183 protein-coding genes, 2 tRNA genes, 4 pseudogenes and 1 riboswitch (2 of these 190 cut by a window edge) are annotated in these 204,427 nt (G+C 68.3%); of the genes and pseudogenes, 93 read left to right on the forward strand and 96 right to left on the reverse strand.

The window, feature by feature from the left end; translation table 11 throughout:
- Both ULB03_RS03085 and ULB03_RS03090 read right to left on the reverse strand, forming a co-directional pair.
- Positions 1-92, reverse strand: partial view of an SCO family protein gene (locus ULB03_RS03085; RefSeq protein WP_322481833.1) — the 5' end (the start) only. It extends 580 nt beyond the left edge of the window; only the first 92 of its 672 coding nucleotides appear in the window; it begins with the start codon at positions 90-92; the stop codon falls past the left edge of the window.
- Between the two features lie 129 nt (positions 93-221).
- Entirely contained in the window at positions 222-1,001 is a 780-nt protein-coding gene (locus ULB03_RS03090) for a PhoH family protein (RefSeq protein ID WP_416211008.1), read from the reverse strand.
- A gap of 983 nt (positions 1,002-1,984) precedes the next feature.
- Between ULB03_RS03090 and minC the strand changes: the two genes are divergently transcribed.
- From minC to minE, 3 genes are read left to right on the forward strand one after another with little or no spacing between them, the layout of a single operon-like run.
- Positions 1,985-2,749 carry a septum site-determining protein MinC gene (minC, locus tag ULB03_RS03095; RefSeq protein WP_322481834.1) on the forward strand — a complete coding sequence of 255 codons (765 nt, stop codon included), beginning with the start codon at positions 1,985-1,987 and terminating at the stop codon, positions 2,747-2,749.
- A 47-nt stretch (positions 2,750-2,796) separates the two neighbouring features.
- Complete coding sequence (minD, locus tag ULB03_RS03100) at positions 2,797-3,612, forward strand: septum site-determining protein MinD (protein WP_322481835.1); 816 nt, start codon at positions 2,797-2,799, stop codon at positions 3,610-3,612.
- The gene (minE, locus tag ULB03_RS03105) at positions 3,609-3,917 is read left to right on the forward strand and encodes a cell division topological specificity factor MinE (protein ID WP_322481836.1); all 309 of its coding nucleotides are present in this window, start codon (positions 3,609-3,611) and stop codon (positions 3,915-3,917) included. Before minD ends, minE begins: the two co-directional genes overlap by 4 nt.
- A 174-nt stretch (positions 3,918-4,091) precedes the next feature.
- Here minE and ULB03_RS03110 read toward each other — a convergent pair whose 3' ends face one another.
- Complete coding sequence (locus ULB03_RS03110) at positions 4,092-4,808, reverse strand: HEAT repeat domain-containing protein (RefSeq protein ID WP_322481837.1); 717 nt, start codon at positions 4,806-4,808, stop codon at positions 4,092-4,094.
- A 245-nt stretch (positions 4,809-5,053) separates the two neighbouring features.
- Positions 5,054-5,883 (reverse strand): annotated as a pseudogene (gene panB / locus ULB03_RS03115) (3-methyl-2-oxobutanoate hydroxymethyltransferase).
- A gap of 185 nt (positions 5,884-6,068) precedes the next feature.
- Between panB and ULB03_RS03120 the strand changes: the two are divergent.
- On the forward strand, positions 6,069-7,382 hold the full coding sequence (locus ULB03_RS03120; RefSeq protein ID WP_322481838.1) for an Nramp family divalent metal transporter: 1,314 nt from the start codon (positions 6,069-6,071) through the stop codon (positions 7,380-7,382).
- 20 nt (positions 7,383-7,402) lie between these two features.
- Here the strand turns inward: ULB03_RS03120 and ULB03_RS03125 are convergent, their stop codons facing one another.
- From ULB03_RS03125 to ULB03_RS03140, 4 genes are all read right to left on the reverse strand, one after another.
- Positions 7,403-9,568 carry a tetratricopeptide repeat protein gene (locus ULB03_RS03125; RefSeq protein WP_322481839.1) on the reverse strand — a complete coding sequence of 722 codons (2,166 nt, stop codon included), beginning with the start codon at positions 9,566-9,568 and terminating at the stop codon, positions 7,403-7,405.
- A 110-nt stretch (positions 9,569-9,678) separates the two neighbouring features.
- On the reverse strand, positions 9,679-10,644 hold the full coding sequence (locus ULB03_RS03130) for a ribonucleotide-diphosphate reductase subunit beta (protein ID WP_145735985.1): 966 nt from the start codon (positions 10,642-10,644) through the stop codon (positions 9,679-9,681).
- Between the two features lie 39 nt (positions 10,645-10,683).
- Positions 10,684-11,337 carry an EF-hand domain-containing protein gene (locus ULB03_RS03135; RefSeq protein WP_322481840.1) on the reverse strand — a complete coding sequence of 218 codons (654 nt, stop codon included), beginning with the start codon at positions 11,335-11,337 and terminating at the stop codon, positions 10,684-10,686.
- 71 nt (positions 11,338-11,408) lie between these two features.
- Entirely contained in the window at positions 11,409-13,250 is a 1,842-nt protein-coding gene (locus ULB03_RS03140) for a ribonucleoside-diphosphate reductase subunit alpha (protein ID WP_322481841.1), read from the reverse strand.
- A gap of 368 nt (positions 13,251-13,618) precedes the next feature.
- Here ULB03_RS03140 and ULB03_RS03145 point away from each other — a divergent pair, with 368 nt between their 5' ends.
- Positions 13,619-14,950 carry a CRTAC1 family protein gene (locus tag ULB03_RS03145; protein WP_322481842.1) on the forward strand — a complete coding sequence of 444 codons (1,332 nt, stop codon included), beginning with the start codon at positions 13,619-13,621 and terminating at the stop codon, positions 14,948-14,950.
- A 21-nt stretch (positions 14,951-14,971) separates the two neighbouring features.
- Here the strand turns inward: ULB03_RS03145 and ULB03_RS03150 are convergent, their stop codons facing one another.
- Complete coding sequence (locus ULB03_RS03150) at positions 14,972-15,787, reverse strand: hypothetical protein (protein ID WP_322481843.1); 816 nt, start codon at positions 15,785-15,787, stop codon at positions 14,972-14,974.
- A gap of 132 nt (positions 15,788-15,919) precedes the next feature.
- Here ULB03_RS03150 and dgcA point away from each other — a divergent pair, with 132 nt between their 5' ends.
- Together dgcA and ULB03_RS03160 are read left to right on the forward strand one after the other, a co-directional pair.
- Positions 15,920-16,921: an N-acetyl-D-Glu racemase DgcA gene (dgcA, locus tag ULB03_RS03155; protein ID WP_322481844.1), complete on the forward strand. Its 1,002-nt coding sequence runs from the start codon at positions 15,920-15,922 to the stop codon at positions 16,919-16,921.
- A 161-nt stretch (positions 16,922-17,082) separates the two neighbouring features.
- On the forward strand, positions 17,083-18,984 hold the full coding sequence (locus tag ULB03_RS03160) for an ATP-binding protein (RefSeq protein ID WP_322481845.1): 1,902 nt from the start codon (positions 17,083-17,085) through the stop codon (positions 18,982-18,984).
- Here ULB03_RS03160 and ULB03_RS03165 read toward each other — a convergent pair.
- The gene (locus ULB03_RS03165; protein ID WP_145735970.1) at positions 18,941-19,426 is read right to left on the reverse strand and encodes a YajQ family cyclic di-GMP-binding protein; all 486 of its coding nucleotides are present in this window, start codon (positions 19,424-19,426) and stop codon (positions 18,941-18,943) included. The genes ULB03_RS03160 and ULB03_RS03165 overlap by 44 nt on opposite strands.
- Before the next feature lie 347 nt (positions 19,427-19,773).
- On the opposite strand from ULB03_RS03165, the gene ULB03_RS03170 reads away from it, so the two are divergent.
- The 3 genes from ULB03_RS03170 to ULB03_RS03180 are packed head-to-tail and all read left to right on the forward strand — an operon-like array spanning position 19,774 to position 22,666.
- Positions 19,774-20,592, forward strand: coding sequence for an N-acetylmuramoyl-L-alanine amidase family protein (locus tag ULB03_RS03170; RefSeq protein WP_322481846.1), 819 nt, complete (start codon positions 19,774-19,776; stop codon positions 20,590-20,592).
- Between the two features lie 57 nt (positions 20,593-20,649).
- On the forward strand, positions 20,650-21,252 hold the full coding sequence (locus ULB03_RS03175) for a BON domain-containing protein (RefSeq protein WP_322481847.1): 603 nt from the start codon (positions 20,650-20,652) through the stop codon (positions 21,250-21,252).
- A 10-nt stretch (positions 21,253-21,262) separates the two neighbouring features.
- Complete coding sequence (locus ULB03_RS03180; RefSeq protein WP_322481848.1) at positions 21,263-22,666, forward strand: tetratricopeptide repeat protein; 1,404 nt, start codon at positions 21,263-21,265, stop codon at positions 22,664-22,666.
- A gap of 205 nt (positions 22,667-22,871) precedes the next feature.
- Here the strand turns inward: ULB03_RS03180 and panE are convergent, their stop codons facing one another.
- Positions 22,872-23,795: a 2-dehydropantoate 2-reductase gene (gene panE / locus ULB03_RS03185; protein ID WP_322481849.1), complete on the reverse strand. Its 924-nt coding sequence runs from the start codon at positions 23,793-23,795 to the stop codon at positions 22,872-22,874.
- Between the two features lie 39 nt (positions 23,796-23,834).
- On the reverse strand, positions 23,835-24,767 hold the full coding sequence (locus ULB03_RS03190) for a LytTR family DNA-binding domain-containing protein (protein WP_322481850.1): 933 nt from the start codon (positions 24,765-24,767) through the stop codon (positions 23,835-23,837).
- A gap of 159 nt (positions 24,768-24,926) precedes the next feature.
- Here ULB03_RS03190 and ULB03_RS03195 point away from each other — a divergent pair, with 159 nt between their 5' ends.
- Positions 24,927-25,436, forward strand: a complete 510-nt coding sequence (locus ULB03_RS03195) for a DUF6622 family protein (RefSeq protein WP_322481851.1) — start codon at positions 24,927-24,929, stop codon at positions 25,434-25,436.
- Between the two features lie 39 nt (positions 25,437-25,475).
- Here ULB03_RS03195 and ULB03_RS03200 read toward each other — a convergent pair whose 3' ends face one another.
- Entirely contained in the window at positions 25,476-26,612 is a 1,137-nt protein-coding gene (locus tag ULB03_RS03200) for a CobW family GTP-binding protein (protein ID WP_322481852.1), read from the reverse strand.
- Positions 26,613-26,687: 75 nt separating this feature from the next.
- Positions 26,688-27,230, reverse strand: a complete 543-nt coding sequence (locus ULB03_RS03205) for a Fur family transcriptional regulator (protein ID WP_322481853.1) — start codon at positions 27,228-27,230, stop codon at positions 26,688-26,690.
- A 221-nt stretch (positions 27,231-27,451) separates the two neighbouring features.
- Between ULB03_RS03205 and ULB03_RS03210 the strand changes: the two genes are divergently transcribed.
- The 3 genes from ULB03_RS03210 to ULB03_RS03220 all read left to right on the forward strand — a co-directional run bounded on the left by ULB03_RS03210 (position 27,452) and on the right by ULB03_RS03220 (position 29,838).
- The gene (locus ULB03_RS03210) at positions 27,452-28,306 is read left to right on the forward strand and encodes a DUF6134 family protein (RefSeq protein WP_322481854.1); all 855 of its coding nucleotides are present in this window, start codon (positions 27,452-27,454) and stop codon (positions 28,304-28,306) included.
- An 81-nt stretch (positions 28,307-28,387) separates the two neighbouring features.
- Positions 28,388-29,278 (forward strand): pantoate--beta-alanine ligase, encoded by an 891-nt coding sequence (gene panC / locus ULB03_RS03215; RefSeq protein ID WP_322481855.1) that lies wholly within the window; start codon positions 28,388-28,390, stop codon positions 29,276-29,278.
- Positions 29,279-29,310: 32 nt separating this feature from the next.
- Positions 29,311-29,838, forward strand: coding sequence for a P-loop NTPase family protein (locus ULB03_RS03220; protein WP_322481856.1), 528 nt, complete (start codon positions 29,311-29,313; stop codon positions 29,836-29,838).
- Positions 29,839-30,380: 542 nt separating this feature from the next.
- Here the strand turns inward: ULB03_RS03220 and ULB03_RS03225 are convergent.
- From ULB03_RS03225 to pdxH, 5 genes are all read right to left on the reverse strand, one after another.
- The gene (locus ULB03_RS03225; RefSeq protein ID WP_322481857.1) at positions 30,381-30,725 is read right to left on the reverse strand and encodes a hypothetical protein; all 345 of its coding nucleotides are present in this window, start codon (positions 30,723-30,725) and stop codon (positions 30,381-30,383) included.
- A gap of 10 nt (positions 30,726-30,735) precedes the next feature.
- Positions 30,736-31,989: an ArsB/NhaD family transporter gene (locus ULB03_RS03230; RefSeq protein ID WP_322481858.1), complete on the reverse strand. Its 1,254-nt coding sequence runs from the start codon at positions 31,987-31,989 to the stop codon at positions 30,736-30,738.
- A gap of 72 nt (positions 31,990-32,061) precedes the next feature.
- The gene (locus tag ULB03_RS03235; protein WP_322481859.1) at positions 32,062-32,949 is read right to left on the reverse strand and encodes an MBL fold metallo-hydrolase; all 888 of its coding nucleotides are present in this window, start codon (positions 32,947-32,949) and stop codon (positions 32,062-32,064) included.
- Between the two features lie 220 nt (positions 32,950-33,169).
- Positions 33,170-34,156: a cation diffusion facilitator family transporter gene (locus ULB03_RS03240; protein ID WP_322481860.1), complete on the reverse strand. Its 987-nt coding sequence runs from the start codon at positions 34,154-34,156 to the stop codon at positions 33,170-33,172.
- Positions 34,153-34,749: a pyridoxamine 5'-phosphate oxidase gene (gene pdxH, locus ULB03_RS03245; protein WP_322481861.1), complete on the reverse strand. Its 597-nt coding sequence runs from the start codon at positions 34,747-34,749 to the stop codon at positions 34,153-34,155. Before pdxH ends, ULB03_RS03240 begins: the two co-directional genes overlap by 4 nt.
- 253 nt (positions 34,750-35,002) lie before the next feature.
- Between pdxH and ULB03_RS03250 the strand changes: the two genes are divergently transcribed.
- Together ULB03_RS03250 and ULB03_RS03255 are read left to right on the forward strand one after the other, a co-directional pair.
- A complete protein-coding gene (locus ULB03_RS03250) occupies positions 35,003-35,473 on the forward strand; it encodes an RT0821/Lpp0805 family surface protein (RefSeq protein ID WP_322481862.1) in 471 nt (156 codons plus the stop codon).
- 156 nt (positions 35,474-35,629) lie between these two features.
- Positions 35,630-36,520 (forward strand): DnaJ C-terminal domain-containing protein, encoded by an 891-nt coding sequence (locus ULB03_RS03255; RefSeq protein WP_322481863.1) that lies wholly within the window; start codon positions 35,630-35,632, stop codon positions 36,518-36,520.
- A gap of 155 nt (positions 36,521-36,675) precedes the next feature.
- On the opposite strand, the gene ULB03_RS03260 is transcribed toward ULB03_RS03255, so the two are convergent.
- The 3 genes from ULB03_RS03260 to ULB03_RS03270 are packed head-to-tail and all read right to left on the reverse strand — an operon-like array spanning position 36,676 to position 39,835.
- The gene (locus ULB03_RS03260) at positions 36,676-37,686 is read right to left on the reverse strand and encodes an aldo/keto reductase (protein ID WP_322481864.1); all 1,011 of its coding nucleotides are present in this window, start codon (positions 37,684-37,686) and stop codon (positions 36,676-36,678) included.
- Between the two features lie 38 nt (positions 37,687-37,724).
- Positions 37,725-38,399 carry a dienelactone hydrolase family protein gene (locus ULB03_RS03265; RefSeq protein ID WP_322481865.1) on the reverse strand — a complete coding sequence of 225 codons (675 nt, stop codon included), beginning with the start codon at positions 38,397-38,399 and terminating at the stop codon, positions 37,725-37,727.
- 44 nt (positions 38,400-38,443) lie between these two features.
- Entirely contained in the window at positions 38,444-39,835 is a 1,392-nt protein-coding gene (locus ULB03_RS03270) for a YihY family inner membrane protein (RefSeq protein WP_322481866.1), read from the reverse strand.
- A gap of 125 nt (positions 39,836-39,960) precedes the next feature.
- Between ULB03_RS03270 and fabI the strand changes: the two genes are divergently transcribed.
- A complete protein-coding gene (gene fabI / locus ULB03_RS03275) occupies positions 39,961-40,833 on the forward strand; it encodes an enoyl-ACP reductase FabI (RefSeq protein ID WP_322481867.1) in 873 nt (290 codons plus the stop codon).
- Between the two features lie 6 nt (positions 40,834-40,839).
- On the forward strand, positions 40,840-41,919 hold the full coding sequence (aroC, locus tag ULB03_RS03280; protein ID WP_322481868.1) for a chorismate synthase: 1,080 nt from the start codon (positions 40,840-40,842) through the stop codon (positions 41,917-41,919).
- A 102-nt stretch (positions 41,920-42,021) separates the two neighbouring features.
- Here aroC and ULB03_RS03285 read toward each other — a convergent pair whose 3' ends face one another.
- The 3 genes from ULB03_RS03285 to pabB all read right to left on the reverse strand — a co-directional run bounded on the left by ULB03_RS03285 (position 42,022) and on the right by pabB (position 45,099).
- The gene (locus ULB03_RS03285) at positions 42,022-42,498 is read right to left on the reverse strand and encodes a spore coat protein U domain-containing protein (protein ID WP_322481869.1); all 477 of its coding nucleotides are present in this window, start codon (positions 42,496-42,498) and stop codon (positions 42,022-42,024) included.
- A 268-nt stretch (positions 42,499-42,766) separates the two neighbouring features.
- Positions 42,767-43,570: an aminotransferase class IV gene (locus tag ULB03_RS03290; protein WP_322481870.1), complete on the reverse strand. Its 804-nt coding sequence runs from the start codon at positions 43,568-43,570 to the stop codon at positions 42,767-42,769.
- Positions 43,567-45,099, reverse strand: coding sequence for an aminodeoxychorismate synthase component I (gene pabB / locus ULB03_RS03295; protein ID WP_322481871.1), 1,533 nt, complete (start codon positions 45,097-45,099; stop codon positions 43,567-43,569). Before pabB ends, ULB03_RS03290 begins: the two co-directional genes overlap by 4 nt.
- Positions 45,100-45,285: 186 nt before the next feature.
- Between pabB and sppA the strand changes: the two genes are divergently transcribed.
- Entirely contained in the window at positions 45,286-47,088 is a 1,803-nt protein-coding gene (sppA, locus tag ULB03_RS03300) for a signal peptide peptidase SppA (RefSeq protein ID WP_322481872.1), read from the forward strand.
- A 133-nt stretch (positions 47,089-47,221) separates the two neighbouring features.
- On the forward strand, positions 47,222-48,328 hold the full coding sequence (locus ULB03_RS03305; RefSeq protein ID WP_322481873.1) for a TerC family protein: 1,107 nt from the start codon (positions 47,222-47,224) through the stop codon (positions 48,326-48,328).
- A 131-nt stretch (positions 48,329-48,459) separates the two neighbouring features.
- Here the strand turns inward: ULB03_RS03305 and ULB03_RS03310 are convergent, their stop codons facing one another.
- The 8 genes from ULB03_RS03310 to wrbA form a co-directional block, all read right to left on the reverse strand.
- Positions 48,460-49,230: a TlyA family RNA methyltransferase gene (locus tag ULB03_RS03310; protein WP_322481874.1), complete on the reverse strand. Its 771-nt coding sequence runs from the start codon at positions 49,228-49,230 to the stop codon at positions 48,460-48,462.
- Positions 49,230-51,146, reverse strand: coding sequence for a 1-deoxy-D-xylulose-5-phosphate synthase (dxs, locus tag ULB03_RS03315; protein WP_322481875.1), 1,917 nt, complete (start codon positions 51,144-51,146; stop codon positions 49,230-49,232). Before dxs ends, ULB03_RS03310 begins: the two co-directional genes overlap by 1 nt.
- A 26-nt stretch (positions 51,147-51,172) precedes the next feature.
- On the reverse strand, positions 51,173-52,072 hold the full coding sequence (locus tag ULB03_RS03320) for a polyprenyl synthetase family protein (protein ID WP_322481876.1): 900 nt from the start codon (positions 52,070-52,072) through the stop codon (positions 51,173-51,175).
- Positions 52,073-52,103: 31 nt separating this feature from the next.
- Positions 52,104-52,355 carry an exodeoxyribonuclease VII small subunit gene (locus ULB03_RS03325; RefSeq protein WP_145613231.1) on the reverse strand — a complete coding sequence of 84 codons (252 nt, stop codon included), beginning with the start codon at positions 52,353-52,355 and terminating at the stop codon, positions 52,104-52,106.
- A gap of 202 nt (positions 52,356-52,557) precedes the next feature.
- Positions 52,558-53,487 (reverse strand): histone deacetylase family protein, encoded by a 930-nt coding sequence (locus ULB03_RS03330; protein ID WP_322481877.1) that lies wholly within the window; start codon positions 53,485-53,487, stop codon positions 52,558-52,560.
- Positions 53,488-53,603: 116 nt separating this feature from the next.
- Complete coding sequence (locus tag ULB03_RS03335; protein WP_322481878.1) at positions 53,604-53,831, reverse strand: sulfurtransferase TusA family protein; 228 nt, start codon at positions 53,829-53,831, stop codon at positions 53,604-53,606.
- Positions 53,828-54,229, reverse strand: coding sequence for a DUF423 domain-containing protein (locus ULB03_RS03340; protein ID WP_322481879.1), 402 nt, complete (start codon positions 54,227-54,229; stop codon positions 53,828-53,830). Before ULB03_RS03340 ends, ULB03_RS03335 begins: the two co-directional genes overlap by 4 nt.
- Before the next feature lie 301 nt (positions 54,230-54,530).
- Complete coding sequence (wrbA, locus tag ULB03_RS03345) at positions 54,531-55,133, reverse strand: NAD(P)H:quinone oxidoreductase (protein ID WP_322481880.1); 603 nt, start codon at positions 55,131-55,133, stop codon at positions 54,531-54,533.
- A 166-nt stretch (positions 55,134-55,299) separates the two neighbouring features.
- On the opposite strand from wrbA, the gene ULB03_RS03350 reads away from it, so the two are divergent.
- The 11 genes from ULB03_RS03350 (at position 55,300) to ULB03_RS03400 (ending at position 67,726) form a co-directional block, all read left to right on the forward strand.
- Entirely contained in the window at positions 55,300-56,262 is a 963-nt protein-coding gene (locus tag ULB03_RS03350; protein WP_322481881.1) for a LysR family transcriptional regulator, read from the forward strand.
- A gap of 667 nt (positions 56,263-56,929) precedes the next feature.
- A complete protein-coding gene (locus ULB03_RS03355) occupies positions 56,930-57,397 on the forward strand; it encodes an SUF system Fe-S cluster assembly regulator (protein ID WP_322481882.1) in 468 nt (155 codons plus the stop codon).
- Between the two features lie 20 nt (positions 57,398-57,417).
- Positions 57,418-58,902 carry a Fe-S cluster assembly protein SufB gene (gene sufB, locus ULB03_RS03360; protein ID WP_322481883.1) on the forward strand — a complete coding sequence of 495 codons (1,485 nt, stop codon included), beginning with the start codon at positions 57,418-57,420 and terminating at the stop codon, positions 58,900-58,902.
- A gap of 62 nt (positions 58,903-58,964) precedes the next feature.
- Positions 58,965-59,717 (forward strand): Fe-S cluster assembly ATPase SufC, encoded by a 753-nt coding sequence (sufC, locus tag ULB03_RS03365; RefSeq protein ID WP_322481884.1) that lies wholly within the window; start codon positions 58,965-58,967, stop codon positions 59,715-59,717.
- A gap of 12 nt (positions 59,718-59,729) precedes the next feature.
- Entirely contained in the window at positions 59,730-61,121 is a 1,392-nt protein-coding gene (sufD, locus tag ULB03_RS03370; protein WP_322481885.1) for a Fe-S cluster assembly protein SufD, read from the forward strand.
- Between the two features lie 4 nt (positions 61,122-61,125).
- The gene (locus ULB03_RS03375; RefSeq protein ID WP_322481886.1) at positions 61,126-62,391 is read left to right on the forward strand and encodes a cysteine desulfurase; all 1,266 of its coding nucleotides are present in this window, start codon (positions 61,126-61,128) and stop codon (positions 62,389-62,391) included.
- Positions 62,391-62,861 carry a Fe-S cluster assembly sulfur transfer protein SufU gene (gene sufU / locus ULB03_RS03380; protein WP_322481887.1) on the forward strand — a complete coding sequence of 157 codons (471 nt, stop codon included), beginning with the start codon at positions 62,391-62,393 and terminating at the stop codon, positions 62,859-62,861. The genes ULB03_RS03375 and sufU overlap by 1 nt, the downstream gene beginning before the upstream one ends.
- 5 nt (positions 62,862-62,866) lie before the next feature.
- On the forward strand, positions 62,867-63,256 hold the full coding sequence (locus tag ULB03_RS03385) for an SUF system Fe-S cluster assembly protein (protein WP_322481888.1): 390 nt from the start codon (positions 62,867-62,869) through the stop codon (positions 63,254-63,256).
- A gap of 15 nt (positions 63,257-63,271) precedes the next feature.
- The gene (locus ULB03_RS03390) at positions 63,272-63,619 is read left to right on the forward strand and encodes a HesB/IscA family protein (RefSeq protein WP_145735712.1); all 348 of its coding nucleotides are present in this window, start codon (positions 63,272-63,274) and stop codon (positions 63,617-63,619) included.
- A 388-nt stretch (positions 63,620-64,007) separates the two neighbouring features.
- Positions 64,008-65,705 (forward strand): methyl-accepting chemotaxis protein, encoded by a 1,698-nt coding sequence (locus ULB03_RS03395; protein WP_322481889.1) that lies wholly within the window; start codon positions 64,008-64,010, stop codon positions 65,703-65,705.
- Between the two features lie 329 nt (positions 65,706-66,034).
- Entirely contained in the window at positions 66,035-67,726 is a 1,692-nt protein-coding gene (locus tag ULB03_RS03400) for a methyl-accepting chemotaxis protein (RefSeq protein WP_322481890.1), read from the forward strand.
- Positions 67,727-67,875: 149 nt separating this feature from the next.
- Here ULB03_RS03400 and ULB03_RS03405 read toward each other — a convergent pair whose 3' ends face one another.
- The 5 genes from ULB03_RS03405 to ULB03_RS03425 all read right to left on the reverse strand — a co-directional run bounded on the left by ULB03_RS03405 (position 67,876) and on the right by ULB03_RS03425 (position 71,937).
- A complete protein-coding gene (locus ULB03_RS03405) occupies positions 67,876-68,451 on the reverse strand; it encodes a hypothetical protein (protein ID WP_322481891.1) in 576 nt (191 codons plus the stop codon).
- A 25-nt stretch (positions 68,452-68,476) separates the two neighbouring features.
- Entirely contained in the window at positions 68,477-69,064 is a 588-nt protein-coding gene (locus ULB03_RS03410) for a hypothetical protein (RefSeq protein WP_322481892.1), read from the reverse strand.
- Between the two features lie 146 nt (positions 69,065-69,210).
- Positions 69,211-70,302, reverse strand: a complete 1,092-nt coding sequence (locus tag ULB03_RS03415) for a threonine aldolase family protein (protein WP_322481893.1) — start codon at positions 70,300-70,302, stop codon at positions 69,211-69,213.
- 56 nt (positions 70,303-70,358) lie between these two features.
- A riboswitch (SAM-I-IV-variant riboswitch) is annotated at positions 70,359-70,466 on the reverse strand.
- 80 nt (positions 70,467-70,546) lie between these two features.
- Positions 70,547-71,317, reverse strand: a complete 771-nt coding sequence (locus ULB03_RS03420) for a hypothetical protein (protein ID WP_322481894.1) — start codon at positions 71,315-71,317, stop codon at positions 70,547-70,549.
- Positions 71,317-71,937 carry a hypothetical protein gene (locus ULB03_RS03425; protein WP_322481895.1) on the reverse strand — a complete coding sequence of 207 codons (621 nt, stop codon included), beginning with the start codon at positions 71,935-71,937 and terminating at the stop codon, positions 71,317-71,319. Before ULB03_RS03425 ends, ULB03_RS03420 begins: the two co-directional genes overlap by 1 nt.
- A gap of 224 nt (positions 71,938-72,161) precedes the next feature.
- Here ULB03_RS03425 and pepN point away from each other — a divergent pair.
- The 3 genes and pseudogenes from pepN to ULB03_RS03440 form a co-directional block, all read left to right on the forward strand.
- A pseudogene (pepN, locus tag ULB03_RS03430) lies at positions 72,162-73,922 on the forward strand (aminopeptidase N); the annotation flags it as partial.
- Positions 73,916-74,839, forward strand: a complete 924-nt coding sequence (locus ULB03_RS03435) for an aminopeptidase N C-terminal domain-containing protein (RefSeq protein WP_322481896.1) — start codon at positions 73,916-73,918, stop codon at positions 74,837-74,839. The pseudogene pepN and the gene ULB03_RS03435, both read left to right, overlap by 7 nt.
- Before the next feature lie 197 nt (positions 74,840-75,036).
- Positions 75,037-75,489, forward strand: coding sequence for a hypothetical protein (locus ULB03_RS03440; RefSeq protein WP_322481897.1), 453 nt, complete (start codon positions 75,037-75,039; stop codon positions 75,487-75,489).
- Between the two features lie 59 nt (positions 75,490-75,548).
- On the opposite strand, the gene ULB03_RS03445 is transcribed toward ULB03_RS03440, so the two are convergent.
- The 3 genes from ULB03_RS03445 to ULB03_RS03455 form a co-directional block, all read right to left on the reverse strand.
- On the reverse strand, positions 75,549-76,169 hold the full coding sequence (locus tag ULB03_RS03445; protein ID WP_322481898.1) for a YajG family lipoprotein: 621 nt from the start codon (positions 76,167-76,169) through the stop codon (positions 75,549-75,551).
- Between the two features lie 254 nt (positions 76,170-76,423).
- The gene (locus tag ULB03_RS03450; protein WP_322481899.1) at positions 76,424-77,314 is read right to left on the reverse strand and encodes a universal stress protein; all 891 of its coding nucleotides are present in this window, start codon (positions 77,312-77,314) and stop codon (positions 76,424-76,426) included.
- 146 nt (positions 77,315-77,460) lie between these two features.
- A complete protein-coding gene (locus ULB03_RS03455; RefSeq protein WP_322483767.1) occupies positions 77,461-79,044 on the reverse strand; it encodes a bifunctional aminoglycoside phosphotransferase/ATP-binding protein in 1,584 nt (527 codons plus the stop codon).
- 423 nt (positions 79,045-79,467) lie between these two features.
- Here ULB03_RS03455 and ULB03_RS03460 point away from each other — a divergent pair, with 423 nt between their 5' ends.
- Positions 79,468-80,004, forward strand: coding sequence for an acyloxyacyl hydrolase (locus ULB03_RS03460; RefSeq protein ID WP_322481900.1), 537 nt, complete (start codon positions 79,468-79,470; stop codon positions 80,002-80,004).
- Positions 80,005-80,191: 187 nt separating this feature from the next.
- On the opposite strand, the gene ULB03_RS03465 is transcribed toward ULB03_RS03460, so the two are convergent.
- From ULB03_RS03465 to miaA, 12 genes are all read right to left on the reverse strand, one after another.
- Positions 80,192-80,267, reverse strand: a tRNA-Lys gene (locus tag ULB03_RS03465).
- Between the two features lie 269 nt (positions 80,268-80,536).
- Positions 80,537-80,612: transfer RNA gene (locus ULB03_RS03470), tRNA-Lys, on the reverse strand.
- A 141-nt stretch (positions 80,613-80,753) separates the two neighbouring features.
- Positions 80,754-81,908 (reverse strand): rod shape-determining protein RodA, encoded by a 1,155-nt coding sequence (rodA, locus tag ULB03_RS03475; protein WP_322481901.1) that lies wholly within the window; start codon positions 81,906-81,908, stop codon positions 80,754-80,756.
- Positions 81,905-83,878, reverse strand: a complete 1,974-nt coding sequence (gene mrdA / locus ULB03_RS03480; RefSeq protein ID WP_322481902.1) for a penicillin-binding protein 2 — start codon at positions 83,876-83,878, stop codon at positions 81,905-81,907. Before mrdA ends, rodA begins: the two co-directional genes overlap by 4 nt.
- 158 nt (positions 83,879-84,036) lie before the next feature.
- On the reverse strand, positions 84,037-84,546 hold the full coding sequence (gene mreD / locus ULB03_RS03485; protein WP_322481903.1) for a rod shape-determining protein MreD: 510 nt from the start codon (positions 84,544-84,546) through the stop codon (positions 84,037-84,039).
- A gap of 8 nt (positions 84,547-84,554) precedes the next feature.
- The gene (gene mreC / locus ULB03_RS03490; protein ID WP_322481904.1) at positions 84,555-85,472 is read right to left on the reverse strand and encodes a rod shape-determining protein MreC; all 918 of its coding nucleotides are present in this window, start codon (positions 85,470-85,472) and stop codon (positions 84,555-84,557) included.
- A gap of 75 nt (positions 85,473-85,547) precedes the next feature.
- Positions 85,548-86,612, reverse strand: coding sequence for a rod shape-determining protein (locus tag ULB03_RS03495; RefSeq protein WP_416211135.1), 1,065 nt, complete (start codon positions 86,610-86,612; stop codon positions 85,548-85,550).
- A gap of 316 nt (positions 86,613-86,928) precedes the next feature.
- Positions 86,929-88,485 carry a 2-isopropylmalate synthase gene (locus tag ULB03_RS03500; RefSeq protein ID WP_322481906.1) on the reverse strand — a complete coding sequence of 519 codons (1,557 nt, stop codon included), beginning with the start codon at positions 88,483-88,485 and terminating at the stop codon, positions 86,929-86,931.
- Between the two features lie 281 nt (positions 88,486-88,766).
- Positions 88,767-89,786, reverse strand: a complete 1,020-nt coding sequence (ilvC, locus tag ULB03_RS03505; RefSeq protein WP_145735680.1) for a ketol-acid reductoisomerase — start codon at positions 89,784-89,786, stop codon at positions 88,767-88,769.
- A 97-nt stretch (positions 89,787-89,883) separates the two neighbouring features.
- Positions 89,884-90,414 (reverse strand): acetolactate synthase small subunit, encoded by a 531-nt coding sequence (ilvN, locus tag ULB03_RS03510; protein WP_322481907.1) that lies wholly within the window; start codon positions 90,412-90,414, stop codon positions 89,884-89,886.
- Between the two features lie 55 nt (positions 90,415-90,469).
- Positions 90,470-92,245, reverse strand: coding sequence for an acetolactate synthase 3 large subunit (locus ULB03_RS03515; protein WP_322481908.1), 1,776 nt, complete (start codon positions 92,243-92,245; stop codon positions 90,470-90,472).
- Positions 92,246-92,375: 130 nt separating this feature from the next.
- On the reverse strand, positions 92,376-93,311 hold the full coding sequence (gene miaA / locus ULB03_RS03520) for a tRNA (adenosine(37)-N6)-dimethylallyltransferase MiaA (protein ID WP_322481909.1): 936 nt from the start codon (positions 93,309-93,311) through the stop codon (positions 92,376-92,378).
- Between the two features lie 153 nt (positions 93,312-93,464).
- Between miaA and serB the strand changes: the two genes are divergently transcribed.
- Positions 93,465-94,385: a phosphoserine phosphatase SerB gene (gene serB / locus ULB03_RS03525; RefSeq protein ID WP_322481910.1), complete on the forward strand. Its 921-nt coding sequence runs from the start codon at positions 93,465-93,467 to the stop codon at positions 94,383-94,385.
- Positions 94,386-94,427: 42 nt separating this feature from the next.
- On the opposite strand, the gene ULB03_RS03530 is transcribed toward serB, so the two are convergent.
- Positions 94,428-94,796, reverse strand: a complete 369-nt coding sequence (locus ULB03_RS03530) for a darcynin family protein (protein ID WP_322481911.1) — start codon at positions 94,794-94,796, stop codon at positions 94,428-94,430.
- A 75-nt stretch (positions 94,797-94,871) separates the two neighbouring features.
- Here ULB03_RS03530 and ULB03_RS03535 point away from each other — a divergent pair, with 75 nt between their 5' ends.
- Positions 94,872-95,474 carry a TetR/AcrR family transcriptional regulator gene (locus ULB03_RS03535; protein WP_322481912.1) on the forward strand — a complete coding sequence of 201 codons (603 nt, stop codon included), beginning with the start codon at positions 94,872-94,874 and terminating at the stop codon, positions 95,472-95,474.
- 11 nt (positions 95,475-95,485) lie between these two features.
- On the opposite strand, the pseudogene ULB03_RS03540 reads toward ULB03_RS03535, so the two are convergent.
- A pseudogene (locus ULB03_RS03540) lies at positions 95,486-96,712 on the reverse strand (Do family serine endopeptidase); the annotation flags it as partial.
- A gap of 72 nt (positions 96,713-96,784) precedes the next feature.
- Between ULB03_RS03540 and ULB03_RS03545 the strand changes: the two are divergent.
- Positions 96,785-97,138: a hypothetical protein gene (locus tag ULB03_RS03545; RefSeq protein ID WP_322483827.1), complete on the forward strand. Its 354-nt coding sequence runs from the start codon at positions 96,785-96,787 to the stop codon at positions 97,136-97,138.
- A 101-nt stretch (positions 97,139-97,239) separates the two neighbouring features.
- Here ULB03_RS03545 and ULB03_RS03550 read toward each other — a convergent pair whose 3' ends face one another.
- The 3 genes from ULB03_RS03550 to hflK are packed head-to-tail and all read right to left on the reverse strand — an operon-like array spanning position 97,240 to position 99,499.
- Complete coding sequence (locus ULB03_RS03550) at positions 97,240-97,425, reverse strand: DUF2065 domain-containing protein (protein WP_322481913.1); 186 nt, start codon at positions 97,423-97,425, stop codon at positions 97,240-97,242.
- A gap of 31 nt (positions 97,426-97,456) precedes the next feature.
- Positions 97,457-98,347 (reverse strand): protease modulator HflC, encoded by an 891-nt coding sequence (gene hflC, locus ULB03_RS03555; RefSeq protein WP_322481914.1) that lies wholly within the window; start codon positions 98,345-98,347, stop codon positions 97,457-97,459.
- 15 nt (positions 98,348-98,362) lie between these two features.
- A complete protein-coding gene (gene hflK, locus ULB03_RS03560; protein ID WP_322481915.1) occupies positions 98,363-99,499 on the reverse strand; it encodes an FtsH protease activity modulator HflK in 1,137 nt (378 codons plus the stop codon).
- Positions 99,500-99,972: 473 nt separating this feature from the next.
- Between hflK and apbC the strand changes: the two genes are divergently transcribed.
- Together apbC and ULB03_RS03570 are read left to right on the forward strand one after the other, a co-directional pair.
- A complete protein-coding gene (apbC, locus tag ULB03_RS03565) occupies positions 99,973-101,091 on the forward strand; it encodes an iron-sulfur cluster carrier protein ApbC (RefSeq protein WP_322483768.1) in 1,119 nt (372 codons plus the stop codon).
- Between the two features lie 167 nt (positions 101,092-101,258).
- A complete protein-coding gene (locus ULB03_RS03570; protein ID WP_322481916.1) occupies positions 101,259-101,561 on the forward strand; it encodes a hypothetical protein in 303 nt (100 codons plus the stop codon).
- Positions 101,562-101,764: 203 nt separating this feature from the next.
- On the opposite strand, the gene ULB03_RS03575 is transcribed toward ULB03_RS03570, so the two are convergent.
- The 3 genes from ULB03_RS03575 to pgi form a co-directional block, all read right to left on the reverse strand.
- On the reverse strand, positions 101,765-102,430 hold the full coding sequence (locus tag ULB03_RS03575) for a glutathione S-transferase family protein (protein ID WP_322481917.1): 666 nt from the start codon (positions 102,428-102,430) through the stop codon (positions 101,765-101,767).
- Positions 102,431-102,557: 127 nt separating this feature from the next.
- The gene (mutL, locus tag ULB03_RS03580) at positions 102,558-104,528 is read right to left on the reverse strand and encodes a DNA mismatch repair endonuclease MutL (protein ID WP_322481918.1); all 1,971 of its coding nucleotides are present in this window, start codon (positions 104,526-104,528) and stop codon (positions 102,558-102,560) included.
- Between the two features lie 95 nt (positions 104,529-104,623).
- A complete protein-coding gene (gene pgi / locus ULB03_RS03585; protein WP_322481919.1) occupies positions 104,624-106,291 on the reverse strand; it encodes a glucose-6-phosphate isomerase in 1,668 nt (555 codons plus the stop codon).
- Between the two features lie 306 nt (positions 106,292-106,597).
- Between pgi and ULB03_RS03590 the strand changes: the two genes are divergently transcribed.
- Positions 106,598-107,629, forward strand: coding sequence for a GIN domain-containing protein (locus ULB03_RS03590; protein WP_322481920.1), 1,032 nt, complete (start codon positions 106,598-106,600; stop codon positions 107,627-107,629).
- 14 nt (positions 107,630-107,643) lie between these two features.
- Here the strand turns inward: ULB03_RS03590 and ULB03_RS03595 are convergent, their stop codons facing one another.
- The 6 genes from ULB03_RS03595 to ULB03_RS03620 all read right to left on the reverse strand — a co-directional run bounded on the left by ULB03_RS03595 (position 107,644) and on the right by ULB03_RS03620 (position 115,082).
- Positions 107,644-108,240 carry a hypothetical protein gene (locus ULB03_RS03595; protein WP_322481921.1) on the reverse strand — a complete coding sequence of 199 codons (597 nt, stop codon included), beginning with the start codon at positions 108,238-108,240 and terminating at the stop codon, positions 107,644-107,646.
- Positions 108,241-108,492: 252 nt separating this feature from the next.
- Positions 108,493-108,996 carry a DUF3035 domain-containing protein gene (locus ULB03_RS03600; RefSeq protein WP_322481922.1) on the reverse strand — a complete coding sequence of 168 codons (504 nt, stop codon included), beginning with the start codon at positions 108,994-108,996 and terminating at the stop codon, positions 108,493-108,495.
- Positions 108,997-109,165: 169 nt separating this feature from the next.
- Positions 109,166-109,663 (reverse strand): signal peptidase II, encoded by a 498-nt coding sequence (gene lspA, locus ULB03_RS03605; protein ID WP_322481923.1) that lies wholly within the window; start codon positions 109,661-109,663, stop codon positions 109,166-109,168.
- Positions 109,660-112,539 (reverse strand): isoleucine--tRNA ligase, encoded by a 2,880-nt coding sequence (gene ileS, locus ULB03_RS03610; protein WP_322481924.1) that lies wholly within the window; start codon positions 112,537-112,539, stop codon positions 109,660-109,662. The genes lspA and ileS overlap by 4 nt, the downstream gene beginning before the upstream one ends.
- Positions 112,540-112,812: 273 nt before the next feature.
- Positions 112,813-113,763 (reverse strand): bifunctional riboflavin kinase/FAD synthetase, encoded by a 951-nt coding sequence (locus ULB03_RS03615; RefSeq protein ID WP_322481925.1) that lies wholly within the window; start codon positions 113,761-113,763, stop codon positions 112,813-112,815.
- Positions 113,764-113,879: 116 nt separating this feature from the next.
- Positions 113,880-115,082, reverse strand: a complete 1,203-nt coding sequence (locus ULB03_RS03620) for an MFS transporter (RefSeq protein WP_322481926.1) — start codon at positions 115,080-115,082, stop codon at positions 113,880-113,882.
- 290 nt (positions 115,083-115,372) lie between these two features.
- Here ULB03_RS03620 and ULB03_RS03625 point away from each other — a divergent pair, with 290 nt between their 5' ends.
- Positions 115,373-116,314 carry an alpha/beta hydrolase gene (locus ULB03_RS03625; RefSeq protein ID WP_322481927.1) on the forward strand — a complete coding sequence of 314 codons (942 nt, stop codon included), beginning with the start codon at positions 115,373-115,375 and terminating at the stop codon, positions 116,312-116,314.
- A 159-nt stretch (positions 116,315-116,473) separates the two neighbouring features.
- On the opposite strand, the gene ULB03_RS03630 is transcribed toward ULB03_RS03625, so the two are convergent.
- Positions 116,474-119,671: a transglycosylase domain-containing protein gene (locus ULB03_RS03630; RefSeq protein WP_322481928.1), complete on the reverse strand. Its 3,198-nt coding sequence runs from the start codon at positions 119,669-119,671 to the stop codon at positions 116,474-116,476.
- A 229-nt stretch (positions 119,672-119,900) separates the two neighbouring features.
- The gene (hisS, locus tag ULB03_RS03635; RefSeq protein ID WP_322481929.1) at positions 119,901-121,274 is read right to left on the reverse strand and encodes a histidine--tRNA ligase; all 1,374 of its coding nucleotides are present in this window, start codon (positions 121,272-121,274) and stop codon (positions 119,901-119,903) included.
- 191 nt (positions 121,275-121,465) lie between these two features.
- On the opposite strand from hisS, the gene pyrC reads away from it, so the two are divergent.
- Positions 121,466-122,542 (forward strand): dihydroorotase, encoded by a 1,077-nt coding sequence (gene pyrC, locus ULB03_RS03640; RefSeq protein ID WP_322481930.1) that lies wholly within the window; start codon positions 121,466-121,468, stop codon positions 122,540-122,542.
- 38 nt (positions 122,543-122,580) lie between these two features.
- On the forward strand, positions 122,581-123,255 hold the full coding sequence (locus ULB03_RS03645; protein ID WP_322481931.1) for an orotate phosphoribosyltransferase: 675 nt from the start codon (positions 122,581-122,583) through the stop codon (positions 123,253-123,255).
- A 60-nt stretch (positions 123,256-123,315) separates the two neighbouring features.
- Here ULB03_RS03645 and ULB03_RS03650 read toward each other — a convergent pair whose 3' ends face one another.
- Positions 123,316-124,209 (reverse strand): helix-turn-helix domain-containing protein, encoded by an 894-nt coding sequence (locus tag ULB03_RS03650; protein WP_322481932.1) that lies wholly within the window; start codon positions 124,207-124,209, stop codon positions 123,316-123,318.
- 104 nt (positions 124,210-124,313) lie between these two features.
- On the opposite strand from ULB03_RS03650, the gene ULB03_RS03655 reads away from it, so the two are divergent.
- Positions 124,314-125,303 (forward strand): alpha/beta fold hydrolase, encoded by a 990-nt coding sequence (locus ULB03_RS03655; RefSeq protein ID WP_322481933.1) that lies wholly within the window; start codon positions 124,314-124,316, stop codon positions 125,301-125,303.
- 79 nt (positions 125,304-125,382) lie between these two features.
- On the opposite strand, the gene ULB03_RS03660 is transcribed toward ULB03_RS03655, so the two are convergent.
- Positions 125,383-127,047 (reverse strand): methyl-accepting chemotaxis protein, encoded by a 1,665-nt coding sequence (locus tag ULB03_RS03660; RefSeq protein WP_322481934.1) that lies wholly within the window; start codon positions 127,045-127,047, stop codon positions 125,383-125,385.
- 602 nt (positions 127,048-127,649) lie between these two features.
- Between ULB03_RS03660 and ULB03_RS03665 the strand changes: the two genes are divergently transcribed.
- The gene (locus ULB03_RS03665) at positions 127,650-127,961 is read left to right on the forward strand and encodes a hypothetical protein (RefSeq protein WP_322481935.1); all 312 of its coding nucleotides are present in this window, start codon (positions 127,650-127,652) and stop codon (positions 127,959-127,961) included.
- A 208-nt stretch (positions 127,962-128,169) separates the two neighbouring features.
- Here the strand turns inward: ULB03_RS03665 and ULB03_RS03670 are convergent, their stop codons facing one another.
- Together ULB03_RS03670 and ULB03_RS03675 are read right to left on the reverse strand one after the other, a co-directional pair.
- Entirely contained in the window at positions 128,170-129,543 is a 1,374-nt protein-coding gene (locus tag ULB03_RS03670; RefSeq protein WP_322481936.1) for a serine hydrolase domain-containing protein, read from the reverse strand.
- A 200-nt stretch (positions 129,544-129,743) separates the two neighbouring features.
- Entirely contained in the window at positions 129,744-130,166 is a 423-nt protein-coding gene (locus tag ULB03_RS03675; protein WP_322481937.1) for an RT0821/Lpp0805 family surface protein, read from the reverse strand.
- A gap of 245 nt (positions 130,167-130,411) precedes the next feature.
- On the opposite strand from ULB03_RS03675, the gene ULB03_RS03680 reads away from it, so the two are divergent.
- From ULB03_RS03680 to ULB03_RS03690, 3 genes are all read left to right on the forward strand, one after another.
- Positions 130,412-130,924: a MarR family winged helix-turn-helix transcriptional regulator gene (locus ULB03_RS03680; RefSeq protein ID WP_322481938.1), complete on the forward strand. Its 513-nt coding sequence runs from the start codon at positions 130,412-130,414 to the stop codon at positions 130,922-130,924.
- A gap of 77 nt (positions 130,925-131,001) precedes the next feature.
- Positions 131,002-131,721 (forward strand): response regulator, encoded by a 720-nt coding sequence (locus tag ULB03_RS03685; RefSeq protein ID WP_145735618.1) that lies wholly within the window; start codon positions 131,002-131,004, stop codon positions 131,719-131,721.
- 180 nt (positions 131,722-131,901) lie between these two features.
- Positions 131,902-133,200 (forward strand): ATP-binding protein, encoded by a 1,299-nt coding sequence (locus tag ULB03_RS03690; protein WP_322483769.1) that lies wholly within the window; start codon positions 131,902-131,904, stop codon positions 133,198-133,200.
- Positions 133,201-133,354: 154 nt separating this feature from the next.
- Here the strand turns inward: ULB03_RS03690 and ULB03_RS03695 are convergent, their stop codons facing one another.
- The 5 genes from ULB03_RS03695 to ULB03_RS03715 form a co-directional block, all read right to left on the reverse strand.
- Complete coding sequence (locus ULB03_RS03695; RefSeq protein WP_322481939.1) at positions 133,355-133,837, reverse strand: phasin family protein; 483 nt, start codon at positions 133,835-133,837, stop codon at positions 133,355-133,357.
- Positions 133,838-134,024: 187 nt separating this feature from the next.
- A complete protein-coding gene (locus ULB03_RS03700; protein ID WP_322481940.1) occupies positions 134,025-134,519 on the reverse strand; it encodes a YbaK/EbsC family protein in 495 nt (164 codons plus the stop codon).
- Positions 134,520-134,523: 4 nt separating this feature from the next.
- Positions 134,524-135,327 (reverse strand): pyrroline-5-carboxylate reductase, encoded by an 804-nt coding sequence (gene proC, locus ULB03_RS03705; protein WP_322481941.1) that lies wholly within the window; start codon positions 135,325-135,327, stop codon positions 134,524-134,526.
- A 53-nt stretch (positions 135,328-135,380) separates the two neighbouring features.
- On the reverse strand, positions 135,381-135,884 hold the full coding sequence (locus ULB03_RS03710) for a type III secretion system chaperone family protein (protein ID WP_322481942.1): 504 nt from the start codon (positions 135,882-135,884) through the stop codon (positions 135,381-135,383).
- A gap of 271 nt (positions 135,885-136,155) precedes the next feature.
- Entirely contained in the window at positions 136,156-136,485 is a 330-nt protein-coding gene (locus tag ULB03_RS03715) for an accessory factor UbiK family protein (RefSeq protein ID WP_322481943.1), read from the reverse strand.
- Positions 136,486-136,843: 358 nt separating this feature from the next.
- Here ULB03_RS03715 and lgt point away from each other — a divergent pair, with 358 nt between their 5' ends.
- From lgt to ULB03_RS03760, 9 genes are all read left to right on the forward strand, one after another.
- A complete protein-coding gene (gene lgt / locus ULB03_RS03720; RefSeq protein ID WP_322481944.1) occupies positions 136,844-137,647 on the forward strand; it encodes a prolipoprotein diacylglyceryl transferase in 804 nt (267 codons plus the stop codon).
- Positions 137,647-138,795 (forward strand): class I SAM-dependent methyltransferase, encoded by a 1,149-nt coding sequence (locus ULB03_RS03725; protein ID WP_322481945.1) that lies wholly within the window; start codon positions 137,647-137,649, stop codon positions 138,793-138,795. The genes lgt and ULB03_RS03725 overlap by 1 nt, the downstream gene beginning before the upstream one ends.
- A 2-nt stretch (positions 138,796-138,797) precedes the next feature.
- Positions 138,798-139,613: a peptidoglycan editing factor PgeF gene (pgeF, locus tag ULB03_RS03730; protein WP_322481946.1), complete on the forward strand. Its 816-nt coding sequence runs from the start codon at positions 138,798-138,800 to the stop codon at positions 139,611-139,613.
- A gap of 170 nt (positions 139,614-139,783) precedes the next feature.
- Entirely contained in the window at positions 139,784-140,716 is a 933-nt protein-coding gene (locus ULB03_RS03735) for a ribose-phosphate pyrophosphokinase (protein ID WP_322481947.1), read from the forward strand.
- 165 nt (positions 140,717-140,881) lie between these two features.
- A complete protein-coding gene (locus ULB03_RS03740) occupies positions 140,882-141,490 on the forward strand; it encodes a 50S ribosomal protein L25/general stress protein Ctc (RefSeq protein ID WP_322481948.1) in 609 nt (202 codons plus the stop codon).
- 6 nt (positions 141,491-141,496) lie between these two features.
- Positions 141,497-142,129 carry an aminoacyl-tRNA hydrolase gene (gene pth / locus ULB03_RS03745; protein WP_322481949.1) on the forward strand — a complete coding sequence of 211 codons (633 nt, stop codon included), beginning with the start codon at positions 141,497-141,499 and terminating at the stop codon, positions 142,127-142,129.
- A gap of 126 nt (positions 142,130-142,255) precedes the next feature.
- Complete coding sequence (locus ULB03_RS03750; protein ID WP_322481950.1) at positions 142,256-142,693, forward strand: DUF2946 family protein; 438 nt, start codon at positions 142,256-142,258, stop codon at positions 142,691-142,693.
- A gap of 198 nt (positions 142,694-142,891) precedes the next feature.
- Positions 142,892-145,156 carry a TonB-dependent receptor gene (locus tag ULB03_RS03755; RefSeq protein ID WP_322481951.1) on the forward strand — a complete coding sequence of 755 codons (2,265 nt, stop codon included), beginning with the start codon at positions 142,892-142,894 and terminating at the stop codon, positions 145,154-145,156.
- Positions 145,157-145,170: 14 nt separating this feature from the next.
- On the forward strand, positions 145,171-145,896 hold the full coding sequence (locus ULB03_RS03760; RefSeq protein WP_322481952.1) for an energy transducer TonB: 726 nt from the start codon (positions 145,171-145,173) through the stop codon (positions 145,894-145,896).
- A 37-nt stretch (positions 145,897-145,933) separates the two neighbouring features.
- On the opposite strand, the gene ULB03_RS03765 is transcribed toward ULB03_RS03760, so the two are convergent.
- Positions 145,934-146,164, reverse strand: coding sequence for a hypothetical protein (locus ULB03_RS03765; protein ID WP_088870874.1), 231 nt, complete (start codon positions 146,162-146,164; stop codon positions 145,934-145,936).
- A 48-nt stretch (positions 146,165-146,212) separates the two neighbouring features.
- Positions 146,213-146,731: a hypothetical protein gene (locus tag ULB03_RS03770; protein WP_322481953.1), complete on the reverse strand. Its 519-nt coding sequence runs from the start codon at positions 146,729-146,731 to the stop codon at positions 146,213-146,215.
- A 394-nt stretch (positions 146,732-147,125) separates the two neighbouring features.
- Here ULB03_RS03770 and ULB03_RS03775 point away from each other — a divergent pair, with 394 nt between their 5' ends.
- Complete coding sequence (locus tag ULB03_RS03775) at positions 147,126-147,857, forward strand: hypothetical protein (RefSeq protein ID WP_322481954.1); 732 nt, start codon at positions 147,126-147,128, stop codon at positions 147,855-147,857.
- A 155-nt stretch (positions 147,858-148,012) separates the two neighbouring features.
- Complete coding sequence (locus ULB03_RS03780) at positions 148,013-148,837, forward strand: DUF2987 domain-containing protein (RefSeq protein ID WP_322481955.1); 825 nt, start codon at positions 148,013-148,015, stop codon at positions 148,835-148,837.
- Positions 148,838-148,900: 63 nt separating this feature from the next.
- Here the strand turns inward: ULB03_RS03780 and ULB03_RS03785 are convergent, their stop codons facing one another.
- Both ULB03_RS03785 and ULB03_RS03790 read right to left on the reverse strand, forming a co-directional pair.
- Positions 148,901-150,604 (reverse strand): methyl-accepting chemotaxis protein, encoded by a 1,704-nt coding sequence (locus tag ULB03_RS03785; RefSeq protein ID WP_322481956.1) that lies wholly within the window; start codon positions 150,602-150,604, stop codon positions 148,901-148,903.
- Positions 150,605-150,838: 234 nt separating this feature from the next.
- Positions 150,839-152,293 carry a GH1 family beta-glucosidase gene (locus tag ULB03_RS03790; RefSeq protein WP_322481957.1) on the reverse strand — a complete coding sequence of 485 codons (1,455 nt, stop codon included), beginning with the start codon at positions 152,291-152,293 and terminating at the stop codon, positions 150,839-150,841.
- A gap of 527 nt (positions 152,294-152,820) precedes the next feature.
- Between ULB03_RS03790 and cysT the strand changes: the two genes are divergently transcribed.
- The 10 genes from cysT (at position 152,821) to ULB03_RS03840 (ending at position 161,451) form a co-directional block, all read left to right on the forward strand.
- Positions 152,821-153,687 (forward strand): sulfate ABC transporter permease subunit CysT, encoded by an 867-nt coding sequence (cysT, locus tag ULB03_RS03795; protein WP_322483770.1) that lies wholly within the window; start codon positions 152,821-152,823, stop codon positions 153,685-153,687.
- Complete coding sequence (gene cysW, locus ULB03_RS03800) at positions 153,677-154,534, forward strand: sulfate ABC transporter permease subunit CysW (RefSeq protein ID WP_322481958.1); 858 nt, start codon at positions 153,677-153,679, stop codon at positions 154,532-154,534. The genes cysT and cysW overlap by 11 nt, the downstream gene beginning before the upstream one ends.
- A gap of 56 nt (positions 154,535-154,590) precedes the next feature.
- Positions 154,591-155,655: a sulfate/molybdate ABC transporter ATP-binding protein gene (locus tag ULB03_RS03805; protein WP_322481959.1), complete on the forward strand. Its 1,065-nt coding sequence runs from the start codon at positions 154,591-154,593 to the stop codon at positions 155,653-155,655.
- Between the two features lie 61 nt (positions 155,656-155,716).
- Positions 155,717-156,988, forward strand: coding sequence for a glutamate-5-semialdehyde dehydrogenase (locus ULB03_RS03810; RefSeq protein ID WP_322483771.1), 1,272 nt, complete (start codon positions 155,717-155,719; stop codon positions 156,986-156,988).
- Positions 156,989-157,010: 22 nt separating this feature from the next.
- Positions 157,011-157,655, forward strand: a complete 645-nt coding sequence (locus tag ULB03_RS03815) for a nicotinate-nucleotide adenylyltransferase (protein ID WP_322481960.1) — start codon at positions 157,011-157,013, stop codon at positions 157,653-157,655.
- Between the two features lie 205 nt (positions 157,656-157,860).
- Positions 157,861-158,250 carry a ribosome silencing factor gene (gene rsfS / locus ULB03_RS03820; protein ID WP_322481961.1) on the forward strand — a complete coding sequence of 130 codons (390 nt, stop codon included), beginning with the start codon at positions 157,861-157,863 and terminating at the stop codon, positions 158,248-158,250.
- Between the two features lie 30 nt (positions 158,251-158,280).
- The gene (rlmH, locus tag ULB03_RS03825; protein WP_322481962.1) at positions 158,281-158,739 is read left to right on the forward strand and encodes a 23S rRNA (pseudouridine(1915)-N(3))-methyltransferase RlmH; all 459 of its coding nucleotides are present in this window, start codon (positions 158,281-158,283) and stop codon (positions 158,737-158,739) included.
- Between the two features lie 100 nt (positions 158,740-158,839).
- Positions 158,840-159,358, forward strand: coding sequence for a flavodoxin family protein (locus ULB03_RS03830; RefSeq protein WP_322481963.1), 519 nt, complete (start codon positions 158,840-158,842; stop codon positions 159,356-159,358).
- 49 nt (positions 159,359-159,407) lie between these two features.
- Positions 159,408-160,673, forward strand: a complete 1,266-nt coding sequence (locus ULB03_RS03835; protein WP_322481964.1) for an MgtC/SapB family protein — start codon at positions 159,408-159,410, stop codon at positions 160,671-160,673.
- Positions 160,674-160,785: 112 nt separating this feature from the next.
- A complete protein-coding gene (locus tag ULB03_RS03840; protein ID WP_322481965.1) occupies positions 160,786-161,451 on the forward strand; it encodes a hypothetical protein in 666 nt (221 codons plus the stop codon).
- A 199-nt stretch (positions 161,452-161,650) separates the two neighbouring features.
- On the opposite strand, the gene ULB03_RS03845 is transcribed toward ULB03_RS03840, so the two are convergent.
- The 3 genes from ULB03_RS03845 to rocD all read right to left on the reverse strand — a co-directional run bounded on the left by ULB03_RS03845 (position 161,651) and on the right by rocD (position 164,530).
- Complete coding sequence (locus ULB03_RS03845) at positions 161,651-162,139, reverse strand: Lrp/AsnC family transcriptional regulator (protein ID WP_322481966.1); 489 nt, start codon at positions 162,137-162,139, stop codon at positions 161,651-161,653.
- 209 nt (positions 162,140-162,348) lie between these two features.
- Positions 162,349-163,254 carry a dimethylarginine dimethylaminohydrolase family protein gene (locus ULB03_RS03850; RefSeq protein ID WP_322481967.1) on the reverse strand — a complete coding sequence of 302 codons (906 nt, stop codon included), beginning with the start codon at positions 163,252-163,254 and terminating at the stop codon, positions 162,349-162,351.
- 37 nt (positions 163,255-163,291) lie between these two features.
- Entirely contained in the window at positions 163,292-164,530 is a 1,239-nt protein-coding gene (gene rocD, locus ULB03_RS03855) for an ornithine--oxo-acid transaminase (protein WP_322481968.1), read from the reverse strand.
- Between the two features lie 318 nt (positions 164,531-164,848).
- Here rocD and gpmI point away from each other — a divergent pair, with 318 nt between their 5' ends.
- The 4 genes from gpmI (at position 164,849) to ULB03_RS03875 (ending at position 170,625) form a co-directional block, all read left to right on the forward strand.
- Complete coding sequence (gene gpmI, locus ULB03_RS03860) at positions 164,849-166,426, forward strand: 2,3-bisphosphoglycerate-independent phosphoglycerate mutase (RefSeq protein WP_322481969.1); 1,578 nt, start codon at positions 164,849-164,851, stop codon at positions 166,424-166,426.
- Positions 166,427-166,638: 212 nt separating this feature from the next.
- Positions 166,639-167,778, forward strand: a complete 1,140-nt coding sequence (locus ULB03_RS03865; protein ID WP_322481970.1) for a murein hydrolase activator EnvC family protein — start codon at positions 166,639-166,641, stop codon at positions 167,776-167,778.
- 1 nt (position 167,779) lies between these two features.
- Positions 167,780-169,258, forward strand: a complete 1,479-nt coding sequence (locus ULB03_RS03870; protein WP_322481971.1) for a S41 family peptidase — start codon at positions 167,780-167,782, stop codon at positions 169,256-169,258.
- Positions 169,259-169,293: 35 nt separating this feature from the next.
- A complete protein-coding gene (locus ULB03_RS03875) occupies positions 169,294-170,625 on the forward strand; it encodes a divergent polysaccharide deacetylase family protein (protein WP_322481972.1) in 1,332 nt (443 codons plus the stop codon).
- Here the strand turns inward: ULB03_RS03875 and ULB03_RS03880 are convergent.
- Both ULB03_RS03880 and ULB03_RS03885 read right to left on the reverse strand, forming a co-directional pair.
- Complete coding sequence (locus tag ULB03_RS03880) at positions 170,603-170,929, reverse strand: type II toxin-antitoxin system RelE/ParE family toxin (protein WP_322481973.1); 327 nt, start codon at positions 170,927-170,929, stop codon at positions 170,603-170,605. The genes ULB03_RS03875 and ULB03_RS03880 overlap by 23 nt on opposite strands.
- A complete protein-coding gene (locus tag ULB03_RS03885; RefSeq protein WP_322481974.1) occupies positions 170,926-171,201 on the reverse strand; it encodes a ribbon-helix-helix domain-containing protein in 276 nt (91 codons plus the stop codon). Before ULB03_RS03885 ends, ULB03_RS03880 begins: the two co-directional genes overlap by 4 nt.
- A gap of 212 nt (positions 171,202-171,413) precedes the next feature.
- Between ULB03_RS03885 and ULB03_RS03890 the strand changes: the two genes are divergently transcribed.
- A complete protein-coding gene (locus tag ULB03_RS03890; protein ID WP_322481975.1) occupies positions 171,414-171,995 on the forward strand; it encodes a DJ-1/PfpI family protein in 582 nt (193 codons plus the stop codon).
- Between the two features lie 241 nt (positions 171,996-172,236).
- Here the strand turns inward: ULB03_RS03890 and ULB03_RS03895 are convergent, their stop codons facing one another.
- Together ULB03_RS03895 and phaR are read right to left on the reverse strand one after the other, a co-directional pair.
- Positions 172,237-173,259 (reverse strand): NADP-dependent oxidoreductase, encoded by a 1,023-nt coding sequence (locus ULB03_RS03895; protein ID WP_322481976.1) that lies wholly within the window; start codon positions 173,257-173,259, stop codon positions 172,237-172,239.
- Positions 173,260-173,663: 404 nt separating this feature from the next.
- Entirely contained in the window at positions 173,664-174,278 is a 615-nt protein-coding gene (phaR, locus tag ULB03_RS03900; RefSeq protein WP_322481977.1) for a polyhydroxyalkanoate synthesis repressor PhaR, read from the reverse strand.
- Positions 174,279-174,861: 583 nt separating this feature from the next.
- Here phaR and ULB03_RS03905 point away from each other — a divergent pair.
- Positions 174,862-176,037, forward strand: a complete 1,176-nt coding sequence (locus ULB03_RS03905; RefSeq protein WP_322481978.1) for an alpha/beta fold hydrolase — start codon at positions 174,862-174,864, stop codon at positions 176,035-176,037.
- On the opposite strand, the gene ULB03_RS03910 is transcribed toward ULB03_RS03905, so the two are convergent.
- Positions 176,019-176,657, reverse strand: a complete 639-nt coding sequence (locus ULB03_RS03910) for a glutathione S-transferase family protein (RefSeq protein WP_322481979.1) — start codon at positions 176,655-176,657, stop codon at positions 176,019-176,021. The two genes, ULB03_RS03905 and ULB03_RS03910, sit on opposite strands and share 19 nt — an antisense overlap.
- 51 nt (positions 176,658-176,708) lie before the next feature.
- Positions 176,709-177,128 carry an HIT domain-containing protein gene (locus ULB03_RS03915; protein ID WP_322481980.1) on the reverse strand — a complete coding sequence of 140 codons (420 nt, stop codon included), beginning with the start codon at positions 177,126-177,128 and terminating at the stop codon, positions 176,709-176,711.
- 423 nt (positions 177,129-177,551) lie between these two features.
- On the opposite strand from ULB03_RS03915, the gene ULB03_RS03920 reads away from it, so the two are divergent.
- From ULB03_RS03920 to ULB03_RS03930, 3 genes are all read left to right on the forward strand, one after another.
- Complete coding sequence (locus ULB03_RS03920; RefSeq protein ID WP_322481981.1) at positions 177,552-180,143, forward strand: glycosyltransferase; 2,592 nt, start codon at positions 177,552-177,554, stop codon at positions 180,141-180,143.
- Positions 180,144-180,366: 223 nt separating this feature from the next.
- Positions 180,367-180,867 carry a nuclear transport factor 2 family protein gene (locus ULB03_RS03925; RefSeq protein WP_322481982.1) on the forward strand — a complete coding sequence of 167 codons (501 nt, stop codon included), beginning with the start codon at positions 180,367-180,369 and terminating at the stop codon, positions 180,865-180,867.
- A gap of 234 nt (positions 180,868-181,101) precedes the next feature.
- Positions 181,102-182,490, forward strand: a complete 1,389-nt coding sequence (locus tag ULB03_RS03930; protein WP_322481983.1) for a glycoside hydrolase family 27 protein — start codon at positions 181,102-181,104, stop codon at positions 182,488-182,490.
- 27 nt (positions 182,491-182,517) lie between these two features.
- On the opposite strand, the gene ULB03_RS03935 is transcribed toward ULB03_RS03930, so the two are convergent.
- The gene (locus ULB03_RS03935) at positions 182,518-183,303 is read right to left on the reverse strand and encodes a protein tyrosine phosphatase family protein (RefSeq protein ID WP_322481984.1); all 786 of its coding nucleotides are present in this window, start codon (positions 183,301-183,303) and stop codon (positions 182,518-182,520) included.
- A 185-nt stretch (positions 183,304-183,488) separates the two neighbouring features.
- Complete coding sequence (locus ULB03_RS03940; protein ID WP_322481985.1) at positions 183,489-183,947, reverse strand: hypothetical protein; 459 nt, start codon at positions 183,945-183,947, stop codon at positions 183,489-183,491.
- 309 nt (positions 183,948-184,256) lie between these two features.
- On the opposite strand from ULB03_RS03940, the gene ULB03_RS03945 reads away from it, so the two are divergent.
- Positions 184,257-185,597: a hypothetical protein gene (locus ULB03_RS03945; protein WP_322481986.1), complete on the forward strand. Its 1,341-nt coding sequence runs from the start codon at positions 184,257-184,259 to the stop codon at positions 185,595-185,597.
- A gap of 176 nt (positions 185,598-185,773) precedes the next feature.
- Here ULB03_RS03945 and ULB03_RS03950 read toward each other — a convergent pair whose 3' ends face one another.
- A complete protein-coding gene (locus ULB03_RS03950) occupies positions 185,774-186,508 on the reverse strand; it encodes a DUF1194 domain-containing protein (RefSeq protein ID WP_322481987.1) in 735 nt (244 codons plus the stop codon).
- Between the two features lie 55 nt (positions 186,509-186,563).
- Positions 186,564-187,673 (reverse strand): A/G-specific adenine glycosylase, encoded by a 1,110-nt coding sequence (gene mutY, locus ULB03_RS03955; protein ID WP_322481988.1) that lies wholly within the window; start codon positions 187,671-187,673, stop codon positions 186,564-186,566.
- 129 nt (positions 187,674-187,802) lie between these two features.
- Here mutY and ULB03_RS03960 point away from each other — a divergent pair, with 129 nt between their 5' ends.
- The 13 genes and pseudogenes from ULB03_RS03960 (at position 187,803) to ULB03_RS04020 (ending at position 203,845) form a co-directional block, all read left to right on the forward strand.
- Positions 187,803-188,294, forward strand: a complete 492-nt coding sequence (locus tag ULB03_RS03960; protein WP_322481989.1) for a DUF721 domain-containing protein — start codon at positions 187,803-187,805, stop codon at positions 188,292-188,294.
- A 73-nt stretch (positions 188,295-188,367) separates the two neighbouring features.
- A complete protein-coding gene (locus ULB03_RS03965) occupies positions 188,368-189,243 on the forward strand; it encodes a thioredoxin domain-containing protein (RefSeq protein ID WP_322481990.1) in 876 nt (291 codons plus the stop codon).
- A 131-nt stretch (positions 189,244-189,374) separates the two neighbouring features.
- Positions 189,375-190,046: a thioredoxin domain-containing protein gene (locus ULB03_RS03970; RefSeq protein ID WP_322481991.1), complete on the forward strand. Its 672-nt coding sequence runs from the start codon at positions 189,375-189,377 to the stop codon at positions 190,044-190,046.
- 6 nt (positions 190,047-190,052) lie between these two features.
- A complete protein-coding gene (gene smc, locus ULB03_RS03975) occupies positions 190,053-193,592 on the forward strand; it encodes a chromosome segregation protein SMC (protein WP_322481992.1) in 3,540 nt (1,179 codons plus the stop codon).
- 177 nt (positions 193,593-193,769) lie between these two features.
- Complete coding sequence (locus ULB03_RS03980) at positions 193,770-194,267, forward strand: hypothetical protein (RefSeq protein WP_322481993.1); 498 nt, start codon at positions 193,770-193,772, stop codon at positions 194,265-194,267.
- 360 nt (positions 194,268-194,627) lie between these two features.
- Positions 194,628-195,065: a CBS domain-containing protein gene (locus ULB03_RS03985; protein WP_145736818.1), complete on the forward strand. Its 438-nt coding sequence runs from the start codon at positions 194,628-194,630 to the stop codon at positions 195,063-195,065.
- 173 nt (positions 195,066-195,238) lie between these two features.
- On the forward strand, positions 195,239-195,976 hold the full coding sequence (locus tag ULB03_RS03990; protein WP_322481994.1) for a glutathione binding-like protein: 738 nt from the start codon (positions 195,239-195,241) through the stop codon (positions 195,974-195,976).
- A 229-nt stretch (positions 195,977-196,205) separates the two neighbouring features.
- Entirely contained in the window at positions 196,206-197,051 is an 846-nt protein-coding gene (locus tag ULB03_RS03995) for a DUF3034 family protein (RefSeq protein WP_322481995.1), read from the forward strand.
- Between the two features lie 3 nt (positions 197,052-197,054).
- Entirely contained in the window at positions 197,055-197,606 is a 552-nt protein-coding gene (locus ULB03_RS04000; protein ID WP_322481996.1) for a group I truncated hemoglobin, read from the forward strand.
- Positions 197,607-198,344: 738 nt separating this feature from the next.
- Positions 198,345-200,291 carry a PrkA family serine protein kinase gene (locus tag ULB03_RS04005; RefSeq protein WP_322481997.1) on the forward strand — a complete coding sequence of 649 codons (1,947 nt, stop codon included), beginning with the start codon at positions 198,345-198,347 and terminating at the stop codon, positions 200,289-200,291.
- A 203-nt stretch (positions 200,292-200,494) separates the two neighbouring features.
- Positions 200,495-201,820, forward strand: coding sequence for a YeaH/YhbH family protein (locus tag ULB03_RS04010; RefSeq protein WP_322483772.1), 1,326 nt, complete (start codon positions 200,495-200,497; stop codon positions 201,818-201,820).
- An 80-nt stretch (positions 201,821-201,900) separates the two neighbouring features.
- Positions 201,901-203,417: pseudogene (locus tag ULB03_RS04015) on the forward strand (SpoVR family protein).
- 233 nt (positions 203,418-203,650) lie between these two features.
- Complete coding sequence (locus ULB03_RS04020) at positions 203,651-203,845, forward strand: hypothetical protein (RefSeq protein ID WP_145736833.1); 195 nt, start codon at positions 203,651-203,653, stop codon at positions 203,843-203,845.
- A gap of 58 nt (positions 203,846-203,903) precedes the next feature.
- Here ULB03_RS04020 and ULB03_RS04025 read toward each other — a convergent pair whose 3' ends face one another.
- Positions 203,904-204,427: the 3' portion of a glycosyltransferase family 9 protein gene (locus ULB03_RS04025; RefSeq protein WP_322481998.1), read on the reverse strand. Its footprint extends 55 nt past the window's final position; only the last 524 of its 579 coding nucleotides appear in the window; the start codon falls outside the window, past its right edge; its stop codon occupies positions 203,904-203,906.

Genomic DNA, 204,427 nt, shown 5'->3' on the forward strand with positions numbered 1-204,427 from the left:
GGCGGCGCCCCCAGCCACCAGGCGACCAGGGCCGCGAAGGCGAGGGCCGGCACCAGGGTGACCAGCAGGCGGATCAGACGTTTCTTGGCCATGGGAAATGCAGCGCCCGCGCGACGGGAGGGAATTCACTCTGGTAACTTAGCGCGCCCTGGCCCTGAAAACAAAGGCGGGCGGCACCCGCCGGCGCCGCCCGCCCGTCTCTCATGACTGTGCCAACCGCTTTACAGCACGGTCAGCATGCTGGCCACCAGCGGGTGACGAACGATGTCGCGGTCGTTCAGGCGGACCACGGCGATGCCCTCCACCGCCTCCAGCCGGCGGGCGATGTCGGCCAAACCGGACAAGCCGTTCAGCAGATCCGACTGGTCCGGATCGCCGGTCAGCACCATGGTGGAATGCCAGCCCAGGCGGGTCAGCAGCATCTTGATCTGGCCATAGGTGCAGTTCTGCGCCTCGTCGATCACCACGAAGGAGTTGTTGAGGGTGCGGCCGCGCATGAAGCCCACCGGCGCGATCTCGATGGTGCCTTCCGCCATCAGGGTGCGCAGGCGCTTGCCGCCCAGGCGGTCGTTCAACGCGTCATACAGCGGGCGCAGGAAGGGGGCCATCTTCTCGCCCATGTCGCCGGGCAGGTAGCCGATGCTCTCTCCCGCCTCGATGGCCGGGCGGGACAGGATGATGCGGTCGACACGGCCGGCCTCCAGCGCTTCCACCGCGCTGGAAATGGCGAGGTAGGTCTTGCCCGTGCCCGCCGGGCCCAGGGCCAGCGCCAGGTTGTGGGTGGCGATGGCCTCCATCAGCACCTTCTGATTGGGGCTCTGCGGCTTGACCTTGCGCACATAGCTCTGATCCCGCCGCTCCTCCACCGGGTCCCAGCCGGCGCTGGCGGGCCCCCCAGCCGAGCCATTGGCCGACCGGCCGGGCATGGCATCGGGGAAAAGCGGGCGCACCTTGTCGGAGCTGGAGCCGCCGGGGGGCACCTTCACTGGACGCTTGGCCATGTCTGTCTCCTCAGTCACACCGGATTGCGCCGCGGGAACCCCCGCGGCCTGGTTACTAGGCAGGCAGTAAACCGCGTGCCGGGCGACCCCGGGGGTTGGGACCCCGGGCGCCGGAGACCGGGCACGAAAAAACCGCATCCCCAAATCAACGGGGCATGCGGTTTGATGAGGCCCATCGCGGGGCGCCGGGCGGGCCGTCCGCATCCAAGTGCGGAAGGCCGGCGTGCGGGTCCGGGGGGCGATGGGGGCCGATCCTGGATCGATGGTTCGAGGGGCGACGGCGGCGGGGGCATCAGGGGAAGGCCCCTCCCCCGGCGTGCATGTCGTGACAAAGGCAGCGGCGCACAGTTTGGCAACACACCGTTCCGTCATTCTCGAGTGACGACCCTGGTATGCACTCTACCGCAGGTGCGAGCGTCTGTCAGCAATCCATGGGGCATACATGAAAGATTCACACCCCATATGTAGTGCCTCGTCCGGAGTGGGGGTTAGACCGAGTTGGTGGAGGGGACCAGGGTGACGGGACCCGAGTCGCCATTCCTCGTGCCCCGCGCGGCAATGCAAGGGGTGGCCTCTTTCCAGCCGGATTGCCGCGTTGCGGCGGAAACGGCCCCGTGATTCAAGACGCTGGCCCGCCGCCCTCCCCGCCCCCAGGGGGATGGGCCCCCCGAAGGTGCACTAAGACTCAATAAATATTGTGTGGGCTGGCGCTTTCCGCTCAAAATGTGGATCTGAGGATTCCCTTGACGCCCGCGCCCATCTGGTCTTGAAACGCGCCTTCGATGGGAACGGCCTGGGGTGACGTCCTGCCCGCCCCGGATCACCCGGGGCCGATGGACGTGCCACCGCATTTCGAGGACCCTCTGCCCCCTGCGGGCGATCGGTGCGCTGAGTTCGGCTTTGCCGGGGTCCTTGCCGCATTTTCGGTCGGCGTGGGCGGGTGATGGTCAGGAAGCCAAGGGATTGAAGGGGTCAGGGGCGAGATGAGCAACCAAGTGGCATTCCGGGACGCGCCGTTCCAACTGCGCGGCAGCAACTTCACCATGATGGTGCTGAAGGTATCCGACCCGCATGCCCAGAATTTCTTCTTCGCCCTGTCGGACAAGGTGCGCCAGGCGCCCAATTTTTTCCGCAATGCGCCGGTAGTGCTGGATCTGGACGATCTTCCGCCGGGACAGGGCTTTGATTTCGAGAATTTCTGCGACCTGCTGCGCACCTTGGGCCTGATCGCCGTGGGCCTGCAGGGTGGCACCCGTGAACAGCAGGAGGCGGCGCTGGCCGTCGGCCTGGCCGTGTTCCCGCAGGGGCGCGCGGCGGCGGACGCCGCGCCAGCGGCCCCCCGTCCCGTCGCCGTGGCCGACGCCCCGGCCGCCACGGCGCCCGCCGCCGCCCCGGCGCACGACCTGCCCTACCAAAAGGCCACCCTGCTGGTCAGGGAGAATGTGCGCTCCGGCCGGCAGTTGTACGCCCAGGGCGGCGACCTGGTGGTCATCGGGTCGGTATCCCCGGGGGCCGAGCTGGTGGCCGACGGCAATATCCACGTCTATGGCGCGCTGCGCGGCCGCGCGCTGGCAGGCATGGCGGGCGACCGCAACGCCCGCATCTTCTGCCAAAGCCTGGAGGCGGAGATGGTCTCCATCGCCGGGCTGTACCGGGTGAGCGAGGATCTGGAGAAATCCGTCCTGCGCCGCCAGGTCCAGATTTACCTGGACCAGGGTTTCCTCCACATCGATCCGGTCACCGTCTGACGCACGGCCGGTTTTCCCAGTAACCTTCTTTTCCAAGGGAGACGTTCTTGGCCAAGATCATCGTCATGACATCGGGCAAGGGCGGCGTCGGCAAGACCACCTCATCCGCCGCCTTCGGCACCGGCCTGGCCTTGCGGGGGTTCAAAACCTGCATCATCGATTTCGATGTGGGCCTGCGCAACCTGGACCTGATCATGGGGTGCGAGCGCCGCGTGGTGTTCGACTTCATCAACGTCATCAATGGCGAGGCGCGCCTCAGCCAGGCGTTGATCAAGGACAAGCGGGTGGAGAACCTGTACATCCTCCCCACCTCGCAGACCCGTGACAAGGACGCCCTGACTGAGCAGGGGGTCGAGAAGATCCTGGAAGAGCTCAAGAAAGAGTTCGACTACATCATCTGCGACAGCCCGGCCGGCATCGAGCGCGGCGCCCTGATGGCGCTGTACTTCGCCGACCATGCCATCATCGTGACCAACCCCGAGGTTTCCTCGGTGCGGGACAGCGACCGCATCCTGGGCGTCATCCAGGCCAAGTCGCGCCGTGCCGAAAAGGGCGAAGCCCCGGTGCAGGAACACCTGCTGGTCACCCGCTATGACCCGGAGCGGGTCGAGAAGGGCGAGATGCTGAAGGTCGAGGACGTGCTGGAGATTCTGGCCATCCCGCTGCTGGGCATCATCCCGGAAAGCCCCGCCGTGCTGCGCGCCAGCAACGTCGGCATGCCCGTGGTGCTGGACGACAAGTCCAACGCCGGCCAGGCTTACTCCGACGCCGTCGGCCGCTTCCTGGGCGAGACGATCGAGCACCGCTTCGTCAAAGTGGAGAAGAAGGGCTTCTTCGACCGGCTGCTGCGGAGGACCGCATGAGCATTTTCGATTTCTTCCGCACGCCCAAGAAAGCGTCCGCGGCCGACCAGGCCAAGGAACGCTTGCAGATCGTCCTGGCCCACGAGCGGGCCGGCCGCGATAGCCCCGACTTCCTGCCCCAGCTGCAGAAAGAGCTGCTGGACGTCATCAAGAAGTACGTCTCCATCGACGACGACAAGGTGGCGGTGAAGCTGGATCGGGCCAGTGGCTATTCCACGCTGGAGGTCAACGTGGAACTTCCCGCACCCGCCAAGGGCGCGGCCCGCGCGGCGGCCGGCAAGGTCGCGGCGACCGGGAACGCTTGATCGTTTCCCCTCAGGCGCCGGGCGGCCGCATCCGCAGCCTTGGCTATCCTCGTTCCGCCCTGCGGTGCTCACTCCGGGGCCAGCGGCCGCTGGCCTGGGGAGAGCGGGTGGATATGAACTCGGCAGAGGCCGGTCCGTTTGGGCCGGCCTCTGTCGTTTTCAGGAGGCGTCGTTTCAGGCGGCGTCCGCCCGGCTTTCCTGCTGATGGACCACCTGCTGGCGCAGCTTGACCGCCAGGGCCGTGGCCTGGGCGTCATCGAAGCCGTCCAGCGCCTCCAGCACCGCCTCGCGCAACTCGGGATGACGGGCGGCGCGGCGCAGGGCCACCAGGCTGTCGGCGTCCACGCCGACATGGTCCATGACCGAAACCAAGGCCGCCACCGTCTCCCGCGTCGGTGCCGCTGTCACCAGTTGCGCCAGGTCGGCGCGCACGGTGGGGCGGCCCAGCCGGCCCAGGGCGCAGACGGCGCCGGTGGCCACCATCCGGTCGGGATCGGCGCGCAACCGTTCCAGGGCATCGATGACGGGAAACTCCGCCTGGCGCACGCAGCGGCAGGCGGCCGCCCGCGCCGCCGCGTCGGCATTGCCCAACAGGCGCAGCAGCACCTTGCGATCCAAGGCCACCTCCAGCCGAACGGCGGCCCCCAGCGCCGCCACCTCCACCGACCCCGCCAGACCGGCGCCCCCCAGCAGGCCGGCGACGATGGCGGTGGCCTGCGGCCCGCCGATGGCGGCAAGCGCGTCCAGCACTACCACCGGTTCCCGTCCGCTGAGACCGTAGCCGGCCAGACGCTTGAGACGCTGCCCCAGCAGAGGCACGGCGGCCGTCAGCCGGCGGCGACCAGCCTCCGCGATCAGGGGCAAAGCCTTGCTGAGCGGGGCGTCGGGCAACCGCGCCAGCAGGGCCGCATCATCAAGCTCGGCCGGGGCCGGCTCGGCGGGGGGCGGGGCCGCAAGGGCGTGGGCGGGTTAATGGCCGCAGGGAGCGGCGCGCCGAACAGGTCCATCTGGGCCTGAGGGGAGGCGTCGCCCGCTTTAGCCTTGCGTGTCCTGTTCACCATGGTTCCCTCTTACCCCAGAACGGAACATGATGAGAACATAAGTGGGCATAATTGGCAACACTGTCCCTGGCGGCGTCACGCCTTCGCCGGTCTCTCGGCGAAGGTGTATTCGGGGCCGGGGAAGCGGCGGGCGCGGACGTCCTCGGCATAGGCCTGGGCGGCCGCGCCGACCTGGGCCGCCAGATCGGCGTAGCGCTTCACGAACTTGGGCGTGAAGTCGGCGAACAGGCCCAGCATGTCATCCGACACCAGCACCTGGCCATCACACGCGGCGCTGGCGCCGATGCCGATGGTGACCACGGGCACCAGCTCCGTCACCTGGCGGGCCAGCGGTTCCACCACGCCCTCGATCACCAGGGAGAAGGCGCCGGCCTCGGCCACGGCCCGCGCGTCGCCCAGAATCTTGGCCTGCTCCGCTTCCCCCCGGCCACGGGCGCGATAGCCGCCCAGCGCGTTCACCGCCTGCGGCGTCAGGCCGACATGGCCCATGACGGGGATGCCCCGACGCACCAGAAAGTCGATGGTGGCGGCCATCTCCTCCCCCCTTCCAGCTTCACGGCGGCGGCACCCGTCTCGGCCAGGATGCGGGCGGCGGTGCGGAAGGCCTGCTCCGGACTTGCCTGATAGCTGCCGAAGGGCAAGTCCACCACCACGGCGGCATGGGCGGAGCCGCGCACCACGGCGGCGCCATGGGCCACCATCATGTCAACGGTGACGCCCAGGGTGCTGGGCAGGCCGTACAGGACCATGCCCACGCTGTCGCCCACCAGCAGCAGGTCGCAATGCGGATCCAGCAGGCCCGCCATGGGGGCGGTGTAGGCCGTCAGGCAAACCACGGGCGTGCCCCCCTTGCGGGCGGCGATGTCAGGCACGCTAAGGCGTTTCACGGCGGCGGTGGCGCTCATCCCGGTACCGATCCTTCAAGGACGTTTCGGGCCGCATCCCTACACCAAAGCATGGGCGGGCGCCAATGAATGGCGACAGCGTCGCACCCGGCGCAGCACACCCACCCTCGTGACGCGCCGGGAACTTCGCTATGGTCATCCTTCTTCCTCATCGCTTTCCCCGATTCAGCACGAAAAGGCGCCGCATGCAGTCCGCGGTCGACGCGAGCAAAGACAAGTGGCCAGAGCCCTCGACCGGGTCCATGGCCAGCGTGCCGGTCGCCGGCGGGTTCTGGCGCAAGCTGCTGGCCTTCTCCGGTCCCGGCTACCTGGTGGCCGTGGGCTATATGGACCCCGGCAACTGGGCGACCGACATCGCTGGCGGGTCGCGGTTCGGCTACACCCTGCTGTCTGTCATCCTGCTGTCCAGCCTGATGGCCATGCTGCTCCAGGCGTTGTCGGTGCGCCTGGGCATCGCCAGCGGCCGCGACCTGGCGCAGCTGTGCCGGGAGCGCTATGGCCCCCGCACCGCCGTCGTGCTGTGGGTGCTGTGTGAGATCGCCATCGTCGCCTGCGACATCGCGGAGGTCATCGGCTCCGCCATCGCGCTGAAGCTGCTGTTTGGCCTGCCCCTGATCGTGGGCGCCATCATCACCGCCTTCGACAGCCTGTTGATCCTGGCCCTGCAGAATCGGGGCGTGCGCCGGCTGGAGGCTTTCATCCTGGGCCTGATCACCCTGATCGGCCTGTGCTTCCTGGCGGAGGTGGCGTTGAGCCGGCCGGCCCTGGGCGCCGTGCTGGCCGGCTTCGTGCCCACGGCCGACCTGCTGAGCGATCCGGCCAAGCTGTACGTGGCGGTGGGCATCCTGGGCGCCACCGTCATGCCCCACAACCTCTACCTCCATTCCGCCGTGGTGCGCACCCGCGCCTTCATCCAGGACGAGGCGGGCCGGCGCGAGGCCATCCGCTTCGCCACGCTGGACAGCACGGTGGCCCTGTCCATCGCCTTTTTCATCAACGCCGGCATCCTGATCCTGGCGGCGGCGGCCTTCCACGGCCAGGCGCTGGTGGATGACATCGAGGAAGCCTATCGCCTGCTGTCCCCCATGCTGGGGGCGCCGCTGGCCAGCCTGCTGTTCGCGGTGGCCCTGCTGGCGGCCGGCCAGAACTCCACCGTCACGGCCACGTTGGCGGGCCAGGTGGTGATGGAGGGCTTCGTGGCACTGCGGCTGAAGCCGGTGTGGCGGCGGTTGGTGACCCGCCTGCTGGCCCTGGTGCCCACGGTGCTGGTGCTGGCCGTGGCGGGCGAATCGGCCGCCACGGCCCTGCTGATCTTCACCCAGGTGGTGTTGAGCCTGCAGTTGCCCTTCGCCGTCATCCCCCTGGTCCGGTTCTGCGGCGACCGGCGCATCATGGGCGGCCTGGCGGCGTCCCGCGCCACGCTGGCCGCCGCCTGGGCGGTGGCTGGCATCATCGTCCTGCTGAACGGGGTGCTGATCGTCCAGACGGTCACGGGCTGAGCGGCCGCGCCAGCGGAGGGCTACAGCCCGAACGGACGGCGGAAGATGTCCTGATGAGGGACCGGAAAGCCTTGCCGGGCGGCCTGCTCGCGCAAGGCGGCGGCGATGCCCGCCATGGGGCCGGACCAGTCGTTCATCCGCGTCTGCCGGAAAAGCCGGGCCGTGGGATACCAGGGGCTGTCCATCCGGTCGCGCATCCAGCGCCAATCGGGGCGGTTGGAAATCAGCAGCCAGACGGGCTTGCCCATGGCGCCGGCCAGATGGGCGACCGAAGTATCGACGGTGATCACGATGTCCAGGTGCGCGATGACGGCGGCCGTATCGCCATAGTCTTCCAGCAGGCCGCTCAAATCCACGACCTGGCCGGGGGGCAGCTTTTCCACATCGGCGGCGCGGGGACCGACCTGCAGGCTGTACCAGCGCACACCGGGCACCGCCCAGAGGGGCGCCAATGCCCCCAGGTCCTGAATGGACCGGTGGCGGTCGCCCTTATGGCCGGGGTTGCCGGCCCAGACCAGGCCGACCCGAAGCGGGGGCACACCGGCACCGCCCAGGCCTGCCTCCCCTTCCGCCGCGAACCAGCCGCGCCAGCGGTCCATGGCCGCGGCTGGCGGCCTGATGTAGGGGATCGCGGCCGGTATGGTTTCCAGGGTGGTGCCCAGCAGGTGAGGCAGGCTGAGCAAGGGGGCGTGAACGTCGCAGCTGTCCGGCAGCTCGTCGTCCACGAGCAGGGCATCCACCCCCGCCACGGTGGCCATCACGCCGGCCAGCGCGCGCGGCACGCGCAGCACGATCTGGGACGGCGGACCAGAACGGCCGGGGCCGCCCCACCAGCGGCGGTCGGCGTAGCGGCTGAACTGGATGAGATCGCCGATGCCTTGCTCGCAATGCAGGGTCAAGACGCGCCCGGTGATGTCCTCCCCCGCGCGCCAGGCCCGTTCGGGCATCACATCCCACAGCCGGATTTCATGCCCGTCTCTCAGGCGCCACTCATATTCCGCCCAGCCCTTCTCAAACTCGCCCATCTGGAGGCAGGCCATGCCCAGGTTCATGTGAGCGGTGGCGAAATCGGGCTTGCAGGCGATGGCACGACGCAGCGATGCCTGGGCCTCCGCCATGCGGCCGGCATCCATCAGCACGATGCCCAGGGTGTTGTGCAGGTCGGCATTGCGGGGGGCGAGCGCCACGCCCTGCATCGCCACGGCGATGGCCTCGGCCTGGTGGTCCAGCCCATGCAGGGCCGCGGCGGCCACATTCAGCGCCAGTTCGTTATCCGGCTGCATGGCCAGCCCCCGGCGGGCATAGTCCAGCGCCTCCTCCAGCCGATTCTGGCCCTGGAGGGCGACGGCCAGGCAAACCAGGGCATCAAGGGATCGGGGGTCCCGAAGCAAGGCACGGCGCCCCAACGCCTCCACCTCGTCCCAGCAGCGACGCTCCATGAGGCAGCCCGACAGGGCGTGGATGGCGTCCGTCAGGCCCCCGTCCAGGTCCAGGGCCCGCTGGAAGGCCTGGATGGCGCCGTCCAAATCCTTCAGATCGCGCAGCGCGATCCCCAGGCAGGCGTGGGCCAAGGCCATGTCGGGCCGAAGCTCCAGGGCGCGGCGCGCGGCGGCGGCGGCCTCCACCAGGACGCCGGTGGCCTGCAGCGCCATGCTGAGGTTGCACCAGTGGCCGGCTTCATCGGGGGCCAGGACGACGGCCCGCCGGTAGGCGGCCACGGCCTCGTCCATCCGTCCCAGGGCCCGTAGGGCATTGCCCAGATTGCCTTGCGCATCGGCATAATCAGGCCACAGGGCGAGCGCCTGGGCATAGGCATCCGCCGCCGGCTGCCAGCGCCCCGCCGCGAAGTGGTCATTGCCGGCGACGTTCAAGGCCGCCGCCGCGTCGCGCCCGGCCGGCTGTGCCGCCAATGGCTGTTCGGCACAGGGTGCTGCGACCGGCACGGCCCCCGCCTGGGCCTGGGCCAAATTCAGGTTGGCGCGGGCGGCCGCGAAATCCGCCTGCGCGGCCAGGGCGCGGCTGAAGGCATCGATCGCGGCCTCGCCGTAACCCATGCGCATCAGCGCGACGCCCAGATTGTTCCAGGCGGAGGCGTCATGGGGCGCGGCGGTCACGACCGCGTGGAAATGGGCCGCCGCCTTTTCCCATTGGCTGTTCACCAGCAAATTGTGCCCGTCGTCGCCCACGACCGCCCCTTTCCACCGCCTGTCGGTCGCCAACACTGTAATGCAACAGGGGCGCCGATGATAACACCGACGCCCCGTCCATTAGCATTTCCGCGATACCGCGAAAAAGGTCAATCAAACGCCTCGTCCCAGCTGCCGCCGGTGGCGGCCTTGCTGTATTCGGTGGCGCGGTTCTCGAAGAAATTGGCGTGTTCCACGCCGTTCAGCATGACGTCCATCCACGGCAGCGGATTCTTCTCCACGCGATAGATGGGCTGCAACTCCAGCTGCACCAGGCGACGGTCGGCGATCCAGCGGATGTACTGCTTCACGTCCTCGGCCGTCAGGCCCTGAACCCCGCCCATCTCGAACGCCAGGTCGATGAAGGCGTCCTCGTGCGCCACGATGGTGGAGCAGGCGACGTAGAGTTCCTTCTGGAACGCCTCCGTCCAAATCTCCTGGTTCTCCGCGACGAAGGTGCGGAACAGGCGGATGGCGGATTGGGTGTGCAGCGTCTCGTCGCGCACCGACCAGGTCACGATCTGCCCCATGCCCTTCATCTTGTTGAAGCGCGGGAAGTTCATGAGGATGGCGAAGGAGGCGAACAGCTGCAGGCCTTCGGTGAAGGCGCCGAACACCGCCAGGGTCTTGGCGATGTTGGCGGGGTTGTCCACCGTGAATTCCTGCATGTAGTCGTACTTGTCCTTCATCTCCTTGTAGTGGAGGAAGGCGGAGTACTCCACCTCGGGCATGCCGATGGTGTCCAGCAGATGGCTATAAGCCGCGATGTGGATGGTTTCGATGTTGGAGAAGGCCGAGAGCATCATCTGCACCTCGGTCGGCTGGAACACCGCCGCGTACTTCTTCATGTAGCAGTTGTTCACCTCGACGTCAGCCTGGGTGAAGAACCGGAAGATCTGGGTCAGCAGGTTGCGCTCGCCGTCCGACAGCTTCTGCCGCCAGTCCTTCACGTCATCGGCCAGCGGCACCTCCTCCGGCATCCAGTGCAGGCGCTGCTGCGTCAGCCAGGCCTCATAGGCCCAGGGATAGCGGAAGGGCTTGTAGACGGGGTTCGGGGTCAGAAGCTGGCTGGGCACGGGCGAAATCCGTTCGTCTAAACATCGTTGGTAAAAGAATCAGAACCAGCCTGACGACTTGGTCAGCGCCTCGAACGGCGCCATCATCGCGGCCAGGAACTCATCGGCGGTCACTTTGCCGTCATGGTCGGTGTCCCACTGGTCGAACTTGCGCAGCGACTGGGCGCGCAGTTCCTCCCGCGTCACCCGGAAATCGCTGTCGGTGTCGGCCGACATCACGGGGTCCAACCCCACCTGCAGCCGCACCCGGGACCCCTGATACCGCTGCCCTTCCGGCGCCGCTTCCACGGAGTCCGGCTGGACGGTGCGGGCCTGGGCCCCGAGAAGGGAGGTCACCGGATGGGGCTGCGGCCGGAAAGGCTGGGACAGGCGGTACTTTTCCAGTTCGGCCGAGGTGATGCTGCCGTCATGGTCCAGGTCGAACAGGTCGAAGCTGCGGTCCGCATCGGCCAGGACCTCGTCCCGGGTCAGGACGCCGTCGTGGTTGGCGTCCGTCTTGTGGAACCAGAGCAACAACACCGTCTTGTACTGCAACTGGCTGCCCGAGGGCGGCCCCAGGATTTGCCCGGACGGGCTGACCGGCACCAATTGAAGGTAGGGGTTGACGGGCATGTCATGCCCGCCGCATCCCACCAGACCGACGCCCATGGCACCCACCAGGGCGGCACCGGCCAGTACCCTCAAAACCCGCATGCGACATCCCCGCCAGCATCGATGGACCGATCGAACGACCGGCCCGTTGCGTCGACCGGCCAACCGGTCGGTCACTGGCAGGCCAGGCATTCCTCGTAATTATTCGTTTCCACGGCCGCCGGGGCGCTGGCTTTCGCATCCGTCTTCTTGGCCACCACGGCGCCGATGTCGGCTTCCGCCCGCTGGATGGACATGGAGCGGAGATAATAGAGGCTCTTCACCCCCTTCTTCCAGGCCTGGAAATGGATCTGGTGCAGATCGCGCTTATGCACGTCGGCCGGCAGGAAGATGTTCAGGCTCTGCGACTGGCAGATGAAGGGGGTACGGTCGGCCGCATGCTCGATCAGCCAGCGCTGGTCCAGCTCGAACGCCGTCTTGAAGATGTCGCGCTCCATGTCCGACAGGAAGTCCAGGTGCTGGACGGAACCGCCGTTCAGCGTGATGGACGACCAGGTGTCCTCGTCATTGCGGCCATAGGTGGCCAGGGTCTGCTCCAGGTACTTGTTCCGCACCGAGAACGACCCCGACAGGGTCTTGTGGTTGAAGGCGTTGGCCGCCAGGGGCTCGATGCCCGGGGAGGCGCCGCCGCAGATGATGGAGATGCTGGCGGTGGGCGCGATGGCGATCTTGTTGGAGAAGCGCTCCTCCGAGCCATAATCGGCGGCGTCGGGGCACGGCCCGCGTTCGCGACCCAGCTTCAGCGACGCCTCGTCGGCCTGCCGCTTGATGTGGGCGAACATGCGCTTGTTCCACACCTTGGCCATCACGCCCTCGAGCGGCAGGCCCTGGCTTTGCAGGAAGCTGTGGTAGCCCATGACACCCAGGCCCACCGAGCGCTCGCGCATGGCGGAATAGCGGGCGCGCTCCATATCGTCCGGCGCCTTCTCGATGAAGTCGGTCATGACGTTGTCGAGGAAGCGCAGCGTGTCCTCGATGAAGGTCGGGTGGTCCTGCCACTCCAGGAAGTATTCCAGGTTCAGGGACGACAGGCAGCAGACCGCCGTCCGCTCATTGCCCAGTTGGTCCAGCCCGGTGGGCAGCGTGATCTCGCTGCACAGGTTGGACATCTTCACCGACAAGCCGGCCAGCTTGTGGTGTTCGGGCATGGCGCGGTTCACATGGTCGATGAACAGCAGGTAGGGCTCACCCGTCTCGATGCGGGCGGTCAGGATGCGAATCCACAAGGACCGGGCGGAGATGCGGCGGATGACCGAGCCATCCTTGGGGCTGGTCAGCGCCCACTCCCCATCCGCCTCGACCGCGCGCATGAAGGCGTCGGGGATGACCACGCCGTGGTGCAGGTTCAGCGCCTTGCGGTTCGGATCGCCACCGGTGGGGCGGCGCATCTCGATGAATTCCTCGATCTCGGGGTGCGAAACCGGCAGGTAGGTGGCGGCCGAGCCACGGCGCAGGCTGCCCTGGCTGATGGCCAGGGTCAGGCTGTCCATGACGCGGATGAAGGGCACCACGCCGGAGGTCTTGCCGTTGCCGCCGACCTTCTCACCGATGGAGCGCAGGTTGCCCCAGTAGCTGCCGATGCCGCCGCCGCGCGAGGCCAGCCAGACATTCTCATTCCAGAGGTCGACGATGCCCTTCAGGCTGTCGTTGCACTCATTGAGGAAGCAGCTGATGGGCAGGCCGCGCGAGGTGCCGCCGTTGGACAGCACCGGGGTGGCCGGCATGAACCACAGCTTGGAAATGTAATCGTACAGGCGCTGGGCATGGGCCGCGTCGTCGGCGTAGTAGCTGGCGACGCGCGCGAACAGGTCCTGGAAGCTTTCGCCCGGCAGCAGGTAGCGGTCGGTCAAGGTGGCCTTGCCGAACGCCGTCAAAAGATCGTCACGGGAATGATCCACAACGACCGCCGGACGGTTAGCAACTTGAATCCTGCCGAAAACGTCTCCGTCCCGCATGACTTATCCCCAGGCTGTGTATGAATTGCGCTGTGGATAACCGAGGACCGGACACCACATCTAGCGGCAACGAGCGCTGATCCTACCAAATCGTGACAGTCCGCCAACTGAATTTAAGGAATAGGACTCAAAAAAAATTCTTGCACGCCGCCGCTGTTGCCGTTCAGCCGCGAAACAGCCCGTTGCGTCGGAATTTCCCAGGCAAACCGCGGCCCGCATGCACTATCCTAGGGTGGGCCATGGTTAACGACGGCGCGGCCTTCCCGCGGGGCGGGCGGGTCACCCTGTACCCTGGAGATAGCCTGATGTTCATCGCGTGCTCGAATCTCATCGTCCCCAACCCCCCTATATCTTGTGCGGGAATCGCGGTGGGGGACATAGATGGTGATGGCCGGTTCGATTTCGTGGTGATTTGCGCCGACGCGCCCAACCGGGTGCTGAGCTGGGACGGCGGCGCCCTGGTGGAGCATCCGGCCGGCCCCCTGGCCGACGCCAAGGCCTGCGCCCGGGCGGCGCTGTTCGCCGACATGGACGGCGACGGGCGCGAGGAGCTCTACATATTGAACGACCCGACGGCGCCGGGGGCCGCCGGCGCCCTGCCCACCCCGGACCGGCTGTTCGCCTGCTTCGGCAACCGCTGGGTCGACCTAGCCGCCTTGCCGGAGAACTTCGCCGCCGCCAACCGGGCGCCCGGCACCACGCTCGCCTGCCTGGACCGCCTGGGCAGTGGCCGCTATGGCATCGTCGTCGGCGGCCAGGGCACGCCCCTGCAATTGTTCGAACTGGACCGCCGCGGACGACTGCGTGAAATGGCCGAGGAGGCCGGCCTGGATATCGAGGCCGATGCCCGTTTGCTGCTGGGCTCCTGCCTCACCGGCTCATTGCCGGACCTGTTCGTCGGCTGCGCCAATAGCCCCAACCTGTTGTTCCGCAATCTGGGCGGCGGCCAGTATGAGGAGATCGCGGAGGAGCTGGGACTGGATGCCCCCGCAGGAACGGCCAGCGCCGCCACCATCCTGGATGCCGATGGCGACGGCCTGGTGGACCTGGTCCTGGGCACCGTCGATGGGGCGCAGCGCCTGTTCCAGCACCGCGCCGGCGGCGGATTCGTCGACGTCACGCCGCCGGAAATGGCACAGCCGGGCCCCGTGCGCGCCATCATCGCCGCCGACTTCGACAACGACGGCTATGAGGAGCTGTTCTTCAACCTTCATGGCCAGCCCAACCGGCTGTTCGCCTGGCGGGAAGACCGCTGGGTGTCCATCGATGTGGGCGACGCGGCGGAGCCGGACGGCCTGGGCACCGCCGCCGTCGTGGCCGACATCGATGGCGATGGCCAGTTGGAACTGCTGCTGGGCCACGGCGATGGCGAGGCGCAGCCCCTGTCGCTGTTCCTGGCATCCCCCACCGGCAACAACTGGCTGCGCGTCCTGCCCCTGACCGCCGGCGGGGCGCCGGCCCGCGGCGCCACCGTCTGCCTGACGGCGGGCGGGCGGCGCCAGTTGCGCAGCATCACCAGCGGCTCAGGCGGGCCCTACCAGCGCGAGCCGGTGGCCCACTTCGGGCTGGGCGACCTCACCCAGGTGGACCTGCTGGAGGTCACCTGGCCCGATGGCGCCACGCTGAAGCTGGAGCAGCCGGACCTGTGCCGGCTGATGGTGGTGCATCATCCCAGCCTGGGCCAGCAGCCGACCTGCTGACCCCCGGCAGGAGACCTGCCGTCAGGACGGCGCCACCACCGGCGCCGACCGGCGGGTTCGGCCCAGGGTCAGCCCATAGAACCGGGCCACCATGACGGCATAGGCGCCCCAGGCGACGCCATAGAGGCCGACGCTGACGGCATAGCTGGCCGCGATCTCGACGGGATCGGTCAGGCGGCTGAAGATCAAGGTGATCAGGGACGGCAGCACGGTCAGCAGGCTGAGCGCCGTCAGCCGCAGGGACACGCCCCGGGTGGCGACCCAGCCCTGGCGGAAGGAGGCGACGCCACCGACCGCCAGGGGCACCACCCCCACCATCAGGCGGCCGTAGATGCCCGCCATGATCAGGACAGGCGGCAGCGCGGCCAGCACGGCCAGGCCGTTCATGACCGCCGTCGGCATCTCCATCCCCAGCGCCACCAGGGCGCTCTGGATCAGGCTCAGCAGCGGCAGCAGAAAGACCAGCACCGGCAAGGTGGTCACGGCCGCCGCCAACGACCAGACGAAATAGGCCAGCTCCCGACGCCCCAGGCTGGGGCTGAGAAAGGCCACGCCGTCATCGGCCAGGAGCACCCAACGCGCCCACCAGACCTGCATGCGGATGAAAAACCAGGCGTTGAAGAAGGTGGGGATGAGATAGAGGGGCAGGACCTCGTTTTCCCACGCGTCCTCCAGCGCCGGGTTGGCCGGCCGCGGATAGGTCAGCGCCAGGATGACGTACAACGCCATCATCACCAGGGCCGGCATGCCGGCGAAACGCGCGGTACGCCCGGGGTCGGACAAGACCTCCCGGAACGCGGCCGCCGCCTCATGCCAGACCGCCGGCTTGCGCCGCATATCCTCCATAACCACCCAACCCTCGACTACCGTCCCGCCGCCCGGGAGAATGCCGGATCGCGCCGGCCGTGGCGAAGCGTTATGTTGCCGCGCCCCGCCGGCGGCGGCATCTTTCGCCAAGGTTCTATCCCGATGCGCCACCCTGTTCTCGTCATCCGTGCCGAAACCTTTCCCATCCGCGGCACCTTCCGCATCTCCCGCGGCGCCAAGACGGAAGCCCAGGTGGTGGTGGCGGAGGTGACCGCCGAGGGACCGCGCGGCCCCGTCACCGGCCGGGGCGAATGCGTGCCCTATGCCCGCTATGGCGAGACGGTGGCGGGGGTGATGGCGGCGCTGGACGCCCAGGGCGCCGCCGTGGCCGCCGGGTTGACCCGCGCGGAATTGCAGACGCGCCTGCCGCCGGGCGCCGCCCGCAACGCCCTGGACTGCGCCCTGTGGGATTTGGAGGCCAAGCTGGCGGGCACGCCGGTGTGGCGCCTGGCCGGCCTGACGGCGGCGCCGGGCCCCGTGTCGACCGCCTTCACCCTGTCGGTGGACACGCCGGAGAATATGGGCCGGGCGGCAGCGGCAGCCCGCCACTGCCCCTTGCTCAAACTGAAACTGACGGGTGAGGGCGATCTGGAGCGGGTGGCGGCGGTGCGGGAAAACGCGCCCCTGTCCCGGCTGATGGTGGATGCCAACGAAGGCTGGAGCCTGGACCAGCTCGACCACTACGCCCCGCGCCTGGCGGCCTTGGGCGTGGAACTGCTGGAGCAGCCGCTATCGGCGGGACGCGACGCGGAGCTGACCGACTACAGGTGCCCTATCCCGTTGGGCGCCGACGAGTCCGTGCATGGGCTAGACAGCCTGGAGGCCCTGGTGGGCCGCTACCAGGTGGCCAACATCAAGCTGGACAAGACCGGTGGCCTGACCGAGGCGCTGGCCCTGAAGGCGGCATGCGAGGCGGCGGGCTTGCGGGTCATGGTGGGGTGCATGGTGGCCACCTCCCTCTCCATGGCGCCGGCGCACCTCCTGGCACAGGGTGCCGCCTTCGTCGACCTGGACGGTCCCTTGCTGCTGGCCCGGGACCGGACGCCGGGCATCTTCTATGACGGCACCACGGCGGCACCACCGCCGCCGGATCTGTGGGGATAAGCGCGGCGCCGGTCTGCAGGCGGCCGGCGATCCCCCGCGACCCTTTCCCGCACCCCCGCCAAATGGCATCCCCCTGCGGGCCTACGCCCAAGGGCGCACTTCGCTTTTGGCCTAAAAGAGGATTAACTCCCAGCCTGGCAAGTAAAACGTCTGGTAGGGTTATGTTAAATCGCATTCTGGGCCGGGAGCAGGGAGAGCAGCGGGAAGAATTGGCCCGTCTGCGCGCCGAAAACGCCGCCCTCAAGGCTGAAAACGCCTTACTGAACCGTCTGTCCGTCCCGGCGCCCTTGCTGGCGTTCGTGCAGGATGGCGACTTGCGTTATGTTTGGGCCAAGGGTCCGGTGGCCGCTTTCGGTCCCGGCGTGCTGGGCCTGACCGACCTGGACATCCGCAACGGCCGCGGAAAAAGCGCCGAGGGGTTCACCACCCTGCATGCCATCAAGGGCCGCATCCTGGAAACCGGCCGGGGCGAGCGGCACATGTTCCGCCTGGAAATCCCCGGCGAGACGGAAAGCCGCCTGTACGACCTGGTGCTGGAACCCCATCGCGAGGCCGATGGCCGCGTCGTCGGCATCGTCGGCCTGGGCCTGGACATCACGGTGGAAGCCGCGCGCCGCGGCGCCGTGGCCCTGGCGGAGGCCCAGGCGGTGAAGGCGGAGGCGGAGCGGGCCAACCGGGCCAAGTCCCGCTTCCTGGCCGCCGCCAGCCATGACCTGCGCCAACCCTTCCAGGCCATGCGCCTGTTCCTGCACCTGCTGGAGGCCCGCCTGACCGAGGACGCCCAGCGCGACCTGGCGGCCAAACTGACGGAGTCGCTGGACGCCACCGAGGACTTGCTGAACGCCCTGGTCCAGATCTCGGCGCTGGAGGCCGCGACCGTCACGCCCGCGCCGACGCGTTTCGCCCTGTCCACGGTGATGGAGCGATTGGCGGGTGAGTTCCGGCCCCTGGCCGCAGCCAATGGCGTCCGCCTGCGCTGCGTCGCCACCAGCGCCCAGGTCGACAGCGACCCGGTGCTGATCGACCGCATGGTGCGCAACCTGATCGTCAACGCCGTGCGCCACACCCGCGAGGGCGGCATCCTCATCGGCTGCCGCCGCCAAGGGGGTAGCGTGCAGTTGCAGGTGTGGGACACCGGCTGCGGCATCCCGGCGGACCAGGTGCCCTTCATCTTCGACGAATTCTATCGGGGCGAGACGGTCGCCTGCGCTTCTGGCGGCCCCTCCGGTGGAACCGCGAAGGGCGCCCAGAACAAGCGGGACGCCCAGCATGGGCTGGGCCTGGGCTTGGCCATCGTCAAGAAAACGGCGACCCTGCTGGGGCTGACCGTGACGGTCGTCTCCACCCCCAATCGGGGTTCCGGCTTCACCATCACCTTGCCCCTGGCGGAGCCGGCGCGTGCCGCCCCGCCCCGCCCCGTCATGGCGGGCCCGGTCCTGGTCGGCGAAGCGCCGCCCACGGCCGCCACGCCGGTCAAGGAACCCCCGTCCGCCCCGCCCCCCGTGCGGGAGCCCGCCGCCGAACCGCCGGTGACGGAGCCGCCGGCCAAGGAAAAGGAAACGCCGCCCGATCCGACCGGGCAGCAGGCTCCGGGCGGCGCGCTGGTGGCCTTGCTGGAGGACGACCCGCTCCAATTGGCGGCGCTGGAGGCCATGGTGGAGGATTGGGGCTGCGTGCCCCTGGCCGCCCCGACGCCCGAGGCGCTGTTCGAGGGATTGGCCAAGGCCGGGGCGGCGCCGCGCCTGGTGATTTCCGACAATCGCCTGCCGGGAAACCGGCGTGGCATGGACATCATCGCCGACATCCGCGCCCGCTACGGCGCCGAGGTGGGTGGCATGCTGGTCACGGGGGACACCGACCCCCAGTTGATGGAGCAGGCCGCCGCCGTAGGCGTGGTCGTGGCCCACAAACCCATCGCCCCGCCCCGCCTGCAGCGCATGGTGGCGGACGCGCTGGAACGCGGGACCGGACAAACTGCCACGGGCGGCGGCCGGGGAGCCGCCGCGCCCGGCCCAGGCGTCAGTCCCGGAAGTTCTCGTATTGCAGGGGCTGTTCGATCTTAAGGCCCTTCACCAGGCGGATGGCGTCCTGAAGGTCGTCGATCTTCTTGCCGGTGACGCGCAACTCCTCGCCCTGGATCGCGGCCTGGACCTTCATCTTGCTGTCCTTGATGGCCTTGACGATGGTCTTGGCCAGTTCCTTGTCGATGCCTTGCCTGACCTTGACTTCCTGACGGCGGGCGTCGCCGGCGGCCCGCTCATCGGTGCCCCAGTCCAGGCAGCCCACGTCCAGCTTGCGCCGGGTCAGGTGCACCTTCAGCATTTCCTGCATCTGCGACAGCTTGGGCGCGTCATCGGCCACGATGGTGATGACGTTGTCCTTGTGCTCGATGGTGCACTTCGCGCCCTTGAAGTCGAAGCGCTGGCCCAGTTCACGCACCACGCCGGCCACGGCGTTGTCCACCTCGGCTTTGTCGGTCTTGGAAACGATATCGAAGGACGGCATGGCAATCAGGCTCCCACATAAACGGTGATCAACGGCGCCGCAGCGATGGCGCACCTGCCCCGGTTTTAGCACGCCCCCACGGCCCGGCGCATCCCCGGGCGGGCACGAGATCCGCGCAAAGGTGGGGCGCGTCGTCGGGGCGCAACACCTGCCCGTGTTTCTGTGGCGGGGGCCCAAGATTTTGTTGCGATACGCCAGGGGGCGGGTCAAACATACCGCATGCGGAAAGGTCCGGCCTTTCCAGGCGCCGCCGCGCGCGGAACGCGGTTGCGCTGCGAAACGGCGATGCACGCGCAAGCAGAGTCCACGGCACAGAGTTCACACAGTTTTTGGGCGGATTTAGTCTCATGGATCGCAGGGCCATACTCCGGCTTGCCGTCGGAATACCGTTCCTGGGCGTCGGCGGCATCGTCCGCCCAGGACAGGCCGAGCATCTGGTGAAGCCGGTCGCGGCCGCCGTCCGTCCGCCGGCGGCCCTGCGCACGCCCCGGCTGGTGATGATCGACCCCGGCCATGGCGGCAAGGACCCGGGCGCTATCGGCCACGCCGGCACCTATGAAAAGGACGTGACGCTGGACCTGGCCAAGGAGCTGGCCCTGCAACTGCGCAAGACCCAAGGCCTGAGCGCCGGCCTGACGCGGGAGGACGACCACTTCCTGGAGCTGGGGGAGCGGGTGGACGTGGCGCGGGAGGCGAAGGCCGACCTGTTCCTGTCCATCCATGCCGACAGCGCGCCCAACGCCAACGCGCGGGGCCTGTCCGCCTACACCCTGTCGGAAAAGGCGTCGGACGCCTTCTCCCAGGCCCTGGCGGACAAGGAAAACTACGCCGACCGCCTGGGCCTGGACCTGAAGCACACCAAGCCGGTGGTGGCGGACATCCTGATGGACCTGGCCACCCGGCGCACCAAGGCGGCCTCGCTGGTCGCCCGCCAGGGTATCGTGCGCGGCGCCGGCCATGACCTGCACCTGCTGGACAACCCCATGCGCTCCGCCAACTTCGTCGTGCTGAGGGCGCCGGACATCCCCTCCGTCCTGGTGGAGACGGGTTTCCTGTCCAACCGCCAGGATGAGGCGCTGCTGCGCGACCCGGCCCAGCGCAAGCGTATCGCCGGCATCCTGGCGCGGGAGTTGGCGACCCTGCTCGCCTCCCCTACTTTCGCCTGATTTCCTTTTTAGCCTGTCGACGCGCATTTCCAAAAAACAGGGACCAAGGCACCGCTGATGATCTCCGCCCGCACCCCCCGCCAGCGCCGCCCCGTGACGGGCACCGTCCTTCTGTTGCTGGCGGGCATGGGCGCGCTGCTATTGGCGGGATGTCAATCGCCGGGCCGCGAGTTGCCGGAACTGGCGCGCCAGCGGGCGGAAGCGGCGGCTGAGGCGCCGGCCGTGCCCGACGGGCAGATCGATGAGCAAATTCATCGGCTGTGGAAGGAAAAAAGCCCGGAGATGAACAGCCGGCTGAACGTCACCGTTGATCGGGGCGAGGTGCTGCTGACCGGCAACGCCCGCGACCCTGATATGCGGGTGGACGCGGTGCGCCTAGCCTGGCAGGCCGACGGCGTGCGCAAAGTTCTGAATGAAATCAAGATCGCGGACGAGAGCAGCCTGTCCGACAGCGCCACCGACGCCTGGATCAACACCAAGCTGTGGGCGGCCCTGCTGCTGGACGGGCAGGTTAAATCCAGCAACTACAGCATCGAAACCGTCAACCAGGTGGTCTACATCATGGGCGTCGCCCGTAGTGGGGTGGAACTTGAGGCCGTGCTGCAGCACGCCCGTGAGTTGCCCCGCGTCCGCCAGGTTGTGAATTATGTCCGTCGTTGAGCGTGTTGCCGTGGGTTCTTCTCATTTCCGGGGTCGTTTCCCGGGTCTTTCGGTCCTCGCGGCCCCTCTCCTGGCCCTGACGCTGGCCCTGGCGCCCGTGGCACCGGCGGCGGCCCAGCCGATTCCCGGACTGGCTGGCAACCAGACCCTGCCCGACGCCCAGGCCATGGCCAACCGCCAGTTCGTGCAAGCGATGGAGGCCATCCGCAAGGCCGACCAGAGCTATGACCTGCAGGAACAGACCAGGCTTCTGCTGCAGGCGGACAAGCTCTTGTCCAACATCCTGGTGCAAAGTCCGGAAAGCCCGCTGGCGGTGCAGTTGTCCACCAACCAGTTCGTGGGCGATTTCGACTATAACGACTTCAAGTCGCGCATCCGCAGCCTGGCCTGCAACGATGCCCAGTCCACCGGCTGCTTCCTGTACCGGATCGAGGGGCTGATCCAGCCCGTGGACTATCCCATCACCGCCCCGCGCTGGGACTGGCTGTCGCTGGCCGTCGCCCACTACCATCTGGGCGACAAGGACCGCACCAAGCAGATCATCGCCCCCTTCATCGCCGCCTTCCGCCGCGCCCCGCCGGTGACGGACACCGGCCGCGACCTGTTCCTGGGTCGCGCCCTGTCGCTGACGGGCGAGGTGGACATGGCGCTGGACATCACCCGGCGCATCAACGACTGCTCCACCCGCATCTACAACCTGACCGACATCAGCCAGGCGCTGATCTGGAAGGGTGACAAGACCCAGGCCAACAAGCTGGTGGAAGAGGCGGCCGATTACGCCCAGGCCAACAACTGCGCCTGGGAGCTGGGCCTGGTGGCCGAAGGCTTCTACAAGGCCGGCAACGTGGCCCGCGCCCACACCATGTTCCTCAACACGGTGGAGGAGCAGTTCAGCCGTTTCAAGGACCGCAAGGGCAATTGCTGCGCGCCGGAGCTGGCCGTGGCCGCCGGCGATTTGGGCGACCCCAACCTGGCGCTGGGCCTGCTGCGCACGGTGCAGCAGGAAAGCCCCTGGACCATTCCCGCCGTGCTGGGCCGCCTGGGCGCCCGGGGCGAAATGCAACTGGCCACCACCTATGCCGAGCAGGTGCAGGACACGGACATCAAGGCGGAAACCTTCGTCCAACTGATGGCCGACGCGCTGAAGACCGGCGACCGCAAGCAGGCGGAGGCCCTGTCCGGCCGCATCGACAAGCTGCTGTCCACGGGCACCGATCCCAAGCCCCTGATCCTGGCCCAGCGCGCCCGCGCCGACAAACTGCTGTTCAAGGATCAGCGCTGGCGCACCACCTATCTCGCCGGTCTGTCGGCGGCCGAACGCAGCAACAGCGGCGACACCCAGCGCAAGGATTTGGCCGTGCCCATGTTGGCGGCCCTGGTGGAAATCGAAACCGGCACACCGATGCTGCAGTGATGAAAAAGCCCCGGATGTCCTCCGGGGCTTTTTTGTTGTTCCTTCAGGCGCCGGGCGCCGGCATCCGCCGGCTTGGCCTAGAGCGAGATGCGATCATGTCTGATCGCATCTCGCTCTTAACCTGTTCATGATAGAGCGGATTTACACGATCAGGTGACTACACCTGATCGCGTTCCGCTCTAGTCGCTCCGCTCCGATGAGGTGGTTACGAGGCCGTGCGCCGCGCCTCGTAGGCCCGCAGGTGGGTGGCGGCCAGGGTCAGCAGGGGCAGGTCCAGGCCCAGGTCGCGCCCCCGGCGCAGCATGTCGCCCACGATGTGCTCCCCCTCCGTCGGGCCGCCCCGTTCGATGTCGCGCATCATGGAAGCGGACAGGCTGCTGTCCTCCTTGGTCAGGTGATAGCGGGATTCGGCGTCGCGCTCGGCGCTGGGCGGGTGGCCGGCGGCGGTGGCGACCCGGGTGCATTCATCCAACAGGCCGGTGATGAAGGCCAGTCCGTCCGGCGCCTTCAGGATGGCGCCGATGGGGGCCCGCATCAGGGTGGTGGCTCCCGCCAGGGTGGCCAGGAAATAGAACTTCTCCCACATCTCATGGACGATGTCGGGACTGTTGACCACGGTGATGGGACACTTGGCGTAAGCCTCCGCCAGCGCCGCCGCCAGGGACACCTGGACGGGGTCGCGGGCGCCGAAGGTCAGGCGGTTGAAGGCGTGCAGGTGGCGGATGGTGCCATCCGGGTCCATGGTGATGGTCAGATGGCACAGGCCGCCCATCACCCGCTCCGCACCGAAGGCGGCGTCCAGCCGGTCCAGGTGGCTGAGGCCGTTCAGCACCGGCAGGATGCGCGTCTCCGGGCCCACGGCCGGGCGGATGGCCTCGATGGCGGCATCCAGGTCGTAGGCCTTGCACGACAGCAGCACCAGGTCGAAGGGCTTGGCGACGCGGGTCACGGCCTGCGCCGGCAGGACGATGTTGCCCACGGGACTGACGACCACCAGGCCGTTTTCCATGAGCTGGGCATGGCGCTTAGGCCGCACCAGGAAGGTGACGTTCTCCCCCGCCATCATGAGATGGCCGCCGTAGAAGCCGCCGGTGGCGCCGGCGCCCAGGACCAGGACACGCATGGTCATCGCATCATTCCCTTTCTCCATCGCGGGCCTCTGGCCCGCTCACTCCTTGGCGGCCGTCAGCCAACCGGCTGCCCGCAAGCGCGGCAGGGCCGTACGGCTGACCGGCACCACCGTGCCATCGCTCAGGCGCAATTGCCCCACCTGGCCCCGCACCGTCACCGCCACCACCGCGTCACGCGCCACCCAGAAGGAGCGGTGGACCTGCATCCCCAGCCCCTCCCCCAGATCGGCGATGGCATCGCGCAGGCGCATCAGCACCAGGTCGGACCCGCGATCGGTATGGATCCGCAGATAATGGTCCTCCGCCTCCAGCGCCAGAAGCCCTGCGCCTGAAAGTCGCGGGCAGGCGCTGGCGAGAAAGGCCCCAGCCAAGTCGGGAGCTGGCAAATCGGGAGCCGCCAAATCCGGGGCTGGCAAATCCGGGGCCGGTTCCGGCACGACAATAACCGGCGAATCCCGGCGTCCCAGGATGACGGCGAAGACAATGCTGGTCACGATCACCTGCGGCCAGATGCGCCAGAAGTGCACAATGCCGCCCTGGCCGCCCCCCTGGGCGCCCCCCTGGGCGCCCAGCGAAACCTGGGCGCACAGGCTGAACAGCAGGATGATCCACAGCGTGGCGGGCAAGGACGCGATCAGGGCCGACACCCCGCGCCGCTGCCAGGCGGGCCAGGCGGCGGCGATGGGCCAGCGGCGCAAGGCCGCATGGACCGCGCGCGTCATGGCCGCGATACCCAGGGCCGATGCGCACCAGAAGACGACGCGTGACAGGCTGTCCATGGACAGGTAGGTGCCGTAGGGCCCGAACATGGCCAGCACCAGGGACAGCGCCACGACGCCCCCCCAACTGCGCACCCAGTCGGGCAGGTCGAGGGCGACGATGCCGGCAAGGCTGCCCGGCGGCCGCTTTTCAGCGCCCCCCGCGTCGGCCTCCTGCTGCACCCCGCGTTCCGCCGTCAAGACCGGCCTCATCCGTTCGCGCTTCGTGAACGGCCTTTACCAGCCACTCACGAAATCCGTCAAGCGGGCCGCGAAGGGCGCGTTGCCCGCGACCAACCGCCTGAGTGAAGGCTTGGCCCATCAACCACTTGGCCACGCCGCCCGGCGCAACATCCTGGAGCCCGCCCCATCATGGAAATCCTCTCCCGCATCATCAGCCACACCCCCGTCTGGATCTTCGTGCTGTTCGCCTACCTGGTGTTCATGGGGGCGCGGCGCCTGCGGACCACGGTGCAGCAGACGGGCCGAGTCTGGCTGATCCCCGGGGTCTTCATCATTTGGGGCCTGTACGGCCTGGTCACCCGTCCCGGCCCCCTGGGCCCCGTGCTGCTGGAATGGGCGGTGGGCGCCGTCGTCGGGCTGGGCCTGGCCAGCCTGACGACCGTCCGGGTCGAGGTGGACCGCGAGCGCGGCCTGGTGCGGCAACCGGGCAGTTGGGTGCCCCTGGTCCGCAACCTCTTCCTGTTCGGCTCCCACTACGTCCTGAACGTCATGGCCGCCACACACCCCGACCTGCACGACACCGCCATCGCCCTGGACATCGGCGTGTCGGGCTTCAGCGTCGGCTACTTCGCCGGCTGGTCCTGGAGCTTCATCCAAAGCTACCGCCGCGCGCCGGGGGTGGCGCTGGCCACCGCCTGAGCCGGGGCCCGCCGGCGTTTGAGGCGTACTAAAAAGCCCTCAGCCCACGCTCTTCCCGGTGCAACTGGCGTACAGCGTCTCCACCACCTGGCGGCTGACGTTGCGGGTGATGAAGACGATGCGGCTGCGCCGGTCGTCGCTGGGCCAGGCGTCCAGTTGCACCGGCGGGTGGAACAGGTGCTGCACGCCGTGGATGACGATGGGCTGGTCGCTTTCCTGGACGTTCAGCACCCCCTTCACCCGCAGCACGTCGGGCCCGCGCAGGCGGGCCAGCGTTTCCAGGAAGCCCACCAACTCGTCCCACACCAGCGGCTCGGTGAAGGTCAGGCAGAAGGCGCCGATGGCCTCGTCATGGCGGTTGGCGTCATGATCATGGTCCTCGTGCTCGCAATGGCCGTGCTCATGGTCGCAATCGGCATGGTCATGCCCGTCATCGTGGCCATGGTCGTGGTCATGATCATGATGATCGTGGTGATGGTGGTGGCCATGGTCGTCATAGGCCTCCGCCCGCAACCAGCGCTGCACGTCCAGGCTCTTGGTCTCGGGATTGTAAAGGCCGGCGTCGAACAGCAGCACGGGCAGCGCGTCGTCGGTCTGGGCGTCCACCACCAAGGCGGCGGGGTTGAGCTGCTTCAGCCGTTCCTTCAGATACTCCACCGCCTCGGGCGTCGCGATATCGGTCTTGGTCAGCACCAGGCGGTCGGCCACGGCCGCCTGCTTCAGGCTTTCCTCCTGCGCGTCCAGTTGGCCCATGCCGTGGACGGCGTCAACGGTCGTCACCACCCCGTCCAGGCGGAAGCGCGCGGCCACCAGCGGGTCGGTCATCAGGGTGTGCAGGATGGGGGCGGGATCGGCCAGGCCGGTGGTTTCGATGACCACGCGGTCAAACTCCGGCACCTCGTCGCGCAGGCGGCGCATGTAGAGGTCGCGCAGGGTGTCGGCCAGGTCGCTGCGGATAGTGCAGCAGATGCAGCCCGAATCCATCAGCACCGTGTTCTCATCCGCCTTGGCCACCAGCAGGTGGTCCAGCCCGACCTCGCCGAACTCATTGATGATGACGGCGGTGCGGGCCATGCGCGGGTCGCGGATGATGCGGGACAGCAGCGTGGTCTTGCCGCTGCCCAGGAAGCCGGTCAGGACGGAGATGGGCAGGCGGGCGGAGGAGACAGCGGTCACGGAAGGCGTTCCTTGATCAATCGCGGACAATGGGGTGGGCGGTCTGGGCGGTGGTGACTTCTGGGCGGTGGTAACTCAGGCCGCGGACTGGCAGGTGGGGCATAGGCCCAGCACTTCCACCGTCTGGCGCAGGACGCGGAACCCGCGGGCGGCGGCGCCGTTGGTGATGGCGTTGGTCACGGCGGGTTCGTTCAGTTCGGTGGCGTCGCCGCAGCGTTCGCAGACCAGGAACTGCCCGGCATGGGCCTGTCCTGGTTCCGGACAGCCGACATAGGCGTTCAGCGACTCGATCCGGTGGACCAGGCCCTGCTCCACCAGGAAATCCAGGGCGCGATAGACAGTCAGCGGCGCCACGCGCTTGCCGTCCACCGCCATCTCTTCCAGGATGGCGTAGGCACCCCGCGGCCGGTGGCTGGACCAGACCAATTCCAGCACCCGTTCGCGCAAGGTGGTCAGGCGGGCGCCCCGCGCCTCGCACAGGGTGTGCGCCCGGGCCAGGGCGTCACCCACACAGGCCTTATGGTCGTGCCCGCCATGGGCATGGGACGGGCCGGCATGGGAGGCGCCGTGGGGCCCGGCATGGACATGCGGGCTAGGGCTTTGGGGGGCGACCGGCATTGACGCAAGCCTTTCTCGAACTGCCATTAAGGCGGACCATAGCACGGAAGGAAGGGTGTGCTGTTCGTCCACGTAAACCAAATCATGTTACCGTTCGTATCGGCATCCGGGAATATGGCACCCTGAGGGCCGAACCGGGGGGCACCACCGCATCGAAGGGACGCGCGATGCCACATGACATCTTTGCTCCGATCCTTCCGAACCGCATGAGGCCGAACCGCATGAGGCCGAACCACGCTTGGCCGAACCGCCTCTGGCGCGCCGGCGTGGCGCTCATCCTCGGCACCGCCTTGATATGGGGTGGTTGGGCCGCACCCGCCAGTGCCGCGACGCGGTCCTCCGAGCGGGCCACGGAACGGGGTGAGGCCACGGCCGCGCCGATGCCCGGCACGCCCGGCACCACCGTGGAGCGGTCGCTGGACTTCGCCGCGCATTACGGCCGCGACACGCCCCTGGGCCACCACCGCGTCACGGTGGCCAAGGCGGCCAACGGCGACACGGTCGTGGATGTCGACATCCAGTTCGAGGCCAAACTGCTGATGATTACGGCCTACCACTATCATCATGTCAGCCACGAGGTCTGGCATGACGGGCGCCTGGTGTCGCTGGACAGCACCACCGACGACGATGGCGAAAAGGATTGGGTGAAGGGCCATGCGGTGGCGGACGGCTTCGCGGTCGAAAGCTCACACGGGTCGGTCACCGCACCGGCCGACATCATCCCCACCAGCTACTGGAACCCCGCCATCCTGACGGCACCGCGCCTGCTGGACACCATCCGCGGCGTGGTCATGGACGTGAAGGTGGAACGCGAGGGGCAGGAGATGATCCACGCCGGCGACGCCACTGTGGCCGCCACGCACTACACGCTGGGCTTCGTCACCAATCCGCCGCCCGCCACCAACAAGGTGGACTTCTGGTACGACAATTCCGGCCGGTGGCTGAAGCTGGCCTTCCATGCCCGGGGGCATGATGTCGCCTATGCCCTGCAGGCCAACCCGGCGGCCACCGGCACCATGGTCGCCTCCCCCAGCGGGACGGAGACCGGCTTGCCGGCGCCCGAACGGCGGGATTGAACGGCGGCATCGCGGGAAAGCGCTTGCCCGGTCACGAGCCCCGTCGCTAAATGCCGGGCCATGAGCACGGACACTGCCGCCATGGCCCCGCCTTCCGCCCAGTCTTTGGCCCCATCGCCTCTGGATATCGCCCGGACCCCGGACGCGTTGCGCGCCCGCGTGGCCGCTTGGCGCAATGAAGGACTGCGCGTTGGTCTCGTCCCCACCATGGGCGCCCTGCACGAGGGTCACCTGACCCTGGTCAAGCGCGCGCGCGAACTGGCAGACCGCGTGGTAGCCAGCGTGTTCGTGAACCCCACTCAATTCGGCCCCAACGAGGATTTCAGCCGCTATCCGCGGGATGAGGCCGGTGACGCCCGCCTGCTGGCCGGTGCCGGCTGCGACCTGCTGTACGCGCCCGGGGTGGAGGCGATCTACCCCCCAGGCTTCACCACCACGGTCGACGTGGGGCCCGTGGCCGTGCCGCTGGAAGGACATTTCCGCCCCGGCCATTTCCAGGGTGTGGCCACGGTGGTGACCAAGCTGCTGTTGCAGGCCCTGCCCGACGTCGCCTGCTTCGGGCAGAAAGATTACCAGCAGTTGGCCGTCATCCGCCGCCTGACGGCCGACCTGGACATCCCCGTCCGTATCGAGGGCGTGCCGACGGTGCGGGAACCCGACGGCTTGGCCCTCTCGTCCCGCAACCGCTATCTGTCGGCGGAGGAGCGGCGCCAGGCCGTAACCATCAGCCGGGTCCTGCACCAGTTGCGCGACACCCTGGGCGACGGCAGCCAGCCCGTGGCCCCGGCCATATCCCAGGCGGCGGAAACGCTGACCGCCGCCGGCTTCACCCGCATCGACTATGTCGCCGTGGTCGACGCCGACACGCTGGCGCCGCTGGAACGGGTGGACCGCCCCGCCCGCGCCCTGGTCGCCGCCTTCCTGGGCCGCACGCGCCTGATCGATAATCTGGCGCTGGGGCCGGGGGCATAAGGTCCGGGATCGGCCGCGTGGAGGTTATGGTCATGTCGCTTGACGAGCTGGGGCCCCGCATCTGCATACTGGGGCCGTCGAACAGCGGGAAATCGACCTTGGCCGTCGCCATTGGGCGCGCCCGCCTCCTCCCGCCAGTCCATCTGGATCAACTGCGCCACAAGCCGTTCACCGACTGGGAACCGCGGCCCGCTGAAGAGTTCGTAGCCCTGCATGATGAGGCGATCAAGGGTGATCGCTGGGTCATGGACGGCAACTATTCCTGGCTGTTGTCCCAGCGGTTGGAGCGGGCGACAGGGGTTATCCTTCTCGATACCTCCACCACCATCAGCCTTTTCCGCTATTTGCGCCGGTCGTGGTTCGAGCGTCAGCGGCCCGGCGCCCTGGATGGCGCCTTGGACAGCGTCAAATGGGAGATGATTCATTACATCACCATCGCCACCCCCGGTAACCGCAGGCGATACCAAACACTGTTCGACAGTATCGAGCGGCCGAAGATCAGGTTGTCGACACCCCGCCAATTAGCGGATTTCTACCGTGCAGAAGGGCTGCGACGTTAGCCGGGCTTCTTGGGCGAGGGATATCGCTGTTCGGGAGACGGAGGGCTGGTCGAGGCGGCCTTGCCCTTGTCCCTTAGAGCGAGATGCGATCATGTCTGATCGCGTTCCGCTCTAAGGGGCCAGCACCTGGTCAGGCACCAGAACCCAACCCCGTGACCGCATGCATGTCACCACCGCACCGTGGCGGTTGTTGTCAATGAACCAGCCGGAGACGGGATATCCCTTGCCGTCGTCAAGCGCGGGCAAGCGCCCGGGGTCGTTGGTGCCGACACAGGTCCGAAGGGCGGCGAAGGCTTCGCCCTTCCGTTCCTCAATGTCCCGCGAGGGCACTGGAGATCCCAGATGAGAGGGCTGAATCTCCCGAACCCAATGGCGCCCCGTGGTGTAGGTACAGCCAGCCAAGGGAAGGCAGGCGGCCAAGTGGACCAACCGCATCCAAACGGTGGTTTTTTTTCATTCCATCACTCCCGAATGCGATCGTCCAACCCGCTCCCAGGTCGGGGGATAGCACCCCCTGGATGGCAAAACGGCGGCGATCCCCGCTACGGCGACAGGCGGCTGGTGGAGGTGGCGACCCAGCCCTGGTCGCGCATGCAGGCCATCACGGCATCGTGGGCGCGACCCACATGCCAGTCGGAAATGGGATAGCCCCGGCCCGCGTCCAGGTCGGGCAGGCGGTCGGGATCGTGGGCGGCCACGCAGGCGCGCAAGGTTTCGGGGAAGTGCCGCTCCTTCTCGCGCACCAGGTCCTGCTGCGCCGCCAACGACGGGTTGCCCCGGGTCAGCAGGGCCATGTCCACGTTCCAGCGCCGGTCGCCCGTGTAGGCGCAGGCGGCCAGCGCCAGGCACATTCCTGGAATCACCAGGCCCATCGTCACAAGCCGCATCGCCATCCCCTCACACCACCGCGATAAAGCCCATCGCCACCAGCCACACCGCAGCCAACAGCAGGGATAGCACGGTCATGGGCACGCCGCAGCGGGCGTGCTCACGGAAGCGCAGAATGACACCGGCGGCGGCGGCCCGCTCCACGGTGATGATGTTGGCCAGGCTGCCCGGCAGGAGCAGGTTGCCGGCCAGGGTTGAGAACAGCGCCAGGGCATAGAGCGCCCCTTCCGGCGGATGCGCCCACACCTTCATCAGCAGCACCACCGCCGGCACGTTGCCGATGCTGTTGCTGGCCAGGACGGAGAAGCCCCCCAGGAAGGGCAAGCGGTCCAGCGGCAGGCCGGACGCCGCCAACTGGTCCACCAGGCGACCCGGCAGGCCGGTATCGGCCAGGGCGCCGGTCAGGATGAACAGGCCAGCGAACAGGGCCAGCAGGTGCCAGTCGACCAGGCCCAGCATGTCGCGGCTGGCGAAGCGGCGGCTGACAAGCATGCAGCCGGCGATGCCCAGCACGGCGACGTCGCGGGGAAAGGGCGTGGTGAAGGCCACCAGCAGGACGACCACCCCGATCAGGCCCTTGGATAACTGCCAGGTCCCCGGTGGACCGGGGGGCTGTCCATCGCCGTTCAACCGGGTCGGCCCCGGGGGTGCGTTGGCGTCCACCAGGCGCCCGCGCCATACCCGCGCCACCACCCAGTAGACGATGACCAGCGACAGGAAGGCCGGCACGCCGCAGGCGAACAGGAAGCGCCAGAATCCCAGATGGCCCATCTGGCCGATCAGGATGTTCTGCGGATTGCCGATGACGGTGGCGGCGGAGCCGGCGTTGGCGGCCCCCGCCAAGGCGATGAGATAGGGCCGCACGTCCAGGCCCCGCGCCCGCAGGCCGGCGCACAGCAGCGGGGTCATGGCGAACACGACCACGTCGTTGGCCAGCAGGGCGGACAGGCCGCCCGCGACCGCCACCACCGCGGCCAGCAGCGCCTCCGGCTGCCAGGGCACGTTGGCCAGGCGCCAGGCGCACCAGTCATAGAAGCCGGACAGCGCGAACTGCGCCGACAGGATCATCAGGCCCAGCAGGATGAACAGGGTGGGGAAGTCGATGGCCTTGATGGCCGCCCCTTCGGTCACCGCGCCCGCCACCAGCAGGACGATGGCGCCCAGCATGGCGATGCCGGTGCGATCCACCCTCAGCCGCGGCAAGTGGCCGATGGCCATGCCCAGATAGACGATGGCGAAGGTGATGAGGATCAGCAATGTCATGGGCGTCAGCGCTACAGGGCGCGCGCCCGGCCGGCAAGCGTGAAATAGGCCTAGGGAGTCAGGCGGAAACGGTTAGGCCGCGACCCCAGCGCCCTTGCGGCCCTTCTCGTCCGCGGCGGAACCCCGCTCGCGCTGCGCCATCATGTCCACCTGCAGGCCTTCCCGCGCGGCGAAGCAATGGCTCCATTCCTGCTGCGCCTCCGCCTCGATGGCCTGCATGCGCGCATCGTCATGGTCGGGGTCATGGTGGAACAGGCATAGGCGGCCCACCCCCGCAGCGCGGGCCAGGCGCAACCCTTCCCGCCAGGTGGAATGTCCCCAGCCCCGGCGGCCGGCGAATTCCTCATCGGTGTAGGAACTGTCGTACGCCACCAGGTCGGCACCCTGGATCAGGCCCAGCACGTTGGTGTCCATGCGGTCCGGATCATGCTCCGTATCCGTGACGTAGCAGAAGCTGCGTCCGTCATAGTCGATGCGATACCCCGTGCCACCGCCCGGATGGTTCAGGGGGGCGGTACGCACCGTGATGCCGTCGCCCAGGTCCAGCGTGGCGCCGGGACGGAAATCCTCAAACACCAAGGAAGCGCGCAGCTTCTGCAGCGGCACCGGGAACAGGCAGGAATCCATGGGTTTTTCCATGACGGACTGGATGCAGTGGGCACCCTGGCAATGGCCCGCCATCACCCGCATGGAAAAGTCGGGGCAGTAACACGGCTCGAAAAACGGAAAACCGTTGATGTGGTCGATGTGGGTATGGGTCAGCAGCAGGGTGACGTCGCAGACGCCCCGCGCCCGCAGGCTTTTACCCAAGGACCGCAGGCCGGTGCCGGCATCCAGCACAAGCGTGCGGTCGCCGGCCGTCACCTCGATGCAGCTGGTGTTGCCACCATACTCAAGATGACTGGCCATCGGACAGGGGACAGTCCCGCGGACACCCCAGAAGGTAACGGTGAAACCCATAAACCAAGCCCCGAATTCCATCGCGGCCAAGCTAACCCCACCTTGTGCGAAGGTCTGTGACGTGTCGCACAGGACCAGGGGCGCTTGCGCACAACTGAACAGCGCTTGTCAAGTGATGTTCGCTAAGCGAACGCGCAATTACCCCTTAAGGGCCGCCCCGTCCCCCGGGAACACCCCCTTGAAATCGGTCTCGGCAACTCCCCCGCGGCTCCCCCCGCACTTAACGATGGCGCGGACGCAGCCGATGGTCCAGCCGCTCATCATCCAGGCCGGCGGGTTCCTGGTGGATCGTGATTTCGGCATTGGGAAAAGCGGCGCGCAACGATGATTCGATCTCATCGGTGATGTCGTGCGCCTGCGTCAGGGTCAGGTGGCTGTCCAGCTCCAGGTGGAACTCGATATGCTGGCCCATGCCCGTGGAGCGGGTGCGCAAATCATGCAGGCCGCGCGACGCCGGGTGGGCGTTCACCAAGTCCACCACCCGGGTCCGTTCGTCGTCGGGCAGCTCACGATCCATCAGGACGTCCAGGGCGGTGCGGGAAATGCCTACGGCGCCCCAGGCCAGGAAGGCGGCGATGCCCAGGCCGAACAGCGGGTCCCAGAAGGCCTGGCCCGTCCAGCGGCCGAGCAGCAGGGAGACGATGACGGCGGCGTTCAGCAGCATGTCGCCGCTGTAATGCAGGCTGTCAGCGCCGATGGCCAGCGACGCCGTGCGCCGGATGACCCAGCGCTGGAACAGCACCAGCACGAAGGTGAGGGCGATGGCGACGGCCATGACCCACAGGCCAATGCCGATGTCCCCCACCGGCCGCGGCTCGAACAGGCGGCCCAGCGATTCGTAGCCCAGGAACAGGGCGGAGCCGACGATGAAGGCGGACTGGATCAGGGCCGCCAGCGGCTCCGCCTTGCCATGGCCGAAGCGGAAGGCGAAGTCAGGCGGCTTCAGGGCCCGGGCCACGCTGATGAGCGTGACCACCGACGCCAGCGCGTCCACGCTGCTGTCGATCAGGGAGGACAGGATGCTGACGGAATTGGTGGCCAGGTAGGCGCCGAACTTGCCGGCGATGAGGATGGCGGCCACGGTGACGCTGGCGTAGGTGGCGCCCCGGCGCCACCGGCCATCCGGATCCCCGATGGACTCGCCGTCCCCCGGCCCCAATCCGGGTGCGGGGGAGGAATCCGGGTCCACCTTGGCCGACATCGTCATGGGTAGAGGCGTTCCGTGGTCCAGAATTGGGCGTCACCCTGCCGAGTATAGACCAAGCGGTCATGCAGACGAAACTCCCGATCCTGCCAAAACTCCATGCGCAGGGGGGTGACGCGGTAGCCCGACCAGTGCGGGGGGCGCGGAATGTCGCCCTCGCCGAAGCGGGCCGTCTCCTCCGCCACGCGGCGTTCCAGGGTGGCGCGGCTGTCCAGCGGCTGCGACTGCTGCGACGCCCAGGCGCCGATCTGGCTGCCGCGCGGGCGGACACGGTAGTAATCGTCCGCCTCCTGCGCCGTGACCGGGGCGACATGGCCGTCCACCCGCACCTGGCGGCGCAGGGTCTTCCAGTGGAAGCACAGGCCCGCCACCGGGTTGGCCGCCAGCTCGCGGCCCTTGCGGCTGAGGGTGTTGGTGTAGAAGACGAAACCGCCGCCATCCACGCCCTTCAGCAGCACGATGCGGACCGTGGGGATGCCGTCGGCGCCGATGGTGGCCAGCGACATGGCGTTGGGGTCGTTGGGTTCGGTGCGTGACGCCTCCTCCAGCCAGGACTGAAAAAGCGCATAAGGGTCGGGTGCGACAACAAAATCCATGGTGGTAATCCGTGTCATAGATATGCCGGAATTGCCGCCTACCATACGCCACACTACATCCTTGTCCACGCAGGACGCCGCATGGACGACCCGCACGGTGCCGGATGATTTCGGGAAGGTTTGTTGCCCCAGATCATTGGCGGCAACCCCGAGAGGGGTGGATGCGGGACAGTGTCGGGGATGCGAGACCGGATTGCGCTAGGCCATGCCGCGGGAAAATGCGGCGCAGGAGAGGAAAGAAGGACTAAGAATCATGAAGAAAGTCATCATCGCGTTGATGGCGTCCAGCGTCCTGTTGAGCGCGTGTGACACCACCGGGGGCAAGAACCAGACCGTGGGCATGCTGGGCGGTGCGGCCGCCGGCGGCCTGATCGGCTCCCAGTTCGGCCACGGCGGCGGCAAGCTGGCCATGACCGGCCTGGGCGTCCTGCTGGGCGGCTTGGCGGGCAGCTCCATCGGCAAGCGCATGGACGACGCCGACCGCGCCGCCATGGAACGCAACACGCAGATGGCCTACACCGCCCCGGTCGGCCAGCCCATCGTGTGGAACAACCCCAACAACGACCACCAGGTCATCGTGACGCCGGTGCGCGACGGCACCCGCGGCGACGGCGCCTACTGCCGCGAATTCCAGCAGACCATCGTGGTCGGCGGCGAACGCCAGCAGGGCTACGGCACCGCCTGCCGCCAGCCCGACGGCAGCTGGAAGATCGTGAACGACTGATCCCGGTTACCGAATTAAAGCCCCCTGGCCGGTCAAGGCTGTGCCAGGGGGCTTTTTCGGCTGGGCCGGTCCCCGAAATAGCCAGGGTCCGCATGCTTGAAGCGGCGGGCGCGTTGCGCATATTGTGGGGACAGACCGGCAATAGATAGTGCGACCATGCGCGATCCCTACCAAATCCTTGGCGTCGGCCGCAGCGCCAGCGCTGAGGACATTAAGCAGGCGTATCGCCGCCTTGCCAAGCAGTACCACCCCGACCTGAACCCCGGGCGGGCCGATATCGAGTTGAAGTTCAAGGAAGCCAACGGCGCCTACAGCCTGTTGTCGGACCCGGACAAGCGCGCCCGCTATGACCGGGGCGAGATCGACGCCAGCGGTGCCGAACGTCCGGACCGCTCTTTCCGCCGCGCCTATGCCGGGGCCGGCCGCTCGGGCGATTTCGATTACGAGGACGATCCCTTCGCCGACATCTTCGGCGCCGCCCGCAAGCGCACCAGCGGCGTGAAGGCGCGGGGCAGCGACGTCGCCTATTCCGTGACGGTCAGCTTCACCGAGGCCTGCCTGGGCGCCAAGCGGCGCCTGAACCTGTCCACGGGCAAGAGCATCGACATCACCATCCCCCCCGGTACGCAGGACCAGCAGAAGCTGCGCCTGAAGGGCCAGGGCCTGCCCGGCCTGGGCGGGGCGGGGGCCGGCGACGCCATCGTCGAGGTGCATGTCAGCCCCCACACCCATTTCGTGCGGCGGGAGGACGACATCCACCTGGATGTCCCGGTCACCCTGCAGGAGGCGCTGCTGGGCGCCACCATCAAGGTGCCCACCCTGGACGGCGCGGTCCAGGTGAAGGTGCCCAAGGCCGCCAACTCCGGCACCACCCTGCGCCTGAAGGGCAAAGGGGTCGCCAATCCCGAACGCGGGACGCAGGGCGACCAGTATGTGAAGCTGACCGTCGTCCTGCCCGACCGGCCGGATGCGGAGTTGCAGGCCTTCATCGAGAAGTGGGCCAAAACCCACGACTACGACGTCCGCCGCAAGGCGGGGTTGGGTTAAGCCCCCTCAACCGCCGGGCGCGGCCACTTGGCCGCTTGGCTTCCTCAGTTTCCAGTCCACTGCGTTCCTTGGAAACCTGCGGCGGCCGCAGTCCGGGCCTACGGCGGCATGAGCCCAATCTCATGCCGCCAATATAACGCCCTATTCCGGGCCGTTCACCGATCCACCATGGCCATGGCCCGGTCGCCGTAGCGGGGGCCGGCGACCTGGTAGGTCTCCAGCGCCCCGTCCAGGCGGGCAACGTCCACGGGCGATAGTTTCAGCGCGTCGGCCGCCAAGTTCTCCTCCAGGTATTTGCGGCGCTTGGTCCCGGGGATGGGCACGATGTCCGGCCGCTTTTGCAGCAGCCAGGCCAGCGCCACCTGGCCCGCCGTGGCGCCATAGCCTTGGGCGACCTCGCGCACGAACGCTGCCAGGCTCAGGTTGGCGTCGAAGTTGGCACCCTGCAGGCGCGGGTCGTTCTTGGAACGATAGTCGCTGTCCGGGTACTCCTCCGCCCGCTTGGCGATGCCGGTGAGGAAGCCGCGCCCCAGGGGGCTGAATGGCACCATGCCGATGCCCAGCTCCGTCAACAGCGGCAGCACGTCCTGCTCCAGGTTCCGTTCCCACAGGGAATATTCGCTTTGCAGCGCCGTCACCGGCTGCACCGCGTGCGCCCGGCGGATGGTGTCACACCCGGCCTCCGACAGGCCGAAATACAGCACCTTGCCTTCCTGGATCAGGTCCTTGACCGTGCCCGCCACATCCTCGATGGGCACCAGGGGATCGACACGGTGCTGGTACAGCAGGTCGATGCGGTCGGTGCGCAGCCGCGTCAGCGAGGCCTCGACCACGGCGCGGATGTGCGCGGGCCGGCTGTCCGTGCCGCCCAGGGGTGTCGCGCCCTCCCCGATGACGAAGCCGAACTTGGTGGCGATCTGCACCTGGTCGCGCCGCCCCTCCAGGGCGCGGCCCAGCAATTCCTCATTGGTGTAGGGTCCATAGACCTCCGCCGTGTCGAGGAAGGTGCAGCCCAGCTCGATGGCGCGATGCAGGGTGGCGATCGATTCCGCATCGTCGGGGCTGCCATAGGCATGGGTCATGCCCATGCAGCCCAGGCCCAAGGCCGAAACCTCCAGGCCCTGACGGCCCAGTTTGCGGCGCCCCAGTTTGTGTCCTGTCAGCATGTCCAACTCCCGTTTCTTATCCTGCCCGGCCGGGGCCGTTACGCGTTGGCGCGGAACAGGTCGGCCGTGCGCTTGCGCGCCAACTGCGCGTCTTCGCGGTTGGAGTCCGGGCGGCCGTCGTTGTTGAAGCCGTGCCCCGACTGCTCATAGATATAGACCGGCACGTCGGGATGGGCTTTTTGCAGGGTTTCCGCCACCTGGTCGGCCGGGATGTGGGCATCCTTGCGGCCGAAATGGCAGATGACCGGGCAGGCGGGGACCAGATCGGCCAGGCCGGCCACGCCGCTGCCGTAATAGCTGGACACCGCCGCCAGCCCTGGCACCTGGGCGGCGGCCCGCCAGGCCACCGTGCCGCCATAGCAATAGCCCACCAGGAAGACGGGCCCCTTGTCCTTCAGCGCGTCGACACAGGCCTGCACGTCGGCCACCGGGTTCTCCACCCCATTGGCCCGGGCGTAGGCGAGCCCGGTGGCGTAGCCCTGTTCGTCATGGCCGGCGATAAAGCCCTTCTGCTGCCGGTCGAACATGGACGGGGCGATGACCTCGAACCCCAGGGCGGACCAGCGGGCCACGTCCTCGGTCACGTAGGAGTCCAGGCCGAAGATTTCCTGGATGACGATGACGCCGCCCTGGCGCGGCCCCTGGGGTGCGGCGTGCAGGGCGGTGAACGCGAACCCGTCGAGGGGGGAGCGCAGCGTGATGGTTTCGGCCATGTCGGCCTCCTCTTGGATTGGATCTGAAAGGACGGAAAAGGGCTTCAGCGCCCGGGGGGCGGACCGCCGGCCCGCTTGCGCGCGGCCATTGACGGCGGCTCCGCCGAAACTGGTTCTTCCGGGATGGGTTCCCCCGTTTCGGACTCCCCCTGGGGTGCCAGCAGCTTCGCCAGCGGGGTGTCCATGAGCGCGCCGGCATCACGCCGCGCCCGCTCGAAAATGGCATGCACCTTGGCTTGCCAGGGCGCCTGTAAGTGGCCGACCGACAGCAGGTCGCCCCACATGCCGAAATCCAACGCCAGGTACAGGTCGCTTAGAGTGGACTCGTGCGGGTCGCGGGTGGCGACCCAGGCGCCGTCGGCGGTGCGGATGGTCCAGTTGGCGGCGCACAGTTGTTCCAGCATGCCGTCGACCGCGACGGCGCCCACCGGCACCCGGGAGATGACGTCCGCCCGCTTCAGGGCATGGCCCTCCCGCGCGGCCAGCATCAGCTCGCGCAGGATGGCCAGGGCCACCACCAGGCGCTGGGCCGGCGACAGACCGGCGGGGCCCAATTCGGTGATGCGGCCCGAACGCCATTCCGGCAGCGCCGCCGTCACCTCCGCCCCGAACAGGATCAGGCACCAGACGAGGTAGAGCCACAACAGCACCGTGGGCAGGACCGACAAGGCGCCGTAGATGGTGGTGTAGGTGTGGACCTGGCCGATGTAGACGGCGAACCCCACCTTGGCCGCCTCCATGGCGGCTCCGGCCACCACCCCGCCCACCAGGGCGTCCTGCCAGCGCACCGGCCGGGTGGGGATGGCGAGATAGGTCAGGCCGAAAAACGCGCTTTCCAGGATGCCCGGCAGCACCCGCCGCACCAGTTCCACCACCACGGAGCCCTCGGCCCCCAGGTAGGAGACGGCGATGGAGGACAGCGACAAACTGACGCCCAGCAGCAGGGGGGCCATGGTCAGCACCGCCCAGAAGGACAGCACCCGCACCAGCACGGAGTGGCGTTCCCGGCTGCGCCAGATGGCGTTGTAGGCCCCCTCGATGGAGAAGAACAACAGGATGGAGGTGACGGCCAAGCCCAGCACCCCCACCCCCGTCATGGCCCCGGCGTTGCTGACGAACTGCTGCAGGCGGTCGGTCAGGTTCTCCCCCACCTGGGGCACCAGGTTTTGCAGCAGCAGCATCTCCGCTTCCGCCCGCAGGGTCTGAAAGGCCGGGAAAGCCTGGAAAATCGCGAAGCCGACGGTCAGCAGCGGCACCACCGCCAGCAGGCTGGTGTAGGTCAGGGAGCCCACCGCCTGCAGGCAATTGTCCCGGTAGAAGCGGCGCACGGCATAGCTGGTGACGCCGACGACGGCCAGCAGGACATGGCGCACGGCGGATGGCAGGTGGTCGGCCCACCGCGCCCAGCCAGGGGATCGCGCCCGCGTCTCAGTCATGGGAACCTGCCAAGGGAAGACCTTTCCGGCGTGTATTCTAGGTGTGCGCAAATATAGGGTGGGTGGCCTTTGACCGTAAAATCGGTTCGTGTAGGATGCGCGCCTAATTTTCCGGAGAGAGACGGATGACCACTTCGACGGCAACCCCCGCGCCGGGGCCCGCCACCGGGACCCTGATGGCCGGTAAGCGCGGCCTGATCATGGGCGTGGCCAATGACCGGTCCATCGCCTGGGGCATCGCCAAGGCGGTCGCCGCCCAGGGTGCCGAACTGGCCTTCACCTACATGGGCGACGCGCTGGCCAAGCGCGTGAAGCCCCTGGCGGAGCAGCTGGGCGTGCCGCACGTCCTGCCCTGCGACGTCACCGACGAGGCCAGCATGGACGCGGTGTTCGCGACCCTGAAGGAACAGTGGGGAACGCTGGACTTCGTGGTGCATGCGATCGGCTTTTCCGACAAGAACGAGTTGGATGGGCTGTACCTGAACACCTCCCGTGCCAACTTCGCGTTGACCATGGATGTTTCCTGCTACTCGTTCACCGCCATCGCCCAGCGGGCGGTGCCGATGATGACCAACGGCGGCAGCCTGCTGACCCTCAGCTATTATGGCGCCGAACGGGTGATGCCGCACTACAATGTGATGGGCGTGGCCAAGGCGGCGCTGGAAGCCAGCGTGCGTTACCTGGCGGCTGACCTGGGCCCCCAGAACATCCGCGTCAACGCCATCTCCGCCGGGCCCATCAAGACCCTGGCGGCCAGCGGCATCGGCGACTTCCGCGCCATCCTGAAGTGGAACGAGCTGAACGCCCCGCTGAAGCGCAACGTCACCATCGGTGAGGTCGGCAACTCCGCCCTGTACCTGTTGAGCGACCTGGGCAGCGGCGTCACCGGTGAGGTCCACCACGTCGACAGCGGCTACCACACGGTGGGCATGCTGGCGGTGGACAGCGCCGCGGAAACCTCGGCCCTGTTGCAGAGCCTGGTGAAGTCGGAAGGGTAAACGGCCATGGCCGGTAACGGCATCGGAACCCAGTTCCGCTTCACCACCTTTGGCGAAAGCCACGGGGTGGCGCTGGGCTGCGTGGTGGACGGCGTCCCGCCCCTGCTGGACCTGGACGAGGCCTGGATTCAGGCCTTCCTGGACCGGCGCCGGCCGGGGCAGTCGCGCTTCACCACCCAGCGGCGCGAACCGGACACGGTGCGCATCCTGTCGGGCGTGTTCGAGGGCAAGACCACGGGCACGCCCATCTGCCTGATGATCGAGAACGAGGACCAGCGGTCCAAGGACTACGGCGACATCAAGGACAAGTTCCGGCCGGGCCACGCCGACTACACCTATTGGGAACGCTATGGCATCCGTGACTATCGCGGCGGCGGGCGTTCATCGGCGCGCGAGACGGCGGCCCGCGTGGCAGCCGGCGCCGTGGCCCGCCGGGTGCTTGAGGCCGTGCCGGGTGGCGTGACCATCCGTGGCGCGCTGGTGCAGGTGGGGCCGCACAAGGTGGACCGCACGCGCTGGGACTGGGATCAGGTGGACCAGAACCCCCTGTTCTGCCCCGACGCCGGGACGGCGGAGCATTGGGCCGACTACCTGGATGGCATCCGCAAGGCCGGTTCCTCCGTGGGGGCCGTGATCGAGGTGGTGGCGTCCGGCGTTCCGGTTGGCCTGGGTGAGCCCATCTACGACAAGCTGGACAGCGACCTGGCCCGCGCCATGATGACCATCAACGCCGTGAAGGGCGTTGAGATCGGCGCCGGTTTCGCCGCCGCCGAGCTGACGGGCGAGGACAACGCGGATGAGATGCGGGCGGGCCCCGACGGCAAGCCCGTGTTCCTGTCCAACCACGCCGGCGGCATCCTGGGCGGCCTGTCGACCGGCCAGGACATCGTCGTCCGCTTCGCGGTGAAGCCCACCAGCTCCATCCTGACGCCCCGCCGGACGGTGGACGTGCAGGGCAACGAGACGGAAATCCTGACCAAGGGCCGCCACGACCCCTGCGTCGGCATCCGCGCCGTGCCGGTGGGCGAGGCGATGATGGCCTGCGTGCTGGCCGATCACTGGTTGCGCCTGCGGGCCTACAGGTAGGCCCCGCGCCGCCGACGGCGGTTCAAGGGTTCTGAAACGGCAACGGCCCCGCCTGGATGACCAGGCGGGGCCGTTTCGTTTTGGGCCGGTATGGCTGGCGGCTTACTTGCCGGCGATGGTGATGGTCAGGGTGTCGGCGTAGCTGCCGGCGATGGCCTGGGCATTGGCCGGGACGGTCACGGACACGGCGGCGGTCTTGTTGAACTGGGCGCCGGAGCGGGTGACGGCGAAGCTGGAGCCCGAGCCGCTGGTGCCGTCGTAGGACGTGGTGTAGCTGATGGCCTGGGCGCCGGTGGCGCTGGACTTCAGGGTGCCGTTGTTGGCCGAGGCGACGGTGATGGTGTAGCCGGCGCCGTCGTTGCAGTTCTCGACCACGCTGCCGACCGCCACGTTGCTGGAGCCGGACAGGATGTTCAGCGTGGCGCCGGCGTCGGTCACGGCCACGGTGCAGGTCTGGGCGACGGTGCTGTTCAGCTGGATGGTGCCCGAGGTGCCGGCGGCGGCGAAGGCGGGGGCGGCGAACAGGGCGCTGGAGACCAGGGCGGTGGCGGCGACGGCGGCGGCGATACGGCGGATCATGGCGAAGGTTCCTATCGGTTCGGGGGCGGCTTCGGCGCCCGGGTTTGTTCATGCCTGGTTATAAGCACTCGGCATGCCAACCAAGGTCCCGCATCCCCGCCAAATAGGAAAATTAAATTAATAACAATTCATTAGCCAATAATCCGCCGCTCAGCGGAAAGTGGAGGACGATGATACCTCCGGCCGGGCTACCCCGGTTGACGCATCGCGCATCGAGCCTTAGGGATAGGTTGGGCGGTTATCATTGCGTTGATACATGCAAAACGCATCACGTCTGGCTCAGGGCCGCGTCAGCGACGGGGCCGGGCCGCCCTTCCCCCACAGCCTGGCCGTCCACGGCCGTCACGGGCCGCACCATGAGGCTGGAGGTCAGGAACAGTTCCGTCGCCCGCCCGAGATCCGACGGTGTCAGAACCCGCTCCTCCCCGCCCAAGGCGGCCAGGACGGCGGCGCGGCGCGTGCCGGGCAAGGCGCCGGACGCCAAGGGCGGCGTCACCAGGGCCCCGTCCAGCACCGCGAACAGGGTGGCGGCGCTGGCGCAGACCACATGCCCGACGGTGTTCAGCAGCAGCGCGTCATCGGCACCCCGCGCCACCGCCTCGTTGCGGGACAGGATCTGGTCCAGGTAGGCGAGGCTCTTGATCCCGCTGAGGGGGGAGTGCTCATTGCGGCGGGTGACGGTGGCGACCAAGACACGGGCGGGGGCCAACGCCGGCCCGGACGGTGCGGCCGTCACCAGGACGGTGGGCGTGGGCGTCGCCGGACGCGGCAGCCCCCGGGCGCCCGATCCTGCGCTGACCGTCAGCCGCAACGCGCCGTCCACCAGACCGTTGGCGGCAGCCGTGTCGGCCAGCGCCGCCGCCAGGGTGGCGGCCGGCGGCAAGGGCAGCCCCAGCACGGCGGCGCCCCGGGCCAGGCGGGCCAGATGCGCCTCCAGGCGCACGACGGCCCCGCCCCGCCAGCGCAGCGTCTCGAACACCCCGTCGCCCAGCAGGAAGCCCCGGTCGCTGACGGCGACGCCCGCAGCCTCGGCCGCTTGCAGGCCGCCGTTCAGCCAGACCAGGCCGCTCATGCCGCCGCACTCCCCTGCGTGGGACAGGGCGGCCAGGCCATGTCCGGATCCAGCGCCGTCAGCAGCGCGCGGGCCTTGACCAGGCTTTCCTCGTACTCCGCCGCCGGGTCGCTGTCGGCGACAATGCCGCCGCCGGCCTGCACCACCACGTCGTCACCGGCCACGGCCAGGGTGCGGATGATGATGCTGCTGTCCATGGCGCCGTCCCATCCCAGCCAGAGGACGGAGCCGCAATAGGGACCGCGCCGCGCCGGCTCCAGCTCATGGATGATCTCCATGGCGCGGATCTTGGGGGCCCCGGTGATGGAGCCTCCCGGGAACGTGGCGCGCAGCAGGTCGATGGCACCCTGGCCGGCGGCCAACCGGGCCGTGACCACGCTGACCAGGTGGTGGACGGTGCGGTAGCTTTCCAGGCCGCACAGCGTGGGCACGGCGACCGATCCCACGGCCGACACCCGCGACAGGTCGTTGCGCATGAGGTCGACGATCATCAGGTTTTCCGCCCTGTCCTTGGCGGATCCCAGCAACTCGGCCGCCAGAGCGGCGTCACGGACGGGGTCGGCGTCGCGGGGACGCGTACCCTTGATGGGCCGTGTCTCCACCGCGCCCGCCGCATCGACGGCCAGGAAGCGTTCCGGCGATACGGACACGATGGCCCGGCGGCCTCCCGCCCCGTCGGCCCCCAGGTCGGGGGGGCCCAGGTCGGGGGGCCCCAGGTCCAGCAGGGCGGAGTACGGGGCCGCCGCCCGGGCGCGGACGCGGGTGTAGAGGTCCAGCGGCGTCACCCCCGGCGCCAACCGGGCCAGGAAGCGCTGTGTGATGTTGGCCTGGTAGATGTCACCGGCGGCGATGTAGTCGACCGTGCGGGCCACGGCGGCCTCATGCGCCGCGCGGCTCCACCCCGCGCGCCAACCGGGGGCCGCCAGGCAGGTCCCGGCCCTGGGCGTGGGCACCGACGGCGGGATCGCCCCCAGCAGACCCGCCCAGTGCCGCGCCCCCTCCTCCGCCCGCCGCCGGCGGGTTCGGGCATCCCGCTCCGGCAGGCCGGAAGACAGCACCCAGGCGCGGCCCTCGGCATGGTCGATGGCGACGACGCGGTCATAGAAGCCGACCGCCATGTCCGGCAAATCCACACCCTCCTCGCGGGGGGATGGCAGCGTCTCCAACTGGCCGCCCAGCTCATAGCCCAGGAAGCCGACCGCGCCGCCCCGGAAAGGGGGCAGGCCGGCAGGTCCGGCGGCGGCATCCAGCGCCTCCCGCCCCGCCTTCAGCAACGTGGCCAGAATTTCCAGGGCGTCGCCCGGCACAGGACGGCCGTCCACAGTGACGGTGCCGCCCGCGCACTCCACCCAGGCATGGGGCTCGGCCCCAACATAGCTGTAGCGGGCGCGGGCCGGGTCGGCGGCCCCCCCGTCCAGCAGGAAGGGCCGATTCAGGCCGCCCAACCGGGCATAGACCGCCACCGGGTCGGCCAGGGGAATTTCCAGGGCGACGATGCCGCCGGGCAGCGCGGGATCATAGGATGTCATGGTGGCCGGACCTTACCCCGTCGCCCCCGCTTCGCCAACGGCGGTTCAGCCGAAAGGCATGGATGAAAGGACTGGGGCGAAAGGAAAGGGTCCGCTTAGCCGGCCCTACCGCCCGGCCGCCTTGGCAAGGCTCACGCGCTGTGGTGGTATGGCCTCTGGATTTTACGGCTTCCAGGAACCGCGTCCATGCGTTTCATCGTTCGTCTGTTCGCCCTTATCGGCCTGTTCGGCGTCCTGCTGACGGCGGGGCTGATCCTGCTGGCCATCAAGGCGAAGGACAAGCAGCCCACCCTGCCCCAGTCCGTGGTGCTGGAGTTCAACTTCGAGCGGCCCCTGCCCGAGGCGCCGGGCGAGGACGGCTGGTCCAGCCTGATCGCCAGCCGCCACGGCAGCGTGCGTGAGGTCATCGACGCGCTGGAGCAAGCCAGCCGCGACCCCAAGGTCAAGGGCCTGGTGGCCAAGGTCGGCAACGCCAGCCAGGGCATCGGCACCACCCAGGAACTGCGGGACGCCATCGCGCGCTTCCGCGCCACCGGCCGATTCGCCTATGTCCACGCGGAAAGCTACGGCGACGGCGGCAGCGGCATGAGCCCCTATTACCTGGCCAGCGCCTTCGACCAGGTCTGGCTGCAGCCCGTGGGCACGGTGGGCATCACCGGCGTCGCCGTCACCCAGACCTTCTTCCGCGGCGCCCTGGACAGCATCGGCATCCAGCCACAGATCTCCAAGCGCGCCGACTACAAGACCGCGGCCGAAACCTTCGCCGAGAAGCAGGCCACCCCGGCCAACCGCGAGATGACGGAAAGCCTGGCCGGCGACCTGTACGACCAGATGGTGCTGGGCATCGCGGACAGCCGCCACCTGAACCCCGACGCGGTCAAGGCCGCCATCGACCACGCCCCCCTGCTGGACAGCGAGGCGCTGGCGTCCAAGCTGGTAGACAAGCTGGGCTATTTCGATGAGGTGGAAACCGCCGCCAAGGAACGGGCCGGCGGCAAGGCGGCCGGCGCCGACACGGTGGACCTGCTGACCTATGGCAAGATCGCCGGTTCCGCCTTCCAGGACGGCCCCACCGTCGCCCTGATCGTGGGCGAGGGTGAGATCGTGCGCGGCGGCAAGGGCGGTGGCGGCTTCAGCGATGAGCCCTCCTTCGCCGCCAACCGCATCGCCGACGCCTTCGACACCGCCATCGACCAGCCCAACGTCAAGGCCATCCTGTTCCGGGTCAACAGCCCGGGCGGCAGCCCCGTGGGCTCCGAAACCGTGCGCCATGCCGTGGACCGGGCGCGCAAGGCCGGCAAGCCGGTGGTCATCTCCATGGGTGACGTGGCCGGGTCCGGCGGCTATTGGGTGGCCATGGACGCGGACCGCATCGTCGCCCTGCCGGGCACCCTGACCGGGTCCATCGGCGTGCTGGGCGGCAAGTTCGTGGCCAAGGGCCTGGCCGATAAGCTGGGCGTGGGTGTGGACCAGGTGTCGCGCGGCGCCAACGCCACGATCTGGAGCCCGGCCAGCCCCTACACCGACAGCGAGGCCGCCCGCCAGGACGCCATGCTGGACGCCATCTACACCCAGTTCACCGACGGCGTGGCCAAGGGCCGCAAGCTGGACATCGAGAAGGTGCGCCAGTTGGCCAAGGGCCGCGTCTACACCGGCCGCCAGGCCAAGGACCTGGGCCTGGTGGACGCCCTGGGCGGCTACGACATCGCCCTGCAGCAGGTGCGCCAGGTGGCGGGCATCCCCAGCAACGCCAACCTGCACATCGTCCAGTTCCCCAAGCCCAAGACCGGCTACGAACTGGTGATGGACCTGTTCAACGGCAACGCGGCGGCGGAAATGGCCAGCGTGGCCGAGGCGCGCGGGGCGGAAAAGGTGCTGGCCGACTACGGCCCCCTGCTGGACATGGCCCAGCCCATCGTCCGCGCGGCCAAGCGCCAGGAGCAGGTGCTGATGATGCCGGACCTCAGCGTCAACAGCCCGGTGCGCTGACGGGTGACGAAGCGAAACCCCCGGCCCGGTCCCACCGGCCGGGGGCTTTTTCTGTTGAATTCGCGCGACTTGCCCTGGCAGGTGCGGCAAATCGTCCCTATCTCACAGGCTCACAACGAACAGGCCCCCACTGATGGACTTCCTTGCCGATCCCGGCATCTGGCTCGGGCTGCTGACCCTGGTCTCCCTCGAGGTCGTCCTCGGCATCGACAATCTGGTCTTCATCGCCATCGTCGCCGACAAGCTGCCGGCGGAACAGCGCAACCGCGTGCGCCTGGTGGGGCTGTCGCTGGCGCTGATCATGCGCCTGCTGCTGCTGTTCTCCATTTCCTGGATCGTGACGCTGACCCAGCCGCTGTTCAGCGTCGCCGGCTTCCCGCTTTCGGGCCGCGACCTCATCCTGGTCCTGGGCGGCGCCTTCCTGTTGGCCAAGGGCACGATGGAGCTGCATGAGCGGCTGGAGGGTGGCGCGGCGCACCATGGTCCCAAGGCCGGCACGGCCGCCAACGCCTTCTGGCGCGCGGTGGTGCAGATCGTGCTGCTGGACGCCGTGTTCTCGCTGGACAGCGTCATCACCGCCGTGGGCATGGTCGACGAACTGCCGGTCATGGTGGCCGCCGTCTGTATCGCCATGGTGGTCATGCTGGTGGCGTCCAAACCGCTGATGGCCTTCATCTCCCGCCATCCCACCGTCATCATCCTGGGGTTGGGATTCCTGCTGATGATTGGCTTCAGCCTGGTGGCGGAGGGCCTGGGCCTGCACATCCCCAAGGGCTATCTCTACGCCGCCATCGGCTTTTCCATCCTGATCGAGGCGGCCAACCAGATCGGCCGGCGCAAGCAGGCCAAACCCGGAATCGCCGCCGCGGGCGAGACCACCATCGCCACGGTGATGACCCCGCGCGACGCCGTGGAATGGGTGGACCTGTCGGCGGGCCAGGACGAGGTGCGCGAGGCGATCCTGGCGCTGAACCACAGCCACGTCATCCTGGGCCGCGACGGGCTGGACACCGTGCTGGGCTTCGCCGCCAGCCACGATTTGGTGAAGCGGGTGATGGCGGGGGAAATGGTCACGGGCGACGAGGCCCTGGCCCCCGTGGTGGCCCAGCCCGATCAGTCGGCACGGTCGGTGCTGGCCCTGATGCGCGACATGGGGGCGGAATTGGTGGTGGTCATGGACGCGCAAGGCCAGGTGCTGGGCGTCGCCACCCCGGCCGATGCGCTGAAGCTGGTGGTTTAAGCCCCCCAAACGCCCGGCGCTTTAGGGCGGCATTAGAGCGGAACGCGATCAGGTGTAGTCACCTGATCGCGTTCCGCTCTATCATGAACAGGTTAAGAGCGAGATGCGATCAGACATGATCGCATCTCGCTCTAATCCCGCCGGGCGCCGATCAGGAATTCCCTGTTGCCCTCAGGCCCCAGGATGGGGCTGGGGTCCACGCCCAGGACGGTCCAGCCGGGACGGGCGGACAGCCAGGCGACCACGGCGTCGCAGACCTCCTGGTGCAGTTCCGGCTCACGCACCACGCCGCCCTTGCCCACGCGGCCCTTGCCCACCTCGAACTGCGGCTTGATCAGGGCCACCAGGGCGCCGCCGGGCTGTACAAGGTCCAGGGCCGCCGGCAGCACGGTGGCGAGGCCGATGAAGCTGGCGTCGCACACCACCATGCCGATGGGGTCGGGGATGTCGGCGGCCGTCAGGTGCCGGGCGTTGGTCTTTTCCATGACCACCACGCGCGGGTCGGTGCGCAGCTTCCACGCCAACTGGCCGTGGCCGACGTCCACGGCATAGACCTTGGCGGCCCCCCGCGTCAGCAACACGTCGGTGAAGCCGCCCGTGCTGGCGCCCACGTCGATCGCGGTCACGCCTGTCGGATCGAGGCCGAAATGATCCAGGCCATGCACCAGCTTCAGCCCGCCACGCGACACCCAGGGATGATCCTGGCCCTTCAGGGTCAGGGGCTTGTCGGCGGGGATGGTCTGGCCCGGCTTGTCGATGCGCAAGGTGTCGGCATAGACCAGGCCGGCCAGCACCAGCGCCTGGGCGCGGGCGCGGCTTTCCACCAGGCCGCGTTCCACCAGGGCCTGGTCGACACGTATTTTTCCGGGCTTCTGGGCCTTCTGCGGGCTTTCTTCCGACATCAGGCGTTGGGCGTCCGCGCCGCCGCCTGGCTGCCCAGCGCCTTGATCACGGTATCGACGATGCCGTTGGCGTTGAGGCCGGCCTCTTCATACTGCTTGGCCGGGTTGTCGTGTTCCTGATAGTGGTCGGGCAGCACCATGGGGCGGAACTTCAGGCCGGCGTCGAACAGCCCCTCCTCCGCCAGGAACTGCATGACCTGGGCGCCGAAGCCGCCCACCGAGCCTTCCTCGATGGTCACCAGCACATCGTGCTCAACCGCCAGGCGGCGCACCAGTTCCTTGTCGATCGGCTTGGCGAAGCGCGCATCCGCCACCGTCGTCGACAGGCCCCGCACCGCCAGGTCCTCGGCTGCCTTCACGGCCTCAGCCAAGCGGGTGCCCAGGCTGAGGATGGCGACCGTGTTGCCCTCACGCACGATGCGGCCTTTGCCGATGGGCAGAACCTCGCCCTTCTCCGGCATCTCAACGCCCACGCCCTCGCCACGCGGATAGCGCAGCGCGATGGGGCCGGCGTCATAGGCCACGCTGGTCGCCACCATGTGCACCAGCTCCGCCTCGTCCGCCGCCGCCATCACCACCATGTTGGGCAGGCAGCACAGATAGGCCAGGTCGAAGGCGCCGGCATGCGTGGCGCCGTCCGCCCCCACCAGGCCCGCCCGGTCCATGGCGAAGCGCACCGGCAGGTTCTGGATCGACACGTCGTGCACCAGCTGGTCATAGCCGCGCTGCAGGAAGGTCGAGTAGATGGCCACGAAGGGCTTGTACCCCTCCGTCGCCATGCCGGCGGCGAAGGTCACCGCGTGCTGCTCGGCGATGCCCACGTCGAAGGTCCGCGTGGGGAAGGCCTGGCCGAACAGGTCCAGGCCCGTGCCCGACGGCATCGCCGCCGTGATCGCCACCACCTTGTCGTCGGCCTTGGCCTCCTTCATCAGGGCCTCGGCGAAGACGCGGGTGTAGGTCGGCGCGTTCGCCTTGGCCTTGGCCTGGGCGCCCGTCACCACGTCGAAGCGGCCCACCGCGTGCAACTTGTCCGCCGACGCCTCGGCCGGGGCGTAGCCCTTGCCCTTCTGCGTCACCGCGTGGATCAGCACCGGGCGGCCGTTCGGCTCGTCCCGGATGTTCTCCAGGATGGGCACCAACTGGTCCAGGTCGTGCCCGTCGATGGGCCCGACGTAGTAGAAGCCCAGCTCCTCGAACAGCGTCCCGCCCATGACCATGCCGCGGGCGTATTCCTCCACCCGCCGCGCCGCGTTCTGCAGCGGCCGGGGCAGGTGTTCCGCCACCTGGCGGCCGATGTTGCGCAGATGGCGGTACTGGCTGCTGCTGACCAGCTTGGCCAGGTAGCCCGACACGGCACCCACCGGCGGCGCGATCGACATGTCGTTGTCGTTCAGGATCACCACCAGGCGCGAGCCCAGGGCGCCGGCGTTGTTCATCGCCTCATACGCCATGCCGGCGGAGATCGACCCGTCGCCGATCACGGCGATGACGTGGTTGTTCCCGCCCGCCAGGTCGCGCGCCACCGCCATGCCCAGGCCCGCCGAGATCGACGTCGAGCTGTGCGCCGCCCCGAACGGGTCGTACTCGCTCTCCGACCGCCGGGTGAAGCCCGACAGGCCCCCGCCCTGGCGCAGGGTGCGGATGCGGTCCCGACGCCCCGTCAGGATCTTGTGCGGGTAGGCCTGGTGACCCACGTCCCAGATGATGCGGTCCGCCGGCGTGTCGAACACGTAGTGCAGCGCCACCGTCAGTTCCACCACACCCAGGCCCGCACCCAGGTGGCCACCCGTCACCGACACCGCGTCGATGGTTTCGGAGCGCAGCTCGTCCGCAACCTGGCGCAGCTGTTCAGGACGCAGCGCGCGCAAACGGTCAGGCGTCGGACACTGGTCCAACAACGGGGTCTTCGTCGCCATTCATCGGCTCCCAATCAAAACTTTTCTTAAGATCGCCGATCCACAACGAAGCGCGCCACCGCCTGCAACATCGACGCCCGGCCCTCGAAAATCTCCAGGTGGCGGGTGGCCTGGTCGGCCAGCCGGCCGGCCTGGTCGCGCGCCCGCTCCAGCCCCAGGATGGACACGAAGGTCGCCTTGCCCGCCGGCTTGTCGCGGCCCACGGACTTGCCGGTCTCAGCCTCCGTCCCTTCCACGTCCAGAAGGTCGTCGGCGATCTGGAAGGCCAGGCCCAGATCATGGGCGTAGGCCTGCAGGGCATGGAATTGCGGCGGCGAGGCGCGGCCCAGGATGGCGCCGGCGGTGGCGGAGAAGGCGATCAGCTCGCCGGTCTTCATCCGCTGCAACCGGGTGATGGCGCCGATGTCCAGGGCCTGGGTTTCCGCGATCAGGTCCAGCATTTGGCCGCCGACCATGCCGCGCGGGCCGGACGCCTTGGCCAGCGCCGACACCAGGGCGCAGCGCACGCGCGGGTCCTCATGCGTCTCGGCGTCGGTCAGCACCTCGAACGCCGCGGTCAGCAGGGCGTCGCCCGCCAGAATGGCGGTGGCCTCGTCGAACTCCCGGTGCACGGTGGGCCGGCCCCGGCGCAGGCTGGCGTCATCCATGGCCGGCAGGTCGTCATGGATCAGGGAATAGCAGTGGACGAACTCCACCGCCGCCGCCACCCGCAGGGCGCAGGCCGGGCTGACGCCAAACAGGCGGGCGCTTTCCATGACCAGGAAGGGCCGCAGCCGCTTGCCCCCGCCCAGGCAGCCATAGCGCATGGCCTCATACAGCTTGGCTTCCGCCATGCTGCTGCGGGGCAGCAGGATGTCGATGGCGGTTTCCACCTGTTCGACGGTGTCCGCCATGGCGACGGTAAGGGTTTTGGGCAGGCTGGGCATCAGGGCACACTCGGGGCGAAAGGGTACGGGCTTAATCGATGCGGGCCGGCTCCATGCCCACCGTTCCGTCGCCGCCCAGGGTGATGCGGTCGACCTTTTCCTGCGCCTCCCGCAGCTTGCCCTCGCAATGGCGCTTCAGCAGGGTGCCGCGCTCATAAAATCCGATGGCGTCGTCCAGCTTGGCCTTGCCGTCCTCCAGCTGGCGCACGATACGCTCCAACTCACCCAAGGCGTCCTCGAAGCTCATGGCCTTGATATCGGCCGGCAAGGTCAGTTCGGTCATGAAGGGTCCACTATCAACGCGGGGAAACACAGGCAACGCGGGGAGACAGGCCGACGCGCGCGGGGGCGCGTCCAATATCACACGCAGGCGACTGTAGGACCGGGCGGCACCCGCCCGCAAGCACCGTGGCCGGGAGGCTGTCCTACCATGGGCGGTGGGCCAGTGTCCCGACGCCCGGTGGGCCAATGTCCCAAGGCCCGTTTCAAACCTCCATCAGCGTCCCCACATGGGCGGCGACGCACGACGCCAGCGCCATCGGATCATAGCCCCCTTCCAGGGTGGAGACCAAGCGGCCCTGGCAATGGCGGGCGGCCACCGCCGCGATCTCCGCCGTTATCCAGGCGAAATCATCCTCCACCAGCCCCAGGTCGGCCAAGGGGTCGGCGCGATGGGCGTCGAAACCCGCGGAAATGAAGATAAGTTCCGGCGCGAAAGCGTCCAGGGCCGGCAGCAGGCGCGTTTTCATGCCCTCGCGGAACTCCGCCCCGGTGGAGCCGGCCCGCAGCAGCACGTTCACCACCGTCCCGTAATCGCCCGTGTCGCCCAGCGCGCCGGTGCCGGGATAGAGCGGCCATTCGTGGGTGGAGCCGTAGAACAGGTCGGGGTCGTGCTCCGCCAGGGTCTGGCTGCCGTTGCCGTGGTGGACGTCGAAGTCGACGATGGCCACCCGGCGCAGGCCATGGGCGAAGCGGGCATGCTCCGCCCCCACGCCGACATTGTTGAACAGGCAGAAGCCCATGGATTGGCCGGGTTCGGCATGGTGCCCCGGCGGGCGGACGGCGCAGAAGGCGTTGCGCACCTCCCCCGCCATCACGGCGTCCACGGCGGCGCAGACGGCGCCGGCGGCATGCAGCGCCGCCTCGAAGGAGCCGGGGGACAGGACCGTGTCGCCATCCAGCGACACGATGCCGGTGATGGGAATGGACGCCTGCAGGCGGGCCACCAGATCCGGCGTGTGCACCCGCTCGATCTGGTCCAGCGTGGCGCGCGGCGCCTGCCGCCGGTCCAGGTATTGGAAGCGTTCGGCATCCAGCGCGCGCAGCACGGCCGACAGGCGGGCCGGACATTCCGGATGGCCCGGCCCCGTCTCATGTTCCAGGCAGGACCAATGGGTGAACAACGCCGTCGCCATGGTGACCGTTTCCTCGCATGCCCGCTTATTTATTGCCCGCATCATCACCGATGCGGCGGACCGGCCGCCAGTGTCTAACCGGCGTCCTAACCCTAGAATGATCCAAATCAGACGGGTTAAGCCCGGCGTATCGTGAAGGTCAGCACCCCGTCCGCCTCATCCACCGCCACCAGGGCATGGCCGGCGGACTGGCAAAAGGCGGGTACGTCCCGGCGCGCGGCCTGGTCGGTGGCCAGCACGGTTAGGACAGCCCCCGGCGCCATGGACATCAACGCCTTTCGCGCCCGCAGGACCGGCAGGGGACAGACCAAACCCTTGGCATCCAAACTGCGATCCCCGCTCATCGCGGGGCCTTCAGCGCGGCGGCGGCCAGGAACAGCCAGCCCAGGATGAAGCTCATGCCGCCCACCGGCGCCACCGCGCCCAGCGCGCTGGGGCCCCACCAGCCCAGGCCATAGAGCGCGCCGCCGAACAGCACGCAACCCAGCAGGAACAGCCAACCCGCCAGCGCCACCAGCCGCCGGTGCAGCCTGTGGCCGCCCAGCGCCGCCGCCACGGTCACCCCCGCGTGCATCAGTTGGTATTGACTGGCCGTCTGCCACAGCCCGACGGCGTGGGCGTCGCGCACGGCACCCAGGCCGTGGACGGCATAGGCGCCGGCCGCCACGGCCAGCGCGCCGATGATCCCGGCGACCACCACCCGCAGCCGGGCATCCCCCATCAACGCGTCCTGTGCGGGCATTCCCCACCCCTTCGTCTTCAACAGCGTGGGCAGGATATGAGACGACGACGCCGGAACCGCAAGCGTTCCCGGAAAATGCGAACGGGCCGCCCCTGGGAAGGGACGGCCCGTAGGCTGGACATCTGAACCCCATCGCCGGCATGAGGCTCCAGCCTCGTGCCGGTGTAGGCTGCGACCGCAGCCGCCGGAAGTTCCGGGGAGCGGCAGCGGACCGGAAACTGAGGAAGCCAAGTCCGCGGATGCGGACGCCCGGCGCTTGAGAGAGCCTTTGATCAACCAGATCAAAGGCTACTCAAAAACATCAGCCGGCCAGCTTGGCGGCGATCTTGGCCACGTGGGCGCCCTGGAAGCGGGCGCCGGCCAGCTCGTTCTCGCTAGGCTGGCGCGAGCCGTCGCCGTTGGCGATGGTGGTGGCGCCGTAGGGGCTGCCGCCCGTCACCTGGGAATTGTCAGTCTGGCCCTGGAAGCTGTAGGGCAGGCCCACCACCACCATGCCCTGGTGCAGCAGCGTGGTGTGGAAGGACAGGATCGTGCTTTCCTGGCCGCCGTGCTGGGTGGCGGAGGAAGCGAAGACGCTGCCCACCTTGCCGATCAGCGCGCCCTTGAACCAGAGGCCGCCCGTCTGGTCCAGGAAGTTGCGCATCTGCGAGGCCATCATGCCGAAGCGGGTGGGGGTGCCGAAGATGATGGCGTCGTACTGCGGCAGCTCATCCACCGTGGCGATGGGCGCCTCCTGGTCCAGCTTGATGCCGGCCTTCTGCGCGACCTCGGCCGGAACCAGCTCCGGCACGCGCTTCACCACCACCTCGGTGCCGGGCACGGACGCGGCACCTTCGGCCACGGCCTTGGCCATCGTCTCGATATGGCCGTAGCTGCTGTAGTAGAGGACGAGGACCTTGGCCATTGCCATCTCCATCAAACGGTTAAGCCGGCGTTGGTGCGGGGTGCGGCGCACGGCGTTGCGATGAACGAACCATACCCGCGTTCCCCGTTGCGGATAATCAGGCGACTGGGCATAAAATTGTTCCACCTTCCGCAACAATTCTGGCACAGCCCGCGAGAGGCCTGACATGGACCGCCTGGACGACATGGCCCTGTTCGCCCGGGTGGCGGAAACACGCAGCTTCACGGTTGCGGCGGCCAAGCTGGGCCTGTCCCGCTCCGCCGCCAGCCGGCGCATGACGGACCTGGAAGCGCGGCTGGGCGCCCGGCTGCTGAACCGCACCACGCGGCGCATCAGCCTGACCGAGGCGGGGGAGACCTACCTAGCCCGCGTGCAGCAGATCCTGGCCGACGTGGACGACGCCGACCGCTCCGTCGCCAGCCTGCACGCCGCCCCGCGCGGCCTGCTGAAGGTGGCGGCCCCCATGAGTTTCGGCATGCAGCACCTGGCGCCCGCCATCGCCGACTTCCTGTCCGCCTTCCCGGAGATCGAGGTGGAGATGGATTTGAACGACCGCTTCGTCGACCTAGTGGACGAGGGGTATGACGTCGCGGTGCGCATCGGGCAATTGAAGGACAGCACCCTGGTGGCCCGGCGCCTCTGCCCCGCCCGGCTGGTGCACGCCGCCAGCCCCGCCTATCTGACCCGGCGCGGCGTGCCCCGCGCGCCGGAGGATTTGGCCCAGCACGATTGCCTTATCTACACCAACCTGCCGCAGGGGGCGCTGTGGCCGTTCCGCGTCACGCCCTTGACCCCCGGGGCGCCGCGCGGCGGCAACCACGACCCGGACGCCGCCACCCGCCTGGTGAAGGTCAACTCCCGCCTGCGCGCCAACAACGGCGACGTGCTGCTGCAGGCGGCCTGCGCCGGCGTCGGCATCGTCGCCCTGCCCACCTTCATCTGCGGCAAGGCCCTGGCGGAGGGTAAGGTGGTCCCCATCCTGCAGGAATGGGCGGTGACGCGCAGCGCCATCAACGCCGTCTTCCCCGCCAACCGCCACCTCTCGTCCAAGGTCCGCGTCTTCGTCGACTTCCTGGCCGACCGCTTCGGCCCCAACCCCTATTGGGACGTGGGCCTGAAGTTGGGGTGACCCCCGAGCAAGCGCACCCCGCCCAAACGGAGCGAAGCGACAAGCCCGCGACCGCGGGCGCCGGACCTTTTCGGGGAGCGTAGCGGACTGAAAAGGGAGGATAATGCCATGTGTGGACGGCCCCGCCGGCGCCCGAGGCAACCCAAAAACCCACAATTAAAAACGGCGGATCAGGTTTGGGCCCCTGGAGGCATCCATCCTGGTCCGCCGTTTTTTCTCAGTCGGATGGGCAAAAGCCTCGAAACCGCATCCAGGGCGGCCGCTTTGCCGCGATAGATCCGACCGTGTTTCCGGACGTCCCACCATGCCGGGGGTTTCGTTCGGTTCAAAGCGCGGGCTATGCCGCCCGCCTCCTGAAACAAAGCCTGCGCCCAGGTGCGGCCCAGGTCAAACGCCGTTCCGGCATGCCGCGGCGCGGTGCGCGCCCGCCCAGGTCATACCGGGTTAACAGTCCCCCCTCTGCCCCCTTGACCTTTGTCATGAGAGCTACCCCCAGCCGCGAACCCGCAATTGCTGCAACCCGCCCATCCGGGCGGTTCATGTGCCGCAAAACATCCCCGCTTGACATGGAAAGGGGAGAGGTTACTTAAAGGGTACTGATTTGGTCCGGATTGCCGGGCCGAGTTTTCAACGGGCGCAGGCCCGCAGGCACAGGACCCCAAAGCACGTGATCCGGCTGAGCAAATTGACGGACTACGCCGTCGTGGTGATGACCGCGATGATGCAGGGGGATGGCGGCCCGCATACCGCCGTCTCGCTGGCGGAGCGTACCGGCCTGCCGGCCCCCACCGTGTCCAAGATCCTGAAGCTGCTGGCCCGTGACGGCCTGATGGCCTCGCACCGGGGGGCCGCTGGCGGTTACCGCCTGGCGCGCGCGCCGGACGCCATCAACGTCGCCCAGATCATCGCCGCCATCGACGGCCCCATCGCCCTGACCGACTGTGTCGAGGGGGCGCCCGGGGCCTGCGGGGTGGAGAGCCTGTGCCCCCGCCGGGGCAACTGGGACCGGGTGAACCGTGCCGTCCGCGGCGCGCTGGAGGGCGTCAGCCTGGCCGACATGGCCCGGCCGATGTTCCACGACCCCGTCCTGCCCAAGACGGCACCGGCCCTGCCGGCCGCCGCCGACGCTATTTGATTTCGAGGAAGAGCGAAGACATGGCCGCCACCGAACAGACCGTCGAACAGGTCCGCGCCGTCACGGAGCAGAAGTACAAGTACGGCTTCACGACCGAGATCGAGTCCGACCTGGCGCCCAAGGGCCTGAACGAGGACATCGTCCGCTTCATCTCCGCCAAGAAGGGGGAGCCGGAGTGGCTGCTGGAATGGCGCCTGCAAGCCTATCGCCACTGGCTGACGATGGAGGAGCCGACCTGGGCCATGGTCGACTTCCCCAAGATCGACTACCAGGACAGCCATTATTACGCGGCGCCGAAGGCCGCCAAGGACAAGCCCAAGTCCCTGGACGAGGTCGATCCCGAGCTGCTGGCCACCTATGAGAAGCTGGGCATCCCGCTGAAGGAACAGGCTATCCTGGCCGGTGTCGAGGGCGCCGGCGACATGCCGGCCGTGGCGGTGGACGCCGTGTTCGACAGCGTGTCGGTCGCCACCACCTTCAAGAAGAAGCTGGAGGAGAAGGGCATCATCTTCTGCTCCATCTCGGAAGCCATCCGCGAGCATCCGGAGCTGGTGCGCAAGTACATGGGCTCCGTCGTGCCCTATTCCGACAACTACTACGCCACGCTGAACTGTGCCGTGTTCACCGATGGGTCGTTCGTCTACATCCCCAAGGGCGTGCGCTGCCCCATGGAGCTGTCGACCTACTTCCGCATCAACGCCTCCAACACCGGGCAGTTCGAGCGCACGCTGATCATCGCCGACGAGGGCAGCTACGTCAGCTACCTGGAGGGCTGCACCGCCCCCATGCGCGATGAGAACCAGCTGCACGCCGCCGTGGTGGAGCTGGTGGCCATGGATGACGCCACCATCAAGTATTCCACTGTCCAGAACTGGTATCCCGGCGATGAGAACGGCAAGGGCGGCATCTACAACTTCGTGACCAAGCGCGGCGCCTGCCGCGGCAAGAATTCCAAGATCAGCTGGACGCAGGTGGAGACGGGTTCCGCCATCACCTGGAAGTACCCGAGCTGCATCCTGCAGGGCGACAATTCGGTGGGCGAGTTCTATTCGGTCGCCATCACCAACAACTACCAGCAGGCCGACACCGGCACGAAGATGATCCACATCGGGAAGAACACCCGGTCGACCATCGTGGCCAAGGGCATCTCCGCCGGCAAGGCGCAGAGCACCTATCGCGGCCTGGTGCGCATCCTGCCCAAGGCCGAGGGCGCCCGGAACTACACCCAGTGCGACAGCCTGCTGATCGGCGACAAATGCGGGGCCCACACCGTGCCCTACATCGAAAGCCGCAACCGCACCGCCCGGGTGGAGCATGAGGCCACCACCGCCAAGATCAGCGAGGACCAGCTGTTCTATTGCCGCGCCCGCGGCCTGTCGGAAGAGGACGCCGTGGGCCTGATCGTCAACGGCTTCTGCCGGGAGGTCCTGAAGGAGCTGCCCATGGAGTTCGCGGTCGAGGCGCAGAAGCTGGTCGCCATCAGCCTGGAAGGCAGCGTGGGCTAAGGGCGCCGCAACCGTCCCGCCCCATCGCCGCACACGACATTCGGTTTCAAGGAACGTTTCAAATGCTCGAAATCCGCAACCTGCACGCCACCGTCGACGGCAAGGAAATCCTGAAGGGGATCAACCTGACCATCAACCCGGGCGAGGTGCACGCCATCATGGGCCCCAACGGCTCGGGCAAGAGCACGCTGTCCTACGTGCTGTCGGGCCGCGACGGCTATGAGGTGACCGAGGGCTCCGTGACCTTCCAGGGCAAGGACCTGCTGGCCATGGAGGCCGAGGAGCGGGCGGCGGAGGGCGTGTTCCTGGCCTTCCAGTACCCGGTGGAAATCCCCGGCGTGTCCAACACCACCTTCCTGAAGACGGCGCTGAACGCCGTGCGCAAGCACAAGGGCCTGCCCGAGCTGGACGCCATGCAGTTCCTGAAGCTGATCCGCGCCAAGGCCAAGGCCTTGAACATGAACGACGACATGATCAAGCGCGCCGTCAACGTCGGCTTCTCCGGCGGTGAGAAGAAGCGCAACGACATCCTGCAGATGGCCATGCTGGAGCCCAGCTTCGCCATCCTGGACGAAACCGACAGCGGCCTGGACATCGACGCCCTGAAGCTGGTGGCCGACGGCGTGAACAGCCTGCGCAGCGCCGAGCGCTCCATGCTGGTCATCACCCATTACCAGCGCCTGCTGTCCTACATCGTGCCGGACCACGTGCACGTCCTGGCCTACGGCAAGATCGTGCGCAGCGGCGGCAAGGAGCTGGCGCTGGAGCTGGAAGCCAAGGGCTACGCCGAATTCGGCTCGCCCGAAGCCGCCTGAGGGGTGCGTTCCATGGCCGCCATCGCCACCCTGAAAGACCTGTACGAAACCCTGAGCCCCGGCCTGCCCGGCGCCGGCGCCGCCGGCCTGGACCGGCTGCGCGCCGACGGCTATGCCCGCTTCCTGGCCGACGGCATCCCCACGCCCAAGGTCGAGGGCTGGAAGTACACCAACCTGCGCGATCTGGCCGGCGTCAGCCTGGCCCCGGCCCAAGGGACGATCGACAGCGCCGCCAACACCGACCTCGACCTGCCCAGCGTGGCGCCGGGCGAGACGCACCGCCTGGTGTTCGTGGACGGCGTATTCAACGCCGCCCTGTCCGCCGTGGGCACCCTGCCCGCAGGCGTCACCCTGGACAGCCTGCGCGGCCTGATCGAGTCCTCCCCCGCCACGGCGGCCGAGGTGCTGGAGCGCTTCCCGGCACCCAAGGCCGACACCGGCCTGCGCGTCGGCCCCAACCCCGGCCGTGGCCAGGCGCTGGGCCTGGTCGGCCTGAACGGCGCCTTCCTGGCCGAGGGGGCGGTGCTAACCGTGGGTGAGGGCGTGACGCTGGCGCAGCCGGTGGAGATCGTCTTCATCGCCACCGCCGCCGACGGCGCCTGGCACCCCCGCCTGCTGATCGACGTGGCGGCGGGCGCCACCGTGACCGTGGCCGAGCACCATGTGGCCCGGGGTGGCGGCGCCACCTTCGCCAACATCGTCAGCGGCGTGCGCGTCGGCGAGGGCGCCGTCCTGCGCCACGCCAAGTTCCAGGAGGAGGATGACGCCGCCCTGCACCTGGCCAGCGTCACCGCCACCGTGGCGGCGTCGGGCACCTATGAGACCTTCGTGCTGACCACCGGCGGCCGCCTGGCCCGCACCGACGTCCAGGTCCGCCTGGAAGGGTCGGGCGCCAGCACCCGCGTCTCCGGCGCCTATGGCGTGGATGGCAGTCGGCACGCCGACTTCACCAGCCTGATCGACCATGTCGCCGCCAACTGCACCAGCCGCGAGGTGGTGAAGGGCGTCATCGACGGCAAGGGCCGCGCCGTGTTCCAGGGCAAGATCATCGTGCGGCCGGACGCGCAGAAGACGGACGGCCACCAGCTGAACCGCGCCCTGCTGCTGTCCGACACCGCCGAGATCGACGCCAAGCCCGAGCTGGAGATCTACGCCGACGACGTGAAGTGCAGCCACGGCGCCACGGCGGGCGAGCTGGATGAGGAGGCGCTGTTCTACCTGCGCGCCCGGGGCATCCCCGCCGACACCGCCCGCGCCCTGCTGATCGCCGCCTTCCTGGACGAGGTGGCGGAGGAGATCGGCGACGACCGGCTGCGCGGCTATGCCATCGCCCGCATCCAGGACCGCATCGGCCGCCTGACGGGCATCACCGTGGACGCCACGGACCTGGCGGTAGAGGAGTGACCTCATGGACACCCGCATCTTGACCAACGCGCCGTATGACGTGGACAAGGTCCGCCAGGATTTCCCCATCCTGACGCGCCTGGTGCATGAGAAGCCGGGCCGTCCGGGCAAGCCGCTGGTCTACCTGGACAACGCCGCCAGCGCGCAGAAGCCGCGTGCCGTGATCGACGCCATGGCCCATTTCATGGCGCACGACTACAGCAACGTCCATCGCGGGGTGCACTACCTGTCCCAGGTGGCGACCAACCTGTATGAGGCGACGCGCGTCAAGACGGCCACGTTCCTGAACGCGCCCTCCCCCGACACCATCGTCTTCACCCGCAGCGCCACCGAGGCCTTCAACCTGGTGGCCAGCAGCTGGGGCGGCGCCCACCTGAAGGCGGGTGACGAGATCATCCTGAGCGTGATGGAGCATCACGCCAACATCGTGCCCTGGCAGCTGCTGCGCAGCCGCACCGGGATCGTCATCAAGGTGGCGCCGGTGCTGGACGACGGCACCCTGGACCTAGAGGCGCTGGCCCGGCTGCTGGAAAGCCCCAAGGTCAAGCTGGTGTCCATCACCCATGGCAGCAACGTGCTGGGCACGGTCACGCCGGCGGCGGAGATCGCCCGCATGGCCCACGCCGCCGGCGCCAAGGTGCTGTTCGACGGCAGCCAGGCGGCGGTGCACATGCCGGTGGACGTGCAGGCCATCGACGCCGACTTCTACATCATGACCGGGCACAAGCTGTACGGGCCCACCGGCTTCGGCGTGCTGTACAGCAAGGCCGAGGTGCTGGAGTCCATGCCCCCCTACCAGGGCGGCGGCGACATGATCCAGACCGTGACCTTCGAGGAGACCACCTTCCGCGAGGTGCCGCACCGGTTCGAGGCCGGCACGCCGCCCATCGTGGAGGGCATCGGCTTCAGCGCCGCCATCGACTATGTCACCGCCCTGGGCATGGACGCCATCCACGCCCATGAGCAGCGCCTGCTGGCCTATGCCACGGAGAAGCTGCAGGCCATCCCCGGCCTGCGCCTCATCGGCACCTCGCCCACCAAGGCCGCTATCCTGTCCTTCACCATCGAGGGCGTGCACCCGCACGACATCGGCACCCTGGTGGACCGGGCCGGCGTGGCGGTGCGGGTGGGCCGGCACTGCGCCGAGCCGCTGATGGACCGCTTCGGCGTGGGCGCCACCGCCCGCGCCAGTTTCGCCCTGTACAACACCGAGGCCGAGGCCGACGCCCTGGTGGACGCCGTGCGCGCGGTGAGGGAGTTCTTCAACTGATGTTCGACGACCTGCGCGACCTGTACCAGGAAGTGATCCTGGACCACGGCAAGAATCCCCGGAACTTCGGCAAGCCCGAGAACTTCAACCGCATGGCCCGGGGCGAGAACCCGCTGTGCGGCGACAAGATCAACGTCTACCTGTCCATCGGCCCCGACGGCCGGGTGCAAGAGGCCCACTTCGATGGCCGCGGCTGCGCCATCAGCCAGGCCAGCGCCTCGCTGATGACGGAGACGCTGAAGGGCAAGACGGAGGCGGAGGCCGAGGCGCTGTTCGGCCACTTCCACGACATGTGCACCAAGGACGACCACGAGCATACCGACCACGGCCCCCTGGACCCGGAGGCGGTGGAAAAGCTGGACGTGCTGTCGGGCGTGCGGGAATTCCCCATGCGCGTCAAGTGCGCGACCCTGGCCTGGCACACCATGCACGCCGCCCTTGAGGGCGACGAAAAGACCACGACGGAGTAAGCGAGATGTCTGCCACGGAACGGCCCATCGCGCCGGATGTGACCCTGCAGGCGCCGGCCACCATCCCGGACGAGGACAAGCTGCCCCCCGACGCGCCCCTGGCGGACCGCGTGACGGAGGCGTTGAAGACCGTCTACGATCCCGAGATCCCGGTGAACATCTATGAGCTGGGCCTGATCTACCGCTGCGATATCGACGCGGACGGCCAGGTCGAGATCGACATGACCCTGACCGCCCCGGGCTGCCCCGTGGCCGGGGAGATGCCGGGCCAGGTGCAGGGCGTCGTCGCCTCCGTCGACGGGGTCAAGGACGTGACCGTGAACCTGGTGTGGGAACCGGCCTGGAACCCCAGCCTGATGTCCGACGAGGCGCGCGTCGCCCTCAACATGTTCTGACGTGTGGAGAGAATCATGAGCCGCATGGAACGCCCTAAAGCGATGAGCCTGACCGATGCCGCCGCCGCGCGGGTGAAGGAGATCATGGCCCAGCGGGAAACGCCGGCCGTGGGCTTGCGTGTCGGCGTGAAGGCGCGCGGCTGCTCCGGCCTCAGCTATTTCGTCGAGTATGCCGACGCCAAGAAGCCGTTCGAGGAGGTGGTGGAGGAAAAGGGCGTGACCCTGCTGCTGGACCCGGCCTCCACCATGTTCCTGCTGGGCACGGAGATGGATTACAAGGAGGACAAGTTCCAGTCGGGCTTCGTCTTCACCAATCCCAATGAAAAGGGCCGCTGCGGCTGCGGCGAAAGCTTCACGGTCTAATACCGGCGGTGCATCGTTGAGTTCGGCGCCAAGGGCGCGGTGGGTTTCCCCTGCCGCGCCCTTCGTCATTTCCGGAAAATCGATACGATGCGTAGGGAAGTCTGGCCTTAATTAAGTTCATTTTACGAATTGCCCCGACAGCACGTTGATTATCGCTCTCATTCCGAAGTGATGGATCACTGTCCTATCCTTTAGGCGTGCTTCTATATTGAGATATTCGCGGTGAGTGTTTGTTTGGCGAGGAAATACCGCGCTCTATACGAAAGATATCGACCGGCACCATCCCCATTACTTCGCATCGGCAGGCGCCATTAATCCCCTGTTAAGCGGATCGCGGCAATGTGACGCAGTCCGGATGCCCTATCCGCCGCTTGATTTGGAGAGACCGATGATCCGCTGGTTCGCCAACCTGAAACTGATCGTGAAGCTGGCCATTCCCCTGGCCTTGATCGCCGCCGTGGCCGTCAGCATCGTCGTCATGGCCAACCGCGGCCTGAACCAGCTGAACGACGCCGTCAATCATGTCATCGAGGTCGACGCCGTGCGCCAGGCGCTGGCGCTGGAAACGCAGGGCATGCTGAACGCCGGCACCGTCGACGCCAAAAACATGATCCTGGTGGACAGCGAGGCCGACCGCGCCAAGTTCGAGAAGCTCTACCGCGACAAGGTCGCCCAGGCTCAGGGCAACATCGACAAGCTGATCAGCCTGGCCGATACGCCGGAGCGGCGCGCCGTCAACCAGAACCTGAAGCAGCTGCTGGACGCCTACATCGCCGCCAACGAACCCTCCATCGAGGCCGCGCGGCGCAATGAGGACGCCCTGTCCTCCAAGATTTCCATGGGCGCCGCCCGCGACGCCCGCGTCGCCATGATGGACGCCCTGCAGAAGCGCGTGGAGGTCAACCAGGCCGCCATGGACAAGGCCAAGGTCGACACCGACGTTCTGACCGATAACGTCGGCACCATGCTGATGACCCTGGCCGTGGCCGGCCTGGTCGCCAGCTTAGGCCTGATGGGCGCCATCGTCATCTTCCTGACCGTCCGGCCCATCAGCCGCGTCACCGGCGCCATGAGCGCCATCGCCGACGGCCAGTTGGAGACCGAGGTGCACGGCGCCGACCGCAAGGATGAGGTGGGCGCCCTGGCCCAGGCCCTGCTGATCTTCAAGGACAACGCCCTGGCCGTCCGCCGGCTGGAGGCCGAGCAGACCGCGGCCAAGGCCCGCGCCGAGGCGGAGAAGCGCCAGTCCATGGAACGCCTGGCCAACGATTTCGAGCGCACCGTCATGGGCGTGGTCAACGGCGTCACCTCCTCCGCCGCCGAGATGCAGCAGGCCGCCCAGAGCCTGTCCGCCACCGCCGAGCAGACCACCCGCCAGGTCACCTCCGCCGCCGGCGCGGTGGAAGAGGCCTCGCAAAGCGTCCACACCGTGGCCGCCGCCGCCGAGCAGCTGACCGCCTCCATCAACGAGATCGGTCAGCAGGTCACCCGCTCCACCGCCATCGCCGGCGAGGCGGTCGAGGAGGCCAGCCGCACCCAGGCCAAGGTCGAATTCCTGGTCCAGGCCGCCAACCGCATCGGTGAGGTCATGACCCTGATCTCCACCATCGCCGGGCAGACCAACCTGCTGGCCCTGAACGCCACCATCGAGGCGGCGCGGGCCGGTGACGCCGGCAAGGGCTTCGCCGTCGTGGCGTCGGAGGTCAAAAGCCTGGCCAACCAGACCGCCAAGGCGACCGAGGAAATCTCCGCCCAGATTTCCGCCATCCAGTCCGCCACCGGCGACGCCGCCACCTCCATCACCAGCATCGCCAGCACCATCGTCCGGATCAACGAGATCGCCAGCACCATCGCCTCCGCCGTGGAGGAGCAAGGGGCCGCCACCCGCGAGATCGCCAGCAACGTCCAGCAGGCCGCCGTCGGCACCACGGAGATCGCCTCCAACATCTCCGGCGTCACCGAGGCCGCGACCCACACCGGGGGCGCCGCCACCCAGATGCTGGGCACCGCCGGCCGCCTGTCCACCGACGCCGGCGACCTCCGCACCCAGGTCAATAGCTTCCTCTCCGTCCTCCGCGCCGCTTGACGGCAGCGTTACCCAAACCTGCGACAGGGGCCCGGCCGGAAACGGCCGGGCCTTTGTCTTTTCACCGCACAATGGACAAGAGGAAAGGGCACACCAAGCCATCGGGCCGATAACGAAATTCAATGACAGCCGCTTTGGAACAGACCCAGGCGTCGAACAGCATTAGGGCACCGCGCGAATAGCCCCAAGAACACTCGGTCTATACGAAAGATCAGGTTACTCAGGGTGACCCGATACTTGGGGATAGGGGACAGCGTTAAGCATCCGTTAAGGGCGCTGCGACAGGATGTCGCATCACCAATGCATCGCACACTGCCCTGGAGCCCCCGATGATCCGCTGGTTCGCCAACCTGAAACTGATCGTGAAGCTGGCCATTCCGCTGCTTCTGATCGCGGTGGTGGCCGTGTCCATCGTCATGATGGCCAGCAGGGGCCTGAACGATCTGAACGACGCCACCAATCATGTCATCGAGGTCGATGCCACCCGCCAGGTGCTGGCGTTGGAGGCGCAAAGCGCGCTCAACGCCGCCACCGTCAGCAGCAAGAACATGATCCTGGTCGAAGACCAGATGGCGAAGTTTGACGAGGACTACAAGGCACGGCTGGCCAAGGCGCAGGCCAATATCAAAAGGCTGATCGACCTGGCGGACACGCCGGAACGGCGCGCCATCAATGAGAAACTGCAGCAGTTGATGGACGCCTACGTCGCCGCCAACGAACCCTCCATGGAAGCCGCGCGGCGCAATGACGATGCCACCGCCACCAAGATCTCCATGGGCATCGCCCGCGACGCCCGCATCGCCTTGATGGACGCCCTGCAACAACGGGTGGAGGCCAACCAAGTCGCCATGGACAAGGCCAAGGTCGACACCGACGTGCTGACCGATACCGTCAGCAACACCCTGACCCTGCTGGCCGCCGCCGGACTGATCGCCAGCTTCGGCCTGATGGCGGCCATCGTCATCTTCATGACCGTCCGGCCCATCGGGCGGGTGACCGGCGCCATGAGCGCCATCGCCGATGGCCAGTTGGAGACCGAGGTGCACGGCGCCGACCGCAAGGATGAGGTGGGCGCCCTGGCCCAGGCCCTGCTGATCTTCAAGGACAACGCCCTGGCCGTCCGCCGGCTGGAGACCGAGCAGACCGCGGCCAAGGCCCGTGTCGAGGCGGAGAAGCGCCAGTCCATGGAACGCCTGGCCAATGATTTCGAGCGCACCGTCATGGGCGTGGTCAACGGCGTCACCACCTCCGCCGCCGAGATGCAGCAGGCCGCCCAGAGCCTGTCCGCCACCGCCGAGCAGACCACCCGCCAGGTCACCTCCGCCGCCGGCGCGGTGGAAGAGGCATCGCAAAGCGTCCACACCGTGGCCGCCGCCGCCGAGCAGCTGACCGCCTCCATCAATGAGATCGGCCAGCAGGTCACCCGCTCCACCACCATCGCCGGCGAGGCGGTGGAGGAAGCCGGCCGCACCCAGGCCAAGGTCGAATTCCTGGTCCAGGCCGCCAACCGCATCGGTGAGGTCATGACCCTGATCTCCACCATCGCCGGGCAGACCAACCTGCTGGCCCTGAACGCCACCATCGAGGCGGCGCGGGCCGGTGACGCCGGCAAGGGCTTCGCCGTCGTGGCGTCGGAGGTCAAAAGCCTGGCCAACCAGACCGCCAAGGCGACCGAGGAAATCTCCGCCCAGATTTCCGCCATCCAGTCCGCCACCGGCGATGCCGCCACCTCCATCACCAGCATCACCGGCACCATCACCCGCATTAACGAGATCGCCAGCGCCATCGCCTCCGCCGTGGAAGAACAGGGCGCCGCCACCCGCGAGATCGCCAGCAACGTCCAGCAGGCCGCCGTCGGCACCACGGAGATCGCCTCCAACATCTCCGGCGTCACCGAGGCCGCGACCCACACCGGCGGCGCCGCCACCCAGATGCTGGGCACCGCCGGGCGCCTATCCACCGACGCCGGCGACCTGCGCACCCAGGTCAACAGCTTCCTCTCCGTCCTCCGCGCCGCTTGATCGCAGGCGCCCCCACGCCTGCGACAGGGGCCCGGTGGCGGACGACAGCTCACGGGACTCGGTATGAAGCAACGCCCGGCGGTTCCATCGCCGGGCGTTTTTCATGGCGCCGGCGTCGGCCGGAACCTTGGACGGGATGGGGGCCTCCCTTACGCGGGGTTGGCGACACCCAAATTGGTGACGGCCATGTCCAGTTCCTCCAGATCGATGGGGGCCACGTCGATCACCACGTAGGAGGAGGCGGGGAAGCGGGCCATGAGCCGGTTGCGGAAATCGCGCGGCCCCGCGGCATAGCCATGGACGACGCGTGCACCGCCCTTGGCGCCGCCGCCGACGCCGGCCACCAGGCTGATGCGCGCCTCGAACAGGGTGTCGCCCGGGGACCAGGCCTGGGAAAAGAGGTTCAGGTGGCGGGGGATGGCCCGCTGCAGGGTGCCGCGCCGCTCCTCCACCTCCTTGGAGCGGGTGGCGATTTCCTCCATCTCGCCGTCCAGCTCCCGCAGGGTGTCGCGCAGCTCCCCCTCCTGCAGGCGGGCCTGGCGCAGCTTGGCCGCGGCGCGGTTACGCTCCTCCACCGCGGCGGTGACGCGCTTCTCGGTCTTGCGGATCTCGGCGATCAGGCGCTTGAGCGACCACGCCATGATGGCGCCGCCTATGGCCACGGCGCCGACATGGGTGGGGTTGGGGTTGGCATAAGCCTCGGCCAGCGCGTCCATCAAACCCATGGGGAAATCCTCCTCGGTCGGCGGCTCAGACGGGCACGGGGGCGCCGCGCGGGGCCAGGCCGCCGGACGGCGCCGATCCCTGGACCTGGCGCAGGTTGGTGACGGTGAAACCGTCGGCCAGGGCGAATTCATTTTCCAGCGCCGTGCGGGCCTCCATCTCCGTCCGGGCCCAGACGCGCGCGCGGTGAAGATGGCGCCACAACGGGCAGATGGTCTCCATGCCGGCGACCACGCCGTTGGTCAGGGCGCTGTTGGCGATGTCGGCGGAATAGAGCGCCATTCCGAGGGCGGAGGGCGGGCCCAAATCGTGCCAGACCTCGACCCGCCGCCGCTCGAACTCCTCGCATTCCTTTTCCAGGCGCTGCAGCGCGCTGGTATCGCGGAAGCGCTGCGCGATGCGCTGGTCGCGCATCCGGGTGGTGTCGCGGTTCGCGGCCACCAGCTTCTCCGCCGTGCGTTGGATTTGCTGGATCTCCTGCTTCACCTTGGCGTGACGGGCCAACAGCTCATACACGTCGCTGATCACCAGGCGCAGCAATTCCATCAACAGCACGCCGGCCAGGATGGCGCCCACGATGGCTAGGATCACCAGATCCGGTTTGTCGATATGCACCAGGCCCCCAGCTGCTGATGGAATGGATGACGCTATCGCATGGACGTCTCTCTAGGTTTGTACGGTGAATCGCCCATTAACAGGCTCAGAATCAGCGGAATCTTCCGTATAGGGGACGGCCAACGGCAGCCGTCCCCCTATCCCCGTTATGCCGCGGCGACACCGGCGCCGCGCAGGGCCGCCTCGCGGATGTCCGCCACCAGCTGGTCCACCCGCTCGGGCTGGGTGTCCCAGGCGAACATGAAGCGGGCGCCGCCGCCGATGAAGGTGTAGAAGCGCCAGCCGCGCGCCCGCAGGGCATCCAGCACCGCGGCGGGTGCCGTCAGGAACACGGCGTTGGCCTGCACCGGGAACATCGGCGCCACGCCCGGCACATCCGTCAGCCCGGCCGCCAGGCGCCGGGCCCCGGCGTTGGCATGGGCGGCGTTGCGCAGCCAGGCGCCGTTTTCCAACATGCGCACCCAGGGTGCGGACAGGAAGCGCATCTTGGACGCCAGCTGGCCCGCCTGCTTGCAGCGATAATCGAAGTCTTCCGCCAGGGTCCGGTCGAAGAACAGGATGGCCTCGCCCACCGCCATGCCGTTCTTGGTGCCGCCGAAGCACAGCACGTCCACGCCGGCCCGCCAGGTCATGTCCGCCGGGCTGCAGCCCAGGCTGGCGCAGGCGTTGGCGAAGCGGGCGCCATCCATGTGCAGGCGCAGGCCCAGCGCCCGGCAGGTGGCGGAGATGGCGCGGATCTCCTCCAGGCTATAGACCTGCCCCGTTTCCGTGGGCTGGGTGATGGTGACGGCGCGCGGCTTGGGGAAATGGATGTCCGACCGCCCGGTGGCCAGGGCGCGGATGGCGTCCGGCGTCAGCTTGCCGTCCGTCGTCTGCGCCACCAGCAGCTTGGACCCGTTGGAGAAGAACTCCGGCGCGCCGCACTCGTCCGTCTCCACGTGCGCGGAGGCGGAGCAGATGACGCTATGGTAGGACTGACAGAGCGAGGCCAGGGCCAGGGAATTGGCCGCCGTGCCGTTGAAGGCGAAGAAGACGTCGCAAGGCGTGCCGAACAGCTGGCGGAAGGCGTCGGCCGCGCGCGCCGTCCACACATCCTCGCCATAGGCGGCGGCGTGGCCGCTGTTGGCCTCCGCCATGGCGGCCCAGGCCTCCGGACAGACGCCGGAGTAGTTGTCGCTGGCGAACTGCTGCGCCTCGAACTGAGGGGGAACGGTCGCGGTGTGCGTGTCGCTGGTCATGGGCAAGGCCGCCTTCGTGATCACTGGTTTCGATCAAGAGCGAAACGGACACGTGGCAGCTTCCCGTTCATTGCCGGATCGGCCACATCCTTCCCTGGGGGAAGCGCCACCTTGCCGGGTAAGCAGGTTGGCGTTGAGCGTCAGCCCAACTCTTGATGCATGGCCAGAGGGATACCGGCAGACGGCCGCCGGCGCAAGCCCCTTGCAGCGCAACCCGGTGCGGCATTTTCAGGCGGGGTGGGCCTCAGCCACCGATGGCGGGGGCGGGGGTCAGGCCCAGCCCCTGGGCCGCCGGCCGCGCCGCGGCGGGCGGGCGCACCGGCAGGGGGCGCGGCACCGGGGCGGGTGCGGGGTCCTCCACGGGGTCAGCCCCACCGTCCTCCCCCAACAGGTCGGCCAGCGCTTCATCCTCCGCCGGGGGCTGGACGGGGACTGCGGCCGCGGTCTCCCCATCGGCGGCGGGGATGTCATCGCGCAACGAGATGGGCAGGACGACGCTGATGGTGTAGCCGCCCTCCCGCGCCAGGCGATTGGTGACCAGCACGCGGAAATCGGCCTCCGTGGGGGCGTAGCCGTGAACCACCCCGGCCTCCGCCATGCCGCCGCCGCCCCGGCCCATGCCACTCCGGCCCACCTGGCGGGGCGCCACCGCGGCCCGCAGGTGCGCCTCGAACAGCTGGTCGCCCGGCGCCCATTCCAGGGACACGAGGTTCAGCGGACGGGGCACCGTCTGGCGCAGCACCGCCATGCGGGCGCGCACCTCCTCCGTCTGGGCGGCGATCTCGCGCAGCGCGTCCTCGCCCTCCTTCAGGGCCATGGCCAGCTGCTCTTCCTGCTGGCGGGCGACGCGCAGGTCGGCCGCGGCCTCGTTCTTCTCGTCCACCACGGCGGCGATGCGCCGCTCCGTCTCCCGTATCTTGAACAGGATGCGGCGAATGGAAAAGGCCAGGAAGGCGCCGCCCACCGCCAGGATGAGGAAGACCGCGAAGTTCAGGTTGGAATAGGCGCCGGCCATCAGCGCACCACGCGGCGGTGGGGGCGCACCAGGCGGGCCTGCGCCGCCGAGCGCACCCCGGCCGCGGCCTCCGCCACCGCCTTGAAGCCCTGGGCCGCGCGCAGGTTGTTGATGGTGAAGCCGTCCTTGGGACTGAAGGCCAGCAGCAGGCGCGAACGCGCCTGGCGCTCATTGCCCGCCCAGACCCGCGCACGGTGGGTATAGCGCCAGAGGGGGCAGACCTCCTCCGCCCCGGCGGCCGCCCGCTCCATCAGGCTGCGATTGTTCAGATCCGCGAGGTAGAGCTGATCGTCCAGCGTGGCGTCACCCACCTCATGCCAGACGTCCACCCGCCGCCGCTCCAGCTCCTCACACTCCTGCTGCATGCGGTGCAGGATGGTGTTGAGGCGGAAGCGCTCGGCGTTGTTCCGGTCACGGACCATGGCGTTGGCCCGATTCTGCGCCCACAAAGTCTCCGTGGTGCGGCGGGTCTGCTGAATCTCGTACTTGATCCACCGGTATTTCGCCGCCCATTCGTAGATGTCGACGATCACCAGGCGCAAAACCTCAAGCAGTGCCACGGCCGCCAGCACGGCGCCCGCGACCGACAACACCACCAGATCCGACTGTGCGACCTGCACCGGGGCCCCTCTGACCGACCTCTCCCGACTGGTGTCGATGATATCGCCTAAGCCTGTAAGCGGCCCGCGCAAAATACCCGTCTAAGTCATTAGGACAGGCGGCCTGCCCAACCGGAGGGGGTTGCGGCTGCGAAATGCAACGGGGGAAACAGGGTTGGCGGGCCGCGCCCCCCTCCCCTATCCTAGCCGCCACCCATCAGTCCCCCTGAACGGAAGCGCACTCCATGGACAGCCGCCTCGACACGGCCCCGCCGCACGCCATCCACCTTCGCGACTACGCCCCGCCGGTGTGGCTGATCGATACGGTGGACCTGCACGTCGACCTGCGGGAAGACGCGGCGACCGTCCGCTCCACCCTGGCGGTGCGGCGCAATCCGGCCGCGGCCGGCGCCACCGCCGCCCTGGACCTGGACGGGCAGGAGCTGGAGCTGCTGGCCGTGCGGGTGGACAACCGGCTGCTGGGGCCCGACGACTACACCCTGACCCCCGACCGGCTGACACTGGCCGGCCTGCCCGACCAGGCCACGGTGGAGATCATCACCCGCACCCGGCCGCAGGACAACACCGCGCTGGAGGGGCTGTACAAGTCCTCCGGCAACTATTGCACCCAGTGTGAGGCCGAGGGCTTCCGCAAGATCACCTATTTCCTGGACCGTCCGGACGTGATGGCCCGCTACACCACCACCATCGAGGCGGAGCGGGCGCGCTATCCCGTGCTGCTGTCCAACGGCAACCTGACGGCCAGCGGCGACAGCGCGACCGAGGCCGGCCGCCATTGGGCGCGGTGGGAGGATCCCTGGCCCAAGCCCTGCTACCTGTTCGCGCTGGTGGCCGGCGCGCTGGTGCATATCGAGGACCGCTTCACCACCCGCTCCGGCCGCGAGGTGGCCCTGCGCATCTATGTCGAGCCGGGGAACGAGGCCAAGTGCGGCCACGCCATGGAGTCGCTGAAGAAGTCCATGAAATGGGATGAGGATGTCTACGGCCTGGAATACGACCTGGACATCTTCAACATCGTCGCCGTGTCCGACTTCAACATGGGCGCGATGGAGAACAAGAGCCTGAACGTCTTCAACACCAAGTACATCCTGGCCCAGCCGGAGACGGCCACCGATACTGACTTCCTCGGCATCGAGACGGTGGTGGCGCACGAGTACTTCCATAACTGGACGGGCAACCGCGTCACCTGCCGCGACTGGTTCCAGCTGAGCCTGAAGGAAGGCCTGACCGTCTTCCGCGACCAGGAGTTCTCCGCCGACATGAACTCCGCGCCGGTGAAGCGCATCCAGGATGTGCAGCGCCTGCGCCAAGTGCAATTCAACGAGGACGCCGGCCCCACCGCGCATTCCGTGCGGCCGGAAAGCTATATCGAGATCAGCAACTTCTACACGCCCACCGTCTATGAGAAGGGGGCGGAGGTGCTGCGCCTGTATCGCACCCTGCTGGGCCGTGCGGGCTATCGCAAAGGTATCGACCTGTACTTCGCCCGCCATGACGGCCAGGCGGTGACGACCGACGACTTCCTGGCCGCCATGGTGGAGGCCAACGGCCAAAAGCCCACCGACCCGCTGTGGGCGCAGTTCCAGCGCTGGTACACCCAGGCCGGCACGCCCATCGTTTCGGGCGAAGGCCGGCACGATGCCGCCGCCGGCACCTACACCCTGACCCTGCGCCAGACGGTGCCGGCGACGCCCGGCCAGCCCGACAAGGCCCCCCAGGTCATTCCCGTGGCCCTGGGCCTGCTGAGTCCCGACGGCCAGGATTTGCCCCTGACGCTGGAGGGCGAAACCGAGGCCGGCGCCACCACCCGCACCATCGCCCTGACGGAGACGGAGCAGAGCTTCACCTTCGTCGGTGTGCCGCAGGCGCCCGTGCCCTCGCTGCTACGCGGCTTCTCCGCCCCGGTGCGGCTGGATTTCAAACAGGATGACGCGGCGCTCACCTTCCTCATGGCCCACGACAGCGACGCCTTCAACCGGTGGGAGGCGGGGCAGACCCTGGCCACCCGGCTGATCCTGGCCGATGTCGACGCCCGGGCCCAAGGGGGGAGGCCATCGCCCCCCGGGCCTATATCGACGCCATCGCCCAGACCCTGGCGCGGGCGGGGGAGGACCGGGCGTTCGCCGCCCTGGCCCTGGCCTTGCCGACCGAAGGCTATCTGGGCCAGCAACGGGCCATCGTGGACGTGGACGGCATCCACGCCGCCCGGCTGGGCCTGCGCCGCACCCTGGCGCGGGAGCTGAACGGCGCCTTCCGCAAGGCCTATGACGGCAACCGCACGGATGGCGCCTTCACCATCACCCCCGAGGCCATGGGCCGCCGCGCCCTGAAAAACGCGGCGCTGGCCTATCTGATGGCGCTGGACGACGCCCCGGCGCGCGCCCTGTGCCTGGCGCAGTACCAGGGCGCCACCACCATGACCGACGCCATCGCGGCCCTGGCGTTGATCGCCGACAGCGCGATGGACGAGCGCGCCAGCTGCCTGGCCGACTTCGCCGACCGCTGGAAGCATGAGGCGCTGGTGATGGACAAGTGGTTCGCGGTGCAGGCGCTGAGCGACCGCCCCGACACGCTGGACCGGGTGCGCGGCCTGATGGAGCACCCCTCCTTCTCCATCCGCAATCCCAACAAGGTCTATGCCCTGGTGGGCAGCTTCACCGCCAACCCGTCCAAGTTCCACGCCGCCGACGGCAGCGGCTATGCCTTCCTGGCCGACACGGTGCTGACGCTGGACAAGCTGAACCCGCAGGTGGCCAGCCGCATGGTGAAGCCCCTGGCCCGCTGGCGCCCCTATGACGCCGGCCGCCAGGAACACGCCAAGGCGGCGCTGGAGCGCATCGTGGGCACCGCGAGCCTGTCGCGCGATGTCTATGAGATCGTGTCGAAGAGCTTGGCAAGCTAAGGAAAGATGAAACGATGGGAATGCCAACCCGAGTCATGGGGATTTGGCATTCCTATTCATTTCTAAATTCTCTTGCCACCTGATCGTCTATATATTGGAGGAATATTTAATTCCTCCCGATGGCGACCATGGCATTATTAAAACAAAGAGGGCAAACTCGACTCTGCCTTCTCCTCCTATCCGTCGCGACCGGCTGCGTGCCGTTCAGCAGCAGCGAAGCCGTGAAGCCGCTGTCCGCCACGCTGGCGCATGACAGCTATATCTCCGATATCGAGATCAAGGCCCTGCCCCCCGACGCCTCGCCCGAGTTCAAGGCCAAGCTGGAACTGGCCCTGCACACGGAACTGACGAAGTGCGCCAAGGGTAGCCACCCCCTGCGCCTGGAAGCCCGCGTCGCCCGCTTCAGTGGCGAAAACGCGGGGCGCGCCATTTTGCTGGGTGACTCCAACGTCGTACGCGGTTCCGTGCAGTTGTTCGATGCCGCGAACGGTGCTCTCGCCGGTGATTATGACGTCAACCGCTCGGTAGGTGGTGGCGGCGTTCTGGGGGCCATCGGCCTGAGCGGCGCCGAAGGTCAGATGGCACAGGCGTTCGCCAACCAGGTCTGCGAGCAGGCATTCAAGGCCGAAACCAAACCTCAAAGCCACTGAACATGCCCTTGGGGCGACGGACATACATCCGCCGCCCCAGGCACCTTAACTGGCGGCCGTCAGCTGGTGGGGCTGCCAGCAACCGCCGGAGTCGCCACCACCGGCGACGACTTGCCGGTCAGCGTGGCCACGAAAGCGGGGTCGGCGAACATTTTCGCCAAGGCGTCGTTCAGGGCACTGGCGACGGTCTCCGCCGCGTTCGAGCCGTTGGCCATCAAGATGGTCTTCTTGGCCGTACCGGCATAGGTCTGGCTGAAAGCAGGAGCGCCCGCGCCATTCCCCACCGCCACCGTCAAATTGACATCGGCGGTAGCCGTACCGGAAAACACGCCGGCACCATACTGGTTGTAGAATTGGTTGATGGAGACGGTGATCGGCCGGCCGCCGGCCTGCACATGGAAGCCCCGCGCCTCCAATTCCGTCTTGAACGCATCGGTCACGATGGTCGGAACATCCTTATCGGAGCGGATGGCTGCCATTTCGGTACCGAAACCATTAATCTTGGCGGAGATGCGATTGCGGTCGGAGGTGCGGGCATCCACCACGGTCAGGCCCACCGGCTTGGCATCGGCGACAACCTCAGCCTTGGTGGGAACGTACTTCACGGTGGCGACGTCTTCGGACAGCGCACACCCGGCGAGCATGGAAATCGCTATCAGGCCAGCAAACACGCGAATCATCAACTCCCCCCATATCTTTGTGTAGGGCCGCCAACCGGCGCCCTACCTAGCCACTAAGGGGTATGCCAGGCTGGCCAATGCTGGCAATGTCGTTGCGCAATAATGCGTTAATGGTTGGGGGCCCAACACCAGGATACGATGGTAGGGCCTCCCCCTAACGCCCTGTTCCGTCGAACGAAAACATGCGATGCCAGGTCTTGCCGAGGGCCCGGTGCCATCGCCCCTTCCCTGCGACATAACGACGCATCCCATCCTCAGTGCGCCAGCAAGACCGGCAGGGGGGCGTTGTAGAGGACATGGCGGGTGACGCCGCCCAGGATCATCTCCCGCAGGCGGCTGTGGCCATAGCCGCCCAGCACCAGCAGGTCGGCGTTGGCCGCCTTCGCCTCGGCCAACAACAGGGCGCCCACCGAGCGGCCCTCGGCCATGGGCTGGCGCACCTGGGCCTTGACGCCGTGCCAGGCCAGATAGCCGGCCAGGTCGCGGCCGGCGGCACCGTCGGTCTTGTCGGTTTCCACGGCGATGACGGTGACCGCCTCCGCCGTCGTCAGCAGGGGAAGCGCCTGCGCCGCCGCCTGGGCCGACTCGCGGCTGCCGTTCCAGGCGATGACGATGCGGCGCCCCAGGCCGGCGTCGGCGTTGAAGGCCGGCGGCACCACCAGCAGCGGCCGGGCGCTGTCCAGCAGGATGGCCTCCAGCATCAGCAGGGCCTCGCCCCCGGTCGTTTCCGCCACCTGGGCCATGACGCTGAGGTCAGCCAGGCGGGCCTGGACCACGGCGACATCCTCCTGGTTGCCCACCACCTCGCGGAAGTCGCCGGTGACGGGGGCGGCCGCGTCGGGGCTCGCGGCCGCAACGGGACTCTCGGCCAGGGTGGCGCCGGCCTCGGCCAGGACGGCGTCGAAGGTTTGGCGGGCGCGGGTACGGTGGTTGCGCGACTCCTGCTCCACCATGGTCATGATCTCTTCGACCAAGGCGCCCGACACCCCCTCGCCCAGGGCGGGCACGGCCTCGCGCGGGTCGGGGTTGGGCACCAGGCCCAGGACATGGCCGCCGTCGCGCCGGGCCAGGGCAAAGGCCGCCGCCAGGGCCGCACGGTCACCGGCGCCGCCGGTCAGCACGGACAGGATCTTGCGATAGGACATGGGGCCGTTCTCCTGTGGTTGCCGGCGCTCAGGCGGCCGGCACATCGTGGAGAAGCTTCACCGTTCGGGCGGATGCACGCATTGACGTGCCTCAAGCCTGGACCCGCGCCCCCCGCAGCGCAAGCGCCAATGGGAAGGCCGGCGGCTCAGGCGTCCGGCCGCCAGGGCTCCGGCCGGGTCAGTTGGCTCAGCAGCCGGCGGGCCACGTCGGCGGCGGATCCCAGGACGGACAGGATGTCCCAGCGCATCTCCCCCAGGCCGCGCCCGCCCCGTTCGCCCTTGGGCCGCCCCTCATCGGTGGCCTGCTGCTGGTTCAGCACCAGCCAGAGGCCCAGGAAGGGCACGGGCGCCGCGTGGGCCACGGCCTCGATGTCGGCGCGCTGGTCGGGACGGGCATAGACGGCGTCGGCCACCACGGCATGGCCGGCCTCCAGCACCAGGCCGGCGCGGCCCGTCATCTCACCATAGACGCGGGCCGTCACCGCCTCGCTATAGCCGGACGCGGCCAGGGCCCCCTCCTCCGGCGCATCCAGCAGGCGGCGGCGCAGGGACTCGGACTGCAGGATGACGGCACCGGGGATGGGTCCGATCTCCGGCGCCAGCATGCGGGCCAGGGTGGACTTGCCCGTGCCGGGCAGGCCGCCGATGGCGATCAGCCGGGGTGCCCGCGGACTCAGGGCGGACAAGGCCAAATCCAGATAGGCCGCCGCCTCCCGGCGGAAGGAGGCGCCCGCCCCCACCGGCCGGCGGGCGGCGGCGGTGCTGGCCGTCATGTGGGCGCGGATGGCCGCGCACAGGCTGATGAACAGCGGCAGCAAGGCCAGGCCGGCGAAGTCCCCGGTCTGCTCCAGATACCGGTTCAGCACCAGGTTGGCGAAGGGCCGCAGGCGCCGATGCTCCAGATCCATCAGCAGGTAGGCCAGGTCGTGGAAGACGTCGATGACCGCAGGCCCGCCGCCGCCGGCCACCTCGCCCTCCGGCCCGCCGGCCTCGTCCAGCAGGATGGCGGCGCCGAACAGGGTCGGCTGGTCACCCCAGACACAGATGTTGCCCAGTTGCAGGTCGCCATGGCAGGGCCGGACATAGCCGGAGCGTCGGCGCCGTTCGATCAGCCATTCCTGGCGGGTGACCGCCGCCATCAGCCCCCCTTCAAGCCGGTCCAGCGCCGGGGGCTCGAACAGGTCGGGATGCCGCCGCAGGGCGCCCAGCGCGCCCGCCACCGCCGCCCGCACCGCCTCGACCCCGCCGGCCGGGGCGCGGCCCGGCCGGTCGGGGGTTTCGTCATGGGCGCTTTCATGCAGGGCGGCCACGGCATCGGCCACGGCGCGCATGCCGTCGCGGGTCAGCAGCCCCGCCTCCGCCTGACGGTCGAACAGGCCGGATTCGGCGAAGCGGCGCATGACCACCACCCAGTCCACCGCCGCGGCATCGGCGCCCGGGCCCGCCGGGGCCAGCACCAGCCGGCCATGGGCGCCCGGCACCACGGCCAGCACCCCCTCATACAGGCCAGGGGCGGTACGGCGGTTGACCGCGACCTCGGCCAGGGCCACCCGCCGGCGGCGGTCGGACGTGGATAGATCCAGGTGGGGGAAGTGGACCGCGCGCCGGATTTTATAGGCGCGGTCGCCCGCCAGGAAGATCAAGGCGCCATCGGTGTCGATTCGCTCCACCGCCAAACCCTGATGGGTCGCCGGATCGCCCAGCAGGGCAATCGTGGCGGCCTGGTCCATGGAGGACAAGATCGCGGGCGCCGGACACAGATCCATGAGCCAATTTTAACGATGTTTTATGACAGGCCGACGTGCGGCGGCCGTCCCATTTGCAGACGGCGGAGCGATTACCCCCACCCACCCCTGCCTTGCGTCGTATGCCCCTGACAATGATGGGGCGACGAAACCATATAAGCTCCGGGCAATGCGCCTATGCGGCGCCTCTTCATGAAATTGTAACCCGCCGGACCTATCAAGTGCGGCGACGGTATCAAGGGTAGAGCCTTGCGCGTGTGTAGCCTTTCCGGCTGGACGCCCTTTTGTCGCATATGCGCAACAGTTGGCGGCTATGCGAGGCAAAAGGTAGCGGTCACCGCTTTGCCCGTTGAGTTGCCTGCTTCGTTCGGGAATCATCCTGGAAACTTCTTATTAAGGATCACGGTCGTGCTACGGCGTCTTCTCAAGTCCACGGTATTGGCGTTGGGGCTGGTTTCAGTCGCGGCGCCGGCTTTCGCCGAGGACACCCCCAGCTTCCTCAGCCTCGGCATCGGTGAGTACGACGTGCTGCGGACCGGGCCGAAGCACAACACGACCGACTATCGCATCGAGTATCGTCCCAGCACCGCGCTGTTCTCCAGCAGCTGGATCCGCATCAGCCCCTGGGTGGGCGGTGAGTTCACCGGCCAGGGCGGCGCCTACGGTGTCGGTGGCATCCTGTTCGACATTCCGCTGGGCAGCTCCTTCGACTTCACGCCGAACTTCGGCGTCGGCGTCTATGGCACCGGCAGCGGCAAGAACCTGGGCAGCTGGGTGGAATTCCGCTCCACCGCCGAAATCTCGTACAAGTTCGAGAACCAGAGCCGCTTGGGCCTGTCCTTCGGCCACATCTCGAACGCCGGCATCGGCGAGGTGAACCCCGGTTCCGAGATCGTGACCCTGTACTATCACATCCCCACCAGCTGGCTGTTCGGCGGCTGGTAAGCCGGCCTAAGCCCCCCAGGGCTGAGATGACTGGCTGAAGATGATTAAGGGCGCCTCCGGGCGCCCTTTTCGTTTTGGCGTTATGGCTCCCGCCGGCCAAGCGACACAGCCAGCGCATGCGAAAGCGCCCGACGTCCAAGGGGACCGGGCGACCAGAACCAGCATTGTCAGGGAGATTTAAGAGGAGTGGTGGGTGTACAAGGACTCGAACCTTGGGCCCGCTGATTAAGAGTCAGCTGCTCTACCAACTGAGCTATACACCCGCCCCTCAAGAGCCGCCGCCGAGGCGCCGGCCGCCGGGTCTTACGTCCCGGTGAGGGCCGCTTTGTAGCGTTCCGGCGCGACCTTGTCGACAGAAAAATGACAGCAAAACCGCATTACCGGCCAACCGCCGGGAATGGCACCCATGCGACGCATGACACACGCCGGGCACAGAAAATCGATTGATAAAACAGGTGGTTAGGAAGCGACGGCAAGCGCAGGCGTCTCGGCCTGGCATCCAACGGCATGTCGCATTTTCAAGGAAGAGGAGTGGTGGGTGTACAAGGACTCGAACCTTGGGCCCGCTGATTAAGAGTCAGCTGCTCTACCAACTGAGCTATACACCCGCCCCTCAAGGACCGCCGCCGGAGCGGCGGTCATCCGCGCTGTGTCGCGGTGAGGGCGGTTTCATACGGCGATAGGCGGTGCTTGTCGACAGAAAAATGCAGGGGCGCTCCCGCATGGCGCCCTTGCAGGAACAGGGGGCGTCAGAAATCGCTCATGCCGCGGCGGGACATGCGCACGTCGCGGTGAACATGCACGCACAACAGCAGGCCGAAGCCGGTCATGACCGTCAGCGCCGACGACCCGCCGTAGGAGATCAGCGGCAGGGGCACGCCCACGACGGGGATCAGGCCCATGACCATGGCGATGTTGATGAACATGTAGAGGAACAGGTTCACCGTCAGCCCCATGGCCACCAGCCGGCCATACTGGTGCCGGCAGCGCATGGCGATGACATAGCCGTAGACCAGCAGCAGGGTATAGAGGACCAGGAAGACCAGGGCCCCCACCATGCCCATCTCCTCCGCCAGCATGGTGAAGATGAAGTCCGTCTGCTTTTCCGGCAGGAAGTTCAGATGGCTTTGCGACCCCATGAGGAAGCCCTTGCCGAACATGCCGCCGGAGCCCAAGGCGATCTTGGACTGCATGATGTGGTAGCCATGGCCCAGGGGGTCGTTCTCGGGGTTCAGGAAGGTGTTCACGCGGTTCTTTTGATAGTCGTGCATGAAGTGCCAGATGACCGGGATGGCGGCCAGCACGCTGCCGATGACCAGCGCGAACTTCCACAGCCGCACGCCCACCAGCCAGAAGATGGCGCCCGACACCATCAGCAACATGAGCGAGGTGCCCAGGTTGGGTTGCAGCAGCACCAGGCAGACCGGCGCCACGATCATGATCAAGGCCGGGATGAGGAAGGTGATGCGGCCCGTATCCTCCAGCGAGGCCCCGTGGAAATAGCGCGCCAGCGCCATCACCAGCGTCACCTTCATCAACTCCGACGGCTGCAACTGCATGAAGCCCAGGTCGATCCAGCGCTGGGCCCCCATGCCGACATGGCCCATCACCTCCACCACGATCAGCAGGAAGAAGGCGATGCCATAGAGGAAGTAGGAGAACTTCAGCCAGATGCGGATGTCGATCAGCGCCACGACCAGCATGATCACGGCACCCACGGCGAAGCGCATGATCTGGCGCGTGGCCCAGGGGTCGAAATTGCCGTTGGCGGCCGAATAGAGCATGGCGAAGCCGATGCAGGCCACGGCGGTGATCAGCAGCACCAGGCTCCAACTGATCTGGCCCAGCTTCTCGCTGAGGCTCATGTTGGATTGGGGGTCGAGCCCCATGTCGAGGTTCATCATCGCGGGGTCCCTTCCCCTGGCGCGGCCGGGGCGCTGGTGACCCGGGTCAGGGTCGGGGCGGCGGGTTGGGCGGGAGAGGCAGGCGCATCGCCTGCCGCCGCGTCAGACGCCGGGGTGGGGCCGGCATCGGCCTGCTGGGCCCGCGCGGCCTCCATCAACTGGATTTCCAACAGCAGATCACGGGCGATGGGGGCCGCGACCGAGCTGCCGCCCACGCCGTGCTCGACGATGACGGCGCAGGCATACCGGGGCGCCTGCACCGGCGCGAAGGCGATGAACAGGGCGTTGTCGCGATCCTTCCACGGCCGCTCGGCCTTCAGCAGGCCGGCGTTGCGCTCCGCCATGGTGATGCGCTTGACCTGGGCGGTACCGGACTTGCCGCCCATCTCCATCCCGGGCTGGGTGATGCGGGCGGCATAGGCCGTGCCGCCGGCGGAGGTCACCCCGGCCATGCCGGCCAGGATGCGCTGGATGAACTCCGGCTTCACGCCGATGTCGGGCCAGGTCGTCTGCTCGGTGTATTCCTGCTCCACCGCCTTGGTCAGGTGGGGCTTCACCGCCTTGCCGCCGCTGGCCAGGCGGGCGCACATCACCGCCAATTGGATGGGCGTGGCCGTGACATAGCCCTGGCCAATGGCGACGCTCAACGTTTCGCCATCGTACCAATTTTCCTTATAGGTCCGGCGCTTCCACTTGGTGTCGGGAATGATGCCGTTCTTCTCGCCCGGCAGGTCCAGGTCGGTCCGCTCACCCAAGCCGAAGCGGCGGGCCATGTCGGCGATGCGGTCCACACCGATACGCCGCGCCAGGTCATAGAAATAGACGTCGCACGACATGCGGATGGCGTCGTGCATGTCGACGGAGCCGTGGCCGCCCTTCTTGTAGCAGTGGAAGGTGTGGCCGCCGAAATCGTAGTGCCCCGGGCAGAAGACCCGGTGGGTGGGGTCCACGCCGGCCTCCAGCCCCGCCAGCGCGGTCATGGGCTTGAAGGTGGACCCGGGGGCGTAATGGCCCGCCACCACCTTGTTGGTCAGGGGCGAGGCCTCGTTCTTGATCAGGCTGTCGTACAGGTCCTGCGGGATCCCCATGGCGAACTGGTTGGGATCGAAGCTGGGATGGGAGGCCAGCGCCAGCACGCCCCCCGTCTGCACGTCCAGCAACACGGCGGCGGCGCTCTCATGCTCCGCCAGGCGCTGCTGGGCGTAGTACTGCAGCTTGGCATCGATGGTCAGGGTCACCTGGTGCCCCGGCTGGCCGTCGTTGCGCGCCAGTTCGCGCACGACGCGGCCCACGGCGTTGACCTCCAACTGGCTGGTGCCGGCCGTGCCGCGCAGGGCCAGATCGTGCTTGCGCTCGATACCGCTCTTGCCGATGCGGAACCCCGGCAGGGACAGCAGGGGATCGCGCGCGTTCTGCAACTCCTGCTCCGACACCACGCCGACATAGCCCAGGATGTGGGCCGCCTGTTCCCCGAAGGGGTAGGAGCGCACCTGCCCCACCTCGATGGACACACCGGGCAGGTCGGGCAGGTTGACCTCGATGGCCGACACCTGGTCCCAGGTCAGGTTCTCCCGCAGGGTCACCGGCGCGAAGGAGCGCAAGCGGTCGACATCGCGCAGGATGCGGCGGCGGTCAGCGTCGGTCAGCGGCAGCAGCTTGACCACCTTGTCCAGCGTCTCGTCCACGTCGTCGGTGCGTTCGGACACCAGGACGGCGCGGAAGTTCTGCTCGTTCACCGCCAGGGGCACACCGGCACGGTCGACGATGATGCCGCGCGACGGCGCCAGCAGGCGCAGGGAGATGCGGTTGTCCTCCGCCAGCGTGGTGTAGTGGTCGCCTTCCAGGATTTGCAGGTAATAGAGGCGCGCCACCAGGGCGGACAAGGCGCCGGCCTTGAGCCCACCCAGCACCAGGGTGCGGCGGTTCATGACGCGCTGGCGTTCGGCGTCCCTATCGATCGCGTTGAACATCGTAAGTTTTTACCCCCTCAGACGCCGGGCGCCCGCATCCGCGGGCTTGGGCTTCCTCGGTTTCAAGTCCACTTCGTTCCCCGGAAACCTCCGGCGGACGCAATCGCGTCCTACAACGGCGTGAGAAATGCCTCATGCCGTTGGCATTTCGCTCCAGGTCAGCTCAGCAGGCTGCGGTGCAGCTTGCTGAAGCACCAGGCCGGAACCGGGAACAGCACGATAGCCAGCAGCGCCTGGGCCACCACGTTGCCCGGCGCCACCAGATGCACCGTCATCAGGCTGTAGGCCACCCACTGCACGGCACCGGCCCCCACCGCCACCAGGGCGAACCCCAGCCAGAGGAACCAGAAGGAGTTCCCCAGGAAATAGCGCCGCTGCGTCAGCACCAACCAGTAGGACAGCACATAGACCAGCGCGCTCATCCCCAGCGGCGATCCGCCCAGCAGATCCTGCAACACCCCTATGCCGAAGGCCATATAGGGCTTCAGCAGGTCGGGGCGATAGATCGCCCAGTAGTAGATGGCCATCAAGGTGAGGGGCGGCGCCACGAAGGAGTAGTCGGGCAACTGCAGGGGCATCATGCCCACCAGCATGGCCGCCACCGTGGTGCTGAACGGCACCGAGTTTCGACCGGCCTGGTCCAGCCGTTGCCAGATGCCAGCCGCCATGGCGGGCGTCACTGCATCGCGCCGGGCTGGGCTGCCTCGGCCGCCAGTCCGCCGGGGATACCGAAATCGACCAGCTGCACGTATTCGATGCGCGACAGGTCGACGATAGGGGTCACCCGGGTCTCGCCGTCATGGGTGGTGGCGACGACGCCCACCGGCAGGCCGGCGGGGAACAGGCCGCCGTGGCCGGAGGTGAACACCCGTTCGCCCACCGTTGGCTCCACGCCGCGGGGAATGTACATCAGGCGCGGCTGGTCGGAGTTGTCACCCGACAGCATGGCCCGCTGCCGGGTGGTTTCCAGCACCACCGGAATGCGGGCGTTCAGGTCGGTGACCAGCAGGATGCGGGACGACCACTCGCCCACCTGCACCACACGGCCGATGACGCCCTGCCCGGCCATGGCGGCCTGGCCACGGCGCACGCCGTCCCGCTGGCCGGCCATCACCACCAGGGTACGGACGAAGGCGCCGCCGGGGTCGGCGATGACGCGGGCGGTAATGTAGGAGGCGGCGGGGTCGGGCTTGTAGGCCAGCAGACCGCGCAAGGAGTTGTTCTCCGCCTCCAGGCGCAGGGCCGTCTGCTGCCACTGGCGCAGACGCTCGTTATCCTCGCGCAGGCGCTGGTTCTCCGCATAGACGGAAACCAGCTGGCGTCCCGACTCCAGCACGCTGGCGACGGCGCCGGCGGGGCGGGCGATGAAACCCAGGATGGGCGCGAAGGCGTCGGTGACGCGGGCGCGGGCGGCATCGATAAACACGGGGTCGGCGCGCGTCATCATCATCAGCCCGATGGCGGCGAGCACCATCAGCATGAATGAGAATCGCTGTAGCAGCGCCCGCATGGGTGCTGCGATCCTGAGCGCGGTGCCACCGCTGCGCGTCTTCACAGGCAGTCCCCGTCCGCTACAGGGGGCCCGGGATTCCATCCGGTTCAGAACCGATCCCGGCCCACCCTACAAAAACAAAGCCTGCCGCCCATTTGGGCAGCCGAAGGCCCCTGGTCAATACATGCTGATCAGCACGTTGCGCAGGGTCTTCATTTCTTCCAGCGCCCGGCCCGTGCCCAGCGCCACGCAGGACAGGGGATCGTCGGCGATCGACACCGGCAGCCCCGTGGCGTGACGCAGCACAAAGTCCAGGTTGGACAGCAGCGCGCCACCACCGGTCAGCACGATGCCCTTGTCCACGATGTCAGCGGCCAGTTCGGGCGCCGTGTGTTCCAGCGCGACCTTCACCGCCTCGATGATCTGGCTCACCGGCTCGGCCAGGCTTTCGGCGATCTGGCGTTCGCTGATGATGAGTTCCTTGGGCACGCCGTTCATCAGGTCGCGGCCCTTTATCTCCATCACCCGGCCCTCGCCGTCTTCCGGCGGGCAGGCGGAACCGATTTCCTTCTTGATGCGCTCGGCCGAGCCTTCGCCCACCAGAAGGTTATGGTTGCGCCGGATGTAGCCGATGATGGCCTCGTCCATCTTGTCGCCGCCCACGCGCACGGAGCGGGAATAGACGATGCCGCCCAGCGACAGGACGGCCACCTCGGTGGTGCCGCCACCGATGTCCACCACCATGCTGCCCGTCGGCTCGGTCACCGGCAGGCCGGCGCCGATGGCGGCGGCCATGGGTTCTTCGATCAGGAAGACGCGGCGCGCGCCGGCGGCCTCGGCCGATTCCTGGATGGCCCGGCGCTCAACGGCGGTCGAGCCCGACGGCACGCAGATGATGACCTGCGGACTGGCGAAGCTGCGGCGGTTGTGAACCTTGCGGATGAAATGCTTGATCATTTCTTCCGCGACCTCGAAATCGGCGATGACACCATCGCGCAACGGACGGATGGCCTGAATGTTGCCCGGCGTGCGGCCCAGCATCAGCTTGGCCTCGTCACCGACGGCCAAGACCTGCTTTTTGCCGCGGACGTTCGCAATCGCGACCACGGACGGTTCGTTCAGGACAATACCGCGACCCTTGACGTAGACCAGTGTATTGGCCGTGCCGAGGTCGATCGCCATATCGACGGAGAAAATGCCAAGCAAGTTCGTAGGACATCGGTTAGTGGGTTGCGGGAAGATGGCCCTGCGAACCGTGGTTTCCCCTGGGAAACGACCATCGCACCGCCACAGGGGTTGCATAGAACAGAATCGCTAGGCCGCTCAAGCCCAGAAAGGCTTTGGCGGCGATTTTATCGCCGCGGCGCGGAACGTCTGCGAACCCGACGGACTCCGGGAAGCGCTTCCGACACGGCCGGGCAGCCTGCCCGCTCAACCGGGCCCAGGACTCAACCTTGGGGGGCGCAGGCGGTGGCGGGCACCGCCCAATACCACCGCACATCGCCAGACTCGGGATTACACCGTTAACCGAACCGCGGGGTCAACCGTTCCCCGTGCCTCAGGCGCTGATCGCGGCTGGCGCGGTCTTCTGACGCTTCACCAGCAGCTTGTTCAACGCATGCAGGTAGGCGCGGCAGGTGGCGACCAGGGTGTCGGCATCAGCCCCCTGCCCGTTCACGGTCTTGCCCCCCTCCTCCAGGCGCACGGTCACCTCCGCCTGGGCATCGGTGCCGGCGGTCACGGCATGCACCTGGTACAGCTGTAACCGGGCGTCGTGGGGGAAGACCAGCTTGATGGCGTTGAACACGGCATCCACCGGGCCGTTGCCGAAGCTGACCACCGGCGGCACGGCCTCGCCCCCCACCGTCACCTCCAGCACCGCATGCTGGGGCCCGCGGGAACCCGCGACCACCTGCAGCGAGACGAACTGGATATGGTCGTGCTGGCGACCCACCTCGTCATCGATGAGGGCGATGATGTCCTCGTCGAACACATCCTTCTTGCGGTCGGCCAAATCCTTGAAACGACGGAACGCCTCGTTCACGGCGTTGTCGCCCATGTCGTCGTAGCCCAGCTCCTTCAGCTTGGCGCGGAAGGCGGCGCGGCCGGAATGCTTGCCCATCACCAGGGTGGAGCGGTTCAGGCCCACCGATTCCGGGGTCATGATCTCATAGGTGCCGGCGTGCTTCAGCATGCCGTCCTGATGGATGCCGGACTCATGGGCGAAAGCGTTGGCGCCGACGATGGCCTTGTTGGGCTGCACCACGAAGCCGGTGATGGTGGACACTAGGCGCGAGGCGCGGGTGATGGCTTCGGTCTTGATGCCCGTCTTGTAGGGCAGATAGTCGGCGCGGGTGCGCAGGGCCATCACGATCTCTTCCAGGGCGGCGTTGCCCGCGCGCTCCCCCAGGCCGTTGATGGTGCATTCTACCTGGCGGGCGCCGCCGGCGACCCCGGCCAGCGAGTTGGCCACGGCCAGGCCCAGGTCGTTGTGGCAGTGGACGGAGAAGATGGCCTGGTCGCTGTTGGGCGTCTTCTCGCGCACCGCGCGGATCAGCGCGCCGTATTCCTCCGGCACGGCATAGCCCACGGTGTCGGGGATGTTGATGGTGGTGGCGCCGGCCTTGATGGCGGTTTCCACGGAGCGGCAGAGGAAGTCCAGCTCGGTGCGGGAGCCATCCTCGGCCGACCATTCCACGTCCTCGACATGGTTGCGGGCCAGGGTGACGCTGTCCCAGATGGCCTGGACCACGGCGTCCGGCTCCATCTGCAGCTTGTACTTCATGTGCAGCGGGCTGGTGGAGATGAAGGTGTGGATGCGCTGGCGCGCCGCCCCCTTCAGCGCTTCGGCCGCGCGTTCGATGTCGTTGCGGTGGGCGCGGGCCAGGCCGGCAATGGTGGCGTTGCGCACCACCCGCCCCACTTCCCGCACGGCCTCGAAGTCCCCGTTGGAGGCGGCGGGGAAGCCGGCCTCGATCACGTCCACGCCCATCTCCTCCAGCGTCTGGGCGATGCGGATCTTCTCTTCCAGGTTCATGGAGGCGCCGGGCGACTGCTCGCCGTCGCGCAAGGTGGTGTCGAAGATGACGACGCGGTCGGAAGACGGATGGGTCATGGCGAAAAATCCTGCGCTGCCGTCCCGGCCATGCCGGCGGGACGGGTATTGAGACTGACGACGAGCCAAGCCGGATCGACTTGATCTACGCCCCAATCGGGCCGGTGGCAACGGCCAACGGGCGTTTTGTTGCCGCAAGACAGATCCCTTGGAAAGGAATGCATCGGTTGCGGCCCGCCCGCGAAAAGAAAAAGGCCGGCGCGTCGGCACCGGCCTCTTCCTTTTCCCTCAGTCGGCGGACGCGGTCGCGTCCCCGTCGCTTTGCTCCAGGCCTGAACCGCTTAGTTGCGGCTCTTGTCCACCAGCTTGTTGCTGGCGATCCAGGGCATCATGGCGCGCAGCTTGCCGCCCACTTCCTCGATCGGGTGCTCAGCCTCACGGCGGCGGGTGGCCTTGAAGCTGGGCAGGCCGGCCTTGTTCTCCAACATCCAGTCGCGGGTGAAGCGGCCGGACTGGATGTCGTCCAGCACGCGCTTCATCTCGGCCTTGGTCTCGGAGGTGACGATGCGGGGGCCGGTGACGTAGTCGCCGTACTCGGCGGTGTTGGAGATGGAGTAGCGCATGTTGGCGATGCCGCCCTCGTAGATCAGGTCCACGATCAGCTTCACCTCGTGCAGGCACTCGAAATAGGCCATCTCGGGGGCGTAGCCCGCCTCGACCAGGGTCTCGAAGCCGGCCTGGATCAGCTTGGTCAGGCCGCCGCACAGCACGGCCTGCTCACCGAACAGGTCGGTCTCGCACTCTTCCTTGAAGGTGGTCTCGATGATGCCCGAGCGACCGCCGCCCACGGCGGAGGCGTAGGACAGCGCCACTTCCAGGGCGTTGCCCGAGGCGTTCTGGTGCACGGCCACCAGGCAGGGGACGCCGCCGCCCTTCTGGTATTCGCCGCGCACGGTGTGGCCGGGACCCTTGGGCGCGATCATGAACACGTCCAGGTCCGGCCGCGGCTCGATCAGGCGGAAGTGCACGTTCAGGCCGTGGCCGAAGGCGATGGCGGCGCCCTGGCGCAGGTTGGCGGCCAGCTCGTCACGGTACAGGTCGGCCTGCAGCTCGTCCGGGGTCAGGATCATGACGACGTCGGCCCAGGCGGCAGCCTCAGCCGGGGTGACAACCTTGAAGCCGGCGCCTTCGGCCTTCTTGGTCGTGGCCGAGCCGGCGCGCAGCGCCACCACGATGTCCTTCACCCCGCTGTCGCGCAGGTTCTGGGCGTGGGCGTGGCCCTGGCTGCCGTAACCGATGATGGCAACCTTCTTGCCCTTGATCAGGTTAACGTCGGCATCACGATCATAATAAACGCGCATGGGTCTAAGCCTTTTGTTGGTTGCGCCCGCCAACCCTTGGGGGCGCGCGCTCATGGAGTGTCGCCTTCCCGGGGGAAGGCGGTTTGGAAAAAACCGGTCAGATGCCGCCGGGGCCGCGGGACATGGCCACCACGCCGGTGCGCGACACGCCCACCAGGCCCAGTTCGGCCATCAGGCCGATGAAGCGATCCAGCTCCTCCCCCTGCCCCGTGATCTCGAACACGAAGCTGGTGATGGTGGCGTCCACCACCCGGGCCTTGAACACATCGGCCAGGCGCAGGGCCTCCACCCGCTTCTCGCCGGTGCCGGCCACCTTGACCAGCGCCGTCTCACGCTCGACGAAGGGGCCTTCCATCGTCAGGTCGTGCACCCGGTGCACCGGCACCAGGCGGCCCAGCTGCGCCTTGATCTGCTCGATGATCATGGGCGTGCCGGTGGTGACGATGGTGATGCGCGACAGGGTGGCGTCGCGGTCGACCTCCGCCACCGTCAGGCTTTCGATGTTGTAGCCACGGCCGGAGAACAGGCCGATGACGCGGGCCAGCACGCCCGGCTCGTTATCCACCAGGATGGAGATGGTGTGGCGTTCGATGGCGGGCGGGGCGGACGGGACAGGACGGGCGGTCAAGATAGGCTCCGGTCAGGCAGGGCGGTGAAGGGGGCGGCGGCGGAACGGAAGGCGCTCATACCAGCACCATGCCGTCCTCCGGCGTCGCGTTCTCCACCTTCTCGTCCGGGCCCAACAGCATCTCGTTGTGGGCGCGGCCGCCGGGGATCATGGGGAAGCAGTTTTCCTTCTGGTCCACGCACATGTCGACGATGACCGGGCGCTTCACCTTGATCATCTCGGCGATGACGTCGTCCACCTGGCCGACCTCCGTGGCGCGCAGGCCCACGCCGCCGAAGGCGTCGGCCAGCTTCACGAAGTCGGGCAGCGCCTCGGAATAGCTTTCCGAATAGCGCCCGCCGTGCAGCAGCTCCTGCCACTGGCGGACCATGCCCATGTACTGGTTGTTCAGAATGAAGACCTTGACCGGCAGGCGATACTGCAGGGCGGTCGCCATTTCCTGGATGTTCATCAGGATGCTGGCCTCGCCCGCCACGTCGATGCACAGGGCGTCGGGATGGGCCACCTGGGCGCCGATGGCGGCCGGCAGGCCATAGCCCATGGTGCCGAGGCCGCCGGAGGTCATCCAGTGGTTGGGCTTGTCGAAGGGCAGGAACTGGGCGGCCCACATCTGGTGCTGGCCGACCTCGGTCGTGATGAAGACGTCATCGCGGCCGGAGATGGCGGCGCGCAGGCGCTCCAGCGCGAACTGCGGCTTGATCACCTTGCTGGTCTTCTCGTACCGCAGGCAATCGCGGGCCCGCCAGAACTCGATCTGCTCCCACCACTGGGCCAGGGCCGCCTTGTCCGGCTGCTTGCCGCGCGCCTTCCAGATGCGGATCATGTCTTCCAGCACATGGGCGGCGTCGCCGACGATGGGCACGTCCACGCGCACGTTCTTGTTGATGCTGGACGGGTCGATGTCGACGTGGATCTTGACCGAGTTGGGCGCGAACTCTGAAACCTTGCCGGTCACGCGGTCATCGAAGCGGGCGCCGATGCAGACCATGACGTCGCAGCCGTGCATGGCGAGGTTGGCCTCGTACGTGCCGTGCATGCCCAGCATGCCCAGCCACTGCCGGTCGGATGCGGGATAAGCACCAAGGCCCATCAGGGTGGTGGTGCAGGGATAGCCCGTCATGCGCACGAACTGCGTCAGCAGCTGGCTGGCCACGGGGCCGGCGTTGATGACGCCGCCGCCGACATAGAAGATGGGCCGCTTGGCCTTGGCCAACAGGTCGATGGCCTCTTCCACCCGGTTCAGGTCCGGCTTCACCTGGGGACGATAGCTCTTGGGCATGCTGTCGGCGGGGGAGCGGTAGGTCCCTTCCGCGAACTGCACGTCCTTGGGGATGTCGATGACCACGGGGCCCGGGCGGCCGTTCTTGGCCACGTAGAACGCCTCGTGCAGGGTGCGCGCCAGGTTGTTGACGTCCTTCACCAGGTAATTGTGCTTGGTGCAGGGACGGGTGATGCCCGTGGTGTCGCATTCCTGGAAGGCGTCGTTGCCGATCAGGTGCGTGGCGACCTGGCCGGACAGGCAGACGATGGGAATGCTGTCCATCAGCGCGTCGGCCAAGCCGGTGACGGCATTGGTGGCGCCGGGGCCGCTGGTGACCAGCACGACACCGACCTTGCCCGTGGACCGGGCATAGCCTTCCGCCGCATGCAGTGCCGCCTGTTCATGGCGGACCAGGATGTGACGGATGTCGTTCTGCTGGAAAAGCGCGTCGTAGATGGGAAGTACCGCGCCGCCCGGATAGCCGAAAATGACCTCTACGCCCTGGTCCCGCAACGCCTTCAGGACGATGTCGGCACCGGTCAGACTGGTCTCGCTCGTGGCAGCACTCATTTCCCAAAAATCCTGGTTTCTAGTCGCCCCGTCGCCCCCGCTCACCGGGGCCGCTTGGGAACACCAATAGCCCCCTTCGCAAACGCGAAAGCCGGGCGGATCGGGACCCTAGACGGAACCGTACCCAGGGTCAACCGCTTTTGCGAATTATCGCAAAGATTTCACCCAGTAGACTTTCGATTAATTTCTCATAACCGGTATGCGTTGGACTGAAACCGGGATCAACCCGGCGGGCGTCAGGCATCTGATGGCGGAACCAGGTGGTCTGACGCTTGGCATAGTTGCGGGTGTGCCGCTGCGCCAGGGCCACCGCCGCCTCTAGGTCCAGGGCGCCGGCCAGGTGGGCGGCCAGCTCCGGCACCCCCAGCGCCTTCATGGCCGGCAGATCCGGATCCAGACCCAAGGCCAGCAGGGCCCGCACCTCGTCCAGCGCGCCCTGCCCCATCATGGCCAGGAAGCGGGCGTCGCCGTTGGCATACAGCCGGTCGCGTGGCGGATCGACGATAAGGGTGTGGAAGGCCAGGTCGGCCGGCGCGGTGGCCGCCGCGGCGCGCTGCCAGTCGCCCAGGGTGCGGCCGGTGCCCACCACCACCTCCCACGCCCGCACCAGGCGCTGGGTATCGCCGGGGGCCAACCGGGCCGCCGCCTGCGGATCGCGGGCCGCCAGGTCCTGATGAAAGGCGGGACCGCCCAGCTTGGCATGCAGCGCCTTGGCCCGCTCCCGCACCGAGTCTTCAATGGCGGGGATGTCGGCGATGCCGGCCATGAGGGTGCGCAGGTACAGGCCGGTGCCGCCCACCAGGATGGGCCGCTCCGCCGCCCGCACCTCCGCCAGCGCCAGGTCCCGCCAATGCGCGGCGGACATGCGCTGGGAGGGCGGCACCGTGCCGTAAAGGCGGTGGGGGGCTTGCGCCCGATCCTCCGCCCCCGGCTGGGCGGTCAGCAGCGCCAGCCCCTGATAAATCTGCATGCTGTCGGCGTTGATGACGGTGCCGCCCAGGCGCACCGCCAGGTCCAGGGCCAGGCGCGACTTGCCCGAGGCCGTGGGCCCGCCGATGACCACCACCAGCTTGCGCGCCGCGTCCGGTCCATCCGTGGCAGTGTCCGCATTGCCATCCGTGCTGATCGCAGGGGCCGGATGCCCGACTGCGTCTTGCCTGCCGGCCCCGCCCCCCGTATCAAGACCAGCGGAAGCCCCCTCAAACCCTTCGGACATGCCATGACCCATGTGGTGACCCTGATCGCCGGCGCCCCCCTGACATCGGGAGAGGCCGCGGCGACGACGCTGGACGATAGCATGGTCCGCGCGGCGCGCGCCGCCCTGCAAGCGCTGGGGGCGGAAACCAGCGCGCCCGACTGGCTGGCGCCGGGGCGGGCCTGCGACATCGCCTTCGCCGGCCTGCATCCCGACCAGGCCCAGGCCGCCTGCGCCCAGGCGCTGCTGGGCCAGCCGGTGGACGCCATCACCCAAGAGTCGGCGGGACGGCGCAAGGCGGTGCTGGTGGCCGACATGGAATCGACCATCATCCACCAGGAGATGCTGGACGAGCTGGGCGCCCTGATCGGCCAGCGCGACACCATCGCCGGGATCACCCGCCGGGCCATGAACGGCGAGATCGACTTCAAGGGCGCCCTGCGGGAGCGCGTGGCCCTGTTGGCCGGCATGGACGCCACGGTGATCGAGGAGCTGAAGGGCATCGTCACCCTGATGCCGGGCGCCCAGTCCCTGGTGGCCACCATGCGCAAGCACGGGGCCCATTGCGCCCTGGTCTCCGGCGGCTTCAAGCCCTTCACCGCCCATGTCCGCGCCCTGCTGGGCTTCGATGAGGACCAGGCCAACGACCTGGTCATCCAGGACGGCAAGCTGACCGGCCAGCCGGTGGAACCCATCCTGGACAAGGACGCCAAGGCGGCCGCGCTGACGCGCATCTGCGCCCAGCGGCGCGTGGCCCTGTCCGCCGCCGTCACCGTGGGCGACGGCGCCAACGACCTGCCCATGCTGCTGGCCGCCGGCCTGGGCATCGCCTTCCACGCCAAGCCGGCGGTGGCCGCCGCCGCCCGGGCCAAGGTCGACCATGGCGACCTGACGGCCCTGCTGTACGCCCAGGGCTACCGCGAGGCGGAGATCGTGGCCGGCTGACGCCGGCCATTGATCCCCAGGCCCTCCGGCTACGCCGCCCGGTCACGCCGCCAGCGGCGCCCGGCCGTAGTTCTTGGCGTAGGCGTTCTCAACCCCCGCCAAAATATCGACGATCTGGAAGTAGCGGTCCCAGAACGGCGTCTCCCGCAGGGCCTCCACCAGAAGCTGGTAGGCCTCATGGCTGCGGGCATCCCACACCCAGATGTCGGTGACGTTGGTTGAGTAAAACTCCACATCATAGAACCGCATGCGCGCATCGTCCTTGTAGCGGGTGACGATGGGCTGTAGATGGCGCGCCAACTCCTGGAAACGCTCATCAATAGGCATGCCTAGCCATTCGGGCATGGTCTTGACCAGCATGAAAACGGTGATGGCCGGCTCAAAGTTTTCCTTGGTGATCTCGGAAGTCATTTGGTTTTTCCTTGCACTGGGTTGCGATGGCGGCAGTATGGAGCGAACGCTCCTTTCGCCCTACTCGCATCCCCCATGAGCAAGACACCCAACCTGAAGCCCCGGAAATCCCCCACCCAGGCACGCGCGGCCGAAACGGTCCGCATCATCCTGGAGGCGGCGGCTCGCATTTTGGAGGCGCGCGGCCTGGCGGGCTTCAACACCAACGCGGTGGCGGAGCGGGCGGGCGTCAGCGTCGGGTCGCTCTATCAGTACTTCCCCGGCAAGGACGCGTTGACCGCCGCCCTGATCCAGCGGGACGGCGAGGTGCTGCGGGAGGAGATGGCCGCCGCCGCCCGCCTGCCGGCAGCCCGGGCCGCCCTGTCGGGCATGATCGCCGCCGCCGTGGGCCACCAGTTGCGCCGCCCCATCCTGGCACGCCTCCTGGATATCGAGGAAAGCCGCCTGCCCCTGGGCGAGCAGCAGGATGAGAAGACGAAGGAATTGCAGGATCTGCTGGGCCAGGTGCTGGCCGGCGTCGACCTGCCCGCCGGGGTGTCCGCGGACACGGCCGGGGCCGACCTGTTCGCCATCGTGCGCGGCATGGTGGACCATGCCGGCAGCCGGGGCGAAGTGGACGCGCCCGACCTTCAGCATCGGGTCGAGCGCGCCGTGTTCGGGTATCTGGGACTGGCCTGACGGCCGTCCGGTTATTCCAGCGGCAGGGCCACGAACAGCAGGTCGCCCGCCCGTTCCACCAGCAGCAGCACCGCCTTCTGGCCGTTATCCTTGGCCTTGGCCACGCGCACAGCCACGTCGTTGGGGGTGTTGACCTCTTCCTGGCCCACCTCGACGATCAGGTCGCCGGCCTTCAGCTCACGCTTGGCGGCGGGGCTGTTGGGGGCGACGCGCACGACGGCCACGCCCTGGGCGTCATCCCGCACGCTGTATTTCTGCCGAACCTTGGGGCTCAGCGCGTCCAGGGTCAGGCCCACGCTGTCGATGCTGCCCTCGGCTTCGGCGGGGCCGGCATTGCTGGTGGCGGCGGCCACCGCCCCGGCATCGGTATCTTCCTTCAGCTCACCCAGCGACACCGTGACGTTGATCTTGCCGCCCTTGCGCAGCACCACCAGCGCCGCCCTGTGGCCCACCGGCTCCTCCGCCACGATGCGGGGCAGCATGCGGCCGTTGGTGACGTCCTTGCCGTCGATGCTGACGATGACGTCGCCTTGGCGAAGGCCGGCCTGCTCACCGGGGCCGCCGGGGCTGACCACCGCCACCAGGGCGCCGCGCTGCTGCTTCAGCTTCAGGGTTTCGGCGATGTCGGGCGTCACGTCCTGGATCTGCACGCCCAGCCAGCCGCGCCGCACCTTGCCGGTGTCGCGCAACTGCTGCACCACGTTCTTGATCACCACCGCCGGAATGGCGAAGCCGATGCCGACGGAGCCCGCCTCCCCATCATTCGCCTGGGGGGAGAAGATGGCGGTGTTCATGCCGATGACCTCGCCATTGAGGTTGATCAGCGGGCCGCCGGAATTGCCGAGGTTGATGGAGGCGTCGGTCTGCAGGAAGTCGTCGTATTTGCCGGCGCCGATGTCGCGGCCACGGGCGGAGATGATGCCGGCCGTGACCGTGCCGCCGAGACCGAAGGGGTTGCCGATGGCCACCACCCAGTCACCGACCTTCAGCGCGTCGCTGTTGCCCCATACCATGGCGGGCAGCTTGGATGCCGGCTCCACCTTCAGCAGGGCGATGTCGGTGGCCTTGTCGGTGCCCACCAGCGTCGCCTTCATCTGGGTGTCGTCCTGCAGGCGGACGGTGATCTCGTCCGCCCCCTCGATGACGTGGTTGTTGGTCACGACATAGCCGGACGGGTCGATGATGAAGCCCGAGCCCAGCGAGGTGGCCTGCCCGCCCTTGTCATCCCCGCCGCCCTGGTCGTTCTCCTTCTGCCGCTCCTGATAGTCGCGGAAGAAGTCGCCGAAGGGGGAGCCGGGGGGAACTCCGGCATGGGCAACTGGCCCTGCTTCTTGTTCTTCACCGTCTGGCTGGTGGAGATGTTCACCACCGCCGGCAGCATCTTCTCCACCAGGGGCGCGAAGCTGTGCGGCGGCGGCTCCGCCCGCGCGGGGGCCGGATCGCCGCAGGCCGTGGGCAACAACAGCACGCCCAACACCATCAGCGACCGGCGCAGGGCCGAAAACGGGCGGGCGGCGCCCTTCTTCGGGGAGACGGCCATCGGCGAGGGTGCGGCAAAGGCGGGAGACGTCACTGTCGGGCCACTCCTGGCAGGGGGACGCCTCGGGATCGGCATCCACCCATCATCATTTCATTTTCCCACTAAGGGGCCATTTTCCCGCTAGAGGGTCATCGCCCCACTATAGGGGGGCGATGTCGCGCCTGTTAAGGGGGATGGCTCGTGATATCGCAAGGGGATAAGACGGCACCCCGCCGAATCCCCGGCTCAGCGGCGCGCCAGCCACACCAGGGCGACGCCGACGCACGCCCCCGCCAGCCCGGCCCAGCGCAGGCGTTCCGGCGGCGTCTCCGCCATGCGGCCCGCCAAGCGGCGCATGGTCACCGGCAGCAGGGCGTAGCACACGCCCTCCAGCACCAGGGCCAGCGCCGCCCCCGTCATCAAGTCGTTCAAGCCGTTAGCCCCCGTCTTCCCACGTCTCGGCCTACTTCTCGGCCCGCTTGCGCTCCGCCGTTCCGCCCGCCCCCAGGTACTTGAAGAAGTCGGCGCCGGGCGAGAGCACCAGGGTGGTGTCGTCCGGCTTCAGCGTGTCGCGGTAGGCCTGGAGGCTGCGATAGAAGCTGTAGAATTCGGGATTGCGGCTGATCGCCTCATTCATGATGCGAATCGCCTGGTTGTCGCCCTCGCCCCGGGTGATCTGGGCCTGGCGCTGAGCCTCGGCCAGCAGCACGGTGCGGTCGCGGTCGGCCCGGCTCTTGATCTGCTGCGACAGTTCCTGGCCCTGGGCGCGGGCCTCCGCCGCCTCACGCTCGCGTTCGGAGCGCATGCGGGCGAACACCGCCTGGCTGGTCTGTTCCGGCAGGTCGGCCCGGCGTAGGCGCACGTCCACGATCTCGATGCCCAGCCGCTGCGCCTCCTGGTTCACCTGGGCCTTGATGTCGGCCATGACCTTCTCACGCTCCTGCGACAGCACCGCCGGCAGGTTGACGTTACCCAGGACGCGGCGCATGGCCGAGTTCACGATGACCGACAGGCGCAGCCGGGCCTGCTGCTCATTGCCCAGGGTCTGGAAGAACATCAGCGGGTCGGCGATGCGATAGCGGGCGTAGGCGTCCACCTCCAACCGCTTCTGGTCGGCCAGGATGGCGCTTTCCACCGGCGGGTCGATATCCAGCACCCGGCGGTCCAGCACCACCACGTTCTGCAACATGAAGGGCCATTTCATATACAGCCCCGGCTCGCGGATGACGCGCTTGGGCTCACCGAACTGCAAGACCAGCGCCTGTTGCGTCTGGTTGAGGGTGAAGAAGGTGCTCTGCAGCACGATGGCCAACAGCACGAGCACGCCCAGGGGGACGATCCAACGTTTTTCCATGATCCGTCCCTCCCCTTAATTGCCGGCCGCGGTGGACGCGCCGGACGACGATGCCGGCGGGTTGGCCGGCGGGGCGGCCGGGTGCGCCGGCGGCTTCAGCATGTCGTTCAGGGGCAGGTAGGGCACGGCGCCGCCGCCGGCCTTGTCATCCAGCAGGATCTTGTGGGTGCCCTTCAGGATCTGCTCCATGGTTTCGATGTACAGGCGCCGGCTGGCGGCGTCGGGGGCCTGGGCATAGGCCTCCAGCACCTGCTGGAAGCGCTTGGCGTCACCCTGGGCCAGGTCCACCACCTGGTCGCGGTAGGCCTGCGCCTCCTGGTTCAGGCGCTCCGCCTCGCCCCGCGCGCGGGGGATGATGTCGTTGCGGTAGGTCTCCGCCTCGTTGCGCAGGCGTTCGCGGTCCTGGCGGGCGCGCTGCACGTCGTTGAACGCCTCCACCACCGCCGGCGGCGGCTCCACCCGCTGCAACTGCACCTGGGTGATCTCAATGCCCGCCTGGTACTGGTCCAGGATGGTCTGCAGCAACTGGCGGCTGTCGTTCTCGATGCGCTGGCGGGCGTCGGTCAGGGCGGGCTGGATCTCGGTGCGGCCGATGATCTCGCGCATGGCGCTTTCCGCCACCTTCTTCACCGTCTCTTCCGGCTCACGGATGTTGAACAGGAACTTGGCCGGGTCCTTGATGACCCAGAACACGGCGAAGTCGATGTCGACGATGTTCTCATCGCCGGTCAGCATGGTGCTTTCGTCGGCCACGTCGCGGTCGCTGACGCTGCGCCGGCCGTCGCCCTGGCTGCGGTAGCCGATCTCGATCCGGTTCACGCGGGTGACCTGGGGCAGCAGCACCTGCTCAATGGGCGCCGGCAGGTGATAGCGCAAGCCCGGCTGTTCCACCCGCACCGGCTTGCCGAAGCGCAGGACCACGCCCTGCTCATCGGCCGCGACCCGGTAGATGCCGGTCAGCCCCCACAGGACCACCGCCGCCGCCACGCCGACACCGACGATGCGGCCGCTGCTCCAATTGTTCAGGTTGAAGGAACCGCCGGCAGGCGCGCCGCCGCGCGGCCGTCCCCCATTGCCCCCTCCTGAGCCGCGCCCGGTACCACCACCGTTGCCGCCCAGCAGCACGCGCAGGCGCTCACCACCCTGGCGCACTGCGTCCTCCAGCCCCGGCTGCGGCCGCGAACCCGGCTTGCCGCCGGGTTTGGACGCGCCGGAGGTGCCGCCGGCGACACCGGGGCTCTGGCCCCAGGGGTTGTGGGGGAACCGCCGGACGGGGACGTGCCCTTGTCCGGTTGTCTGTGGGGACCCGCGTCCTTGCCGGGATCATCCCCCGGTCCGTCGCCCGACCCGTTGCCGGATCCGTTGTTGCCGCCGTTTGACCCTTGATTGGACCAGGGCATGTTCGCCTTTCCTGTCCCCGTGATCTGATTATTCCGGTGCCCGTACCCATATGAGGGGCACCCAGACAGAGGGCGACAGTGGCCGAGCGGCCACCATGGGCGGCCATCTCTCCCCCTGGGCTTCCCCCCATTCGGGCGGCACCGTATATAGTCGGGCAGTCGCAGGGAAGCCCGACACGGGCGATATGACCCCCCGCCCCCCACTTTACAAGATGAAGGCGTTTGATCATGGCGGTTACCGAGTCCCAGGTGTTGGAGGCCCTTCGGCAGGTGGCGGATCCCGACCGCGGATCTGACATCGTCAGCCTCAAGATGGTTTCCGGCGTCGCGGTGAAGGACGGCCATGTCCACTTCACGCTGGAGGTCGACCCGGCGCGCGGCGCCGCGCTGGAGCCCCTGCGCCAGGCGGCGGAGAAGGCGGTGGACCGGCTGGCGGGCGTGCTGTCCGTCACGGCGGTGCTGACCGCCCATCGCCCTGTCCCCAAGGCCGTCAGCGGCGGCGCCCCCGGCACCGGCGCGCCCGGTGCGGGCAAGCCCGCCAAGGCCGGCGTTCCCGGCGTGGGCGCCATCATCGCCGTCGCCTCGGGCAAAGGGGGCGTGGGCAAGTCCACCACCTCCACCAACCTGGCGCTGGCCATGGCCGCCAACGGCCTGAAGGTGGGCCTGCTGGACGCCGACATCTACGGCCCCTCCATGCCCCGCATGATGGGCCTGAGCGGCAAGCCCGACAGCGCCGACGGCAAGCGCCTGGACCCGCTGGTCAATTACGGCATCAAGGTCATGTCCATGGGCTTCCTGGTGGCCGAGGACACGCCCATGATCTGGCGCGGCCCCATGGTGATGAGCGCCCTGACCCAGATGCTGCGCGACGTGAACTGGGGTGAGCTGGACGTGCTGGTGGTCGACATGCCGCCGGGCACGGGCGACGCCCAGCTGACCATGGCGCAGAGCGTGCCGCTGGCCGGCGCCGTCATAGTCTCCACCCCGCAGGACATCGCCCTGCTGGATGCGCGCAAGGGCCTGAACATGTTCCGCCGCGTGGACGTGCCCGTCCTCGGCATCATCGAGAACATGAGCTATTTCTGCTGCCCCAACTGCGGCCACCGCAGCGACATCTTCAGCCATGGCGGCGCCCGCGCCGAGGCGGACAAGCTGGGCATCGACTTCCTGGGCGAGGTGCCGCTGGACATCGCCATCCGCGAGACCAGCGACGCCGGCACGCCCATCACCATCCAGCAGCCGGACGGCGTGCACGCCCAGACCTACCGCGCCATCGCCAAGCGGGTGGCGGAGAAGATCAAGGCCGGCGGCGGCCGTGCCGCCCCGCGCTTCGTGATCGAATAAACCTATCACCCGATAGCCAAGTCCTTGGAAAAACGGCGGTACGCGGTCGCAACATTCCGCATCGAACCCGAAATCGACGTTCTGTTGCGTCAATTCGCCGTCCGCTGTTTTTTCCTTTCCATTGCCGGGGGCGCATGATACATAAAGTTCCGTGTAGCGGAGCTAGAGTGGACATCATGCGTCAGGTCGATACGGTTCAGGTTGCGTATGCGTTCCGGAACGGGGCCCATTCCTTCCAGGTGGAGGATCCGGCCACGGGTGCCATCGCGGTAGCCCACGGCGTTCCCGAAATCGCGTACGAGCAGGTGACCCGTACCCTGTCCGAGCGGGCGACCGGCCTGTCCGGTCGTCGCGTGGTGGCGCGACCCGCCCTGCCCTTCGACGATTTCTTCAACTGGCTGCGCCAGAACCCCATCGCCAGCGTCGCTGGCGCCCCGGTGAAGGTCGAGTTCGCCTGGGAACTGCGCTGACCGGTTCAACGTTCGGACGGCCCCGCTGGCCGCCCCAGTGAGAGTACCGCCCGCAAATCCGGGAAAACACCGGACGGGCGAACAGGGATAGAGGAAACACCAAGCCTGCGTGGCCCCCCAACGGGCCGAAGCGAAACGCCCGGAAGGTTCAGCCTTCCGGGCGTTTTTGCTGTGCCCGCCAGGGGGATCGTCGGGGGGCGCCATCAGGGGGGTGCCAGCGGCCCCCCGCGCTCGATGGCACGTTGATGGGCTGGCCGCGCGCGAATCTTCGCCAGGAAGGAGCGGATGTTGGGATAGGCGTCCACCATGCCGGCACGGACCGCGAACGCCTCCAGCGGATAGCTCATCTGGATGTCGGCCGCGGTGAACGCGTCCCCGGCGAACCAGGGGCGCTTCGCCAGTTCCCCCTCCCAATAGTCGGCGTGCAGCGAGAGTTGGGGATCGACCAGCACCCGCTGCGTCGCCGCGGCAATCCCCCGTGCGAGGGGCCGGATGGGAAAGGGCACGCGGCCGGGAAGGTCGCGAAAGATGAGCTTCAACAGCAAGGGCGGCATGGCCGACCCCTCCGCATGATGAAGCCAGTGGGTGAACCTCAGCCCGTCCTCCGAGCCAGCCGGCGGCGCCAGCCGCCCCTCCCCATACCGGGTCAGGATGTACTCGATGATCGCCCCCGATTCGGCGATCACCCGCCCTTCGTCCACGATCACGGGCGCCTTGCCCAAGGGATGAATTGCCCTCAGCGCCGGTGGCGCCCGCAGCGTCCGCGGGTCCCGCTGGTGGACGACGAGCTGGTAGGGCAGCGCCAACTCCTCCAGCAGCCACAGCACCCGGTGGGAGCGCGAGTTGTTGAGATGATGGACGGTGATCATGGGGCATCGATCCTGCGCGGCGGTCCGGCCTTTGGGGCGTCAGTGTTTACACTGTAATCATGGACGCAGATGATTACAACGTAAACATCAGGATATGGCAGGGTCTGCGCGACGCGATGCGCGGCCGTCACCGCCGCCCGAACAGCCGCTCGATGTCCGCCAGCTTCAGCTCCACATAGGTGGGGCGGCCGTGGTTGCACTGGCCGCTGTGGGGCGTGGCCTCCATCTCGCGCAACAGGGCGTCCATCTCGCCCAGCGTCAACACCCGGCCCGCCCGGACGGAGCCGTGACAGGCCATGGAGGAGCACACCTCCTCCAGCCGCTCCTTCAGCGCGTGCTGGTCGCCCAGCTCCGCCAGCTCATCGGCGATGTCGGTGACCAGGGCCTTGATGTCGGCCTTGGCGCCCAGCAGCGCCGGGATCTCCCGCACCACTACGGCCCCGGTGCCGAAGGATTCCAGGCACAGACCCAGCTCCGCCAGTTCGTCGGAGCGTTCGGCCAGGCGGCTGGCCGCAGCCTCCTCCAGCTCCACCACCTCGGGGATCAGCAGCATCTGCCGCTTCACGCCCTGGGCCACCATGGACTGCTTGATGCGCTCATAGACCAGGCGCTCATGCGCCGCGTGCTGGTCGACGATGACCATGCCGTCGCGGGTCTGGGCGACGATGTAGGTCTGGTGGATCTGGGCGCGGGCGATGCCCAGGGGGAAATCGGGCACATCGCCGGCCGGCGTCCGCGCCATCGCCGCGACGGCCGTCGCCAACCCTGGCGAGAACGGGCCGGGGGCCGCATCCGCATAGGCGGGCGCCTCCGCCAAGACGGCGGGGGCGGACGCTTCCCCGCTTGCTCCTTCTCCCCCGGGCCCTTCCCCCCTGGGCCCCTCCCAGGCCGCCACCGGCGCCTGGAAGGCGCGCGCGGCCTCGACCTGGCCCGCCGTCGGCCGGGTGATGCCGGGCCAGGTGCCGCCGCCGGCATGGGGCTGCGGCTGCCATTGGAAGGCGGTCTGGGGGATGGGTTTGGCCCCCTCGGGCCGCAGGCTGGCCAGGGCCGCCTGGCCCACGGTGGTGGAGGCGCGGTGGCCGGCGCCAGCCAGGGCGTGCTTCAGCGCGCCCACGATCAGGCCGCGCACCAGACCCTGGTCGCGGAAGCGCACCTCGGTCTTGGCGGGATGGACGTTAACGTCCACATCCTCGCACGGGATGTCCAGGAACAGGGCCAGCAGGGGATGGCGGTCGCGGGCCAGGAAGTCGGCATAGGCGCCGCGCACGGCGCCCAGCAGCAGCTTGTCGCGCACCGGCCGGCCGTTCACGAACAGGTATTGGCCGGCGGCCGTGTTCTTGTTCAGGGTGGGCAGGCCGATATGGCCGTACAGCCGCACGCCCTCGCGCCTTGCGTCAATGGGCAAGGCGTTCTCCTGGAACTCCCGCCCCATGATGGCGCCCAGGCGGGCCAGCAGCGGATCCTCGCCCCCCAAAACACCCGACGGCAGCGTGCCGGTCTGGGCCGGCAGGCGCAGGGGCGTGCGCCCCTCGTCCGCCACGGTGAAGGCGACCTCGGGATGGGCCATGGCCAGGCGTTGCACCACGTCGACAGCGTGGTCCGTCTCCGTCCGCGTGGTCTTCAGGAACTTCAGGCGCGCCGGGGTGGCGTAGAACAGGTCGCGCACCTCGATGCGGGTGCCCACCGGGTAGGCCGCCGGCACTGGGTGGCCCTTGGCCCCGCCCTCCACCGTCAGGGCCCAGGCGCTGTCGCTGCCCGGCTGGCGGCTGGTGATGGTCAGGCGGCTGACGGCGCCGATGGAGGGCAGCGCCTCCCCCCGGAAGCCCAGGGTGTGGATGTTCAGCAGGTCGTCGCCCGGCAGCTTGGAGGTGGCGTGGCGCTCCACCGCCAGCGACAGCTCCTCCGCCGCCATGCCGCCGCCGTCATCCACCACCTGGATCAGCGCCTTGCCGCCATCGCGCAGGGTGACGTCGATACGCCGCGCGCCGGCGTCCAGCGCGTTCTCCACCAGCTCCTTCACGGCGGCGGCGGGACGCTCCACCACCTCGCCGGCGGCGATGCGGTTGACCAGGGTTTCAGGCAGAAGACGGATGGGCATGATGGCGTCAGTCTAGCGGGCGGAGACACCGACGCAAAGCGCCACGGGAAAGCCGGGCACCCCGCAGGGGCATGCCCAGCCTTCCCGTGCGGCGGTCAGCGCAGGCCCTCGCGCACCACGCGGATGAGGCCGGCGGTGGAGCAGTCATGGCCCCGGCGCGACCCGCCCTCCAGCTCCGGCAGGATGGCCTTGGCCAACTGCTTGCCCAGCTCCACGCCCCACTGGTCGAAGGAGTTCAGGTTCCACAGGATGCCCTGCACGAAGATCTTGTGCTCATAAAGCGCGATCAGCATGCCCAGGGTGTGCGGGTCCAGCTTCTGGAATAGCAGGGTGTTGGTTGGGCGGTTGCCGGTGAACACCTTGTGCGGCACCAGGGCCTCCAGCTCCTCGCCATCCAGGCCCTGGGCGGCCAACTCGGCCCGCGCCTCATCCTCGGTCTTGCCCAGCAGCAGGGCCTCGGTCTGGGCCAGGAAGTTGGCCAGCAGCAGGGTGTGGTGACGGCCCACCGGGTTATGCGTCTCGATGGGCGCCAGGAAATCCGCCGGGATCAGCGGCGTGCCCTGGTGGATCAGCTGGTAGAAGGCGTGCTGGCCGTTGGTGCCGGGCTCGCCGAACAGCACCGGGCCGGTGGCGTAGTCCACCGGGCGGCCGTCGCGGTCGACACCCTTGCCGTTGCTCTCCATGTCCGCCTGCTGCAGGTAGGCCGGCAGGCGGGCCAGATACTGGTCATAGGGCAGCACGGCGTAGGACTGGGCGTCCCAGAAATTCACGTACCACAGGCCGATCAGGCCCATCAGCACGGGCATGTTGGCGTCCAGCGGGGCGGTGCGGAAATGCTCGTCCATCGCGTGGGCGCCGGCCAGCAGCTCGGCGAAGCGGTCGGGGCCGATCATCAGCAGGATGGGCAGGCCGATGGCCGACCACAGGCTGTAGCGGCCGCCCACCCAATCCCAGAAGCCGAACATGTTGTCGGTGTCGATGCCGAAGGCCGCCACCTCCTTGGCGTTGGTCGACACGGCCACGAAGTGCTTGGCCACCGCGTCCGCCGGCGCCCCCTGGGCCAGCAGCCAATCGCGCGCCGTGTGGGCGTTGGCCAGCGTCTCCTGCGTGGTGAAGGTCTTGGAGGCGATGATGAACAGCGTCGTCTCGGCATCCACCTTCTTCAGCACCTCGGCGATATGGGTGCCATCGACGTTGGAGACGAAATGGGCCTGCAGATGCGGGTGGTGATAGGGGGTCAGCGCCTGGGTCACCATGACGGGGCCCAGGTCGGAACCGCCGATGCCGATGTTGACGATGTCGGTGATGGGCTGCCCGGTCCAGCCGCGCCACGCCCCATCGCGCACGGCGGTGGCGAAGGCACCCATGCGGTCCAGCACGGCGTGCACGTCGGGCACCACATTGCGGCCATCGACCAGCACCGTGGCGCCCTTGGGCTGGCGCAGCGCGGTGTGCAGCACGGCGCGGCCTTCCGTCAGGTTGATGGCGGCACCGGCGAACATGGCCTCGCGCCAGCCTTCCAGGTCGCGGGCGCGGGCGAAGTCCAGCAGCAGGGGCAGGGTCTCGTCCGTCAGCCGGTTCTTGGAATAGTCCAGCAGCAGGGTGCCCAGCTTCAGGGAGTATTTGTCGAAGCGTTCCGGGTCGGCGGCGAACAGGTCGCGCATGTGCACGCCGTCCAGCGCCTGGCGATGCCGGGCCAGCGCCGCCCAAGCCGGGGACTGAACCAGGGGCGTGTCCGGGGTGGGGGTCTGCGTGGCTGACATCGTTCTCTCCTGACCTGTGGCCAGGGGCATCCGGATCCCATTATCCCGCCCCTGGAAAGCCCCAGGGGTTTAGCACGGTTGCCGGGGGTTAAGCAGCGGTTCGGAGGGAAATTTCATCCGTTTGACGCGATTTTGTCCCCGTTTTTGACGTTAACGGGCGGGCGCGGCGGCGCAGGTCCGAGCGAATGGGGCCACTTGGCACAAACCGGCGGCCCGGATCGGTTCCATCGCCCCCTGGGCCCTTGATCGCCGCCGCCGCGGGGCGACAATGGGGATAATGCCGCAACCTTGGACGAGTGCGCCGCCATGTCCCGTCTTCATCATATCGCCCTCGCCTTGCCCCTCTCGGTGGCGACACTCACCGCCGCCGGTGCCTGGGCGGGGGAACACAGCTGGACGCTGCAAGGGCAAACCCTGCGGATCACCACCCCCTGCGCCCGCGCGGTGGACATCACCGCGTCATCCGGCGCGCAGGACGTGCGCATCCGGGCCACGGCGGATGACCCCAAGGAACTGGACCAGCTGACGGCCAGCGGCGGCCAGACGGCCCAGTTGGGCATCAGCGGTCGCCGCTGCTACCGCGAGGGGGAGGATTGGGCGCGCTGGCAGCCGACGTTGCGCATCGCCATCACCGTGCCCGTCGGCATCCCGCTGGAGGTGCAGGAGGGCGGGTCCACCGACTACCAGGCCAATGGCGGCTTCGGCGCCCTGGGGCTGACGCTGGACGGCTCGGGTGATTTCAAGGTCGACCGGGTGACGGGCGGCGCCCAGCTGCGCATCCATGGGTCGGGCGACACCCAGGTCGACCGCCTGGAGGGCGCGCTGACGGTGCGCGTGTCCGGTTCGGGCAATGTCGGCGTCATCCAGATGGCCGGCCCCTCCACCGACCTGGAAAGCAGCGGCAGCGGCACCATCACCATCGGCGGGGGTGGCGGCGGCATCACCCAGGCCAAGCTCAGCGGATCGGGCAACGTCGTCCTGCCGGCGGTGCAGGACCTGCGCCTGAGCATCGACGGCTCGGGCGACCTGACGGCGGCGAAGGTGCAAGGGGCCCTGTCGGCCCATCTCGGCGGGTCAGGCACCCTGACCATCCACGCCGTGTCGGCCCCCACCGCCCAACTGAAGCAGTCAGGCAACGGCGACATCACCATCGACGGTGGGGAGATCGGTACCCTGTCGTCCGCCATCAGCGGCAGCGGCGACCAGGTGCTGCACGTCAAGGTCACCGATGCCACCCTGTCGCTGAGTGGCAGCGGTGATGTCACGATCGACCAGGTGACCGGCCGGCTGGACCAGGCGCACAGCGGCAGCGGCGACGTCCACGTGGGCGGACGCTGACCCGCTGGGGTTGATCAGCGCGCCTGGCGACGGGCGGGCCGCACCATCGCCCGGGACCGGGGCAGGCGCACCGCCTCCGCCTTGGCCACCGGAACATCGTCATCCACGGCGAACAGGCCGCCCTGGTCCACCGCCACCGGCACGGGGGCCGGTGCGGACGCGGCGGCGGGCAGGACACTCAGGGACAGGCCGATGGCATCGCCCAGGGCCGCCATTTCCTTTGGCAGGCCGTTAGAGGCCTTGGTGGCCTTGGCGGGCAAGGTGGGACTGACATCCTGGGGCAGGATGGCGTCATCGCCCAGGGCGCGATACTCCCGCACCAGTTCCTGCAGGGTGGACCACACGGAACGGATTTCCCCCTCCAGCACGGCGCGGCGGCGGTGGAGGGCGGCAGGATCTGCCTTGATGGCGGCAAGAATTGCCGAGATGGGAAGGCCGTCGAGGCTGTCGGCACCCGCGCTGGGGCGGGCGGCCCGGCGGCGATCGCCCAAGCCGTTGGGCAGCGGATTGTCCTGCAAGGCCACGGCCGCCGGGGGTTCCGGGGCGGTCCGACCCGCCAGGGGGCCGGCCTGGAAGAAACGCGCCTTGAAATCGTCAAACGTGAACGTCATCGGAAGCCCCCGGAGCCTGCATCACTGTCAGGACTCCAACAGCAACCCGCATGCCAGCGGGCGGGGCGTCAGGGGCGGCTGGAAAAGTGTGCCCACGCCAGGCGCGACCGACTCGCCGATAACAGGACATGAACCAGGGCTTGCAAACCGCAACGCATGAAGCAAGGTCTTGCCCGCCCACTACCCCACCAACGACAAAAGGCCCGGCGGGAGGGCATCCCGTCCGGGCCTTTCTTCGCAGTGGGCAAACCGTCAGTGGGCGCCGGCGGAGCTGCTGTCGCGCTGCACCGTCGGGGCGTTCGCCGACGGCTTGTCGTCACCCTTCCAAAACATCAGGCTGTCCAGGAAACCACGGTCGCCGACCACGGTGCCCGGCCATTCCTTGTCGATGATCTTGCGGATCTGCGGGTCGGCCTGGTCGCCGCCGGCCTTGGCCACGAGGGCGGCCTCGCCCTTGCTCTGGTTGGCGGTGGCGGAGGCCACGGCCGTCGCCTCGGTGGTGGCGGCGCCGAAGACGGTGCTGGTGGCCCGCGTCTCCTTAACGATCTCCTGCGGGCGCGGGCTGCCCGGCTGCGGCGGACGCAGGTTGAAATCGGGCGGCACCTCCAGGGGCGCGCGCGCCAGCACCCGGAACTCGTCCGGCGTCGGCCGCGACCCGCCGAACAGGTAGTCCAGGCTGTCACACCCCGTCAGGGCTGCCAAACCGGCCGCCGCGAGCATCAGCCGCGCGCTAAACACCTTAGAATTCTCGCCCATATCCTCGTCCGTCGAATGTAGGCCCCGGACCCCGGGACCCCGTGAACCTGACCCTAACCCACTTCGGGAACCCACCTGCGGAGAACCCCACCGTTCCCCAACCGGCGTCACCCAATGGGCGTTACCCCACTGGCGTTACCCTGCCGGCATTCCCCATGCCGGCGACACCCTACCGCGTCGCGGGCCTGACGAACAGCCCATCCACGACCAGCACCAGCATCCCGACCACGATGCCGCTGTCGGCGACGTTGAATGCCGGCCAATGCCATGCCGCGATGTGGAAGTCCAGAAAATCAACGACGGCGCCCAGGCGCAGCCGGTCGATCACGTTCCCCAACGCCCCGCCGATCACCATGCCGGCGCAGACCGCCTCGACCAGGCGGGCCGCGCGCCGCATCCACACCGCCATGGCGGCGGTGATGACCAGGGCTAACACGATCAACATGACGGTGCCCGTCGCGCCGCCCTGATTAAACAGGCCGAAGCTGACGCCGTGGTTCCAGACCAGCACCAGGTTGAAGAAGGGCAGCAGGGTGACGCCGTCGCCCGCCTCGGCGAAGCGGCTCAGGATGGCGGCCTTGCTGGCCTGGTCGGCGGCCAGGACCAGGGCCGCCGCCACCAGGCCAGGAACGCCGAAACGCCCCAGAACACGGGCCAGCATGCTCATGCGTGGGAACCTTCGGCAGGACCAACGGCGTCATCGCAGCGATGGCACAATTGCTCCGTCCCCTCCGCCGCCGCCGGCACCTCCGGCAGGATGCGCCAGCAGCGCTCGCACTTCTCGCCCTCGGCGGCGCCGAACACCACGCCCACGCCGGCCACGTCGGCCAGGGCGAAGGCGCCTTCCGGCGCGGGCTCCAGGGTCACGGTGATGCCGGAGGTGATGCTGATCTCCGCCAGATCCAGGCCGGCCAGGGCCGCCTGATGCTCCGGCTGCACATGCACCGTGGGGTGTGCCTGCAGGGAGGAGCCGATGGTCTTGTCGGCGCGCTTCAGTTCCAGAGCGCCGGTGACCACGCGGCGCAGGTCACGCACCACCGCCCAGCGGGCGGCCAGGGCGTCGTCACGCCAGCCGGCCGGAATGTCCGGGAACTGGCGCAGATGCACGCTTTCCGGCAGCGCGGCGCGGCGGGCGTCGTCACCCTCGGCGCGGAAGGCCAGCCAAGCTTCCTCGGTGGTGAAGCACAGGATGGGGGCCAGCCAGGCGGTCAACGTGAGGAACAGCTGCTCCAGCACCGTGCGCACGGCGCGGCGGCGGTCGCTGGTCGGCGCGTCGCAGTACAGGCTGTCCTTGCGGACGTCGAAGTAGAAGGCCGACAGGTCCACCGCGCAGAAGTTATGCAGCTCGGTGATCAGGCGGTGCAGGTCGTATTCCTTGGTGGACTGGCGCACGATGCCGTCCATCTCCGCCAGGCGGTGCAGCACCCAGCGCTCCAGGTCCGGCATGGCCGCCGGCGCCACCCGCTCCGCCTCCGTGAAGTCCGCCAGGGCGCCCAGCAGATAGCGCAGGGTGTTGCGCAGGCGGCGATAGAGGTCGGCGTTGCTCTTCAGGATCTCCTTGCCGACCTTCAGGTCCTCCGAATAGTCGGAGCCCACGACCCACAGGCGCAGGATGTCGGCGCCGTATTCCTCCATCACCTGCTGCGGCGCCACCACGTTGCCCAGGGACTTGGACATCTTGCGGCCCTGCTCGTCCAGGGCGAAGCCGTGGGTCAGCACCGCCTTGAAGGGCGCGCGGCCCCGGGTGCCGCAGCTTTCCAGCAGCGAGGAATGGAACCAGCCGCGATGCTGGTCCGACCCTTCCAGGTAGAGGTCGGCGGGTGACGACAGGTCGTTGCGCCGTTCCAGCACGAAGGCGTGGGTAGAGCCCGATTCGAACCAGACGTCGACGATGTCGAACACCTGGTCGTAATCGGCGGGGTCATAGTCCGGGCCCAGGAAGTCGGCGGCGGGCCGGCTGTACCAGGCGTCCGCCCCCTCGGTCTCGAAGAAGCTGGCGATGCGGTTCAGCACGCCCTCGTCCTTCAGGGGCTGGCCGTCCGTCTTGGACAGGAACAGGGCGATGGGCACGCCCCAGGCGCGCTGCCGGCTGATGCACCAGTCCGGGCGGCTTTCCACCATGGAATAGATGCGGTTGCGGCCCTGCGGCGGCACCCACTGCGTCTCATCGATGGCCGCCAGCGCCCGCGTCCGCAGGTCGTTGGTGTCCATGGAGATGAACCACTGCGGCGTGGTGCGGAAGATCAGCGGCGCCTTGGAACGCCAGCTGTGCGGGTAGCTGTGCTTCAGGTTGCCCTTGGCCAGCAGCGCCCCTTGCGCGATCAGGGTGCTGATGGACTTGCCGTTGGCGTCGCCGGGCTTGCCCTCCGGCGTGTAGACGCGGGCGCCGGCGAACAGCGGCACGTGGGCGTAGTAGCTGCCGTCCGCGTCCACGGTCTGCGGCACCTCCAGCCCGAACTTGCGGCCAAGGTCGAAGTCCTCCGCGCCATGGCCGGGGGCGGTGTGGACGAAGCCGGTACCGGCGTCGGACGTGACATGGTCGCCCGGCAGCAGCGGCACGGCGTAGTCATAGCCGCCGTTGGCCTCCGGATGGCCGCGGAAGGGATGGGCCAGGATGGCGCCGTTGAGGTCGGCGGCGGTGACGTCGGCGCCCTTCTCAAACGTCGCCTTGGCCGACGTCGCCACCCCCTCGGCCAGGGACTGGGCCAGGATGAGCCGCTCACCCACCTTGGCGAGCGAGCCTTCCTGGGCCTCCGTCACGGTGTAGACGGCATAGGCGATGTCCTCGCCATAGGCCACGGCGCGGTTGCCCGGCATGGTCCAGGGTGTGGTGGTCCAGATGACGACCGAGGCGCCGGCCAGCACGGGCGTGGGCGCCGTCACCACGGGGAATCGCACCCAGATCATGGGCGAGGTCACGTCCTGGTACTCGACCTCCGCCTCGGCCAGGGCGGTCTTCTCCACCACCGACCACATCACGGGCTTGGCGCCCTTGTACAGGCCGCCGTTCAGCAGGAACTTGTGGATCTCGCGCACGATGGCGGATTCGGCGTCGTACGCCATGGTCAGGTAGGGGTTCTGCCAGTCGCCCTCGACACCCAGGCGGCGGAACTCGGTGGCCTGGATGCCCACCCACTCGGCGGCGAAGTTGCGGCATTCGGCCCGGAACTGCAGGACGGGCACCTCGTCCTTGTCCTTGCCGGCCTTGCGGTACTTCTCCTCGATCTTCCACTCGATGGGCAGGCCGTGGCAGTCCCAGCCAGGGACGTAGACCGCGTTGCGGCCCTGCATCTGCTGGCTGCGGATGACCACGTCCTTCAGGATCTTGTTGACCGCGTGGCCGATGTGGATGTTGCCGTTGGCGTAGGGCGGGCCGTCATGCAGCACGAAGGGCGCGCGGTCCGCGCCATCCTGGCGCAGCTTGCCGTACAGGTCGATGGCCGCCCAATGGGCCAGCAGCTCCGGCTCCTTCTTCGGCAGGCCGCCGCGCATGGGGAAATCGGTGCGCGGCAGGAAAACGGTGTCTTTAAGATCGCGGGTCATGGCGGGTCAGAAATCCGGTGTTCGGATGGCGGCCTTCCCTGGCCCGGGCGCGGAAGCGGGCGTCCCGGGGAAGGCCGGCGGGAATGTCGGCGGTGGCGGTACGCGGATGAACGCGCCCAAATCCCGGCCCCCCTCAGGAGACCGGGTCGATAATTCGCAGGTCCATGACCCTGATCTGGCGCGGTATCAACATGGGGGCGGATGTTAGCAGCCGGCCCCGGCGGGTCAAGCGGCATGGGACGGGGCCGGCCGGCGTCACGGCGATGATCCGGTTCACGGTTTGGGCAGGGCGGCCAGACGGCGGCGCGCCTCATCCGCATCGCTGACAATCTGGTCCTTCAGCGCCTGGAAACTCTCGAACTTCATCTCCGGCCGAATGAAGTCCAGCACCTGGACGCGGACATGCCGGCCGTAGAGGTCGCCGTCGAAATCGAACAGGTGGGCCTCCAGCCGTTCGACCGTGCCGCCCACGGTGGGGCGGCGGCCCAGGTTGGCCACCCCGTCATGCCAGACGGTGGCGGCCCCCTCGTCCACCCCGGCGCGCACGGCATAGACGCCGAACTGGGGGCGCAGGTAATCGTGGATTTCGATGTTGGCGGTGGGGAAGCCGATGGTGCGGCCGCGCTTGTCGCCATGCTCGACCCGGCCCTCGATCTCGAAGGGATGGCCCAGGATGGCGGTCGCCTCCTGCGGGCGGCCTTCCTGCAGATGGCGGCGGGCGGCGGTGGAGGAATAGGGCTCCCCCGCCCCGTTGGCCACCGGCCGCGCCTCGGTCACGCCGAAGCCGTGCTGGCCGCCCAGGGCTCGCAGCAGGTCCATGTCCCCGCCCCGGTTGTGGCCGAACAGGAAGTCGTAGCCCGCCACGACATGATGCACGCCCAAGCCCTGGACCAGCACCTTCTCCACGAACTCCTCCGCCGTCATGCCCGACAGGGCGGCGTCGAAGTGCAGCACCACCAAGGCGTCGACGCCCAGCGCGGCGACCAGGCGCGTCTTGATGCGCAGGGGGGTCAGGCGGAAGGGCGGGTCGTTGGGACGGAAAAAGCTGCGCGGGTGCGGCTCGAACGTCATGACGGCGGCCGGGCGGCCCAGGTCATTGGCCAAGGCCCGGGCTTGGCCAATGACGGCGCGATGCCCCAGATGCACGCCGTCGAAATTGCCCAAAGCCACCACCGCCCCGCGCACGTCGGCGGGCGCATCCTCATAGTGGCGCAGTAGCTTCATGACCGGCGGCTTTTCATGGCTTGGGTGGGCCGTGGAACGGACGGATGTCCGATGCGTCCGGATATAGGCGCTAACGCCCCGCCGTGCAAAGCCCTTCCCACGCATGCACCCTGTCCTCAAGCCGCATGCGCCGGCCCCGCGCCGGCCCTCGGCATGGCGTTCAGGGCGGCGCTGGCGAACAGCAGCGCGGCGGTGACGAAGAACACGGCGCGCATGCCGACATGGCCGCCGATGAAACCGCCGAGCAGCGGCCCGGCCACCTGCCCCGCGAACTGGGCGGAGGTGGAATAGCCCAGGATGGCGCCCGCCACCCGGTCGGGCACGGCATGCCGGATCAGGGTGGTGATGGCCGGCAGCAGGCCGGCCAAGGTCAGCCCCATCAGGAAACGCAGGGCGATCAACTGCCAGGTATGGGTGACGAAGGCCTGGGGGATCATCAGCACGCCGGTGGCGGCCAGGCAGGCGATGACCACGGCGCGCGGCCCCAGCCGGTCCGTCAGCCGCCCCACGCGGGGTGCCGCCAGCATGCTGGCCAGCGCCCCGGCCGCCATGACCAGCCCCGACAGGAAGGCGACATCGCTGCCGGGGGCGGCGATCTGGCCGACATAGACGGTGATGATGGGCTCGATCGACATATTGGCCACCATCAGCATGCAGGCGGTCAGCAGCATGGCGTACACGGGCCGCCGGTCGGGGATCTGGCGCCACGGGCTGCCGGCAAGGCGGGGCCCGGCGACCTTGGCCCGCGGTTCCTCCCGGATCAGGGTGGCGGTGGCGATGAAGGTCAGGAAGATGGCGCCGCCGGCGGCGAAGAAGGTCTGCCGCAGGCCGATGAGTCCCGGCAGGGCGCCGCCGATCAGCGGCCCCGCCAGGCTACCGGCCAGGATGCCCGTCGACAGGACACCCAGGGCCCAGCCGGACCGGGACTTGGGCGTCTGCGTCGCCACCAGCACGATGGAACCGGAGGCATAGCCCCCCAACAGGCCGGCCAGCAGCCGCAACGCCACCAATTGGTAGACGTCCCGCACCAGGCCGGTCAGGGCGATGGCCGCCGCCATGGCGAAACTGGCGCGGATAAGGATGATCTTGCGGCCGTAGCGGTCGGCGAACCGGCCCCACAGGGGGGCCGTGGCGCCAGCGCCGAAGAAGGTGGCACCATAGGCGACACCCGACCATTGCACGATGGCGGCATGCCCGCTCACCCCCAGATGCTCCACGTACAGGGGCAGGAAGGGCAATATCAGGCTGAGGCCCGCGATGGTGGTGAAGGATCCGAACAGGCAGACGTACAGGTTCCGTCGCCAGTGCAGGGATTCCATGATGCCGACCCTCAAGAACAACCATTCGCCCTGAAAACTGGCGCCCCCTTGATGGAACGTCCATCGTTAACCTGGCGGTGGAGGCATGCCGACCCAGGGCATGCCAACTTAGGTGTTTGATGTGAGCGGGCTCATAGCGCCGCGCCGGCAAGCGACCGCAAAATAATAATCGTGTTTGTTGGGGGTGGACCGGCACGCCGAATCGCCCTGACAATGGAAACGACACCGCCGACAGCCAGCCGCGCCAGGATCGCCGCCGTCATGGACACCGCAGTCGAAACACCCGCCGGTTGGACGGACAAGTCGGCCCCCCCGGATGGTCCTGCACCTACCTGGAGCGTCCCGATGGGGCGCGGCTGCGCCTGGGGACGTGGCAGGCTGGCGAGACCAGCGGCCGGCGCGGCACCTGCCTCCTGGTCAATGGCCGTAGCGAGTTCCTGGAAAAATACGCTGAACAGGCCGCCGAATGGGCCGCCCGGGGCTGGCGGGTGGTGTCCTTCGACTGGCGGGGCCAGGGCCTGTCCACGCGCGCCCTGGCCAATCGCCACATGGGGCACATCGACGATTTCGCCACCTACCTGGACGATTTGGATGCGGTGATGGCGGCCTTGTGCCCGCCCACGGGGCCGGTCGTGGCCTTCGCCCACAGCATGGGCGGTCATCTCATGCTGCGCCATGTGTTGGACTGTGACACGGCGATGGAGGTGCCGCGGCTGAAGGCGCTGATCCTCTGCGCCGCCATGCTGCGCGTCAACACCGCCCCCCTGCCCGGCCGCGCGGCGACGCTGATCGCCGAGCTGGCCTGCCGCCAAGGCAAGGCGGAGGCCTACGCCGCCGGCCAGCGCGATTTCGATCCCGATGCCCAACGGTTCGAGGGCAACACCCTGACCAGCGACGCCCGCCGCTTTCAAGTCGCCCTGGACGCCTGCCGCCGCCAGCCGGACCTATGCCTGGGCGGGGTCACCTACGGCTGGCTGTCGGCCGCCTTCCGGTCCATGGATTACCTGGGCCACAGCGACATGTCGGGACTGAACCTGCCCATCCAGATCCTGGCGGCCGGCGCCGACCGCATCGTGCGCTCCCCCGCCCTGCGCGCCCTGGCCCGCCGCCTGCCCAACGCCTGGTTCCATCAGTATCCCGGCGCCCGGCACGAGTTGATGATGGAGACTGACACCATCCGCCGCGCGGTGTGGGAGGATGTCGACCACTTCCTGGAAGAAAACGGGCTGTAGGCTTTTCCGCGTCCCTCAAACGCCGGGCGCCAGCATCCGCTGGCTTGGCTTCCTCGGTTTCCGATCCGCTACGCTCCCCGAAAACCTCCGGCGGAGGCGGTCGCCTCCCCCGGCATCATGAATGATGCCGGCCTCGCTTGTAACACTGGCCGTTTGGCCTCAGCCCTGGTCCGGCGGCATCAGCATCAGGGGCTGCAGCGCCGGGGCCAGCACGCGCAGCAACTGGGCCGGCAGGGCGCTGGTGAAGTGGTAGTTGGCGGCCTGGGCCCCATGGACATGGGCGGTGATGACGCCGAAGAAGCGGTCGCCGGCATAGAAGACGAAGGTGGCCGTGCGGTTCACCACCCGCGATTCCAACAGCACGCCACCCGGCCCGAAGCGGTCGAAACGCTGATCGCCCGTGCCGGTCTTGCCACCCAGGGGCAACGGGTTGCCATCGGCGTCGTGGAAGGCGCCCTTGGCGCGCTGGGCCGTGCCGTTCTGCACCACGTCCAGCAGGTGGGCCTTCACCACGTCCACCAACTCATGGGACAGCACGCGCTCCCCCTTCAGCCGGTCATCCAGGCCCACCGTCGCCTCATAGGGCGTGCCGGCGGCGAAGTGTAGGCGGGTGATGCGCGCGGTGGGCAGGCGGATGCCGTCGTTGACGATGATGCCCATGAGGTCGGCCAGCGCCCCCGGCCGGTCGCCCGAGCTGCCGATGGCGGTGGCGTAGGAGGGCACCAGCGCCTCGAAGGGATAACCCAGGCGCTTCCAATCGGCATGGATGCGGCCGAAGGCCTGCTCTTCCAGGACGATGCCGATGCGGGTGTCCTGCGCGTGCTTGTAGCGGGTGGAGAACAGCCACTGATAGCTTTCCTGGCGCGAGCCGCTGCTTTCCTTCAGCATCTGGCGCTTGGGCGCCTTGGGGCTTTCCTGCAGGTAGGCCACCAACCACAATTCCAGCGGATGGACGCCGGCCATGTAGCCCCGGTCGTTCAGGGTCCACTTCTCCGGGTCCGCCTTCTCGAACAGGGCGGCCACCGTGGCGGGCTTCAGCGGCTGGGGCTTGGCGTTGGCGCGCACCCCGGCGGGCCGGGTCTCATTCTCCGTGGCGCCATGGGCCGCCAGGAAACGGGCCAAATCCTCCGGCGTCGAATTGGGCCGGACGGAGCGGTAGATGACGGCCAGCCGCTCCTCCCGCGTGCCGGCCTTGGCTGCCAGCTTCTCCAGCGCCTGGTCGGGGTTGAGGCCGCCATACTCATCCCAGAAATGGTTCAGGAAGGTGCTGCCCTCCCGATCCGCGAACTGGGCCAGATAGGTCTGGCGCGCCGGGTTGCGCGGATCGTCCAGGACGTCGTCCTTCCGCGCCGGCCCTTCGGCGATGTAGTGGTTCACCACGTCGCGCATCAGGCGGATGAACACCAGGTTGACCGAGCGGCGCAGCGCCTCCGACACCGTCAGGATGCGGTGGTCGTCCGACTTTTCGAAGTTGTTGAAGCTGTGCAGGCCGCCGCCGGTGAAGAAGCGCTCACCCGTGCCGGCGGAATAGGTGCGCTCCATGGCGGCGTTCAGCAGGGCCGGCAGGCCCTGGTCGCCGGTTTCCGCCAGCGTCTGGGTCACCCAGCGCGTCAGGTTGTCGTCCGCCGCGGCCGAGATGTCGCGCAGCGCGGCGGCGTCGCGCTGGTGATAGTCGCGATACAGCTTCTCGATGATCTCGAGATAGGAGATCAGGGTGCGCAGCTTGGCGGTGGAGCCTAAATCCAGGCGCGCGCCCTCGTTCAGGTCCAGCGGCTGGTCCAGGGTGTCGACCTGCACCCGCACCAGGTTGGCGTGGGGCGCGCGTTCATACAGGGTGACGGAATAGACCACCTTGGCCGGGTCGGCCCCGGTCAGCAGCCGGTCGCCGGTCAGGCCCAACTCCGCCGTCGCCGCCGGATCGGACAGACGCTTCAGCACCGCCGTCACCCGTTCCTGGGCCGCCTGGTCCAGCGTCGTGTCGGTGGTGAGGTCCAGGCGGTCCAGCTGATACAGCGTATGGGCGCCCAGCATGGAGATGAGGCGGTTGCGGATGGCGTTGACCGCCTTCTGCTCCACATAGGAGACATCGGGCGGGTCCGGCGCCTCCTCCCGGAAGCGCAGATGGAAGTTCTGCGCGGCGTCGGCCAGCGCCGGCGGGATGACACCCGCCTTTTCCAGCACGCGCAGATGCTCATTGCACAGGGCGTCCAGCGCCGTGCGGTTGGCGGTCAGATAGAAGGAGGGGCGCCGCTGGGCCAGCAGCAGGCTGAGGACCTGCTTGTAGACCACCGCCTGGGTCGCCAAATCCTCCTCCGTCCGGGGCAGGTCGCGCAGGATTTGGTTGGCGGTGGCGAAGTCGGTGCCGTACCAGGCCCACAGGCCGTCGCCCAGGCCGTTGATCTCGCCGATGCCGGGCCGGGCCGACAGGGGCGTGGAGTTCAGGTAATCCACCAGGATGCGGTAGCGGGTCTGGGTCGTGTCCGCGCCATCCATGTAGGCGCGCATGCTGGCCGACGCCATCTGGCGCAGCTTCTCCACCCCGTCGGACGTCTGGCCGCCGGCGGAATGGCGATACTTCTCCGTCTGGGTCGCCAGGGTGCTGCCGCCGATGCGCTGGGCGCCGGGGTTGACGACCTGCAAGGGGATTTGCAGCAGGGCCAGGCCGAAGCGGTCCCAATCCACCGCCGGGTTGCGGTAAGGATGCGCCGGGTCCAGCAGCTTGCGGTTCTCGATGAACAGCAGGGTGTTGGCGACCAGCGGCGGGACGGAGGCGAAGCTGGTGAACACCCGCTCCGGATAACTGGCGCCGTACAGCAGCGTACCGCCGCGATCCAGCACCTGCAGCCCGGCCGAGGTCTTCTCCGCATAGGGCGGATAGAAGCTGAGGTCCAAGTAGTCCAGCAGGGTGGGCGACATGCGCGCCTGGGCGGTGACGCGATAGGGGCCGGCGGTCAGCCGCTCCAGGAAGCTGGGCATCTGGGTATAGCCCAACCTTTCGTCATACGGCCCGCCGGTGGGGTAGCGCACGGCCGTGGTGGGGCCGGGATAGACGGAGAAGCGCAGATCGCGGCCCACCCGGGCCAGCAGCGCGGATTCGAAGCCGGACGTCTGCGTCTCCAGCCAGGCCGCGCCCCCGATGCACCCCATGATGGCCAGGCTGGTGGTCCAGCCCAGAATACGCACCCACAGCGGCGTGCCCCGGCGGCGAACCTTGGGACCCGTGGCGTCGGCATCGGCGGCCTTCGCCCCCGGCGACAGGCGGGACACAGGCGGACGCAGCGCGGCCAAGGTCTCGCCTCGCCCGCCGATACCCGCCAGGGGGCTCCCGCCCAAGCTGTTCTCGGTGCTGGTCGTCATCGCCCGCGTACGCGGTACCCCCCTAGCGCAGACCCGGTCCAGGCCATCCGGCGCAAGCCTCCCCCTCAACGGGAACCCACCGTCCCTTGGAACTAAGCGGCCTTAACCCGCCCGTGATCAAGCGATATCAAGGGCCGCCTGCTGTTGGGGGTAGCCTGCGCCGGTTTCATCCCGGCGCGGCTGCCTCCCCAGCCCCGAATCTTAACGCAAGTCCCGTGCCGAACGCCTGTCAGCGGGCGCGACCGAACGACGCCAACAGGTGGCCGGGCAGGTCGGCGCGGGCCACGGCCGCTTGCTCGCCGCTGGCCAGGCGCTTCACCGTGACGGTGCCCGCCGCCTTCTCATCCGGCCCCATCATCAGCACCACGGGAATGCCGGCGCGGTCGGCATATTTCATCTGCTTGGCGATTTTTGCCGGCTCCAGATGCACCTCGACGTTCAGGCCGGCGGTGCGCAGCTCACCCGCCAGGGCCAGGTAGTCGGGCAGCAGCTCGGGCGCGAATTGGGTGACCAGCACGTCGATGGTGCTGGTCTGGTCCTTCACCAAACCGGCCTGGTCCAGCACGTAGAACAGGCGGGTGGCGCCGATGGAGATGCCCACGCCCGGCAGCTTGCTCTTGGTGTACTGGCTGGCCAGGTTGTCATAGCGCCCGCCGGAGCAGACGCTGCCCATCTGCGGGAAGTCGGTCAGGAAGGTCTCGTACACCGTGCCGGTGTAGTAATCCAGGCCGCGGGTGATGGAGAAGTTGACGCGGAAGTGGCTGTCCGGCACGCCCAGGGCGCGCAGGCCCGTCACCACCTGGGTCAGCTCCGCCAGTCCTTCCTGCGCGGTGGCGCTGGCTCCCGCCAACTCCTTGGCCTTGGCCAGCATCTCATCGGTGGTGCCGTCGATGCCAACGAAGGCCAGGATGGCGTCGGCCGTCCCGGCCGACAGCGCCTGTTCCCCCGTCAGGGTGGCGCGCACGGCGTCCACGCCCACCTTGGGCAGCTTGTCGATCTCACGCAGCACGGCGGCCTGCGCCTCGCCCTCGGTCAGGCCCAGGCCTTCCAGGAAACCGCGCAGGATCTTGCGGTTGGACAGGTTGATCTGGAAGGGGCCGACATCGATGCCCACCGCCGCCAGGTCGCGGAACACGGTGTAGATGACGGCCGGCATCTCCGCGTCATAGGCGACGGACAGGCTGTCCTTGCCGATGACGTCGATGTCGCACTGGTAGAACTCACGGTAACGGCCCTTCTGCGCCCGCTCGCCGCGATAGACGCGCTGGATCTGATAGCGGCGGAAGGGGAAGCTCAGGTCATGCTCATGCTCCGCCACATAGCGGGCGGTGGGCACGGTCAGGTCGAAGCGCAGGGCGATGTCCGGGCGCTTGGCCTGTTCCAGGGCGCCGGTCGACTGCACGAAATAGATCTGCTTTTCCGTCTCGCCGCCCGACTTGGTCAGCAGCACGTCCACAGTCTCGAACACCGGGGTTTCGATCTGCAGGAAGCCGAAGCGCTCATAGCCCCGCCGGATGGTGTCCAGCATGCGCTGGAAGGCGATCTGCTTGGACGGCAGCAGTTCCATCGTGCCGGGCGGCGTGCGGGGGGCGATCAGGGCCATGGGATCGAACTCGGGATTTAAGAGACGGACAAGACGGGCTTCATACCCGATTTGCCCGGTGGCGCGCCACAGGCATGGGTCGCGCGTCCCAAGCATGGGCCATCCGCGACACCTCGGGCGCAGGGGGGTTGAGCCCAGGCACCTGAGCGCGTACCACTGGCGCCCGGACATCATAAGCCGGACCCTGCCCCATGAGCGCGCCCCCCGCCGCCCGCCTGACCCTGCGCCGCCCCGACGATTGGCACCTGCACGTCCGCACCGGGGCCATGCTGCGCGCCGTGCTGCCGCACTCCGCCCGCCAGATGGGCCGGGCCATCATCATGCCCAACCTGGTGCCGCCGGTGACCGACCGGGCCGCCGCCCAACGCTACAAGGCGGAGATCGAGGAAGTCCTGGCCACCTTGCCGGAGAATGGGGGTGCCCGCTTCCAGCCGCTGATGACCGCCTACCTGACCGATGGCAGCAGCGCCGATGAGATCGCCGCCGGCTACGAGGAAGGGCTGTTCCGGGCGGTGAAGCTGTACCCCGCCCATGCCACCACCAATTCCGCCCACGGCGTCACCGACCTCGCCAACGTGGCCGGCGTGCTGGCACGCATGCAGGACATCGGCATGCCCCTGCTGGTCCATGGCGAGGTGACCGACCCCGCCATCGACATCTTCGACCGCGAGGCCGTGTTCATCGAGCGCGTGCTGCTGCCCCTGATGGACCGCTACCCGGCCCTGAAGATCGTGCTGGAACACGCGACAACCGAGGAGGCGGTGGCCGTGGTTGAGGCGCACGGGGCCGGCGGGCGGTTGGCCTGCACCATCACCGCCCATCACCTGATGATCAACCGGTCGTCCATCTTCGCGGGCGGCATCCGTCCCCACCTCTACTGCCTGCCCATCGCCAAGCGGGAAAAGCACCGCCTGGCCCTGCGCCGCGCCGCCACCTCCGGCCAGCCCTGGTTCTTCCTGGGCACCGACAGCGCGCCGCACCCCACCAGCGCCAAGGAATCAGGCTGCGGCTGCGCCGGCATCTACACGGCGGCCAGCGCCATAGAGCTTTACGCCCAGGTCTTCGACGAGGAGGGCAAGCTGGACGCGCTGGAGGCTTTCGCCAGCCTGAATGGCCCGCGCTTCCACGGTCTGGCACCGAATGAGGACACCATCACCCTGGTGCGCGACGGCTTTACCGTTCCCGACCTGGTGGACGCCGGCGGCAGCAACGCTGTCCTGCCCTTCCGCGCCGGCGAACGGCTGGACTGGCGCCTCTCGCAAGACTAAACCCGACACCAATCCCAATTCAGTGCCCGAGGCCCCCGATGATCGACGCCCAGACCGCCGCCAGCCTGACCGCCCGCATCCTGCTGGACATCAAGGCGATCCACTTCAACGCCGCCCAGCCCTTCATCCTGACCTCGGGCAAGGCCAGCCCGGTCTATATCGACTGCCGCAAGGTCATCAGCTTCCCGCGCGCCCGCTCGGCCATCATCGACTACGCCGTGCAGACGGTGATGCGCGACGCCGGGTTCGAGGCGTTCGACGGTGTCGCCGGGGGTGAGACGGCCGGCATCTCCTACGCCGCCTGGATGGCCGACCGCATGGGCCTGCCCATGCAGTACGTGCGCAAGAAGCCCAAGGGCTTTGGCCGCAACGCCCAAATCGAGGGCCAGTTCGACGAAGGCGACCGCATCCTGCTGGTGGAGGACCTGACCACCGACGGCGGCAGCAAGGTTGGCTTCGTCAACGCCCTGCGCCAGGCCGGCGCGGTGTGTGAGCACGCCTTCGTCGTCTTCCACTACGGCATCTTCCCCAAGAGCCTGGAGACGATGAAGGAGATCGGCGTCACCCTGCATGCCCTGACCACCTGGTGGGACGTGCTGAAAGTGGCCCGCGACTATAATTATTTTGATACCGCAACGATGGCGGAAGTGGAGAAGTTCCTGCACGCCCCGGCCGAATGGTCGGCCGCCAACGGCGGCAAGGTGGAAGCGTAAGCGTTCCACCCAGCGCGACATTTGCCGCAGCGGCATGGGGCGACCCATGCCGCTGTTTGCTTATACAGACGAACCCTCCGCCAGCGCCTTGCACCGCTCCGCCGTGCGCTCATCGGCCGGGAACATGCACTCAATGCGCAGCTCCTCCACCGTCACGTCGCGGGCGGAGCCGAAGGTGGTGATGGTGGAGAAGAAGCGCAGCGGATGCCCCTCCGCGTCCAGCGCGCCACCGGCGAAGACCGTGGTGCACAACGGCAGGGGATAGGCGTCCGGGTCGCGCGACCGCCAGCGGGCGGGCACGCCGGGATAGGCCAGCACATCGTCCAGCAGGGTGCGCAGGCCCTGGTCCAGGGGCGTGGCGGCAAGTTCGTTGTGCAGGTGGCAGATCAGGTCGCCAGCCAGACTTTCCCAATTGCTCATGACGGGCCGCATGTCGTCGGGATCGAAGATCTGACGCAGGATGTTGTTGTGCCGGGGCATGCGCCCCCGCGCCAGGCCAACGATGCGGGCGGTGGCGCGGTTGGTACGCAGCACGTCCCAGCGGCGATTCATCACCACGGCGGGATAGGGTTCCTGCTGGCCGATGATGAAGTCGATGGCCTGGCGCACCGGCGCCATGGCCGGGGTGGCCAGCGTCGCCTCGCCGTAGCGCGGGGCGTAGCCGGCGGCCACCAGCAGGGCGTTGCGCTCCCGCAGGGGCATGTCCAGCGTGTCGGCCAGTCGGGCCAACAGCTCGCGGCTGGGCTGGGCCTTGCCGGTTTCCACGCAGCTGAGGTGCCGGGTTGAGACGCCGGCCTCCAGCGCCAGGTCCATCTGGCTCATGCGTCGCGCGACCCGCCATTCACGCAGCAGCAGGCCCAGCGGCGTGGGCTGGGACGGAAGGGCGGTCACGGTCGCGGCGGCGGCATGGGTCATGATGGGCGGAATGATACGGCCGCCACGGGCAAAAGCCATGACCTGAGAGGTCAAGAATCCATGACCTGGTGGGTTATCGACCGCATGTCGCGCACGGGGATATCCCTGGAGCATTCGAACAACCTTCCCTTGAGGGATGAGAGATGCTCTCCGCACCGTTCGCCCGCCGTCATTTCCTGCGCGGCCTGGCCGGGATCGGCGCCACCATGGCGCTCGGGGCCCCCGGAGCCCGCGCCGCCGCCCTGTCCGGCACCGGGTCACTGGACGCCGCCGCTTATCGCGCCTTGCGCCGCTACGCCGGCACGCCCTTCGGCCACGTCGCCTATATGGACCAGGGCAGTGGGCCCGACGCGCTGTTCCTGCACGGCTTCCCCCTGAACAGCTTTCAATGGCGCGGCGCCATCGACCGGCTGTCGGCCCACCGCCGCTGCCTGGCGCCCGACTTCCTGGGCCTGGGCTACAGCCGCGTGCCGGACGGCCAGGCGGTGACGCCGCTGGTCCAGGTGCGGATGCTGGCCGCCTTCCTGGACGGCGTGGGCGCCGACACGGTGGACATCGTGGCCAACGACAGCGGCGGGGCCGTGGCCCAACTGTTCGTCATCCAGTACCCCAAGCGGGTGCGCAGCCTGCTGCTGACCAACTGCGATACCGAGCCCGACAGCCCGCCCCCCGCCCTGCAACCGGTGCTGGAGATGGCGCGGGCCGGCACCTTCGCCGACCGCTGGCTGGCGCGTTGGGTGGCGGACAAGGACTTGGCCCGCGGTCCAACGGGGCTGGGTGGTCAAACCTTCAGCGACCCCACCCGCCCCACGGATGAGGCCATCGACTATTACCTGGGCCCGCTGGTCAGCAGCCCCCGGCGCAAGGACCTGGTGCACGCCTACACGCTGGGCCTGGCCCCCAACCCGCTGGCCGGTATCGAGAAAGAGCTGGGTCGGGTGGCCGTGCCAGCGCGCATCATCTGGGGCACGGCCGACACCATCTTAGACCCCGCCGGCGGCGACTATCTGGCCAGCGTCCTGCCCAATTGCCAGGGCGTGCGCCATCTGCCCCAGGCGAAGCTGTTCTTCCCCGAGGAGTATCCCGACGTCATCGCGGAGGAGGCCCGGAAATTGTGGGGGATTTCGGCCTGACGTCGCGATCTGGCCGCCCATACAAAAACCCCCGCGGGATCGCTCCCGCGGGGGTTTTGCTTAAAACCGAACCGGATGCTTACGCGGCGCGGACCTGCTGCAGGAAGCGGTCCACCTGGCCGGCCAGGGTGTCGGACTGTTGGGACAGGCCGGTGGCGGCACCCAGCACCTGGTTGGCCGACTTGCCGGTGTCCTCGGCCGCGTGCTGCAGCGAGCCGATGTTGCGCGACACTTCCATGGTGCCCATGGAGGCCTGCTGGACGTTGCGGGCGATTTCCTTGGTCGCCGCGTCCTGCTCTTCCACGGCGCCCGCAACCATATCGGAGATGTCGTTGATCTCGGCGATGGTCTTGGAAATCGTGATGATGGCGTCGACCGCGTCGCGGGTGGCGTCCTGCATGGTGGAGATCTGGGCGGAGATTTCCTCCGTCGCCTTGGCCGTCTGGTTGGCCAGGCTCTTCACCTCGCTGGCCACGACCGCGAAGCCCTTGCCGGCTTCACCGGCGCGGGCCGCCTCGATGGTGGCGTTCAGGGCCAGCAGGTTGGTCTGGCTGGCGATGTCGCTGATCAGCTTCACCACGTCGCCAATGCTCTGGGCGCGCGAGGCCAGGGACTGCACGGTCTCGTTCGTCTTCTCGGCGGTGGAGGCCGCCGCCTTGGCGATGCGGGCGGAGGTGTTGACCTGATTAGAAATCTCGGCCAGGGAACCGGCCAGTTCCTCGGTGGCGCTGGCAACCGACTGGACGTTGGCGGACGCCTGCTGCGTGGCAGCGGCGACGGCGCCGGCCTGGCTGCGGCTTTCGTCGGCCGAACCGGACAGGGTCTGGGCGCTGGACTGCATGCGGGCGGCGGCTTCGGACACCTGGGCCACGACGCCCTTAACGGTGCTTTCGAACTCGTCAGCCAGGCGGTTCATGGTGCGACGCTTCTCTTCCGCCGACTCCCGCTCCGCCTGCTCCTGCACCTTCTTCAGGCGCTCCACCTCGATGGCATTGTCCTTGAAGACCTGGACGGACGCGGCCATGGCGCCGATCTCGTCACCACGGTCGGTGCCGGTGATGTCCACCGACAGGTCGCCGCTGGCCAGACGGCCCATGGCGGTCTGCAGGGTGGTCAGCGGACGGCTGACCAGGAAGTGCAGCAGCACGCCCAGGAAACCGACCAGCACGGCCAGGACGACGACGGCGGTCAACAGGGAGCCCTTGACGGTGGACGCGATGGCCTCGTTCAGGCCCTGGCGGCTCCACGCCACGATCAGCGTGCCCACCTGGTCGTGGTTGGCGCCCGCCTTCACCGGCGACATGACGATCAGATGGTCGCCGCGATCGAAGGACTTCGTCTCGGTGACCTTCTTGGGCAGTTCCTTGTCCTTGTCGATGGCGTAGACGGGCAGGCTCTTGCTGTCGAAGCTGTCCAGGGATTCGCCGTCGGTATCGTTGACGCGCACCCCGGCCAGGCTGCCGCCGGCGCGGGTGCTGAGTTCGGTGTAGGCGTCGGCGATGGATTCCTGCTGCTTGAAGCGAACGGCGGCGCTCATCTGCTGCGCCAGCATTTCCGTTTCCTGCCGCTCGGACGCCACGGACTGGGCCAGCATGGCCTCATGCATCTTGGCGGAGCTCAACCAAATAACGGCGCCCAGGCCGATAATCGTGGGAATGGCCACGGCGGGGGCGATCTTGCGTCCAATGGTGAACCAGCTCTTGGAATTTTCCGGCTGTTTCACCAGGCCACTGACACGCCCCAAAAACCCATCCGCCTCATACGACATTATCAACTACCCCTGCTTTGTTCATTGCCCCACGGCGCTGCCGCCGCCGAGACCGCGACCACCCATCTGACCCCCGCGCGCACCGTCGAACCCACCTCACAGCGCGGTGATGGCTCGGCACCGGGGCCTCGGCTAATACCTAGACATGCTTTCGCAGACCTGTAAACTGACTTATAACGTCAACTACAGTTAACATCGCCAAGGCTGACGACGACTGAAATTCATCTTCCGCAAGCCGTAAAGGATTTCAGGCCTTATCCATTACCGATGGGTTTTGGTTAAAACGGCGGAATCCAATGCCGTAGCGGGTGTGGGCAGACGAAACACGGGGAAAAGGGCCATGCCTCGCAGTTTCTTTTAACATTTTAAGTAATAAAAATTCGAACAGGGGCATCGGAGCCGTCACCGAAATGTAACGCGCCGGGTCTGGCGTGCCCGGACAAGGCACGCACAGCAGGGGAAATGCTGGCCGTAGCCTAGGCACAGCACTCCGGTAACGATCCTTAAACCAATCTTTAAACCTTTGATTGGTATTCTCTTTTGACCATTGACTACGAGACTCTGGGAGGTCGGTGCAGATGATGAAGCGGGTGGCAGTCATCGTTCTGATGGCTGGAATGGGGGTTGCGGGTGTGGCGCGGGCTGAGTGCACGCTGGGGTCGCCCCCGTCCGTGCCGGACGGCAGCAAGGCCGCGGAAGCCGATATGCAAGCCGCCCAGGCCGCGGTCAAAAAGTTCATGGCCGAAACCCAGGACTATATGAGTTGCCTTGAGTTTGAAGGGAAAAACGGCAACAGCACCTGGCAGAAGAAGTACAATGACGCCGTCGACCAGATGCAAAAACTCGCCGGCGACTTCAACAAACAGTTGAAGGCCTTCAAGTCCAAATAAAGGTTGCGATGGGCGGCCCCGCTTCCCTTGACGGGGCCGCCGACACCTTCACCGGTCCGTGACGGTCCGCCGCCGCCTGGGGCGGGGATCGGGACCGGTCTATTGCCGATTCCATGCGCCACGCGACCTGGACGCCACAGGATCGGGCCCCGCCAGCGGCGGCCGCCTCAGTGGTGGCTGCCTTAGCGGGGGCTGCCTTAGCGGGGGCTCAGGGCCGATGCGGCGTTTTGTCCGACGGGCCGGCGCTGGGCACCGGCGGAGCCTTCGGCATCTCCGGCTTGGCACCGGGGGTCGCCCCCTGGGCCTGGGACGGATGCGGGGTATCCAGCGGCACCGTCACCACCACGGGTGGCTTGCGTGGCGTGACGATGGGGGGCATGGCCAGCCCCTGGGGCTGAACGGCGATGGCGGAATAGGGCGTCCGCTTGGTCTCCGGCGGGCGTTCCAGATGATGCGCGACAAGGTTGACCAGCGTGGCGTCATCCCACGGCTGCACCACGCGGCCCAGGCGCAGGATGACCAGATCGGCCGCCTTCGACACATACAGACGCTGGCCGCCGGTCCCCGCCATGAACACGGTGTCGGGTTCGGCGAAGGCCTCCGCCGCTTTGATCGGGCCGCCCTTCTCCCGTGGCCAGGCTATGCGGACGCGCATGCCCTCGTTGCGGGCGAACAGCGTGGGGCGCTGCATCTCCTCAACCCAGGGCATGGGAATGACCGGACGGTTTTCCACCTGGCCACCGTCCTTGAGCAGCAGACCGAGGCGCAGCCAATCCCGGGCGGTCGCCTTGACGCAGCATCCCACCAGGGTGGCGCGACCACTGTCGTCGAGCAGCATCTCTGCCGGGCGGGCCCCCAGGGGTGCCCACAGCGCCTGCGACATATAGCTCGCCAGGGGCTGCTTGGTCGCCCGTTCCAGGACAAGCGCCAGGACCTGCAGCTCCTCCTCGGACGGCTTGTACCGGGTGCCGGGCTCCGCCTCCAGCGCCAAGCCCTTCAGCCAGGCGCCGGCATCGGCCTTGCCCGCCGGCGCATCGGCGGCGCCGGCCGGAAAACCCAGGCCGCTGCTGCCCACCAGCAGGTCGCGCACGGTGATGCGGCCCCGGGGATCGTCCTTCCAGTCCGGGAAGATTTGGCCCAGCGGCTGGTCGGCGGAGGTGAGGAAGCCATCCTGGATGGCCTTGCCGGTCAGGAAGGTCAACAAGCCGGCTTGCAGGCCGGCGCCATCCACAAGGTCGGCCGGCCGGATGCCGGGGCCGTAATCCTCCACCTGCAAGGCGCCGCGGTACCAGACCAACAGGGCGGTTGTGCCGGTGGTGGACTCGAAGGCGTGGAGGGCCTTCAGGCCTTCATCCGAAATCAGGCGGTCATCGGGCGAGGCCACGGTGAGGATGGGGCCATCCCCACCCGCCACCTCGACCGTCACCGGCCCCCGGGGTCCCGGCGGCTCGGCCGCCACCGGGGCGGGCTGGGACGGGGGCGGGGCCGACAACTCGCCGCGCTTGCCCCAATGGGCCAGCAGCAGGCCGCCGCCGATGGCCAGAGCCGCGACCGGAACGAGCAGCAGGGCCGCCCGGCCCAAGCCCGCCGGCCCGGAAGAGGTGCGCTTGGATTTGCCGGGGCCAGATGGGCGCGGCCCCGATTTCGGTGATTGGGACATTGGTAAGCAACGCTCCCGAAGGCGGATGGGTCCGCCCCGGGGTGCGCCCGGCACGAACTCAGGCATGAGCCTTGGCCGCGACTATGGCACGGCCAAGGCAGCGAGAGTCGGCGGAGGCCGCCTTACTTGCGTTCGCGGACCGGATAGTCGACGCCGTCGACCACTTCCCAGCTGCCGTCCGGCTGCCGGCAGATGAAGCCGGTCTGGTGGCGGAACAGCTGACCCTGGAAGACGACGGAGTGGAATTCGCGGCACGGCCGGTTCTTCGCGTCGAAGCCGTCGCGCAGCATCTTCACGGTGCCCTGGCGTCCCGTCTCGGGGTTGGTCCAGGTCACGGTCTCCTGGATGGGCTTGCCCGTCGCCTCCTTCAGCGCCGTCTGCAGCGCGGTCAGGTCGCTGGGCTCCAGCGTGATGTCCGTGGGCGGCGGCTTGGGCGCCTCGACGGGCGGCGGCGCGGGCGGCGCCGCGGGCTTGTCATCGGGCTTGGCGGCGCAACCCGCTAACGCCAGCAGCATCAGCCCCGCGACCGACAGCTTCATCTTCATCCCTTTGGCTCCTGCATTCCCTTGAGTCACGCCCCCGACCGGGTCACGCCCCGAGATCGGCGGTGCCCCGATTGAGCGCCCCTTTTGCCAAAGGTGACACCCGCCGCGCAATCCCCGCCGAAGCCAGTCCACCGAAAGCCAGAGGCGCGCGGCACCGGAGGCCCGGCGTGAATCCCCTCCCCTTCACAGGCGTAACTGGCATAATGCGGCCCCTGCCTCTTGACAGTACCGAAAGCCTGTACCGCATGACCGACATGAAAACCGGTGTGAACCCCCTTTTCCTGAGGGAGGAGGAGTTGCGGCAGGCGATGGAGATGCTGTTCTACGCCTATCGCGACTTCACCGCCGAACCCGACACAATGCTGGAGAAGATCGGGCTGGGCCGGGCGCACCATCGCGTCATCTATTTCGTGGGCCGCCACCCTCACATCACGGTGACCGACCTGCTGGGCATCCTGCGCATCACCAAGCAAAGCCTGTCGCGCGTTTTGCAGGACCTGGTGCGTGAGGAGTACATCGTGCAGCGCCAGGGCACCCGCGACCGGCGCCAGCGGCTGCTGGATCTGACCCCCAAGGGCCAGGAGCTGGAGCGCCAGCTGTCCGAGCCGCAACGCCAGCTGATCGCCCGCGCCTATCGCCGGGCGGGGGCGGAGGCGGTGGAGGGATTCCGCAAGGTGATGGTCGGCATCATGGACGACGCCGACCGGGACAAGTTCGCCCAGCCGCGAACGCCGCTGGCGGCGATGGCCAAGCGCTAAGCGATCAACGTCGCCAACGCCGCGGAACGCCCCTGTGCTATGCTGCCGCCCCCGACCGATAGGGATCGCCTCCGGCCATGACCACGACGCAGCAGCAAGCCCTGCCCGAAGAACAGCCCCACATCTTGGTGGTCGATGACGATGACCGCCTGCGTGAGGCGTTGCGCCGCTATCTGTCGCAAAACGGGTTTATCGTGTCGGCGGCGGCGGACGCGGCGGCGGCACGGCGCATGCTGGCCTCCCTGAACTTCGACCTCATGGTTCTGGACGTGCGCATGCCCGGCGAATCGGGGTTGGAGTTGACCCGGTCCCTGAGGGGCGATGGTGGAAACGGGGATGGTGGCCTGCCCATCCTGCTGCTGACCGCCAACGGCCAGCCCGACGACCGCATCGCCGGCCTGGAAGCGGGGGCGGACGACTACCTGCCCAAGCCCTTCGAGCCGCGCGAGCTGGTGCTGCGCATCTCCTCCATCCTGCGCCGCCTGCCCAAGCCGGCCGTGGCGGCGGCGGAGGTGCGGCTGGGGCGCTGGGTCTTCGATGCCGAGCGGGAGGAATTGCGCTCCGGCGAGGAGACCGTGCGCCTGACCAGCGGCGAAGCCAGCCTGCTGCGCACCCTGGCCGCCCAGCCGGGCGTCGTCTTCACGCGGGAGGATCTGGGCCGCGCCGGCATCGACAGCAACGCCCGCGCCATCGACGTGCAGGTCACCCGCCTGCGCCGCAAGATCGAGATCGACCCCCGTCAGCCGCGCTATCTGCAAACCGTGCGGGGAGAAGGCTATGTGCTGCGCCCCGATTGATGGGCGGATGCCCACGAACCGCCAGAGGAAAACCCCATGAGCATGACGCGGGAGGGGGCTGACCGGCATCCGGGCGCCGCGCGGCAAGCCAGCGGGCCGCAAGGGCCGGGACAGCACGGCCCCAGAAAGCCGGGGCTGGGCGCGCCGCCGGTGATCAACCCGGCGGGGGTGGTGAAGCGCATGCTGCCGCGCACCCTGTTCGGCCGCTCGCTGCTGATCATCACCACGCCGGTGATCCTGGCCCAGGCCATCGCCACCTTCTACTTCTATGACCAGCATTGGGAGCGGGTGACCAACAACCAGGCCTTTGGCGTGGCGGGCGAGGTCGCCCTGGTCATCGAACAACTGGGCCGGGACCAGACGCCGGAGGACAGGGACGTCACCCTGGACATGGTGACCCGCACCACCGACCTGATGGTGACCTTCCAGCCCGGCGAGCGTCTGCCCAACTGGCGCCGTCAGCACCTGTTCGGCATCCTGGAACACACCTTGGGCCGCGCGCTGGACGAGAAGGTGGGCCGGCCCTGGACCATAGACACCCATGTGGCCCACGAATGGTATGGCATCAACGTGCAACTGCCCGACGGCGTGCTGCACGTCCTGTCACCGGAACGGCGGCTGTTCAGCTTCACCAGCTGGGTGTTCATCCTGTGGATGGCCGGCAGCTCGCTGCTGCTGTTCACCATCGCCATCATGTTCATGCGCAACCAGATCCGCCCCATCCGCCGCCTGGCCATCGCGGCGGAGGCCTTCGGCAAGGGACGTGACACCCCGGCCTTCAAGCCGGAGGGCGCGTCGGAGGTGCGGCAGGCCGCGACCGCCTTCCTGCAGATGCGCGAGCGCATCCAGCGGCAGATCAGCCAGCGCACGGAAATGCTGGCCGGTGTCAGCCATGACCTGCGCACCCCCCTCACCCGCATGCGCCTGCAACTGGCCATGCTGCCCGACGCCCAGGAGGTGGAGGAGCTGAAGGCGGACGTGGCCGAGATGGAGGGCATGATCGAGGCCTACCTGGCCTTCGCCCGGGGAGAGGGTGCCGAACCGCCCACCCCCACCGATGTGGGCGCCCTGCTGGCCGACGTGGTGGCCAACGCCCGGCGCGAGGGCCGGGTGGTGGACTTGAGCCTGCCGGACATCGCCATCACCGTGCCGTTGCGCGCCAACGACTTCCGCCGTTGCGTCGCCAACCTGGTGGGCAATGCCGTGCGGTACGCCGGACGCGCCTGGGTGACCCTGCAACGCCAGGGCGGCCATCTCTACGTCTTGATCGATGATGATGGCCCGGGCATCCCCGAGGAGATGCGGGAAGAGGTCTTCCGACCCTTCCACCGCCTGGACGGGTCGCGCAACCAGGCCACCGGCGGCGTCGGCCTGGGCCTGGGCATCGCCCGCGACATCGCCAACCGCCACGGCGGCGACGTGTTGCTGGAGGACAGCCCCCGGGGTGGCCTGCGGGCGGTGATCCGGTTGCCGGTTTAGTGTTCCCTCAACCGGCGGACGCAGTCGCGTCCTATGTAAAAAAAGCGCTGAGGGGCGGATGCCCCACCGGCGGCTGAGGCGACTTGAAGCTCAGGAAAAAGTAAAGGCGGCGCCCCGCGAGGGACGCCGCCTGAACTTGAAAACTCGGACCAGCTCAGTGCTTGGTCTGGGCCTTGGCGATGGCGGCCTTCACTTCCTCGATGCTCTCCCGCACGCGGTTGGACAGCACGTCGGCGGCCTCGCTGTTGGACTTGGCGACCAGCTCGGCCAGTTCCTTGACGTTGGCCAGGGCCTTCTCGAAGGCGGTCTTCACCAGTTCGGCCTGCTTGGCGACCTTGTCTTCCGGGGTGCCGGTCGACAGGAAGTCGGAAACGACGGAAGAGGTCTCTTCCAGGCTCTGGCGCAGGATTTCGGCCTGGCGGCGCAGGACGGCCTGGATGCCTTCCACGGCCAGCTGGTTCGCGGCCGTCACGGCCTCGATGTTCTTGCGCTGGGCGGAGACGAAGGCATCGACGTCGATGCCCGGCACCTTGTAGTCAGCCAGCGTCTTGCTGAAGTCCACCTTGGTGAACTCCGCGAACTTGGACGGGTCGAAGAACTTCATCAGGTCGAAATCGAGGAACGGATTGGTCGCCATAGTGTCAGATCCCTATACGGCTTGCGCCGCTGCGGTGCGGCAATTCCGAGGGGATAATGCTTTGGGCCGAGCAGCCGGTCAATCGTTTTTGTGCAGCGCACAATAAACTCTTTTGGTTAGTACGGGACGGCCAAGCACCGCCATAGGTCGAACCGGCTAGACAGGCCGGACGGGGTGGCCCTTCCGCCTAGGCGACATCCACGATCCGGGCCCCGGCCAGCCGGGCCAGGACGTCGGGGGCGATGGGGAACACCGCGTTGGGTGTGCCGGCAGCGGCCCAAACCGTGGGAAATGCCAGCAAACGCCGATCGAATAATGTGACGGGCGCCACCGCGTGTCCCAGCGGCGGAACGCCGCCGATAGGGTAACCGGTGGTCAATCGCACATATTCCGGGTCCGCCCGCATGAGCCGATCCCCGTTGAGGATGTCGGCCAGGGCCTTGGCCACCAAGGCCTCGTTGATGCGCGTGGCACCCGACGCGACCACCAGGACGGACGCGTTCTTCTCGCGAGTGCGAAAAACAATTGACTTGGCGATTTGTGCTGCATCGCAACCGATTACCGCTGCCGCCTCGGCCGCCGTGCGGGTGGTGGCGGCGAATTCCACCACGTGGATGGGCTGGCCGAGGTCGTTCAGCAGGTTCTGGATCTTCTGCGCACTGGGGCTGAGGGGGCCGGCCATGGTGTCAGCCCGCCAGTTCCCGTGACCGCCGGTCCGCCGCGGCGACCGCGCGGACCATCAGCGGCGTCAGCCCCTGGGCCTCATCCATCAGGACATCCAGCGCCGCCTGGGTCGTGCCCTTGGGACTGGTGACGTTGATACGCAGCTGGGTGGCGGTGGTGTCGGGGTTCCGGTGCAGCAGCTCGCCGGCACCGGTGACGGTGGCGCGCGCCAGACGCAACGCCAGGTCGGGCGGAAGTCCCGCCGCCGCCCCGGCGGCGGCCAGGGCCTCCACCAGATGGAAGACATAGGCGGGGCCGCTGCCGGACACCGCGGTCACGGCGTCGATCAGGCCCTCCTCCTCAACCCAGACCACCTCGCCCACCGCGCTCAGCAGGCTTTGGCAGAGGTCGCGCTGGGCCGCGGAAACGGCGGGCGTGGCGTAAGCGCCGGAAATGCCGCGCCCCACAGCCGCCGGCGTGTTGGGCATGGCCCGCACCAGGGCGGTTCCCGGGCCCAGCACCTTCTGGAAATAGGCGACGGTCTTGCCGGCGGCGATGGACAGGAACACGGCCCGCCCGGCATAGGGCAGGTAAGCCGGCAGGGCCTGGTCCATCATCTGGGGCTTCACCGCCAGCACAACGGCGGTGGGCGTGAAGTCGGCCGGGATCTGGGCCGGGTCGGCGACGAGGGTGGCCCCTTCCGGCGCGGTGCCGGCAACTGGGTCGACGATGACGACGCGGCGGACGGTGCCGGCGGCCCGCCAACCGGCAAGCATGGCGCCGCCCATCTTGCCGCAGCCCACCAACAACAAATCCACGGCCGTCATCCCCGCCCCATCGTCATGTCAGTCAAATTAAAGGTCACGGGGTGTGGGCTGTATCAAGCTTCGCCGAGCGTGTCCAGAATGGCGGCGGACACGGCGTCCGCGGCACTTTTACCGCCCCAGATGACGAACTGGAACGCGGGGTAGTAGCGCTCGCACTCCGCCACCGCGATCTCGACCAGATCCTCGATCTGTTCCACGCTGGCCGCGCGGGTCCCGCGCAGCAGCAAGGTCTGGCGGAACATGGGCGTATGCTCTTCGCTGCACACGTCGAAATGCCCCAGCCACATCTTGCCGTTCACCTCGGCCAGCAGCTCGGTGACGGCCAGCTTGCGGGCCGGCGGCACCTTCATGTCGAACTGGCAGGAGAACTGCATGGCGCTGACTTCGTTTTGCCAAACGAAAAACAGCCGGTAGTCGCACCACCGGCCGTTGATCTCGACGATCATCTCGTCTTCGCTGGCGCGCTCGAAGGGCCATTCGTTGGCCGTGACGATCTCCTCGACGATATCGAGGGGATTATGGGTGGTGCTGCTAGTCTCGACGGCGAGTGCCGACATGTTACGCCCTCCTGTCGCGCGCGATGGCAAGGGACGACCCATCCCACCCGGCGCGGGAACCCGGCGTGTCCGGATTCCCTAATAAAACAAAATCTGGTGCTGCCGGGCGTGGGAGCTACCAGGGGTACGGTGCCAGAGGACAACCGCCCCCGCAACCGTCTTCTACCACCCACACGGGCCTCCCGTCCGCCGGCCTGGCCCCAAGGCCGAGGGACGGCCGGGAACCGGGGACGGGGGCCGTGGGGCACCCCTTCCGATCACTATCGGCCGGTCAGGACGGGCTGTCCGCGTTGGCGGTGCCAGCGGCGTCCGCCTTGGCCGCGGCCTTGGCCACCACCAACTCAAGGTGGGTCACGCGGTCCAGCAGCGCCTGCTGCAGGGCCAGCAGGCGGTTGATCTCGTCCTCCTGCGCGCGGGCGCGGGCGGCCATTTCCTTCACGGCCTCGAACTCATCGCGGCGGACCATGTCCAGACCACTGAGCACGCGTTCCAGGCGCTGGCGCACATGGCCCTCGACCTCGTTCTTCAGCCCGGCCACGGCACCGACGGCGCCACCGGCCACGCGGGCCAAATCGTCCAGCACCTTGTTGTCCACCTGCATCGCCTCAATCCTTAAGCAATATCGCCGGCGCGCCGATTCCCGCCTCCATCCCCACCCTACGGGGAGCCCAATGCGGTGGGGACCCGGGGGGGGGGAGTGGCGGAACAGGCTGACGCGCGGCCATCAAGACGCCATTATCGCCGGCCACGTTCGCAGGCGCAACAGCACCTTGGAGGGGCCATCCGACGGGGGCCGGTTGCGACCCCGGCGCGGTCCCCCTATAAAGCCGTCAGTCAGGCCCACATCTTCCCAACGGTCCTGGCCATGTGGGAACGGGGACCGTCCGGCACAAGAGCCGCCTCCCAGCCCATCCTGGCCCGGAACCAGAAGAGACCTCCACGGGGATATCCGCAGCATCATGGCCCTCGCCTTTCCCAACATCAGCCCCACGATCGTGGAGATCGGCCCCTTCGCCCTGCGCTGGTACGCGCTGGCCTACATCGTGGGCGTGACGCTGGGCTATCGCCTGGCGCTGGGCATGGCGCGCCGCATGAACAGCCGCCCCACCCCCTTGGAGCTGGACGACTTCCTGGTCTGGGCGGTGGTGGGGGTCCTGGCCGGCGGCCGGCTTGGCTTCATCCTGTTCTACAACCTGGATTTCTACCTGCAGCATCCGGTGGACATGCTGAAGGTCTGGAACGGGGGCATGTCGTTCCATGGCGGCATGACGGGGGTGACCCTGGCCATCCTGCTCTTCGCCCGGCGGCGCGGCTTCAACCCGCTGGCCCTGGGCGACCTGGCCGCCGTGGCCGCCCCCATCGGCCTGTTCCTGGGCCGCCTGGCCAATTTCGTGAACGGGGAGCTGTGGGGCCGTCCCACCGACGTGCCCTGGGGCATGGTCTTCCCCCATGCCGACGACCTGCCCCGCCACCCCAGCCAGCTGTATGAGGCCGGGCTGGAAGGCATCGTGCTGTTCACCGTGCTGTTCCTGTTGTCGCGCGTGCCATCGGTGCGCGACCGGACAGGCACGCTGAGCGGCGCCTTCCTCATCGGCTACGCCCTGTGCCGCATCACCGCCGAGTTCTTCCGCGAACCCGACGTGCAGGTCGGCTTCCTGCTGGGCGGCGGCGTCACCATGGGGCAGATTCTGTCCGTGCCCATGGCGCTGATCGGCATCGCCCTGGTGGCCCTGGCCCGCCGCCGCGTGCCGGCGGCGGCCTGATGCCCGGTCTCGGCACCCTGTCCGACGCTGGCCCGGTCACGCTGACCGATCATCTTGTCCGCCGCATCGGGCGCGAGGGCCCCTTGCGTCTGTCCACCTTCATGGCCGAGGCGCTGGGCCACCCCACCCTGGGGTACTACACCACCCGCGACCCGCTGGGTGCCGCCGGTGATTTCACCACCGCGCCGGAAATCAGCCAGATGTTCGGGGAACTGCTGGGCCTCTGGTGCGCCCAGGCTTGGCTGACCCTGGGCTCCCCCGCGACGGTGCACCTGGTGGAGCTGGGCCCCGGGCGCGGCACGCTGATGGCCGACGCACTGCGCGCCATGGCCCGCGTCCCCGGACTGACCGCGGCGCTGCGTGTGCACATGGTGGAAACCAGCCCGGCGCTGCGGGAACGGCAGAGGGCGGCCCTGTCAGCCCTGCCCGACGCCACCCGGCCGCCCCATCCCATTGCCTGGGCCGACAGCCTGGAGTCGGTGCCCGAGGGACCGCTGCTGCTGCTGGCCAACGAGTTCTTCGACGCCCTGCCCATCCGCCAATTGCAGAAGACGGAGCGCGGCTGGGCGGAGCGGTGCGTCACCTGGGACGCGGACGCCGGCCGCTTCGCCTGGGCGCTGGACGCCACCGGCGGCGCGGAGCTGCTGGTGCCGCCCGACCTGCGCGCGGCCGCGCCCGGCAGCGTGGTGGAGATTTGCCCGGCCGCCCTGACAGTAGCGGGTGAGATCGGACGCCGCCTGGCGGCGCATCCCGGCGCCGCCCTGGTGGTGGACTATGGCTATGACGCCCCGCCGCAGGGCGACACGCTGCAGGCGGTGCGCGGGCACGCCTATGCCGCCGTGCTGGAGGATCCCGGCCAGGCCGACCTGACGGCCCATGTCGATTTCCGCACCCTGGCCGCCACGGCGGTGGCGGCCGGCGCCCAGTCCCATGGCATTGTCGAGCAGGGCGCCCTGCTGCACCGTCTGGGCATCCAGCAGCGCGCCGCCACCTTGAAGCGGGGCGCGGCAGCCCCGCAGGCCCATGCCATCGACCTGGCGCTGGACCGCCTGACGCACCCCGACCAGATGGGCAGGCTGTTCAAGGCCCTGGCCCTGACCAGCCCGGGCGCGCCCCCGCCCGCCGGCTTCGAACCCAGCGAAGGCTGATCATGACCGCCCCGATCCCTGATGCCCCGATCCCAGAAGATCACCCCTACCTGACCCTGGACGCGCTGGACCTGCCCGGCGTCCGCCACGGCTATTTCACCCGACGCGATGGGGTGTCCACCGGGCTTTATGCCGGGCGCAACGTCGGCTTCGGATCGAACGACGATGCCGCCGCCGTGGCGGAGAACCGGGCGCGGTGCGCCGCCGACCTGGGCCTGGGGCCGGAAAGCCTGGTCACCGTCTATCAGGTGCATAGCCCCACCGTGGTGACGGTGGAGCGGCCCTGGGCGCGGGAGGACGCGCCCCAGGCTGACGCCTTGGTCACGCGCCAGCGCGGCATCGCGCTGGGCATCCTGACCGCTGATTGCGTGCCCGTGCTGTTCGCCGACTCGACCGCCGGGGTGGTGGGCGCCGCCCATGCCGGCTGGAAGGGGGCGTTCACCGGCGTGCTGGAGGCGACCGTCCAGGCCATGGCCGCCCTGGGTGCCGACCCGGCCCGCATCGTCGCCGGCGTCGGCCCGCACATCGGCGCAGACTCTTATGAGGTGGGGCCGGAGTTCGAGGCGCGCTTCCTGGAAGCCGACGGCGCCAACCAGCGCTTTTTCCACCCCGGGCGGCGACCGGGCCACCCGCTGTTCGACATCGGCGGCTATGTCGGCCACCGGCTGGCGGGCTGTGGTCTGGCCCATGTGTCCCACACCGGCCACGACACGGTCGCGGAGGAGGGCCTGTTTTTCAGCTACCGTCGGTGCACGCTGCGGCAGGAAGGCGATTATGGACGTCATATCAGTATGATAGCTCTGTCGCGCGCCCACTGACCGGGCAGGCCGCAAAACGGAAATACCCCCGTACGGGCGCATGCCCCCCGTGCCCTGGCAGCGGGGGGCGGCGGTTTACAGCCTAGGCCTTGCTTGATATGGTCCGCGCGCCTTTATGAAGGTATGAAGACGCCCCGCCGTCGCCCACGTCCTACTTAAAAGAGCGCGCCATGAAGCTCATCGCCGGCAACAGCAATCGTTCGCTTGCCGAGGCCATCTCGGTCTGCCTGAAGGTTCCGCTGACGAAGGCCAGCATCCGGCGCTTCAGCGACATGGAAGTCTTCGTGGAAATCCTGGAGAACGTCCGCGGCGAGGACGTGTTCGTCATCCAGTCCACCTCCTATCCCGCCAACGACAACCTGATGGAACTGCTGGTCACCATCGACGCCCTGCGTCGTGGTTCGGCCCGGCGCATCACGGCGGTTCTGCCCTACTACGGCTATGCCCGCCAGGACCGCAAGACCGGTCCCCGCACCCCGATTTCGGCCAAGCTGGTGGCCAACCTGATCACCACCGCCGGTGCCAACCGCGTGCTGACCATGGACCTGCACGCCGGCCAGATTCAGGGCTTCTTCGACATCCCGACCGACAACCTGGTGGCCGCCCCGGTGTTCGTGCAGGACATCGAGGCCACCATGGGCCGCGAGAACCTGATGATCGTGTCGCCGGACGTGGGTGGCGTGGTGCGCGCCCGCTCCATCGCCAACCGCCTGGACGCCGACCTGGCCATCATCGACAAGCGGCGTGAGCGCGCCGGCGTGTCGGAGGTGATGAACGTTATCGGCGACGTCAACGGCCGCGACTGCATCCTGGTCGACGACATCGTCGACAGCGCCGGCACACTGTGCAACGCCGCCGTGGCCCTGAAGGAGCGGGGCGCCAAGTCCGTCCGCGCCTACGTCACCCATGGCGTGCTGTCCGGCGGCGCCGTGGCCCGCGTGTCCCAGTCCCCGCTGGAGGCGCTGATCACCACCGACAGCATCCAGGCGACCGAGGCCGTGCGCGTGTCGCGCAACGTCCGCCACCTGACCGTCGCCCCGCTGATCGCCGAGGCCATTGAGCGCATCAGCACCGAGCGGTCGGTTTCCTCGCTGTTCGACTGACCTGTCGCCCGTATCCGGCGACCGTGCCACGCACCCTGAAGGCGGCCTCATGGCCGCCTTCTTGACTCAGTGGCTTGACTCCGGGCCGGCGCGCGCATACACCCGCGCATTCCGACCGCGCTCAGCACCCCTGGAGGCTGGCGCATTGATGTAAGGAGTTAACCCATGACCCAGATTATTGCGTTCGCCGCCGAGGCGCGGAACGGGGCAGGCAAGGGGACCGCCCGTCAGACCCGCCGCGATGGCCGCATCCCTGCCGTGATCTACGGCAACAAGGAAAAGCCTGTGGCGATCTCGCTCGAGGCCGTCCATTTCACCCGCGTGCTGCACAAGCCGGGCTTCTTCACGCACCTGTACGACATCACCGTCGACGGCGTGACCACCCGCACCCTGCCGCGCGACGTCCAGTTCGACCCGGTGACCGACCGTCCCCTGCACGTCGACTTCCTGCGCGTCAGCGACACCACCGAGATCATCGTGAAGGTCCCGGTGGAGTTCACGGGCCACGACGCCAGCCCCGGCCTGAAGCGTGGCGGCGTGCTGAACATCGTCCGCCACGAGGTGGAGATGCACGTCCGCGCCAATGACATTCCGGAGCACCTGACGGTCGCCCTGGATGGTTTCGACGTGGGTGACTCCATCCACATCAGCGCCGTGAAGCTGCCGGAAGGCACCAGCCTGGTTGTCACCGACCGTGACTTCACCGTCGCCACCATCGCCGCTCCCTCGGGCCTGAAGTCCGAAGAGAACGCGGCGGCGGCTGCCGAGGCCTGATAGACGATGCGGCTGGTGGTCGGTCTGGGCAACCCTGGCCCGGAATATGCGCACCACCGGCACAACGTCGGCTTCATGGCGGTGGACGAACTCGCCCACCGCCATCGGTTCGGCCCCTGGAAGAAACGCTTCCAGGGGCTGATCACCGAGGGGCAGATCGGCCCCGAAAAAATCTACCTTTTGAAACCGCAGACCTTCATGAACCTGTCCGGCCAATCGGTCGGGGAGGCGATGCGGTTCTACAAGATGACGCCCGACCAGGTCATCGTCCTGCATGACGAACTGGACCTGCCGCCGGGCAAGCTGCGCGCCAAGAAGGGCGGCGGCCATGGCGGCCACAACGGCCTGCGCTCCATCGACGATCATATCGGCAAGGACTATTGGCGCGTGCGCCTGGGCATCGGCCATCCGGGGGACAAGAACCTGGTGCACGGCTGGGTGCTGTCCAACTTCGCCAAGGCCGACCAGACCTGGCTGGCCCCGTTCCTGGACGCCGTCGTCGCCGACTTCAGCCTGATGACCGATGGCGAGGCGGAGAAATTCCAGAGCCGCGTCGCCCTGGTGACGCAGCCGCCCAAGCCCGCGAAGCAGCCGGCGGCCAAGGCCCACCCGGGAACCGCCCCGGGCGAGTCCCGCTAGGCCGCCACCGCCTCCGTCAACGACATGGATCAAGTGACGCCGCCGCGCACCGGGGTGGCTGCCGTGAACAACCCCGCGTTGACTTGACGGTCCTGGGCCCGGAAAGTCCTCCGATGGATCGGGGGCATGACACGACGCACCGTACATAACCGGCTGGACCGGGCGCGCCGCGACAGCGGCCGGCGCTTGATCGTCTGGCTGACGCTGGCGCTGCTGGTCATCGACGTGATGGCCGCCGGCGTGCTGCCGTTGCGCGTGCAGGCGGCGCCCGTCGACCCTGACACGGCCTACATCCTCTGCGGCCCGGCATCACCGGCCCATGAACAGAAGGCTGGCGGGCATAAGGGTGGCGACGCGTCCCGTCATGGGGCCGGCGGTCATGCCCAGCCGTTCTGCGCCTATTGCCTGCCCTTCCTGCACGGCGGCATGGCCCTGCCGTCCCCGGTGTTCCTGCCCCTGCCCCGACTCGTGGGCCGGCTGGATCTATCCGGCACCGGCGGCCAGGCGGGAACCACGCCGTACCGCCAGTCCGCCTATCCCCGGGGCCCGCCGGCCGGGGCCTGACCCACCCCCATCGACACCGTCCCACCCGTCCCTCGACCGAGGGCGGGGCCGGCGCGGTCCTTCCCCCTTCGGCGGTCCTTATCCGGTCCCGCGCGTGGCGGAGCATGCCCGGACGCACCCCATTGATGGGGCGTGCCCTGGGGCGTTGCCTGCCGCCGGCACCCGGAATCCGCCGCCCTTTTCGGATTGGCTACACGAATGTCATTCATCGTTCCCAGCGCCCCCGCCGGACGCCCTGCGCCGTCGCCGCGCGCCCGCGCCGCCGCTCCATTAATCCGGGTATCGGCCCTGGCCCTGATGGCCGGTGCCCTGCCGTGGGTGCCGGCCTCCGCCCTAGCCCAACAGGCCGCGGCCGGGGAAAAAACCCCCGCCGTGGCCTTGCCCGCCATCGACGTGGACACGGCGTTCACGGCCGGCGGCATGTCCGTGCCATCCGCCGATGGCCACCTCAGCAGCCAGGCCATCGCCGACCGCCGCACCGCCACCCCCGACACCGCCGCCCTGCTCTCCGGCCTGCCCGGCGTCTCCCTCTACGGCGCCGGCGGCATTTCCAGCCTGCCCGTCCTCCGGGGCCTGGCGGACGACCGCGTGCTGACCCTGGTCAACAACGTGCCGGTCGCCGCGTCCTGCCCCAACCACATGAATCCGGCGCTGTCCTACATCGCCCCCGGCGACGTCGGCGCCATCGACGTGCTGGCGGGGGTGACCCCGGTGAGCCGGGGCGGCGACAACATCGGCGGCACCATCGCCGTCACCACGCCGGAGCCGCAATTCGCCGGCGAGGGCCAGGGGCTGGCCGTGCACGGCGAGGTGTCCACCGCCTTTCGCAGCGTGAACAACGGCACGACCGTGGGTGGCCACCTGTCCGCCGCGACCGACCGCTATGTCGTGGGCTATGCCGGATCCTGGAGCCGGGGCGACGACTACGCCCGTGGCGGCGACGGCAAGGACGTCAACTCCACCCTGTTCGAAACCCAAAGCCATACGCTCAGCCTGGCGGCCCGGGTGGGCGAGGATGGCGTGCTGGAGGTGCGCGGCGGCGTGCAGTACACGCCCTACGAGGGCTTCGCCAACCAGCGCATGGACATGACCGACAATCGTGGCACCTCGGTCGACGCGCACTACAAGGCCGGCTTCGCCTGGGGCAGCCTGGATGCCACCGCCTATTGGCAGCATGTCCGCCACGCCATGAACTTCCTGGAGGACAAGGGCGGCTCGGACGGCGGCGGCATGCCCATGAACACCCGGTCCAACGCCACCGGCTATACCGTGAAGGCCGACATTCCGCTCAGCGCCGCCGACACGCTGCGGGTGGGCAGTGAGTTCCACCACTACGCCCTGGACGACTGGTGGCCGCCGGTGGGTGGCATGATGGCCATGATGATGGGCCCCAACACCTTCCACACCATCAACGGCGGCACGCGGGACCGCCTGGGCACCTTCGTTGAATGGGAACGGACCTGGGGCGATGGCTGGAGCACCCTGGCCGGCCTGCGCAACGACACGGTGTGGACGGCCACCGGCACCGTGTCGGGGTACAACGCCAGCTACGCCGCCAACGCCGCCGCCTTCAACGCCCGCGACCGCGCCCGCACGGACGCGAATGTCGACGCCACGGCCGAGCTGCGCTACGCCGTCAACGACCAAGCGACGGTCGACCTGGGCTATGCCCGCAAAAGCCGGTCGCCCAACCTGTATGAGCGCTATGCCTGGTCCACGGGCAACATGGCCAGCAGCATGATCACCTGGAATGGCGACGGGAACTATTACGTCGGCAATCCGGACCTGAAGCCCGAGGTCGCCAACACCGTCAGCGCGTCGCTGAGCTGGCACGCCGCACCGCCCGCCGACGGCACGGAAGCGCCCCCGGCCTGGGAAATCCGCCTGACACCCCACTACAGCTATATCGAGGACTACATCAGCCAGCGCCTGCTGGCCCCGGTGGTGTCCAACGGCGTCCCCTTCGCCAAGGTCATGTTCGCCAACCGCGACGCCCGCACCTATGGCGTGGACCTGTCCGGCCAGGCCACCGTCTGGCGTGACGCCGACCATGGCGCCATCGGCCTCAGCGGCGTGCTGGGCTGGGTCCGGGGCCAGACAGTATCGGACGAGGATGGCCTCTATCACATGATGCCCCTGAACGGCCGCATCGCCGTGGACCACACGCTGGGCGGTTGGCACGGGGCGGTGGAGGTGCAGATGGTCGACGCCAAGACGCAGGTCGACCGCCTGCTGCGGGAGCCGACCACCCCCGGCTACACCCTGGTGAACCTGCGGGGCAGCTACACCTGGGGCGATATCCGGGTGGACTTCGCCATCGAGAACCTGATGGACAAGGCCTATGCCCTGCCGCTGGGGGGCATCGACTATGGCGATTGGCGGGCCGCCAACTACGCCGCGCCGCTGGGGTCGGTTCCCGGCCCGGGCCGCTCGTTCAACGCCGGCCTGACCGTTAAATTCTGACCAGGTTGCCTGACATGAGGTCCAAGATCGCCCCGACCCGCACAGCCCCCGGCGTCATGGCCGGCTTCCGATCGGCCGCCTATGGCCGGGCGGTGCATCCGCGCGCCGGGGCGGTCTTTGCCGCCCTTATCGCCCTCGCCATCCAGGCCGCCTTGGTGACCTGGATGGCCGGGCTGTCAGCGCCCGCGACGGCCGCAGCCCGCGCACAAGGTGAAACCGTGGTGGTGGCCCAGTTGCTGCCCCCACCGCCGCGGGTGGTGGAAACACCCCCGATCCAGCCCCATCGCCAACCGCCGCCGTCCCATCCCCGGCAGCGGAGCCCCGCACCCGTCATGAGCCAACCGGCCCCTGCCCCGCCAGTCGTGGCGACACCCCTACCCGTCCCCCCGGCACCGCCACCGCAGGCCGCGACCGCCGACACGCCACCCCCCACCACGATCCAGCGCGCCCCCGATCCGCCCCCGCCGGATGTGCTCGAGGCCTACACCCGCGCGGTGTGGCAGGCGCTGGCCCGCCACCGGCCCGCCCATGTCGCGGCGGCGGGTACGGTGGTGCTGGCGATATCGGTGGTGGCGGACGGCCAGGTGCGCGACGCCGCGATCCTGACGTCCAGCGGCAGCAGCGTGCTGGACGACATCGCGTTGCGCGCCGTTAGCCAAGCGGCCCCCCTGCCACCACCGCCGGAGGCGCTGCTGACGGATGGGCGGTTCAGCTTCACGGTGCCGTTCCGCTTCCGCTGATAGGGGCGAATTGGGGGACGATCGCCGAAAGGGGCGGTCAGGCCATGATGTCCAGCAGGCGCTTACTGTTGTCGTCCACCGTCTGGGCGACCTTGGTCAAGGCCTTGAAGGTCAGGGCGTCGCTGCTGAGGCTGACCACATCGGTGGGATTGATATCGCCGCCCTTGGACGCCGCGATGGCCGTGGCGTCCCGATCCACGCGGGCGCTGCTGCTTTGCAGGCCGGCGGCCACCGTGGCGTAGGGATTGGGGGCGGAGATGCTGGTCATGGGCCTACATATAGCACCGCCGCACGCCTTGGCACAGGGGGGCGGTGCTCAACCTTGCGGCGGCACCACCAGCACGGTAACGGCGGGCACCAGGCTGTTGGACAGTTGCAGTTGGTAGGTGCCGGCGGCCAGGCCGAAGTCCACCACCTTGTGGATGCCGGAGCAGTTGGGGCCGTGCTTGTGGCTGGTGGAGTCCAGCGCCTTTCCCTCTGCCACCACGTCGATCCAGGCCCCGGCGTCCAGCGCGATGCGATAGGGGCCGGCGGCGGGCACGGTGAAGGACAGGATGCCGGCATAGGTGGACTCGGCCACCGGCTTGGACTGGGAAGCGGGCGGGGCGGCGGCCAGGGTGACACCCGCCTTGGGTGCCAAGGTCACCCGCGCCGGCACGCCGGGTGTCAGGGTCGGGGCGGCGGCGGACGCGGTCGCGGCCGTCACCGGCACGGCGGTGATTCCCCAGGCCTTGAGGTCAGCCGGCCATTCCACCGCGACGCCCTTGCACGACGGGTCGGCCGGGGCAGAGGGGGTCTTGGCCCCCTGCGCCCAGGCGGGAACCGCCAGCGCCATCACCATCATCCCTATCGCTGTTCCCTGCCGCATGACCGGTCCTTTCCCTGCCACATCGCTATATTTCTCTTGATATAGCGCCTGTGCTTCCTGGTCTGCCAAGGAAATCGCGCGGGATGTGGCGACGACAAGCCGGCGCCTCGCAAAAATCAGCCGTGAGCGGGCGCCAAAGAAGGCGACGCTGGCGGCCATTGACCCAGCTGCTTTTGAGCGGATGACCCCAGTAAAGCCGCGAAGATACGTCGCATATCGCGCCCCGTGCGCAGGAATCTCAACTCCTGGTAAGCTTACCTCCGACGTCGGGACGTGACGGCATCCAGCGGCAGGGGGCATCTTGAAAGGCAGGGTATATCGGTCAACGGCGGGTTGGCGGGCGCTGGCGGCGATACTGGCTTTGATCCACACCGGCGCAGCAGGGGCGCAGGAGGTGGAGACGCAGCCTCAAACGACGCCACAGGCGCAGGCGCCGGCAGAACCGGTGCCGGAGATGGTGGTGACCTCGCACGAACAGTTCGGCCAGGCGACCTACCGGGGCCTATCCGACTTCCTGAAGGTAATGGATCAGCTGGGGAGTTCAGGCCACCACCTGCGCCTGGCTATCAAAATCCAGTATAAAGGTGGGGCTGTCGGATCGGAACCCGTCCAGATGTGGGCGGACTATGATGGCAAGGAGGATGAGATCGAATCCACCACCGATGGCATTTTCCTCATTCCTTACCGCGCCGATTGGGATGCGGCCGACGCGAAGCTGGTCACCAGCCCGCACTCGGGAACCCTGGAGGCCGTCTTCTTGCTGGAGGTGACGACCGACCCTGGTCAGACCATTCCCTATGCCGAGTTGCGAGAGGGCGCCAAGCTGATGGGCCGGGCCATCAGGGAATTCGTGCGGCCAGCCAAGGGCTTCTCGACGCCGGACATCGATGAATTGGATTTCCTGTGCGGACCGCTGGAGCATTGCCAAGTCAGCGCCAGTATTGACGGCGGCAACGCGCTGAACCGGAACGAGTGGGGCAGGCCAGTCCTGAAATTCAGCCACAAGCTGGACCGGCGCAACCCGGTCGTGCGCATTGCCGCCACGGCAGAGGATGACGCCCCTGGGCGCGTTTACGCCCTACCCATGTTCTAAGGGGCGCATGCTCTGGGCTTTTTGTGATGGAAGGCAGCAACGTTGGGCCGAGCGCCCACAAAAATCGGTCGCCAGGTGGCCCTATACTTGCCCCAATCACAACCCTTAGTAAGGATGGCGCCGATGGGGGCGTCGTCTGACAGGATGGGGATATCTTGAAAACCCGGATGTGGATGGGGGCGGCGCTGGCCGCCCTGGTCACGGTGTGCGCCGGTGGGGCTGGCGCGCAAACGACGGAACAAGCACCGGCGGACCCGGCGGCGGCGGCACAGGTCCCGCCCCAGACCACCCCTTCCCCAACAGCCCCTCAGGACGAGGCAGTGCCGGAAATGGTGGTGACCTCGCGGGAACAGTTCGGCAAGACCTCCTACGCCAAGCTGGCGGAGGCCCTGAAGGTGCTGGACCACATGGAGAACGCCAGCGGCCACCACCTGCGCATGATCTTCAAGGTGCAACTGGGCAAGGACAAGTCCGGCCCCCTGCCCATCCAGCTATGGGCCGTCTACAATGGCAAGGAAGAGCCCATCGAGTCCACGCCCGATGGCTATTTCCATATTCCCTACCGCGCCGACTGGGAGGCCGCCGACGCCAAGCTGGTCAGCAACCAGGCCAAGGGCTCGCTGCGCGCCACGGTGATGCTGGAGGTGCTGTCCGACGGGAAACAGCCCATCGCGTATGGCGAATTGCGCCAAGGCGCCAAGGTGCTGGACCAGGCCATCGAGGAATTCGTGGGGCCCGTCATGGGCTTCTTCGTCCCCAGCATCGACGAACTGGACTTCAGTTGCGAGCCGGACGCCCACTGCCACGTCCATGCCGCCCTCGACACCGGGGAGGCGCTGGAAACCGACGACAAGGGACAGCCCATTCTGGAATTCGGCCGCAAACTGGACCGGCGCAACCCCACCCTGCACCTCAGCGCCACGGTGGAGGATGGCAGCCCAACCCGTCTGTACGCCCTGCCCCAATTCCATGTGTTCTGACCGGAAAAGGCCGGGGCCAGCGGCATGACCGCCGGCCCCGTCCCTTTCGGCACCGTTACGCGTTCAGGCGGCGCGCACGCGGCTGATGAAGCTGCCCACCTCCATCCGCAGGATGTCGGAGCTGCGGCCCAGGCCGCTGGCCGCGGCCAGCACCTGCGAGGCGGCCTGCCCGGCCTCGGCGGACGCCACGGTGACGCCGGCGATGCTGCGTGACACATCCTGCGTGCCATGGGCCGCCTGGTCGACGTTGCGGGCGATCTCCTGCGTCGCGGCGCTCTGCTCTTCCACCGCCGAGGCGATGGCGCTGGAGATCTGGCTCAGCTCATCGATCACCGCGCCGATGCCCTCGATGGCGCCCACGGCCTGACGGGTGGAGGCCTGGACCTCCGCGATCTGGGCCACGATCTCATCGGTGGCCTTGGCCGTCTGGGTCGCCAGGGTCTTGACCTCGCCCGCCACGACCGCGAAGCCGCGGCCGGCCTCACCCGCCCGCGCCGCCTCGATGGTGGCGTTGAGGGCCAGCAGGTTGGTCTGGCTGGCGATGTTGCTGATCAGTTCGATGACCCGGCCGATGCGCTCGGCGTTGGAGGCCAGGCCACGCACCATCTCGTTGGCCAGCCGCGCCCGTTCCACGGCGCTGCTGGACACCTCGCTGGAATGGCCGACACGCTGGCTGATCTCCCCGATGGAGGAGGAGAGTTGCTCCGCCGCCGAGGACACGGTCTGGACGTTGGCGGTGGTCTGGTCGGCCGCCGCCGCCACGGTGGTGGCCTGCCGGTTGGTTTCCTCGGCGATGGAGGACATGGCGCTGGCGGTGGACGACAGCTGCTCCGCCGCGGAGGAGACCGCCTGGACCACGCCCGCGACCTTGGCGTCGAACAGGTCTGCCAGTTCCTCCATCGCCTTCTTCTTTTCGGCCGCGGCGCGCTGCTCCTGCTCCTTCGCGGCGGCCTCCATCTCACGGTTGCGCAGGATATTGGTCTTGAAGACCTGCATGGTCTGCGCCACCGCCCCCAGCTCATCCTTGCGGCCCAGGCCGAAGACGGTGAAGCCCACGTCGCCGGCGGCCAGGCGCTGCAGGCAATCCACCATGGCGCCGATGGGACGGGCGACACCGACATGGCCGATGCCCATGCCCAGGGCCACGCCCACCAGGGTGCCGGCGATCGTCCCGATCAGCATGATGCGCTTGGCATCGTCGGCCATGGCCTGGCCGCGCCGCGCCATGTCGGTGCCCGCCTGGTCGTAATGGTCCGCCAGCGCGCGCATCCGCTGCTGCAATTGGTCGACCAGGGCCCGGCCTTCCTTGACCGACGCGATCACGGCCATCTGGTCCACCGTGGGGGCCACGCCGCCCTGCGCGCGGGCCTTCGCCATCGTCGCTTCCAGGTTGCCCACCAAGGCGCCATAGCCATCAGCCACGGTCCTCAGCATTTCCTGTTCCTGGGGATCGGCACCGGACCGCAGGTCATTCAAGCTGCGCTCGAACAATGCGCGGTTCTCGGCCACCGACTTTTCCACCGTGGCCATCGACTCCTGCGACGCGTCCATGCCCATGCGGTATTGGGAGCGGTTGAGCGCGATCAGGGTCTGGTTCATGCGGGCGGCGCGCAACGCCTGGCCATCCGCGTCATCAATATCCTGCCCGGCCGCGCCCAAAGTGACGGCGCTGTGGTATCCGGTGTAGCCCACATAAATCAAGATGGAGGACAATAACCCAACAATTATCAGTATCTTGTAGACGATGGGAATATTTTTTAAGGACATCTAATCCTCCTGAGGTAACACCTGCAGCTGCGCACAGATGATCAGGCGAATTCTCTGTCCAGTTCCGCTTAATAATCCATTAAAGGAGCGGATACCCAATCAAATCATCCGAGAATTGATTCAGATCAGTTGTTCATGCAGCGTTAATATTGCTTTTTATTTATATGCGCTGGGCGTTTATTTGCGGCCCTAATTCTGAGGCGGGACGCGCGATCCCGCCTCAGAAAACAGAGATCAGAAGCCGTTGTTCTGGGCGACCTTGGCGTACCAGAGGCCGCTGTCCTTGATCGTCCGCTTCTGGTCGTTCTTGTAATCGACGTAGACCAAGCCGAAGCGCTGGGTATAGCCCTGGGCCCATTCGAAATTGTCCATGAGGCTCCAGGCATGGTAGGCGCGCACCGGCGCCCCGTCCTGGATGGCGCGGGACAGCGCGGCGAAATAGGCCTTCATGTACTCGATGCGCTGGGCGTCCTTCACCCGGCCATTGACCAGCGGCGTGTTGTAGGCGGCACCGCTTTCCGTGATCTCGATGGGCCGGTTGCCGATGGCCTTGGCCATGCGCACCAGCGTGTCGTGGAAGCCGTCGGGGTCGATGTCCCAGCCGATGTCGGTCTTGGCATGCGGCCCCTCACCCCATTCGTGCGCGGTGTTCAGGCCGGGGACGCCATTGCCCTCAGGCTTATCCGCCACCACCCAGCGGGTGTAGTAGTTGAGGCCGACCATGTCATAGTCGGCGCGCATGACCGTCTCGTCGCCCGGCTGGAAGCCCAGCAGGGCGTCGCGCTGGTCGGCCGGCAGCACGTCGGGGTAGGTGCCGTCCAGCACCGGCTGCAGGAACCACAGGTTCAGGAAGCGGTGATAGCGCTCGGCCGCGGCCTTGTCGGCCGCGCTGTCCGTGCGCGGCACCATGTTGGCCACGTCGCAGACGCTGCCGACCTGGAACTTGGGGTTGATGGCCTTCAGGGCGCGGAAGGCCTTGCCCTGGCTGAGGTTCACCACATGGGTGGCCTTCAGCATCTGCAGCGGATCCTTGTGGCCAGGGGCGAAGATGCCTTCCCAATAGCCCAGGTGGGTGAAGGTCTTGGGCTCGTTCAGGATGGCCCAGTGGGTGATGCGGTCGCCCAGGGCGCGGCCGACGATGTCGGCATACTCCGCCAGCCGATCGGCGGTGTCGCGGTTGGTCCAGCCGCCGGCGTCATCCAGGGCCTGCGGCAGATCCCAGTGGTACAGCGTGACCAGGGGGCGGGCGCCCGCCTCCAGCACCGCGTCGGTCAGGCGCTTGTAATAGTCCAGGCCCGCCTGGTTCACCGCCCCCTTGCCCAGAGGCTGCACCCGCGACCAGGCGATGGAGTAGCGGTAGCTTTTCAGGTTCATCCGCCGGATGAGGGCCGCGTCCTCCTTGTACTTGTGGTAGCTGTCGCAGGCCACGTCGCCGGTCGCGTTCTCCTTGATGTGGCCCGGCTGGTGGGTGAAGGTGTCCCAGATGGACGGCCCCTTGCCGTCGGCGTTCCACCCACCTTCGACCTGATAGGCGGCGGTGGCCGCCCCCCACAGGAAATCCTTCGGAAACACCACTTGGCCCGCCGGCGTGGCCGCCAGCGCGGATCGCCAGGCCGCGGTCGTTCCCCCCAGGGCGCCTATACCGGCCAGGGCGGCCGTGCCCTGCAACAGGGCGCGACGATTCATCATGCTCATTACACTCCGCTTCTTGGTAGCGCCTCATCCCCACGGAGCCCCCGCCACGAACGCTCATCCCGCGGCGAGATCCGGTATCGGCTGTACGGCAAGGCCAGGGCGCGCGCCGGCATGCGCAATTCCGCCGGATGACCCGGCGTGAAAACGGTGCCAGCCTTGGTTTTTGTCATGCCCTTCCTCCCTGAAGGACTTTTACCCAATGCGGACAACGCTGTCACACGTCATGTGACCGCTACCGCGCGGGAATTTCGCGCACCGCCCCGCCTTATCCGATTGATTTATATTTCACACTTTTGTGATGGTGATTTATTCGGTGATGCATGGCACCGTTGTGAAAGAGGCGCCTGCACCCCATGGCGTGAAGGTTGTACACGCTCCGGGGCTTATGCATTAATCTCACGTCTCGAATTTGGGGAAAGGCCGCTCATGACCCGACCGGGTTCGTCTCACGTCGACTTATCCCTTTCGGGCGGGTCCCTTTTGGGCGCCCCCCCTCTGGACGGGGACGCCTCGTGACGGCCGTGGCATCGGCCAAGACCGCCCGGCCGGCCAAGCGGGGCTGGTCCTTCCTGGCCCCCACCATCCTACCGGGCTTCGGCACGGCCTTCGGCTTCAGCCTGGCCTATCTCTGCCTGATCGTCCTGATCCCCCTGGGCCACATGGCCCTGTTGGCGGCGGGCGTGGGCTGGACCAAGTTTTGGAGCATCACCCTGGCCCCCCGGGTGCTGCACGCCTTTTATATCAGCTTCGGTTGCGCCCTGGCGGCGGCGCTGATCAACGCCGTGTTCGGCCTGGTCGTCGCCTGGGTGCTGGTGCGCTACCGCTTCCCCGGCCGGCGCCTGATCGACGCCATGGTCGACCTGCCCTTCGCCCTGCCGACCTCCGTCGCCGGCATCGCGCTGACCGCCATCTACGCCCCCAACGGCTGGATCGGCGCCCTGGCCAAGGCCGCCGGCTTCAAGATCGCCTTCACCCCCATCGGCATCGTCATCGCCCTGGTGTTCGTCGGCCTGCCCTTCATCGTCCGCACGGTGGAGCCAGTGTTGCAGGACCTGGATGCCGAGGTGGAGGAGGCCGCCGCCTCCCTGGGGGCGACCCGCTGGCAGACCTTCACCAAGGTGCTGCTGCCCGCCATTCTGCCGGCGCTGATCACCGGCGTGGCCCTGGCCTTCGCCCGCGGCGTGGGCGAATATGGCTCCGTCATCTTCATCGCCGGCAACATCCCGGCGGTGTCCGAGATCGTGCCCCTGCTGATCGTCGCCCGGTTGGAGCAGTACGATTATGCCGGCGCCACCGTCATCGCCACGGCCATGATGGGGGTTTCCTTCCTCATGCTGCTGGGCATCAACTTCCTGCAGCGTTGGACCCGGTCGCGCCATGCCCGCTGATCCGCATTCCCGCCGCCCGGCCGTGGGCGAAGGCCCGCTGACCCGCTTGGCGCTTATCGGTTTGGCCATCCTGTTCCTGGCGGCCTTCCTGGCCCTGCCGCTCGCGGCAGTGTTCAGCCAGGCCCTGGCCAAAGGTTTCGGCGCCTTCCTCAAGGGCCTGGCCGATCCCGACGCCCTGTCCGCCATCCGGCTGACCTTGACGGTGGCCGCCATCGCCGTGCCGCTGAACCTGGTGTTCGGCGTGGCCGCCAGCTGGGCCATCGCCAAGTTCAATTTCCGGGGCAAGAGCCTGCTGCTGGCCCTGATCGACCTGCCCTTCTCCGTCTCGCCCGTCATTTCCGGCCTGGTCTACGTGCTGCTGTTCGGCCTGCACGGCACTTTCGGCCCCTGGCTGCGCGACCATGGGGTGCAGATCATCTTCGCCGTGCCGGGCGTGGTCATGGCCACCGTCTTCGTCACCTTCCCCTTCGTAGCGCGCGAACTGATCCCCCTGATGCAGGAACAGGGCGTGGAGGATGAGGAGGCCGCCATCGTGCTGGGCGCCAGCGGCTGGCAGACCTTCCGCCTGGTGACCCTGCCCAATATCCGCTGGGGCCTGCTGTACGGCGTGCTGTTGTGCAACGCCCGCGCGATGGGGGAATTTGGGGCGGTGTCCGTCGTTTCCGGCCACATCCGGGGCAAGACCAACACCATGCCCCTGCATGTCGAGATTCTGTACAACGAATACAACTTCGTGGCCGCCTTCGCGGTGGCCTCGCTGCTGGCGCTGCTGGCGCTGGTCACCCTGGCGGCCAAGGCGATCCTGGAATGGCGCTTCGCCGACCAGATCGCCGCCGCCAAGCGGTGAGGCGAAACGGGTGAAGAAAGCGGCGACAATGACGATCAAGCAAACGGGCGGCGCGCATGGCCATTGAAATCCGCAACGTGGAAAAGACCTTCGGCGCCTTCACCGCCCTGGGCGGCGTCAGCCTGGACGTGCGCTCGGGCGAGCTGCTGGCCCTGCTGGGGCCCAGCGGCTCGGGCAAGACCACCCTGCTGCGCATCATCGCCGGGCTGGACCATGCCGACGCCGGCGAGGTCAGCTTCGACGGGCAGGACACCCGCGACCGCGCCGCGCGCGACCGCAAGGTCGGCTTCGTCTTCCAGCACTACGCCCTGTTCCGGCACATGACCGTCTTCGACAACGTGGCCTTCGGCCTGCGCGTCAAGAAGAAGGCGGAGCGGCCGGCGGAAATGGACATCCGCCGCCGGGTGGGCCAACTGCTGGAGATGGTGCAGCTGTCGCACCTGGCCAGCCGCTATCCCAGCCAGCTGTCCGGCGGCCAGCGGCAGCGCGTGGCTCTGGCCCGCGCGCTGGCCATCGAGCCCAAGGTGCTGCTGCTGGATGAGCCGTTCGGCGCACTGGACGCCAAGGTGCGCAAGGATTTGCGCAAGTGGCTGCGCCACCTGCACGACGACATGCACATCACCTCCATCTTCGTGACCCATGACCAGGAGGAGGCACTGGAGCTGGCGGACCGCGTGGTCGTCATGAATCATGGCCAGATCATCCAGGTGGGCACCCCGGCGGAGGTGTACGACACCCCGGCCGACAGCTTCGTCTTCGATTTCCTGGGCGGGGTGAACCGCCTGAACGGCGTCATCGAGGGGGGCGTCGCCCGGCTGGACGGCAAGGCCGTGCGGGTTGACGGCGACGTGGGCGCCAACGGCCCGGCCGTCATCTATGTCCGGCCCCATCAGGTGGAACTGGACGTGGCGCCCGGCGACGGCGTGCCCGAAGGCAAGTGGAGCGCGCGGGTCAGCAGCCTGCACGCCGCCGGCCCCGTGGCCCGGCTGGAACTGGACCTGGCCGGCCGCGCGCTGGAAGCGCAGCTGTCCCGCGACCGGCTGAGCGATCTGGCGCTGGACGTCGGCAGCTGGTGTACTGTGGACTTCCGTCACGCCCGGGTCTTCCCCGCCAAAAGCTAGGGGCGCCCAAAGCTGGTGGGTGAAGGTGTGACGGCGTAACGGATATCAGGGCGTGCGAATCATGGACGGGCAGACGGTCGACCTCACGGCGGTGATGCGGGACATCGGGCAGCGGGCGCGCGCCGCCAGCGCCCAGTTGGCCGTGACCACGCCGGAGCAGCGCGTCGCCGGCCTGCGCGCGGCCGCCGCCGCCCTGCGCGCCGACGCCGCCCTCATCCTGGACGCCAACGCCCGCGACATGGCGGCCGGCCAGGCCAAGGGCCTGACCCCCGCCCTGCTGGACCGCCTGCGCCTGGACGAAGGCCGGCTGGAGGCCATCGCCCAGGGGCTGGAGGACGTGGCCGACCTGCCCGATCCCCTGGGCGCCGTCCTGGCGGACTGGACCCGGCCCAATGGCCTGCGCATCCAGCGGGTGCGGGTGCCCCTGGGCGTCATCGGCATCATCTATGAAAGCCGGCCCAACGTGACCGCCGACGCGGGCGGCCTGTGCGTGAAGTCCGGCAACGCCGCCATCCTGCGCGGCGGGTCGGAAAGCCTGCATTCCTCCAGCACCATCGTCGCCGCCATGCGCCGGGGCCTGGTGGAGGGTGGCCTGCCCGCCGACGCCGTGCAACTGGTGCCCACCACCGACCGCGCCGCCGTGGGTATCCTGCTGACCATGACCGATTTCGTTGACGTCATCATTCCCCGGGGCGGCAAGTCGCTGACGGCGCGGGTGGCGGCGGAATCGCGCGTGCCGGTGATCAAGCACCTGGACGGCATCTGCCACGTCTACCTGGACAATGCTGCCGATCCGGCCAAAGGCCGCGCCATCGCCCTGAACGCCAAGATGCGCCGCACCGGCATCTGCGGCGCCATGGAGACGCTGCTGGTCCACCGCGACGTGGCGGCGGCCCAGTTGCCCGCCCTGATCGAGGATCTGGTCGCCGCCGGGTGCGAGGTGCGGGGCGACGCCACGGTGCAGTCCCTGGACGGCCGCGTGCTGCCCGCCGACGACGCCGACTGGGACACGGAATACCTGGACGCCATCCTGTCGGTGAAGGTGGTGGACGGCGTGGATGACGCCATCGCGCATATCGAGCGCCACGGCAGCCACCATACCGACAGCATCGTGACGGAGGATGCGGCCACGGCGGAATATTTCCTGGCCCGGGTCGACAGCGGCATCGTGCTGTGGAACGCCTCCACCCAGTTCGCCGATGGCGGGGAGTTCGGCTTCGGCGCAGAGATCGGCATTTCCACCGGCAAGCTGCACGCCCGCGGCCCCGTGGGCGCCGAACAGCTGACCAGTTACAAGTACGTCGTGCGCGGCGACGGCCAGACGCGCCCGTAAGCGACCGGCCGGCATTCCCCCCATGTCAACCTCCCCCCACGGCCGCTATTGGATTCGCCCGCGGCCGCTGACCGGCGCCACTTGGGCCGGCCGGCGCATCGGCATCCTCGGCGGGTCCTTCAACCCCGCCCATGCCGGCCACCGCCATGTCAGCCAATGGATGCTGCGCCGGCTGAAGCTGGATCAGGTTTGGTGGCTGGTCAGCCCGCAGAACCCGCTGAAGCAGACGCGCGGCATGGCCACGCTGGACGCCCGGCTGGACGCCGCCCGCGCCGCCGCCCGCGATCCGCGCATCCTGGTGACGGACCTGGAGACGCAGCTGGGCACCCGCTACACCGTGGACACGCTGGAGGCCCTGCGCCGCCGCTATCCCCGCACCCGCTTCGTCTGGATCATGGGGGCGGACAACCTGTTGCAGATTCCGCGCTGGCGCGGGTGGACGCGCATCCTGGGCCGCATGCCCGTTGCCGTGTTTCCGCGCCGCCCCTATTCCCTAAAGGCGCTTGTCGGCCAGGCCGCGCGGCGGTATTCCCGGAGCAGGGTTCCGCCACGGGACGCGGGTGGGCTGCCGGCACGGCCGGCGCCGGCCTGGACCTTCCTGGACGGGCCGCTGCACCCCGCCTCCTCCACCGAAATCCGGCGGAAGGGGTGGTGGGCCGGCCGATGACCGGGAAACCAACCGCCGGGGCTACCCCCGTGGGCAAGACGCCACCGTTCGGCTTGCCCACGGACATCAACGGATTATCATCAGGGTGCGGACCGGGTCCCCGGTCTGAGGCGCCCTTTTTTGCTTAGAGGTAACGATCATTTCCACCATCGCCCATTTCCCGACGCCGACCGCTGGGCGGACGGCGCCCCAGCCGCTTCCGGACATGGCGGCCCCCGACTTCCCCGAGCAGCTGCGCGACCTGATCGTCGCCAGCGTGGAGGATGACAAGGCCGAAGGCACCGTGGTGCTCGACCTCAAGGGCAAGTCCACCCTGGCCGACTACATCGTCATCACCTCCGGCCGTTCCGCCCGCCAGGTGGACGCCATGGCCGGCCACCTGCTGTCGAAGCTGAAGCAAGTCGGGCTGGTCGGCCTGGACGCCGAAGGCACGCCGCAGTGCGACTGGGTGCTGATCGACGCCGGCGACGTGCTGGTCCACCTGTTCCGTCCCGAGGTCCGCGCCTTCTACAACCTGGAAAAGATGTGGGGCGTGGAACTGCCGCCCGACTTCGCCGGGTTCGGCGCGCCGGCCGGCGACTTTTTGTCTGTTTGATCGTGATCGAACGGTAGCGGGATCGGGCCCATGCGCGTTTGGCTGATCGCCGTCGGCCGCAGCCGGCCGGGCCCCGCCCGCGACCTGTTCGAGGAGTACAAGGGCCGCATCACCTGGCCCTTCACCCTGCGGGAGGTCGAGTGCCGCAAGCGGGTGGAGGGGGATGAGTTGAAGCGGCTGGAGGCCCAGCTCCTGCTGGAAGCCATCCCGCCCGGCGCCACCCTGGTGGCCATGGACGAACGCGGCAAGGCCCTGCCCAGCGAGGCCTTCGCCCGCCAGGTGGGCACCTGGCGCGACGGCGGCGTGGCCGATCTCGCCTTCGTCATCGGCGGCGCCGACGGACTGGCCGAGGAGGTGCGTCGCCGCGCCTCCCTGCTCATCGCCTTCGGTCCCATGACCTGGCCGCACATGATGGTGCGCGGCATGCTGGCCGAGCAGCTTTACCGCGCCCAGCAAATCCTGGCGGGACATCCCTACCATCGGGTGTAAGGCCCACACGCTTGCGGTGCGTCAATGCCGACGCCGGCGCATCCTGCCAGTCTTCGCCCACCCAAGGCCCCATGAGGGCAGCCGGAGGTGGAGGGGACCCATGGCCGTGCTGATCGCCTGTTATTCGCTGACCGGCACGACGCGCACCGTGGTGCAGGAATTGGCCCGGCACCTGCGCGCCGATATCGAGGAAATCCGCTGCGACCGATACACGGTCAGCTTCCTGGGCTGGTGGCGCGCCGCGATGGACAGCCGGAAGCGCCGGCTGGTCGGGATCGGCCCCGCCGTCCATGCGGTGCGCGACTATGACCTGGTGATCCTGGCCGGCCCCATCTGGGCCTGGCAGCCCTGCCCGCCCTTGCGCGCCTATGTCCAGCGCGAGCGGGCGGAGCTGCCGGACACCGCGCTGCTGCTGACCCATGGCGGTTCGGCCGGGCCGCAGTCGCTGGACGCGCTGCAAGCCTGGGTGGGAAAGCCGCCCAAGGCGCGGCTGACCATCACCGCCGCCGAAATGAAGAGCGGCACCTACATCGAGACGGTGGCCCATTTCGCCCAGACCGTGGCCCCCGCCCCCGTTGCGGCGCCCCGGCCCCTTGCGGTGGATCAATGCGCCGGCTGAACGATTAGGGCCGACTGGGCAGGTCGTCACCCTTCCCAGGACCGCCTTGATGGACCCCACCACCCTGCTCAGCCGCCTGGCGGTTTCCCTGGCGATCGGCCTGCTGGTGGGGTTGGAGCGGGGATGGCACAGCCGCAGCGGCCAGGAATATCAGCGGGCGGTGGGGCTGCGCACCTTCGCCCTGTCTGGCCTGCTGGGCGGCGTGGCCGGCGCCCTGGCGGGGGCGCAGCAACCCTACATCCTGGGCCTGGTGTTCCTGGGCTATGCCGCCGCCTTCACCGCCTTCCACTGGCTGGAGGCCAGGGCCGACACCGACCCCAACCCGGAACGCGATCTCAGCATCACCTCGGTGGTGGCGGGCCTGGTGACCTTCCTGCTGGGCGCCCTGGCCATCCTGGCGGACGTGCGCGTCGCCATCGCCGCCGGCGTGGCCATGACCGGCCTGCTGGCGCTGCGCGATCCCCTGCACCGCTGGGTGGCCACGCTGAGTGGGGATGAGGTCCGGGCCATCCTGACCCTGCTGGCCATGTCCTTCCTGCTGCTGCCCGTCCTGCCCAACCATCCGGTGGACCCCTGGGGGGCCTTGAACCCCCATTCCATCTGGCTATTGGCCATCATGGTCGCCGCCATCTCCTTCGGCGGCTATGTCGCCGTCCGCGCCCTGGGCGACCGGCTGGGGGTGTTGATGGCGGCGCTGGCGGGGGGCCTGGCCTCGTCCACCGCCACGACGCTGACGCTGGCGCGGCTGGGCCGGGTGCACCCCACCTCATCCCGCCTGCTGGGGGCGGGGGTGCTGCTGGCCGGGGCCGTCATGATGGTCCGGGTGGGAGTGCTGGCCATGGTGCTGAACCCCGACCTGCTGGGCCTGCTGGCGCCGCCGCTGGCCTGCGCCGCCCTGGGCCAGGTGGGCGGTGCCGCCGTGCTGATCATCCGCAACCGCCATTACCATGTGCCCCAGCTGAACATCGCCAACCCGCTGGAGGTGGGCATGGCGCTTAAGATGGCGGCCTTCATCGCGGCGGTGGCCCTGGCCAGCCAATTGCTGGCACAGTCCTTGGGCGCCCCCGGCGTGCTGGTCATGGCCGCGCTGTCGGGCGTGGCCGACGTGGACGCCGTCACCCTGTCCATGGCCCATCTGGGCGGCCACGGCCTGACCCTGAAGGTCGCCATGGAGGGCGTGCTGATCGTCACCGCCGTCAACACCGTGACCAAGGCCGTCATGGCCGCCTGGGTAGGCGGCACCCGCCTGGGCCTGGTGGTGGGCGGGGTCAGCGCCCTGGCCCTGGGCGCCGGCGCCCTGGCCATGGGGTGGTAGGCCGCCCAGAAGCGGCGCCGAACCCTAAATCGACCCGCCCCGGTTGCAGCCCCGCCGAGAGGCCTGTAGCCTGCCATCAGCGCGTGAACAATAAACACACCGGGGAGCCATAATGAAAAAATCCATCCTCGCCGCCGGTCTACTGGCCGCCTGCCTCTTCGCCCCCGCCCACGCGGCGGACAGCCTGCAGGACGCGATGAAAACGGCGAACGCGCAGGGTCACGCGGTAAAGTCCATCACGCCCATCTTCAGCCAATTGGTCATGTTTTCCATCCCGGCCGGTTTCCAGCTGGGCAACGAACACACCCAGGGCAATCAGTACCTGAGGGAAATGGTGCTGGAGGGCGAGACCCTGGATCGGTGGACACAGATGATCACCCTCACCGGCTTCCAGGGTCTGGGCGCCAACCCCAACGTCACGCCCCAAGGCTTCGCCGCCATGTTGGCCGGACGCTTCAAGAACGCCTGCCCCACCACATTCGCCGCCAAGGAAGTGGCCAACCTGACCATCAGCGGCCAGCCGGCCTTCATCGCCTGGATCAGCTGCGGCACCGCCCCCGGCGGCGATCACAGCGAGTCAGCCGTGATCTTCAGCATCAAAGGGGCCAACGACTACTACACTATTCAATGGGCGGAACGGGAGGCGGTATCCAGCCAGCCGATGGCCTTCGACGACGCCAAGTGGAAGGAACGGATCGCGCGCCTGAATCCGGTGAAGATCTGCCCGATCGTTCCGGGAGAACAGGCGCCCTATCCGAGCTGCGTCGATCAGAAATAGGAACTGGAAATAAGGCCGCTGGTAGATTTTAGGATTACGGTACGTGGGGCCTTCTGGCACCGGGTGGGCAGGGAGCCACCGAGGGGCCATATTTTAAGATAGGGACTCGCCTCGGGAACGAAAGCGAGGTTCATGTCCTGGCCTGCCTGCACAGTCGCCAAAACCCGGCGCACTGGCATCGGCGACGCTGAATGAAGCCTCAGGCTTCTTCCTCCTCGAACACCGGGTAGGTCCCGAAGTCGCGGATGGGGCGAAGGACGACGTTGCTGACGACGCGGGCGACGCCCATCTCGGAATCGTCGATCCAGCTGTCGGTCAGTTCCTGGTAGGTCTCCAAATCGCGGCAGACCAGCTTGGCGATGTAGTCGTAAGGGCCGCTGACCTCGAAGCACTCGATGACCTCGGGCACCTCGCGCAGGCGGCGCTCGAAGGCGCTGGTGCGCTGGCGGCCTTGTTTTTCCAGGGAGATTTGGGCCAGGACGAAGACGCAAGACTGGATGCGGCGCACATCCACCTGGGCCTGGTAGCGCACGATGATGCCCTCACGCTCCAGCCGGCGCACCCGCTCCAGGCAAGGGCGGGCGGACAGGCCCACCCGTTCCGACAGGGCCTGGTTGGTGATGCGGCCATCGGCCTGCAATTCCGTCAGGATCTTGATGTCGATGGTGTCGAGCTTGCGCGGCTTCAAGGCAGGGTCCGGAAAGGCCGAGGCGAGGACGCCAGCTTAAGCGCCCTCGCCTCCGCCCCCAAAGGCTTTACTAAACCACCGGCATGAAAAGCTCATGCCGGTGTAGGCCCCGACCGGGGCCGCCGGAGCTTTCCGGGGAGCGATAGCGGACTGGAAAGCGAGGACTAGGCAAGCGGCCGGATGGCCGCGCCCGCCGTTTGAGGGCAGCCTTACACCGACACCCGGTCGAGTTTGAGGATCAGGCAGAAGGCCGAACCGCCGGACAGGCCGAAGTCGCTGACCGGCGTCTCATGCACGCGGTAGCCGCGCTCCGTCAGCATACCGCGCAGGGCCGGGCTGGCGGTGGCCAGCACGATGTCGCGTCCCAGGTTCACGGCATTGACGGCCAGGGTGCAGGCGTCGGGCTCCGGCGCCACGATCAGGTTCTCGGCGCCGAAGCGCTCCAGGATGCGGGCGTTGCCCTCGGCGGAGAAGGCGCCGGGGAAGTACAGCACCTCGCCCCCCGTCAGGGGGCAGAGGCAGGTGTCCATGTGATAGAAACGCGGGTCCACCAGTTCCAGCGCCTCGACCTCCACACCGAACAGGTCACGCACCACCGGAGCGGCCGCCTTGTCGGAGCGCTGGCCATAGCCCAGCCAGAAGGTGCGGCGCACGGGGTCCCACACGCAGTCGCCCGCCCCCTCCAGCACCACGCCCGCCGGCATGTCATGCACCTCGGTCAGCAGGCCCCGGTCCTTCAGCGCGTCGAAGGTGCGGCGGAACACCGGCGTCTCGCCCTGGCGCTGGGGGTGGCGGAAGGTGGCGACCAGCGCCTTGCCGTCCAGCACCACGGCGGCGTTGGCGGTGAACACCATGTCGGGCAGGCCGGGCTGCGGCGCCGCGAATTCCAGTTCCACGCCCAGGCCGCGCAGGGTGGCCACCAGCCGTTCCCAACCGCTGGAGGAGCGGGCACCCAGCAGGGCCCCCTCCTCCTGCCAGCGATCCGGCCGCATCCAGGGATTGATGGCGTAGCTCACCTCGAAATGCTCGGGGGCGCACATCAGGATGCGGCCGCCGGGCAGGGCGTCGGTAGCGGCGGCGGCCAAGGGAGAGGAAGTCAGGCGGGTATCGGGCATGGGTGGGGTTCCCCGGATGTTGTTCGTGGTTTGGGTGTCAGGCGAAGACCGCCAGGGTCTCGGCCAGGCGGTCCACCGCCCAGTCCAGATCCTCCGGCGCGATCATCAGCGGCGGCGCCAGGCGCACCACCGTGTCGTGGGTTTCCTTGGACAGGACGCCGCGGCGCATCCACTCCTCCACCACCTGGCGGGCGGTGGCGCGGGCGGGATCGATCTCCAGCCCCACCCACAGGCCAAGGCCGCGAATGTCGCGGATGAGCGGGCTGTTCAGGCCGCGCAGGCGGTCCATGAGATGGGCGCCCAGCGCGGCGCTGCGCTGGACCAGCCCCTCCTCCTCGATCACCGCCAGGGCCTCCAGCCCCACGGCGGCGGCCAGCGGGTTGCCGCCGAAGGTGGAGCCGTGGCTGCCGGGATCGAACACGTCGATGACGTCGCGGCGGGCGACGAAGGCGGAAACGGGCAGAACGCCACCGCCCAGCGCCTTGCCCAGGCACAGGCCGTCGGGGACGATGCCCTCATGCTGGTGGGCGAACCAGCGGCCGGTGCGGCCAAGGCCGGACTGGATCTCATCCAGGATCATGAGGATGCCGGCGCGGTCACAGGCGGCCCGCACGCCCTTGAGATATCCCACCGGCGGCAGGACGATGCCGGCCTCCCCCTGGATGGGCTCCAGCAGCACGGCCGCCGTGTTGGGCCCGATGGCCGCCGTCAGGGCGTCCAGGTCGCCGAAGGGCACGACGCGGAAGCCGGGGGTGTAGGGGCCGAAGCCCTCGCGGTAGGCCTCTTCCGAGGAAAAGCTGATGATGGTGGTGGTGCGGCCGTGGAAATTGCCGCTGGCCACGATGATCTCCGCCTGGTTGGCGGGAATGCCGCGATGACGGTAGCCCCAGCGGCGGGCGGCCTTCACCGCCGTCTCCACCGCCTCCGCCCCGCTGTTCATGGGGCAAGCGCCGTCCAGCCCGGTCAGGGCGCACAGGCGTTCCAGGAAGGGGCCCAGCCGGTCGGTGTGGAACGCGCGGGAGACGACGGCCACCTTGGCCACCTGCTCGGTCAGCGCCTTGAGGATGCGGGGATGGGCGTGGCCGACATTGACGGCGGAATAGGCGCTCATCATGTCCAGGTAGCGGCGGCCGGCGTCATCGTGGATCCAGGCGCCCTGGGCGCGGGTGATGACCACGGGCAGCGGCTTGTAGGTGTGGGCGCACCAGCGGTCTTCCAGGGCGATGGCCCCGGGGGAAGCGATCCCGCCCATGTCGCCGTTCAGCCGCTGATCCATGATGTCCTCCACCTTGTCCCGGTCTCGTTACCCTGGATGGTGGCATGGGCGCGCCAGCCGAAACGGCCGAAGTTCGGGAGGCCGGCGACAGAAGCGGTGGCGGATGGTGCGCCCGGCATACCGTTTCTGTCCCCACCCCTTGCAGGCCGGACATAAGTAAGACGCGCGACGGCAGAACCCTGGGGGGCCTATAACGCTTTATCAGGTCGGAAATTCGGACGCGCCGCTTGCCATCGGGCGCGGAAATCCCGATTTTCCCAATACGTTCGCACCTCACCCCCCCAGGGCTACACCACCAGGATCAGGGAACAGACAGCCATGGCCGCCACCGACAAGACCAGCAAAGCCCCCCGCCCCGTGGTCCTGTGCATCATGGACGGCTGGGGCTATCGGGAAGAGGTGGCGGACAACGCCGTCGCCCAGGGCAACACCCCCAACTATGACCGCCTGTGGAAGGAGTGCCCGCACGGCCTGCTGTCCGCCAGCGAGGAGGATGTGGGCCTGCCCGCCGGCCAGATGGGCAATTCCGAGGTGGGGCACATGAATCTGGGCGCCGGCCGCGTCGTGTTCCAGGACCTGCCCATGATCGACCGCGCCATCGCCCAGGGCGAGTTCGAGACCAACGCGGCGCTGACCGCGTTCAAGGCCGCGCTGAAGAAGTCGGGCGGCACCGCCCATATCCTGGGCCTGGCCTCCCCCGGCGGCGTGCACAGCCACCAGGACCACATGGTCGCCCTGGCGCGGACCCTGGCCCAGGCCGGCATCCCCGTGGCCCTACACGCCTTCACCGACGGCCGCGACGTGCCGCCGCAGAGCGCCCTGGAACAGCTGGCCGCCATCGAGGCCGGGCTGAAAGGCGCCCCCGGCGCCAAAATCGCCACGGTGGACGGGCGCTATTACGCCATGGACCGCGACAAGCGCTGGGACCGGGTGGAGAAGGCCTATCGCGCCCTGGTGTCGGCTGAAGGCGAGACGGCGGCCAGCGCCGAGGCGGCGGTGAAGCAGAGCTATGACGCCGACAAGCATGACGAATTCATCCTGCCCACCGTCATCGGCGATTACGCCGGCATGAAGGACGGCGACGGCGTGCTGATGGCCAACTTCCGCGCCGACCGCGCCCGCGAGATCCTGTCCGCCCTGGTGGAGCCGGAGTTCAGCGGCTTCGACCGCGGCACGCCGGTGAAGTTCGCCGCGCAGCTGGGCATGGTGGAATATTCCTCCGCACTGGCCAAGGTGCTGCCCGCCATCTTCCCGCCCAAGGAAATCCGCCACACCCTGGGCGAGATCGTCTCGCAAAAGGGCCTGAAGCAGCTGCGCATCGCCGAGACGGAGAAGTATCCGCACGTCACCTTCTTCTTCAATGGCGGCGAGGAGAAGGTTTACGAAGGGGAGGAGCGCATCCTGGTCCCCTCGCCCAAGGTGGCCACCTATGACCTGCAGCCGGAGATGTCGGCCGATGAGCTGACGGACAAGCTGGTGGCGGCGGTGGACAGCGGCGCCTTCGACCTGGTGGTGGTGAACTACGCCAACCCCGACATGGTGGGCCATTCCGGCATCCTGGCCGCCGCGGTGAAGGCGGTGGAAGCGGTGGACCGCAGCATCGGCCGGCTGGAGGAAGCGGTGAAGCGCCAGGGCGGCGCCCTGCTGATCACCGCCGACCACGGCAATTGCGAGCTGATGAAGGACCCGGAGACGGGCGGCCCGCACACCGCCCACACCCTGGACCTGGTGCCCGCCATCCTGGTGAACGCGCCGGCCGACGTGGTGCGCCTGGAGCAGGGCAAGCTGGCCGATGTGGCGCCCACCCTGCTGGAACTGATGGCCCTGCCCCAGCCGGAGGAAATGACCGGCCATTCCCTGCTGGTGCGTGACGCCGCCCGCGCGGCGGCCGAGTGAGCGTGGCCCCCGGTAACCACCGCCCGTGACCGCACGCCCGTGACCGCCCCCAAGGCCCCCTTTACCTTGCTGCCCCTGGCGCTGGCTTTGCTGGTGCCGGGCGCGGCGGGGGCTGGGCAACACGCCCCGCCCGTGGTGCTGACGCCGGTCGCCCAGACGAGCCCCCCCAAGGCCAGTCCAAGCCGCAGGACCCCCAGCGCCAACTGGACAAGGTGGAAAAGGACCTGAAGGCCGACCAGGCGCGCAAGGCCGAGCTGGACGCCAAGAACGACGCGCTGGAGCGGGACCTGGCCGACCTGCGCGCCAAGTCGGTGGCGGTGGCGGAGGACCAGCGCCGGCAGGACGACGCCCTGCGCGCCGTGGAACAATCGCTGGCCGGCTTGGCCGCCAACGAGCAGGAGCAGATGGCCCGCATCGACGCCGACCGCGCGGCGTTGGCCGACCTGCTGGGCGCCCTGCAGCGGCTGTCCCGCCTGCCGCCGGAGGCCATGGTGGCCCGGCCGGAGGCGCCGGGCGAAATGGTCAAGAGCGCGCTGCTGCTGCGGGAGGCCATCCCCCAACTGAAGAAGCGGGCGGACGCGCTGGCGGCGCAGTTGCGGGAACTGGCGGCCCTGCGCCAGAAACTGGCGGACAAGCGCGCCCAGGCGCTGACCGCGAAAAAGGAGCTGGAAAAGCGCGAGGGCGAGTTGCGCGACCTGGTGTCGCGCCGCGAGGCCCTGTCGCAGGCCAACGACGCCGAACTGCAGGACGTGGCCGGCCACATGGCTGTGCTGACGGCCCAGGCCGGCGACCTGCGCGACCTCATGGAAAAGCTGGAGGCGGAGCGCAAGGCCGCCGCCGAGCGAGCCCGCCAGGCGGAGGCGCAGAAGCGCCAACAGGCGGAAGAGGCGCGGCAGAAAAAAGCGCAGGAGCGGCTGGCCGCCATGGGCCGCACGCCTAAGGACGTGCCCGGCGGCACGGCGCTGGGCGGCATGACCCTGCCCGTGGCCGGCCCCGTGTCACAGCGCTATGGCGAGCAGGACGCGGTGGGCACCACCAGCCGCGGCGTGCGCATCAGCGCCCGCGCCGGGTCCCCCGTCGTGGCGCCGTATGAAGGCTCGGTGGTTTTCGCCGGCCCCTTCAAGGGCTATGGCCTTATCTTGATCGTCGAGCACCCCAATGGGTATCATAGCCTGATCGCGGGATTGGGTCGGATCGATACGCGGGTGGGACAACGTGTGTTGACCGGCGAACCCATGGGCGCCATGGCCAGCGACGGAAGCCCCACATTGTACTTCGAGTTGCGGCGGGGTGGTCAGCCGATCAACCCCCTGCGCGGCTTTACGGGCACCGAGGGTAAAGGACAAGGGTGAGATGAAGAAACTGCTGACCTCCGTGGCCGTCGTGGCCCTGGTCTATCTGGCAAGCCCCCTGTCCCGGCCGCTGGACGCGAAGCCGCCGATCAAGGCGGAAACCTACAAGCAGCTGGAACTGTTCACCGAAGCGTTCGAGCGGGTGAAGTCCGACTATGTCGAGGAAGTGCCGGACGACCAGCTGGTCGAGGCCGCGATCAACGGCATGCTGGCGTCGCTGGACCCCCATTCCAACTTCATGAACAAGAAGAATTGGGAGGACATGCAGGTCCAGACCAAGGGTGAGTTCGGCGGCCTGGGCCTGGAGGTCACGGAAGAGAACGGCGTGGTCAAGGTGATCTCGCCCATCGACGACACGCCGGCCAGCCGCGCCGGCGTGCAGCCCGGCGACTACATCACCCACCTGAATGACGAAGCCATCGTGGGCCTGGGCCTGAACGAGGCGGTGGAGAAGATGCGTGGCGCCCCGGGCACCGACATCAAGGTCACCATCCACCGCAACAACGTGCCCCAGCCCCTGAACTTCACCCTGACCCGCGCCGTCATCAAGGTGCAGTCGGTGCGCTGGCGGGTGGAGGGCAAGGTCGGCTACATCCGCCTGTCCGGCTTCACCGAGCAGACCCAGTCCGGCTTGGACAAGGCCCTGGCCGGCATCCAGAAGGAGCTGGGCGACAAGGTCATCGGCTATGTGCTGGACCTGCGCAACAACCCCGGTGGCCTGCTGGACCAGGCCATCTCGGTCAGCGACACCTTCCTGGAGCGGGGGGAGATCGTCTCCACCCGTGGCCGCCGCCCCGACCAGGGCGAGCGCTACAACGCCAAGCCGGGCGACGCCATCCATGGCCTGCCCCTGGTGGTGCTGATCAACGGCGGCTCCGCCTCCGCCTCGGAAATCGTGGCCGGCGCGCTGCAGGACCATAAGCGCGCCATCCTCATGGGCACGCAGAGCTTCGGCAAGGGCTCGGTCCAGACCATCATGCCCATGCCCGGCGGCAACGCCATGAAGCTGACCACGGCGCGCTATTACACGCCGTCCGGCCGGTCCATCCAGCAGCTGGGCATCACCCCGGACATCGAGGTGCAGCAGGCCAAGGTGGAGGAGGTGGGCACGCCCGCCGGCATCATCCGCCGGCGCGAGGCCGACCTGCCGCACGCCCTGCGCAACACCGACCCGGGCGCCAAGCAGCCGGCCAAGCCGGGCGATGACGCCAAGGACAAGACCTCGGACGGCAAGACGCCAGATGGCAAGACGCCGGACGCGAAGGCCCCGGACAACAAGGGTGCGGGCGCCGACAAGGCCAAGGTCGATTCCAAGACGCAGGACCCGAAGGCGGGCACCAAGGGCCAGGACGCGCCGGGCGGCACCGCGGTGCCGCCGGCCGCCAACGGCGATGCCACGCCCCAGGATTACCAGCTGACGCGCGCCCTGGATCTGCTGCGCGGCCTGTCGCTGTTGCAGCAGTCCAAGGCCACGAACTGACCACAACAACGCCCTAGCCAACCGACGGGGACCCCTTGGCCGCCCTACCCAGCCGCCTGAAGAGCCTTGTGTCGCGCAAGGCCAAGCCTTCGAAGGCGGCAAAGAAGACGAAACGCGGGAAGGGCGGCGATAACGACGCCTTCGAGGCGCTGCTGGCCGATGCGGACGAGGATGCGTCCGCTGACGTGCTGGCGGCGCGCTTGGGCGTGCCCAAGCGCACGGGCCGCGGTGCCGGGACCGGCAAGGTGGGCGGCAAGGCGCGCGCCACGGGCGACAAGCCCAGGCGGCGCCTGAACCTGTTCGCCGTGGCCGTGGCCCTGACCGTGCTGGTCGTGGCGGGCACGGTCGCCTGGCTGGCCGCCACCGGTGAGGAGACGGCCGCCGCCCGACGCAAGGCGGCCACCCTGCCCGACATCGCCGTCACCTTGCCGGAGGGCGGCGCCCGGCCGGTGGAGGCCCCCGCCCCAGCAGCCAACGGGGCAGCCAACGGGGCAGCGGACGGGGCTGACGCGAAAGCCGCCGCCGCCGCGCATGAACCCGACCCCATGGACATGGCGGTGAAGCTGGCGCCCAGCCACAACGACGACCTGTTGGAAAAGACGCGGGCGGGCTATCTGCCGCGCATGCCGGCCAAGGGCCCGGCCCCCTGGCAGGCCTACAGCCGGCCCTTCCCCCAGGATGACAAGCGTCCGCGCATCGCGCTGGTGATGGCGGACCTGGGCTGGTCGCCCAGCGCCCTGGAAAAGGTGCTGGCGCGCATGCCCGCCGCCGTCACCCTGGCCTTCGCCGCCGGTGCGCCGAACCTGCAGAAGGCGATGGACCAGGCGCGCGGCGATGGGCACGAGGTGCTGCTGCAGGTTCCCATGGAGCCGCAGGACTTCCCCCGCAACGATCCCGGCCCCGGCACCCTGCTGACCAGCCTGCCGGATGAGAAGAACGTCGACCGGCTGGAAACGGCCATGGCCAGCGCCACCGGCTATGTCGGCCTGACCAACCTGACCGGAACCAAGTTCCTGGCCAGCCATGACAGCCTGCAAACCGTGCTGCGCCAGGTGCAACGCCGGGGCCTGATCTACGTCGACAGCTGGCCCACCCCGGCCAGCCAGGCCACCCGCATCGCCACCGAGCTGGGCCTGCCCCGCGCCGTGTCGGACGTGCAGGTGGACCGGGCCCCGTCCGACGCCGGCGTCGCCGCCCAGTTGGCGGAACTGGAGCGCCTGGCCAAGCTCAACGGCGTCGCCGTGGGCTACGCCCAGCCCTACCCCGTGACCCTGGAGGCCATCGCCCGCTGGGCCGTGGGCCTGCGCGACCGGGGCATCGTCCTGGCGCCGGTCACGGCGGTGGTCAACCGCCAGGCGGATCGGTGAACAGCGCGGGCAAGTCCCGTCGGCCATCAATGACACGGACGATGTCCACACGTTCAATGGGCCCATCGTTTGTGTCGGGATACGTCTCGAAAAGAATCAGATACGGCCCTTCCACAAGCACGCGTGCGCTGGGGCGGATGTCTGGGCGGCGCACACCCATGCGAGGGAATACCGCGAGCCTTCCGATGCGGACACCGAGGGCACGAAGAATTCGGGTCGCCGCCACAGGGTTATCGATCGCAATCGATGACCAAATCTCTTCCAAGTCGCGGGCGACAGCGGGCGATTGGTAGATGGGGATCATTCGGCGCCAGTCTTGCCTCGGCGCGCTTGGGCGGCGGCAATCGATCGCTCAATATCAAAGGGCTCCGCGGCGCCGCTGGCCTTGCCCTCATCCCAAAGCTGACGCAAGCGTCGAACGTCCTGCTGCCGTAGTTCACGCTTGAACTGCCAATCACGAACAGCTTCCCGGATGATTTCACTGGTTGTCGCGTATTCGCCAGCTTCGACAGCCGTCCGCAAGGCGGCGACTTGCTCCACCGTGAGGGCGACGCTGACTTTTTGAACCTCGGCCATCCTGCACCTCCTGCTATCAGGTGCCAGTTATCCTACTTGGTGGCAAGACTGCCTACCAGGGCTAAGGTTAGCCCTCTATACATCATGCGTCGCCCAAGGCGCCTTAAGCTTCCGCGCACCGGCTATCTCAACACCTACCTCCTCAAGGCCATAGGCGTTCCCGCGTTCACCCGGCATCCTGGTGCCCCCCGCCCACCATGAGGAAAAACCACATGAGCCCCAAACGCATCCTGATGATCGTCGGCGATTTCGCCGAGGACTATGAAACCATAGTGCCTTTCCAGGCCCTGTCCATGGTGGGCTACCAGGTCGACGCCGTGGCCCCGGGCAAGCGGCCGGGCGACAAAATCGCCACCGCCATCCATGATTTCGAGGGCCACCAGACTTATACCGAGAAGCGCGGGCACGACTTCACGCTGAACGCCGATTTTGAGAGCGTGAAGGCCGACGACTATGTGGCCCTGGTCATCCCCGGCGGCCGCGCGCCGGAATTCCTGCGCCTCGACGGCCGGGTGATCGCCCTGGTGAAGTCCTTCGCGGCGCAGGACAAGGCCATCGCCGCCGTCTGCCACGGCCCGCAGATCCTGGCCGCCGCCGGCGTGTTGTCCGGCCGCAAGGTTTCCGCCTACCCCGCCTGCCGGCCGGAGGTGACCCTGGCGGGGGGCGAGTATGCCGACATCCCGGTGGACGGCGCCGTCACCGACGGCAAGCTGGTGACCGCCCCCGCCTGGCCGGCCCACGCCGCCTGGCTGGCGCAATTGCTGAAGGTGCTGGGCGCGGAGATCAGGATTTAAGAAAGACGAAGCCCCCGCGCCGGGATCTCCGGGCGGGGGCTCGGTCTCAATCGACATATGGCGCCAACTCAACCCAGCGGCATGAGATCCCTTATGCCGCTGTAGGCCCCAAATGGGGCCGCCGGAACCTTTCGGGGAACGGAGTGGACTGAAAGGCGAGGAAGCCAAGGGCGCGGACGCGCCCGCCCGGCGCTTGAGGGGGCGTTTGAGCGGTCACGATCAAACGCCATGGCATTGGCCCTTACAGCTTCACCAGCGCCTTGCCCAGGTTCTTGCCCTGCAGCAGGCCCAGGAAGGCCGGCACGGCGTTCTCCAGGCCCTCGGTCACGTCCTCGCGATACCGCAACTGGCCGCTTTTCACCAGGGCGCCGACCTCTTCCAGGAAGGCGTCGTTGCGATGCCAGTGGTCGGAAACGATGAAGCCCTGCACGTGCAGGCGGCGGGTCAGGATGGTCGACAGCAGGGCCGGCACCCGGTCCGGGCCCTCCGGCAGCGCGGTGTCGTTCAGGTTGCCGATGCGGCCGCACAGCGGCACGCGGGCGAAGGTGTTCAACAGGTCGAACACCGCGTCGGCCACCCGGCCGCCGACATTGTCGAAATAAACGTCGACGCCATTGTCACAGGCCGCGGCCAGCGCTTCCTTGAAGTTGGGGGCCTTGTAGTCGACGCAGGCGTCGAAGCCCAGTTCATCCACCACGAAGGCGCACTTCTCCGCCCCGCCGGCGATGCCGACGGCGCGGGCGCCCTTCAGCTTGGCCAACTGGCCGACGACGGAGCCCACGGCGCCAGCGGCGGCGGAGACCACCACCGTCTCGCCCGGCTTGGGCTGGCCGATGTCGTTCAGGCCGACATAGGCGGTCAGGCCCGGCATGCCCAGCACGCCCAGCGCGGTCGTGACCGGCAGGCCGTCGGTGTCCAGCTTGTGCACCGACTTCGGCCCGGCCACGGCGTATTCCTGCCAGCCGGAGTTGGACAGCACCAGGTCGCCGGCCTGGAAGCCGGGGACATTGCTTTCCACAACCTCACCAATGGTGCCGCCCACCATCAGGCCGCCGACCTCGATGGGCGGGGTGTAGGACTTGGCGGCGCTCATGCGGGCGCGCATGTAGGGATCGAGAGAGAGCCACCGCGTCTTTAGCAGAATCTGGCCGGGGCCCGCCACGGGGATGGACGCTTGTTCCATCCCGAAGTTCTGTTCCGTCGGGAGCCCCTCGGGGCGCGAGGCCAGAACAATCCTGCGGTTCAGCGGCATGTCTTTCCTCATCTTCCTTCAGAAGGGCGACACCCCGCGGGTGGCCCCGTTCATTCGCGTGAGGGTGTGGCCCATGCGGGTCGGGCCAGCCAGAACCGCACGATCACACCACGAACCAGGGGCCGGGCTTTCAGACGACTGTGCACGTCAAGCAGCCGCCGACACCTTGGTCCTTCGTCCAGGGCGCAAACCTTAGCCCACGCCCCGGCGCGCGGTGAAATGCCGTTGGCGCAACCCCGCACCCCGCCGCCGGGCACCGGGCGGGCGCAATTTACGGCTGTTCATCGCCCCCGCGCCGGTATCGTCACCGTTGCCGCAGGCGCACAAAAAACCCCGGCCGCGCGGACGCGGGACCGGGGCTTTCTAACTTGGAGGAAGGACGGGAAGCCGACCCCTGCGGGGCCGGCGGTCACGCCTCAATCCGGCTTGCGGGTCAAACCCGTGAGGGAGACAAGCTGCTGCTGCAACTCGTCCAGCCGCTTCTGCAGCTCATCGAACTGCCCGCCGGTGGTGGCGGGCTTGGCCTTGGGCACCTCGCCGGTTTCGGCGCGGGCCGCATCGGCGCCGGCCAAGGGCGAGAACATGCGCATCGCCCGCTCGAACATGGCCATGTTCTGCTTGCCCACCTCCTCGAACGAGCCGAAGGGGAACATGCCGCCCAGGGTGTTCTGGAAGTAATCCCGCATTTTCTCGTGATTACGGGTGAACGACTGCATGCTGTATTCGAGGTACTTCGGCACCATCCACTGCATGTTGTCGCCGTACAGGCTGATCAACTGCCGCAGGAAACCGATGGGCAGCAGGTTCTGTCCGCCCTTGGACTCTTCTTCCACGATGATCTGGGTCAACACCGACCGGGTGATGTCGTCGCCCGACTTGGCGTCGTAGACGACGAAGTCGGTCCCGTCCTTCACCATCTGGCACAGATGGTCCAGGGTCACGTACGAACTGGTGGCGGTGTTGTAAAGACGCCGGTTGGCGTACTTCTTGATCGTGATCGGCGCGGGCTTGGGATCTTCTTTGTCGACCATAGGCGGCGTTTCCCGGCGATGTTTATCACCCGTTGCACGGGTGCACTGCACATAGCTAATCCATGCGGTGCGGCACGCGCAAGCATCCTGCCAAGGATCAATGCGTGGTATGACCTTCCGCCATCGCTTTGCCAGCCGGCGGCGGGGGTGTAGATTGGCGCCATGCCGCGCAAGCCCGAAGCCCCACCGCCCCCGCCCGGCGCCCCCGTCGAGGATGCCGCGGGACCCGCCTCAGCCTCCCAGGGCGAACCGCCCAGCCTGGACGCGCTGGCCCGGCGCTACCTGGACTTGTGGCAGGACCAGTGGGCCGCCATGTCCGCCGATCCGGACATGACCGACGCGTTCGCCCGCCTGGTACGGACGTTCGGCCAAGCCGCCTGGCCGGGCGGCGGCGGCGCGAATCCTGGGCCGGGCGCCTGGGCGGGCGCACCTTTCTTCACCCCCGCCACCTTCCCTTGGGGGCCTTATGCCAGCACGCAAAGCACCAACGGACCCAAGCCCGCGGGCGACCGACACGGCGGCGACGGCACCCCGGAGACGCCGCCAGGGCCCGCGGCCGCTGGCGGCGCACCTGACGGCGGCGATGACCGTCTTGCTGAACTCGCAGGCCGGATTGCCGCTCTTGAACGGCAGCTCGCCGATCTGGCGCAAGGAGTTGGAGCCGAGGTGCCGCCAACTGCGCGCCGACCTCGCCGGCGTCGACCCGGAAGCGCTGAGCGCGGCGGTTGAGCGCGAAACCCGCCGCCGACTCGACACCTTTCTGAGCGGCCTGGAGCGCTATCGCCGCAACCCCTATCAACGCGATGTCACCGACCCGCCACCGGTATGGACGGAGGGCAACAGCCGCCTGCTGGATTACAGCCTGCCCGGAGCCAAGGGGCCTGTGCTGCTGTTCGTGCCCTCGCTGGTCAACCGCGGTTATGTGCTGGACCTGTCGGCGCGCAAGAGCCTGGTGCGATGGCTGGCCCAGCAGGGTTTTCGTCCCCTGCTGCTGGATTGGGGCACAGTGGGGGTCACCGAACGGGGGTTCGGCCTCAGCGACTACGTCGCCGGCCGGCTGGCCCGCGCCGTGGACGCGACGCGCGACCTGATGGGCCAGGCCCCCGCGCTGGTGGGATATTGCATGGGCGGCACCCTGGCCGCCGCCGCCGCCGTGCTGCGGCCCGAGGCGCTGTCCGGCCTGGTGCTGCTGGCCGCCCCCTGGGATTTCCATGCCGACGACCGGGCCGCGGCGCTGCGCACCGCCGCCGTCCTGCCCCTGGTCGAGCCGGCGCTGACCTGGCTGGGCGAACTGCCGGTGGACATGATCCAGTTCCTGTTCGTCGGGCTGGACCCGCTGCTGGCGTTGCGCAAGTTCAGCCGCTACGCCCGCCTGGCCCCGGACAGCCAGGACGCCCAGGACTTCGTGGCGCTGGAGGATTGGCTGAACGACGGTGTGCCCCTGGCCGCAACCGTCGCGCGGGAATGCCTGGGCGGCTGGTATGGCCGCAACGACCCCGCCGAGGGGAACTGGCGGGTGGCGGGCCGGGCCATAACGCCGGGCGCCATCCGCCTGCCCACGCTGGCCATCATCCCCGCCCGCGACCGCATCGTGCCGCCGGGCGCCGCCCGTGCCCTGATCGACGCCATACCCGGCGGCGACCGCCTGGAGCCACCGCTGGGCCACATCGGCATGGTGGTCAGCGCCGGCGCGCCGGGCCAGGTGTGGGCGCCGCTGGCCGACTGGCTGCGGGCGCGTCTTCAGGCCCCGCGGTCATAGCGGTAGGGGCCGCCCTTCTCCACCGCCGCGCGGTAGGCCGGGCGGGACTGGATGCGGGCCAGGAAGTCCGCCAGGTGGGGAAAGCGCTCCGCCGCCTCCGGCGCCGTGAGGGCCGTCTCGATGGGGAAGCTCATCTGGATGTCGGCGGCGGTGAAGGTCTCCCCCAGGAACCAGGGGGCCTGGGCCAGTTCCGCGTTCATGTACCCCAGGTGGTTGGCCATCTCCGACGCGATGCGGGGCTGCAGGGGGGTGGCACCGTCGCCCAGGCGGCTGGTGTAGAGCTTCAACAGGATGGGCAGCATGGCGGAGCCCTCGGCGTAGTGCATCCAGTGGCTGAAGCGCGCCTGCGCGGCGCGGTCGCCCGCCGGCGGAGCCAGCCGGCCATTGCCGTGGGTGCGCACCAGATACTCGATGATGGCGCCCGATTCGGCCAACACCAGGCCCTCATCCTCGATCACCGGCGACTTGCCCAGGCGATGGATGACCTTCAGGGCCGGGGGGGCCAATTGCGTGGCCGGATCGCGCTCATACCGCACCACCTGGTAAGGCAGTTCCAGTTCCTCCAGGGCCCACAGCACGCGCTGCGACCGGGAATGGTTCAGGTGATGGACGATGATCATGGCGCGCTCTCCAGCAATTTCGGCTTTTCATTCGCGGTGGATACGGCCGGATCATAGACCCAGATCAGCCGCCAGCTTGGCGGCCAGCGCCCCAGCGCCATCGGGGCCATAAGCCTGCTCGAACCCCGAGCCCCAGACGGGCCCCGGCCAGGCGGCGTCGCCCCGCGTGCGGGCGACCACATGGACATGCAGTTGCGGCACCAGGTTGCCGATGGCGGCGACATTCAGCTTGTCCGGGCGGAACGCCACCTCCATGACGCGCGAGGCCTGGGCGATCTCCGCCATCAGTTGGACCTGGTCGGCCGTCTCCAGCCGGTGGATCTCGACGGCGCCGGCCCGGCGGGGAACCAGGATCAGCCAGGGCCAGCAGGCGTTGCGCGACAGCAGCACGCGGCTGAGCGGCAGGTCGCCCACGGCCACGGTGTCCGCGGCCAGGCGGGGATGCAGGGCGAAGTCGGCGGCGCTTGTCATGACCACAGGCATTCCGTTTAAGGCTGGACGCCGGATTCGGCGATGGACGGGCGCCCGCAATACCGCTGGACGCCGTCGTTGGGATGGCTATGTACTACTGTCCAACGCTGTCCGTCCAAGGAGTTCGGCCACGACAATGGCACACCGGATGGCGCCGCCGTGGGGGTGAAAATGGCGTGGGGGCCCGGCTTCCATAAAATTGCCCCATAGTCGTGTCATTGGATGGTTTCGCTTCCGTCACGGTGGGCGCCCACGGTGGGCGCCATGGTGGGGCCTTGGGGCTGGGAACCCGCCGGATAATTCACTAGTTTGCGGGTCCGCCCGTTCAGCCGTGCGCGTACCTATTCCTTTTTCATCGTCGTCCCATTCATCATCATTCCGTTCCAGGGGCAGGGGTCGTTCACAATGCGTAAGATTTTGAGGATGCAGAAATCCGCTTGGGCGGTCCTGCTTCTTCTCGTGCTGGGCAACATCGGCGCGTGGGCGATCGTCAACCGCCCGGCCAGCGAGCGCCCCTGGGCCGGCACCATCGCCGGCGTGGCCTTCGTGCCCTTCCAGGCCAATCAAAGCCCGCAGAATGGGGACAGCCCCACCGCCGATGACATCAAGCGCGACCTGGATGTGGTGGCGCCGCATGTGCAGTCCATCCGCACCTACCAGGTCGGCAACGGCATCGACCAGGTGGCGCCCATCGCGCTGGAGCGTTACCCCAACCTGACCATCACCCAGGGCGCCTGGCTGTCCAAGGACACCGCCGCCAATGAGGCGGAACTGGCCGGCCTGGTGCGCGTCGCCCGCGCCAACCCCAATGTGAAGCGGGTCATGGTCGGCAACGAGGTGCTGTTCCGTGACGACTTCAGCGTCGCCCAGCTGATCGACTACATCCAGCGGGTGAAGCGCCAGGTGAACGTGCCGGTGTCCACGGCCGAGCCGTCGTACGTCTGGCTGGACCACCCGGAACTGGCCGACGCCTGCGACTTCATCACCATCCACCTGCTGCCCTACTGGAACAAGGTGTCGGTGGACCGCGCGGTGGAGGACGCCATGGCGGCCTACCGCCAGGTGCAGGAGCGCTTCCCCAACAAGCACATCCTGATCGGCGAGACCGGCTGGCCGTCCGACGGCGCCTATCGCGGGGCGGCCGAGGCCGGCCTGGTGAACGAGGCCAAGTACATCCGCAGCTTCCTGAACATCGCCGGCCAGCAGCGCCTGGACTTCTACATCATGGAGGCCTTCGACCAGCCGTGGAAGCGCACGCTGGGCGGCACGGCGGAAACGGCCTGGGGCATCTGGGACGCCCACCGTCACCAGAAGTTCCCCATGGTGGGCGGCATCCTGGAGGTGCCGTCGTGGCGGGTGCTGTGCGCCATCGCCACCGCCCTGGCCTTCTTCCCCATGTTCTTCTTCGTGCTGGCCCGCGACGACCTGAAATGGCGCGGCCAGCTGTTCTACGGCTTCCTGATCCAGACGGTGGCCTCCGTCCTGGTGTGGACGGGCACCCAGGCCCTGACCGTGGGCATGGGCACCCTGTCCTTCACCGCCTTCATGGTGCTGATCTTCGCCCAGCTGATCCTGTTCGCCGTCATGCTGATCGACGGCCTGGAACTGACGGAGGTGGTGTGGACCCAGCGCTGGAAGCGGCGCTACACCCCGGTGCGCGAGCCGCTGGGCGACTACACGCCCAAGGTTTCCATCCATGTGCCCTGCTACAACGAGCCGGCGCACATGGTGATCGAAACCCTGGACGCCTTGGCGGCCATGGACTACCCCAACTTCGAAGTCCTGGTGATCGACAACAACACCAAGGACGAGGCGGTGTGGCGCCCGCTGGAGGAATACTGCGCCAAGCTGGGGCCGCGCTTCCGCTTCTTCCACCTGCCGCGCTGGCCCGGCTTCAAGGGCGGCGCCCTGAACTTCGGCCTGTCCGTCACCGCCCCGGATGTGGAGGTGGTGGGCGTCATCGACAGCGACTACCAGGTCACGCCCGACTGGCTGTCGGCCACCATCCCCTATTTCAAGCGGCCGGAGGTCGGCTTCGTCCAGTCGCCGCAGGACTACCGCGACTGGTCCGACGACGCCTTCAAGTCGATGATCAACTGGGAATACCAGGGCTTTTTCCACATCGGCATGATCCAGCGGAACGAGCGCAACGCCATCATCCAGCACGGCACCATGACCCTGGTGCGCAAGAGCGCGCTGGATGGTGTGGGCCGCTGGGCCGAGTGGTGCATCTGCGAGGATTCGGAGCTGGGCCTGCGCTTGTTCGAGGAGAAGCTGGAGGCGGTCTACATGCCCGACAGCTTCGGCCAGGGCCTGGTCCCCGACAGCTTCGCCGGCTACAAGACCCAGCGCTTCCGCTGGGCCTATGGCGCCGTGCAGATCCTGAAGCGCCATTGGCGCGAGATGATGCCGGGCGGCACCAAGCTGACGGCCGGCCAGAAGTACCACTTCATCACCGGCTGGCTGCCCTGGTTCGCCGACGCCGCCCACATGGGCTTCGTCATCGGCGGCATCGTCTGGTCGCTGGGCCTGCTGCTGCTGCCGCAGTGGATCGAGTTCCCGCCCACCGTTTTCATCCTGCCCACCCTCAGCGTCTTCTTCTTCAAGGTGCTGTGCGGCCTGTGGCTGTATGGGGAGCGGGTGAAGTGCCGCTTCATCGACAAGCTGGGGGCGGCCATCGCCGGCATGGCGCTGACCCACACCGTGGGCCGCGCCGTGTGGGTGGGCCTGTTCACCAGCGGCCGCCCCTTCGTGCGCACGCCGAAGTGCGAGGACCAGCCGGCCCTGATCCAGGGCTTCCTGCATGCGCGGGAGGAGGTGGCGTTGATGCTGGGCCTGTGGCTGGCCGCCGCCGCCATCGCCCTGCTGAAGGGTAGCGACAACCGGGACGCCTATGTCTGGGCCACCATGCTGGTCGTCCAGTCCTTCCCCTACATCGCCGCCCTGTTCCTCAGTACCCTCAACGCCCTGCCCAAGGGTGGCGGTGCGGAGGCCTCGACCGCGCCGGCGGAGTAAAGCCGGATCGCGATATGGTCTGTGACGGGGCGGTGGGGCAACCCACCGCCCCGTTCCATTTAGGAGCCCCAAACCCGTCCGGGCACAATTCCGTGACCGAACCGCCGATTCGCGCCCACAACAGCCCAGGCGCGCTATCCTGAACCCAGGTTCAACAATCGGTCGGCCGGCCCACGGGGGCCGCCAAAACAGGACCGGCCAGAAGGCCGGGGAACGGGAGGGAATGGTGAAGACGCAAACACTGTCGTCCCAAGCGCCGCAAACCGACGCGGCGGACGGTGACCTCGACCCTCAGGGCGACGCGGATGTCCAGGCCGTGCTGGCCGCCAACCGCCGCTTCTATCAAGCCGTCGCGGAACGCGATGTGGCGGGGATGGAGACGCTGTGGGCCCAGGACGGGGAGGTGCGCTGCGTCCATCCCGGCTGGCCGGCGCTGTCGGGCTGGGAACAGGTCATGCGCAGCTGGCGCGACCTGCTGGGCAACCCCCGGTCCCCGGACGTGCGCCATCAAGGCGCGCAGGCCATGGTCCACGGCGACATCGGCTGGGTGGTGTGCGAGGAGTTCGTGGCCAGCACCGCCCTGGTGGTCACCAACCTGTTCGCCCGGTCGGTGGGCGGCTGGCGCATGATCCATCACCAGGCGACGCCCATCTCCTCCATCGCCGCGTTCGAGGACGCCAGCGGCCATGAGGATCTGCACGGCCGGCCGCCTACCCTGCATTAGACCCTGAATGCCGCCCTCAGTCGCCGGGCGCCAGCATCCGCTGGCTTGGCTTCCTCCCTTTGCAGTCCGCTGACGCTCCCCGCAAAGGTCCGGCGGCCGCCGTCGCGGCCTAGGCGGCATGAGGCGACACCTCATGCCGCCGATATTAGTACGACAAATCAGGTTTTGGAGATTGCGGGGGCGCCGCTTTTCCGTACTGTTATCGCTAACAACACGGAAAACAGGGAGAGCCCCATGCGGCGTTGGCTGCGCATCGCACGTTTGTTACCGACCGTCCTGAGCGGAGTGCTGGCCGTTGGCACCGCCCTGGCCGCATCGCCCCCGGCCAGTTCGCCCGCCCCTACCCCGCCCATGGGGTGGAACAGCTGGGACGCCTACGGCTTCACCATCGACGAGGCCGACTTCAAGGCCAATGTCGGCGTTCTGGCGACGCTGAAGCCTTACGGCTGGACCTACGCCGTGGTGGATGAGGGGTGGTATATGGCCGACCCCTTCGGCAAGACCTTGGCGGAGCGGCAGTATCTCTTGGACGGCCACGGCCTGCTGGTTCCCGTGCCGGCGCGTTTCCCCACCGCCGCGGACGGCCAGGGCTTCAAGACGCTGGCCGACTGGGTGCATGCGCAGGGCCTGAAGTTCGGGCTGCACATCGTGCGCGGCATTCCCAAGCAGGCCGTCGAGCGGAACACGCCGGTGGCGGGATCGTCCTTCCATGCGGCCGACGTGGCGGACACCGCCGACACCTGCCCCTGGGACGACGGCAACTATGGGGTGCGCGACACGCCCGCCGGCCAGGCCTATTATGATTCGATGATGGCGCAATACGCGCGCTGGGGCCTGGACTTCCTGAAGGTCGACTGCATCGCCGACCACCCTTACAAGGCCAGTGAAATCCGGCAGATCAGCAGCGCCATCGCCAAGACGGGCAGGCCCATCGTGCTGAGCCTGTCGCCCGGCCCCACCAACCTGTCCCACGCGGCGGAGATCAGCCGCTACGGCCAGATGTGGCGCATCACCAACGATGTGTGGGACGGCTGGACCTTTCCCCATGAAAAGCCGGGCGATGATTTCCCCTACGGCGTGCGCGACCTGTTCGACCGCCTGCCCGGCTGGGCGCCGCACACGGGCCATGGCCGCTGGCCGGACGCCGATATGCTGCCCATCGGCACCCTGGCCCCCCATCCCGGCTGGGGTGAGCCCCGCGCCTCACGCCTGACGGCGGAGGAACAGCGCACGCTGATCACCCTGTGGGCCGTCGCCCGCTCGCCGCTGATCCTGGGCGCCAACCTGACCAAGCTGGACGACGCCACCCGCGCCCTGATCACCAACCGCGCGGTCATCGCGGTGGATCAGACGGCCAAGGACAGCCGGCCGGTGACGGACCTGCCCGCCGGCTTCGAAAACGCCCGCGTCTGGCTGGCCACGGGCGCCAAGGGCCAGCGCTACCTGGCGCTGTTCAACCTGGACGACAAGCCCGCGACGCTGTCGGCGCCGTGGGACAAGGTGGGCTTGGCCACCGGCCGCCATGCGGCCCGCGACCTGTGGGCGGGCAAGGCCCTGCCGCCGGCGGACAGCCTGGCCGTCACGCTGCCCGCACACGGCAGCGCCCTGTTCGAGGTGAAATGATCGAGAGGCGGGCCGCTGCGTCCGGGATTATTCCCGGCGCAGCACCTTGTCCGCCAGCACGCTGGCCCACCAGCGGGTCATGAAGGTCTTCTTGAAGGCCGGCGGGTCGTAGACATCGTCCACCCACTGGTAGAAGGCATCGACGGTCGGCTCGATGCCCTGCCCCTCGGCGTAGGCCAGGAAGGTCTCGAAGAAGTGGTCCAGGATGCCGGTCTTGGCATGCCGCAGGTGGCCATATTTGGGGCTGAGCTGGCCCAGTGCGGTCCGCAGGGGCACGCCCTCGTGCACGAACAGGTACAGCACGCTCATGAAGCCGACCCGGTCGGACCCGGCCTTGCAGTGCATCAGCACCGGGTACTGCGCGTCCCGCCAAATCTCCCGCGCCTGATGCAGGATGTGCTTCTTGGGCGCGTCGCGGGAATTGACGGGGAAATTGACCAGGGCCAGGCCCTGACGGGCGCAGGCCTCATCCTCCAGCACCCAGGAGCCGCAATTGTCACGCCGGCCGCGCAGGTTGATGACGGTGCGCACGCCCAGGCGGGCGGCCTGGGCGATGTGCCGGGGCGTCGGCTGGCTGGAGCGGTACAGCCGCGGGGAAATCTGGAACATGTTCTTGTAGATCATGCGGATGAACGCATGGTCCTTGAAGAAGCTGTTCAGGTAGCGCTTCACGCCGCTGATCCGTTGCGGTGACGCCCCGCCCGCGGGGGTGGGGGCCGCCGGGGAAGGGGTTGCCAAGGGGGTGGGCGGCGCCTCGGTTCCAGCCGCCGGCATCTTGTCCACCGTCACGGCCTGCAGCCGATAGTCCGTCATCGCGTGTACTGTCCCAAAAGCAAAGGCAGCCCAAGAAGCAAAGGCAGGAGCCCCCGCCTGGCCTGGCGTTCCGGTCGGCCAAGCATACGGCCCTTATATAGGGGGTTTATCTCGCGGGCGCGAGGGGGCATGCGCGCATGGGCGCTTAGACCGCAGCCCGGCACATCCTGGGGAAAGGCGGAGCCTCAGCGCGCGGCAGGGCGGACGTAGGCGGCGTCCAGCCGGTCCAGCCGGTCGAAGAAGGGGGCGACCACCGACCGATCCTCCTTGGTTTCCCGTTCCAAGGCGGCGCGGTCATGTTCCGTCCACCGCACCAGGGTCGCCATCTCCTGGCGGTCGAAGGCGCTGAGGGTGGAGGTGGAGGCCAGCTTCTGCGCCGTCGCCCCTTTTTCCACCGGCTCCTCCGCCGCGCGGGCCGCCTGGCGGGCGGCCAGCACCCGCTGCGTCATCTGTCGCCAGTGCCGCTCGTCAAAGCCGTATTTGGACAGCAGGGCTTGCGCCTCGGACCCGGGGTGGGCCAGCAGGACGAACGCCGGTTGCCCGTCGTTCGGCGTGGACGCGACCAAAGCCTCCGCCGCTGTCACGTAACGGCCGACCTCATCGGTGTCCAAACGCTCATGCGCCAGCATCGGCGCGGATACCATCAGAACCACTAACGCGGCTGCGAAACGCATCGTTTGCCCCCAAACGTTCGCGCGCCAAATGTGATCGTTTCTTATAATGGGCACGCAACGGCATTTCCAGGGGAAAGCCGTCAGGCGAAGAGTAGAAATAAAGAATTGTGGCACGGGCATGGCGGCGCACCCCGCAAACCCTGCCGGGGACAAACTCTTACGGAGGGCGCGCAAGGACAGGCCTGCGGCGCGACCGCGCATGCCCCTTGAATGATGTCAAGACGTGCCCTAGGGTCCCGACGCACCCATGGGTTTTCCATTTAGGATAGACGTAGCCCCGTGTCCCGTTTCACCGCCCGTCTTCTTGCCGCCGGCACCGCCCTGGTCCTGGCCGGTACCGCCCTTGCCCAAACCAGCCCCCAGCCGGAACAGACACCGGGGGGCCAAGCCCCGACCAGCGGGTCGGATGGCGGTGGCCTGATCCTGCCGGGCGCCATCTCCTCGGGCTCCAGCGTCGCGGCACCCCAGCAGGCCCCGCAGCAAGCCCCCGGCCCCGCCATGGGCCCGGCCGCCGGGCCTGCGGCTGGCCCCAGCGCCGGTCCGCGCCAGGCGCCGGCCGCCCAGGCGCCCGTTGCCGGCCCGGCCGCGCCGGCCGGAGCACCGGCCGCGTCCAAGGTGGGCACGGTCACCGGCAACTGGCAGGTGGGACCGCAGGTCTACACCGATGGCAGCTTCAAGCTCTGCGAGGCGCAGGCCAGCTTCGACAACGGCTTGGCCCTGGTCTTCCTGGCCCTGCCCGTGCCCCAGGCCGAGCAGCAGGCCAAGAAGCTGCCGCCCAAGATCATCAACCTGGTGATCGGCGTGCCCGGCGCCAACATGCCGCCGGGCCAGGGTCCGGCCGTGAAGCTGAAGCTGGACGGCAAGCTGGAGCAGATGCGCGGCTCGCAGATCATCCAGCCGAACGCCATCATGACCGGCTTCGACCCGATGGACGCCAACTTCACGAAGGCGTTGCTGACGGCCAACAAGCTGGAGGTCAGCAGCCCCAACGACACCGCCACCTTCGTCCTGAAGGGCGGCACCAAGGCCTTCAAGGACCTGAACGCCTGCTTCGATCAGGCGATGGCCGGCAAGCTGCAGCTGCCGGCACCGCCGCCGGCCATCCCGCCGGCCTTCGCGCAACTGCTGATCGATGCCGGCCTGAAGGACGCCCACCCCCTGCCGGTGGACAAGATGTCGCCGCAGGAACGCCCCGGCGACTTCGCCTGGGCCGTCCAGAAGGACGTCATCGGCTCGCTGCGCTCGGTGGGCTTGAAGCCTGAGGCGGGTGACCTGGAAAAGGTGATGCAGAACTATCTGGACAGCCTGTCCAAGGGTTGCCAGGGCACCTACACCCCCACCAAGGGCAAGCTGGAAAAGCTGCTGCAGATCGACATGCAGACGGGCTCCGCCAGCTGCAAGACGGACAAGGGCGAGTTCTACGCCAACCTGATCCTGTACCTGACCAAGGACCGGCAGCTGTTCATCATCTCGCATGAGGCGCCGGCGGCGTCCAAGGCCGTTGCCGACAACGCCGGCAACGCCATCGCCGGCGTGCTGCGCAAGAAGGCCAACGAGCCGCCGCCCGCCCAGGGCGCGCAGCAGCCCGGCCCCGCAGCCGGCCCGCGCAAGCAGCAGTAAATCCAGCCACACGGCTGAAATGAGAGCGGGAGGGGTGCTGGCTCCTCCCGTTTTTCTTTGTGCGGAACCAGAACCTAGGCCGCGGCCGCCGGGGCATTCCGGGGAGCGTCAGCGGACTGGAATGCAAGGATAGCCAGGGGCCGGATGGACCGCCGACGCCTGAGGAACAAGAAGAACTACACCACTTCCCGCACCAGCTTGGACAGGAAGGCGTCGGCGAAGGCGTGGCGGTTGGCGGCGGTGATGACGAAGGCGTCCTCCCCCGCCACGACGTTGTCGCGGTAGTACGGCTCCAGCCAGTCGTATTCGTCCAGGATGACCAGGCCGTTAACCCCAACCCCGGCGGCCTGCGCGTGCGCGCGGGCAGAGCGGGGATCGATGCCGCCGTTGTTGAAGCCGTTGCTGACTAGGTCGATGGTGCGCCGGTCGGCACTGTAGGGACAGGCGTCCAACTGGCGCACCGCCTGGACGATGCAATCGCCCAGGGCCGTGTTGCCGCCCATGGCCACGCCGGGCGCGGCGTCGATGCGGTCGGCCAGGGCCAGCGCGTCCTGCGGCGTTGCCAGCAGGGTCCAAGGCACCAGCGTCGTCAGGGTGCCGGGGCCAGAGAACAGGGCCAGTTGCACCGCCACCTTGCCCTTGGGCCCACCGGCCAGGGCCTGGTGCACCGCCTTGTCGCGGAAGGCGGCGGCATGGCCGCGCAACTGGAAGTCCAGCATCACCTTGGAAATGCTGGCGGAACTGTCGACCGCCATCACCAACGCCAGGTCCACCGGCGTGCCCCCGGCCCGGGCCCAGGCGCGCCCCGCCCCCAGCGGGCTCGCCACCATCGGTGCCATCAGGGCCGCGCCCATGCCGGCCAGCAGCGTGCGCCGCGTTGGCTTTGCCGCCCCTTGGCCATCCTTACCCACGTTTCGTCCCATATGCGTGCAGCCCCACGGAGAAGCGCGGCGATCCTGCGGCGGATCAGTCCTTGCCCCCGCCGCGCGCCCAGGTGACGACCTTGCGCATGACGGTGGGCAGGGCCTGGTCATGGAAATCGGCGGGGGCGCACCATACGCCTTCGACCGCCGCCCCCTCATCCGCCAGGTGGCCGCGAACGACGGTAAGTTCCAGGTGAAAATGGGTGAATGTGTGGCGGACGATGCCCGGCAGGCGCTGCCAGTCCACCGCCGCCGGCGCCCAGGCCAGCGCCCGGGTATAGGCCAGGTCCGCGCCCGGCTCCCAGGCGCTGGACGGCACCTCCATCATCCCGCCCAGCAGGCCCGACTCGGGCCGGCGGCGCAGCAGCACCTGCCCCCGCGCGTTGGTCAGCCAGAAGGCCACGCCCCGGCGGGTGGGCTTGGCCGCCTTTTCCGCCTTGCGCGGCAGCAGGTCGGCGATGCCGTCCCGGCGTCCCCGGCAGGCATCCCGCCAGGGGCACAGCACGCAGCGCGGGTTGCGCAGGCTGCACAGCGTGGCCCCCAGGTCGAACAGCGCCTGGGTGTAGTCGCCCGGCCGCTTGTCCGGCACCAGGGCCGTGGCCAGCGCCTTGAGCTTGGGCTTGGAACCCGGCAACGGGTCGGTCACGGCATAGATGCGGGACAGCACGCGTTCCACATTGCCGTCCATGGCCGTGGCCGGCAGGTCGAAAGCGATGGCCGCGATGGCGGCGGCGGTATAGGCGCCGATGCCGGGCAGATCCAGCAGCGCGGACTCGTCGGCCGGGAAGCGGCCGCCGTGCCGCGCCACCACCGCCTGGGCGCAGGCGTGCAGGTTGCGGGCGCGGGCGTAATAGCCGAGGCCGGCCCATTCCTTCAGCACCGCGTCCAGGTCCGCCGCCGCCAGGTCCGCGACCGTGGGCCAGCGGGCCAGGAAGCGCTGGAAGTAAGGCCCCACGGTCGCCACCGTCGTCTGCTGCAGCATGATTTCCGACAGCCAGACATGATAGGGATCGGCCACCGTTCCGGGGGCGGAACGCCAGGGCAGTTGGCGCCGGTGGGCGTCGTACCAGGCCAGCAGGTCGGCGGGCCGGGGGGCCGGCAGGTCAGGTCCGCCGGCGGGGCTGGCGGGGGAGGAGTCGCCTGCGACGATCATTGTATGGTCAAAGCCCCTTGCGGCGTGGTTCAACAGGCCCCAAACACTCTTCCCATGGAAGGGGTCCCGGAAGGGGCGCCCCCAGCGGATACGCCGCCCCCGCAACTGTTTCAAGGTCCACCGACGCCCATGCCCGGCCCGCGCCCCATCGGCCGCCACCTGAACGCCATCGCCGGCAAGGCGCTGGGCCCGCACGGCCCCGCCTTCGCCACCCTGCTGGCCGAATGGGAGACCATCGTGGGCCCGCGTCTGGCCAGCGTCGCCCTGCCGCTGAAACTGCAATTCCCCAAGGGCCGGCAGGACGACGCCGTGCTGCACCTGGGCGTCTCCGGCCCCGCCGCCCTGTTCATCCAGCATGAGGAGCCGCAGATTCTGCAGCGCCTGAACGGCTTCTTCGGCTTTCGCGCCGTCGCGCGCCTGAAGCTGACGCAGGCCCCGCCCGCCACCAAGCGCCGCCGGGACCGCCCGGCGCCCACCCCCCGCCGCCTGTCGGCGGGCGAGGCGGCCGCGCTGGAAACCCAGACGGCGGCCGTGGAAAGCGGGGACCTGCGCGAGGCGCTGGCCAGCCTGGGCCGGGCCATCCTGGCGACCGAAAAGCCAGCCGGAACCCCTAGGCGATAGTCTTTCGGAGGCGGCTTGCCGGCCCCCGCCGGCGCCCCCTATAGTCACTACAGTTGGTATCGGAGGAACTAAGGTGAACCTACATCTGCGTAATTCGTTGGCCGCCGCCGTGGTGGCCGCCGGCACCGTGACCGGTGCCCTGGTGGCCGGTGCTGCCAGCGCCCAGACGGCGGACGCCCCCGTCACCATCGACGTGGCGGCCGCGACCAGCCCGCGCGTGCTGGGCGACACCAAGGCGCCCATCGTGGTGGATGAATACGCCTCGTTCACCTGCCCGCACTGCGCCCATTTCGAAGAGGCCTTCCTGCCCCGGCTGAAGGCGGACTTCATCGACACCGGCCAGGTGCAGCTGGTGTTCCACGACTTCCCGCTGGACCAGCTGGCCTTCGCCGCCGAGATGGCCGCCCGCTGCCTGCCGGCCGACCGCTACACCGCCGCCAAGGGCCTGATCTTCAAGACGCAGGCGCAGTGGGAACACGCCGACGATCCGCTGAAGGCCCTGCAGCAGACCCTGCGCCTGGGCGGCATGTCCGACGCCGCCTTCACCGCCTGCCTGAGCAGCAAGCCGCTGCAGGACTTCATCACCCAGAGCCGGCTGGACGCATCGGAAAAGCTGGGCGTGGACGGCACCCCGACCTTCTTCATCAAGAAGGGCGACGCGGTGGTGGAAAAGATCGACAACCTGCGTGAATACAGCCAGCTGTCGGACGCGCTGGTGAAGGCGGGCGCCAAGGCGCCGGCCAACCCCGCCCCCGATCCGACCGCCGGCACCGCCGCCCAACCGGCAGCCGGCACGCCGGCCGCGTCCACCCCGGCCAGCCCGCCGGCTTCCACCCCGGCCCCGGCCGCCAGCGCCAGCAGTGGCCCCAGCACCGGCGTGATCGTGGGCGGCATCGTGGCCGCGCTGGTCGTCCTGGGCGGGCTGTTCATGCTGACCCGCAAGAAGTGACATGGGATGGCGCGCCGGGGCGATCCCGGCGCGCCGCCTCATGACAATCAGTGCCGTCAACGTCGCGATCGAGGGGAATGGGGATGATGGGGGGCAAGCGAGTTCGCGGCCTGCGCGGACCAATGGGAACCATGGCGCCGGCCGCCCGCGCCCTCGCGGCGGCGGCGGCTACCCTGCTGGCACCCGCCCTGGCGCTGGCCCAGGCGGCGCCCGCCGTACCCACGGCTTCGGCATCCACGGCCGGCATCGACATCGCCGCCGCCACCAGCACCCGCGCCATGGGCAGTGGCAATGCCCCGGTGGTGGTCGAGGAATACGCCTCCTACTCCTGCCCGCACTGCGCCCATTTCGAGGAAACGATGCTGCCCCGCCTGAAGGCGGACTTCATCACCACCGGCCAAGTGCGCTTCATCTTCCACGACACGCCCACCAACCGCGTGGGATACCTGGCCCACATGGCCACGCGCTGCCTGCCCGTCGCCAGCTATAACGACGCCCGCAGCCTGCTGTTCAGCACCCAGAACCAGTGGCTGGGCGCCAAGGACCCGGAGGCGGGCCTGAAGGAGATGATGGGCATGGCCGGCCTGCCCGGCCCGGCCTACGACGCCTGCGTCGCGAGCAAGCCGCTGCAGGACTATGTGGCCACCAGCAGCCAGGAGGCCACCGACGCCAAGATCGAAGTGACGCCCACGCTGATCATCCGCAAGGGTGGCAAGGAAGTGGACCGCATCGCCGGTCCCAACGACTATGACAAGCTGGCCGCCGCCCTGGTCAAGGCCGGCGCCAAGGCCCCGAAGAAGTAAGCCCCCGTGCAATTCACCAAGCTCCGCATCTCCGGCTTCAAGTCCTTCGTGGACCCCACCGAGCTTTTGATCGAGCCCGGGATGACCGGCATCGTCGGCCCCAATGGTTGCGGCAAGTCCAACCTGGTGGAGGCGTTGCGCTGGGCCATGGGCGAAACCTCGGCCAAGAAGATGCGCGGCGAGGACATGGACGACGTCATCTTCGGCGGCACGGCCACGCGCCCGGCGCGCAACCTGTGCGAAGTCGTCCTGCACCTGGACAGCCCGAACCTGACGGCTGGCACCCCGGGCGTCAAAGCGGACGCGGTCCAGGCGGAAATGGAAATCAGCCGCAAGCTGGAGCGCGGCGCGGGCTCGGACTACCGCATCAACGGCCGGCCCGCCCGCGCCCGCGACGTGCAGTTGCTGCTGGCCGACAACGCCTCGGGCGCCCATTCCCCGGCGCTGGTCAGCCAGGGCCGGGTCGGCGCCCTGATCAACGCCAAGCCGGGCGACCGCCGCCAGTTGCTGGAGGAGGCCGCCGGCATCACCGGCCTGCACTCCCGCCGGCATGAGGCGGAACTGAAGCTGAAGGCGGCGGAAACCAACCTGACGCGCCTGGACGACGTGGTCGTCACCATGGACGCGCAGTTGCAGAACCTGCGCAAGCAGGCCCGTCAGGCCGCCCGTTACCGCAACATCTCCGACCATATCCGCCGGGCGGAGGCGCTGCTGCTGCATCTGCGCTGGACCACCGCCACCGCCCAGGTCATGCAGGCCCGCGCCGGCTTCGACAAGGCGGAAGAGGCGGTGCGCGGCCTGATGCTGGCCGTGACGCAGGCCACCACCAAGCGCACCGATCTGGCCGCCAGCCTTCCGCCCAAGCGCCAGGCGGAGGCCGAGGCCGCCGCGGCCCTGCAACGCCTGCTGGTGGCGCGGGAACAGCTGGACGCGGAGGAGCGGCGCGCGACCGAGGCCCTGGCCACCTTGCAGCGCCGCCTGGCCCAGATCGAGGGCGACCTGGCGCGCGAAAAGGACCTGGCGGCCGACGCCGACCGCGCCCTGTCCCGCCTGGCGGAGGAACGGCAGGGCATCGCCGACGCGCAAGGGGACGAGGCCGAAAGCCAGGAACTGGCCAAGGCCCGCCTGGAGGAAATCCGCGACACCGTCGCCAGCCTGGACGCCGAGCTGGCCGCCGCCACCGAGCGGCTGGCGGCGGACGAGGCCAAGCGCGCCCAGATCCAGCGCCAGGTGCAGGACCTGGATCAGCGCGTGGCCACCCTGCGCCGCCGCATCGAGGAGCATCAGGCCCAGAAGGCGGAGCTGGAGCGCCAGCAGGCCGCCCGCGATGACGTGGCGGAGGCGGAAGAGGCCATCCACCTGGCCGAGGAACGGCTGGAGCTGGCCAAGGCGGCGGCGGAAGAGGCCGAGCAGGCCAAGGCGGAGGCCGAGCAGGCCGCCAACGCCGCCCGCGCGCTGGGCACGCAAGAGCAGGCGACCGCCCGCGACGCCCTGCAACGCGCCGAGGGCGACCGCGCCCGGCTGACGGCCGAGGCCGACGCCATCACCCGCCTGCTGAAGGCCGGCGCCGGCGACCTGTTCCCGCCCCTGGTGGACGCGCTGACCGTGGCCAAGGGATATGAGCAGGCCCTGGCCGCCGCCTTGGGCGACGCCCTGACCGCGCCGCTGGATGAGGCCGCCGCCGTCCACTGGCGCGCCCTCCCCGCCCTGGCCCAGGTGGCCCCCCTGCCGGACGGGGCCGAGCCCCTGGCCGCCAAGGTGAAGGCGCCGGGCGCGCTGGACCGCTGCCTGGCCCATGTCGGCATCGTCGCCGACGCCACCACCGGCAACCGCCTGGCGCCCGCCCTGGTGCCAGGCCAGGTGCTGGTGACCCGCGACGGGGCGGCCTGGCGCTGGGACGGCCACTGCATCGCCGCCGGCGCCCCCACCGCTGCGGCGGAACGCCTGCGCCAGCGCAACCGCCTGACGGAACTGACTCAGGAGATCGCCCAGGCCGACGCCCTGGTGGCCGAGGCCCGCGCCGCCTATGAGGCGGTGAAGGACGCGGCGGAGGAGCGCGTGGCCCAGGCGCTGCGCGCCGTGGAGCAGGCGTCGGCCAAGGACCGCGCCGCCCGTGATGCCGTCAGCGCCGCCTTCCGCGCCGTGGCCGACGCCCGCGCCACCCACGCCCGCGTGGCCCAGGCCGCCGCCGCCGTGGCCAGCCGCCTGGCCGCCCTGGCCGAGACCCTGGACCAGATGACGGCGGATGAGGAGGACCTGCGGGAACGCTGGGCCGAGGCCCGCGCCACGCTGGAGGAATTGCCGCCGCCGGGCGAGGGCCGCGAGCAGATCGCCGAGGCCCGCCTCCGGCTGACGGAGGCGCGCGGCACCCAGGCGGAGGCGCAGAACGCCCTGGACCGCCTGCTGCGCGAGGCGGAGGACCGCCGCCGCCGGCTGGATGCCATCGCCGCCGAGGAGTCCTCATGGCGTCAGCGCCGGGACGGCACCGGCGGCCGCCTGGCGGAGCTGACCGAGCGTGCCCAGGAGGCCCGCGAGGAACAGGAGCGCCTGGCCGAGCGCCCGGCGGAAATCGAGGAAGAGCGCCTGACCCTGGCCGACCTGATCCATGAGGCGGAACGGGTGCGTGGCCGCGCCGGTGACGACCTGGCGGAAGCCGAGGGCGCGCTGACCAGCGCCGAGCGCACCTTGAAGGAGGCGGAGAACGGCCTGGCCGACGCGCGCGAGGCCCGCGCCCATGCCGAGGCCGCCGTGGGCTCCGCCCTCCAGCACCTGGACACGGTGAAGGAGCGCATCGCCGAGCGGCTGGACTGCCCGCCCGAGCAGGTGCTGGCCCTGGCCGGCCTGGACGAGGGCGAGCCCCTGCCCGAGGCCCATGCCGTGGAGCAGCGCCTGGGCCGGCTGGAGGCCGAGCGCGACAACATGGGCCCCGTCAACCTGCGCGCCGAGCAGGAGGTGCAGGAGCTGGACGAGCAGATCGGCGTGATGAAGACGGAGCGGGAGGACCTGGTGTCCGCCATCGCCCGCCTGCGCCAGGGCATTTCTGGCCTGAACAAGGAGGCGCGGGAGCGTCTGCTGGCCGCCTTCCACAAGGTGGATGCCCATTTCCAGGAGATGTTCACCCAGCTGTTCGGCGGCGGCCGCGCCCAATTGAAGCTGACCGACACCGAGGATCCGCTGGACGCCGGCCTGGAGATCTATGCCAGCCCGCCGGGCAAGAAGCTGCAGATCCTGTCGCTGCTGTCGGGCGGCGAGCAGGCGCTGACCGCCATCGCCCTGCTGTTCGCCGTCTTCCTGTGCAACCCGGCGCCCATCTGCGTGCTGGACGAGGTGGACGCGCCGCTGGACGAGGCCAACGTGGGCCGCTTCTGCGACCTGGTGGAGGAGATGGCGCGGGCGGGCCACACCCGTTTCCTGATCATCAGCCACCACCGCCTGACCATGTCGCGCATGGACCGTCTGTTCGGCGTCACCATGGCGGAGCGGGGCGTGTCGCAACTGGTGTCCGTCGACCTGGCGACCGCCGAGGAATTGCAAGCCGCCGAATAGGCGGGTGGGGGAATTTTCCCGTCCCGCGACAACTGGCGCCGTGCGCCGGTGGGCCGGCCCTGGTAGGAAGAACCCGGCTGCACTATCTTAAGAAGAAGGGCCCTGGGGCGGGGCCCGGCGGTTGGGGCTTGTCAATCCGGCGGCAGTGGCCGAACCGGAAGCGTGAGGGAGACTGAAATGCGGTACCGTTCCTTGGCACTTGCGGCGGTGGGCTTGTTGGCCATAGCCGGTTGCGCCACCAGCCCCGAAGCCGATCAAGCGGCGTTGGCCCAGCGTGTGCTGGTCGGCATGCCCAAGCAGACGCTGCTGTCCTGCGCCGGCGTGCCCACCCGCCAGACCTCGGTCGACAACGTGGAATATTACACCTACTCCAGCGACAGCCTGCAGACCCGCATGGGCCCGTCCTACTGGGGCGGCTTCGGCGGCGGCCCGTGGCATCGCGGTTATTGGGGTGGCGCCGATTGGGGCTCGACCGAAGTGTCCGCCCGCAACTGCAACGCCACCTTCACCCTGAAGAACGGCGTCGTGCAGCAGCTGGTCTACGGCAGCTCCACCGACAGCCCCGCTGGCCGTCTGTCCCAGTGCTACGCCATCGTGCAGAACTGCCTGCCGCTGGTGCCGCAACAGGCCCCCACGGCCTCCGCGGCTGGCGGCATGGGCAGCCGCGCCCGCTAAGGCACGCGACGTTTCGGAACCGGAACGACCCCCGGGTGACCGGGGGTCCATGGTCCGGCACCCGTTGGTCCCTGCCCTCCCCTCCCTGACCTATGCGTAAGGCTCGGCCCTTGGCCGGGCATGTCCCCGTTTGCCCCATTGCGGGTGCGGCGCAACATGACGTTTCATGAGTCTCTGGAAGGAGGGGCCGCTTGCCGCTGCCCGCTTCCGGAGGGGGCCGTTACCGGTCGATAGAAGCCGGCGCTGGTTTCCTTGGCATGAATCCACTGGGCACGCGGAAGACCGGCCCTTGGGAAGGCCGTATCGTCGGGGTTTCAACCACCCCACCCGCGTCCCCCGTGAGGAACGGGAGAAGCGCCTATGCATGTTTCCGGGATTCTGAAGCATAAAGACAGCAGCGCCATCATCAGCGCCAAGCCCACCGACACCATAGAGGTGGTCGCCGCCCTGCTGGCGGCCCATCGCATTGGCGCCGTCCTGGTGCTGGACGCGGGCGGCGGCGTGGCCGGCATCATTTCAGAACGCGACATCGTGCGCGGGCTGGCGACCCACGGCCCCGCCGTGCTGAACCAAAGCGTGTCCGAACTCATGACCCGCCGTGTGGTGGCATGTTCACCGTACGACACCGTGTCCACCATCATGACCCGTATGACGGAAGGCCGCTTCCGCCACATGCCGGTGATGGAACACGGCCGGCTGGTGGGATTCATCAGCATCGGCGACGTGGTGAAGCACCGCCTTGCGGAAGCCACCAGCGAGGTCGAAAGCCTGCGGGTCTACGTGGCCGGCGGCTTCTGACGCCGGTTCAGGCGGCTCCCCTCCCCACCCCGCCGGGGTGACTGGGAGAACGGTGTTTCTTTGCCCAAGGTTGGGCCGGGGAAGCCGGGCCGCTGTGATGACCGTCGCAGCGGCCCGTTAACCTTTTCGGGAACCCTCAGCGTCCCTTCCCTTGCCCGAGCGAGAGCCGCGCCATGACCGACATGACCGACACCGCCGATAGTCCGTCCGCCACCTCCGGGGCCATCGCCCTCTATGCCTGGCCCACCCCCAACGGCCACAAGATCTCCATCGCCTTGGAGGAGATGGGCCTGCCCTATGTCGTCCATGCGGTGGACATCGGCGCGGGCGACCAGTTCAAGCCGGACTTCCTGGCCATCTCGCCCAACAACCGCATGCCGGCCATCGTCGACCCCCAGGGCCCCAACGGCACGCCGCTGTCGCTGTTCGAGTCGGGCGCCATCCTGATCTACCTGGCGGAGAAGACGGGGCGGTTCCGCCCCACCGACGCCGCGGTGTGGTACGGTCATGTCCAGTGGCTGATGTGGCAGATGGGCGGCGTGGGCCCCATGTTCGGCCAGGCCGGACACTTCCGCCACTACGCGCCCGAGCGCATCCAATACGGCATCGACCGCTACACCAATGAGGCGCGCCGCCTGATCCGCGTGGCCAACACCCAGTTGGCCAAGACTGAGTTCCTGGCCGGGGACTACGGCATCGCCGATATGGCGACCTTCCCCTGGCTGCGCCTGCATGAACGTTATGAGATCGACCTGGCGGACTTCCCGCATGTGAAGCGCTGGATCGACACCATCGCGGCGCGCCCCGCCGTGCAGCGCGGCCTGGACCTGCTGAAGGACAGGGCGCGGCCCGCCGGCCAGGCCATGGACGACAAGGCGCGTGAGAACCTGTTCGGCGCCAAGCAGCGCTGAGGGGCCGTCCGCGCCGCCCTGACCTTCCGTATAGCGTCGCCTTGACGACAGGCCTGGGGCGGCCATTTACCGTCGCGCCCCCGCCCATGCCGGGCGGGCGGTGAACGGGGGCGGTATCGTGGGTTCGGTTTGGGGGCGTCTGCCAAGGATAGGCCATGGGGCTCGAGTCGCGGCGTGGCTGGTTTCGGCGTGGCTGGGCGTGGCCCTGGCCGGTGCCGGTGCGCCTGCGATGGCGGGTACCGTCAGCCGGCCGGAAGATCCCACCTTCAGCGGCAAGCTGCTCGCCACCGGCGGCGTCACCCAGGTTGAAGGGGCTGCGGGCGGCGGCCTGACCCCCTGGGCCGTCATCGGCGGTGGCGGCACGCGAGAGGAGGTGGGGGCGACAGCCTTTTTCACCGCCGTGCGCACCCATGATTACGGCATGAACGCCTATGGCGCCCTGTTCGGCCTATGGGACCGGGTGGAGGTGTCGGTGGCCCAGAACCGCTTCGACACCCAGGCCATCGGCGGCGCCCTGGGCCTGGGGAACGGCTACGCCTTCACCGATACCATCGCCGGCATCAAGGTGCGGGTGGCGGGCGACGCCGTCTATGACCAGGACGGCTGGATGCCGCAGGTGGCGGTGGGCGCCCAATACAAGTCCAACAACCGTGGCAGCCTGCTGAAGGCACTGGGCGCGCGCAGCGACGACGGCGTGGATGTCTATGCCAGCGCCACCAAGATCCTGCTGGCGCAAAGCCTGCTACTCAGCGGCACGCTGCGCCTGACCAAGGCCAACCAGACCGGCCTATTGGGCTTTGGCGGAGCCGACGACGACTATCACCCGGAGGTGGAGGGCAGCGCCGCCCTGCTGCTGGATCGCACGCTGGTGGCGGGTGTCGAGTATCGCATGAAGCCTAACACCCTGGCCCGCGCCAACCCCGGCCTGGCGCCGGAGGACGACTGGTATGACGCCTTCGTCGCCTGGCTGCCGACCAAGAACCTGGCGTTCACCCTGGCGTACGTGAATTTGGGCCGTGTGGTCACGCCCACGCGGCAGAACGCCATCTATCTGTCGCTGCAAGCGGGGTTTTGACCCATGGCCCGTCGCCCTTTAGCCCCCCGGCGTCCCCTGGCCGCCCTGCTGCTGGCCGCCCCGTTGCTGGCCACGGCGCTTGCCAGCCCCCTCCTGACCGGCTGCGCCGCCGGCCCTTCGCCTGAGTTGTACCAGACGTTCGGCGGTCAGCCGGGCCTGACGGCCCTGGTGGACGATTTCATGGACGGGATGATGCGCGACCCCGATTTGCGCCCCTATTTCGTCAACGCCAACCGCGCCCATATCAAGAAGGAACTGGTGAGCCAGTTCTGCGCCACCCTGGGCGGGCCTTGCGCCTACAAGGGCATGGACATGAAGATGGCCCACGCCCGCTATGGCATCGGTGACCATGAGTTCAACGCCCTGGTGGAGGCGTTGCAAACGGCGATGGACCGGCAGCACATCCCCTACGCGGCGCAAAACCGCTTCCTGGCCATGCTGGCCCCCTTCCGCGACGACATCGTGCATCCGCCGCCGCCGCCCCGGGCCCGGCCGCCGCTGACCCTCGATCCCAACGCCGTGGTCGTGCCGGAGACGGTGCCCGAAAAACCGTGACACCGCCGTCTTTGCAGGCAATTGCCCAGCCGGCGGGCAGGTGCCGTTGGACGGCCCCCGGCGCGAAATAGTCCGCCTTAAGGATAGAGGGACTAGCGCTAGACCCGAAGGCTGGTTTAGCATCTATCTATAGCCGGTCACCCCGCTTCACCTTGAAGAAAACGGGGTCATCCAGGATCGGTAGGGACCTGCCTATCGGCGCGCCAAGAGGGCCGATGCGGCCAACAATCATGTTTCCCTGCCCAGCGTTAAGGCTTTGGTGACGCCTTGGCCTCACCCTGGCATCAGGGAATGCGCGTGGAAATGGCACCGACGGACCGGTCGCGGGATGTCCCGGGCGGGTTTGTGCGGACAGCGAGCGTGGAAACGGGCGCCGCGGGATGGGCCCGGTTGATAAGCGGACAAGCATGCCCGGGCTGAAGGCCGGCAGCGCCAGACCCCCGTCAACGTATCGTTATCATTAAATGTTACTATTCCAAAAAGTCCCGCTTCGCCTCTACTCCGTCGCAATTAGCCACCAATATCTAAGTCAAGGACCACGGTAGCAGGGAGACGCGGAGAACGACACGGGCGCCAGAGGGCCGCCGCACCGGTTGGTACGGAACTTGCCTGCCCTGACTGTCGTTGCGAGCTTGGTACCCCCGTTGGCACGGGGGTTATGGAGCCGTCGCGATCCGGCGTTACAGGATCGTCCGTCGAGTTGCCTGATAGGCGTGATCCTTTTGAAAGGGTGAGCCCATGCCGAAGTCGACCGATTTGTTCACAACCTTCGCCCAGAGCTACGAGGCGCGCCGCGAGGTGGCGATGTCGTTGCAGGAGTACCTGGAAGGGTGCCGCGACGACCCGATGATGTATGCCAGCGCGCCGGAGCGCCTGCTGGCCGCCATCGGCGAGCCGGAGGTGGTGGACACCGCGAAGGACAGTCGTCTGTCCCGCGTCTTCATGAACCGGACCATCAAGATCTATCCCGCCTTCGCCGAATTCTACGGCATGGAGGAGACGATAGAGCGCATCGTGGGCTTCTTCCGCCATGCGGCCCAGGGCCTGGAGGAGCGCAAGCAGATCCTCTACCTGCTGGGCCCCGTGGGCGGCGGCAAGTCCTCACTGGCCGAACGGCTGAAGGCCCTGATGGAGGAACAGCCCATCTACGTGCTGAAGGCCGGCGACCAGCTGAGCCCGGTGTTCGAAAGCCCCCTGGGCCTGTTCGATCCCGGCACCATGGGCGAGGCGCTGGAGGAACGCTATGGCATTCCCCGCCGCCGGCTGACCGGCCTGGTCAGCCCCTGGGCCATCAAGCGCCTGGATGAGTTCGGCGGCGATATCACCCGGTTCCGCGTGGTGAAGCTGCGCCCCTCGCGCCTGCGCCAGATCGCCGTGTCCAAGACCGAGCCGGGCGACGAGAACAACCAGGACATCTCCTCCCTGGTGGGTAAAGTCGACATCCGCAAGCTGGAGATGTTCCAGCAGAACGATCCCGACGCCTACAGCTATTCCGGCGGCCTGAACCGGGCGAACCAGGGCCTGCTGGAATTCGTCGAGATGTTCAAGGCGCCCATCAAGATGCTGCACCCCCTGCTGACCGCCACGCAGGAGGGCAACTATATCGGCACCGAGAACATCGGCGCCCTGCCCTTCACCGGCGTCATCATGGCGCACTCCAACGAATCGGAGTGGCAGAGCTTCAAGAACAACAAAAACAACGAGGCCTTCATCGACCGCATCTGCGTGGTCAAGGTCCCGTACAGCCTGCGCGTCACCGAGGAACAGCGCATCTATGAGAAGCTGATCGGCGGGTCGGAGCTGGCGAAGTCGCCCTGCGCCCCCGGCACCATGGAGATGCTGGCCCGGTTCACCGTGCTGTCCCGCCTGCGGGAGCACGAGAACTCCAACCTCTTCTCCAAGATGCGCGTCTATGACGGCGAAAGCCTGAAGGAGACGGACCCCAAGGCCCGCACCCTGCAGGAATACAAGGACGCCGCCGGCGTGGACGAGGGCATGAACGGCATTTCCACCCGGTTCGCCTTCAAGGTGCTGGCCAGCACCTTCAACTATGACACGGTGGAGGTGGCGGCCGACCCGGTGCACCTGATGTATGTGCTGGAACAGGCCATCCGCCGGGAGCAGTTCCCGGACGAGACGGAGAAGCGCTACCTGGAATTCATCAAGGCCGATCTGGCGCCGCGCTATGCGGAGTTCATCGGCTATGAAATCCAGAAGGCCTATCTGGAGTCTTACCACGATTACGGCCAGAACCTGTTCGACCGCTACGTCGACTATGCCGACGCCTGGATCGAGGATCAGGACTTCAAGGACCCCGACACCGGACAGTTGATGAACCGGGACCTGCTGAACCAGGAGCTGACCAAGATCGAGAAGCCGGCGGGCATCGCCAATCCCAAGGACTTCCGCAACGAGGTGGTGAAGTTCGTGCTGCGGACGCGGGCGGCCAACGCCGGCCGCAACCCCAGCTGGACCTCTTATGAGAAGCTGCGGCTGGTCATCGAACGGCGTATGTTCAGCCAAGTGGAAGAGTTGCTGCCGGTCATCAGCTTCGGCAGCAAGAAGGACGGCGAAACGGAGAAGAAGCACCACGAGTTCGTCGAGCGCATGGTGGATCGCGGCTATACCGAGCGTCAGGTGCGCCGGTTGGTCGAGTGGTACATGCGGGTGAAGCAGGCGGGCTGAGGCGGGACCCTGGCGGGGTCGGCTCTCCCGGCCGGCCCCCCTTGATCCCACCGTTCCCCCTGGCGCTCACCCGCCATACGGACACCACCCCACCCGGCTGATGCCGGTGGCGCTCCCCCGCCCGGTGCCTGCGATGGCCCCGGGCCCGTCGGCGCCGCCGGCCATCCCGGACCAGGGATACGGGGAGTAATGCCTTGTCGTCGATGATCATTGTCGATCGCCGCAGCAATCCCAAGGGCAAGAGCCTGGCCAACCGCCAGCGCTTCATCCGCCGCGCCAAGGAGCAGATCCTCCGCGCCGTGAATGGCGCCTCGAGCAACCGCCGCATCAAGGACATGGAAAGCGGCGCCGATATCTCCATCCCCACCGGCGGCATTTCCGAGCCCACCTTCCACCGGTCCGGCCAGGGCGGCATCCGCGACCATGTGGTGCCCGGCAATAAGGAATTCATGGAGGGCGACACCATCGCCAAGCCGCCGGGCGGCGGCGGGGCGGGACGCGGCAATGAAGGCAGCCCCGACGGTGGCGGAGAGGACGAGTTCCGCTTCGTCCTGACGCGGGAAGAGTTCATGGACCTCTTCATGGAGGATCTGGAACTGCCTGACCTCGCCAAGCGCAAGCTGAAGGCGGCGGACGCCGTGTTGTGGCAGCGCGCGGGCTATTCCGTCTCGGGCTCCCCCACCAACCTCAACCTCGTGCGCACCATGCGCAACAGCCTGTCGCGCCGCATCGCCCTCAAGCGCCCCAAGTCGGAGGAGATGCTGGCGCTGGAGGCGGAGATCGCGGAGCTGGAGGCCCAGCCGGGCAAGGACCCGGACCGGCTGATGGAACTGCGCGGCCTGCTGGAGCGGCAGGTCCTGCGCGCCAAGCGCATTCCCTACATCGACCCCATCGACGTCCGCTACAACCGCTTCACCCCCATCCCCAAGCCGGCGGCCCAGGCGGTGATGTTCTGCCTGATGGACGTCTCGGGCTCGATGACCGAGCATATGAAGGATCTGGCCAAGCGCTTTTTCATGCTGCTCTACCTGTTCCTCACCCGCCGCTACAAGCAGGTGGAGGTGGTCTTCATCCGCCACACCCATGAGGCGGAGGAGGTGGACGAGGACACCTTCTTCCACTCCACCGAGACCGGCGGCACCATGGTGTCCACCGCCTTGGAGGAAATGAAGCGCATCATCAAGGAGCGCTATCCCGTCGCCGACTGGAACATTTACGGCGCCCAGGCCTCCGACGGTGACAACACCACCAGCGACGGCGGGCGGACGGCGGCCTTGCTGGAGCATGATTTGCTGCCGGCCTGCCAGTATTACGCCTATGTCGAGGTCGGGTCCGACCCCGACTCCATGCCGGCGGGCTTCGCCACCCATGCCCGCGAGACCGACCTGTGGCGGACCTACAAGCAGATCACCGGCACCGAGACGCCGTTCGTCATGAAGAAGGTCCGCCATCGGCGGGAAATCTACCCGGTATTCCGTGAGCTGTTCGCCCGTGACGGCGCGAAACAGTCGGAGGAGGCGACACCTTGACCTTAGCCCCCGTAGAACGCCTGAAGCAGCCTGAGAGATCGAAGCCAGGGGAGAAAGCGCCGCCACCCGATGACGCCCGCCTGCTCTACACCGGGGCCGACTGGGACTACGACACCGTCAAGCGCTGCCACGACGCCATCCAGGAGATCGCGTTGGGGGAGCTGGGCCTGGACGTCTATCCCAACCAGATCGAGGTGATCACGTCCGAGCAGATGCTGGACGCCTACGCCTCCATCGGCATGCCCCTGCTGTACCGCCACTGGTCCTTCGGCAAGCATTTCGCCCGGGACGAGGCCATGTACCGCCGCGGCATGCGCGGCCTGGCCTATGAGATCGTCATCAACTCCAGCCCCTGCATCAGCTACATCATGGAGGAGAACTCCATCACCATGCAGGCGCTGGTCATCGCCCACGCGGCGTTCGGCCACAACCACTTCTTCAAGAACAACTATTTGTTCCAGCAGTGGACGGATGCCGAGGGCATCCTGGGCTATCTGGACTTCGCCAAGGCCTATATCACCCGGTGCGAGGAACGCTATGGCCAGCAACTGGTGGAACGCACGCTGGACGCCGCCCACGCCCTGATGAACCAGGGCATCCACCGCTATCCCCGCCGGCGCCTGGACCTGCAGTCCGAAGCCCGGCGGGAGCAGGAACGGCAGGAGGTGCAGCGCCAACTCTACAACGACCTGTGGCGCACGGTGCCCACCAAGAAGGGCCAGAAGGCGCCGTCGGATGAGGAGCGGCGGCGGGCCCTGCTGGACCTGCCGGAAGAGAACCTGCTGTATTTCCTGGAGAAGAAGGCGCCGCGCCTGGCCCCCTGGCAGCGCGAGGTGCTGCGCATCGTCCGCCACGTGGCGCAATACTTCTCCCCCAGCGGCAGACCAAGGTGATGAACGAGGGGTGCGCCACCTATGTGCACTACCGCATCATGACCCGGCTGCACGAGATGGGGCGCATCAGCGACGGCGCCTATATGGAGTTCCTGCACTCCCACACCAGCGTGGTGTTCCAGCCGTCCTTCGACGATCCGCGCTATTCCGGCATCAACCCCTATGCCCTGGGATTCGCCATGATGCAGGACATCGAGCGCATCGCCACCAACCCGACGGAGGAGGATCGCGCCTGGTTCCCGGGCTATGCCGGCAGCGGCGACGCCATGGCCGCCCTGCGCGACGCCTGGGCCAACTACCGCGACGAAAGCTTCATCCTGCAGTATCTGAGCCCGCATCTGATGCGCAAGATGCGGCTGTTCCATCTGCACGACGACAGCGACGAGTCGGTCTATCGCGTCAGCGCCATCCATGACGAGCGCGGCTATCGCCGGGTGCGCCAGCAGTTGGCGGCGCAGTACGACTTCTCCTCCCTCGACCCCGACATCCAGATCATCGACGTGGACCTGGCCGGCGACCGCCGCCTGATCCTGGAGCACAAGGTGCAGAAAGGTGTGCTGCTGGCGGAGGAGGAGGCGAAGGCCGTGCTGCAGCATGTCGCCAACCTGTGGGGCTATGACGTCCTGCTGTTCGAGAACGACGACGCCGGCAACACCCTGCGCAAGCTGACCGTGCCCGCCCGCACCATCCTGCTGGCGGAATAACGTCTGTGGCGTGCCTTCGGCGCACGTCGATCCCTTCATGACCGCAAGCGAGGACCGGTGGGCACATGCCGACCGGTCCTTTTGGTGTGCCGCAGGATGTTCCCTGCCCCCGGCCACCGATTTGTCATGCCGCAGATGCGAAATCGCCCTAGTTCCGCCATGCTGCATCGCGATATTATCCCAGGCAACCCCGATGGGGAACCGCACCGCCAACCTCGTGAGAGAACACTCCGATGTCCACCCTGGAACTGGATCCCGCCTTCGTCGCCGCCTGCGAAGCGCATGGGCTGGACCCGCAGAAGACCAACATGTTCCTGCTGGAATGCGCCGTTCAGGGCCGCGAGCCGTCCAAGGTCTCCATGTTCGAGCTGGACCGCCAGCCGTCCGAACTGTGGGCCAAGGTGCGCAAGCTGAACCGCGCCGCCTGATCCACGTCTTGATCTTGTTGGAGGAAGCCGCCGGGCCGACAGGCCCAGGCGGCTTTTTTCATGGGTGCCGCATCGCGTCATCCAGCGCGACAGCCACCCGGGCCAGGACGCCGTACCAATCCCCGGGGGTCTCCTGCCGGAACTGGCGCAGGGTGGGATACCACGGACTGTCATCGCGGTCGCGCAGCCAACGCCAGTCGGAATCGAAGCGGTTCAACAACCACACCGGACGGCCGAGCGCCCCGGCGAGATGCACGACGGAGGTGTCGACGCTGATCACCAGGTCCATCGCCTGGATCAGCGCGGCGGTATCGGCGAAGTCCGTGACGTCGCCCATACGGTCGAGGACACCCGCCGGCAGGCCGCCGTTGGCGTCCGGATCCTTCTGCAGGCTGTGGAACTCCACCCCCGGACAGGCGGCCACCAGCGAGTCGACCTGCGCCCGGGTCAGGGAACGGCGGCGGTCGACCTTGTAGGTGGGATTGCCGGCCCAAACCAGGCCGACGCGCAGCCGGCCCGGCGCGGCGGCCGGCGCCACCGGCGCCTTAAGACAGGGCACCGCCACCGGCGCCTCAAGATAGG

Source organism: Nitrospirillum goiasense (genome assembly GCF_034427435.1).
Lineage (GTDB): Bacteria > Pseudomonadota > Alphaproteobacteria > Azospirillales > Azospirillaceae > Nitrospirillum.

What these genes read in the sequence shown, in the direction of transcription:
- ULB03_RS03090 (WP_416211008.1), bottom strand. Translation starts at nt 1,001, where the DNA reads ATGGCCAAGCGTCCAGTGAAGGTGCCCCCCGGCGGCTCCAGCTCCGAC.
- minC (WP_322481834.1), top strand. Translation starts at nt 1,985, where the DNA reads ATGAGCAACCAAGTGGCATTCCGGGACGCGCCGTTCCAACTGCGCGGC.
- minE (WP_322481836.1), top strand. Translation starts at nt 3,609, where the DNA reads ATGAGCATTTTCGATTTCTTCCGCACGCCCAAGAAAGCGTCCGCGGCC.
- ULB03_RS03120 (WP_322481838.1), top strand. Translation starts at nt 6,069, where the DNA reads ATGCAGTCCGCGGTCGACGCGAGCAAAGACAAGTGGCCAGAGCCCTCG.
- ULB03_RS03135 (WP_322481840.1), bottom strand. Translation starts at nt 11,337, where the DNA reads ATGCGGGTTTTGAGGGTACTGGCCGGTGCCGCCCTGGTGGGTGCCATG.
- ULB03_RS03140 (WP_322481841.1), bottom strand. Translation starts at nt 13,250, where the DNA reads ATGCGGGACGGAGACGTTTTCGGCAGGATTCAAGTTGCTAACCGTCCG.
- ULB03_RS03150 (WP_322481843.1), bottom strand. Translation starts at nt 15,787, where the DNA reads ATGCGGCGCAAGCCGGCGGTCTGGCATGAGGCGGCGGCCGCGTTCCGG.
- dgcA (WP_322481844.1), top strand. Translation starts at nt 15,920, where the DNA reads ATGCGCCACCCTGTTCTCGTCATCCGTGCCGAAACCTTTCCCATCCGC.
- ULB03_RS03160 (WP_322481845.1), top strand. Translation starts at nt 17,083, where the DNA reads ATGTTAAATCGCATTCTGGGCCGGGAGCAGGGAGAGCAGCGGGAAGAA.
- ULB03_RS03165 (WP_145735970.1), bottom strand. Translation starts at nt 19,426, where the DNA reads ATGCCGTCCTTCGATATCGTTTCCAAGACCGACAAAGCCGAGGTGGAC.
- ULB03_RS03170 (WP_322481846.1), top strand. Translation starts at nt 19,774, where the DNA reads ATGGATCGCAGGGCCATACTCCGGCTTGCCGTCGGAATACCGTTCCTG.
- ULB03_RS03175 (WP_322481847.1), top strand. Translation starts at nt 20,650, where the DNA reads ATGATCTCCGCCCGCACCCCCCGCCAGCGCCGCCCCGTGACGGGCACC.
- panE (WP_322481849.1), bottom strand. Translation starts at nt 23,795, where the DNA reads ATGACCATGCGTGTCCTGGTCCTGGGCGCCGGCGCCACCGGCGGCTTC.
- ULB03_RS03190 (WP_322481850.1), bottom strand. Translation starts at nt 24,767, where the DNA reads ATGAGGCCGGTCTTGACGGCGGAACGCGGGGTGCAGCAGGAGGCCGAC.
- ULB03_RS03195 (WP_322481851.1), top strand. Translation starts at nt 24,927, where the DNA reads ATGGAAATCCTCTCCCGCATCATCAGCCACACCCCCGTCTGGATCTTC.
- ULB03_RS03205 (WP_322481853.1), bottom strand. Translation starts at nt 27,230, where the DNA reads ATGCCGGTCGCCCCCCAAAGCCCTAGCCCGCATGTCCATGCCGGGCCC.
- ULB03_RS03210 (WP_322481854.1), top strand. Translation starts at nt 27,452, where the DNA reads ATGAGGCCGAACCACGCTTGGCCGAACCGCCTCTGGCGCGCCGGCGTG.
- panC (WP_322481855.1), top strand. Translation starts at nt 28,388, where the DNA reads ATGGCCCCGCCTTCCGCCCAGTCTTTGGCCCCATCGCCTCTGGATATC.
- ULB03_RS03220 (WP_322481856.1), top strand. Translation starts at nt 29,311, where the DNA reads ATGTCGCTTGACGAGCTGGGGCCCCGCATCTGCATACTGGGGCCGTCG.
- ULB03_RS03225 (WP_322481857.1), bottom strand. Translation starts at nt 30,725, where the DNA reads ATGCGGCTTGTGACGATGGGCCTGGTGATTCCAGGAATGTGCCTGGCG.
- ULB03_RS03230 (WP_322481858.1), bottom strand. Translation starts at nt 31,989, where the DNA reads ATGACATTGCTGATCCTCATCACCTTCGCCATCGTCTATCTGGGCATG.
- ULB03_RS03235 (WP_322481859.1), bottom strand. Translation starts at nt 32,949, where the DNA reads ATGGGTTTCACCGTTACCTTCTGGGGTGTCCGCGGGACTGTCCCCTGT.
- ULB03_RS03240 (WP_322481860.1), bottom strand. Translation starts at nt 34,156, where the DNA reads ATGACGATGTCGGCCAAGGTGGACCCGGATTCCTCCCCCGCACCCGGA.
- pdxH (WP_322481861.1), bottom strand. Translation starts at nt 34,749, where the DNA reads ATGGATTTTGTTGTCGCACCCGACCCTTATGCGCTTTTTCAGTCCTGG.
- ULB03_RS03250 (WP_322481862.1), top strand. Translation starts at nt 35,003, where the DNA reads ATGAAGAAAGTCATCATCGCGTTGATGGCGTCCAGCGTCCTGTTGAGC.
- ULB03_RS03255 (WP_322481863.1), top strand. Translation starts at nt 35,630, where the DNA reads ATGCGCGATCCCTACCAAATCCTTGGCGTCGGCCGCAGCGCCAGCGCT.
- ULB03_RS03260 (WP_322481864.1), bottom strand. Translation starts at nt 37,686, where the DNA reads ATGCTGACAGGACACAAACTGGGGCGCCGCAAACTGGGCCGTCAGGGC.
- ULB03_RS03265 (WP_322481865.1), bottom strand. Translation starts at nt 38,399, where the DNA reads ATGGCCGAAACCATCACGCTGCGCTCCCCCCTCGACGGGTTCGCGTTC.
- ULB03_RS03270 (WP_322481866.1), bottom strand. Translation starts at nt 39,835, where the DNA reads ATGACTGAGACGCGGGCGCGATCCCCTGGCTGGGCGCGGTGGGCCGAC.
- fabI (WP_322481867.1), top strand. Translation starts at nt 39,961, where the DNA reads ATGACCACTTCGACGGCAACCCCCGCGCCGGGGCCCGCCACCGGGACC.
- aroC (WP_322481868.1), top strand. Translation starts at nt 40,840, where the DNA reads ATGGCCGGTAACGGCATCGGAACCCAGTTCCGCTTCACCACCTTTGGC.
- ULB03_RS03285 (WP_322481869.1), bottom strand. Translation starts at nt 42,498, where the DNA reads ATGATCCGCCGTATCGCCGCCGCCGTCGCCGCCACCGCCCTGGTCTCC.
- ULB03_RS03290 (WP_322481870.1), bottom strand. Translation starts at nt 43,570, where the DNA reads ATGAGCGGCCTGGTCTGGCTGAACGGCGGCCTGCAAGCGGCCGAGGCT.
- pabB (WP_322481871.1), bottom strand. Translation starts at nt 45,099, where the DNA reads ATGACATCCTATGATCCCGCGCTGCCCGGCGGCATCGTCGCCCTGGAA.
- sppA (WP_322481872.1), top strand. Translation starts at nt 45,286, where the DNA reads ATGCGTTTCATCGTTCGTCTGTTCGCCCTTATCGGCCTGTTCGGCGTC.
- ULB03_RS03305 (WP_322481873.1), top strand. Translation starts at nt 47,222, where the DNA reads ATGGACTTCCTTGCCGATCCCGGCATCTGGCTCGGGCTGCTGACCCTG.
- ULB03_RS03310 (WP_322481874.1), bottom strand. Translation starts at nt 49,230, where the DNA reads ATGTCGGAAGAAAGCCCGCAGAAGGCCCAGAAGCCCGGAAAAATACGT.
- dxs (WP_322481875.1), bottom strand. Translation starts at nt 51,146, where the DNA reads ATGGCGACGAAGACCCCGTTGTTGGACCAGTGTCCGACGCCTGACCGT.
- ULB03_RS03320 (WP_322481876.1), bottom strand. Translation starts at nt 52,072, where the DNA reads ATGCCCAGCCTGCCCAAAACCCTTACCGTCGCCATGGCGGACACCGTC.
- ULB03_RS03325 (WP_145613231.1), bottom strand. Translation starts at nt 52,355, where the DNA reads ATGACCGAACTGACCTTGCCGGCCGATATCAAGGCCATGAGCTTCGAG.
- ULB03_RS03330 (WP_322481877.1), bottom strand. Translation starts at nt 53,487, where the DNA reads ATGGCGACGGCGTTGTTCACCCATTGGTCCTGCCTGGAACATGAGACG.
- ULB03_RS03335 (WP_322481878.1), bottom strand. Translation starts at nt 53,831, where the DNA reads ATGAGCGGGGATCGCAGTTTGGATGCCAAGGGTTTGGTCTGTCCCCTG.
- ULB03_RS03340 (WP_322481879.1), bottom strand. Translation starts at nt 54,229, where the DNA reads ATGCCCGCACAGGACGCGTTGATGGGGGATGCCCGGCTGCGGGTGGTG.
- wrbA (WP_322481880.1), bottom strand. Translation starts at nt 55,133, where the DNA reads ATGGCCAAGGTCCTCGTCCTCTACTACAGCAGCTACGGCCATATCGAG.
- ULB03_RS03350 (WP_322481881.1), top strand. Translation starts at nt 55,300, where the DNA reads ATGGACCGCCTGGACGACATGGCCCTGTTCGCCCGGGTGGCGGAAACA.
- sufB (WP_322481883.1), top strand. Translation starts at nt 57,418, where the DNA reads ATGGCCGCCACCGAACAGACCGTCGAACAGGTCCGCGCCGTCACGGAG.
- sufC (WP_322481884.1), top strand. Translation starts at nt 58,965, where the DNA reads ATGCTCGAAATCCGCAACCTGCACGCCACCGTCGACGGCAAGGAAATC.
- sufD (WP_322481885.1), top strand. Translation starts at nt 59,730, where the DNA reads ATGGCCGCCATCGCCACCCTGAAAGACCTGTACGAAACCCTGAGCCCC.
- ULB03_RS03375 (WP_322481886.1), top strand. Translation starts at nt 61,126, where the DNA reads ATGGACACCCGCATCTTGACCAACGCGCCGTATGACGTGGACAAGGTC.
- sufU (WP_322481887.1), top strand. Translation starts at nt 62,391, where the DNA reads ATGTTCGACGACCTGCGCGACCTGTACCAGGAAGTGATCCTGGACCAC.
- ULB03_RS03385 (WP_322481888.1), top strand. Translation starts at nt 62,867, where the DNA reads ATGTCTGCCACGGAACGGCCCATCGCGCCGGATGTGACCCTGCAGGCG.
- ULB03_RS03390 (WP_145735712.1), top strand. Translation starts at nt 63,272, where the DNA reads ATGAGCCGCATGGAACGCCCTAAAGCGATGAGCCTGACCGATGCCGCC.
- ULB03_RS03395 (WP_322481889.1), top strand. Translation starts at nt 64,008, where the DNA reads ATGATCCGCTGGTTCGCCAACCTGAAACTGATCGTGAAGCTGGCCATT.
- ULB03_RS03400 (WP_322481890.1), top strand. Translation starts at nt 66,035, where the DNA reads ATGATCCGCTGGTTCGCCAACCTGAAACTGATCGTGAAGCTGGCCATT.
- ULB03_RS03405 (WP_322481891.1), bottom strand. Translation starts at nt 68,451, where the DNA reads ATGGGTTTGATGGACGCGCTGGCCGAGGCTTATGCCAACCCCAACCCC.
- ULB03_RS03415 (WP_322481893.1), bottom strand. Translation starts at nt 70,302, where the DNA reads ATGACCAGCGACACGCACACCGCGACCGTTCCCCCTCAGTTCGAGGCG.
- ULB03_RS03420 (WP_322481894.1), bottom strand. Translation starts at nt 71,317, where the DNA reads ATGGCCGGCGCCTATTCCAACCTGAACTTCGCGGTCTTCCTCATCCTG.
- ULB03_RS03445 (WP_322481898.1), bottom strand. Translation starts at nt 76,169, where the DNA reads ATGATTCGCGTGTTTGCTGGCCTGATAGCGATTTCCATGCTCGCCGGG.
- ULB03_RS03450 (WP_322481899.1), bottom strand. Translation starts at nt 77,314, where the DNA reads ATGTCCTATCGCAAGATCCTGTCCGTGCTGACCGGCGGCGCCGGTGAC.
- ULB03_RS03455 (WP_322483767.1), bottom strand. Translation starts at nt 79,044, where the DNA reads ATGGACCAGGCCGCCACGATTGCCCTGCTGGGCGATCCGGCGACCCAT.
- rodA (WP_322481901.1), bottom strand. Translation starts at nt 81,908, where the DNA reads ATGATGAACCTCGACATGGGGCTCGACCCCCAATCCAACATGAGCCTC.
- mrdA (WP_322481902.1), bottom strand. Translation starts at nt 83,878, where the DNA reads ATGTTCAACGCGATCGATAGGGACGCCGAACGCCAGCGCGTCATGAAC.
- mreD (WP_322481903.1), bottom strand. Translation starts at nt 84,546, where the DNA reads ATGGCGGCTGGCATCTGGCAACGGCTGGACCAGGCCGGTCGAAACTCG.
- mreC (WP_322481904.1), bottom strand. Translation starts at nt 85,472, where the DNA reads ATGGAATCCCGGGCCCCCTGTAGCGGACGGGGACTGCCTGTGAAGACG.
- ULB03_RS03500 (WP_322481906.1), bottom strand. Translation starts at nt 88,485, where the DNA reads ATGACCCATCCGTCTTCCGACCGCGTCGTCATCTTCGACACCACCTTG.
- ilvC (WP_145735680.1), bottom strand. Translation starts at nt 89,786, where the DNA reads ATGCGCGTTTATTATGATCGTGATGCCGACGTTAACCTGATCAAGGGC.
- ULB03_RS03515 (WP_322481908.1), bottom strand. Translation starts at nt 92,245, where the DNA reads ATGAGTGCTGCCACGAGCGAGACCAGTCTGACCGGTGCCGACATCGTC.
- serB (WP_322481910.1), top strand. Translation starts at nt 93,465, where the DNA reads ATGACCCATGTGGTGACCCTGATCGCCGGCGCCCCCCTGACATCGGGA.
- ULB03_RS03530 (WP_322481911.1), bottom strand. Translation starts at nt 94,796, where the DNA reads ATGACTTCCGAGATCACCAAGGAAAACTTTGAGCCGGCCATCACCGTT.
- ULB03_RS03535 (WP_322481912.1), top strand. Translation starts at nt 94,872, where the DNA reads ATGAGCAAGACACCCAACCTGAAGCCCCGGAAATCCCCCACCCAGGCA.
- ULB03_RS03545 (WP_322483827.1), top strand. Translation starts at nt 96,785, where the DNA reads ATGGGCAACTGGCCCTGCTTCTTGTTCTTCACCGTCTGGCTGGTGGAG.
- hflC (WP_322481914.1), bottom strand. Translation starts at nt 98,347, where the DNA reads ATGGAAAAACGTTGGATCGTCCCCCTGGGCGTGCTCGTGCTGTTGGCC.
- ULB03_RS03575 (WP_322481917.1), bottom strand. Translation starts at nt 102,430, where the DNA reads ATGATCACCGTCCATCATCTCAACAACTCGCGCTCCCACCGGGTGCTG.
- mutL (WP_322481918.1), bottom strand. Translation starts at nt 104,528, where the DNA reads ATGCCCATCCGTCTTCTGCCTGAAACCCTGGTCAACCGCATCGCCGCC.
- pgi (WP_322481919.1), bottom strand. Translation starts at nt 106,291, where the DNA reads ATGTCAGCCACGCAGACCCCCACCCCGGACACGCCCCTGGTTCAGTCC.
- ULB03_RS03590 (WP_322481920.1), top strand. Translation starts at nt 106,598, where the DNA reads ATGTCCCGTCTTCATCATATCGCCCTCGCCTTGCCCCTCTCGGTGGCG.
- ULB03_RS03595 (WP_322481921.1), bottom strand. Translation starts at nt 108,240, where the DNA reads ATGACGTTCACGTTTGACGATTTCAAGGCGCGTTTCTTCCAGGCCGGC.
- ULB03_RS03600 (WP_322481922.1), bottom strand. Translation starts at nt 108,996, where the DNA reads ATGGGCGAGAATTCTAAGGTGTTTAGCGCGCGGCTGATGCTCGCGGCG.
- lspA (WP_322481923.1), bottom strand. Translation starts at nt 109,663, where the DNA reads ATGAGCATGCTGGCCCGTGTTCTGGGGCGTTTCGGCGTTCCTGGCCTG.
- ileS (WP_322481924.1), bottom strand. Translation starts at nt 112,539, where the DNA reads ATGACCCGCGATCTTAAAGACACCGTTTTCCTGCCGCGCACCGATTTC.
- ULB03_RS03615 (WP_322481925.1), bottom strand. Translation starts at nt 113,763, where the DNA reads ATGAAGCTACTGCGCCACTATGAGGATGCGCCCGCCGACGTGCGCGGG.
- ULB03_RS03620 (WP_322481926.1), bottom strand. Translation starts at nt 115,082, where the DNA reads ATGGAATCCCTGCACTGGCGACGGAACCTGTACGTCTGCCTGTTCGGA.
- ULB03_RS03630 (WP_322481928.1), bottom strand. Translation starts at nt 119,671, where the DNA reads ATGACGACCAGCACCGAGAACAGCTTGGGCGGGAGCCCCCTGGCGGGT.
- hisS (WP_322481929.1), bottom strand. Translation starts at nt 121,274, where the DNA reads ATGGCCCTGATCGCCCCCCGCACGCCGCCCGGCACGATGGAACTGCTG.
- pyrC (WP_322481930.1), top strand. Translation starts at nt 121,466, where the DNA reads ATGAGCGCGCCCCCCGCCGCCCGCCTGACCCTGCGCCGCCCCGACGAT.
- ULB03_RS03645 (WP_322481931.1), top strand. Translation starts at nt 122,581, where the DNA reads ATGATCGACGCCCAGACCGCCGCCAGCCTGACCGCCCGCATCCTGCTG.
- ULB03_RS03650 (WP_322481932.1), bottom strand. Translation starts at nt 124,209, where the DNA reads ATGGCTTTTGCCCGTGGCGGCCGTATCATTCCGCCCATCATGACCCAT.
- ULB03_RS03655 (WP_322481933.1), top strand. Translation starts at nt 124,314, where the DNA reads ATGCTCTCCGCACCGTTCGCCCGCCGTCATTTCCTGCGCGGCCTGGCC.
- ULB03_RS03665 (WP_322481935.1), top strand. Translation starts at nt 127,650, where the DNA reads ATGATGAAGCGGGTGGCAGTCATCGTTCTGATGGCTGGAATGGGGGTT.
- ULB03_RS03675 (WP_322481937.1), bottom strand. Translation starts at nt 130,166, where the DNA reads ATGAAGATGAAGCTGTCGGTCGCGGGGCTGATGCTGCTGGCGTTAGCG.
- ULB03_RS03680 (WP_322481938.1), top strand. Translation starts at nt 130,412, where the DNA reads ATGACCGACATGAAAACCGGTGTGAACCCCCTTTTCCTGAGGGAGGAG.
- ULB03_RS03685 (WP_145735618.1), top strand. Translation starts at nt 131,002, where the DNA reads ATGACCACGACGCAGCAGCAAGCCCTGCCCGAAGAACAGCCCCACATC.
- ULB03_RS03690 (WP_322483769.1), top strand. Translation starts at nt 131,902, where the DNA reads ATGCTGCCGCGCACCCTGTTCGGCCGCTCGCTGCTGATCATCACCACG.
- ULB03_RS03695 (WP_322481939.1), bottom strand. Translation starts at nt 133,837, where the DNA reads ATGGCGACCAATCCGTTCCTCGATTTCGACCTGATGAAGTTCTTCGAC.
- ULB03_RS03700 (WP_322481940.1), bottom strand. Translation starts at nt 134,519, where the DNA reads ATGGCCGGCCCCCTCAGCCCCAGTGCGCAGAAGATCCAGAACCTGCTG.
- proC (WP_322481941.1), bottom strand. Translation starts at nt 135,327, where the DNA reads ATGACGGCCGTGGATTTGTTGTTGGTGGGCTGCGGCAAGATGGGCGGC.
- ULB03_RS03710 (WP_322481942.1), bottom strand. Translation starts at nt 135,884, where the DNA reads ATGTCGGCACTCGCCGTCGAGACTAGCAGCACCACCCATAATCCCCTC.
- ULB03_RS03715 (WP_322481943.1), bottom strand. Translation starts at nt 136,485, where the DNA reads ATGCAGGTGGACAACAAGGTGCTGGACGATTTGGCCCGCGTGGCCGGT.
- lgt (WP_322481944.1), top strand. Translation starts at nt 136,844, where the DNA reads ATGGCCCTCGCCTTTCCCAACATCAGCCCCACGATCGTGGAGATCGGC.
- ULB03_RS03725 (WP_322481945.1), top strand. Translation starts at nt 137,647, where the DNA reads ATGCCCGGTCTCGGCACCCTGTCCGACGCTGGCCCGGTCACGCTGACC.
- pgeF (WP_322481946.1), top strand. Translation starts at nt 138,798, where the DNA reads ATGACCGCCCCGATCCCTGATGCCCCGATCCCAGAAGATCACCCCTAC.
- ULB03_RS03735 (WP_322481947.1), top strand. Translation starts at nt 139,784, where the DNA reads ATGAAGCTCATCGCCGGCAACAGCAATCGTTCGCTTGCCGAGGCCATC.
- ULB03_RS03740 (WP_322481948.1), top strand. Translation starts at nt 140,882, where the DNA reads ATGACCCAGATTATTGCGTTCGCCGCCGAGGCGCGGAACGGGGCAGGC.
- pth (WP_322481949.1), top strand. Translation starts at nt 141,497, where the DNA reads ATGCGGCTGGTGGTCGGTCTGGGCAACCCTGGCCCGGAATATGCGCAC.
- ULB03_RS03750 (WP_322481950.1), top strand. Translation starts at nt 142,256, where the DNA reads ATGACACGACGCACCGTACATAACCGGCTGGACCGGGCGCGCCGCGAC.
- ULB03_RS03755 (WP_322481951.1), top strand. Translation starts at nt 142,892, where the DNA reads ATGTCATTCATCGTTCCCAGCGCCCCCGCCGGACGCCCTGCGCCGTCG.
- ULB03_RS03760 (WP_322481952.1), top strand. Translation starts at nt 145,171, where the DNA reads ATGAGGTCCAAGATCGCCCCGACCCGCACAGCCCCCGGCGTCATGGCC.
- ULB03_RS03765 (WP_088870874.1), bottom strand. Translation starts at nt 146,164, where the DNA reads ATGACCAGCATCTCCGCCCCCAATCCCTACGCCACGGTGGCCGCCGGC.
- ULB03_RS03770 (WP_322481953.1), bottom strand. Translation starts at nt 146,731, where the DNA reads ATGGCGCTGGCGGTTCCCGCCTGGGCGCAGGGGGCCAAGACCCCCTCT.
- ULB03_RS03785 (WP_322481956.1), bottom strand. Translation starts at nt 150,604, where the DNA reads ATGTCCTTAAAAAATATTCCCATCGTCTACAAGATACTGATAATTGTT.
- ULB03_RS03790 (WP_322481957.1), bottom strand. Translation starts at nt 152,293, where the DNA reads ATGATGAATCGTCGCGCCCTGTTGCAGGGCACGGCCGCCCTGGCCGGT.
- cysW (WP_322481958.1), top strand. Translation starts at nt 153,677, where the DNA reads ATGCCCGCTGATCCGCATTCCCGCCGCCCGGCCGTGGGCGAAGGCCCG.
- ULB03_RS03805 (WP_322481959.1), top strand. Translation starts at nt 154,591, where the DNA reads ATGGCCATTGAAATCCGCAACGTGGAAAAGACCTTCGGCGCCTTCACC.
- ULB03_RS03810 (WP_322483771.1), top strand. Translation starts at nt 155,717, where the DNA reads ATGGACGGGCAGACGGTCGACCTCACGGCGGTGATGCGGGACATCGGG.
- ULB03_RS03815 (WP_322481960.1), top strand. Translation starts at nt 157,011, where the DNA reads ATGTCAACCTCCCCCCACGGCCGCTATTGGATTCGCCCGCGGCCGCTG.
- rsfS (WP_322481961.1), top strand. Translation starts at nt 157,861, where the DNA reads ATGGCGGCCCCCGACTTCCCCGAGCAGCTGCGCGACCTGATCGTCGCC.
- rlmH (WP_322481962.1), top strand. Translation starts at nt 158,281, where the DNA reads ATGCGCGTTTGGCTGATCGCCGTCGGCCGCAGCCGGCCGGGCCCCGCC.
- ULB03_RS03830 (WP_322481963.1), top strand. Translation starts at nt 158,840, where the DNA reads ATGGCCGTGCTGATCGCCTGTTATTCGCTGACCGGCACGACGCGCACC.
- ULB03_RS03835 (WP_322481964.1), top strand. Translation starts at nt 159,408, where the DNA reads ATGGACCCCACCACCCTGCTCAGCCGCCTGGCGGTTTCCCTGGCGATC.
- ULB03_RS03840 (WP_322481965.1), top strand. Translation starts at nt 160,786, where the DNA reads ATGAAAAAATCCATCCTCGCCGCCGGTCTACTGGCCGCCTGCCTCTTC.
- ULB03_RS03850 (WP_322481967.1), bottom strand. Translation starts at nt 163,254, where the DNA reads ATGCCCGATACCCGCCTGACTTCCTCTCCCTTGGCCGCCGCCGCTACC.
- rocD (WP_322481968.1), bottom strand. Translation starts at nt 164,530, where the DNA reads ATGGATCAGCGGCTGAACGGCGACATGGGCGGGATCGCTTCCCCCGGG.
- gpmI (WP_322481969.1), top strand. Translation starts at nt 164,849, where the DNA reads ATGGCCGCCACCGACAAGACCAGCAAAGCCCCCCGCCCCGTGGTCCTG.
- ULB03_RS03870 (WP_322481971.1), top strand. Translation starts at nt 167,780, where the DNA reads ATGAAGAAACTGCTGACCTCCGTGGCCGTCGTGGCCCTGGTCTATCTG.
- ULB03_RS03880 (WP_322481973.1), bottom strand. Translation starts at nt 170,929, where the DNA reads ATGATCCCCATCTACCAATCGCCCGCTGTCGCCCGCGACTTGGAAGAG.
- ULB03_RS03885 (WP_322481974.1), bottom strand. Translation starts at nt 171,201, where the DNA reads ATGGCCGAGGTTCAAAAAGTCAGCGTCGCCCTCACGGTGGAGCAAGTC.
- ULB03_RS03890 (WP_322481975.1), top strand. Translation starts at nt 171,414, where the DNA reads ATGAGCCCCAAACGCATCCTGATGATCGTCGGCGATTTCGCCGAGGAC.
- ULB03_RS03895 (WP_322481976.1), bottom strand. Translation starts at nt 173,259, where the DNA reads ATGAGGAAAGACATGCCGCTGAACCGCAGGATTGTTCTGGCCTCGCGC.
- phaR (WP_322481977.1), bottom strand. Translation starts at nt 174,278, where the DNA reads ATGGTCGACAAAGAAGATCCCAAGCCCGCGCCGATCACGATCAAGAAG.
- ULB03_RS03905 (WP_322481978.1), top strand. Translation starts at nt 174,862, where the DNA reads ATGACCGTCTTGCTGAACTCGCAGGCCGGATTGCCGCTCTTGAACGGC.
- ULB03_RS03910 (WP_322481979.1), bottom strand. Translation starts at nt 176,657, where the DNA reads ATGATCATCGTCCATCACCTGAACCATTCCCGGTCGCAGCGCGTGCTG.
- ULB03_RS03915 (WP_322481980.1), bottom strand. Translation starts at nt 177,128, where the DNA reads ATGACAAGCGCCGCCGACTTCGCCCTGCATCCCCGCCTGGCCGCGGAC.
- ULB03_RS03920 (WP_322481981.1), top strand. Translation starts at nt 177,552, where the DNA reads ATGCAGAAATCCGCTTGGGCGGTCCTGCTTCTTCTCGTGCTGGGCAAC.
- ULB03_RS03925 (WP_322481982.1), top strand. Translation starts at nt 180,367, where the DNA reads ATGGTGAAGACGCAAACACTGTCGTCCCAAGCGCCGCAAACCGACGCG.
- ULB03_RS03930 (WP_322481983.1), top strand. Translation starts at nt 181,102, where the DNA reads ATGCGGCGTTGGCTGCGCATCGCACGTTTGTTACCGACCGTCCTGAGC.
- ULB03_RS03935 (WP_322481984.1), bottom strand. Translation starts at nt 183,303, where the DNA reads ATGACGGACTATCGGCTGCAGGCCGTGACGGTGGACAAGATGCCGGCG.
- ULB03_RS03940 (WP_322481985.1), bottom strand. Translation starts at nt 183,947, where the DNA reads ATGGTATCCGCGCCGATGCTGGCGCATGAGCGTTTGGACACCGATGAG.
- mutY (WP_322481988.1), bottom strand. Translation starts at nt 187,673, where the DNA reads ATGATCGTCGCAGGCGACTCCTCCCCCGCCAGCCCCGCCGGCGGACCT.
- ULB03_RS03960 (WP_322481989.1), top strand. Translation starts at nt 187,803, where the DNA reads ATGCCCGGCCCGCGCCCCATCGGCCGCCACCTGAACGCCATCGCCGGC.
- ULB03_RS03970 (WP_322481991.1), top strand. Translation starts at nt 189,375, where the DNA reads ATGGCGCCGGCCGCCCGCGCCCTCGCGGCGGCGGCGGCTACCCTGCTG.
- ULB03_RS03980 (WP_322481993.1), top strand. Translation starts at nt 193,770, where the DNA reads ATGCGGTACCGTTCCTTGGCACTTGCGGCGGTGGGCTTGTTGGCCATA.
- ULB03_RS03985 (WP_145736818.1), top strand. Translation starts at nt 194,628, where the DNA reads ATGCATGTTTCCGGGATTCTGAAGCATAAAGACAGCAGCGCCATCATC.
- ULB03_RS03990 (WP_322481994.1), top strand. Translation starts at nt 195,239, where the DNA reads ATGACCGACATGACCGACACCGCCGATAGTCCGTCCGCCACCTCCGGG.
- ULB03_RS03995 (WP_322481995.1), top strand. Translation starts at nt 196,206, where the DNA reads ATGGCGGGTACCGTCAGCCGGCCGGAAGATCCCACCTTCAGCGGCAAG.
- ULB03_RS04000 (WP_322481996.1), top strand. Translation starts at nt 197,055, where the DNA reads ATGGCCCGTCGCCCTTTAGCCCCCCGGCGTCCCCTGGCCGCCCTGCTG.
- ULB03_RS04005 (WP_322481997.1), top strand. Translation starts at nt 198,345, where the DNA reads ATGCCGAAGTCGACCGATTTGTTCACAACCTTCGCCCAGAGCTACGAG.
- ULB03_RS04010 (WP_322483772.1), top strand. Translation starts at nt 200,495, where the DNA reads ATGATCATTGTCGATCGCCGCAGCAATCCCAAGGGCAAGAGCCTGGCC.
- ULB03_RS04020 (WP_145736833.1), top strand. Translation starts at nt 203,651, where the DNA reads ATGTCCACCCTGGAACTGGATCCCGCCTTCGTCGCCGCCTGCGAAGCG.